Origin of the sequence: Daejeonella rubra, assembly GCF_900103545.1 — a bacterium.
Lineage (GTDB): Bacteria > Bacteroidota > Bacteroidia > Sphingobacteriales > Sphingobacteriaceae > Daejeonella > Daejeonella rubra.
Map to the genome: position 1 here is coordinate 1 of NZ_FNHH01000008.1, position 169,547 is coordinate 169,547.

At 39.5% G+C, this 169,547-nt stretch carries 159 protein-coding genes; 92 read left to right on the top strand and 67 right to left on the bottom strand.

Annotated elements, in window-relative coordinates:
• Positions 1–102 precede the first annotated feature (102 nt).
• Positions 103–513 (top strand): sensor histidine kinase, encoded by a 411-nt coding sequence (locus tag BLR27_RS07365; protein ID WP_090702916.1) that lies wholly within the window; start codon positions 103–105, stop codon positions 511–513.
• A 2-nt stretch (positions 514–515) separates the two neighbouring features.
• On the opposite strand, the gene BLR27_RS07370 is transcribed toward BLR27_RS07365, so the two are convergent.
• From BLR27_RS07370 to BLR27_RS07380, 3 genes are all read right to left on the bottom strand, one after another.
• Positions 516–1,745 carry an MFS transporter gene (locus tag BLR27_RS07370; RefSeq protein WP_090702920.1) on the bottom strand — a complete coding sequence of 410 codons (1,230 nt, stop codon included), beginning with the start codon at positions 1,743–1,745 and terminating at the stop codon, positions 516–518.
• Between the two features lie 65 nt (positions 1,746–1,810).
• On the bottom strand, positions 1,811–2,338 hold the full coding sequence (locus BLR27_RS07375; protein WP_176767633.1) for a hypothetical protein: 528 nt from the start codon (positions 2,336–2,338) through the stop codon (positions 1,811–1,813).
• Between the two features lie 134 nt (positions 2,339–2,472).
• Positions 2,473–2,829, bottom strand: a complete 357-nt coding sequence (locus tag BLR27_RS07380; RefSeq protein ID WP_090702924.1) for a hypothetical protein — start codon at positions 2,827–2,829, stop codon at positions 2,473–2,475.
• Between the two features lie 148 nt (positions 2,830–2,977).
• Between BLR27_RS07380 and BLR27_RS07385 the strand changes: the two genes are divergently transcribed.
• The 5 genes from BLR27_RS07385 (at position 2,978) to BLR27_RS07405 (ending at position 8,067) form a co-directional block, all read left to right on the top strand.
• Positions 2,978–3,781: a tRNA pseudouridine synthase A gene (locus tag BLR27_RS07385; protein ID WP_090702928.1), complete on the top strand. Its 804-nt coding sequence runs from the start codon at positions 2,978–2,980 to the stop codon at positions 3,779–3,781.
• 245 nt (positions 3,782–4,026) lie between these two features.
• The gene (locus tag BLR27_RS07390) at positions 4,027–5,184 is read left to right on the top strand and encodes a threonine aldolase family protein (protein WP_090702931.1); all 1,158 of its coding nucleotides are present in this window, start codon (positions 4,027–4,029) and stop codon (positions 5,182–5,184) included.
• A 126-nt stretch (positions 5,185–5,310) separates the two neighbouring features.
• Positions 5,311–6,327 carry an alpha/beta hydrolase family protein gene (locus BLR27_RS07395; RefSeq protein ID WP_090702934.1) on the top strand — a complete coding sequence of 339 codons (1,017 nt, stop codon included), beginning with the start codon at positions 5,311–5,313 and terminating at the stop codon, positions 6,325–6,327.
• Between the two features lie 125 nt (positions 6,328–6,452).
• Complete coding sequence (locus BLR27_RS07400) at positions 6,453–7,295, top strand: DUF2911 domain-containing protein (RefSeq protein WP_245704467.1); 843 nt, start codon at positions 6,453–6,455, stop codon at positions 7,293–7,295.
• Positions 7,296–7,389: 94 nt separating this feature from the next.
• Entirely contained in the window at positions 7,390–8,067 is a 678-nt protein-coding gene (locus BLR27_RS07405; RefSeq protein WP_090702938.1) for an MCP four helix bundle domain-containing protein, read from the top strand.
• A 26-nt stretch (positions 8,068–8,093) separates the two neighbouring features.
• Here BLR27_RS07405 and BLR27_RS07410 read toward each other — a convergent pair whose 3' ends face one another.
• The 3 genes from BLR27_RS07410 to BLR27_RS07420 all read right to left on the bottom strand — a co-directional run bounded on the left by BLR27_RS07410 (position 8,094) and on the right by BLR27_RS07420 (position 9,433).
• A complete protein-coding gene (locus BLR27_RS07410) occupies positions 8,094–8,291 on the bottom strand; it encodes a hypothetical protein (protein ID WP_090702942.1) in 198 nt (65 codons plus the stop codon).
• Positions 8,292–8,327: 36 nt separating this feature from the next.
• Positions 8,328–8,786, bottom strand: a complete 459-nt coding sequence (locus BLR27_RS07415; protein WP_090702946.1) for a hypothetical protein — start codon at positions 8,784–8,786, stop codon at positions 8,328–8,330.
• A 182-nt stretch (positions 8,787–8,968) separates the two neighbouring features.
• On the bottom strand, positions 8,969–9,433 hold the full coding sequence (locus BLR27_RS07420) for a response regulator (RefSeq protein WP_090702950.1): 465 nt from the start codon (positions 9,431–9,433) through the stop codon (positions 8,969–8,971).
• A 148-nt stretch (positions 9,434–9,581) separates the two neighbouring features.
• Here BLR27_RS07420 and BLR27_RS07425 point away from each other — a divergent pair, with 148 nt between their 5' ends.
• The 5 genes from BLR27_RS07425 to BLR27_RS07445 all read left to right on the top strand — a co-directional run bounded on the left by BLR27_RS07425 (position 9,582) and on the right by BLR27_RS07445 (position 16,455).
• On the top strand, positions 9,582–10,391 hold the full coding sequence (locus BLR27_RS07425; RefSeq protein ID WP_090702955.1) for a hypothetical protein: 810 nt from the start codon (positions 9,582–9,584) through the stop codon (positions 10,389–10,391).
• A 68-nt stretch (positions 10,392–10,459) separates the two neighbouring features.
• Positions 10,460–12,772: an Rv1355c family protein gene (locus BLR27_RS07430; protein ID WP_090702963.1), complete on the top strand. Its 2,313-nt coding sequence runs from the start codon at positions 10,460–10,462 to the stop codon at positions 12,770–12,772.
• A gap of 40 nt (positions 12,773–12,812) precedes the next feature.
• On the top strand, positions 12,813–14,960 hold the full coding sequence (locus BLR27_RS07435; RefSeq protein ID WP_245704468.1) for a sensor histidine kinase: 2,148 nt from the start codon (positions 12,813–12,815) through the stop codon (positions 14,958–14,960).
• Positions 14,961–16,052, top strand: coding sequence for a hybrid sensor histidine kinase/response regulator (locus tag BLR27_RS07440; RefSeq protein WP_245704469.1), 1,092 nt, complete (start codon positions 14,961–14,963; stop codon positions 16,050–16,052). It abuts the gene before it with no gap.
• 1 nt (position 16,053) lies between these two features.
• Positions 16,054–16,455: a response regulator gene (locus tag BLR27_RS07445; protein ID WP_090702972.1), complete on the top strand. Its 402-nt coding sequence runs from the start codon at positions 16,054–16,056 to the stop codon at positions 16,453–16,455.
• A gap of 2 nt (positions 16,456–16,457) precedes the next feature.
• Here the strand turns inward: BLR27_RS07445 and BLR27_RS07450 are convergent, their stop codons facing one another.
• On the bottom strand, positions 16,458–18,107 hold the full coding sequence (locus tag BLR27_RS07450; RefSeq protein ID WP_090702975.1) for a dipeptidyl-peptidase 3 family protein: 1,650 nt from the start codon (positions 18,105–18,107) through the stop codon (positions 16,458–16,460).
• Between the two features lie 263 nt (positions 18,108–18,370).
• Here BLR27_RS07450 and BLR27_RS07455 point away from each other — a divergent pair, with 263 nt between their 5' ends.
• On the top strand, positions 18,371–20,701 hold the full coding sequence (locus BLR27_RS07455; protein WP_090702979.1) for a TonB-dependent receptor: 2,331 nt from the start codon (positions 18,371–18,373) through the stop codon (positions 20,699–20,701).
• A gap of 12 nt (positions 20,702–20,713) precedes the next feature.
• Positions 20,714–21,538, top strand: coding sequence for a DUF4249 domain-containing protein (locus BLR27_RS07460; RefSeq protein ID WP_245704470.1), 825 nt, complete (start codon positions 20,714–20,716; stop codon positions 21,536–21,538).
• Between the two features lie 26 nt (positions 21,539–21,564).
• Here BLR27_RS07460 and BLR27_RS07465 read toward each other — a convergent pair whose 3' ends face one another.
• Both BLR27_RS07465 and ric read right to left on the bottom strand, forming a co-directional pair.
• Entirely contained in the window at positions 21,565–21,900 is a 336-nt protein-coding gene (locus BLR27_RS07465) for a 2Fe-2S iron-sulfur cluster-binding protein (RefSeq protein WP_090702983.1), read from the bottom strand.
• A gap of 5 nt (positions 21,901–21,905) precedes the next feature.
• Positions 21,906–22,628, bottom strand: a complete 723-nt coding sequence (ric, locus tag BLR27_RS07470) for an iron-sulfur cluster repair di-iron protein (RefSeq protein WP_090702988.1) — start codon at positions 22,626–22,628, stop codon at positions 21,906–21,908.
• A gap of 102 nt (positions 22,629–22,730) precedes the next feature.
• On the opposite strand from ric, the gene BLR27_RS07475 reads away from it, so the two are divergent.
• The 3 genes from BLR27_RS07475 to BLR27_RS07485 are packed head-to-tail and all read left to right on the top strand — an operon-like array spanning position 22,731 to position 24,444.
• On the top strand, positions 22,731–23,126 hold the full coding sequence (locus BLR27_RS07475) for a group III truncated hemoglobin (RefSeq protein WP_090702992.1): 396 nt from the start codon (positions 22,731–22,733) through the stop codon (positions 23,124–23,126).
• 23 nt (positions 23,127–23,149) lie between these two features.
• Positions 23,150–23,590 (top strand): RrF2 family transcriptional regulator, encoded by a 441-nt coding sequence (locus tag BLR27_RS07480; protein WP_090702996.1) that lies wholly within the window; start codon positions 23,150–23,152, stop codon positions 23,588–23,590.
• Positions 23,591–23,637: 47 nt separating this feature from the next.
• Positions 23,638–24,444 (top strand): N-acetylmuramoyl-L-alanine amidase, encoded by an 807-nt coding sequence (locus BLR27_RS07485; RefSeq protein ID WP_090702999.1) that lies wholly within the window; start codon positions 23,638–23,640, stop codon positions 24,442–24,444.
• A gap of 3 nt (positions 24,445–24,447) precedes the next feature.
• Here BLR27_RS07485 and BLR27_RS07490 read toward each other — a convergent pair whose 3' ends face one another.
• Positions 24,448–26,118 carry a glutamine--tRNA ligase/YqeY domain fusion protein gene (locus BLR27_RS07490; protein WP_090703003.1) on the bottom strand — a complete coding sequence of 557 codons (1,671 nt, stop codon included), beginning with the start codon at positions 26,116–26,118 and terminating at the stop codon, positions 24,448–24,450.
• 142 nt (positions 26,119–26,260) lie between these two features.
• Between BLR27_RS07490 and BLR27_RS07495 the strand changes: the two genes are divergently transcribed.
• The 6 genes from BLR27_RS07495 to BLR27_RS07525 all read left to right on the top strand — a co-directional run bounded on the left by BLR27_RS07495 (position 26,261) and on the right by BLR27_RS07525 (position 30,778).
• A complete protein-coding gene (locus tag BLR27_RS07495; protein WP_090703007.1) occupies positions 26,261–26,680 on the top strand; it encodes a cobalamin B12-binding domain-containing protein in 420 nt (139 codons plus the stop codon).
• A 49-nt stretch (positions 26,681–26,729) separates the two neighbouring features.
• Complete coding sequence (locus BLR27_RS07500; protein WP_090703011.1) at positions 26,730–27,512, top strand: enoyl-CoA hydratase/isomerase family protein; 783 nt, start codon at positions 26,730–26,732, stop codon at positions 27,510–27,512.
• A 133-nt stretch (positions 27,513–27,645) separates the two neighbouring features.
• Entirely contained in the window at positions 27,646–29,049 is a 1,404-nt protein-coding gene (locus BLR27_RS07505) for a sigma-54-dependent transcriptional regulator (protein ID WP_090703015.1), read from the top strand.
• Between the two features lie 599 nt (positions 29,050–29,648).
• Positions 29,649–29,966, top strand: a complete 318-nt coding sequence (locus BLR27_RS07515; protein ID WP_090703023.1) for a YtxH domain-containing protein — start codon at positions 29,649–29,651, stop codon at positions 29,964–29,966.
• A gap of 12 nt (positions 29,967–29,978) precedes the next feature.
• Positions 29,979–30,329 (top strand): phage holin family protein, encoded by a 351-nt coding sequence (locus tag BLR27_RS07520; RefSeq protein ID WP_090703026.1) that lies wholly within the window; start codon positions 29,979–29,981, stop codon positions 30,327–30,329.
• A complete protein-coding gene (locus tag BLR27_RS07525) occupies positions 30,326–30,778 on the top strand; it encodes a hypothetical protein (protein WP_090703031.1) in 453 nt (150 codons plus the stop codon). Before BLR27_RS07520 ends, BLR27_RS07525 begins: the two co-directional genes overlap by 4 nt.
• 36 nt (positions 30,779–30,814) lie before the next feature.
• Here BLR27_RS07525 and BLR27_RS07530 read toward each other — a convergent pair whose 3' ends face one another.
• On the bottom strand, positions 30,815–31,744 hold the full coding sequence (locus tag BLR27_RS07530) for a GDP-L-fucose synthase family protein (protein ID WP_090703458.1): 930 nt from the start codon (positions 31,742–31,744) through the stop codon (positions 30,815–30,817).
• A gap of 56 nt (positions 31,745–31,800) precedes the next feature.
• Here BLR27_RS07530 and trmB point away from each other — a divergent pair, with 56 nt between their 5' ends.
• The 7 genes from trmB (at position 31,801) to BLR27_RS07565 (ending at position 39,456) form a co-directional block, all read left to right on the top strand.
• Positions 31,801–32,451, top strand: coding sequence for a tRNA (guanosine(46)-N7)-methyltransferase TrmB (gene trmB / locus BLR27_RS07535; RefSeq protein ID WP_090703035.1), 651 nt, complete (start codon positions 31,801–31,803; stop codon positions 32,449–32,451).
• Complete coding sequence (locus tag BLR27_RS07540; protein WP_090703038.1) at positions 32,452–32,787, top strand: MGMT family protein; 336 nt, start codon at positions 32,452–32,454, stop codon at positions 32,785–32,787. It begins immediately after the preceding gene.
• A gap of 48 nt (positions 32,788–32,835) precedes the next feature.
• Complete coding sequence (locus BLR27_RS07545) at positions 32,836–33,177, top strand: carboxymuconolactone decarboxylase family protein (RefSeq protein WP_090703042.1); 342 nt, start codon at positions 32,836–32,838, stop codon at positions 33,175–33,177.
• Between the two features lie 69 nt (positions 33,178–33,246).
• On the top strand, positions 33,247–33,816 hold the full coding sequence (locus tag BLR27_RS07550) for a DNA-3-methyladenine glycosylase I (RefSeq protein ID WP_090703046.1): 570 nt from the start codon (positions 33,247–33,249) through the stop codon (positions 33,814–33,816).
• A gap of 42 nt (positions 33,817–33,858) precedes the next feature.
• Positions 33,859–36,672, top strand: a complete 2,814-nt coding sequence (polA, locus tag BLR27_RS07555; RefSeq protein WP_090703049.1) for a DNA polymerase I — start codon at positions 33,859–33,861, stop codon at positions 36,670–36,672.
• A gap of 95 nt (positions 36,673–36,767) precedes the next feature.
• On the top strand, positions 36,768–38,189 hold the full coding sequence (locus tag BLR27_RS07560) for a glycogen synthase (protein ID WP_090703052.1): 1,422 nt from the start codon (positions 36,768–36,770) through the stop codon (positions 38,187–38,189).
• A gap of 1 nt (position 38,190) precedes the next feature.
• Entirely contained in the window at positions 38,191–39,456 is a 1,266-nt protein-coding gene (locus BLR27_RS07565) for a glucose-1-phosphate adenylyltransferase (RefSeq protein WP_090703056.1), read from the top strand.
• Between the two features lie 13 nt (positions 39,457–39,469).
• Here the strand turns inward: BLR27_RS07565 and BLR27_RS07570 are convergent, their stop codons facing one another.
• From BLR27_RS07570 to BLR27_RS07580, 3 genes are all read right to left on the bottom strand, one after another.
• On the bottom strand, positions 39,470–39,778 hold the full coding sequence (locus tag BLR27_RS07570; RefSeq protein ID WP_090703060.1) for a YbaB/EbfC family nucleoid-associated protein: 309 nt from the start codon (positions 39,776–39,778) through the stop codon (positions 39,470–39,472).
• A 25-nt stretch (positions 39,779–39,803) separates the two neighbouring features.
• Positions 39,804–40,193: a response regulator gene (locus tag BLR27_RS07575; protein ID WP_090703065.1), complete on the bottom strand. Its 390-nt coding sequence runs from the start codon at positions 40,191–40,193 to the stop codon at positions 39,804–39,806.
• A gap of 68 nt (positions 40,194–40,261) precedes the next feature.
• Positions 40,262–41,479: a serine hydrolase domain-containing protein gene (locus tag BLR27_RS07580; protein ID WP_090703068.1), complete on the bottom strand. Its 1,218-nt coding sequence runs from the start codon at positions 41,477–41,479 to the stop codon at positions 40,262–40,264.
• A 188-nt stretch (positions 41,480–41,667) separates the two neighbouring features.
• On the opposite strand from BLR27_RS07580, the gene fumC reads away from it, so the two are divergent.
• Genes fumC through hisS form a run of 5 tightly spaced genes read left to right on the top strand, consistent with a single transcriptional unit; the run spans position 41,668 to position 46,306 of the window.
• Positions 41,668–43,065, top strand: a complete 1,398-nt coding sequence (gene fumC, locus BLR27_RS07585; RefSeq protein WP_090703071.1) for a class II fumarate hydratase — start codon at positions 41,668–41,670, stop codon at positions 43,063–43,065.
• 49 nt (positions 43,066–43,114) lie between these two features.
• Positions 43,115–43,618, top strand: coding sequence for a fumarate hydratase (locus BLR27_RS07590; protein WP_090703074.1), 504 nt, complete (start codon positions 43,115–43,117; stop codon positions 43,616–43,618).
• A gap of 7 nt (positions 43,619–43,625) precedes the next feature.
• Complete coding sequence (locus tag BLR27_RS07595; protein ID WP_090703080.1) at positions 43,626–44,423, top strand: S1/P1 nuclease; 798 nt, start codon at positions 43,626–43,628, stop codon at positions 44,421–44,423.
• Positions 44,424–44,445: 22 nt separating this feature from the next.
• On the top strand, positions 44,446–44,889 hold the full coding sequence (locus BLR27_RS07600) for a low molecular weight protein-tyrosine-phosphatase (protein WP_090703084.1): 444 nt from the start codon (positions 44,446–44,448) through the stop codon (positions 44,887–44,889).
• 28 nt (positions 44,890–44,917) lie between these two features.
• The gene (gene hisS / locus BLR27_RS07605; RefSeq protein ID WP_090703087.1) at positions 44,918–46,306 is read left to right on the top strand and encodes a histidine--tRNA ligase; all 1,389 of its coding nucleotides are present in this window, start codon (positions 44,918–44,920) and stop codon (positions 46,304–46,306) included.
• Positions 46,307–46,359: 53 nt separating this feature from the next.
• Here the strand turns inward: hisS and BLR27_RS07610 are convergent, their stop codons facing one another.
• Complete coding sequence (locus BLR27_RS07610; protein ID WP_090703089.1) at positions 46,360–47,340, bottom strand: alpha/beta fold hydrolase; 981 nt, start codon at positions 47,338–47,340, stop codon at positions 46,360–46,362.
• A 142-nt stretch (positions 47,341–47,482) separates the two neighbouring features.
• On the opposite strand from BLR27_RS07610, the gene BLR27_RS07615 reads away from it, so the two are divergent.
• From BLR27_RS07615 to BLR27_RS07625, 3 genes are read left to right on the top strand one after another with little or no spacing between them, the layout of a single operon-like run.
• Complete coding sequence (locus BLR27_RS07615) at positions 47,483–47,929, top strand: QcrA and Rieske domain-containing protein (protein ID WP_090703092.1); 447 nt, start codon at positions 47,483–47,485, stop codon at positions 47,927–47,929.
• 19 nt (positions 47,930–47,948) lie between these two features.
• A complete protein-coding gene (locus BLR27_RS07620) occupies positions 47,949–48,824 on the top strand; it encodes a DUF5777 family beta-barrel protein (RefSeq protein WP_090703095.1) in 876 nt (291 codons plus the stop codon).
• Entirely contained in the window at positions 48,821–49,372 is a 552-nt protein-coding gene (locus BLR27_RS07625) for a YceI family protein (protein ID WP_090703098.1), read from the top strand. Before BLR27_RS07620 ends, BLR27_RS07625 begins: the two co-directional genes overlap by 4 nt.
• Positions 49,373–49,466: 94 nt before the next feature.
• Here BLR27_RS07625 and BLR27_RS07630 read toward each other — a convergent pair whose 3' ends face one another.
• From BLR27_RS07630 to BLR27_RS07640, 3 genes are all read right to left on the bottom strand, one after another.
• Positions 49,467–51,377 (bottom strand): CocE/NonD family hydrolase, encoded by a 1,911-nt coding sequence (locus tag BLR27_RS07630; RefSeq protein ID WP_221406307.1) that lies wholly within the window; start codon positions 51,375–51,377, stop codon positions 49,467–49,469.
• Between the two features lie 84 nt (positions 51,378–51,461).
• Positions 51,462–53,771, bottom strand: a complete 2,310-nt coding sequence (locus BLR27_RS07635) for a TonB-dependent receptor (RefSeq protein ID WP_090703101.1) — start codon at positions 53,769–53,771, stop codon at positions 51,462–51,464.
• A gap of 81 nt (positions 53,772–53,852) precedes the next feature.
• On the bottom strand, positions 53,853–54,197 hold the full coding sequence (locus BLR27_RS07640) for a hypothetical protein (protein WP_090703104.1): 345 nt from the start codon (positions 54,195–54,197) through the stop codon (positions 53,853–53,855).
• 319 nt (positions 54,198–54,516) lie between these two features.
• Here BLR27_RS07640 and BLR27_RS07645 point away from each other — a divergent pair, with 319 nt between their 5' ends.
• A complete protein-coding gene (locus tag BLR27_RS07645) occupies positions 54,517–55,854 on the top strand; it encodes a GntP family permease (RefSeq protein ID WP_090703108.1) in 1,338 nt (445 codons plus the stop codon).
• Between the two features lie 53 nt (positions 55,855–55,907).
• Here the strand turns inward: BLR27_RS07645 and BLR27_RS07650 are convergent, their stop codons facing one another.
• Entirely contained in the window at positions 55,908–56,933 is a 1,026-nt protein-coding gene (locus BLR27_RS07650; protein ID WP_090703111.1) for a Gfo/Idh/MocA family oxidoreductase, read from the bottom strand.
• An 82-nt stretch (positions 56,934–57,015) separates the two neighbouring features.
• Between BLR27_RS07650 and BLR27_RS07655 the strand changes: the two genes are divergently transcribed.
• From BLR27_RS07655 to BLR27_RS07665, 3 genes are read left to right on the top strand one after another with little or no spacing between them, the layout of a single operon-like run.
• A complete protein-coding gene (locus BLR27_RS07655; protein WP_090703114.1) occupies positions 57,016–57,354 on the top strand; it encodes a hypothetical protein in 339 nt (112 codons plus the stop codon).
• Between the two features lie 41 nt (positions 57,355–57,395).
• Positions 57,396–58,097, top strand: coding sequence for a peptidylprolyl isomerase (locus BLR27_RS07660; RefSeq protein ID WP_090703117.1), 702 nt, complete (start codon positions 57,396–57,398; stop codon positions 58,095–58,097).
• Between the two features lie 6 nt (positions 58,098–58,103).
• Complete coding sequence (locus BLR27_RS07665; RefSeq protein WP_090703121.1) at positions 58,104–58,871, top strand: exodeoxyribonuclease III; 768 nt, start codon at positions 58,104–58,106, stop codon at positions 58,869–58,871.
• Here BLR27_RS07665 and BLR27_RS07670 read toward each other — a convergent pair whose 3' ends face one another.
• The 7 genes from BLR27_RS07670 to BLR27_RS07700 all read right to left on the bottom strand — a co-directional run bounded on the left by BLR27_RS07670 (position 58,872) and on the right by BLR27_RS07700 (position 65,464).
• Positions 58,872–59,498: a 5-formyltetrahydrofolate cyclo-ligase gene (locus BLR27_RS07670; protein ID WP_245704471.1), complete on the bottom strand. Its 627-nt coding sequence runs from the start codon at positions 59,496–59,498 to the stop codon at positions 58,872–58,874. It lies immediately after the preceding gene.
• Between the two features lie 104 nt (positions 59,499–59,602).
• On the bottom strand, positions 59,603–60,163 hold the full coding sequence (gene efp, locus BLR27_RS07675) for an elongation factor P (RefSeq protein WP_090703124.1): 561 nt from the start codon (positions 60,161–60,163) through the stop codon (positions 59,603–59,605).
• Between the two features lie 103 nt (positions 60,164–60,266).
• The gene (locus BLR27_RS07680; RefSeq protein ID WP_090703127.1) at positions 60,267–60,884 is read right to left on the bottom strand and encodes an ABC transporter ATP-binding protein; all 618 of its coding nucleotides are present in this window, start codon (positions 60,882–60,884) and stop codon (positions 60,267–60,269) included.
• 25 nt (positions 60,885–60,909) lie between these two features.
• Positions 60,910–61,695 (bottom strand): acyl-ACP--UDP-N-acetylglucosamine O-acyltransferase, encoded by a 786-nt coding sequence (gene lpxA, locus BLR27_RS07685; RefSeq protein ID WP_090703131.1) that lies wholly within the window; start codon positions 61,693–61,695, stop codon positions 60,910–60,912.
• Positions 61,692–63,104: a bifunctional UDP-3-O-[3-hydroxymyristoyl] N-acetylglucosamine deacetylase/3-hydroxyacyl-ACP dehydratase gene (locus tag BLR27_RS07690; protein WP_090703134.1), complete on the bottom strand. Its 1,413-nt coding sequence runs from the start codon at positions 63,102–63,104 to the stop codon at positions 61,692–61,694. Before BLR27_RS07690 ends, lpxA begins: the two co-directional genes overlap by 4 nt.
• A gap of 28 nt (positions 63,105–63,132) precedes the next feature.
• Entirely contained in the window at positions 63,133–64,170 is a 1,038-nt protein-coding gene (gene lpxD, locus BLR27_RS07695; RefSeq protein WP_090703137.1) for a UDP-3-O-(3-hydroxymyristoyl)glucosamine N-acyltransferase, read from the bottom strand.
• Positions 64,171–64,228: 58 nt separating this feature from the next.
• Entirely contained in the window at positions 64,229–65,464 is a 1,236-nt protein-coding gene (locus tag BLR27_RS07700) for an HD domain-containing protein (RefSeq protein ID WP_090703140.1), read from the bottom strand.
• 94 nt (positions 65,465–65,558) lie between these two features.
• Here BLR27_RS07700 and porX point away from each other — a divergent pair, with 94 nt between their 5' ends.
• The 4 genes from porX (at position 65,559) to BLR27_RS07720 (ending at position 69,515) form a co-directional block, all read left to right on the top strand.
• Complete coding sequence (gene porX, locus BLR27_RS07705; protein WP_090703143.1) at positions 65,559–67,112, top strand: T9SS response regulator signal transducer PorX; 1,554 nt, start codon at positions 65,559–65,561, stop codon at positions 67,110–67,112.
• 21 nt (positions 67,113–67,133) lie between these two features.
• Entirely contained in the window at positions 67,134–67,550 is a 417-nt protein-coding gene (gene tsaE / locus BLR27_RS07710; protein ID WP_090703148.1) for a tRNA (adenosine(37)-N6)-threonylcarbamoyltransferase complex ATPase subunit type 1 TsaE, read from the top strand.
• Positions 67,551–67,626: 76 nt separating this feature from the next.
• Positions 67,627–68,838 (top strand): alanine dehydrogenase, encoded by a 1,212-nt coding sequence (locus BLR27_RS07715; RefSeq protein ID WP_090703470.1) that lies wholly within the window; start codon positions 67,627–67,629, stop codon positions 68,836–68,838.
• Complete coding sequence (locus BLR27_RS07720) at positions 68,838–69,515, top strand: M15 family metallopeptidase (RefSeq protein WP_090703152.1); 678 nt, start codon at positions 68,838–68,840, stop codon at positions 69,513–69,515. The genes BLR27_RS07715 and BLR27_RS07720 overlap by 1 nt, the downstream gene beginning before the upstream one ends.
• Positions 69,516–69,532: 17 nt before the next feature.
• Here the strand turns inward: BLR27_RS07720 and BLR27_RS07725 are convergent, their stop codons facing one another.
• The 4 genes from BLR27_RS07725 to BLR27_RS07740 form a co-directional block, all read right to left on the bottom strand.
• Complete coding sequence (locus tag BLR27_RS07725; RefSeq protein WP_090703155.1) at positions 69,533–70,555, bottom strand: aminotransferase class I/II-fold pyridoxal phosphate-dependent enzyme; 1,023 nt, start codon at positions 70,553–70,555, stop codon at positions 69,533–69,535.
• Between the two features lie 19 nt (positions 70,556–70,574).
• Positions 70,575–71,111: a SixA phosphatase family protein gene (locus tag BLR27_RS07730; protein ID WP_090703158.1), complete on the bottom strand. Its 537-nt coding sequence runs from the start codon at positions 71,109–71,111 to the stop codon at positions 70,575–70,577.
• 134 nt (positions 71,112–71,245) lie between these two features.
• Positions 71,246–71,653, bottom strand: coding sequence for a hypothetical protein (locus tag BLR27_RS07735; RefSeq protein ID WP_090703161.1), 408 nt, complete (start codon positions 71,651–71,653; stop codon positions 71,246–71,248).
• Between the two features lie 3 nt (positions 71,654–71,656).
• Positions 71,657–72,880: a D-alanyl-D-alanine carboxypeptidase/D-alanyl-D-alanine-endopeptidase gene (locus tag BLR27_RS07740; RefSeq protein ID WP_176767634.1), complete on the bottom strand. Its 1,224-nt coding sequence runs from the start codon at positions 72,878–72,880 to the stop codon at positions 71,657–71,659.
• Positions 72,881–73,394: 514 nt separating this feature from the next.
• Between BLR27_RS07740 and BLR27_RS07745 the strand changes: the two genes are divergently transcribed.
• The 5 genes from BLR27_RS07745 (at position 73,395) to ybeY (ending at position 81,152) form a co-directional block, all read left to right on the top strand.
• Positions 73,395–75,905 (top strand): zinc-dependent metalloprotease, encoded by a 2,511-nt coding sequence (locus BLR27_RS07745; protein WP_245704472.1) that lies wholly within the window; start codon positions 73,395–73,397, stop codon positions 75,903–75,905.
• A 77-nt stretch (positions 75,906–75,982) separates the two neighbouring features.
• Positions 75,983–76,843 (top strand): phosphodiester glycosidase family protein, encoded by an 861-nt coding sequence (locus tag BLR27_RS07750; protein WP_090703168.1) that lies wholly within the window; start codon positions 75,983–75,985, stop codon positions 76,841–76,843.
• A 111-nt stretch (positions 76,844–76,954) separates the two neighbouring features.
• Positions 76,955–80,293: a DUF4175 family protein gene (locus BLR27_RS07755; RefSeq protein ID WP_090703172.1), complete on the top strand. Its 3,339-nt coding sequence runs from the start codon at positions 76,955–76,957 to the stop codon at positions 80,291–80,293.
• A complete protein-coding gene (locus BLR27_RS07760; protein ID WP_090703175.1) occupies positions 80,290–80,721 on the top strand; it encodes an ATP-binding protein in 432 nt (143 codons plus the stop codon). Before BLR27_RS07755 ends, BLR27_RS07760 begins: the two co-directional genes overlap by 4 nt.
• Positions 80,721–81,152: an rRNA maturation RNase YbeY gene (gene ybeY, locus BLR27_RS07765; RefSeq protein ID WP_090703180.1), complete on the top strand. Its 432-nt coding sequence runs from the start codon at positions 80,721–80,723 to the stop codon at positions 81,150–81,152. Before BLR27_RS07760 ends, ybeY begins: the two co-directional genes overlap by 1 nt.
• A gap of 3 nt (positions 81,153–81,155) precedes the next feature.
• On the opposite strand, the gene BLR27_RS07770 is transcribed toward ybeY, so the two are convergent.
• A complete protein-coding gene (locus BLR27_RS07770) occupies positions 81,156–81,866 on the bottom strand; it encodes a pirin family protein (RefSeq protein ID WP_090703184.1) in 711 nt (236 codons plus the stop codon).
• A gap of 87 nt (positions 81,867–81,953) precedes the next feature.
• On the opposite strand from BLR27_RS07770, the gene BLR27_RS07775 reads away from it, so the two are divergent.
• The 5 genes from BLR27_RS07775 (at position 81,954) to BLR27_RS07795 (ending at position 88,401) form a co-directional block, all read left to right on the top strand.
• Complete coding sequence (locus BLR27_RS07775; protein ID WP_090703189.1) at positions 81,954–82,610, top strand: NAD-dependent epimerase/dehydratase family protein; 657 nt, start codon at positions 81,954–81,956, stop codon at positions 82,608–82,610.
• Entirely contained in the window at positions 82,607–84,475 is a 1,869-nt protein-coding gene (locus BLR27_RS07780; protein WP_090703194.1) for an ABC-F family ATP-binding cassette domain-containing protein, read from the top strand. Before BLR27_RS07775 ends, BLR27_RS07780 begins: the two co-directional genes overlap by 4 nt.
• A complete protein-coding gene (locus BLR27_RS07785) occupies positions 84,472–84,732 on the top strand; it encodes a CBU_0592 family membrane protein (RefSeq protein WP_221406308.1) in 261 nt (86 codons plus the stop codon). The genes BLR27_RS07780 and BLR27_RS07785 overlap by 4 nt, the downstream gene beginning before the upstream one ends.
• Positions 84,733–84,773: 41 nt before the next feature.
• Positions 84,774–86,636 (top strand): tRNA uridine-5-carboxymethylaminomethyl(34) synthesis enzyme MnmG, encoded by a 1,863-nt coding sequence (gene mnmG / locus BLR27_RS07790; RefSeq protein WP_090703198.1) that lies wholly within the window; start codon positions 84,774–84,776, stop codon positions 86,634–86,636.
• 133 nt (positions 86,637–86,769) lie between these two features.
• Complete coding sequence (locus tag BLR27_RS07795) at positions 86,770–88,401, top strand: Ig-like domain-containing domain (protein WP_245704473.1); 1,632 nt, start codon at positions 86,770–86,772, stop codon at positions 88,399–88,401.
• On the opposite strand, the gene BLR27_RS07800 is transcribed toward BLR27_RS07795, so the two are convergent.
• Entirely contained in the window at positions 88,382–88,903 is a 522-nt protein-coding gene (locus tag BLR27_RS07800; protein ID WP_090703203.1) for a gamma carbonic anhydrase family protein, read from the bottom strand. The two genes, BLR27_RS07795 and BLR27_RS07800, sit on opposite strands and share 20 nt — an antisense overlap.
• A gap of 10 nt (positions 88,904–88,913) precedes the next feature.
• Positions 88,914–90,503, bottom strand: a complete 1,590-nt coding sequence (nadB, locus tag BLR27_RS07805; protein ID WP_090703206.1) for an L-aspartate oxidase — start codon at positions 90,501–90,503, stop codon at positions 88,914–88,916.
• 409 nt (positions 90,504–90,912) lie between these two features.
• On the opposite strand from nadB, the gene nadA reads away from it, so the two are divergent.
• The 6 genes from nadA to BLR27_RS07835 all read left to right on the top strand — a co-directional run bounded on the left by nadA (position 90,913) and on the right by BLR27_RS07835 (position 96,947).
• Positions 90,913–91,905 carry a quinolinate synthase NadA gene (gene nadA / locus BLR27_RS07810; protein ID WP_090703209.1) on the top strand — a complete coding sequence of 331 codons (993 nt, stop codon included), beginning with the start codon at positions 90,913–90,915 and terminating at the stop codon, positions 91,903–91,905.
• Between the two features lie 3 nt (positions 91,906–91,908).
• Positions 91,909–93,144 carry a dicarboxylate/amino acid:cation symporter gene (locus BLR27_RS07815; protein ID WP_090703213.1) on the top strand — a complete coding sequence of 412 codons (1,236 nt, stop codon included), beginning with the start codon at positions 91,909–91,911 and terminating at the stop codon, positions 93,142–93,144.
• A gap of 7 nt (positions 93,145–93,151) precedes the next feature.
• Positions 93,152–93,871, top strand: coding sequence for a L,D-transpeptidase family protein (locus BLR27_RS07820; RefSeq protein ID WP_176767635.1), 720 nt, complete (start codon positions 93,152–93,154; stop codon positions 93,869–93,871).
• Between the two features lie 143 nt (positions 93,872–94,014).
• Positions 94,015–95,064, top strand: coding sequence for a thiamine-phosphate kinase (gene thiL, locus BLR27_RS07825; RefSeq protein ID WP_090703221.1), 1,050 nt, complete (start codon positions 94,015–94,017; stop codon positions 95,062–95,064).
• Between the two features lie 121 nt (positions 95,065–95,185).
• The gene (locus BLR27_RS07830; protein WP_221406309.1) at positions 95,186–96,586 is read left to right on the top strand and encodes an alpha-L-fucosidase; all 1,401 of its coding nucleotides are present in this window, start codon (positions 95,186–95,188) and stop codon (positions 96,584–96,586) included.
• Positions 96,587–96,611: 25 nt separating this feature from the next.
• Positions 96,612–96,947 (top strand): DUF6370 family protein, encoded by a 336-nt coding sequence (locus tag BLR27_RS07835; RefSeq protein WP_090703228.1) that lies wholly within the window; start codon positions 96,612–96,614, stop codon positions 96,945–96,947.
• 5 nt (positions 96,948–96,952) lie between these two features.
• Here the strand turns inward: BLR27_RS07835 and rmuC are convergent, their stop codons facing one another.
• Together rmuC and BLR27_RS07845 are read right to left on the bottom strand one after the other, a co-directional pair.
• On the bottom strand, positions 96,953–98,269 hold the full coding sequence (gene rmuC / locus BLR27_RS07840; protein ID WP_090703232.1) for a DNA recombination protein RmuC: 1,317 nt from the start codon (positions 98,267–98,269) through the stop codon (positions 96,953–96,955).
• A 39-nt stretch (positions 98,270–98,308) separates the two neighbouring features.
• Positions 98,309–99,445, bottom strand: coding sequence for an NAD(P)/FAD-dependent oxidoreductase (locus BLR27_RS07845; protein WP_090703237.1), 1,137 nt, complete (start codon positions 99,443–99,445; stop codon positions 98,309–98,311).
• Between the two features lie 77 nt (positions 99,446–99,522).
• On the opposite strand from BLR27_RS07845, the gene BLR27_RS07850 reads away from it, so the two are divergent.
• Positions 99,523–100,212, top strand: a complete 690-nt coding sequence (locus BLR27_RS07850) for a zinc metallopeptidase (protein WP_090703241.1) — start codon at positions 99,523–99,525, stop codon at positions 100,210–100,212.
• 69 nt (positions 100,213–100,281) lie between these two features.
• On the opposite strand, the gene apaG is transcribed toward BLR27_RS07850, so the two are convergent.
• Both apaG and dusB read right to left on the bottom strand, forming a co-directional pair.
• The gene (apaG, locus tag BLR27_RS07855) at positions 100,282–100,668 is read right to left on the bottom strand and encodes a Co2+/Mg2+ efflux protein ApaG (RefSeq protein ID WP_090703245.1); all 387 of its coding nucleotides are present in this window, start codon (positions 100,666–100,668) and stop codon (positions 100,282–100,284) included.
• A gap of 44 nt (positions 100,669–100,712) precedes the next feature.
• Positions 100,713–101,705, bottom strand: coding sequence for a tRNA dihydrouridine synthase DusB (gene dusB / locus BLR27_RS07860; protein ID WP_090703248.1), 993 nt, complete (start codon positions 101,703–101,705; stop codon positions 100,713–100,715).
• A 78-nt stretch (positions 101,706–101,783) separates the two neighbouring features.
• On the opposite strand from dusB, the gene BLR27_RS07865 reads away from it, so the two are divergent.
• The 4 genes from BLR27_RS07865 (at position 101,784) to BLR27_RS18725 (ending at position 104,847) form a co-directional block, all read left to right on the top strand.
• The gene (locus BLR27_RS07865; protein WP_090703251.1) at positions 101,784–102,725 is read left to right on the top strand and encodes a CPBP family intramembrane glutamic endopeptidase; all 942 of its coding nucleotides are present in this window, start codon (positions 101,784–101,786) and stop codon (positions 102,723–102,725) included.
• Entirely contained in the window at positions 102,706–102,909 is a 204-nt protein-coding gene (locus tag BLR27_RS07870) for a putative signal transducing protein (protein ID WP_090703254.1), read from the top strand. Before BLR27_RS07865 ends, BLR27_RS07870 begins: the two co-directional genes overlap by 20 nt.
• Positions 102,910–103,713, top strand: a complete 804-nt coding sequence (locus BLR27_RS07875) for a phosphatidate cytidylyltransferase (protein ID WP_090703258.1) — start codon at positions 102,910–102,912, stop codon at positions 103,711–103,713.
• A 63-nt stretch (positions 103,714–103,776) separates the two neighbouring features.
• Complete coding sequence (locus BLR27_RS18725; RefSeq protein ID WP_245704474.1) at positions 103,777–104,847, top strand: energy transducer TonB; 1,071 nt, start codon at positions 103,777–103,779, stop codon at positions 104,845–104,847.
• Here the strand turns inward: BLR27_RS18725 and mfd are convergent.
• The gene (gene mfd / locus BLR27_RS07885) at positions 104,844–108,200 is read right to left on the bottom strand and encodes a transcription-repair coupling factor (protein WP_176767636.1); all 3,357 of its coding nucleotides are present in this window, start codon (positions 108,198–108,200) and stop codon (positions 104,844–104,846) included. The genes BLR27_RS18725 and mfd overlap by 4 nt on opposite strands.
• Positions 108,201–108,343: 143 nt before the next feature.
• Between mfd and BLR27_RS07890 the strand changes: the two genes are divergently transcribed.
• From BLR27_RS07890 to BLR27_RS07915, 6 genes are all read left to right on the top strand, one after another.
• Positions 108,344–108,691, top strand: a complete 348-nt coding sequence (locus tag BLR27_RS07890) for a DUF2752 domain-containing protein (RefSeq protein WP_090703261.1) — start codon at positions 108,344–108,346, stop codon at positions 108,689–108,691.
• Positions 108,669–109,046, top strand: coding sequence for a TM2 domain-containing protein (locus tag BLR27_RS07895; protein WP_090703264.1), 378 nt, complete (start codon positions 108,669–108,671; stop codon positions 109,044–109,046). The genes BLR27_RS07890 and BLR27_RS07895 overlap by 23 nt, the downstream gene beginning before the upstream one ends.
• Before the next feature lie 3 nt (positions 109,047–109,049).
• Positions 109,050–109,277, top strand: a complete 228-nt coding sequence (locus tag BLR27_RS07900; RefSeq protein ID WP_090703267.1) for a DUF2905 domain-containing protein — start codon at positions 109,050–109,052, stop codon at positions 109,275–109,277.
• A gap of 13 nt (positions 109,278–109,290) precedes the next feature.
• Complete coding sequence (locus BLR27_RS07905; RefSeq protein ID WP_090703271.1) at positions 109,291–110,388, top strand: Nif3-like dinuclear metal center hexameric protein; 1,098 nt, start codon at positions 109,291–109,293, stop codon at positions 110,386–110,388.
• Positions 110,388–111,137, top strand: a complete 750-nt coding sequence (locus BLR27_RS07910) for a zinc ribbon domain-containing protein (protein ID WP_090703275.1) — start codon at positions 110,388–110,390, stop codon at positions 111,135–111,137. The genes BLR27_RS07905 and BLR27_RS07910 overlap by 1 nt, the downstream gene beginning before the upstream one ends.
• Before the next feature lie 74 nt (positions 111,138–111,211).
• Positions 111,212–112,693, top strand: coding sequence for a tetratricopeptide repeat protein (locus BLR27_RS07915; RefSeq protein WP_090703280.1), 1,482 nt, complete (start codon positions 111,212–111,214; stop codon positions 112,691–112,693).
• A gap of 46 nt (positions 112,694–112,739) precedes the next feature.
• Here the strand turns inward: BLR27_RS07915 and BLR27_RS07920 are convergent, their stop codons facing one another.
• On the bottom strand, positions 112,740–113,816 hold the full coding sequence (locus tag BLR27_RS07920; protein ID WP_090703284.1) for a 3-oxoacyl-ACP synthase III family protein: 1,077 nt from the start codon (positions 113,814–113,816) through the stop codon (positions 112,740–112,742).
• 279 nt (positions 113,817–114,095) lie between these two features.
• On the opposite strand from BLR27_RS07920, the gene BLR27_RS07925 reads away from it, so the two are divergent.
• Positions 114,096–114,458, top strand: a complete 363-nt coding sequence (locus BLR27_RS07925; RefSeq protein WP_090703287.1) for a carboxypeptidase-like regulatory domain-containing protein — start codon at positions 114,096–114,098, stop codon at positions 114,456–114,458.
• A gap of 91 nt (positions 114,459–114,549) precedes the next feature.
• Here BLR27_RS07925 and BLR27_RS07930 read toward each other — a convergent pair whose 3' ends face one another.
• The 3 genes from BLR27_RS07930 to rsfS all read right to left on the bottom strand — a co-directional run bounded on the left by BLR27_RS07930 (position 114,550) and on the right by rsfS (position 117,769).
• On the bottom strand, positions 114,550–115,185 hold the full coding sequence (locus BLR27_RS07930; protein ID WP_090703291.1) for a LutC/YkgG family protein: 636 nt from the start codon (positions 115,183–115,185) through the stop codon (positions 114,550–114,552).
• Between the two features lie 75 nt (positions 115,186–115,260).
• On the bottom strand, positions 115,261–117,345 hold the full coding sequence (gene ftsH / locus BLR27_RS07935; protein ID WP_090703294.1) for an ATP-dependent zinc metalloprotease FtsH: 2,085 nt from the start codon (positions 117,343–117,345) through the stop codon (positions 115,261–115,263).
• A 49-nt stretch (positions 117,346–117,394) separates the two neighbouring features.
• The gene (rsfS, locus tag BLR27_RS07940; protein WP_090703297.1) at positions 117,395–117,769 is read right to left on the bottom strand and encodes a ribosome silencing factor; all 375 of its coding nucleotides are present in this window, start codon (positions 117,767–117,769) and stop codon (positions 117,395–117,397) included.
• A gap of 43 nt (positions 117,770–117,812) precedes the next feature.
• On the opposite strand from rsfS, the gene BLR27_RS07945 reads away from it, so the two are divergent.
• The 5 genes from BLR27_RS07945 to lpcA all read left to right on the top strand — a co-directional run bounded on the left by BLR27_RS07945 (position 117,813) and on the right by lpcA (position 123,489).
• The gene (locus BLR27_RS07945) at positions 117,813–118,580 is read left to right on the top strand and encodes a biotin--[acetyl-CoA-carboxylase] ligase (RefSeq protein ID WP_090703300.1); all 768 of its coding nucleotides are present in this window, start codon (positions 117,813–117,815) and stop codon (positions 118,578–118,580) included.
• A gap of 7 nt (positions 118,581–118,587) precedes the next feature.
• Entirely contained in the window at positions 118,588–120,624 is a 2,037-nt protein-coding gene (locus tag BLR27_RS07950; protein ID WP_090703491.1) for a protein-disulfide reductase DsbD family protein, read from the top strand.
• A gap of 4 nt (positions 120,625–120,628) precedes the next feature.
• A complete protein-coding gene (pfkA, locus tag BLR27_RS07955) occupies positions 120,629–121,612 on the top strand; it encodes a 6-phosphofructokinase (RefSeq protein ID WP_090703488.1) in 984 nt (327 codons plus the stop codon).
• Positions 121,613–121,714: 102 nt separating this feature from the next.
• A complete protein-coding gene (locus BLR27_RS07960) occupies positions 121,715–122,914 on the top strand; it encodes a PQQ-dependent sugar dehydrogenase (RefSeq protein ID WP_176767637.1) in 1,200 nt (399 codons plus the stop codon).
• Entirely contained in the window at positions 122,914–123,489 is a 576-nt protein-coding gene (gene lpcA, locus BLR27_RS07965) for a D-sedoheptulose 7-phosphate isomerase (RefSeq protein ID WP_090703309.1), read from the top strand. The genes BLR27_RS07960 and lpcA overlap by 1 nt, the downstream gene beginning before the upstream one ends.
• A gap of 84 nt (positions 123,490–123,573) precedes the next feature.
• On the opposite strand, the gene BLR27_RS07970 is transcribed toward lpcA, so the two are convergent.
• Together BLR27_RS07970 and BLR27_RS07975 are read right to left on the bottom strand one after the other, a co-directional pair.
• Positions 123,574–123,921: a heavy metal-binding domain-containing protein gene (locus tag BLR27_RS07970; RefSeq protein WP_090703313.1), complete on the bottom strand. Its 348-nt coding sequence runs from the start codon at positions 123,919–123,921 to the stop codon at positions 123,574–123,576.
• A 115-nt stretch (positions 123,922–124,036) separates the two neighbouring features.
• Positions 124,037–124,570 carry a 5' nucleotidase, NT5C type gene (locus BLR27_RS07975; protein ID WP_245704475.1) on the bottom strand — a complete coding sequence of 178 codons (534 nt, stop codon included), beginning with the start codon at positions 124,568–124,570 and terminating at the stop codon, positions 124,037–124,039.
• Between the two features lie 104 nt (positions 124,571–124,674).
• Here BLR27_RS07975 and BLR27_RS07980 point away from each other — a divergent pair, with 104 nt between their 5' ends.
• The 6 genes from BLR27_RS07980 (at position 124,675) to BLR27_RS08005 (ending at position 133,937) form a co-directional block, all read left to right on the top strand.
• Entirely contained in the window at positions 124,675–125,307 is a 633-nt protein-coding gene (locus BLR27_RS07980) for a 30S ribosomal protein S16 (protein WP_090703317.1), read from the top strand.
• 111 nt (positions 125,308–125,418) lie between these two features.
• A complete protein-coding gene (gene rimM / locus BLR27_RS07985; protein WP_090703320.1) occupies positions 125,419–125,946 on the top strand; it encodes a ribosome maturation factor RimM in 528 nt (175 codons plus the stop codon).
• A gap of 453 nt (positions 125,947–126,399) precedes the next feature.
• On the top strand, positions 126,400–127,593 hold the full coding sequence (locus BLR27_RS07990; protein ID WP_090703324.1) for an anhydro-N-acetylmuramic acid kinase: 1,194 nt from the start codon (positions 126,400–126,402) through the stop codon (positions 127,591–127,593).
• A gap of 39 nt (positions 127,594–127,632) precedes the next feature.
• Entirely contained in the window at positions 127,633–130,641 is a 3,009-nt protein-coding gene (locus BLR27_RS07995; protein ID WP_090703328.1) for a SusC/RagA family TonB-linked outer membrane protein, read from the top strand.
• Between the two features lie 120 nt (positions 130,642–130,761).
• Positions 130,762–132,072 (top strand): RagB/SusD family nutrient uptake outer membrane protein, encoded by a 1,311-nt coding sequence (locus BLR27_RS08000; protein ID WP_090703331.1) that lies wholly within the window; start codon positions 130,762–130,764, stop codon positions 132,070–132,072.
• Positions 132,073–132,119: 47 nt separating this feature from the next.
• Positions 132,120–133,937 (top strand): serine hydrolase domain-containing protein, encoded by a 1,818-nt coding sequence (locus BLR27_RS08005; protein WP_090703335.1) that lies wholly within the window; start codon positions 132,120–132,122, stop codon positions 133,935–133,937.
• Between the two features lie 220 nt (positions 133,938–134,157).
• Here the strand turns inward: BLR27_RS08005 and BLR27_RS08010 are convergent, their stop codons facing one another.
• A complete protein-coding gene (locus tag BLR27_RS08010; RefSeq protein WP_090703338.1) occupies positions 134,158–136,581 on the bottom strand; it encodes a hypothetical protein in 2,424 nt (807 codons plus the stop codon).
• Positions 136,582–137,282: 701 nt separating this feature from the next.
• Positions 137,283–138,764, bottom strand: coding sequence for a Fic family protein (locus BLR27_RS08015; protein ID WP_090703342.1), 1,482 nt, complete (start codon positions 138,762–138,764; stop codon positions 137,283–137,285).
• A gap of 632 nt (positions 138,765–139,396) precedes the next feature.
• Here BLR27_RS08015 and BLR27_RS08020 point away from each other — a divergent pair.
• From BLR27_RS08020 to BLR27_RS08040, 5 genes are all read left to right on the top strand, one after another.
• Positions 139,397–141,802 carry a TonB-dependent receptor gene (locus tag BLR27_RS08020; protein WP_090703345.1) on the top strand — a complete coding sequence of 802 codons (2,406 nt, stop codon included), beginning with the start codon at positions 139,397–139,399 and terminating at the stop codon, positions 141,800–141,802.
• Positions 141,803–141,822: 20 nt separating this feature from the next.
• Positions 141,823–143,127, top strand: coding sequence for a PepSY-associated TM helix domain-containing protein (locus tag BLR27_RS08025; protein ID WP_090703347.1), 1,305 nt, complete (start codon positions 141,823–141,825; stop codon positions 143,125–143,127).
• A gap of 127 nt (positions 143,128–143,254) precedes the next feature.
• A complete protein-coding gene (gene trmD, locus BLR27_RS08030) occupies positions 143,255–143,929 on the top strand; it encodes a tRNA (guanosine(37)-N1)-methyltransferase TrmD (protein WP_090703351.1) in 675 nt (224 codons plus the stop codon).
• Between the two features lie 141 nt (positions 143,930–144,070).
• On the top strand, positions 144,071–144,418 hold the full coding sequence (gene rplS, locus BLR27_RS08035; protein ID WP_090703355.1) for a 50S ribosomal protein L19: 348 nt from the start codon (positions 144,071–144,073) through the stop codon (positions 144,416–144,418).
• A 144-nt stretch (positions 144,419–144,562) separates the two neighbouring features.
• Positions 144,563–145,714: a mechanosensitive ion channel family protein gene (locus BLR27_RS08040; protein WP_090703360.1), complete on the top strand. Its 1,152-nt coding sequence runs from the start codon at positions 144,563–144,565 to the stop codon at positions 145,712–145,714.
• A gap of 365 nt (positions 145,715–146,079) precedes the next feature.
• Here BLR27_RS08040 and BLR27_RS08050 read toward each other — a convergent pair whose 3' ends face one another.
• From BLR27_RS08050 to BLR27_RS08065, 4 genes are all read right to left on the bottom strand, one after another.
• The gene (locus BLR27_RS08050) at positions 146,080–146,277 is read right to left on the bottom strand and encodes a hypothetical protein (protein WP_090703368.1); all 198 of its coding nucleotides are present in this window, start codon (positions 146,275–146,277) and stop codon (positions 146,080–146,082) included.
• A 14-nt stretch (positions 146,278–146,291) separates the two neighbouring features.
• Entirely contained in the window at positions 146,292–146,954 is a 663-nt protein-coding gene (locus tag BLR27_RS08055) for a phosphatidylserine decarboxylase family protein (protein ID WP_090703372.1), read from the bottom strand.
• 75 nt (positions 146,955–147,029) lie between these two features.
• Complete coding sequence (hpt, locus tag BLR27_RS08060) at positions 147,030–147,563, bottom strand: hypoxanthine phosphoribosyltransferase (protein WP_090703376.1); 534 nt, start codon at positions 147,561–147,563, stop codon at positions 147,030–147,032.
• Between the two features lie 21 nt (positions 147,564–147,584).
• Entirely contained in the window at positions 147,585–149,723 is a 2,139-nt protein-coding gene (locus BLR27_RS08065) for a biosynthetic peptidoglycan transglycosylase (protein ID WP_090703380.1), read from the bottom strand.
• 178 nt (positions 149,724–149,901) lie between these two features.
• On the opposite strand from BLR27_RS08065, the gene BLR27_RS08070 reads away from it, so the two are divergent.
• The 3 genes from BLR27_RS08070 (at position 149,902) to BLR27_RS08080 (ending at position 152,013) form a co-directional block, all read left to right on the top strand.
• Positions 149,902–150,963 carry an Mrp/NBP35 family ATP-binding protein gene (locus BLR27_RS08070; RefSeq protein WP_090703385.1) on the top strand — a complete coding sequence of 354 codons (1,062 nt, stop codon included), beginning with the start codon at positions 149,902–149,904 and terminating at the stop codon, positions 150,961–150,963.
• Positions 150,964–151,003: 40 nt separating this feature from the next.
• A complete protein-coding gene (locus BLR27_RS08075; RefSeq protein WP_090703390.1) occupies positions 151,004–151,282 on the top strand; it encodes a NifU family protein in 279 nt (92 codons plus the stop codon).
• Positions 151,283–151,377: 95 nt separating this feature from the next.
• A complete protein-coding gene (locus BLR27_RS08080; protein WP_090703395.1) occupies positions 151,378–152,013 on the top strand; it encodes a peptidase associated/transthyretin-like domain-containing protein in 636 nt (211 codons plus the stop codon).
• A 360-nt stretch (positions 152,014–152,373) separates the two neighbouring features.
• Here BLR27_RS08080 and def read toward each other — a convergent pair whose 3' ends face one another.
• The 17 genes from def to BLR27_RS08165 all read right to left on the bottom strand — a co-directional run bounded on the left by def (position 152,374) and on the right by BLR27_RS08165 (position 169,204).
• Positions 152,374–152,946, bottom strand: coding sequence for a peptide deformylase (gene def, locus BLR27_RS08085; protein WP_090703398.1), 573 nt, complete (start codon positions 152,944–152,946; stop codon positions 152,374–152,376).
• Positions 152,947–153,003: 57 nt separating this feature from the next.
• Positions 153,004–153,321, bottom strand: a complete 318-nt coding sequence (gene rhaM / locus BLR27_RS08090) for an L-rhamnose mutarotase (RefSeq protein ID WP_090703403.1) — start codon at positions 153,319–153,321, stop codon at positions 153,004–153,006.
• A 62-nt stretch (positions 153,322–153,383) separates the two neighbouring features.
• Positions 153,384–154,721, bottom strand: coding sequence for an FGGY-family carbohydrate kinase (locus tag BLR27_RS08095; RefSeq protein ID WP_090703407.1), 1,338 nt, complete (start codon positions 154,719–154,721; stop codon positions 153,384–153,386).
• A gap of 13 nt (positions 154,722–154,734) precedes the next feature.
• A complete protein-coding gene (locus BLR27_RS08100; RefSeq protein WP_090703410.1) occupies positions 154,735–156,009 on the bottom strand; it encodes a TIM barrel protein in 1,275 nt (424 codons plus the stop codon).
• Between the two features lie 6 nt (positions 156,010–156,015).
• Positions 156,016–158,130 (bottom strand): bifunctional aldolase/short-chain dehydrogenase, encoded by a 2,115-nt coding sequence (locus BLR27_RS08105; protein WP_090703414.1) that lies wholly within the window; start codon positions 158,128–158,130, stop codon positions 156,016–156,018.
• A gap of 6 nt (positions 158,131–158,136) precedes the next feature.
• Positions 158,137–159,213: an L-rhamnose/proton symporter RhaT gene (gene rhaT, locus BLR27_RS08110; protein ID WP_090703418.1), complete on the bottom strand. Its 1,077-nt coding sequence runs from the start codon at positions 159,211–159,213 to the stop codon at positions 158,137–158,139.
• 130 nt (positions 159,214–159,343) lie between these two features.
• Positions 159,344–160,375, bottom strand: a complete 1,032-nt coding sequence (locus tag BLR27_RS08115; RefSeq protein ID WP_090703422.1) for a GntR family transcriptional regulator — start codon at positions 160,373–160,375, stop codon at positions 159,344–159,346.
• 302 nt (positions 160,376–160,677) lie between these two features.
• Entirely contained in the window at positions 160,678–161,907 is a 1,230-nt protein-coding gene (locus BLR27_RS08120) for a M16 family metallopeptidase (protein WP_090703425.1), read from the bottom strand.
• Positions 161,908–162,029: 122 nt separating this feature from the next.
• A complete protein-coding gene (msrA, locus tag BLR27_RS08125; protein ID WP_090703428.1) occupies positions 162,030–162,677 on the bottom strand; it encodes a peptide-methionine (S)-S-oxide reductase MsrA in 648 nt (215 codons plus the stop codon).
• A 122-nt stretch (positions 162,678–162,799) separates the two neighbouring features.
• Entirely contained in the window at positions 162,800–163,225 is a 426-nt protein-coding gene (locus BLR27_RS08130) for a hypothetical protein (protein WP_090703432.1), read from the bottom strand.
• Between the two features lie 399 nt (positions 163,226–163,624).
• The gene (locus tag BLR27_RS18650) at positions 163,625–163,765 is read right to left on the bottom strand and encodes an ORF6N domain-containing protein (RefSeq protein WP_221406310.1); all 141 of its coding nucleotides are present in this window, start codon (positions 163,763–163,765) and stop codon (positions 163,625–163,627) included.
• A 68-nt stretch (positions 163,766–163,833) separates the two neighbouring features.
• Complete coding sequence (locus BLR27_RS08140) at positions 163,834–165,372, bottom strand: YifB family Mg chelatase-like AAA ATPase (protein WP_090703435.1); 1,539 nt, start codon at positions 165,370–165,372, stop codon at positions 163,834–163,836.
• A gap of 167 nt (positions 165,373–165,539) precedes the next feature.
• A complete protein-coding gene (locus tag BLR27_RS08145) occupies positions 165,540–166,313 on the bottom strand; it encodes an oxygenase MpaB family protein (protein WP_090703438.1) in 774 nt (257 codons plus the stop codon).
• Complete coding sequence (locus BLR27_RS08150) at positions 166,310–166,705, bottom strand: ribosomal maturation YjgA family protein (RefSeq protein ID WP_176767638.1); 396 nt, start codon at positions 166,703–166,705, stop codon at positions 166,310–166,312. Before BLR27_RS08150 ends, BLR27_RS08145 begins: the two co-directional genes overlap by 4 nt.
• Entirely contained in the window at positions 166,705–168,117 is a 1,413-nt protein-coding gene (gene creD / locus BLR27_RS08155; RefSeq protein WP_176767639.1) for a cell envelope integrity protein CreD, read from the bottom strand. Before creD ends, BLR27_RS08150 begins: the two co-directional genes overlap by 1 nt.
• 164 nt (positions 168,118–168,281) lie before the next feature.
• The gene (locus BLR27_RS08160) at positions 168,282–168,587 is read right to left on the bottom strand and encodes a winged helix-turn-helix domain-containing protein (RefSeq protein WP_090703444.1); all 306 of its coding nucleotides are present in this window, start codon (positions 168,585–168,587) and stop codon (positions 168,282–168,284) included.
• Positions 168,584–169,204 (bottom strand): hypothetical protein, encoded by a 621-nt coding sequence (locus BLR27_RS08165; RefSeq protein WP_090703447.1) that lies wholly within the window; start codon positions 169,202–169,204, stop codon positions 168,584–168,586. The genes BLR27_RS08160 and BLR27_RS08165 overlap by 4 nt, the downstream gene beginning before the upstream one ends.
• Positions 169,205–169,547: the final 343 nt, after the last annotated feature.

The window sequence follows — 169,547 nt, forward strand, 5'->3', positions numbered from 1 at the left end:
ATTGCCCGTCTGCAAAAAGAAGCAGAAAAAATGGGTTGCACTTTACATATAAAAGTTGCTTGAAAATCAATAAGTTATAATCAATGTCATTATAAGATTAAAATGAATGAGTCTATCATTGTTTTGGCGGATAAAGATATGCTACAACTTGTGATTAGAAATCTGCTCAACAATGCGGTTAAATTTACCGCGGTGGGAGGAAAGATCAGTATCCGTTCTACAGTCGAAAATAACAATTGCATCATTACCGTCACCGATAATGGACGTGGAATTCCATATGATATGCAGGCCGATCTTTTTTCAATGAAGGTGAAATCAACCTATGGTACCAGGAATGAGAAGGGCGTAGGTCTGGGGCTGGCACTTTGTAAAGAATTTGCCGAGATCCAGAATGGTAAAATCTGGTTTGAAAGTGTTCCCGGAAAAGGTACAACTTTCTATATCAGCATGGTATTATCATCCATTATTCAGGTTGATTATCCAAAGAACTTCGTTAATTCAACACTTAATTAATCTTAATTTTTCCCAATATTCGGAAGAAAAGCTGTGATCAACCCGATCAACGGAAGATAAGCACAGATCTGATAGACGTACTCTATACTAGTCCGGTCAGCAAGTCCACCTAAAAGAGCGGATCCAACTCCGGCCATACCAAAAGCATAACCAAAGAACAGTCCGGAGATCGTTCCAACCTTTCCCGGAAAAAGCTCCTGCGCATATACCAGAATAGCAGAAAAAGCAGAAGCCAGAATCACACCGATCGGAATGGTCAAAATTACTGTCCAGAAAAGATTCATATGAGGTAAGAGGATAGAAAATGGTGCAACACCCAGAATTGAACCCCAAATTACATATTTACGTCCTATCCTATCACCTAATGGTCCCCCGATTATAGTACCTGCCGCAACGGCAAATAGAAAAATGAAAAGATATACCTGAGAATCCTGTACGGAAACACCAAACTTATGAATAGTATAAAAAGTATAATAGCTGGTCATACTGGCCAGGTAAATGTATTTGGAAAAGATCAATACCAGCAAAATGCTAACAGAGAAGATCACTTTTCTTTTAGGCAGGTTATGAACAGCATGATGTTCCGTACCCGGTCTGCTTGCCTTTATTCTGACCTTACGTTTGTACCATTTCCCTACATTAAACAGAATGAAGATTGCCAGAAGTGCAAGTGCAGAAAACCAGACAATATTAGATTGGCCGTAAGGTACAATGATGAGCGCTGCCAGTAAAGGGCCAATAGAGCTACCGAAATTTCCGCCGAGCTGAAAAACAGATTGAGCCATACCGCGCCTTCCGCCTGAAGCCATATGTGCAACACGTGATGCCTCCGGATGAAAAATAGATGAACCAATTCCCACTAAAGCCACAGAGAATATCAGGAACTCAAAACTGGGTGCAGCAGACAACATTACCAGGCCAACCAGAGTAAAGGCCATGCCAACCGCCAATGAGTAAGGCTGTGGTTTACGATCGGTATAAAAGCCAACAAAAGGCTGAAACAAGGACGCAGCAAGCTGAAATGTCAATGTGATCAGACCTATCTGAGCAAAGTTAAGGCTGAAAGAATCCTTAACAATTGGATATATCGCGGGAATGATCGATTGTAAGGTATCATTTAGCAGATGTGATAAACTGATTGCAATCAGAATCGGGTAAACGGTCTTTCCGGCCTTACTCGTACTGCTTCTTAGTTTTAAGCCTGTAGGTTGCTCAATGACCTGCTTATTCATTACTCATTTTCCTTGCTGTAAATATCCGTTCAATAAATTAAAAAAGCGAGGAAAATAACAATATTTCAGACCGGTCCCCTGGCATGACAGATCTCCCTCAATTGCCACACCGCCTTATTTTTGTCAGCAGCATCACCTATCCGGATGATATCACATAATGCCAGCAACTTGTAAAGAAGCCTATCCTTCCGCACAGCCTTGCTTACCGTGGGATATAAAGGCAGAATACTTTGTCCCCTTTCCTTTCCAAACTCATCAGCCCATACCAGTTTTTCTTCTGAAGAAAAACTCAGATATAGAGACGATTCTGAATGCGCGGTAAACAAACCCTGCATTACCGGACCAAGTTGTGCAGGGAAAACATAAGGGAGGCCATATTCCAGAAACTTTAGAAATGCCTCCTTATTGACAACTCTCGTTGCCGGATCTATTAGCCGGGCAATTGCCGAACGATTCAGAGATTCACTGATCTCAGATCCACTAATAAAAAGTTTCGAGGAAAGATCCTTAATACGAATCTCCTGATCCGCATCGATGATAAGTTTTAAAAGAATTACAATATCCTGTGGGCGCATGCCCTTATGCTCTTTCATGGAAGAAAGATACGCATTTTCACTTATTTCGCAATTCGCGAAAAGCTTTTTTACACTTTTATTCTTTGATTCTCCCTCGGCACTGCGGACTTGATCCGCATTAGTCACTGCGGGCTTGATCCGCACCGCAGCTACTACAACGGCGCTCCCACCTGCAGATCACATCTATGACCAGGCTGACCATGAGCTGGATTAACCTTCAAACCGGCTGGAGCAGGCTGTTGAGGAACAACCGCCTGTGGCGCAGCAGCAGGAACCTGAGCACCGGCAGCATTTGTTAACGGGGCACCCACAGCAAGATCACAACGATGGCCCGGAAGACCATGTGCCGGATTTAATTTAGGTGCTTCACCCGTAGCATCAGCAGGCATTGGTGGAATTCCCTGACTAGAAACAGCAGGTTGGGCAGCCTCATTTCTTTCGCTCATCATTACTCCGATGATACTGGCACCAGCCAATACTATTGCTCCAACTATTACGATAGTTCTCATAAATTACATTGCTTAAAACACACTTTAATATTAGAAAGCGGAATACAAAAATACATATTATTTGAATATTAAGACTCTGGTACCTTTGAGATATAGAAGCGGAATTGAAAATTCATTATTAGCTTAGCAAAATAATACAAAAAAGGCATTGAGATACTTCGTTCACATTGGCTATAAAGGAACAAACTATTTCGGCTGGCAAAGGCAGCCGGACAAGCTAAGTGTACAAGAAATTCTTGAAGATAACCTCAGCAAGATCTTTAAAATACCGATCACAATTTTCGGTTGCGGACGCACCGATGCCGGGGTACATGCCAGCCAGTATTTCTTCCACATGGATATCGAAAAACCATGGAACTTCGATCTATTCTTTCGCCTCAACCGGATTCTTCCGGACGATATAGCCCTGTTTGATATCATCCCTGTGGAGGGCCAACCCCATGCACGTTATGATGCAATTCAAAGGTCGTATGACTTTTTTATTCACACCTACAAAGACCCGTTTTTAAGTCAGAGCAGCTCGCTCTATCTGCGTAAAAGTTTTGATCTGCATGAAATGAAAAAAGCAGTCGATCTTCTCCCAAAGTACGAGGATTACCGGGCCTTTTGTAAATCGCCCGATAAAAATGAACATACCATTTGCCGGGTATCTTCTGCAGGTTTGTACACAAACATTGGTGGCGACAGGATCCGGTTTCAAATTTCTTCCAACCGCTTTCTGGGGCGTATGATACGGATTATCGTTCGTAAGCTTATCGAAATTGGCGATGGTACGCTGAGCGTGGATGAATTCGAAAGTCACCTGATCTCAAGAAACATTCCATCCAAAATATTGCCGGCACATCCCCAGGGATTATTCCTTTCAAAAGTTAGCTACCCCTTTCTGGACATTGAGCCAAAAGCAAAATTCCCTGCTACAGAGGATTCTGAATATTGGAATAAGGTGGTTTAAAATGGTTTAAAATTTATACTATTTCATTAAACCTCTGAGCCAATCCTGATTAGGAATTTTCAATCCCATTCCTCATATTTAATATACTCAATGGTTCATCCCAAAAGCAGCACTAAACGTTCTATCTTTTAATACTGAAACGATTAACAATATTGAACAAGTTTAGTGGAACTTATTGGATTTGATCAGCAGGGAACATGATCCGGATTTTTTACCTGATCTTTCATTAATTAAAATTTAAACCAATGCACAGAAGAGATTTTGTAAAACTAGGCAGTGTCATAGCTGCATCAGCCAGTCAACTAGACGTTTATGGCGGAGAAATTCCACAAAAAACGGCAACTATTGCCGGTAAAACTGTTGATTTTGTAAATGATGGTGTGCCTTTGAGTCCGAAAGAGTATGGCGAACTTTTAATGAAACTTGCTGACGAAGGAAAGATCAAAACCGATTTTTATTCAAACGGCGGGGTAGTTGAAGAACTGGAAAACAGGTTTGCTAAACTGATGGGTAAAGAATCTTCAGTTTTCATGCCTACTGGTACCCTGGCTAACCACATGGCATTGCGCCGCCTGGCTGGAAATAATCGCCGGGTAATTCTTCAGGAGCAAAGCCATATCTATCAGGATACGGGCGATGGTTGTCAAACCCTGAGTGCATTGAACCTTATTCCCCTCGGACTGAATACCACAGAAATGACCCTGGCTGAGATTGAAGAAGTTGTCAGTAAAACAGCAAAAGGAAGGGTTGCCTTAAAGGTTGGAGTTATCTGTATTGAGAGTCCGGTACGCAGGCAGCAGGACCAAATGTTTGCTTTTGAAAACATGAAAGCCATTACGAATTACGCCAAAGCAAATGATATTAAAACCCATCTGGATGGAGCAAGGCTTTTTGTACAATCGGCTCATACCGGAATTGATCCTGCCACATACGGAACAATGTTCGATACCTCATTCACATCCATCTGCAAATGCTTTAATGCAGCAAGCGGAGCTGTTCTGGCAGGTTCAAAAGAATTTACACACGATCTTTTCCATGAGCGCAGAATGTTCGGTGCAGGTATTCCCGCTGTCTGGCCATTTGCCGCAGTAGCCCTGCATTATGTTGATTCATGGATCGAGGAATATAAAAATGCCTGGCAAAAAGCGGAGTATCTATTCACTGAAATTCAGAAAGATGAAAGATGCAAAATTGTCAAATATAATAATGGTTCACACATCGTACACCTCGACCTGAAAAACATTGACAAGAAACGCTTTTCGGATGCACTGGCAAAAAGAAACATCCGCCTATCTGCTCCTGATGCAACCGGCTTTAACTTAAAAGTGAACATCTCTATGAACAGAATGACTGCTCAGGAAATTACAGGTAGTTTTAAGGAAGCGATGAAGGAGGTGGGGTAAGTTTGCCCCCCCGCTGGTGCACACACATCACGCGTTCCTTAACCAAATACGACTTCCAATTGCCGAAAGAACGGTAAACTCTGGGAAGCTTATATAATAACAGATTTGCAAACCAATAGATCTAACATGAAAAAACCTGTTTCATACATCCTGATCTTAATCCTCGGTCTTGCCACCGGTATCTTTATCAGCCAGAATGAAACGATATGGAATACCCTGAAAAAGCCATTCTCTAATACCTTCACCCGCTTTGATGATACCAGCCAAACCAATTGGGATCCTGATTTTAAGGTCGTAGATATTAAATCTACCCTTGATAATTCTTTACAAAAAGCCTATTTCTATAAATCAAATTCTACTTCGCCAAAGCCCCTGGTTGTGAGTCTGCATACCTGGAGCGGTAATTATGAGCAGAAGGATGAACTGGCGGCACTCAGCAAAACAAAAGATCTGAACTATATCCATCCCGATTTCAGGGGGGTAAACTGGACAAAAGACGCCTGTTGCAGTGATCTGGCTTTGGGTGATATCGATGATGCCATTGACTATGCCATTAAAAATTCCAATGTGGATCTTTCGCGGATCTATGTCATCGGAGTGAGCGGTGGCGGCTATGCTACTTTGGCAACTTTCATGAAATCAAGACATTTGATCAGGCGTTTTTCTGCCTGGGTTCCCATATCTGACCTGCCTGCCTGGTATGCACAAAGTAAGATCGTGGGAGCCAAATATGCTGAGAACATCATGGACTGTACCAGTTCAAAAGACAGTCTCAACATGGATATTGCAATAAAGAAATCGCCTATCTACTGGAACACCCCCGTAGAAAAGCTGAACACCTCAGAGCTTAATATTTATGCCGGCGTTTATGATGGAATTCAGGGCAGTGTACCGATTACTCATTCCATCAATTTTTATAATAAAGTATTAAAAGATAAGCTGGTAAGTGATAGTTCCATTTATGTAAGCGATTCCGAGAAACTAAATTTGCTGGAATACAGAAAAGCCCTGGGCGACTTCGGCATTATTGCCGGCAGAAAGGTGTTTTTGAAAAAACAATCCGGCAATTTAAGCCTGACCATTTTTGAGGGAAATCATGAAATGCTGACAGAATATGCTTTCAATGAACTGATTAAGGAATAATCAAAAATCATGAATTCCGGACAGATGAAGATGCCTGCCGGAATTATGTTTTTACATTTAATACACAAATAACTATCAATAATCCAATATATTCGGGGTTTGAAAATTTAAACTATTTAAATCACATGAAGAAAATATCCATACTATTTACGACAGCTCTCATTGGTCTGGTTTGCCTGAATGCCTCTGCGCAACTTAAAATGCCTCAGTCAAGCAGCTCCCAAACCCTTATTCAGGAGTTCGGACTTGGAAAAGTTACCGTCAAATATTCGCGACCAAATATCAAAGGAAGAAGTTTAGAAAAGGACCTGGCACCTTACGGAGAAGTATGGCGCACCGGTGCGAATGATGCAACCGTCATCACATTTACAGATGCGGTCACCCTGGATGGAAATCCGGTAGCAGCAGGCGAATATGCACTTTTCACTATTCCCGGTAAGGATGAATGGACCATTATTTTGAACAAAGAAACCAAACAATGGGGCTCCTACCAGTATAAGCAATCAGAAGATGTATTACGCTTTAAAGTAAAGACAGTTAAACTGAATGACAGATTGGAAACTTTCAGCATCAATTTTAGTGATGTAATGCCTTCAAGTGCAAATCTTGATCTTTTATGGTCGAATACCCGGGTAACAGTAAAAATGACAACAGATGTCGACACTAAAGTAATGGCCAGTATTAATGAAGCCATGAAATCTGAGAAACCACCGTTTTATCCGGCAGCTGTTTACTATTATGAGAATGGCAAAGACCTGAAAAAAGCATTGGAATGGATCAGTATTGCTGAAGCCGGAGATCAGAAAGCACCATGGTTCAAATACCAGAAAGCTCGTATTCAATTAAAATCAGGTGATAAGGCAGGAGCAGCACAAACTGCCAAAGCCGGAGTTGAAGCCGCCAAAGCCATGAATAATGCAGAATATATCCGTCTGAATGAAAAAATACTTGCTGAAGCAAGCCGCTAAAATTATTTTAAATTATTTTGAGATAAAGCCTTCGAAATGAAGGCTTTATCTTTATATATAGAAGCTGATTTTTAACCTGCTAAAACATTAAATTATGAAATGGGCCTTCGCAATACAACGTAAGATCCGTCTGGCCATTGCACTGGCGGTTATGATGTTACTAGTTATTTTATTTAGCCTGTTGGAAAGCTATAATGTGAGCAGGATCTCTAAATCATTCAATTCGATCTATGAAGACAGACTTATACCTGCTGTTGATCTGTATTCTATTTCAGGCCATATTCAAACCAAACGCAATAAGCTGGTCTCTTTCCTGTTCACGGATAATTTAAGTACAGAAGAGATCAGGATTGTACTCGCTTCAGAAAATAAACAGCTGGATACCCTGATAAGTAAATACGAAAACACGTATCTGGTTAAGGCCGAAACCAACCATCTTCAAAACCTGAAAAAAAATCTAAAAACATTTGAGCGCGATGAATTGCTCCTGATCAATGCGGCAACAGAAAGTAAGCAATTCGCAATTAATCTCTATCTGAATACTACCGTAAAATTATATGATGAGATCGATAGAGATCTGATCGAACTAACCCGGGTTCAATGTGAGATCGGAAAAGAATTACTGGCAGAATCTGTGAAAAGTCAGTCGAGCTCCAGCTTTATCTCCCAATTGCAGATCATTGTAGCGATCATTCTGGGCCTGATCATCATGATCCTGATCATTACCGATAAACAGGTGGTATTAAAACAGGAAAAATATAACCTGAATTGATCCGGGAATGGTTTGATGCTTGCAGTTTAATAAATTACAACATAACCTGCCTCTTCAATGGCAATGATGATATCAATTTTGGGAAGGTCGTCTTCACAGGTAATTGCAGCCTTTCCGCTTTCGGTTATGATATTGTAAATTCCCAGTTTTTTCAGTGACCTGCTTAGCTCCTGTTGCTTGTATAAGCGGGTCATTGTAGGGATTTCAAAATGTAATGTTTTCATGTATTTAAGATATACGTGTTTTAACCTGCCTGTGATTTATTTTACAAAATTCTGAACCAGAGCATGCTGATTAAAAGGAGCCTTATCATCCTGAACAACCGGAATACTGTCATCCTGAACATAATGACGGGCAGGAACCGGTACAAGGGCATATTTTGCATTGATATTTTCCAGACCTTCCGGAACTTCAGTTGTTTCTTCTTCCCAGACCTTAGCAGGAACCGGTACCGTTGACATTAATAATTCAATTGGGGCAGCTTCATCCGGATTACCCAATACAAATTCAGCTACAGGAACCAATGCAGTTTTTGCTTTGATGAATTTTAGGTTTTCAGGCACTTCTATATCATTCAACTCCCAATTTCGTGGAGACAAGGGAACTAAAGATCCGATAAAATTATTTCTGTAATCATTCGGTTTTCCTGAATATGCATAGGATTCAGTATTCATAAACAGAACTAATAATGCGATGAGGGTATGTACTATTGTTTTCATAATATTTTTCTTTTTTTCTTCAAATGTAGAGTGCAGGCATGAGGTCTTAAATACCTATTAGGCAGATAAGCCATTAAACTCGGTGAAAAAGGGAAAAATGTCGGTGAAAATAGATTTCAGGATTTTCTGGCAGAAGATCTTAATAAATAGGGAGTAGAATTGCGAAAAGGAGGATCGGATGATCAGGAAAGCAATTTCTGACGAAGAAGAAATTCAAGCTGGTCATTAGAAAGAGCCAGTTTATCATTCATTTCTTTGATCTCTTTATTTGCTTTATAAACCTCGAATGCCTTTTTGATTGTCTCATCAAGCTCCTGCTCATTCCATGGTTTACTAAGGTAATGGAAAATTTTACCCTTATTTACCGCATCGATCACAGCATTCATATCTGCATAACCGGTCAATAAGATCCTGACAGGGTCAGGATACTTTTCAATGACCTTCTCCAGAAACTCAATACCGGTCATATTAGGCATCCGCTGGTCCGTAATGATAATTTCTACGGGCTTGGTTTCCAGAATTTTCATTGCTGCATCAGCACTGGAGGCAATAATTACATTATATTTGAGCCTGAAAGTAGCCTTAAAAGAGACGAGGTTATTTTCCTCATCATCTACATAAAGTATATCTATCTTCTTTTCAGACATTATTGAACTAGTGGTTTTTGGTAAAATTAACAATATTTAGTCAATTTAATTATTTTACAAGTAAATTACCCTGCAAAAGTTTTTCAAAAAACAGCCCCTAAGTAACTATACTAATATTCAGGACTCTAATACTGCGTATTCATAAACAATGGAAATTCAATTTAACAATGGTAATCCGGTAGTCAGGTTAAGAGCATTCAGAGCGGTTGACGATCCCAACTCATGTGAATTGTTTATTGAAGGCCACAAACGAGTACTTACAAGCATTGGTGTAGAAAAGGTAACCTCATCAAATAATGAATGGATGTACAACCCTGCCGCATTTGTGATGATTGTTGAATCACTTGATAAACAACATATTTACGGTGGAGCGCGTATTCACGTAGCTGGTGGAACCGAACCCCTGCCCATCGAACAAGCAACAGGAATTCTTGATCCGGCGATCTATGATCTGGTATGGGATTTTGCACAAAAAGGTACAGGAGAAGGTTGCGGATTATGGAATTCACGTGAGATCGCCGGTTATGGTATCGGAAGTATATTTCTTACCCGTGTAGGCGTGGCCATGTCAACTCAAATCGGGCTTGATTCCTTATTCGGGCTTTGCGCTCCCTACACCGTCAAAATGGCTCAGAGCGTGGGCTATGAGATTGAATACGGGATAGGGAACAACGGCACTTTTTATTATCCAAAACTAGATCTGGTTGCTACAGTTCTGATTCTAAGGGACCTGAAAAATCTGAGTGCTGCTGATGATGAAAATAAATTAGCTATTCAATCTCTGAGAGATAATTTACAGGGTGTACGTATCGAAGAACTTCGAAATAAAAAAATTGAGATACATTATGACATTGAGATACCAAATATGGAACAATGGGACCTTAAAGCGACCATAGCGAATGCAAAAAAACTTTCGTCTACCGGAAAAATTGATGAACGTAACATCAATTTATTCTAAATTACAGCATATTAACAGGCCTGATTGGCAAAAAATACACAGCATTTCAAAACTTATAAACTACCCCTATGAGTAACAGGCTTTCTGAGCTGATCAAAGCATCCGGGCAAATGCAGCTTGTTTATAAACCAGTATTTCTGCGGATTAGCGATCCTTCTGAGAAATCAGCTCTTGAACAACTTATTGAAAATCATGTTATATTCTTTCATGATGAAATTTACGGACAGTTACAGGAACTGGTGAAAATGCGAAGCCCGGCAGTTCGCATCAAAAAAGATGAATACCCTGAACTTATAAAAAAACATTTGGCAGGCAGAGATATAAATGCCTATGGAGTTTGGGTCTATTATCCATGGAGCCGCCGACTGGTTCACATGCTGGATGAAGATGAGTTTATCCAGGTAAGAACCAATCGCAATCAATATAAGATCACTGCCAAAGAAAAGGAAACCCTTAGCACAAAACGAATTGGCATCATCGGCCTTTCTGTAGGGCAGTCAATTGCCCTCACTCTGGCAATGGAGAGAGGTTTTGGTGAACTTCGACTAACGGATTTCGATACCCTCGAGTTAAGTAACCTGAACCGGATACGCTCCGGCGTTCATAATCTGGGAGTCCCCAAAGTAGTTATTACTGCCAGAGAAATAGCAGAAATGGATCCTTTTCTGAAAGTAACCTGTTTTTTTAGCGGGCTAACTGAAGAAAATATGGATGATTTCTATTGCGGCAATGGAAAATTAGACTTGCTGGTTGATGAATGTGACAGTCTGGATGTGAAAATACTTTCGCGCTTTAAGGCAAGAGAGCTAGGAATTCCGGTAATTATGGATACCAGTGACCGGGGAATGCTGGATGTAGAACGTTTTGACCTTGAGCCAAACCGTCCGCTGCTCCATGGAACTATTGAAAATATTGATCCTCAAAATATTAAGGGATTAAGTACTGAAGATAAAATACCCGTAATGCTGCAAATGCTTGGAGTGGAGAATATCTCTCTCAGAGCAAAAGCATCGATGATAGAGGTAGAGCAAACAATCAATACATGGCCACAGCTGGCCAGTTCCGTCGCTTTGGGAGGTGCTGTAGGTGCAGATGTTTGCAGAAGGATCCTGCTTGATCAATATCATGAATCCGGTCGTTATTATATCGATCTGGAGGAACTGGTTGGGGATAAAAACACTGTGGAGGATTTACCGGTATCAAGGATTAACCCCTTCAATCCGCTATCTGCAGAAGATATGAAGCAAATAGCTTCAAAAGTAAAAATTGAGTCGGGCGCAGACGATATCTATCCCGATAGGGACAGCATAAACAGTATGGTTGCTGCCGCGGCTGCGGCTCCTTCAACAGGAAATGATCAGCCATGGAAATGGTTGAGTAAAAATGGAACCCTATATCTGTTTCATGATGAGTACCGTTCCCATTCTTTTGGTGATTTTCAAAAAACTGCATCATTCATCACTTTTGGAGCAGCTTACGAGAATCTTTATATACACGCGCTGAAACTAGGAATTGAACCATATTATCATTTCTTTCGGGATAGCACATCAGAAAAGCTGGTAGCTGCGATCCGCTTCAAAAGATTAGTAAAAAATCCTCTGACCGAGATTCTTTTGCCTTTGGATAAAGCTATCTACAGACGCCATACCAACCGCATCATGGCGCCTAAAACAATAATTTCTGAGGATATTTACTCAAGATTGGGAATGATCGCTGAATCTGTTCCGGGTGCTAAGTTCAAGTGCTTCACAGATGAGAAAGACCTCAGGGCAATTGCAATGATCATAGGAGCCTGCGATCGCATGCGTTTGCTGCATCCTGAAGGACATTATGATTTTGTACACAGGGAAATGCGCTGGACATCTGAAGATGCTGAGAAAACACTGGATGGAATTGATATAAAAACGCTTGCCCTTGGAAATTCACTAATGGCAGCAATGAGTGTCATAAAAAGCGAAAAGGTGATCAACTCTGTGAAAGAACTTGGAGGTGGCAATGCTTTAGGCATGCTGGCCATGCGCACAGTATCCACAGCTTCAGCATTATGCATGATCAGCCTGCCGGGTTATGAACTCAAAAACTTCTTTGAAGGTGGTCGCTCAATGGAAAGATTATGGCTTGAGGCAACGAACCTTAATCTGGCAATCCACCCCTTAATTTCTCCTCTCTACCTTTTTTCGCGTATTTTGCACGGAAAAGGGGAAGGGCTTGATGAAAAGAATGTCAAAGAGCTTCAGTTCCTGAGAGAGCAATTCAATAAAATTACCGGATCAGGAAATACAGATGCAGAAGTATTTCTGACTAAAATAGCCATTGCCGAAGAGCCGGTTCTGAAAGCTCACCGTTTGCCAGTTAAGGATATACTTGTATTCGAAGAATAGATTAGATTAATAATATGCTTTCAGATTTTAAATATTGGGAATGAAAATGTTTAAGTATATCCTGATCATTTTTTCGCTGATCTGCTCATTGTCGGCTTCTGCGCAGGGGCCAGTTATTTTTAAGGGTCAAAATCTGGTAATTGGAAATCAAGTATCCATTCTGGAAGATGAAACAAACAATTTGAGTCTGAAAGAAGTTGCAGACTCTGATGCTTTTGTACAATCGACAGTTCCTATTCCCAATCTGCAATTAAGCCACTCAGATTTCTGGATCAAATTCAGTATCAGGAATGAAAGTGATCAGGAAAAGCTAATTCTGGCACTGGAATACCCCATGCTCAGTATTTGTGAATTTTATTCAATTAGTGATGGAAAAGTAAATAGCTTAAGCTATAACGACAATTTTTCTAAGCGCAAATACAAAAATCAGAATTTTCTCTTTGATATTGACCTGGCAAAGGGCGCCACTGAAACCTATTATCTCCGGGTAAAGAGTTCTGAACAAATGGTATTACCATTGATCATTGGAACACCCAAGCTAATGGCCGAAAGATTGTCGGGGAATGACCTAGTATGGGGAATGTTTATAGGATTGATCCTGGTAATGGTGGTCTATAATTTATTCATCTATATCTCTGTAAAAGACGCCAGTTATCTCTACTATGTTGCATACAGTTTACTCATTGGGCTTACTCAGGTAACTTTGAGCGGATATACTTACCGTTTCATTTTATTTGATTATCCTGCCTTGAATCATATGGGCATTATCATTTTCCCAGGACTTGCGGGAATTATAGGTAATCTGTTCATGATGAACTTTCTGCAGACCAGGGAAAATACTCCAAAGCTTCATAAAGCCATCTATGTTTCAATATTGATCTATAGCACTGCTGTCGTGCTGCGTTTAATGGGCTTTGATCAGGCGAGTTACAGAACCATCGATATTGCAGCTATCACTACAGTGCTGATCACCTTTACAGTAACCATTTCCCTCTCATTAAAAGGTTACAGACCCGCAATACTATTCCTCCTGGCATTTTCCATGTTCTTTACAGGCCTGCTATTATTTGTTTTGCGAAACCTCGGAATAGTACCTTATAATGATCTGACGAATTATACTAAAGAAGGTGGCATAGCTCTTGACGTAGTACTCCTGGCATTTGCACTTGCAGATAAGATCAATACTTTCAAGAGAGAGAAAGAAAAATCACAGGAAGAGACCTTAGTAGCTTTACAGGAAAATGATAGGATAGTTCGTGAACAAAATGTATTTCTTGAAACTAAAGTTAATGAACGTACACTGGAACTAATTGATGCAAATAATGAAATTAGTCAGACCCTGGTCGAACTAAAAGAGGCTCAGGGACAGTTAGTTGAGGCAGAAAAGATGGCATCACTAGGGCAACTGACTGCAGGAATTGCACATGAGATCAATAACCCAATCAACTTTGTTACTTCCAATATCATGCCTCTTAACCGGGATGTAGATATATTAATAGACTTTATTCAGGAGATGGAAAAAATAGGCCTTTCTGACCTTCCTGCAGAAGAGAAGAAAAGACAAATAGAAGAACAAAAAGAAGAACTTGATTATGATTATCTGAAGATGGAGATATCACAATTGCTCAAGGGTATTCATGAAGGTGCTTCAAGAACTTCAGAGATCGTGAAAGGTTTAAGAGTATTCTCACGTTTGGATGAAGATGATCTGAAAAAGGCAGATATGAACGGCGGACTGGATTCAACACTGATCGTTATAAATAATTTATTAAGCAATAAAATATCCCTGGAAAAGGAATATGGAGACATTCCAATGATCGATTGTTATCCAGGGAAACTGAACCAGGTATTTTTAAATATCCTTTCGAATGCAATATTCGCGATCAACAAAAAATTTGGCGATAATTCGGGAGGTGTTCTTAAGATTAGTACGAGCAGCAATGAAAAAAGTGTGTTTGTTAAAATAGAAGATAATGGAATAGGTATGGATGAGATTACGAAGAAAAAGATCTTCGAGCCATTCTTTACCACGAAAGACGTGGGCGAAGGTACCGGCCTGGGAATGTCAATTGCATATAACACGATCAGAAGGCATCAGGGGGAAATACAGGTTATCAGCACACCGGGTCTCGGCACTGAATTTATACTGGAATTACCAATAATACTGAACATTACAGAAGATATTTAAGTGGAAAAACAAGAGAAAATAAAAATACTTTACGTTGATGATGAGATCAATAACCTGACTGGTTTCAAAGCCTCATTCAGGATGAGCTACAACATCATGATCGCCGTAAATGCAACTGATGCTTTGGAGCATCTGAACTCTCATCCGGATATCAGAGTGATTTTCTGTGATCAGCGTATGCCCGGAAAAACAGGCGTCCAGTTTTTTGAAGAGATCAGAAGCCGCTATCCTAAACCAATAAGGATCCTGCTTACGGGTTACACTGATATTGACTCGGTGATCGACTCCATAAACCTGGGTAATATCTTCAGATATGTTAAAAAACCATGGAATGACGGTGATATTCTGGCAGCCATCAATGAAGCCAATAAATTCTATGTTTCCAACTCACTGCTTGCTGTAAAAAATGAGGAGTTACAGAGAGCATATAATGAGCTCGATAAATTTTCATACAGTGTAACTCATGATATGAGAGGGCCTTTATTAAGTATATTGGGCGCGATTGAGGCTGCACAGGATGTAGACGATATCTCTGAGATAAGGAAAATGCTGAAGTTGATGAAGAACTCTGTACTCAACCTGGACGATTTCATTCAAAGTATTCATGATTATTATAATTTGAACAGGGGAGAACTTGAAATAAAGCAAATTGACTTTAAAGAATTAGTTGATGAGCAAACCAGAATATTTAATTTCACCTACCTGGTAAGTGATGTACGGTTTAAAACAACTATTAGTCAGAGAGAAGTGTTCCGTGGGGATGAATTATCAATAAAACTTATTCTGAACAATTTACTTTCAAATGCGTTTAAGTACCAGAGGAAAGAAAATAAAACTAAATTTGTAGACCTTAATATCCTCGTAGAGAATGGTTTAGCTGTAATTCGGGTTGAAGATAATGGTGTAGGCATTGCCGAAAATTACCTGGGAGATATCTTTAATATGTTCTTCAGGGCAAGTTCACAGGAAGTAGGTTCAGGATTTGGACTATATAATGTAAAAGCTGCGGTAACTAAACTAAATGGAAAAATAACTGTAGATTCAGTAGTAAATAAGGGTACCACGTTTAAAGTAACAATACAGAATAAGTAAGATGTCTGCTCCGTTTCCACATTTTATTATAGTTGATGATAGCCAGCTTGACTGTTTTATTGCAGAAAAGATCATACAAAATGCAGGATCCTATTCCAGTGTAAAATCTTATATGGAGGCTACAGAAGCCTATGAAGCAATAAAAAAATCTGTTCCGGGACCTGCAGATGCCATGACCATCATTGTTCTGGATATTCAGATGCCTGTAATGAACGGATTTCAATTCGTCGATGCTTTTGAACAGCTCCCCGCAGATATCCGGTCAAATTATGCCATATTTTTATTTAGCTCATCAATCAATGAGAATGATAAAAACAGACTGGGCAATTATCCATCTATTAGACGATTCTATGGTAAACCCATCTCAAAAGATACGGTAGCCCAGATGATAGAAACGCTCTAAACCTACTTTAATCCTAAAACACTCAGACCCTGCTCAAAGATCACATCTACCGGAATTCCCTTTTTACTCAAACGGCTAAGGTCAGAACTAAGATCAGTGTGAATTAAAGCCATTTCTTTCTGAACTTTTTCAACAGCGGCCTTATCGCCATTGCCCTGAAGAACAAGAATTTCCCTGGTCAGATCATTCATGGCAGATTCGAATTTTTCGTAATTAACCTTATATGTGCCTTCATCAGTACGTTCAAAAGCACCCTTACTATTAAAGAAATTGAAGCAGAGCATATTTGCTTTGCCATGTGCTTCACCTGCACCAAAACGAACAGAACGCAAAATACCTGCCATAAAAGTGGTATAATAGTCTTTGATATCACCCTCCAGCTCGCCCTTCTTAAGCAAACTACTCACCATATATAAACCCAGAATATCAGCCTTACCTTCTTCCAGCCATGAATATTGTTCCTGCAATGCTTCTCTTACATAACCTTTTCCTGTAATAGTTGATTTTATTCCCAAACCATGAGCTACCTCATGAAACATCACATTGGCAAAAAATGCATCAAATTTGATATGCTCCTGCTGACTTTTATCTATCAGTTCAGCAGAAATCGGTACCATGATCTTATCAAACTTTGCACGCATTGCATTTTTTAACTGTGAACGGCGGGTACCTTTCAATTGCTGGATCTTTTCATCATTAGGCAGATTCACCGCTATGGTCTTTCCACCTGAATTTCCATCTCCTGCATAATAAACTACATCGAATGCAGCAAGCTGAGAGGAAGTACCAGGCTTCTCCTTCTTATAGGCCTCTTCAACCGGCAAGCCCCTCTGAAGTTCTGGGAGCATACTCACATATTTTTCCAATCGCTTAGTCCATTCTTTATCCTTAACAAGTACATAACTTTCGAAAGCAGCGCGGGCATTGAAGAGTCCGTCTTCATAATTCTCGATCGGACCAATAATGATATCAAGACCGTTATTTGTCATGTCCATCCAGGCTAAATCACTCGGCATATAATTATCAGTGACCAAAGCTTCTGCTCTGAAGGTAAGATAGCGTCTTAACTGACCGGGGCCGGAAAGCTGTGCCGCTTCTCTCAATAAGTTAGCTGCCCTTACTAAATCATCCCTGAAGTAAATACTATAAGGTACAGAAAGTAATTTGCCTGAATCGGTACGACGAATCATGGAATATAATCCCTTTTTGTCTGCAACATTAGAGCTTTCAAGCTCTTCTTTTGTCATGTCAGCAGGATAAAAACCAGAACCTGCAGGTTTTGGGCCAATTCCCTTGACAAATGGCTTATTGTCATTCAAACGATCCCATGGACCATAATTTATCAGTATAAATTCCTTTGTTTTCTCATCCTGAACAGTGGCCAGTAAACTATCCCGCTGCGGGTAACTCTGCTTCCAGAAAAGTTCGTCCATGATCTCAGCTGCCTGGATAAGAAGGGGTAAAACCTTTCGCTCATTTTCTGTCAGCTTTTGAATATCTGTAGTAAGTCTGACTTTGGCATATATAGGAAGCCGTTCTGCCACATAGTTCTGCAAACTGTCGTTCGCAAGTACACTTTTATTTTCTGAATTATTTGAACAGGATGTTAAGCCTATCAAGGCACTCAAAACTACCAGATAATTGATTTTCATTTTGGAATAGGTTTTATCGAAGAATAAATATAGCTAAAATTATAGTTCTGTGAAGAGAACCAGGTTTCAGATCCGGGTTTTTAAACGCCAGATCCTTGACTAGTATGGTACTTTTCATGCAAAATATCTCATGCAAAATATCTTACTTTCAACTAACAATCGACTGAAAAATAGATGGATGAAAGTATTTAGCTTTGCAGAATTACCGTATATCATACTTATGCACAAAACACTATTTAAACTCTTCTTCTTATTTTAATAGAATGCTCTTTTTGAAAAATATCTTTCTGACCATTATGCTGCTATTGTTTTGTACAATAAGCAGTTTAGCTCAGGACAACTACACGGTAAATGGGGTTGTAAAAGACTCTCTTTCGGGGGAGACATTAATTGGAGTTACCCTCAAATTTATGGGTAAGGCACAAGTCGGAACCAGCACAAATGCCTATGGGTTCTTTTCATATAAACTCAGCTCAGGAGATTACGATCTAAGCGTAAGCTATGTAGGTTACAGAACAATAAACAGAAAGATCAGCATCAATTCGGATACAAAGCTTGAGCTGAATATGGTTCCTGACAATATCCTTGATGAGATCGTGATCAGCTCCGAAAGAAGGAATGACAATGTGGTGAATGCACAAATGGGTGTGGCCAAAATCAACCTGAGTGAAATCAGAAATGTACCCGTTCTATTTGGGGAACGCGATATACTTAAAACTCTGCAATTGCTTCCCGGAATAAAATCTGCCGGAGAAGGAAACAGCGGCTTTTATGTTCGGGGAGGATCAACTGACCAAAACCTGATTCTTCTGGACGAAGCACCCGTTTATAATGCATCGCATTTACTTGGATTCTTCTCAACCTTCAACTCAGATGCTATAAAAGATGTCAGCGTTTTTAAAGGAGGCATGCCAGCTCAGTACGGGGGCAGATTATCATCCGTTCTGGATATACGAATGAATGATGGGAATAAGAAGGAATATACCGCTGAGGGTGGAATCGGATTGATCTCTTCAAGGCTCAAGCTCGAAGGTCCGATAGTTAAAGACAAAGGTTCATTCATGATCAGTGGCCGGCGAACCTATGCAGATGCATTTTTAGCCTTTTCAAGTGATAGTTCCATCAAAAATAACACCCTTTATTTTTATGATCTTAACGCTAAAGCAAACTACCAGATAAATGATAAAAATACCATTTATCTTTCCGGATATTTTGGTCGTGATGAACTCGGACTAAATGAAACTTTTGGCTTCGACTGGGGAAATACAACTGCAACACTCCGTTGGAACCACTTATATAGTAATCGTTTATTCTCAAATACTTCCCTCATTTACAGTAATTACAATTATGTGATTCAGAATTTTCTGGAAGAGAATAATTTTAAAGTGAGTTCCTCAATCAGGGATATGAATTTGAAACAGGATTTTCAGCTTGCCTTAAATAATAGTCATAATATCCGCTTCGGGCTTGATCTGAACCATCATACTATTGCTCCCGGTAATATTACTGCCAGTGCAAGTTCCAGTGTAAATGAAGTAACTGTTGAAAAGCGCAAAGGCAGCGAAATAGCAGCTTATATTTCTGATGAATGGGAAGTTAATGACAAGATCAATATGGTTTATGGCCTTAGGGCCAGTTCATTCTTTCTATTTGGACCGGGTAATTTTTACAGGTATGATGCTGAAGGAAATACCACTTCAACCAAGGCCTATTCAAGCGGTGATCTGGTTAAAAGTTATTTTTATCTGGAACCCAGAATCTCGGCAAGTTATCAGTTGAATAGTTCGTCTTCTCTGAAAAGCTCTTATACACGGAATACCCAAAATCTGCATTTAATGTCTAATTCTACAGCCAGCTCTCCTACTGATCTGTACATTATGAGCAGTAATAATGTCAGACCGGAAATAGCAGATCAGGTAGCCCTTGGTTATTTCAGGAATTTAAATGAAGATAAATACGAGTTTTCTGCAGAGGTGTATTATAAAAAGATGCTGGGGCAGATCGAATACCGAAGCGGAACAGATCTTCGTGGAAACAGAAATGTGGAAGCTGACCTTCTCTTCGGTGATGGAAGAGCTTTTGGCATTGAGTTGTTCTTAAAGAAACGTTTTGGTAAGATCAATGGATGGATAGGGTATACGCTGTCAAAAACAGAGCGCAAATTTAATGATATAAACAGCGGCCAATGGTTTCTTGCAAAACAGGACCGGACACATGATGTTTCATTAGTGGGTATCTACAAAGCAAGTGAGCGGTGGACTTTTTCCTCAACATTTGTGTATAATACCGGAAATGCGGTGACCTTCCCCGGAGGCAAATACCAGTTAAATAACAAAACTGTATTTTATTATTCTGAGCGTAATTCAGACAGAATGCCTGATTATCACCGCCTCGATTTTTCGGCTACACTGGAAGGAAAACCAGGAAAGAAATTACAATCAAGCTGGTCTTTTGGAGTTTATAATTTATATAATCGCAAAAATGCATACTCCATCGATTTTAGAGACGATCCGGATGATAAAAGTAAAACCCAGGCTGTAAGAACAACTTTATTCGGAATAATCCCTTCAATTACCTGGAACTTTAAGTTTTAAAATGAAACCATTATGAATTTCCTAAAGACCTTTAAACCTGTACTTCAGGCTTCAAAACTTAATTATACCCTGATGTTTTTCATCAGTTTATTCTTATTATCATCCTGCGAAAAAGTAGTTGACCTTGATCTGAGCAATGCAGAACCAGTAATTGTTATAGAGGGCAACATCAGCGACCAAACCGAAAATCAATTTGTCAGAATTTCGAAAACCATTCCATTTACAGAGTCAAATTCTTTCAATGGTTATACAGGGGCAAAAGTAACTGTGACCACTCCAAGCGGCATTCTAATTAACTTTGCTGAAGTATCTAAAGGCCTGTATAGAAGTCAGCGGTTCAGGGGAACACCCGGTCAAACTTATAAGCTGGAAGTTCTGGCAGATGGAAAGTTGTACACAGCCAGTTCAACTATGCCTTACCCTGTGGGGCCTGATTCTGTTGGATTCAAAAAACTCAGCTTTTTTGGAAATTCCAATATCTATCCAACCGTTTATTACAAAGACCCTGCGGGTGTGCAGAATCAATACCGATATTTGTTAAAGATCAACAGTAAATCTCAGACCGACATTGTTTTTGAAGATCGGTTTAATGATGGAAATGCAGTTTCTGATGTGATCATTTATGATGGTGATGATATTAAGTCAGGGGATATCATTGATATTGAAATGCAAACGATCGACCGTAATGTATTTAAATACTACTTTGCGATCAGTCAGATAGGAGGAAACGGCGGACCACCGGTAGCTCCGGCAAATCCTGATTCCAATTTTAATAACGGAGCCCTCGGGATATTCAGCGCATATACAAAATCAACGATCTCCATTGTTTTGAAATAGTTCAGTTCCATGGTGAAAGTGAAACATCAATGATCACTCAAAATTTTCACAAAAAGATTTGACAGGCTGCTATCAACGGGCACCTGGCAAGCCAGCCTGACCTCAGGCCGGCATGATGCCAACCTATCAAGAGTTGTTGCTTCATTTCTTTTTAGAGAGGCAGCCTCTCCTGTTAATCCGCTGATCTCAACCAGGCATGTACCACATTTACCCATTCCTCCGCATTGTCCGAATTCTTCTGAATACAGCCTGTCTTGTATCAGACATTTGAGATCTCTGTACTCTCCCCTGAAGGTCTCAACTAAAAGCTCCCCTGAAGTATATACGATAGTTACAAATATCCTATTTCCAGTCAGATTCATCAATATTAAACCAGAGCCGATTCCAGGCTGACCGCCTTCGGAAAAAGGATATTATTTTCAAGATGAATATGTGTATGCAGATCTTCTTCATATTCTTTTAACATCGCAAATGCAACTTTGTATGTTGTACAAGCATCTGCAGGAGCAATGTATCCATTACTTAATTTTGAGATCTCTCTGAACCGGCCACCCTCCGTATCATGCTCCTTCATCATCATTGCAATTGGGTTCTGAACGGTCATGAATGGAGGCTGATCAATTTCTGATTGGCCATTTTCTGCCTTAACCATTGAGCGGATGTATGGAAAAAGGATGTTCTCTTCCTTTTTCATATGCAAGGTCAATTCCTCTGCCGAAGCTAAAAACTGCTTATAGATATTAAATAATTCAGGATGTCTTTCACCATGAACTTTGCAAAGCTTATTAAGATATAGATTCAGCTCAGGGATCTTTTCCGTTACATAACGATGATGGGTTTTCTCAATATAATCTGCTAACAGGTCGATTGGCCAGGAATTATAATCGATGGCGCTTTTTTCTTTACTTGCCATTACCGATAAAACCTCCTGTTCAACTTTCTCTTTGTCAAGATCCTGACTTGAACATGCCTCAGAAATGGTCCTGTTTCCCTTGCAGCAAAAGTCAATTCCAAATTTTTGAAAAACACTGGCCGCCTTAAAATTTGCAGCAACTAAAGACCCGATTGTACTATTAGCTATTGTTTCCATGATTTATTTTCTTTTATTTAGTATTCAAAGGTATAAAAATTTCATAAAGGATAATTTTATCCTTTATGAAAAAATCTTATATTTGTCATATATTATCAAAAAATGACCGGTAAAAAAGATATTGAAGGACTTGAGGACATCAAAGTAATGGTTGATGACTTTTATGACAAAATCAGAGAGGATGAGTTATTGGCTCCAATTTTTAATTTCAGGCTTTCAACACACTGGGTCCCGCATCTTGAAAAAATGTATACTTTCTGGAATGCAGCCCTCTTTGGAGTGAAAGGATACAATGGAAATCCCTTTATGAAACATGCAACGATGGAATTAGATCCTGAACATTTTGAACGGTGGATCAATATGTTCAATCAAACAATAGATACACATTTTCAAGGCCCGATAGCTGAAGAAGCAAAAATAAGAGCAGCAGTTATGGCAAGTATGTTCATGTTTAAACTGGATAAAATAAAACATAGCACAATCAAACCACTGATCTGATACGGATACACTTTAATCACATTATGATCTCAAAAGCATGTAAATACGGAATACGGGCAACAATTTTTGTAGCCTCAAAACAGGAAGAGGGTATAAAACTCAATATCAAAGATATTGCAAGAGAAGTTGATGCACCTGAAGCTTTTACAGCGAAGATTCTGCAGGTACTTAACAAAAACCGTATTATCACATCCCTAAAAGGACCTTATGGTGGGTTTTACATTGAAGATTATCAGCTGGAGCAGCCAGTCATAAATATTGTAAATGCCATAGATGGGATGTCTGTTTTCCAGGAATGCGGACTTGGATTAAAGCAATGCTCGGCTACTCACCCCTGCCCTATGCACGATCAGTATAAAATAGCAAGAGATGCGCTTCTGGATGCATTCCAAAATACCACAATAGGTCAACTCGCAGAGCAGGTAAATGAAGGAGGTTCTTATATTAAAAACCTCCATTATTAAATAAAGAGATTCATTTTTGTATTTTGGCTGAAGTTAAAACAACATCCATGCGCATAAAAATAAGTCTGATGCTCCTTGCCGGAATAAGTATGATCATAGCATCCTGTTCATCAAACCCTTACGGCCCGACGAACAAAGCATATAAAAAACAAACAAAAGAATTAAGCAGAACCATCCGCACTAATCCTGTAAATCCAACAGGTGAGGATTTTGTAGGGACAACAAATTTCGGGCTGCGAAAACCTAATTACGTGATCATCCATCATACCGCTCAAAACTCGACCGAGCAAACCCTAAAAACATTTACATTACCTCGTACTCAGGTTAGTGCTCATTATGTGATTGGGAGAGATGGAGCAATTTACCAGATGCTGAATGATTATTTAAGGGCATGGCATGGTGGATCGGCAAAATGGGGTAATCTGACTGATATTAACTCTGCATCAATTGGAATAGAACTCGACAATAACGGCTTCGAACCATTTGCTCAACCGCAAATCAGCAGCCTTTTAACCGTACTTGCAAACCTTAAAAAAACGCATACTATTCCGGCGGCTAATTTTATTGGCCATTCAGATATTGCACCAGGCAGAAAGGTGGATCCAAACATCACCTTTCCCTGGAAAACTCTTGCTGAAAATGGTTATGGGTTATGGCAGGATTCTATATTAACTGATTCTGTGCCAGAAACATTTAACCCCATTGAAGCGCTTCGAATTATAGGGTATGATATTAAAAATCCCCAAAATGCCCTGAAATCCTTTCAGCTCCATTTTGTACAAAAAGAGATCACGGGCATATTAACCGAAGAGGAGAAAAAGATCCTCTTCAATCTTTATAAGAAGTATTTATAGGTCTCAGGATTTCTTAACTTCTTTGGCCCAGGTATCTTTTAATGTTACTGTACGATTAAAAACCAGATGATCAGGACTTGAATCGATATCAAGGCTAAAATAACCTTTACGTATAAACTGATATCCAAAACCAGGTTCAGCATTCTCCAGATCAGGCTCTATAAATGCATTTTTAATCACAGACAAACTATCCGGATTGATATATTCTTTAAAATCACCCTCTTCGTTTGATGGATCTTCTACACGAAATAAACGATCATATAATCGTATTTCGGCTGTTTTGGCTCCTGCAACACTAACCCAGTGGATAGTTCCCTTAACATGGATACCGCTGGTATCACTTCCGCTCTTTGACTCAGGAATATAGGTGCAATAAATTTCTGAAACACGACCAGTATCATCCTTCACAAAAGAATCACATTGAATGATATAGGCATTTTTTAACCTGACCATGAGTCCCGGACCCAAACGGAAATATTTCTTCGTTGGCTCTTCCATGAAGTCATCTCTCTCAATCCATAATTCAGAACTAAATGGAATAGGACGTGATCCATCTCCGCCCTCAACTTCAGGATTGTTTTCACCATCCATTACTTCAATCTGATCTTTTGGATAGTTACTAATGATCAGTTTTACAGGATCCAAAACTGCCATTCTTCTCCAGGCAGACTTGTTTAGATCTTCGCGAATACAGAATTCAAGCAAACTAAGGTCGATCAGATTCTCTCTTCTGGCAACTCCAATTCGCTCGCTGAAATTACGTATGGAAAGTGGTGTATATCCGCGACGACGTAATCCGCTGATAGTTGGCATACGGGGATCATCCCAACCAGTAACATAATTTTCATTGACCAGCTGAAGCAGCTTGCGCTTGCTCATAACCGTGTAATTCATATTTAACCTGGCAAATTCATATTGCCTTGAAGGAAAAACATTTAACTGTTGTATAAACCATTCGTACAATGGACGATGGGGAATGAATTCAAGAGTACAAATAGAATGGGTAATTTGCTCAATAGCATCAGATTGACCATGGGCAAAATCATACATTGGATAGATACACCATTTATCACCGGTACGGTGATGATGGGCATGCTTTATACGATACATTAAAGGATCGCGAAGATGCATGTTAGGTGATGCCAGATCGATCTTTGCACGCAAAACCTTCGCACCGTCAGGATATTTACCGGCCTTCATATCTTCAAAAAGCTGCACATTTTCTTCAATACTCCTGCTTCGGTTGGGAGTAGGTTTACCCGGCTCTGTTGGAGTTCCCTTAGCTGAAGCAATTTCCTCAGCTGTACTATCATCCACGTAAGCCAGCCCCATCCGGATGAGGTTCAATGCAAAATCATAAAGCTGATCGAAGTAATTGGAAGAATATAGTTCCTTATCCCATTCAAAACCAAGCCATTTAATGTCTTCCCGGATACTGTCAACATACTCCACATCCTCAGTAGTAGGATTGGTATCATCAAATCTAAGATTGGTTTTACCATTATATTTTTTAGCAATACCAAAATTTAAGCAAATAGATTTAGCATGCCCGATATGCAAATAACCATTTGGCTCAGGAGGGAATCGCGTTAGAATACGGCCGCCATTTTTACCATTGCGGATATCTTCTTCAATGATTTCTTCTAAAAAATTTAATGATCTTTCTTCGCTCATACTCTGATTTAAGAGGGTACAAAAGTAGCAAAATTTACTGTTTAGCTTATAGCAATTTGGCAGATGCCCTTTTTAAAATTTACTGGAGTTTTAATTGCAGGATACAATGCAATTTTCTTCTTACTTTTACTTAATCTCAATTATGACAGGATACCTAAATCGACCGATACGTGTACTTGTTGCTAAAGTTGGCCTGGATGGGCATGACAGAGGCGCAAAGATCATCGCTACCTCTCTGAGGGATGCCGGGATGGAAGTTATTTATACGGGCCTGAGACAAACTCCGGAAATGGTGGTCAATGCTGCTCTTCAGGAAGATGTTGATGCCATTGGCATTTCAATTTTATCAGGCGCTCATATGACGGTATTCCCTAAGATCATACATTTAATGAAGGAAAAAGGCTTGAATGACGTACTCGTAACCGGAGGTGGAATTATCCCTGATGATGATATGAAGATCCTGAACGAAATGGGTGCAGGCAAACTTTTTCAGCCTGGAACAAATACTCAGGAGATCGTGTCTTATATCACTCAATGGGTCAAAGAAAACCGAATGTTCTGATAATTCCAGAATGGAATGAAACCCTTTAATTAATTTCAAATTAAACACTATGAACTTTACTAATCTTCTCGTAGAAACACGTGACCGGATTTTATATATCACTATTAACCGTGAAAGCAAATTAAATGCATTAAATAAGGTCACACTGGCAGAACTTCATCATGCTATCACAAATTCATTCCATGATAATACTATTGGAGGATTGATCATAACCGGAGCAGGGCAGAAAGCTTTCGTTGCAGGAGCAGATATTTCAGAATTTGCAGATTTCAATACCGATGAGGGCAGGGAACTTGCACGCGAAGGACAAAGCAAAGTTTTTGATGTGATTCAGAACAGTGAAAAACCTATAATTGCGGCAATCAATGGATTTGCACTCGGTGGTGGCCTTGAACTTGCGATGGCCTGTCATATAAGAGTTGCCGCTACAACTGCCAAAATGGGATTACCCGAAGTTAGCCTGGGCTTAATCCCCGGATATGGTGGTACCCAGCGTCTAAGCCAACTGGTCGGCAGAGGACGGGCCCTGGAAATGATCCTGACAGCAGATATGGTAAGCGCAGCGGAAGCGCATAGAACCGGACTGGTTAACCATGTTACTGAACCTGATATGATCATGGCAAAGTCAGAAGAAATACTTAAAAAGATCATTAGCCGCTCCCCTTATGCTGTAGGTTGTGCTATCAGGGCAGTAAACGCTGCATTTATTGAGGGGCAAAATGGCTATGAATCTGAGATCGCTGAATTCTCCAACTGCTTTGGTTCAGAGGACTTTAAAGAAGGAGTTGCAGCATTTTTAGAAAAAAGAAAAGCTGAATTTACAGGAAAATAATCTATTCAAACAGGGGGCACCTAAATCAGAGGAGCATTTAAAAGTGTGGAAAAAATTTCCCAATTCTCAAGATTGTTTGTACCTTGCCTGCATAACATTGCCATGATTAGGGCTCTTAATATAAATTCATCCTATGAATAAAATATTAATAATTGATGATGAGGTAAATATCGGCATACTTCTTTCCAAATTTTTAACAAGAAACGGTTTTGAAGTAACCACAAGTACCAACGGTAACAATGCTCTTGATATAATGACAAAGGAGCCTTTTAACCTTGTACTTTGCGATTTCCGACTGGAGGATACCGATGGCAGGGAGATGTTGCGTAAGATCAAAACTACCTATCCAGATACAGGTGTTATTATAATCACAGGATATTCTGATATAAAACTCGCTGTTGAATTAATAAAAATGGGAGCTTTTGATTATATCACAAAGCCTCTTTATCCCGATGAAATTCTAAATACCATCAACAAAGCGATTGAGGCTCAAAAAGCTATTAATCAACATGGAAATCAAACAAACGAAACAAAAAATAAACGTGACTCTAAAGATGGTTCCATACCTGAAGAATTTGTAGTTGGAAAAGGAACTGCTTCGCAGGAGCTGTTAAAACAGATCAAGCTGGTAGCCCCAACAAATTATAGCGTTATCCTGAACGGTGAAAGTGGAACAGGTAAAGAATCTGTTGCGAAAAGCATTCACTTTAACAGTCCGCGAAAAGACAAGCCCTTTATTGCAATGGACTGCGGATCTTTAACAAAGGATCTTGCAGGAAGTGAATTTTTTGGGCATGAAAAAGGTTCATTTACAGGTGCTTTATACACTAAGATCGGACATTTTGAAATGGCTAATGGCGGAACCTTGTTTTTGGATGAGGTTGGCAATTTATCCTATGAGATACAGGCAGCACTATTAAGAACAGTACAGGAACGAAAAGTAAAAAGAATCGGAAGTACAAAAGAAATAGATCTTGATGTTCGAATTCTTGTTGCAACAAATGAAAACCTGACCGATGCCATACAAAAAGGGCGGTTCAGGGAGGATCTTTTCCACCGTTTCAATGAATTCAATATTACTGTTCCGCCTCTGCGCGAACGGGGTAAAGATATTATGATCTTTGCTGAGCATTTTCTTAAGGAAGCTAATACAGAACTAAATAGAAATGTAACTGATTTCTCAAATGAAGTGATCGATTGTTTAATGACATATAACTGGCCAGGGAATGTCCGTGAGCTTAAAAATGTGATCAGGCGTGCTACACTCCTGAGTGAAGGAAACGAGATACTATTAAAAGCTCTGCCACTTGAAATTTCAACCTTTGCGAAAGCTTCTGCCATTGAAAATGCATTTGGCGCTAATGTTGCTGTAAATGCAAACAGGCACGATCTTAAAAATGCAGCAATGGAGGCAGAATATGAAACCATTCTGAATGTTTTGAAAGAAGTTAACTTCAATAAAACAAAAGCAGCCAAGATTTTAAATATTGACAGGAAGACGCTCTACAATAAAATGAAAGCGATCAACCTGGAGTAATTAAATTGCTAAAAATCTGATTCAAAGCCCGCTTAATAAAATATGCGGGTTTTTTGTTGCAATGCTCATTGATCTACAACCACTAACACCGGATCATGTATGTTTCCAATCATTAACAATGAATTGACACCCGCCAGTTGTACATGATATTTAATTCTTTGCATATTAATCTGATTATGTGAGTCATAAAATAATTTTCAAAAAGATTAAAACCTAATCAATCCTATATTGTTTATTAACAGGAGTTCAAAAATGATTGGTTTGAGGAAGGCCAATCAGTTAGAAGAGGATACAATGGAATATCCTAAATCAATTCTGCTATGGATTCCTTTCATTCGGGAATGCCATCAGGAAGTTCAAACGGCATTTAATCTTCTATCAGATGCTGACATTTGGCTTGATAATTGGTAGATATGAGTTAGAAACCTGAAGATCAGGAATTGACCTTTAACATATTTCATCTTAACAATAAGTAAATATGGATTATGTAAATTTGTAATGCATTGTTTAGGATAAAAGGAACTTGTTTAGACCAGTAAATAAAATATTAAATTGAATAGAATTATTTTTAAGATTAAATTAACCAAAATTTTTAAGTCATGAGTGATAACACAAAAGTTTTAGCAGCAATGCTGGCAGGATTAGCAGCAGGAGTTGCAATAGGTATATTATTTGCTCCTGAAAAGGGATCTGAAACACGTGATAAATTAACTGATTCTTTAAAGAATTTGGGCGACAGTATTAAAGATCGTGCGGCAGATGAAATCGGCAATTTAAGCGAATTCAAAGATAAAGTTGTTGATGGAATTAAATCTAAATTGAGATCAGCAGAGGAGGAATATTCTAAAACACGTAACGCTGTAAGTTCTGTTGTGGATCATGCAGAAGATACCCTTAATAAGGCAGCAAAATCATAAATTTGAATTCTTATGGAAGAAGAAGAATTTGAACAACAAAAACTTATTGAGAAAGTAACGGAGTACGTAAAAGTTCGTAAGGAACTTACCTTACTCAAAACCGTTGATAAGGGATCGCAACTATTTGCCAATTTACTAACAGATGGCCTTGTGCTTATTCTGGCCGTTCTGGCATTTTTGTTTGGCAGTTTTGCTCTGGGTTTTTACCTATCTGAGGTTTTAGAAAATTCATATGGAGGTTTCCTGATAGTTGCCGGAATTTATTTACTGGCTGCTTTAATTCTGAATTCCATAAAAGACAAATACCTCGAGAAAAAGATCATTAATATCATAATCGAAAAATTTTTTAGAGATAGAAAATGAGAACAAAGATCCAGAATATCGACGATTTACGGGAAGAGGTTATTCGTTTAGGAGTTAAACGCTCTGAAATGGAGACCGATCTTAAAATCGAAGTTGAGAAAATTACATCCAGAATAAGGTTGCCACTCATGCTTTTGCGTAAACTGAATGACTTTTTAGGTGGCAGCAGGGATAAATCAGGCAAAAAGGATGGCGAAGATTGGGTATCCGGTATTTTCCGAATCGGTTTACCTGTAATGATGAATAGATTTCTCTTTCCGAAGTCCGGGTTTATTGTTAAATCTGTCATAGAGCTTATATCTCAGAATGCTGCGAAAACAGTAAATAAGGATTTAATGAGTGGCCTGCTGGAAAAATTATCCGAATGGATAAAATCACCCAAAACCAGAAATAAAAAAGAACCTGAACTGGCTGATTATGGTATTCCGCCAGATAGTGAGACTTATTAAAAAAAAGGCCTTTTTGTAATTCAAAAAGGCCTTTTTTTATGCATAATTATTTTTAAAATCTTCATAAACAAGCCTGATACCCTGTTCAAGTTCAACCTGATACTTCCAACCTTTACTATTTAATTTTGAAACATCCATCAACTTCCGGGGAGTACCATCTGGTTGAGAGGTATCAAAAACCAATTCGCCTTCAAAGCCGACTACTTTTTGAATTAATAAAGCCAATTCTTTGATAGTTATATCATGACCGGTTCCAATATTAATAAAGCCGGCCTCATCATAATTTTGCATCAGAAAGAAACAGGCATTTGCCAGATCATCTGAAAATAAAAATTCACGTTTCGGACTTCCGGTACCCAAAATGATAACTTCTGAACTAAAATTAATTTTCGCTTCATGAAACTTTCTGATCAGAGCGGGCAATACGTGGGAGTTCTGAGGATGATAATTATCATTATAACCATACAGATTGGTAGGCATTACAGATATAAAATTGCATCCATACTGTTCCCGGTATGCTTCACACATTTTGATACCGGCAATTTTAGCAATGGCATAGGGCTCATTGGTTGGTTCAAGCAAGCCAGTTAACAAATATTCTTCTTTTAGTGGCTGTGGAGCAAGCTTTGGGTAAATGCAGCTTGAACCCAGGAACATCAGTTTCTTCACACCATTAACATATGCCTGGTGGATAACATTCATCTGAATAGCCAGATTTTCATATAGGAAATCAGCTTTATACATATTATTCGCAAGTATACCTCCTACTTTTGCTGCGGCTAAAAACACATATTCAGGCTTCTCAATTGCGAAAAAATCAGTCACCGCCTGTTGATTTCTTAGATCAAGTTCAGACGATGTTCTTAGAATCAGGTTGGAATAGCCTTCTTTTTGAAGTTTTCTGAGTATAGCAGACCCTACCATCCCTCGATGGCCTGCAATATATATTTTAGATGCTTTTTCCAATATTATAGAGTATGGAAGCAAAGATAAAACTATTTTTACAGGCTTTAACATAAGAAATGGGTAAGGATAAACTAAGACGCTTTGCAGAGATCACAGCTTTTGAAAATGTCATTGAGCTGGAGGATGGAAAAATATTAAAAGGTCGCTGGGCCCAGGAACATTTTAAGAACAAATACCCACTGATCCTTGAATTGGGATGCGGAAAGGGTGAATATACTGTAAATCTTGCCCGGCTTTTTCCGGAAGTGAATTTCATTGGAATCGATTATAAAGGAAACCGCATCTGGAGAGGAGCCAAAACGGCCATGGAAGAAAATATTCCAAATGTTGCCTTTCTCAGGATTCAGATCGAAAATCTGATCGATTATTTTTCGGAAAAAGAAATTTCAGAAATATGGATCACATTTCCTGACCCCCAGCCTCAGATCAGTCGTGAAAAAAAACGGCTAACTTCACCAAGGTTCCTGAATATGTACAAATTGGTACTAAAGGAAAAAGGTCCTGTTCATTTGAAAACCGACAGTGACCCCTTACATGCCTATACCTGTCAGAAAATTCAAGAACTGGGTTTGAAAACACATGCCCGGACAGAGGATCTGTACAATTCTTCATTAGTTAATGAGGTACTTTCGATCAAAACTTATTATGAGAAGAAGTATCTTGCTAAGGACAAAAACATCAATTACCTGAAGTTAAGCTTTGATTAAATGGAAAAACTTAGTTTTTATGATCAGGTTTATCAGGTCGTCAGGCTGATACCCAATGGAAGAGTCACTTCTTATGGTGCTATAGCTTCCTATCTGGGGACTAAGGGTTCATCAAGAATGGTTGGTTACGCCATGAATGCCGCACATACCGCATACCCTCCAGTTCCTGCACAAAGAGTTGTCAACAGAAATGGTTTGCTTACAGGAAAATTTCATTTTGGTACTGAAGATCTGATGCAGCAATTATTAGAAAATGAAGGAATTAAAGTTGAAAATGACAAAGTCACAGATTTTAAAAAGATATTCTGGGACCCCGCTATTGAATTGGAACTTTAACAGACAAACTGAATTTAACGCATAATAAAAATAAATTAGAAAAATGATATGGGAAAAATGATCGAAGAATTCAATGGTTATCGCACTAAAATGAATGACCGCATCATGGAAACTGCAAATACCAATATCAAACGCTTTATTGCACTCGATACAACAACATATGCAGATGGAGCACTGAATGTAAAAACCAAGGAAATGCTTGGACTTGTTGCATCTATGGTTTTACGCTGCGATGATTGTATTAAATATCATCTTGGAAAATGCCATGATGAAGGGGTCAGTAATGAAGAAATGAATGAAATCTTTATGATCGCAAACCTCGTTGGAGGGTCGATCGTAATTCCACACTACCGCAGAGCACTTGAATATTGGGACGAGCTGAATAGTTAATTCAGCTGATTCAAATTTGAACTATGACTGAAATTAATTAAATTTCTGTTGTATTAATCAATCTTAAAATTGGACTTAAATAAAAACATAATCAGGTGTGCCTGGTGCGGTACCGATCCATTATATGTCAGGTACCATGATGAAGAATGGGGGAAACCTGTTTATGATGATCAGACTTTGTTTGAATTTCTAATTCTTGAAAGTGCTCAGGCAGGATTAAGCTGGATAACCATTTTAAGAAAACGCGAAAACTACCGCAAGGCCTTCGCAAATTTCAATGCCGAAAAAGTAGCAGAATTCACTGAAGAAGATGTTAAACGATTATTGCAGAATGAGGGGATAATCAGAAACAGGCTGAAAGTTAATGCTGCAATCAGCAATGCCAGATTGTTTTTGGGAATCCAAAAGGAATTTGGGTCATTCTCAGATTATATCTGGGGATTTTTGCCGGATAAAAAACCGGTAATAAATACCTGGACTGATCATAAGAATGCACCGGCCAGGACTGAGCTTTCCGACCGCATCAGTTTAGATATGAAAAAACGCGGTTTTAAATTTTTTGGCACTACCATCTGTTATGCTCATATGCAAGCAACAGGGATGATAAATGACCATATTGAAGGCTGTATTGCCAGATAAAAATTCGGGGAGATTTACCCCCATCAAAAGATCAGAATTCGAATGAAAAAATTATTTCTCTTAGATGCATTTGCATTAATATACCGGGCTCACTTCGCTTTGAGCAAAAATCCCAGATTTACATCCGCTGGATTGAACACATCAGCAATCATGGGATTCACGAACACCCTTCTGGAAGTTCTTAAAAAAGAAAATCCAAGCCACATGGCAGTGGTATTTGATACCTCAGCTCCTACAGAGCGTCATACAGATTTTGCTGCCTATAAAGCACACCGGGAAGCAATGCCTGAAGATCTGTCGACTGCCATTCCATACATCGTCAGATTAATTGAGGGTTTTAATATCCCCGTTATATTTTCTGATGGATACGAGGCTGATGATTTGATAGGTACACTAGCTAAAAAGGCCGAAAAAGAAGGTTTTACGGTTTATTGCATGACTCCAGATAAGGATTTTGGTCAACTCGTATCAGAAAATATTTTCATTTACAAGCCCGCAAGAATGGGTAATGGAATGGAAATTCTGGGGGTAAAAGAGATCCTTGAAAAATGGGATATCGACCATGTTGAACAGGTTATCGATATTCTGGGATTATGGGGAGACGCAGTAGACAATATCCCGGGAATACCTGGAATTGGCGAAAAAACAGCAAAACTACTGATCAAACAATATGGTTCGATCGAAAATATCATTAAAAACAGCCATGAGCTTAAGGGTAAATTAAGAGAGAATGTTGAAAATTTTGCCGAGCAGGGCCTTATCTCCAAGAAACTGGCCACCATTCTGCTGGATGCACCTGTTGATCTGGATGTTGATGCCTTGCATGTTGACAAACCCAATCGCGAAATATTAGAAGCTCTGTTTGCTGAACTTGAGTTTCGTACCCTAGGCCGTAGGGTGTTTGGAGATGACTTCAATGTGGCTGAAATTAAGTCTGGCTCAACAAGCGGACAGATGGACCTTTTTGGAACCAACAACATTCAAAATGCTCCTTCCTCAATAGAAGGAGCTGAGTCAAATTATACCGATGTTCCGCTTTCCTTCAAAAATATAAATAATACGGCTCATCACTATGAACTGGCCGAAACCTTTGACAAAAGAGCGTCCCTGATCGCGTTGTTAACCACCCAAAACTCATTTTGTTTTGATACTGAAACAACTGGGCTGGATGCTAACGATTGTGAACTGGTAGGCATGTCCTTCAGTATAAAACCGGGTGAAGGATGGTATATTCCATTATCCTCTGATCAAAATGAATGTCAGAATACCCTAAATGAATTCAGGTCTGTTCTTGAGAACAAACAAATTGCCAAGATCGGGCAAAACCTGAAATACGATATTCTTGTACTTAACTGGTATGGAATCCGTGTTCAGGGGGAGCTGTTTGACACGATGCTTGCACATTACCTGATCGATCCGGACTCCCGTCATAACATGGACCTGCTTGCCGAGAATTACCTTCAATATACCCCGGTTAGTATCACCAGCCTGATAGGCCAGAAAGGTAAAAATCAGGGCAGCATGAGAGATATTGATGTTGAACTGGTTAAAGAATATGCTGCCGAGGATGCTGATATCACACTGCAGCTAAAAAATACCTTTGAGCCCATTCTAAAAACTGTGAATGCCTGGAAATTGGCAGTGGAAATTGAAAATCCGCTGATATATGTACTTGCTGACATTGAGCGCGAAGGAGTAAAAATAGATCAGAATGCACTCGTAGAGTTTTCAAAAACTCTGGAAACAGATCTGAAGCTCCTTGAAAAAACTATTTATGAAAAGGCTGGTGTAAAATTCAATATCGCATCTCCAAAACAATTGGGTGAAGTGCTTTTTGACAAACTCATGCTGGATCCGCAAGCGAAGAAAACAAAGACAGGACAGTACCAGACCGGTGAAGATGTACTGACAAGACTCGCAAACAAAAGCGATATTGTTGCCGATATTCTTGATTTCAGACAGCTTCAAAAGCTTAAATCAACCTATGTGGATGCCTTGCCTCAAATGATCAATAAGAAAACTGGCCGCATCCATACTTCCTACAACCAGGCTGTAGCAGCCACCGGAAGATTAAGCTCAAATAACCCCAACCTGCAAAATATTCCTGTGCGTACCGAACGGGGAAAGGAAGTAAGAAAGGCATTTATTCCAAGAGATAAGGACCATGTTCTGCTTTCTGCTGATTATTCCCAGATCGAGCTGAGGATAATTGCAGAGATCAGTAAGGATGAAAACATGATGGAAGCCTTTGTTCAGGGCCATGATATTCACACCGCAACGGCAGCTAAGGTTTATGGAATAAGTTTGGAAGAGGTAAGCTCAACTCAAAGAAGAAATGCAAAAGCCGTAAACTTTGGGATCATTTACGGGCAATCAGCATTTGGACTTTCCCAAAATTTGGGTATCCCAAGGAAAGAGGCAGGAGAAATAATTGAAAACTACTTCAATACTTATCCCGGAATTAAGAAGTACATGAATGATACCATGAATTTTGCGAGAGAAAATGGATATGTCGAAACAATCATGGGCCGACGACGTTACCTGAGAGACATAAATTCAGCTAACCAAACGGTACGTGGCTTTGCTGAGCGAAATGCGATAAATGCCCCGATTCAGGGCTCAGCAGCAGACATGATCAAGATCGCCATGATCAGGATCCATCAGGATATAATCGATCAGAATCTGAATTCAAAAATGACCATGCAGGTACATGATGAATTGGTGTTCGATGTGCCAAGGTCAGAAACAGTGATAATGAAAAAGATCATTGAAGACCGTATGAAAAATGCAATTGAAATGAAAGTGCCAATTCTGGTGGAAGTTGGAGAAGGCAGTAACTGGCTTGAAGCACATTGATGTTTTTCCTTTTCGATTAAAAGGAATTAGCGTTTATAATTCATTTTTATGCTTAACATTTATTAAATTCATTTTTCAATTAATTAAGATTATTTATGAATGTAATGCACCTCAGCGCAGAATGCTACCCGGTAGCCAAAGTCGGAGGACTTGGTGACGTTGTTGGTGCCCTCCCTAAATACCTTTGCGAAGCGGGCCTGAATGCTTCTGTTGTTTTGCCTTATTATGACCGCAAATTTGTCAGAGAAAATACCTTTGACCTTGAATTTAAATCAAGCATAAAAATTGGTACCAAAATTTTTGACTATAGTATTCTGAAAGAAAGCAGCCGAAAGCTGGGATTTGATCTGTATCTCATTCATATCCCGGGTTTGCTTGATCGTCAGGAAATTTATTGTTATCCTGATGAAATAGAACAGTTCATCAGCTTTCAACTCTGCTTTTTAGACTGGATAGTTAAAGCTGAAATTAAACCTGATATAATTCATTGTCATGATCACCATACAGGGCTTATCCCATTTTTAGTTTCACATTCCAGCTCATTCAAATCTCTGGCATCCATACCAACTGTATGTACGATCCATAACGGGCAGTATCAGGGTTGGTTTGGATGGGACAAGGTTGGCTATTTACCAGGAATTGACCTAAGTAAAGCCGGACTACTAGATTGGGCAAATTGCATTAACTCGCTGGCCGCATCAGTAAAATGCTGCTGGAAGTTCACAACAGTATCACCGAGTTACCTGGAGGAGCTTTCCTATAATTCAAATGGCCTGGAAAAACTTTTCCAGATGGAAAAAAATAAAGGTATTGGAATAATAAACGGTATTGATACACAGGTTTGGGATCCGGAGAATGATCCCATGATAGTTAAAAACTATTCTGCTCTAACAGCAGATACCGGTAAAAAAGAAAATAAAAAGTTGCTCTGTAAGGAGTTTGGTTTAACAACAAACAAGCCGCTGGTAGTCTTTATTGGCCGGCTTGTTGGAGAAAAAGGAGCTGATCTTTTACCCGAAGTCATTTCTTCATGCCTGGAACGCTATAAAGGAAAATTAAACTTTCTGATACTCGGATCAGGCGATCCTGCTACCGAAAAAAATTTAAAAGAACTTTCTTCAAAACATAAAAAACATTATGGAGTCTATATTGGTTATGATGAAGAACTTTCACATCGTATCTATGCTGGTGCAGACTTTCTGATGATGCCTTCGAGAGTTGAACCATGCGGATTAAATCAACTATATGCTATCCGTTATGGCACTATTCCTGTAGTACATAAAACAGGTGGATTAAAAGATACTGTGATCGATCTTAAAAACAAGAATGGTTACGGTTTAACATTTGATGATCTTACAATTGATGGGCTGACCAATGCTATCGGCAGAGCACTGGATGTTTACGCAGATTCAGGCAGGATGACAGAGATAAGAAAAAAAATGATGTCCCTTGATTTTTCCTGGGATAGATCTGCAAAGGAATATATAGATTTATATAAAAGCTTAATAACCAATTAACATGAATTCTAAAGTTATATCAGTAGTGCTGGGTGGCGGACAAGGTTCGCGTCTGTATCCTTTAACCGATACTCGTTCCAAACCGGCAGTGCCAATAGCCGGAAAGTACCGTTTAGTTGATATACCTATTTCAAATTGTTTGAATTCTGGAATTGAGAGAATTTTTGTTCTAACCCAGTTCAATTCAGCTTCCCTGAACAAACACATAAAAAATACTTATCATTTCAGTTTTTTCAGTGATGCCTTTGTAGATATTCTTGCTGCTGAACAAACTCCAGGGAATAGTACCTGGTTTCAGGGTACTGCAGATGCGGTAAGACAGAGCCTTAATCATTTGGTCCAGCATGAATGCGACTATGTTCTAATCCTGTCAGGTGATCAATTATACCAGATGGATTTTGAAGGAATGGTAAGAAATCATGAAGAAAACGGTGCAGATATAAGCATTGCTACCATACCTGTAACAGCCCGGGATGCAAGTGACTTTGGAATTTTAAAGGCCGATGAAAATAACCTGATCACCTCATTTATAGAAAAACCTAAAAAAGATATACTTCCGGAGTGGAAATCAGATGTTGGAGATAAGGTCAGGTCAAGTGGTAAAGAATATCTTGCTTCAATGGGTATTTACTTGTTCAATAAGAAACTACTCTTTGAACTGCTGGAAAATAATACAAGGACCGATTTTGGTAAAGAAATTATTCCTCAATCTTTGGTTGACCATAAAGTACTAAGTTATCAGTTTGAAGGATATTGGACAGATATCGGTAATATCCATTCCTTTTTTGAAGCAAATATTGGCTTGACAGATGATATTCCTGAATTTAACTTGTTTGACAAACGTCCGATCTATTCAAGAGCCAGAATGCTGCCTCCTTCAAAAATATCAGGAACAACCTTAGAGAAGACAATTATCGCAGATGGATGCATAATTAATGCGAGCCGGATTGAGCGTGCCGTGATTGGTATAAGAACCAGAATAGGCACAGGAACTACCATTGTAAACAGTTATGTGATGGGTGGTGATCGTTACCAAACCCTGAATGAACTAAGTGAGGCAGCTGAGTCTAAAATACCGGTCATGGGAATCGGGGAGCGATGCTATATCAAAAATGCCATTATTGATAAAAACTGTTTTATTGGCAATGATGTTCGTATTAACGGAGGTCCGCATCTTACTGACGGTGATTTTAAAACCCATACGATCAAGGATGGAATTGTTGTTGTTAAAAAATTGGCGGTCATACCTAACGGTACGGTGATCTGACAGAAATTAATTGCTATTTGTTTCCAAATAAGCCACCCAGGCCTCCCATCATATCCCGGGTAGCAGCCTGCATTTCTGTCTGGCTTACATTTTCTGCATGCTCAAGTACCTTGTTGATTGCTGTTACCAGCAACTCTTCAAGCTCTTCTTGATCAGCAGATCCCAGTAATTCCGGATCAATTGAAATACCAGTGATTCGCTTATTGGCAGTCGAAGTAATACTGATCTTTCCTCCTTCCACTTCTGCCGAAACAGAAACATTATCTAAGCGTTTTTTGATTTCTTCGGCCATTTGCTGAGCCTGTAAAAGTTTGTCGAACATAAAGAAATTGAATTTAACCTATTTGTCAGAGGGTACTCCGGATAATATCAGGAGTAAGGGGCTTAGAAATAAAACCCTTTACAGAGGCAAACAGCTTTGAACGGGCGATATCCTTTTCATCAACAGATGAAGTAACTATGAACACACGTACAGCCTTTTTCAGATCCTGTCTGAAAATTTCAAAAGACTCTAAAAAATCCCATCCATCTACCACCGGCATATTCAGGTCAAGCAAAATAACATCGGGAAGCTTAGCATGATCCTCTGAATTAGCTTTTAGAAATTCAAGTGCCTTATCTGCCTCAGTATAACTTACAAAATCGTCATAGATCTGATTTTTGGAAATCATAATTTGAGCTATGCGTTGATGTATAGGATCATCATCAATTATAAATACAGTACTCGTATTACCCATATTGTAAAAATAATTTAAGCAATTTAATCCTTTTTTATCAAAATAAATGTCCTGAAGTAAATACTTTATTAATCTTCATCATCCGAAACTGAACTCTGCCCGCTGCCGGAATATGCACTTCTTCTGACAACCGGCATTCCTGCTGCATTAAAAAGTTCATCAAGTTTTAACAGGCTTCCGTTAGTAAGATTACTTAATAATATAACTGTTACATCTTTATCTAATTGTCTTAGGTAAATATGTCGAAAACCATGCCACCATCCCGTATGATATACAACTTTATGCTTCCCATCAACAAAAGTTCGCCATCCATAACCATAATTAAAATGACCTCTCTGCATTTCATTATGAGGAGCATAAATTGAATCCATGGTTGATGCATCTAACAACCTGCCTTTACGCATAGCCCTGTCGAACAGATAAAGGTCATGTATGGTGCTATAGATTCCTTTATCACCTACAGGGCCATCCAGGAAATTCTGAGCCACAGACCGACGCCAGGTCCTGTCATGACCAACAACATCTACCGGGATCTTAGTGTATTCCGCTTTAGAATACACCGCTGTTTTCTTCATTCCCAGAGGCTTAAAAATATTATCTGCCATAAACTGGGAGAATTTCTGTCCGCTAACCTTTTCAATGATAGCCCCCAAAACCATATAATTTGAATTATTGTAATGGAATTTTCTGTTTGGTTTCATATAAGGTGCAGGTTTGTGCTCTGCTATCAGCTTCATCACATCCTGATTGGTAATTCCCGGTCGCTCATCTTTCTTCTGCGCCTTCCATAGGTCATCAACGAAATAAACATAATTCATCATACCGGATCGGTGTGTCAGCAAAAGCTTGACCGTAATGCCATCATAAGGAAAATCAGGGAAAAACTCTTTGACGTCCTGGTCCAATCTGAGCTTACCATCTTCAACAAGCATCATTACCGCTGTTGAAGTGAATGTTTTTGTGACAGAAGCCAGCTCAAACACTGAATTTATTTTCAGACTGTCGCGATGTAAGTGATCTGCCCAGCCAATTGCCTTCTCATAAATGATCTTTCCTTTTTTTGCAACAAGAACATTTCCGTTAAATCCCGATCTTCTGTGAAGATTCATCATAAATTCATCAATTCTTTTATCTGCCTTTTTCGGGTCATAGATTAAAGCAATGCTGTCTAATTGTTCATCGGAAAGCGTTCTCACCTTTCTTTTTTCAACAGGATCGGAACTGCAGCCCTGGATGAGAACTATAAAAAATAAAACTATCAGAATGTTACGGAAATAATGGGTCATTGAAATGTACGATATAGAGTTAAATGCCGAAAATTAGAAAATATTATAAACAGCCCAATAAAAGAGTTATAAACACCTCTGTTTATGTCAACTAAATTTTCTGACAAAACATTGTAAAATCTAAATTTTTGACAGTAACACTAAGTAAAAAAATCTAAATTTGCAGCAAAACAAATAATTCCATTCCAATGACTTACAGAGTAGAACACGATACTATGGGCGAAGTAAAGGTGCCTGCAGATAAATACTGGGGTGCACAAACTGAACGTTCAAGAAATAATTTCAAAATAGGGCCTGAAGCATCTATGCCTAAGGAAATAATTGAAGCTTTTGCCTACCTTAAAAAAGCTGCAGCATTTACAAATACCGACAGTGGGATCTTATCTGCTGAGAAACGCGATCTTATTGCACAGGTTTGTGATGAAATTCTTGAAGGCAAACTTGCCTCTGAGTTTCCCCTGGTAATCTGGCAAACAGGCTCTGGTACACAATCGAACATGAACGTTAATGAAGTCATCGCTAATCGCTCTCATGTTCTGCAAGGTAATAAGCTTGGTGAAGGCACTACCTTTGTTCACCCGAATGATGATGTGAACAAATCACAGTCCTCTAATGATACCTATCCAACGGCCATGCACATTGCGGCTTATAAAATGGTTTCAGAAGTAACAATTCCGGGTGTTGAGAAACTTCGTGATGCCCTTCAGCTGAAAGTCGAAAAATTTAAAGACGTCGTTAAGATCGGCCGTACTCATTTAATGGATGCTACCCCTTTAACATTAGGGCAGGAATTTTCAGGATATGTTTCACAGCTGAACCACGGACTTAAAGCACTTAGAAATACATTAGACCATTTATCTGAACTGGCACTGGGTGGAACAGCTGTTGGTACAGGTATCAATACTCCAAAAGGCTATGATGTAAAAGTTGCAGATTATATCGCAAAATTTACGGGACTGCCATTTGTAACTGCAGAAAATAAATTTGAAGCTCTGGCAGCGCACGATGCGATCGTGGAGACTCATGGTGCACTGAAACAAATTGCGGTTTCGCTTATGAAAATTGCGAATGATATCCGTCTTCTTGCTTCAGGCCCGCGTTCCGGAATTGGGGAGATCCATATTCCCGATAATGAACCAGGATCTTCAATTATGCCCGGAAAAGTTAACCCAACGCAAAACGAAGCAGTAACAATGGTTGCCGCTCAGGTTATGGGGAATGATGTTACAATAAGCATTGCAGGGTCAAACGGACATTATGAATTGAACGTTTTCAAACCGGTAATGGCCGCTAATTTTCTGCAGTCTGCACGATTAATTGGTGATGCATGTGTTTCATTTACAGACAATTGCGCCTCAGGCATAGAACCAAATTATGAAGGTATCAAAAAACATCTTGAAAACTCTCTGATGCTGGTAACTGCGTTGAATCCACACATTGGTTATGAGAACGCAGCAAAAATTGCCAAAAAAGCACTGAAAGAAAATAAATCACTCAGAGAAGCTGCTCTGGATCTTGGTTTACTGACCAATGAGCAATTTGACCAATGGGTGCGTCCTGAAGATATGATCGGCGGACTAAAATAATTCATTGTACCTCTCCGGACTAATTTCCGGAGAGGTTTATAATCTCAAAATGGCAAAACACGCTTATTTATTTATTTTAGTCTTAAGCGTTCTTGCTTTTTCATCATGTAAATTCAACCCAAACCTTCAGGGAAAAGGAACAGAACGACTTCAGGGGGTATGGGAAGAAGATAGTGTTGATTATCAGGATCAAAAGCTGCAATATTCAAAACACCGGTTTCGCTTTACCTGCGACTCTGTGTATGTCACCATTCAAACATTTGCAAAAGTAAATATGTATCCTGATTCATGCTTTAACAATGGAACATGGACAGAGTATGCGAAGGGAACCTATCTGACTAAACAGGATACTCTTATTTTAACAGCCACTTTTACAAAGTCAAATTTTAAGCAGAAGATCTCAGGATGCTATCGGATCGGTCAGTATCTTCCGGCATTTGTGATCAGAAAAAATACAGCCGATAGCCTATATTTGGAAAGTATACAACAACATCTCCAACTCAAGCTTACCTTAAAAGAAAGAACGGTTTGCGTTCAGAAACCTCTAAATTAAATTGATTATGAAATTTTGGTCTTTAAAAAAACTATTCCTTGCCGGAATGCTTCTCTATATCCCATTTCAGAGTATGGCCTGGGGAATGCTTGGTCACAGGGTGGTTGGACAGGTTGCGGAAAGCTATTTGAGCAAAAAGGCCAGCCGGGAAGTAAAAAGTATTCTTGGCAATGAATCCATGGCAATGGCCAGCAATTGGGCTGACTTTATCAAATCGGAACCTTCTTATAATTACCTTGGCAACTGGCATTATATTAACCTGCCTGCCGGATTAAACTTCGAACAACTGGAATATGCCTTAAAAAGGGATACAGTAACCGATGCCTATACCCGGATACTTTTTCTGAGTTCAGAACTAAAAAATAAATCCCTCGATCAGGATAAAAAGGTCATGTACCTGAAAGTACTGATTCACCTGGTTGGCGATATCCATCAGCCAATGCATACTGGCCGTTTTGAAGATCTTGGAGGAAATAAAATTCAATTAACCTGGTTTGGTCAGAACACAAATTTACATCGCGTTTGGGATAGTGACCTGATCGAATCACAGGACCTGAGTTATACCGAATACTCCCGTTCGATAAATTTCATTGATAAATACAAGCTCCATTCTATGCAGCTGGAAGGCCCGGAACAATGGGTAACTGATTCCTATAAGATCAGCGAAAATCTGTATTCAAAGGTAAAATCTGGTGATAAACTTAGCTATAGATACATATACGACAACCTGGAAACCGCCAATCAGCAATTACTTAAAGGTGGAATACATCTTGCCGGCTTATTAAACAATATTTTCGCAAACTAATTAACCCTAACCGCTAATTTCCATGAAGATCTTAATGGTTTGTTTAGGTAATATCTGCCGATCCCCGCTCGCTCATGGTGTTCTGGAACACATGGTCAGGGAGAAAAATTTAAACTGGGAGATCGATTCAGCAGGAACAGGTAACTGGCATATCGGTGAACTACCCGACAGGCGCTCAATTGCCATTGCAAAAAAATATGGAGTAGATATTACTAATCAATCTTGCAGACAGTTTGATGTTAGTGACTTTGAAAATTATGATCATATCCTGGTGATGGATCAAAACAACCTGTCAGATGTCATCTCTCTGGCTAATAGTGATGAAGATTTTGGGAAAGTTCGCTTATTTCTTAAAAATGGGATCGTACCTGATCCATACCATGATGATAATCAGTTTGAGCCGGTTTATCTGATGATCGAAGAACGATGCAGAGAGATCATAGAGGAATTCGGTTCTAATCGTTAACCTTCCAGCCTTTTTGTACATTTGCCCCATGGCAGTTATCAAACCATCTATTCCGAAAGGTACCCGTGATTTTTCCGCATCCGAAATGGTGAAGCGTAATCATATTTTCAATACCATAAGTTCGGTCTTTAAAAAATATGGCTATCAGGAGATTCAGACTCCTACAATGGAAAATCTCACTACTCTGACCGGAAAATATGGTGATGAAGGTGATAAACTGATTTTTAAGGTTTTAAATTCCGGTGATTATTTGTCAAACATATCAACCGAAAAACTGGATAGCCGCAACTCACAACTCCTTATTACTGAAATAAGTGAAAAGGCTCTCCGCTATGACCTGACCGTTCCCTTTGCACGCTATGTGGTGATGCACAGGAATGAGATCTCATTTCCATTCAAACGATTCCAGATCCAGCCGGTATGGCGTGCCGACCGTCCGCAAAAAGGAAGATACCGTGAATTTTATCAATGCGATGCAGATGTGGTTGGATCTGAAAGTTTAATAAATGAAGCTGAATTTGTTCTGATATATCATGAAGCATTAAGTAAACTCGGACTGAAAGACTTTACCATCAAGATCAATAACCGCAAGATATTATCCGGCATAGCCGAGATCATAGGTAAACCAGAACTGATCGTAGATATGACAGTCGCAATTGATAAACTGGATAAGATCGGACTTGATGGTGTTACTAAAGAGCTGATCGATCGGGGATTCAGTGCTGACGATATTGAGAAACTAAAGCCGATCATCCTGCTGACAGGTTCAAATGAAGAAAAACTGGGTAGCTTACGTTCAGTACTTTCTGCTTCGGAAACAGGATTGAAAGGTATTACTGAGATAGAAACTATTTTCGACTATTTACAGCTCCTAACGAGTCAGAACCAAGAAACCATAAGCCAAAATTTAGAATTAGACATCACACTCGCCCGTGGATTAAACTATTATACCGGAGCGATCTTTGAAGTCAAAACCAATGAGGTAGCAATGGGCAGCATTGGCGGAGGTGGTCGTTACGATGACCTTACCGGAATGTTTGGCCTGAGCGATTTAACAGGTGTGGGTATATCGTTTGGTGCCGACCGTATTTATGATGTACTGGAGGAGCTTAAACTCTTTCCTGAGAGCGCATCTGAAAGCACCAGGGTACTGATCAGTAATTTCGATGAGCAGGCAGAAAAATTTGCACTTCCTTTACTTCAGATGTTAAGAAATAAGGGAATTAGTGCAGAGATCTACCCATCATCAGCAAAGCTTAAAAAGCAAATGACCTATGCTGATGATAAAAATATTCCATACGTAATTCTTATCGGAAGCGATGAAATGGAAACCGGACTCTTAACTCTTAAAAACATGAAAAGCGGAGAGCAGCAAAAATTATCTTCTGAACAGATTATTGCCGCATTATCAGTTTAAGAAAAGGGGATTTACGTTCCGGTTCTGCCAGCCGGGAATATTAAACAGTCAAGCTATTTAATATTCTCTACCAAAGCCTTCAAAAACTCTTCAGGGATCTCAAGATGAGGAATATGTCCGGAATTTTCAAACTCAACCAGCCGGGAGCCAGGTATCCTTGCTGCCGTTTGCTTCCCCAGCTGATCATATCGTCCAAATTTTTTCTGGTCATCAGGGCTTAACCTCGCTTTTCCTACAATCGTTTTATCCTGAGTACCAATAAGCAGAAGAACCGGAACTTTAAGCAAGGGCAATTCATAAATAACAGGCTGCTCATAAACCATCTGCGATGTAAGCGCTGCAACTTTCGCATATCTTGGGAACTCCGAACTTCCGCTTACTCCCGATGCAATTCGAACCAGATCATCATATTCTGGCTTCCATTTTACAAAATAAGAACTCTGATAATATTTTTTGACGCTTTCAGGTGTGGTTTTTAACTCCGTCTGGTACATTGCCTCAATGCTGGCAAAGGGTACAAATGTCCGGTAATCCTCCAGTCCAATGGGATTCTCGAGGATCAGTTGAGCGGTCCTTTCCGGATATAATAGGGCAAACCGGCTGGCAAGCATCCCACCCATTGAATGCCCCATTACAACAGCATGCTGAATTTTCAGGGTGTCCATTAATTGTCTGTTCATTGCAGCAAGTCTGTGAAAGCTATAATTTATAAAGGGCTTCGATGATTTTCCAAAACCTATCTGATCAGGAACAAGTACCCGGTAACCCTTTTCACTAAAAACCCTGATAATATTAGTCCAGTAATAACCACCAAAATTTTTGCCATGAAAAAGCATAAGGGTTTTCCCATTAAAATTTGCAGGCTTTATATCCATATAGGCCATTCGAACATCCTGCCCTTCAATGCTTAAGGAAAGAAAATTTATTGGATAAGGGTATTCTACATTTTCAAGTGTGATAGACAATGCCTCCTTTGACTGAGCAAATGCACCTGTAGAAATAGCAAACAGAAGGAAAAAACATATTCTTTTCATAAAACTTTATTTAGAGGTAAATAAAACAAATGCCGTATATAATATTTAGAACTGACAAACCATTCATGTTTTACACACGTATAGTTAGAAAACCGATTCTTATCGAAATTAAGACAATTAAAAACTTAAAAACAAAATTATCATGGAACGCAAAGATTTTCTAGCTGCATTAGGATTAAGTGCAGGCTCATTAGTAATCACATCATGCCTTGGAGCATGCGGCAAAGGTGACTCGGCCACTCCAACAACCGGTACTCCAACAACACCTACTAATGGTACTAAAGTTGATTTTACATTGAATGTGAGCACAAATTCTGATATCAGTACAAAGGGCTGGACAATCATGAATAGTATAATAATTGCAAAGAACGGATCAAACTATATCGCACTCTCAAGTGTTTGTACCCACCAGGGAAATCCATTAACCTATAATTCTGGTAATAATACCTTCCCCTGCTCCCTGACTGATGCGGCTCATGGATCAGTATTCGATTCAAATGGAACAAAAACACAAGGTCCAGCAACCTCCAATGTAAAAAAATATAGTACTGCATTAACCGGAACTTCACTGAGAGTGTTTGAAGCTTGATTTTAAGAAAAACGAACAAATGAAAAAGCTATACCTGATCCTGTTCATCATACTTCCATTTACTTCCCTGGCGCAGGACGACCTGATGAAAATGGTGTCCGACAGCAATGAGGTAATCGTAAGGTCAGCCACATTCAAGGCAACCCGCATCATCAACGGACATTCAGTTGAAACTGTCGGTAAAAATAATTTAGACTTTATTATTTCTCACCGTTTTGATCGGGTAAACAGAGGGTTTGATGAGTTTTTTGGCCTGGATGCAGCAACTAACCGCCTTGGCCTGGAATATGGACTCAATGATCGTTTGATGGTCGGAATCGGAAGAAGTTCATTCCAGAAAATGTATGATTTCTTTGGGAAATATAAATTATTACGTCAATCCTCAGGTGCAGGAAATATTCCAATATCTCTGACATTGTTTTCAGGTTATTCATTACGCACCCAAAATGCAACACCCAGTCTTTCAGGTTTTGACCGCAGCAGTTATACCAGCCAACTACTGATAGCAAGAAAGTTCAGTGAGGGATTTTCCTTGCAGTTATCACCAACCCTCATCCATAGGAATCGCCCGGATATTTTTACTGATTCCAAAACCGTAATTGCTACAGGCATAGGGGGAAGAATGAAACTAACCAAAAGGACTTCCATTAATGGAGAGTATCATTACGTATTACCCAATCAGATCGATGACAACTATACCAATAATCTTTCATTCAGCTTTGATCTGGAAACAGGGGGACATGTTTTTCAACTGCTCTTCACCAATTCATTTGGAATGACCGAAAGACAGTTCATTACTGAAACAGATGGCAGCTGGGGAAGCGGAGACATCCATTTCGGATTTAATATTTCAAGAACTTTCTCATTTGAGAAAAAAAAGAAAGCTAATCAATGAAACGATTTCTTATAATACCTGTGTTTATATTGATTAGTCTTTGTGCATCTGCACAGAACCAGCTTTATAGCGTTAAGAATAGTGAGTTCAGTTTTTTTTCCAAAGCTCCCCTGGAGGATATTGAGGCCAGGAATACAAAGGCCAGTTCAATTATAAACACAGCAAACCGTGAACTGGTTGTGCGTATTCCGATTACTCAATTTCAATTCAGCAATAAACTAATGCAGCAGCATTTTAATGAAAACTACATGGAAAGCGAGAAGTTTCCAAATGCTACCTTTAAGGGTAAAATAAATGAGATGATCGACTTTAGTAAATCAGGAGTTTATGAAGTTAGTGCAAGCGGAACATTGAACATTCATGGAGTAGATAAGGAAAGAATCATCAAAGGGAAATTAATTGTAGGTGAGAATGCCCTAAATCTGGATGCCAGATTTGATGTAATGCTCATTGATCATAAGATTGATATTCCTAAACTTGTTTTCAAGAAAATAGCTGAAAAAATAGCTGTCAGTGCCAGCATCAATTATATACCCTATAAAAAATAGATGAGCTTGTCTGTTCATAATAATGGGATATTGACAGACATAAAAAAACCAGACAGGTCTTGTCTGGTTTTTTTATGATTTAGATTGAAGCTAATTATTTATCATCTAAAGGACGAACCGTAGGAAGTATAATGCTGCTCAGGCGCACACCACCATGATGTATAGTTTGTTGAGCAACACGAACCCTGTCGCTACTACCAAAAGGATCTCCGGTATTTGGATTTCGATCAAACTGAGGGAAATTACTTGATGTGATATCAATACGAATACGATGACCAGGCTTAAATACATTAGCAGTACCCGTTAACTCGATATCATATTCATAAACCTGATTCGGTGTCAGCAATTTGATCTTATCTAATCCTTCACGGAATCTTGCTCTTAAAATACCCTCTGAAATTGGCATAGCTGATCCATCCGGCGAAACATCCACCATTTTGATCATCCAATCAGTATCAGGACCATCAGTGGCGGCGAATAATTTCATTTTTACCGGTCCGGCAATAGTAACAGGAGTTTTCAGGAATTCTGAAGTGTAAACCAATACATCTTCCCTGCGTTCAAGAGGCCTTTGATCATAGGGACCTGCCTGGGTTGGAGTACCGCAGCAGTTATTTCCGCCTAAAGTCATAACCGGCATTTTCGGATCATAGGTATATTTATCAGTTGCTGCTGCTTTCGGAGCTTCAAAACTTAGCTTTCCATCGCCACGCGAAGAGTTGGCATTTCCGTTGCTGCTCAGGTAAAGGTTTTTATACACGGTTCCCGGGATAGGATAATCCTTTTCACTGCGCCATTTATTGATACCCATGTAAAACAATTGAACCGGATCTTCAAGGTCTAAACCATTCTTGATCCCTTTCAGGTGGAAATCATAAAATTGAAGTTCTCTTTCAAACATTTTCATGTTCGCAGTTGCACCAAAATCTACTGTTCCAAATGACTGAGATGGACCATGGCCCCATGGACCGATGATCATACGCGCACCAGCGCGTGCTGCCGGTGTTGCAGCTTTATTCTTCATACCGATGTAACCATTGATCGTACCCATCAAAAAGATATCAAACCAACCACCGTAAGTATGTGCAGGTACATTCATTTTAGAGAAATTCTCCTCATCACTGATGGATTTCCAGTAATCGTCGTAGCTCTCATGATTGATCCAGTCGCGGTAATGTTTAACCGCATAACCAGCACTTTTTAGGTCGCCATCCTTTAATGGAAGATGCCAAAGAATATTTTCATATTTCAACTCTTCAGGAGTATACGCTTCAGTATGCCAGTATTGAGGAAGCATGATGCGGTTAGGCATACGAACAACGCCCCAGCCATAATTAAAGCTTAAGCGGAATGCCCCGCCCATAGTTAACCAGTTAGCATAAATATTTGTAGAAGCTACTCCAGGGAACGCAGCAACCAGATGCGGAGGTGTAGCACTCATGGCAGCCCATTGATTATGCCCTAAATAACTGCCACCCTGAGTTGCGATCTTTCCATTTGAAAAAGGTTGTGCAGCAGCCCACTCGATCACATCGTAACCATCCTTAGATTCGTCGCGGAAAGGATCCCATTGGCCTTCACTTTCATACCGGCCCCTGATATCTGCAAAAACAACGGCGTACCCCTGCTGAGCAAACCTGATCTTGTCCTGATGTCCACCATCACGCTGTACACCATAACAGGTACGTATCACAATTGTTGGATATTTCCCAGGCTTTGCAGGCAAATAAACATCTGCGTATAGCTTAACACCATCGCGCATGGTAATGGTCCTGTAACGCTCGATTCTGATCTCGTTATTTTCCGGTCTTCTGAGAAGCTCGGGTATACCGCTTTTAATACCCCATTTACTGTCGGGCAACAGTTCTGAATTATCGGACATCTGCTCTGCGGTCACAAAGCTCAGAAACTGACTCCCAAAGTCTGTTGCCTTGTTCGTTTGGCTCTGAACAGAAATCCCGCAGGCGAGAAATAAGATCAGCAGCAAAAAGTTAAATTTTTTCATCTTTAAATAGTTAAAAGCCTATTTAAAGATGTGAAATAATTTTAACGATTCCAATAATCTGCTATAGGGAACCAAGTCCTGATTCTATTTAAAAACGAAAGGCAAATAAAGACCTACAGAGATATTACGTCCCTGATTGTAATATCCCGCATTCAGATTACCCTCATCTAAACGACCAGGCTTAAACCTGCTCAGATGGTCATAATAAGCCTTATCAAACAAGTTGTTTGCTGAAATATTAACCCTTAATGGCTGATTTTTTAGCATGAAAGTCGTTCCCATAGCCAGATTGACCAGTGTATAAGCTCCGGTTGGCGTTTCAAAGTTATCCACTCTGGTTTGCTTGAAAACATTGTCCAGTGCAACTGAAAAGTAGGTACTCTTCAAACTTCCTTTAAATTCGGGCTCCAGCCTGAGCTCATTCCTTAATACAGCGGCAGGAATAAAAGGAAGTGCCTTATCGGTCGCCCGGTTTATCCCGCGGGTATAAGAAAAACTATTTTCAAAGTGGATCAGCTCGGCAGGGTGAAGGGTAAAGCCAGCTTCAATTCCTGATAAGTTTGCATTATCCTGTACAAAACGATATACAGGTAATGTTTCAGTATCCACAAGTATAGTTTCGTTATTGACCTGACGATTATAGATATAATTATCAATATGATTATTAAAGGCGCCCAGACTGGCACTGATCACATTATTGTTGAATTCAAAAGCAAAATCACCATAATAACTATTCTCAGGTTTCAGGTTATTATTTCCAATCTCATACCTGAATGTTCCTTCATGAACTCCATCTGAACTTAACTCAGCAATATTCGGTGAGCGAAATGCTGATCCAAGGTTAGCCTTAAAATTAAAATGATCATTAAACTCTTTCGTAAACCCAAGGGCTCCGCTAACATTGGAGAAGTTATTGGTGAAATTATTGAATTTGGGATTACCATCTTCAGACATTTGCTCGCCTGTTATGCTGCGATAATCAAAACGGGCACCCAGGTTAAATGTGGTACTCTCCCATGATTTTTTAGCATAAGCAAAAACACCCAGTTCATTGGAATTATAATCAGGAATAAGAAGTTCTTCAGCTCTGTTCCTGTTATTCTGTAAGCTTCCCGAAAGTCCAATTACAGGTTCCCAGCCGTTATTCTCATTGAAATAGTATTTGAAATCAGAACTATAAGTTTTAAGATCAAAAAAGAGTGAGGGGTTTATCCTGTCTTCTTCCAATTCTCTCCTCTGGTTATTCTGATAAGCCAGGATGGTACGCAACCTTCCGCTGCCCAGCAAAACATGACTGTTTATAGCAACTTTATAATGACGTATATCCTGAAAAGGAAGAAATAAGGTGCGATCTTTTAATTGCTTATCAGTTAATACTGCTCCGTTTTCATCCTCGAATTTACCATCAGCATTTCTTGAGAAATCAGGAAGTCCAATATTATTCTTAAAGCTTGAAAGATTTAAATGCGCATATCCCCATTTCTTATTCAACCCAAGCTGTCCGCTGAAATTTGTTTCATTAAATCCAGTGTTGGCAATTCTCCCTCCGGGAGCCTTATAGCTATAGGCGCTTTTTACTGACCCTCTTGCACGCCAGATAAATCCATTACTATTTCCCTGAAGCATTGCAGAACTTCCGCTAAGACCATTGTTAGACTGGTAGCTTGTTAAAACTTCCCCTCTTACTTGTCCTTCCGGAGATGGTAATGGCTCAAGCACATTGATAACACCTCCCAGGGCGTCTGAACCATATAATAAACTAGCTGCACCACGTAAAACTTCAACGCGCTCCGCACTGTACTGGTCGACTTCCATACCATGTTCATCGCCCCATTGCTGCCCTTCCTGTTTAGCTCCGTCAACCAGAGTAACTACCCGGTTATAGCTCAACCCGCGGATCACAGGTTTAGAAATACCTCCTCCGGTAGTGACCTGAGAAACACCGGGAATTTTAGCTATCGCATCGATCAGGTTGCCTGAGGGTCGATTGATCAGTTGATCTTTGGTGACCGATGAAACAGCTGTACTATTCTTGCGGTTATCAGAACTGAAAGCTGTACCGGTAATCACAACCTCTTTGGCTTCAATAATACTTGGGAATAACTCGAATTCAAGGGGCGAATTCAAAGACAGATCAATGGTTTGAATGAGTGTTCTATAACCAATATACCTTACCTCGATAAGGAACTTTCCCTTTTCAGGAATGTTTTTAAATATAAACTGGCCTGAATTATTGGTTACAACAGAAATTTTTAGATCGGGTATGGTAACAAGGGCTCCGGGTAGTGACTCTTTGGTTTGACCATCAATAACTTTACCTTCAAGAGAAACAAGTTTAGCGGATGCGCTGAAAAATGATAATAGCAAAAACAGATATAGAATAATAGATTTCATTTCTATGATTTAAGAATAATTAAATAAATTGGATGGTAGTGCCATGCGAAAGCACAGCATCATCAAAAAAGAAAGAATAAATTATTCTGAAGGGGGACCTCTTAAACCAGAGAGAAGTAATTCAACAACATATCCTGTGACTTCATTATTAAGAAACACAGACATAACGGGCGACAGCCTTATTTTTTCAAGAAATGAAGTTTTAGTAAACGTTTTATCAAAATGAACCGCACAAACCCAGCAATAATCTGCCTTATTCTGAACATTTAGTTCATGAGAACTACTTGAATTTATGTTTTCAGAACCAGAAGAGGAAGGAATTGGCGCGTGATTATGAAATACGTCCAAAGGTAGAAAAACAGCCGAAAAGCCCATCAGCAGGAACACTGATAGATAAAAGCTAAATGATTTTCTAATTCTTTTCATACTATATTCAATACAAAATTAGACAAAAGCTTAATCAATACCTAATACATAGAGTAAAGGGCTGTAACAATTTAGTGTCCGGAAGCTTGCTAGTTGGTTAATAAGGATGTTAACCGAGGTGTACAAATTTTAACTAAAAATCAATGCAATTGAATTAAAAAAATATATGGATCTATTTAATACCATTCCTGTTTCCGCCAGATCCGGGTAGATAATAAATCAAACACAAATATACCGGAATAGGTAAAATACCGGAAATCTCCCCCCGAAGCCAGAGAAAAAAGAATGCAGCTTTTGGATTTAAATCTTAAATTCAGGAATGATATCATTTTTATTACTCATAGCAAGTGTCATATTTCTGATTTTGCTAACAGCAAAATGGCATTTACATCCATTTCTGGCCCTATTGTTTGTCGCGCTCTTTTTTGGAGTCCTCTCAGGAATGGATCTGGATACCATTATAAAATCTATCAATGATGGGTTTGGCAATACAATTGGCAAAATCGGAATAGTCATAGCGCTGGGTGTGATCATTGGTGCTTTTCTGGAGTATTCCGGAGGTGCCTATAAACTCGCAGAGATCGTCATAAATCTGATCGGCAAAAAAAGGGTTCATGAAGCCATGGGTATTATAGGATTCATTGTTTCCATTCCTGTATTTGCCGACAGCGGATTTATAATTCTAAATCCATTAAATAAAAGTTTAACTAAGAAAGCCGGGCTTTCAATTGTGGGGACTGCAGTTGCTCTTATACTAGGTTTAATGATATCCCACGTGTTAATTCCTCCAACTCCCGGACCAATCGCTACAGCTGGTATCATTGGTGCTGATGTCGGATTAGTTATGCTTGTTGGACTCATCATTGGTATGTTCTCATTGGTTGTTGCTATACTGTTTTCCAAATATTATGCTGCCAGAACCTACATTGATCCAAACCCTGAATTATCTGAGGAGATCATTCAGGAAAAAATAAAAAATGCACCCAGCGCTATTAAGTCATTTCTACCAATTGTATTGCCAATAATATTGATAATCGGTAAATCCGTAGTCGATTTTATTATTGTTGGTGGACAGGAATTAGCCTGGTGGTATAAAATGATCGGATTTATGGGATCTCCGGTAATCGCACTGTTTATTGGGATGTTGTTTGTGTTTTTAATTCCCAAAAAACTGGATAAAGAAATTCTTTCTACAACAGGATGGGTGGGTAAAGCCATCAATGATGCATCAACGATCATCATTATCTCTGGCGCAGGTGGAATTTTTGGAGCAATCCTTCAAAATAGTGGAATTGCCTCAACCATGGCCAATGGTTTATCTCAGGCAAACCTTGGAATCTGGCTTCCTTTTATACTTTGTGCTGCGATAAAAACAGCACAAGGATCATCTACCGTAGCAATGATAACAACCGCATCGATCATTGCCCCAATGTTGCCAGGAATGGGCTTTGTATCTGAGATTGACAAAGCATTAATTGTTGCTGCGATCGGAGCCGGAGCCATGGTGGTATCGCATGCCAATGATAGTGGATTTTGGATCACAACTCAATTTTCAGGAATTGATGTGAAAACAGGATACCGAACCTATACTTTAGGCACATTGGTGGTCGGGATATCTACTGCAGTGTTTGTTTATATAGCTACATTCATAGTTTAGTGCTAGTCGAATTACTCTGAAATAGCACGTATTCAATGTGTAATGAATAAAACCTAAAACTCTGCCTTAGTCTCCAGTATCTCGATCTGAGCCAGCACTTCAAACTCCTTAACCGGAAAGTCTTTCCCGTTTCTGATGGTTTGAACTACGGCTTCAAAAAGATCCATATATCTACCCTTAATTGATGGAACAAGTTCTACTGTTTTCACTCCCTCATCACTCATAAGGGTTAGTCTTCCTTCCTTTCCGGCTTCTTCTTCCCCAAAACCAGCATCTCCGGGCTTCATACCAGCAATTAACTGATCTTCCTGTTTATCGCAGAACGCCTTTACAAATGAGCCCTTTGTTCCATTTATTATAATTCCAGGTAGTGGGTCTGCAACCAGCAAACTGGTAGTAATAAATACATTCACCTGATTTGGATATCTAAGATGGATATGCCCATAATCATCAACCTGTGAATTCTTGCGGTAAACTCCGGTAATCTTGCGAAATCCGGATGGTTTACCCAAAATACAAATGGTCTGGTCTAATAAATGTGCTGCAAGATCATATACTATACCAGCTGCAGGTAGCGGTGTTTCTTTGAAAACCTTCGGACCAATCTCGGCACGATAACGGTCATAGCGCAGATGGATCTCAATGATATCCCCTAATTTTCCGCTATTGATCGTATCTCTGGTTACTGCAAAATCGCTTGAAAACCTCCGGTTCTGATACACCATTACTTTACGGCCAAGCTTCCTTCCAAGATCAAAGATCTCCTGGGCTTCTTTGATAGTTGGAGCAAATGGTTTCTCAACCAGAATATCCTTTCCTGCCATCAGGGCCTTCCTGGAATAATCAACATGGGTATTACTTGGTGTATTAACAATTACAAGTTCAATTTCCGGATCATCAAGAATTTCCTGAAGAGTATCATAACTTTTTACATCCGGATAATCAGCATTTACCTTTTTGGTATTGTGTTCCAGGACACCTTTAAAATCAAATCCTGAATGTGCATGCACAAAAGGCCCATGGAATAACTTACCCGACATTCCATACGCCAATAAAGCGGTAACGATTGGTTTTTGCATGAACAAATATAATATTTGAAATGTAAGTTCAGTTTTGAAATTTACATTCCTTCAAATCCCTAATTTTTACAGACTTTTGCATATGACACCATCAGAAATAAACAAAAAGTGGACTGAATTACAGGAAAAGATCGCTAAAGATTTTGATTCGGAGCTTCCTGATATGAAAGTAATGCTATTCCTGATCGGTGTGCAGGAACTTGGAAAAGGGCCATCAAAGTTCAGCAAACGACAAAAAGAAGAACTAATGCATATTGCAAATTGCCGCTTATTTAGTGAACTTGGCTTTTATGAATTGGAAGGAGTTGACCAGGACGGCTGGCCGCATTGGAAACTGATAAAACAGATTCCTGCTTATACCCTCCTGGAACAGGAAATGATCATGCGCTCCCTGATGGTCACCTATTTTGAAAATATTTAAGAATGAAAACTCCATCTGTTAGTAAATTTTAATAATTAAAAATGAAAAGATATCTTACCCTGGTTCTGGTCCTGGTAATTTCCACCATATCGGCAAAGCCAAAACATGATTATGTACGGATCAAAACTAATAAAGGAGAATGTATCATCATGCTATACAACCAAACTCCTAAGCATCACGACAATTTTTTAAAGCTCACAAAAGAAGGATTCTATAATGGAACACTATTTCACAGAGTGATACAGGAATTTATGATCCAGGGTGGTGATCCAGATTCAAAAACTGCGAAGGCAGGACAGGAATTAGGTGAAGGCGACCTGGGATATCTGGTTGATGCCGAATTCAGAGATAGTCTGTTTCACAAGAAAGGGGTATTAGCAGCGGCCCGCGACAATAATCCTGCAAAGGCATCCAGTGCCAGCCAGTTCTATATTGTTCAGGGTAAAAAATGGACCGATGAAACTCTTGATGATATCAGAAAGAAAAGAATGAATAACAGGGTAATCCCTGAATCACAGCGCAAGGTTTATAAAGAAGTGGGCGGCACACCACACCTGGATCAAAACTATACTGTTTATGGAGAGGTGGTCAAAGGACTCGAAATGATCGATAATATTGTTGCTGTAAAGAAATCTCCTGCAGATCGCCCCTTAGAAGATATATCGATGGAAGTAAGCGTTCTCAAAAAAGGAGAAGCACGAAAACTGGAAAAGAAAATGGGTCTAAAAAATAATACGCTATAATATTCAATGAAAATAATAACCTATAATGTAAATGGAATAAGGTCAGCATTTAGCAAAAATTGGCTGGAATGGTTGAAGGCCGCCAACCCAGATGTGATCTGTTTACAAGAAATTAAAGCTACACCTGATCAAATTACAGACCTGCTTTTACTCGAACAATTGGGATATGAACATTACTGGAATCCGGCTGAAAAAAAAGGTTATAGCGGCACAGCCATTTTTACCAAAATTACACCAAAACACGTTGAATACATTTCGGGCATGGATGATTATGACCGGGAAGGGCGAATAATCAGAGCCGATTTTGAAGGTGTGTCGGTCATGAGTACTTATTTCCCATCAGGATCAAGTGGTGAAGACAGACAGGATTTCAAATACCGCTTCTTAGAAGATTTTCAGGACTATTCCGATAAATTAAAGCTCGAATATCCCAATCTGGTGATATCAGGAGATTATAATATTTGCCATAAACCGATAGATATCCATAACCCCAAATCCAATGCGAATTCTTCAGGATTCCTGCCCGAAGAACGTGAATGGATGGAAAATTTTATGAAGAGCGGATATATCGACTCCTTCCGGCATTTTAATATCGAGCCCCATAATTATACCTGGTGGAGTTTCAGAGCAAATGCAAGAAATAAGAATCTGGGATGGCGGATCGATTATAATATGGTTTCTGAAGGGCTGCGTGATAAGCTTAAAAGAGCTGCAATCTTACCTGAAGCCAGACATTCTGACCATTGCCCCGTATTGCTGGAACTGGATCTGTAATCAGAACTCCCAGATCCTATCCGGGCAAATGCAGGAATCAAGTTTAATGTCAAACTCATTCAGATCGCTGATCTCATCAACCGGATCAAAGAAAGAAATTCCCATTTTTTGTACGTCGGGTCGGCAATTGCTTAGAAAACGATCGTAAAAACCCTTGCCATAACCTGCACGGTTGCCTTTTTTATCAAAGGCAAGTAAGGGGATGAAAACAAGGTCGATCTGATCATTTGAAATGATTTTGCCATGAATCGGCTCGGGAATATCAAATTTATTCCTTCCCAGAATGGTATATTCATGATCGTACAGGACATTCTCCATTTCAAGATTTTCGAAATTTGTCCTGGGAATGACTATTTGCAATTGCGGCTCGGCATGTTTAAAGTAATTCAAAATAGAAAAGGTGTCAACCTCATTATGCTTTCTTATGGGCATAAAAACATGAACCATCCTAAACTGAGACCAATCGATCCGTTTAATCTGATCCATCAGGTCATCCGTCAGCATCCAGTACCGCGAACGGGATATGCTCAGACGTTTGTCTAAAAATTGTTTTCGCAGAGTAGCTTTATCCACAATACGAATGTAAAAAACAATCTGATAATCAGTGAATAAAAGCTTCAGGATCAAAAATTTTACGAAAATTTTGCTTGATGTTTAGACCTAAAAACCCATGTAAAAAATAAACGGCCTCTTCACCTCTGAAAAGACCGTCCTATCAACCTAAAACTAAACTATTTAACTCTTTCGATGTAGTCGCCTGTACGGGTATCTACTCTTACTCTGTCTCCCTGATTTACGAAAAGTGGAACACGGATCTCGATGCCTGTTTCAACTGTTGCACTCTTTAATGCATTAGTCGAGGTATCACCTTTAACAGCAGGCTCAGTATATGTAATTTCCAGCTCCACATTTGAAGGTGCCTGTGCCATAATAGGCTCTTCACTCTCAAAGGAAACGATCACATTCATTCCTTCTTTCAGAAATCTTGCAGCAGATCCAAAAAGACTTTTCTCCACACTGAACTGCTCGAATGTTGTATTATCCATGATCACGAAATAATCACCCTCTTCATAAAGATATTGGTAATCACTCGTTTCAACACGGCAGATCTCTACCTGTTCGTCAGTACCTAATCTTGCTTCAACAATTTTTCCGCTACGGATATTACGAAGTTTACCAATGTAAAAAGCACCTCCCTTACCGGGTGTACGGTGAATAATTTCTTCTACAGTCACTAATTCGCCGTTGTAGCGTAAAATATTTCCTGATTTAATTTCTGACGCTTTTGCCATTACAATATTGGATTATTTCGAGGTGCAAAGATACGGGCATTTTATTAAAATTCCAAAGGAAAACAGATGCCCGGGAGCAGTTCAGGCGCAGGATTTTTATACCTTATTTATAATCTGCAATGTTTAGACGGTTCCTGCAAAAACTATATTCCTGCTCCTGATTTGAACAGATTATGACCAGACGGTCGGATGATAGGTTTGAAGCCAATGAAAGGTACCATTCAAGGCCCTGCTGATCCAGATTAGAAGCTGGTTCATCCAGTAATAATAAGTCTGTATCCGAACAGAAGGCCAATGCAAGTTTAACCCGCTGTTTCATGCCCGAAGAAAAATATTTTATAGCCTTGAATTCTGAATTCTTCAAACCCAGGAGTTCAATGACACTCTTCCTGTCAAAATCCTTATGATATTTCTTAAAACGGAAATGAAAGTCGATGAGTTCTGTAAGTGTAAACTCCTCAATCAATTCAAGATACGGTGCAGCCATACTCAGGTTTATGAAAACCTTTTCCTGATCGATCACTTTATCACCCTTCAAGTAGCTGATCTTTCCTTCAGAACTGCTCAGGCTGCCTGATATAACTTGTAATAAGGTTGATTTACCTGCCCCATTGGCACCTAGAATAGCGTAAGAGTTACCGCTTCCAAATTCATAATTTATATCCCTGAAAATCCATTCGCGGTTAAATCGGCGTCCAATGTGCTCCAGGCTGATCTTCATATAGGCTATAAATATGGATCAGGTATTAGGAATTACCAAAACCTTTCATAACACCTCTGTTTGAATTACGGATAAAATCAAGGATTTCATCACGGATCTCAGTAGGTTCACGTTCGGTTTCAATAATATCAAGAGCCCTGCTAATATTTAGTTTTTTCAGGAAGATGGTCCGGTAAATATCCTGGATCTCATTGATCTGCTCAGAAGAAAATCCTCTGCGTCGTAATCCAACAGAATTTATTCCAACATAAGATAAAGGTTCACGACCGGCCTTGGTATAAGGTGGAACATCTTTACGAACCAATGAGCCTCCCGAAATTATCGAGTGGGCACCAATTGAAACGAACTGATGAACTGCAGAAGCCCCGCCAATAAAGGCAAAATCCTGAACCTCAATATGTCCGGCCAACTGCACCGAGTTGGCGATGATCACATTATTTCCAATGATACAATCATGGGCAACGTGAACATAAGCCATTAGCAGACAGTTAGAGCCAATAGTTGTTGTGTTTTTATCAAGTGCGGTTCCGCGGTTTAAGGTCACGCATTCGCGGATGATCGTATTATCACCTATAGTTACCGTTGAAGCCTCACCTTTATACTTCATGTCCTGAGGCGGAGCTGAAACAACTGCACCCGGAAAAATGCGACAATTTTTCCCGATACGGGCACCATCCATAATAGTTACATTCGATCCAATCCAGGTACCCTCGCCAATGACAACGTCTTTGTAAATGGTTACAAATGGTTCGATTACCACATTTTCGGCAATTTTTGCCTGAGGGTGTATATATGCTAAGGGTTGAATCATACGCTTGCTTCGCTTTCTTTAACTCTGATTATTTGTGCCATCATCTCTGCTTCAACCACAACTTTTTCGCCAACCATACCAACACCTTTCATCTGGCATATTCCTCTGCGGATAGGCTCCATCAGATCACAGCGGAAAATTATGGTGTCTCCAGGTAAAACTTGTGCCCGGAATCTTACTTTATCAATCTTTAAAAAATAGGTCAGATAATTACGTGGATCAGGTACAGTGCTCAGGACTAAAATTCCACCTGTTTGCGCCATAGCCTCAATCTGAATTACTCCCGGTAAAACAGGAGCACCCGGAAAATGACCTTTAAAGAATTCCTCATTCATTGTAACGTTTTTCACACCAACCACATGAGTTTTTGAAAGCTCAAGGATTTTATCAATGAACAAAAACGGTTGTCTGTGAGGCAGAATATTCATGATCTGTACTACATCGTATAATGGCGTAGCATTGGGGTTATAGATCTGTATATGCTTTTTACTTTTTTCTTTTTTTATCTGTGCCTTGATCTTCCTGGCAAAGGCAATATTAGCAGCATGACCAGGTCTGGCAGCCATAATATGACCCTTCAGGGGTACTCCAACAAGGGCAAGATCCCCGATCATATCCAGCAGTTTATGCCGGGCAGGCTCATTCTGATGACGGAGTTCAATATTATTTAAAATACCTTCTCTGGCCACATCAATATCATCGCGGTTAAAGAGCTTCGCAAGATTTTTTAATTCTTCCTTACTAACCTGCTTATCAACCACTACAATGGCATTATTCAGATCGCCACCTTTGATCAGGTTATGCTTCAAAAGCATCTCCAGTTCATGAAGAAAACAAAAAGTACGGCAGGATGCTATTTCTTTCTTGAACTCTGATAATGTTGTGATCGCTGCATGCTGACTACCCAAAACAGGTGAATTATAGTCGATCATGCAGGTAAAACGATAATCATCCAATGGCATAGCCACCATCTCAACCTTACGATCAGGCTCTGAGTAATGTATATTATGCGGTATGCTATAGTATTCACGATAGGCTTCCTGATCAACAAATCCTACTTTTTCAAGTGCTTCTACAAACATGATCGAGCTTCCATCCATAATTGGAATTTCGGGTCCATCAAGTTCAATGATCACATTATCAACCTCGGTGCCTACAAGGCTGGCTAATACATGCTCAACAGTATTTACGCTTGCCCCATTCTGACTGATCGTGGTACCACGAGAGGTATCCGTAACATTATCAACATCCGCATCAATGATAGGTGAACCCGGAAGATCGATACGCTTAAACTTATACCCATGATTTTCAGGTGCCGGTTTAAAGGTCATAGTGGCCGACTGACCCGTATGTAAACCAACTCCAGTTACAGAAAATTCAGATTTAATTGTTCTTTGTTTTACATTCATAGCATTGACTTGTACAGCCTGAAACTGATCACAATAAACGTTCTTTAATTATATTCTCAAGCTCTTCTATTCTCTTTTCAAGATCAGGTAAACGCCTGGTTACCACCTGTACCTTTAAAGAATCTCTGAACGATGTTAAGGGAACACCGTTCCAGCTCATATTCTCTTCTTTTATTGTATTATTGACACCCGATTTTGCTCCGATATTACTCCCGTTAGCAATACTAATATGCCCCACGATACCTACTTGTCCACCAATAATACAGTTTTCACCGATCTTGGTGCTTCCGGAAATTCCGGTTTGAGCCGCAATCACTGTATTTGCTCCAATTTCAACATTATGAGCGATCTGTATAAGATTATCCAGTTTAACACCTTTACGGATAATGGTAGAGCCCATAGTAGCCCTGTCAATAGTTGTATTCGATCCAATTTCTACGTCATCTTCAATAATGACATTACCAATCTGACTGACCTTCTTGTATGAGCCTTCTGTACCTTTAACAAATCCAAAACCATCGCCTCCGATAATAGCTCCGGAATGTATGATCACATTATCACCAATAGTACAATTGAAATATACATTAACTCCGGCATATAAAGTGACATTCTTACCCACAACCACGTTATCTGCAAGGTAGGTATTCGGATAGATCTTGCTACCATCGCCAACCTTTACATTGGGGCCGATATAAGCAAGGGCACCGATAAATACATCCTTACCAAGGATTGCAGTTGGGTGAATAAAACTTGGTGTCTCAACACCGCTTTTCTTCGATTTTATAAGTTCGTCATACTTTTCCAACAGGACTGAAAATGCACTGTAAGCGTTCTTAACCCTAATCAGGGTAGCCTTTACGGGATGCGAAGGAATAAAATCATCATTTACGATAATTACAGAAGCCCCTGAATTGTAAACAAATTGCTCATACTTGGAATTGGCAAGAAAAGATAATGAGCCCTCACTAGCCTCCTCTATCTTAGATAGCTGATTTACTGTCACCTCAGGATCACCTTCTATAGTTCCCTCAAGTAATATTCCAATCTGATGTGCAGTTAATTGCATCTCACAAATTTATGTGTTATTAGTTAACGAACAAATTTTGAAATTATTCGCTTGTCTGTTAATTGACATTTTTCAATTCCTTAATATAACAAAGTATGTATTTCTGTACAGTTCTAGCCAATGCCTCCAGATTTGAATTGTCTGATGCCTTGGCAATATCCTGAATAGACCCATCTTTCATCAATATTTTAATACTTCCATCACCCACACTATAAGCCTTATTTTTTATTGTATCTGTAAATACGAAATATGAGGTGTCATCATCTGAAATTTCATATTCATCCGTAACTTTATCTGCCAGGTCGTTTATCTTTTCGATTGACGGAGGATCATTCGTGATTTCTACCTGATACAAATTCCTGCTGATCAGGTGGGAACAAAGTGTTGAGAGAATAAGATCCTCATCATTCACCCAAACCTTTATTGATGTAAATATATCGTTATCATCAAGCTTTGTGAACCTTTCAATATTACGGGGGTCATTTTTAAACTCTTCCCTGCTTATGGAGTTCTTCAAAAAATAAGAAAAACAGGGACTAGCGAATAAGTTTCTTCCTTCACCAGACAATTCTTTTGCCCTTTCCAAAATTTTAACAAGCATTTGCTCGGCAGCAATAACGGTTTTATGAAGGTAGACCTGCCAATACATCAGCCTGCGGGCGATCAAAAATTTCTCAATGGAATAAATACCTTTTTCTTCAACAACTAACTGGTCATCGACTACATCCAGCATTTTTATTATTCGGTCGAAACTTATCACACCTTCAGAAACTCCTGTAAAAAAGCTATCCCTGTTCAAATAATCCATCCTGTCAAGGTCTAATTGCCCCGAAACCAACTGATAAAGAAATTTCTTATGATATCGTTTATTGAATATATCCAGAGCTAGTCCAAGCCTTCCGTCAAACTCGCGGTTCAGATTGTCCATTAAGAGCGTTGAAATATGTTCATGCGAAACTCCATCCACAATAGTATGCTCCAGGGCATGAGAAAAAGGACCATGACCGATATCATGAAGTAAAATTGCAATCGTAACAGCCTCTTCTTCTTGATATGAAATTGCCTGTCCCTTACTTTTTATGGTATCTAAGGCAAGGCTCATCAGATGCATGGCACCTAATGCATGATGAAAACGCGTGTGTAATGCTCCCGGATATACCAGATGAGTCATTCCGAGTTGTTTGATATAGCGCAGGCGCTGTACATAAGGATGCTGGATCAGATCATACACCAGATCGGATGGGATGGTGATGAAACCGTAAACAGGATCATTTATTATTTTCTTCTTATTCAAGATGTGAACCTTAAGGCACAAAAATTGTTATTTTTAATGACAATTGAACGTATAAATATTTCGATGGCCTAATATTTGCTAAATTTACTTTGAAATGCAGGAAACAAACATATTATGGGCCGACGATGAAATCGACCTGTTAAAACCACATATACTCTTTCTGAATGAAAAAGGATACAAGATCAAAACCGTTACCAACGGAAACGATGCTTTAGACTGTTTCAAAAAAGAAAACTTCGACCTGGTGTTTCTGGATGAAAACATGCCTGGATTAACAGGACTTGAAACTCTTGCCAGAATAAAAACCATTGATCCGGATATTCCAATCGTGCTCATAACAAAAAATGAGGAAGAATACATGATGGAAGATGCAATTGGTTTTAAGATCGACGACTATCTGATCAAACCGGTTAATCCGAAACAGATCCTTCTGACTATAAAGAAACTGATTGATAATAAACGTCTGATCAGCGAAAAGACATCTATGGCTTATCGTCAGGATTTCAGGACCCTGGGTATGACCATTAATGAAAACCTGAATTTTTCAGAATGGATTGATTTTTATAAAAAACTGGTTTATTGGGAGCTTTCACTCGAAAAGCTGGAAGATGAGGGTATGCACGAAATATTAACAGTGCAAAAATCAGAGGCCAATGTACAGTTTTCGAAATTCATTGAAAATAACTATTTGAAGTGGATTAAAGATCCTGAGTCGGGACCAATAACATCTAATCAACTATTTGTGAAAAAGGTTTTTCCGATAATGGAAGCACAGAAACCAACCTTTTTTATCCTGATAGACAATCTGAGGTATGATCAGTGGAAAATGATCAATTCATTATTAATGGATTATTACCGCATCGACGAAGAAGACACCTATTACAGCATTTTACCTACTGCAACCCAATACGCCAGAAATTCTATTTTTTCAGGATTAATGCCTTTGGAAATGGAGCGTCGTTTTCCGGATATGTGGCAAAATGATGAAGATGAGGGTGGGAAAAATCTATTTGAAGAAAAATTTCTTGCCGATCAGATACAAAGGGTCATGCGTAAGGACTGCAAACATTCATATAATAAGATCCTGACTTTTGAGCAGGGGAAAAATATTAATGAGAACATCAACAACTTAATGGGCAATGATCTGAATGTGATCGTCTATAACTTTGTGGATATGTTATCTCATGCACGAACTGATATGGCCATGATCAGAGAGCTGGCAAATGATGAAGCAGCGTACAGGTCATTGACACTTTCATGGTTTGAACATTCGCCACTTCTGGATATGTTAAAAAAACTATCTCAGAAAAACATTAAACTGATCATAACCACTGACCATGGAACGATACGGGTAAAACATCCAAGTAAAGTTATCGGCGACAGGAACACCAATTCTAATTTAAGGTATAAACAAGGGAAAAACCTCAATTTTAATTCAAAAGAGGTGTTCCACATCAAGAATCCGCATGATGCCATGCTTCCCAAACTGCACATGAGTTCCAGTTTTATTTTTGCTAAAGAGGATGGTTATTTTGTGTACCCGAATAACTACAACCACTTTGTCAATTATTTTAATGAAACCTTCCAGCATGGTGGTATTTCTATGGAAGAAATGATCGTTCCTTTCGTAACCTATAGCCCAAAATAATTCTTTGTTTATTTTTGAGCCATGGAAATTCTGATCGATCAAGAAAACGAGCTGCCAGCTGCAGCCTCTGCACTGCTCAAATTTGCCGGAAACGAAAAAATATTTTTGTTTGAGGGCGAGATGGGCGCGGGAAAAACTACCCTGATCAAATCACTATGCCTTCAATTGGGCATGATTGATAATGTGAGCAGTCCCACTTATTCAATCGTCAATGAATATGTTTTCCCGGAAGGGAAAATTTACCATTTTGACTTCTTTCGAATTAAAGATGAATCCGAAGCATTTGATATTGGCTTTGAAGAATACCTGATGTCAGGTGAATACTGTTTTATCGAATGGCCAGAAATGATCGCAGGTCTGTGGCCGGAACATTTCATAGAAATAAAAGTAGTTGAGGCTGAAACCGGAATCAGGAAAATTTCTGCCCATAAAATATAAAACAGATTTAATCTGAATTTAGAATCACCCAGTTTTTAAAAATTTCGTACCTTCCAATCCCTTATTGAAACACATGATGAGTGAATTGTCAGACATTGCAAAACAGGCCATGATACAGCCGCAAGAGGCGATGTCAGAGGTTAAAAACAAAAAGAACAGCCTTTATATAGGAATTCCCAAGGAAACCTCTTTTCAGGAAAATAGAATAGCACTTACCCCCTTATCTGTGGGCTTGCTCGTACAGAATGGCCATGAAGTAGTTATTGAGGCCGGTGCCGGACTCGCTGCAAACTTTAATGACAATCATTTCAGCGAACAGGGAGCTATGATAGTTTATGATAAGAAGGAGGTTTATAAAGCCGACCTCATCATTAAAATAGCTCCACCAACTGAGGATGAAGTATCCATGATGAAAATGGGTCAGGTATTGTTCTCTGCACTGCAAATGTCAACCATAAAAGTAGAGTTTCTTCAATCATTGATGAAAAAGAACATCACAGCCCTTTCATTTGAATATCTTCGTGATGAAGGCAATGTTTTGAGTGTGGTGAGGGCAATGAGTGAAATTGTTGGCGCCACTTCAGTGTTAATAGCTGCCGAATACCTGAGTAATGTTTTTGAAGGGAAGGGACTAATGCTGGGAGGTATAACAGGAGTTCCACCTACAGAAATAGTTATTTTGGGTGCTGGAACCGTAGGCGAATATGCAGCAAGAACAGCACTAGCTTTAGGTGCCGAGGTGAAAGTTTTTGACAGTTCGATATATAAACTCCGCAGACTTCAGAATAATATCGGTAGCCGCGTCTTTACCTCAGTTATTCAACCTGTGGTTCTTCAAAAAGCACTTTGGTGCTGCGATGTAGCTATTGGTGCAATCCGTGCAGAGCATGGCAGAAGTCCTTGTATCGTTTCAGAGGAAACAGTGAGTAAAATGAAATCTAATTCTGTTATTATTGATGTTAGCATTGATCAGGGCGGATGTTTTGAAACCTCTAGAATCACCAATCATAAAGTTCCGACGTTTAGAAAGCATGATGTGATCCATTATTGTGTTCCTAATATTGCCTCCCGCGTTTCTCGTACAGCAACATATGCCCTAACCAATATTTTTACCCCTATTCTGCTTGAAATTGGTGAAATGGGCGGAATTATGAACCTCATCTGGGAAAGACCTGGAATTCGGAACGCTATTTATCTTTATCAGGGTAAGCTGACCAATAAAGATCTTTCTGACCGTTTTAATATCCCCATGAAAGATCTGGATCTACTGATCGTATCCAACAGATAATGCGGAAACTCCTTTTATTATTCCTCCTTTTTGTCTCACTTGAGACACAGGCACAGAAAAGTAATCCTTTTGGGTTGCTGATCATTAATGATATGGCTGCTTACAAAGAATCTGTTCAGGCGGATATGAATAAGGAGCTCGTTGAAATAAAGAAACTTATTCCCAATATAAAATTGGATATCCGCTATGCCGGAAGAAATAACTTTGCGAAACAAGCAGTATACAAACAGGCCAGGGCATTCGCCAGGCTTCCGGTAGCTGAGGCACTCAGGAAAGTTCAGAATGACTTAAATAAACTGGGTTTTGGCCTGAAGATCTTTGACGGATACCGTCCTTACAGTGTAACGGTAAAATTCTTTGATATAGCTTCCGATAAAAGTTTTGTTGCCAACCCCAAAGACGGATCAAGACATAATCGCGGATGTGCCATTGATCTGACTTTGATCAACCTCCGTACTGGAAAAGAATTAGAAATGCCAACACCTTATGACAGCTTCGCTCCTGAAGCGGCCTCGGATTTCAATGACCTGCCTCCAGCGGTCATCCAAAACAGGGAATTGCTGCGTTCCACAATGGAGAAAAACGGCTTCAGAGTTCTGAAAAATGAATGGTGGCATTTTGATTTCAATGGCTGGAAAAGCTTCGAGATCATGGATATTCCCTTTGAAGATCTCTAAAGAATTTTATAAATTAATTAGCCTTTAGGGGCATTTGCTCCGTTGATCGCATTTGCAAGAATTTCAAGGTCTTCTCTTTGATGATTACTACTCAGCACAATTCTATTTAGTGACTTTCCTTTGGGATCGGGATATGGAAATGATGAAATATTAATACCATTTTTTAGTAGCACAGAGGCAGCTGCATCATCCTTCAACAAGAACACTGGAAAATCATTGATGAAAAATAGCCCGGAACCGGCATTCAGCAGATCCGTAAATAGTCTAAGGTTCATGCGTAGCTTTTTCAGTTCATTCTTATAGATCTCCTCTGAGTTAACAAAAGCATAAAGCATTCCTGGTGAGGGTGGTGAACTTCCTGCATAAACAGGGGAGCTTCTGAACTGCTCAATCATTGAAAAGTTCCCAAGAATAAGGCCCGCATCAACACCAAGTGCCTTTGCCATTGATGCAATCACTATTTTCTGAACATTTGGAAGTACTGGTATCCGGGAGTATGCCCCTTGACCCTGATCGCCTACTATTCCAATTCCATGGGAATCATCTACCAAAATGATGACTCTTTTATGCGGGTCAATCCGATGCAGCCAATTAAAATCATAGATCTCCGGTATCAAATTATTCAATGAATTACTGATGATCAGACTTGGTAGGTCGGAGCTATTGATTTGAACTATTACCTGCTCCACCCAGTCGCTGAATTTCATTTTGGGAGCTGCGGGAATTCCCAGCCATAAAGCAGGATGCGTTTCAGGAGCATAGATCAACTGGTGGCTTGCAAAATATTGCTGAACTACCAGCTGAGCTGCCAGGTATCCGCTGGATACAATGATGGCATCCTCTGCTTCAAACCTTTTTGCTGCCGTCTTCTCTGCGATCGAAAAAATATCTAAAGTAATATTGTTATTCCTTGAAGCGCCATGGTTCACTCCATAAAGTTCCATGCCTTTAATAACCAATTGTCTAAAACTTTCATTTCCTGGCATGCCTAAATAGGCGGTGCCTCCAAAAAAGAGTGTGCTTGTACTGCCTGTATCCATTCTAATTCCCGGGCCTTTATTATTTTAAAACAGAACTACGATGTTGCTTTCCATACTGCTCCACATTCAGTGCTGCCTTGCCCATATTGTCAATCTTTAATATAAAGAAAAAATCATAGTCTTCATCGGTCAATGCTGGTAGTGGTCGGGTAGCGCCAAAAGCTTCAACAAGTTCCAGGACCGTATTCGAATGCCCAACGATCAGTATCCTGCGGTTTTTATACTTTGTTTTTATAAGATCAGATATTGCCTTAAAATTGTGACCGTCATATTCCTGAATATTGATCCCATTATTTTTGGCTACTTCAGCTCCGGTTTGACCGGTCCTTTTATACTTAGTGGAAAATACAGCATCAAGCTTTTCATTCTTAAGTTTTTCAGCCAGATCTGCTGCTCTTAACTTCCCTTCAGCACTCAATTCGGGATCTTGATTTTTAGGATCGCTTATATCCTTTTCGGCATGCCTGACAATATAAATTGTTGTGCTGCCCGGAAGTGCAATACCACAACCGATTGAACATACTAACAGGACAAGTACGATAAGGATTTTTTTCATTTTTCTTAGTTAAGACCTTTGAGCTGATTTCAGAATTTTATTTCAGACAATTTTTAAATTTATTAAAAGAGTTCAATAAGAACCCTATATCAGGGGCTTTTATAAATTCAATTGCCGAGATCTATCCCAACTATTTAAATCTTTATCGTTTCAGGTCCTGAAATTTTACTGACATGACAGATGCATAAACCACCCCCAATAACAAATTCAGCCTGAATTTTAGTATTGTTTTTTGGATTGGTTGCCGAAACCAGGACAATATCGCCTTTCTCAGAAAGCTCTTTTAAATCTGCATCGCTGGCTACTACATAAAGTCCCTGTACAACCATATCAGTATTTGGGGTCATTGAACGGCCTGTGCGCTTGTTTACTGTGGAATAATCTTTTACTATCTGAGCATTTCCAGAATCATCAATGAACTTTACGGTTACCATTCGGAATTCCATGGTGCAGGCCCTATCTTCACATACGATAGGATCAGAACTTGAACAGGAAACAAGAAACAGGCATAGGATTAAAAATATATTTTGCAGTCTTTTCATCGCTTAATAGTTTTGATTAATAAAGGTTACAATTCTTTCCATTTCAGATCTTACATCAGCTGTAGACACTGTATAGTTATTATTCATAAAGGAGAAAATAAGCTTTTTTCCTTTTCGGGTGACCAGGTATCCACTTAGATTGTGATTATTTGAAAGGCTTCCTGTTTTGGCAAATACAAAAGGTCTGTCAGATTTATAAAGGTTTTTCAAAGTACCGGTCTTACCACCCTGTGGCAAGAGATCGAATAGCCTGTTCTCATCTCCAACTTCATCATAGATCTTTTCACAAAGCCTTACCATACTGCGTGGAGTAAACAAATTCTGTCTGGAAAGGCCAGATCCATCCACCCATTGCACTTTATCATGCAGATCAGACAAATAGTTCTTGATTACATAATCGATGACTACTGAAGTATTCATTTCCATCCCATTTGTTGCTGCAATATTTAATAAGATCTGCTCAGCAATAAAATTATCACTCGGCAATAGCATATGCCGAAAAAGTGTATCTGTTGGTATACTATACCATGTTTTAGTATTTACGGGCTTTTTAAGTGAAAGGCTGCCCGAAAAGGCTGGAATGTTTTGTTTTAATAATTTGCTGATCAATTCATCTGATACCTTAAAAGGAACCGTCTGGCTGAAGCCGGAAGGAACCGAAATATTGGATTTATGAAATTCATTACTTAGGATATTACGCTTTACTCGAAATCTCCCTGAATTAATTACCGAATCAGTAAGGAGTGTAAATACACCTCCGGAGTTGAATTCAGGATAACTGTGTAAAGCATTGTTCGAACTCCTGAAATAAATGGAGTTTCCATAAACCGGTAGCTCAGACATTTCCGGCTGATAATATTCATTGTAATCATCATATGTCCAGCCAGCACCATAAAAATCGCCCGTAAATAAGCCATTTGCCCAGTAGAGCTTTTTTGCGGAAGAATTCAACTTTTGTACTATCCCTTGTTGTTTAAAATCCCGATTTAGGAAACTTGGGTCTGCAGTGCCCCAGAATATCAATGAGTCGCCCCGTTCAATATAACTCAAACCGGCAACCGAATCTTTTAAAAGCTTTAGACCAGCGTAAAATGTAAATAATTTGGTGTTCGATGCTGGTGTAAAATGCTTCTCGCTATTCTGCCCCCCTATCATTTTTCTCTTATCCAGGTCATACAAAGCGAAGCCGGTAAAATGTTCATTTAGAACTGCTGATCTCCTGATCATTTTAAGAATTTTTCCCGGCCGGATCGTTTTGGCTGTCAAATTCTCTAAACTCAATAGAGTAATTAGTACCCAAATCAAAGTCTTTATTTTCATTAGATTCGATTCTCTTTAATGTTTCTCCATCAACTATAAACAAGATCTTATTATCAGAGCCAATAGAATTCTATAAAAATAGAAAAGAATTACCTAAAGCTATTGACCGCTGAGAACTTAGGTTCACATATACCTGATAAAGAAGCTCAATTATAAACTAATTAATATCAGTACCAGATTTCAAACTACTGGAATTCTGATAAAACCAAAGAAAATAAAACTATGAAGGAACACCTGATCTAATCAAAATTCCGAATGCTCAATTTTGATAACAGGTCCAAATACAGTGTATTTGGGCTATATATCAGCCTATTTCACAGTTCTGTAATTTTATTATGATATACTGATAAATAATATTCAAAAGTCGGTTCAAATTCTAAATTTGTAGATTAGAATAAACTAACCCATTATAAAATTAACTATGGCAACAAAATTACGCAACATGCGGGTTGCTGCATTAGCAGCGCTTGTAATTGCATTTGGCTTGAATGACATACAAGCCCAGGATCGCAGAAAAAGTGATGCTCCGGCTCAGGATCCAGCTAAACCAACTACTCCGGCAACGCCGGCAACACCACCTAAACCGGGCATTAAGCCATATAAGGAGGTTATTACAGATAAGGCAAAGACAGATAAGGGACTTTTCAAAGTTCATCGTCTGGATGGAAAATATTTCTATGAGATTCCTGATTCACTGTTTAATCGTGAGATGTTGGTGGTTACCCGCTATGCAAAAACACCAACAGTTGACGGAACCTACGGTGGTGAAGAGTTAAATGAACAGATCTGGAAATGGCAAAAACGCGATAAACAGGTATTCATCCGTATCCCTTCTTACCGCAACATCGCCGGAGAAAAAACAGATATGTTTGAGTCCGTAAAAAACTCGAATCTGGAAGCCGTATTATCAGCCTTTGATATCAAAGCGATCAATAAGGATTCCAGCTCGGTGGTAATTGATGTGACTGAACTATTTTCAAAGGATGTTCAATCTCTTGGATTACCCCAGTCTCTGCGAACCCAGTATAAAATTACTACGATGGATGAGGCTCGTACCTATATTGATACGATCAAATCTTTCCCGATAAATATTGAAGTACGTTCTTTAAAAACATACCGGGCGACAGATGCTCCGGGCGACAAATCAATTGGTTCAATGACCGTTGAAATTCATAACTCTATGTTACTTTTACCCAAAAATCCTTACAAAGCGCGTTTTTCGGATGACAGAGTAGGGTTTTTCGGTCAAAGTCAAACCGATTATGGTCTTGACGCTCAAAAAGCACAGGTTACCAGATATATCCATCGCTGGAAACTGGAGCCAAAAGATCCTGAAGCTTATAAGCGTGGTGAATTGGTTGAACCCAAAAAACAGATCGTTTACTATATCGATCCTGCAACACCTGCAAAATGGAGACCTTACCTGATTGCAGGAGTTAAGGATTGGAATGCAGCATTTGAGGCGGCCGGATTTAAAAATGCGATCACTGCTCTTGAGGCACCTGCAAATGATCCTGATTGGTCACCTGAAGATGCGCGTTATTCTGTTATTCGTTATTTTGCTTCTAACATTGCCAACGCATACGGACCACATATTTCTGATCCGCGTTCCGGCGAAATTATGGAATCTGATATTGGTTGGTACCACAATGTGATGAACCTTGTACGTAACTGGTTCTTCGTTCAAACTGCAGCGATAAACCCGGATGCCCGTACTCCGAAGTTTAAGGATGAAGTAATGGGTCAATTGATCCGTTTTGTTTCATCCCATGAAGTTGGACACACTTTAGGACTTCCACATAACTTTGGTTCAAGTGTTGCATACCCTGTTGATTCCTTACGTTCACCTTCATTCACAAAAAGAATGGGCGGTACTGCACCTTCGATCATGGACTATGCCCGTTTCAACTATATTGCTCAACCAGGTGATGAAGGAGTTGTTTTATATCCTGGCATTGGTGACTACGACAAATGGGCTATCAAATGGGGTTATTCCTGGTTTGATAATCAAACACCTGAAGAAGAAGCAAAAACACTAAACAAGTGGACCATTGAAAGAGCCGGAAACCCTGTTTATTTCTATGGTCAGCAAACCGGTAATCCAATTGATCCGCGTGCTCAATCTGAAGATCTTGGCGATGATGCGGTAAAAGCATCACAGTACGGAATTGCTAATTTAAAGCGTATCCTTCCGAATATCGAAAAATGGACCTACGAAGAGGGAAAACCATACGATAACCTGAAGGAACTTTATGGAGAAGTACTTGGACAATGGAATCGCTATATGGGACATGTACGTTCAAATATTGGTGGAATCTATGAAAACGATAAAACCTACGAGCAAAAAGGTCCGGTTTACACGCATGTTGCTCAAGACAAACAAAAAACAGCCCTTAAGTTTATTAACGACCAGGCTTTTGTCACACCAAACTGGATGCTTGATCAGCAGGTATTAAATAAGTTTGATAATGCCGGGATAGTTGATCGCCTTAGAAGAACACAAGTTGGTGTTTTAAATGGAATACTTGACTTTTCACGTTTAAGCAGGGTGATAGATAATTCTGTGAAGAATGGAGCCAATGCTTATGATATGGGAGAATTACTTTCAGATCTTAGGAATGGTATCTGGTCTGAATTAAAGACAGGTGCCAATGTGGATACCTACCGTCGTAATTTGCAGAGAGCTTATATTGAAAGAATGTCTTATTTGTTGAATGAGAACGAAACTCCGGTTCCGCCTCAGTTTGCAGCTTTTGCAGGTCCGCAAATTGATGTATCCCAGTCAGATATTCGCCCTATGGCAAGACAGGAGCTTAAATTATTATCAGTTCAGGTTAAGTCTGCATTACCAAGATATTCTAGTCCGGTGATCAAATCACACCTGGAAGATGTGCTTGTTCGTATTGAAGAAGCCCTGGATCCAAAGAAATAAAGATCATAATCTCAAAAGCCCCATGTCTAAACCGGCATGGGGCTTTTTTATTGGTAGCTATTCAATATATTAGCACCATGAAAGCAATTCTATTAAGTACTTTTTTTTCGGTCTTCATAACCTTCGGGGTTTTTGCCCAATCAGACTCACTTGCAGTGGTAAATGCTGAATGGAAAAAAGAAAAGATAAATCCCGGAGTTGTCCTTAAAACATTCTGGTTCCAAAACACACTATTTAACTCCAATCAGTTTGTAAGTGTCCTGGAAATTAAACAAAAGAAAAAGCTTGAATTTGATCTTGGGTATGATGCTAAAAAGCTGATCACCACCAGCGATTTCGGAAAACAAGCCAATGCAATAGCAGCACTTAATGGTACTTTCTTTGATATTGCAAAAGGAGGATCTGTAGATCATATTAAGTCTGACGGGATTGTAATTAACGAAAATCGGCTTGGAAAAAACGGAAACAGAGCTGGTCACCAGAGTTCGGCCCTTGTAATAAACAAGGGCAGGATAACTATTGCCAAATGGGATGGAACACCGGATTGGGAAAAAGCGCTTGAAGGGGAAGATATAATGGTGAGCGGCCCTCTTCTGATCATGGATCAAACAGATGAAAAACTGGATCCGGCCAATGCATTTAATAAAACCAGACATCCGCGAACAGCAGTTGCGATTACAAAAAATAAACGAGTTTTGCTTATCACAGTCGATGGCCGTAACGCTAACTCCGCTGGTATGAGCCTATTCGAACTTACCAAACTAATGCGCTGGCTCAATGCCGATGATGCAATTAATCTCGACGGTGGCGGATCTACCACATTATGGATCAATAACTATATGGAAACCGGAGTTGTGAATTACCCTACTGATAATAGAAAATGGGATCATGAAGGACAGAGAAAAGTTGCCAACGTAGTACTTCTAAAGAAAAAATAATACATTTTGTATGGATTTATGTCACAAATTGGTGTTGATATCCTATGATTACACTAATAATGAACATATTTCGTTAATTTCATGTTAATAAATTGACGTGTAAAATTAACAATGAAGGGTTCAGAAGAAAACTACGTCTATCTTATAAATAAAATTGACGGGTTTATCCGTAAATATTACCTCAATAAGGTTGTAAAGGGTTGTATATTTCTAGTTTCTTCACTTTTTGCCGCGTATATTCTTGTAACAACGGCTGAATATTTTGGTCATTTTGACCCCCTTGTTCGAAGCATTCTTTTCTATTCATTTATTGCCGGAAACCTTTTCGTTATAACAGGTTATATTCTAATTCCCTTATTGTCTTACTTCAGGCTTGGAAAAACCCTGTCTCATGAACAGGCTTCAGCCATTATCGGACAGCATTTTGCGCCCGTAAAAGATAAACTACTGAATACACTTCAACTTAAAAAGCTTTCCGATTCAAACCCTGAACAGCGCTCACTAATTGATGCTAGTATAAATCAGAAAATTGCAGATCTCCGGCCCGTTCCTTTTACCTCAGCAATACATATAAAAGAAAACCGTAAATATTTGAAATATGCAATGGCACCCATGGCCATTTTTGTTTTCCTATTCTTTGCTTCTCCATCAATTTTAAGCGAAAGTACTGAGCGATTAATCAATCACAATAAACGTTTTATTAAAAAAGCACCATTCAACTTCGAAATCCTGAACGATAAATTATCTGCTGTGCAGGGAAGCGATTATACCCTTATGGTTAAGCTTACTGGTAATGAGATCCCTTCTGAACTATACCTGGAAGACGGGATTAATACATTCAAGCTTAACCGGGAAAATATTATCCGATTTAATTATACGTTCAAGAATCTTCAGAGCAGTAAAAAAATAAGACTCAGGGGTGGTGAATTCAGCTCTAACGACTATTTGCTGGAAGTCAAGGCAAAACCAACTATCATTAATTTTGAGGTATTTATTGAGTATCCCACTTATCTGAATAAGAGCAATGAAGTGCTTAAAAACACTGGAGATATGACCATTCCTGAGGGATCAAAAATCAACTGGAAATTTAATGCCCAAAACAGTGAGCAGCTTGATATTAAAATGGACACCAAAAGTTATCTGCTTAGTCAGTCAGACGACAATGTATTCAGTTTTACATACAAGGCTACAAAAAATCTGATCTACAGCGTTAAACCCATCAATAAGGGTGTAGAATCATCCCAGGCAGTAAGTTATCAACTCCAGGTTATTCCTGATCTGACTCCGGTTATTGAAGTTAATGAAAGGCAGGATTCGGTGAATAGTAAACTGCTTTATTTTGTAGGACAGATCAATGATGATCATGGATTTTCAAAACTAACTTTCAATTACAGATTATTATCTCAGGATTCGGAAAATAAGGTTAAACCCTATATAAAAACTGTTGAATTCGACAAAAACGCACTTCAGAGCAATTTCATACATGCCTGGAATGCAACCGAAGCCGGAGCTGAGCCAGGCGAACAGGTGGAATATTATTTTGAAGTGTTTGATAATGACGGCGTCAATGGCCCTAAAGCTAGCAGATCGGCTATTAAAACATTAAAAATGCCATCTGAAAAGGAAATAGATGAACAACTTGAAAAAAACGCTGAACAGATCAAGGAAAAAATGGAACAGGCCATTAAAAAGTCGGGCCAGGTAGAAAAGGAAGCCAAAAAACTAAATCAGGATCTGCTTAATAAAAAGAATCTTTCATACGAAGAGAAGAAACAAATTGAAAACCTTCTCCAAAAACAAAGTGAACTCGAAGAACTGGTAAAGGAAATACAGAAAGAAAACAAACAAAATCAATTTGAGCAGAATGAACAAAATGAACAGATTCTTGAAAAACAAAAACAGATCGAAAACCTGTTCAATAATGTGCTTGATGAGAAAACCAGAGAAATTTTAAAAAACATTGAAAAACTACTCGATAAAAACAATAATAACCAAACCAGGGAAGAGCTATCCAAAATGCAGATGGATAATAAATCATTGCAAAAAGAGCTCGACCGGATCCTGGAACTCTACAAGCAGCTGGAGTTTGACCAGAAGCTAAGTGAAACTATTGAAAAACTAGGTGAATTGGCAAAAGAGCAGGAAGCACTTAGCGAAAAGTCGCTTGAAAAAAATACAGATATCCAAAAACTAAAGGATGAGCAAAACGTTTTAAAAGAAGAATTTAAAGACCTGGAATCTGAACTGAATAAGCTGGAGCAGAAAAACGAGGAGCTGGAGCAAAAAAACAATTTCGAGAACCCGGAAAAGGATCAGGACCAGATAGAGCAGCAACAAAAAGAAAGTTCAGAAAATCTGGAAAAGAAGGATCAGAAAAAGGCTGCTCAAAATCAAAAACAAGCTGCTGACAAAATGAAAGAGCTTTCCAAGAAATTAGAGAAAATGCAGGAGGAGGGCGAAGAGAAAGAAAATGAGGTAAATGCCAAAGAATTAAGGGAAGTACTTGAAAACCTTCTTAGCAGTTCATTCGACCAGGAAAAAACAATGCAGGAAGTGAGAAGCATTAACACGAGCGATCCCGGATATATATTACAAACACAAAAACAGAAAGATATTCAGATCAATCTGAAAATGATCGAAGACAGCCTTTATTCACTAAGTAAAAAGGTTCCTCAGATTCAGTCTGTTGTTAACAAAGAAATACAGACCATAAATTTAAACGTGACAAAAGCAATTGAAAGTCTTGGCGAGCGTCGAACTGCGGAGGCTAACCGCAATCAACAATTTGCTATGACATCGATCAATAATTTGGCTTTAATGTTAAATGAGGCACTTGAGCAATTACAACAGTCGCAGCAGAATAGTAAGCCCGGTGGAAAAGGCAAAAAGAAGCAGAGCCTTTCGCAACTCAGTAAAATGCAGGAGCAATTGAACAAAAACATGCAAAAAGCCCGGGACGAGATGCAGAAACAGGGACAACAGGCACCTGGTCAGCAGGGAAATCGCAGTGGCGCCATGAGTGAGCAACTTGCTAAAATGGCAAGAGAACAACAAATCATAAGACAAGCCATGCAGGAAATCAACAAATTAGTGAATAAAGATGGAAAGGCAGGCTTAGGTAATCTTGATAAATTAGTGAAAGAGATGGAACAAACAGAGACCGATCTCGTAAACAAAAGAATAAAACAGGAAACATTAACCAGACAGCAGGAAATTCTGAGTAAATTACTTGAAGCCGATAAAGCCGAGCGGGAACGTGAAGAGGATGAAAAAAGAGAAAGTAAGGAGGGAGTCAATCAAGCACCAATAAATTCAATAATATTGCAGGACTATCTCAAAATTAAGCAAAAAGAGACCGATTTGCTTAAGACAGTACCTCCCTCTTTAAATTCATTTTATAAAATAAAAGTGGGAGACTATTTTAAATTTTTAAATTCGGGCAATAAATGATTAATCAGACAGAATATTCAGATAATACTTCATTGTATACGCTGCAGTTACCCTCCAGGATTGACAGCATTACTCTGATGGAAAATTTTATCGATGAACTGAGCGTAAAGTACGGATTCAGCGATGAGATATATGCCAATGTACTTACTTGCCTGAGTGAGGCTGTAATCAATGGGATTGTCCATGGCAATCGTCAAAACCTCGATAAGAAAGTATATATTAACCTGGAGGTAATTGAAGATAAACGCTTAATATTCACTGTTTCTGACGAGGGTGAAGGGTTTGACTTCAATAATCTACCAGATCCAACAGCTCCTGAAAATCTTGAAAATCTAACTGGAAGAGGTGTTTTTATTATTAAGAAACTTGCCGATCAATGTATCTTTAACTCAAAAGGAAATGAGCTCGAGCTTCATTTTAAAATTTAATGAGTCAGTTACCAATACATTTTTTTTCTGAAGACATATCCTTTACTTTAAAACATAAGGGCCTGCTCAGGACCTGGATAAAAAATACAATTGTTGAGGAGGGGTTTAAACTCCGGGAACTGAACTTTATCTTTTGCAGCGATAATTACCTCCTGTCAATGAATCAGCAGTATCTGAAACACGATACCTTTACAGACATCATTACATTCGACAACAGTGAAAAAAAGGGAGAAATTGTGGGCGATATCTTTATCAGCTTAGAACGCATTCAGGAGAATGCACAGGGCTTTAAAGTAAAAACCGAGGATGAACTCCACCGGGTAATGATACATGGCACCCTGCATCTTCTGGGCTATGCTGATAAGGGAAAAGAAGCGAAAGCTCTCATGACAGATAAGGAAGACCTTTACCTGTCAAAGAGAGCGTTCTAAATATTATTGCATTGGAACTTCAATTATCAGAACCTTTGAGTTTTCCTTGAAATCAAATTCAATTTCTTCAGTATCATATACACCTGCCGCATCGCGCTTCTCCAATAAGGTATCATCAACTATTCCTTGTCCTTCAATAAAAAAGACATAGGCTCCGTTTCCGGGATGCTGGATCTTATAGCTGGCCTTTGAATCTGCATCAAAAGTACCCAAACTAAAAAATGCATCCTGATTGATCCACATAACATTTTCAACCTTAACTGGCGAAACGATTGTCAAAAATGAATTATTCGCTTTCTCAAGATCATATTGCATCTGATCATAACGGGGTTCAATATTACGTTCTTTTGGAAATACCCAGAGCTGAAGCAAATTAACCTCTTCGTCGGAAGAACCGTTAAATTCCGAATGCTGAATACCCTTACCTGCAGACATAACCTGAACTTCACCATACTTAATATTACCAATTGAGCCCAGGCTGTCTTTATGAGCCAAAGTACCCTTCAGAGGGATGGTAACGATCTCCATATTATCATGGCCATGAGTCCCGAAGCCCATACCAGGAGCTATAATATCATCATTCAATACCCTTAATAGGCCAAAATGAACTTTTGCCGGATCATGATATTGAGCAAAACTAAATGAATGTGCTGCCTTCAGCCAGCCGTGATCTTGAATTCCTCGATCTGCAGCGCGGTGGATAATCTTCTTCATATTGTTGATTTTTAATTACATGTTTAAACACACAATATTAATTCCAAACCTAATATGCGTACCTTTGCTCATTAATTATCAAAATAAATGCCATATAGAGTCATTTTAGTTGGGGCAAGCGGACTTATTGGCAGTAACTTATTGTCAGAGCTGATCCGGTCGGAGGCGATATCAGAGATTCTCCTGGTACTTAGAAGATCAACTGGTATTTCTAATCCTAAAGTTAAGGAATTGATCCTGAATTTCGACGAACTAAACACCTATTCATCTGAAATTCAAGGAGATATAATATATAGCTGTCTCGGAACAACCAAAAGTGAAACTCCGGATCCTGCATTATACAGAAAAATAGATTTGGAGTATCCATTGAACCTGGCAAAGTTCGGTCTGCAGAATGGGGTTTCACAATTTCATATTATTTCTTCTCTTGGTGCGGATGCTGAATCTTCAAACTCCTATCTCAAACTAAAAGGAGAACTGGAGCAAGAATTAAAAAAACTAAATATTCCATCATTGCATATTTATCAACCTTCATTTTTAATTGGTGAGCGTAAAGAGAATCGTCTGGCCGACAAAATCATGAAACCAATTTCAAGTCTGATAGATCCGCTCCTGATAGGGCCACTAAAGAAATACAGAAGCATCAAAGCAGCCGATGTGGCTAAAGTGATGCTTAATCAATCAATAAAAGACCTGAAAGGCACTTTTATATATCCTTCCATACAAATACAAGAATTAGCGTGAGCATATTATCAACCGAACAATTAGGGCATTCATTTAATGATAACTGGCTTTTTAAAGATCTGTACTTTGGTCTGAATAAAGGAGACCGGGTAGCGCTGGTTGGTATTAACGGAACGGGTAAATCTACCCTGCTTCGTATACTATCAGGTATACTGGCGCCAAGTCTGGGAAAAGTGGTAACCGAAAGAGACCTGAGAATAGGATACCTGGAACAGGATCCACAATTCCAGAATCAGGAAACAATAAGCGATTTTATTTACTCCATAGGAAATGAAAGGCAACAGCTAATCAGGCAATATGAAGAAGCTGTTGAACAGGAAGTTCATGATGAAAAGCTCCTGAACAGACTTATGGATGAGCTGAGTAATGCCAATGCCTGGGAATATGAATATGAAATAAAGACCATTCTGGGAAGAATGGGGATACAGCATCTGGAGCAGAAAATAGCAACCCTGTCCGGCGGACAAAGAAAGCGTCTGGCTCTGGCAAAATTACTTATTGACGATCCGGATGTTTACATTCTTGATGAGCCTACCAACCACCTGGATATTGAAACTATTGAATGGTTGGAAAGTTATATGACCGGCGGACAAAAGACCATCTTGCTTGTAACGCACGACAGATATTTTTTGGATAATGTTTCATCAAGGATCATAGAACTTGACCGTGGAAAGCTTCAAAACTTCAACGGTAATTACAGTTATTACCTTGAGAAAAAAGCAGAACAAAATGCTGCGGAAGATGCCTCCTTCAGCAAAAACACAAACCTCCTGAAGAGAGAACTTGAGTGGATGCGCAGACAACCCAAAGCAAGAACTACCAAATCAAAATCGAGAATTGATTCATTCTACGACCTGGAAGAAAAAACTAAAGGGCGTAACGTAAAATCTTCTTTAGAGTTAAGCGTTAATGTATCAAGACAAGGAAATAAGATCCTGGAACTGGAAAATATCAGCAAAGCATTTAACGGAAAACCTGTCATTAATAACTTTAGCTATACCTTTAAAAAAGGTGACAGAATTGGGGTGGCTGGTAAGAACGGAACAGGAAAATCTACACTTCTCAATATTGTAACTGGTGCAATTAAACCCGATAGTGGTAAAGTTCTTGTAGGAGAAACCACCGTATTCGGATATTACCGTCAGGGTGGTCTGGAATTTAAAGAAGATGAACGTGTGATCGATGTTGTAAAAAATATCGCTGAATACATTACTATGGCTGATGGGAAAAATATGACCGCCAGCCAGGTACTCACCCACTTTCTTTTTCCGCCGGCCAAACAGTACGGAATGGTAAACAAGCTTAGCGGTGGTGAAAAGAAAAGACTTCAGTTAATGCGGGTGCTCATGAAGAATCCTAATTATCTGATTCTGGATGAGCCGACCAATGATCTGGATATCGATACCTTAAATGTACTGGAGGATTTTTTACTTAATTTCCCGGGTATTTTAATGCTGGTCTCTCACGATAGATATTTAATAGACAGGCTAACTGACCAACTATTTATTTTTGAAGGGGATGGAAATGTACATATCTATTCAGGTAATTACACGGATTACAGACTCGAACAGGAAGAACCAAAAAAGCCCGCCAAATCAAGTTCGAAAGCAGAAATAAGCAATTCTGAACCAGAAGTACAGAAACGAAAATTAAGTTTTAAAGAAGAAAAGGAGCTTCAGGGACTGGAAACAGAAACAAAAGAGCTCGAAAAACAGGTTGAGATTTTAACTTCAGAACTAAACTCCGGCATAACAGATCATACCAAATTATCAGAAATAGCAATTAAGATCAAGGATCTAAAAGACAATATAGACACCAAGACGATGAGATGGCTCGAACTAACTGATTTAAAAGAAAGCATATGAGCCAGTCAGATATAATAGCATCCGTTGGAGTCACCCTATTACTGATCGCTTTTTTTCTAAACCTGAGAAAGATCATGAGTACTGACAGCAAATGGTACAGCGGACTTAATATTGTGGGTGCCGGACTTTGCGGTTATTCATCCTACCTGATAGCCTTCTACCCTTTCGTGATACTGGAAGGCGTTTGGGTTTTGGCGGCATTAAGTTCTTTTGTTAAGCGTGTTCCACGTGAAACAATTGTAAATAGTAATGATTAATTTTAAAATATATAATTGTTCCACGTGGAACATCCATAAAAATGTTTGACAGATACGATGTAATTGTAGTTGGTGCCGGACATGCTGGCTGCGAAGCAGCGGCGGCGGCGGCGAATCTGGGTTCAAAGGTTTTGCTAATCACCATGAATATGGAAACGATAGCACAAATGAGCTGCAACCCAGCCATGGGCGGCGTAGCCAAAGGACAAATTGTACGTGAGATAGATGCTCTTGGTGGTTACTCAGGAATCATAACAGACAAAACAACCTTGCAGTTCAGAATGCTGAACAGCTCAAAAGGGCCGGCCATGTGGAGTCCAAGAGCGCAAAGTGATAGAAAGAGGTTTGCAGAAGAATGGAGATTAGCCCTCGAACGTACACCTAATGTAGATTTCTGGCAGGATACAGCAACGTCATTGTTGATTGAAGACAACAAGGTTTGCGGAGTTAGAACATCGTTGGGTATAAAGATAAAATCAAGATCGGTTGTATTAACAAATGGTACATTCCTTAACGGCATAATACATATTGGGGAGAAAAAATTTGGAGGCGGCAGAACAGGAGAAAAATCAGCTACCGGAATAACTGAACAATTAGTAGAGCTTGGGTTTGAAGCTGGCAGGATGAAAACAGGCACTCCACCAAGAGTTGATGGTCGTTCACTCGACTACTCAAAAATGGAAGAACAATGGGGTGATGAAGACAGAGGAAGATTCTCCTATACAGATGTAGAACTTCCTAAAGAACAAAGATGCTGCTGGATCACCTATACAAATTCAGAAGTACACGAAACCCTGAAAGAAGGTTTTGAGAAATCACCAATGTTCACAGGGAGAATTAAAGGACTGGGGCCAAGGTATTGTCCCTCAATTGAGGATAAGATAAACCGCTTTGCCGAAAGAGACAGACACCAGATCTTTGTAGAACCAGAGGGGTGGAATACTGTCGAAATTTATGTCAACGGATTCTCAACTTCTCTTCCTGAAGATGTTCAATATAGAGCCTTAACAAAAATACCAGGTTTTGAAAATGCAAAAATGTTCAGACCGGGATACGCAATAGAATATGATTTCTTCCCTCCTACGCAATTGAGTTTAACGCTTGAGACCAAAAAAATTGAGAACTTATATTTCGCAGGCCAAATCAATGGAACTACAGGATATGAAGAAGCAGCATGTCAGGGATTCATGGCTGGCATTAACGCACACCAGAAAATAAATGAAAAAGAAGATTTAATTCTTAAGAGAGCAGAATCATATATTGGTGTACTAATCGATGACCTGGTTACTAAAGGAACAGAAGAGCCCTATAGAATGTTCACATCCAGAGCGGAGCACAGACTATTATTACGTCAGGATAACGCAGACATCAGGTTGAGCCCAATTGGACATAAACTGGGCCTGATAAATGATGCAAGACTTGAAAAAGTAAATCAGAAAATAAAAAATGCTGACACCATTGTAGCCTATTTGAAAAATACATCGATCGGACCGGATGCAGTCAATACCGTTCTTGAAATTCAAGGCACACCAGGAATATCACAAAACGTGAAAATGTTCCAATTGATAACCAGACCTCAGATCAGTTTTGCAGATCTTAGAAAAGCAGATACTATTTTTGATAAACTTCTGGGTAATTATGATCGTGAGACCGTTGAGCAAGCAGAAATAAAAGTTAAGTACGAAAGCTATTTTGAAAAAGAACTGGAAATAGTAGATAAAATGAAAAGGATGGAAGATCAGGTAATAAATCCGGAATTCGATTACCACGGACTTATATCACTTTCAAAAGAAGCACGGGAAAAGTTAATGAAGATTAAACCAAGAACTTTAGGGCAGGCTTCCAGAATTTCAGGGGTCTCACCATCAGATATATCCGTTTTAATGGTTCACATGAGTAGATAGTTTATAAAGTATTGATTTATAAATACTTAACAAATAAAAAAAGTGATTTGAAAATATTGTATACAAGACACTTTCAGCTATGTGGCAATATGATAATTCCAAAACAATATAAAATCTGCCAGAGGGCTTAAAAATGGCTAATATTAAAAGGACAATATTTTTAACAGTTCCGGGCTTAGTATTTTTTTACTCCCTGTTCCTGATATCATGTGCGAGCGTTCAATCTCCAACCGGCGGACCAAGAGACACGATCCAACCGGTCATAGTAAAAGAACTGCCGAAAAATTTAACAAGGAATTTTACAGCTTCAAAAATTGAAATAGAGTTTGATGAATTCGTAAAACTCAGTAATGAATTTACAGAGATCAGTGTATCTCCGGCGATGGACATTCCTCCCACTTACAAAGCAAGAAAAGAAATATTGCAAATTAGCTTTGAAGAAGAGTTGCAGAAAAACACTACATATACCATAAATTTTGGAAAAGCAATAGCGGACGTGAATGAGGGTAACATCCTTAAAAATTATAGCTATGTTTTCTCAACCGGTAATGAAATAGATTCGCTTTCAATTTCCGGAAAAGTAATTAGCTCACTAACCAAACAAAATCTAAAAGACGTTACTGTCTTTATTTTACCAATTAGCCAGGATTCATTATTTGGGAAAAAGAAAGCAAGCTTCTTCACCACCACCGATACTTCAGGAAGCTTTAAATTATCAAATCTAAGAGCAGATAAATATAGAATTTATGCCCTTAATGAACAGGGTGGAGATCGAATCTATAATGGAAATTCAGAAGAGATCGGATTTTTGAATGAGCCAATTAATCTGAATAAAGACACAAGCAATATAGAGTTACAGGTATTTAAGGAAGTTCCAAAAATATTTTCAGTTTTGGATAGAAAGATCGAGTCAGATGGACGGGTCACTTTAACATTCAATAAACCAATACAGGATCCCTCCGTAAACATTTTAGAACCATCTGCTCTCAATACAAGCAAAACTGTTGAATTTTCAAACATAAGAGATTCTGCAATAATCTGGCTGCCAGAACTAACATTTGATTCCCTCAAAGTGGCTGTGAATTCGAAAGAGAAAAGTTTAGATACGGTTATCTTACGAAGAAACAAAAGAGATACTTATACCCCATTGCTAAACATTACAGATAACATTATCGGTACCAAGATCAGACCAGGTTCTGAACTTGCAATAAAGTTTTCATCACCCATAAAATCTTATGATGACAAACTCATAAGCATACTGGAAGACTCAATTGCTATCAGGGGTTTTGAAATAGTGAAAAACGAAAGAAATCCCAGAACCTATAACATAAAATATCCCTGGAAATTAAAAAAACAATATATACTGAGACTGGAAAATAATGCCTTTACAGATATATTGGAAAATAAAACAAAGGCTTATGCCAGAAAGTTTGAGCTTGACAGTGAGGATAACTATGGCAGTATTTCCATAAAAATAACTGTTCCTGATACGAGCAAAAACTATATTATCCAGTGGCTAGGTGACAATGATAAGGCCTTAAGACAAGACCGTATAAGTAAGAACTCTCTACTAAATTACACAAGATATCCCACAGCAAAGTATAGAATAAGAGTTATCTATGACGCGAATAATAATGGTGAATGGGATACTGGAAATGTTATATTAAAAAAACAACCTGAAGACACCTGGACATTTGATAAAACTATATCCCTGCGACCGAACTGGGATCTGGAAGAGAATGTTATTATTCCGAATCCGGAATAAACCAATTAGAATACATCTTATAGTTTTCAGGCAATTTCTTTAATAAAGCGATCTGTTCTTCCGTCAGTGGTTTAATTTTCCTGGCTGGTATACCTGCGTATAGAAATCCGGATTCACAAACAGTATTTTCGAGAACAATAGCTCCCGCAGCAATTATACAAAACTCTTCAACAATGGCATGATCCATTACAATTGCCCCCATTCCAATTAGCACATGATCTTGTAAAGTACAACCATGAACAAGAGCATTATGACCAATTGAAACATTACTACCAATAATTGTGGCGGCCTTTAAATAAGTACAATGAATAACAGCACCATCCTGAATATTGGTATTATCACCAATGGTAATATAATTTACATCACCCCTGATCACAGCATTGAACCAAACAGAACAATGATCACCCATGGTAACATCACCAACTATAGTAGAATTTTCTGCAAGAAAACAATTCTTACCCATCGCAGGGTAAACACCTTTTACCGGTAATAATAATGGCATAATTTAATTTTTAAAAAACAGTATCATGTGGCTTCTGTGCATGTGGTTTATAATCAGTGGTATAATGTAACCCACGGCTTTCCTTACGCATCATGGCAGATTTAATAACTAAAAAAGCGTTCTGTATCACATTCCTTAGTTCGCATAACTTAACAGATAAGGTAGTCTTTTTATAAAAGCTTTCGGTTTCATCATGCAACAATCCAAGACGGCGCATTGCCCGTTCCAATCTAAAATCAGATCTAACAATACCAACATAATCACTCATAACCTTCTGTGTTTCACGAAGGTTATGGGTGACTAAAATATCTTCATTCGATAATTTGGTATCTGTTTCATCCCATTCTGGAATGTTATCAGGAATGACATTATCCTTAAACACTTTGATAGCATGTTGAAATATTCTATGAGCAAATACAGGTGCTTCAAGAAGAGAATTTGATGCTAATCTATTTGCACCATGCAGACCAGTAGAAGTACATTCTCCACAGGCATAAAGGCGGTGAATAGATGATTTGCCGAATTCATCTACCAATATACCACCACACATATAATGAGCAGCAGGGGTTACCGGAATCAAATCATGTGTCATATCTATACCTATACTTAAACACTTGGCATAAATATTTGGGAAATGAGATAATATATCTGCTTTCGCACGATGTCTTATATCCAGGTATACAAAGTCATCACCTGACTTTTTCATCTCAGCATCAATGGCACGGGCTACAATATCGCGGGGAGCAAGAGAACCTCTCTCATCATAATTCTGCATGAATTCCTCACCATTCTTAGTCTTAAGTACACCACCAAAACCACGCACAGCCTCAGAAATTAGAAAGGATGGATATTCTCCTGGATTATATAATGCAGTAGGATGAAACTGAATAAATTCCATATTTCTAACCTTTGCCTTAGCACGATAGGCCATTGCAATACCATCACCAGTCGCAATCACCGGATTAGTTGTTGTAGCATAAATATGTCCGGCACCACCAGAGGCCATCAAGGTAACTTTAGACAAGAACTTTTCGACTTTATTTGTAGCGGTATTTAAAGCATAAATACCATAACATTCTATATCACCAGATTTTTTATCAACGAATTCACCAATATGATGCTGTGTAATAAGTTCAACAGCAAAATAATGGGTAAGAATTTCAATATTAGGATTGCTATGAATTTGTGCTAATAAGGCTCTTTCTATTTCAAAACCAGTAATATCCTTATAATGCAGAACTCGGCTTTCAGAATGTCCCCCCTCCTTAGCAAGATCAAATATTCCCTTTTTTGTTTTGTCAAAGTGCGTACCATACTGAATAATTTCATCAATACGGGCCGGACCTTCCTTTACAACAATTTCGACAATGTGTTTATCACATAAACCATCACCGGCTATTAGGGTATCTTCTATATGTTTATCAAACGAATCTTCCACTTTATCCACAACAACAGCTACCCCACCCTGGGCGTATTTTGTATTGGATTCATCTTCATTTGCTTTTGTAACTATCAGAACCTTACCATATTGAGCCGCTTTCAGTGCAAAACTTAAACCGGCAATACCTGATCCAATCACTAAAAAATCAACATTCCTCATGGCATAAAAAACTAAAAGCTATCAGTATTATAAATCATGTTAACAACCTCCTCAAAGATGTTAATTTAGTGGTAATAGTCGTTGAATAAAATACAAACAGACTCATAAATAGTTCTATTAAGCCGAATTTACCTTATTTTTGATTTAGTTTTAATCAAATAACAAAGAGTATTCCACTTTTTACAATTTGAAAAAACTGAACATATAAAATATTAAAAAAAAATTAGGATAATTAAACTACTTAATTATCAATAATATAGCGTTAAGGAATTGTTTAGAATATGTGGATAATTAATTAAAAACAATTAAGTGTGCAATATTGCACACTTTTTATAAACATTACCAACACACTAATAAACAATAAGAATCTTATTTAAAATATAAATTGTCTTTATTGAATAGTTGATAAATGAATACCTTCGAAGAACTTAATAGCAAAGGATTTATAGACGAACCAATTGACCCATCACTGGATCTGTTTGCTGAAATTAAACGATTAAAAAAAGAGAAAAATGCGGTTATACTAGCACATTATTACCAGGATCCTGATATTCAGGATATTGCTGATTATATTGGAGATAGTCTTGGATTATCACAAGAAGCGGCAAAGACTGATGCAGATGTAATTGTTTTTGCGGGAGTACATTTCATGGCAGAAACAGCAAAAATACTATCTCCACAAAAGAAAGTATTGTTACCTGATTTGAAAGCAGGTTGTTCTTTATCAGATAGTTGTCCGCCGCGATTATTTGCAAAATTTAAAGAAAAGTATCCTGATCACATGGTAATAACTTACGTAAATTGTACTGCGGAATTGAAGGCCATGAGTGATATTGTGTGTACTTCTGCCAATGCAGTTAAGATTGTTGAAAGTTTACCAAAAGATCAAAAAATAATATTTGGACCTGATAAAAATCTTGGTGCATATGTAGCTAAAAAGACCGGTAGGGATCTGGTTCTTTGGAATGGGGCATGTATGGTTCATGAAATATTTTCACAGCAAAAAATATTAAAGATAAAGAACAGACATCCTGAAGCTATGTTTATTGCTCATCCTGAATGTGAAGAATCTGTTCTCAAGATGGCTGATTTTATAGGTTCTACAACAGGATTATTAAAGTATACGATCAATAACCCGGCTACTGAATTTATTGTTGCAACTGAAAGCGGAATAATTCATCAGATGGAAAAGGCTAGTCCGGATAAAACATTTATTCCGGCGCCACCAAATAATTCATGTGCCTGTAATGATTGTCCGCATATGAAGAGAAATACCCTGGAAAAATTATATTTATGTATTAAAAATGATCTTCCTGAAGTAACTGTTCCGATGGATATTATATTAAAAGCACAAAAACCTATTGAACGAATGCTTGAAATATCTGCAAAACTTGGTTTATAATTTATGAATGAACAGTCATCCGGATTTTTAAAGAACTATGGCAGTATACTAAAACTGCTGATTGGAATTATTGCCGGAACTGTTCTAGGTTTAGTATTAGGTAAAAAAGTAGAAGTACTTAAACCTCTTGGAGATATATTCTTGAATCTGCTTTTTACAGCAGTTATTCCCCTTATTTTCTTTGCAATCTCCTCTTCTGTTGCCAATATGGAAAGAGATAAGAAAATGGGCAAGGTTATGTTTATAACTCTGCTGGTTTTCATTGGAACTGTTTTTATTTCTGCGGTTTTAACAGTTTTTGCTGTTTGGTTATTCCCTTTGCCTCAAAATATTGAAACCACTGCTAAAGTAGTGGAGGAAATGAAAACTCAGAGCTGGGGTGAACAGGCGACCAGTTTGCTTACGGTTAATGAATTCTATGAACTACTTTCCCGTAAAAGCATGCTTGCTTTTATTATTTTTTCACTGCTTATAGGATTTGCTACTTCCAGATCAGGTGAAACTGGAGAGCCATTTAAAAAATTCCTTATCGCCGGAGATGAGGTAATGAAGCAATTACTTATTCTGATAATGAAAATTGCTCCGATTGGTCTGGGAGCCTATTTTGCATATCAGATCGGTGTATTTGGTCCTCAGCTATTCGGAACATACGGTCATTCAATGGCCATTTATTATGGATTAAGTCTGTTCTATTTTATCGTTTTCTATAGTCTTTTTGCTTTTTTCGCGGCCGGTATTCCGGGAGTTAAGATCTATTGGAAAAACAATATTATCCCTTCTTTTACAGCATTGAGCACTTGCAGCAGCATTGCTACAATTCCAGCAAATCTTACGGCTGCAAGAGCAATGAAAGTTCCGGATCATATAGCAAATCTGGCAATACCCTTAGGTGCGCCGCTTCATAAAGATGGATCCAGCATTTCTGCAATTATTAAAATTGCAGCTGTTTTTGCCATTATGGGAAAGGATTTTATGGATCCCGAAACTATAATTCTTGCTTTGGGATTAACTGTCATTCTTAGTACAGTGGAAGGCGGAATTCCGAATGGAGGATATATTGCAGAGATCATGATCATGACGGTTTATAATTTTCCGGTTGAAATGCTTCCAGTTGTCATGATCATTGGTACATTGGTTGACCCAATGGCAACTTTATTAAATGCTACCGGTGATACCGTGTCTGCTATGCTAGTTACCAGATTTTCAGAAGGAAAAAACTGGTTAAAAAATGCTATTTAGATTTTCTATGAATCCAATATCTTTCATTTCATCCCTGCTATTCATTTTTTCATTTAGTCAGCCGGAAGATCTGCATACAAAGTTTAAATCCTCACAACTTATTGTTGTTACTTCAGATTCCTGGAATAAAATTGAAGGAAAAATGAATGTCTATGAATACAATTCAGGTGTTTGGAAATCAGTTCTAAAGGATATTCCAATAGTTATAGGTAGAAGTGGAATGGCCTGGGGAAAGGGATTACATTCATCTGAACTCAATAAAGGCAGGTTAAAAAAGGAAGGCGATGGTAATTCACCTGCCGGTATATTTTATTTAAGCGGACTATTCGGATACGATGATATCAGTTCTAAAATGAATTCCATGAAAGTTGACAAGCAGACTTTTTGCGTGGATGATTCCAAATCGGCTTATTATAACCAGATCGTGAAAACAGATACAGTCAAAAAGGACTGGACTTCAGCTGAAACCATGCGTATGAAAAGCGATGTTTATAAGTATGGAATCTTTGTCGACTATAATGTCAAGCCAGCAATTCCAGAAATGGGATCCTGTATTTTTATGCATATTTGGAGTGGAAGTACCAGTCCCACAGCCGGATGCACTGCAATGAAAGAAACTGACATGCTGAAGCTTATTGATTTTCTTGACAAAAAGAAAAACCCTCTTTTGGTTCAGGTACCCCGTGCAGAATATGATAAAATGAAGCGTATTTATAAATTACCCTAGCCTGTCCGCATCTCTTGCTTTAAAACCATCATGAGCATGCCTCTCGCAAATCGTAATGAATATGCTCATTATAGCTTCATCGCCACTAAAAAACGAATTATATACTGATGAAAATTAGCACCTTTGTATTTTAAGATCTTATCATGTTTGAAAACAAAGGACGCACAGAAATTGAGCAATTAGGGGAGTTTGGATTAATTGATCATCTGACAAAAAATTTCGGGATCAGTAATAAAAGCACGGTAAAAGCCATTGGTGATGATGCCGCTGTTTTGAACTTTGAAGGAAAAAAAACGCTGATTTCAACCGATCTTTTGCTCGAGGGAATCCACTTCGATCTTGCCTATACTCCACTAAAACACTTAGGCTACAAGGCTGTTCAGGTCAATTTGAGCGACATATATGCGATGAATGGTACTGCAACCCAAATCACGGTATCTATTGGCTTATCAAGCAAATTTCCACTGGAAGCTATCGAGGAATTATACGAGGGGATAAGCATCGCTTGCGAAAAGTACGGTATTGATGTGGTGGGAGGTGATACAAGCTCTTCCAAACAGGGCTTGATCATTAGTGTGACCAGTATTGGATATGCAGACGAAAAGGACATTTGTTATCGTAATGGTGCAAATGAAGGCGATCTGTTATGTGTTTCCGGAGATCTTGGCGGAGCATACATAGGCCTTCAATTGCTTGAGCGGGAAAAAAATATATTTCTTGAAAATCCGAATATTCAACCCGATCTGGAAGGCAAGGATTATATCGTTGAGCGTCAGCTTAAACCAGAATCCAGAAAGGATATCGTTGAGTCGCTTAAGTTGATGAAGATCAAGCCAACATCAATGATCGATATTTCTGATGGCCTTGCTTCTGAGATACTTCACATCTGTAAGCAGTCAAATAAAGGCTGTAACTTATATGAAGAGAAGATTCCAATCGACCCGATGACCTATGATACAGCCCGGGAGTTTGGGATAGATCCGACGGTTTGTGCTTTAAATGGCGGAGAAGATTATGAATTGCTGTTTACAATTAAGCAGTCAGATTTTGAGAAGATCAAAAACAATCCTGATATATCCATTATTGGACATATGACTGAAGCATCGGCAGGATGTAACCTGATCTCAAAATCTGAGAAAGTTCATCCTATAAAAGCACAGGGATGGAACTCTCTGAAAGGTATTCAGGAATAGGTTCATTGCATCGCCTTTTTGAATATAAAAAGGCATATATTTTTGATTCCATATTTTACATCTCATGAATAAAAGAGTGTTTAAATTACTTTTAGTCTTATTGACTTGTTCAATAAATTTGATGGCCCAGACCATTAACATCAATGCTCCCGCACCGGTTTTTCCAATACCAAGCAAAGAACAAATGGTCTGGCATGAAATGGAGACAAATGCATTTGTGCACTTCACCACCAATACTTTTACCGGTTTGGAATGGGGGTATGGTGACGAGAAGGAATCCATATTTAATCCTACCGCACTGGATGCCGGACAATGGGCCAAAACCCTGAAGGAAACTGGTTTTAAAACCCTGATCTTAACTACCAAACACCATGATGGTTTTTGTCTCTGGCCAAGTAAATACACCAAGCATTCGATAAAGAACAGTCCCTATAAAAATGGGAAAGGTGATCTGGTAAAGGAAACAGCCGAGGCTTCAAAAAAATATGGACTCAAATTCGGAGTTTATCTTTCACCATGGGATAGAAATCACTCCGAATATGGCCGACCAGCTTATCTTGAATACTACAGAAATCAGTTAAAAGAATTGTTCACCAATTACGGGCCTGTTTTTGAAATGTGGTTCGATGGAGCAAATGGTGGAGACGGATATTATGGCGGAGCCCGTGAGGCTAGAAAGATAAATGCTAAGTCTTATTACGACTGGCCAAAGACCCTGGATATTGTCAATAAAATTCAACCGGGAGTTATATTCTTCAGCGATGCCGGTCCGGGTGTTAGGTGGGTTGGAAATGAACGCGGAATAGCCGGTGAAACTAATTGGAATACCATTTCAACTGATACATTACATGCAGGCAAGGCTGGAATATCAGACCTGTTAAATACTGGTTCAATTGATGGAGATAAGTGGATTCCTGCTGAAGTGGATGTTTCAATCCGGCCGGGATGGTTTTATCATGCCCATGAAGATGATAAAGTGAAGACCGCGCAGCAATTGTTTGATATCTATCTTAGTTCTGTTGGCAGGGGATCTACGCTGCTTCTGAACATTCCCCCTGATCAGCGCGGACTTTTCCATGAAAAGGATGTAGAATCATTAAAAGGCTATAAAAAACTGCTTGATACTGAGTTTGCGAACAACCTGGCCAAACAAGCAAGGGTAAAAACAGATTCTTTCAGAGCGAATTCCGCAAAATATGCAGGATCAAACCTGACAGATGCCAATAAAGAAACATACTGGGCTACAAATGATGGTCAGTTAAGTGGCAGCTTTGAAGTTGATCTGGGTAAAGTTTCCACAGTGAAGTATATTCTATTGCAGGAATATATCAAACTTGGTCAGCGCGTGAAAAGTTTTACTGTGGATGTGTGGAAGGATGGAAAATGGACAAAAACGGCGGATGCAACTACCATTGGTTATAAACGAATAGTAAAGATCGAACCCGTTCAGACATCAAAGATCCGGGTTAATATATTGGATTCGAAAGCCTGTCCGGTGATCTCAAACGTAGAAGTATTCTAATATTGATTTAAAAACCAATCCAGCTATGAAAAACATTTTCATCTTTTTACTGATCAGTATATCTGCCAGTATCGTAAATGCACAAACACCTAAATTGAATTCAAAATCAGGTAAGGTTCAGATAGTTGAAGCTTCATGTGGACAATGTCAGTTTAAAATGGAAGGAAAGTCATGTGATCTTGCGGTCAGAATTAATGGCAAATCCTATTTTGTGGATGGCACAAAAATAGATGATCATGGTGATGCTCATGCTAAGAATGGATTTTGCGAGAAGATCCGGAAAGCGGAGGTACAGGGCAATATTGTGAATAAGCGATTTGTGGCTACTTCCTTTAAATTATTGCCGGAATCAGAAAAATAGACTGACTAAAGATCATCTTCATTAATGAATTTCTGATCCAGTTGTTTTCCTGTTTTAGCACCCAGTTTCTTTATCTTTTCTGCAGTTATGCTAAGGTTACCTCTGCCGCTGGATAGTTTGTTTAAAGCTTTGTCATAGGCATCCTGGCTTTGCCTGATGTTTTTACCGATACCTTCCATATCGCCAACAAAACCAATAAACTTATCATACATTTCTCCACTAAGCCTGGCAATTTCCATCACATTTCGGTTCTGACGCTCCTGTTTCCACATACTCGCAATGGTGCGTAATGTTGCCAGCAGCGTTGACGGGCTTACGATCACTACATGTTTATCCCAGGCAAAACTGAACAGTTCTGCATCCTTTTGAACAGCTATTCCAAAGGATGATTCTATTGGAATAAATAGCATTACAAAGTCAGGAGAATTGATCTTATAAAGCTCGCTATAGTTTTTTGATGATAACTCATTGATGTGATTCCGTATTGAGGCGATATGCTGTTTGGTAAATAAGTCGCGATCATCTTCGGTTTCGCTGTTCACCAATCTTTCATATGCGATCAAAGAAACCTTGGCATCAATGATCAGGTGCTTATCATCCGGAAGATCAATGACCACATCCGGCTGAAAACGGCCACCCTCTGAAGATTGATGTGAAGCCTGGATTCTGTATTCCTGATCTTTTATCAGCCCGGAACGTTCCAAAACCCTTTCCAGGATCATTTCACCCCAGTTTCCTTGCTTTTTATTATCACCCTTTAATGCCTTGGTCAGGTTTTGAGTTTCAAGATTCATCAGATTAGACTGCTCGATCAGTTGATTGATATGACCTTTTAATACATTTCTCTCATCCGACTCGGCTTTGTATACCTTCTCAACCTTCTCTTCAAATGCCTTAATATTTTCTTTGAATGGATTTAAAATAATATCCAGATTGTTTCGGTTTTCCTCGGTGAATTTTTTTGTTTTTTCCTCCAGGATCCGGGATGCTATCAGCTCAAAATCTTTATTGAATTTTTCCTGATTATTTCTGATCTCTGCCTTTTGTTCCTCAATCTTTTCCTGCTGTGATTTTAAGTAGGAGTGTGAGCTTTCCAGAGATCTCATCGTTTCAGAATGCTTTTCGCGCTCGGATTCCAGCTCTTTTTTCAGGTAATCTGATTCTGCTTTCAGGTTTTCGGCACGTTCTTCAGCTTTTGCCTTGCTGATATTTAATTGATCAAGGAGCTCTTGGCTAATGCCGCCAGATGCTGGCTTTGTTCTGAAGAATATAAAGAGCAAAATGATAACAAATGCTGAGATGAGAAGAATATAGATTTCCATTAATTAGATTTTATCAAAAATACATTTTTGAATACTGGTTTAAATTTCAATAAGTTCAGCTACCTGTTCGCCAAGAAGGCTTCCCATAGCAACACCCATTCCATTGCAGCGAACTGCGCAATAGAGTCCAGGACGGATCTTTTTAACAATAGGCTTTAATTCCTTTCCAAAGCCCATTACCCCACTCCAGCGATGTTCGATCTTAACTTTTTGTTCGGGAAGTATGGTTTCAAAAAGCAGTTTTTCAAGGTAGGTCTGGATAATATCTGTAATTCCGGGCTCAAGTGTCTGCTCGGCCTCAAAATCAAGATCCCTGCCTCCACCAAGGAGTATGCGATCGTCAATATTTCTGAAATAGGTATAACCCCGGTTATAATGAAAACTGCCTTTAATTTTCAAACCAGGTATTGGTTCAGTGATCAAAACCTGTCCCCTACCGGGGATAACATCCAGGTCTGGTATAAGCTCTTTACTCAAGGCGTTGGTTGCCAGAATGATCGACCTTGTCTGGAATTTGCCCTGATTAGTGATTAGTAACTGATCATTTGAATTGGATTCAATTTTTTGCACCTGGCAATTATTGAAAACGGTAATACCCATACCCTGGACTTTTGATAATAATGCCTTCATCATTTTTCCGGTGTCTATCTGGCCTTCGTATTTATTTCGGATGAGATTTGTGATGCCGTTCATGCCGAAATCTGCAATTTTATCATTGTTAACTGCATAAATGTCAGTCTTTCCTATTATTGAGCCAATGAGCTTATTGAAGTATGGAATCTGTTCATTGCAGGTGTTTGCAAAGTCTGCTTCAGTAGTTTTGAATACTTCATAGCCCCCATATTGTTCAAATGAAATAGCCTTATCACCCAGGTTTTCTCTGAGTTTTTTCAATCCCTTCCAGCGCAGCTCTATCAGCTCCGCGATTTCATCTTCACTTCCTATTTTTAATTCTTCAATTAGCTCAGAAATGCTTCCAAAACAGGCAAAACCGGCATTTTTTGTGCTTGCTCCTCCTGGCAGGAAACCCGCTTCCAATACTCCGATTTTTAATCGTGGGCTTTGCGATTTCAGGCTTAAGGCGGCACTTAGTCCGACAATCCCGCTACCGACAATCAAAACATCGAAACCATTTAAAAAGGATTCCTGTTCCCAATAGGAAAAACTATTTTTCATACGTTCTTAAAGGTAATTTATTTGTGATTATTTTTATTCGGAATAATTTTTGAATAGTTTCCTAAAAAATAAAGACGATGGGATTAATTTTAATGATAGTCATTGCTGTAGTAAGTTTTGCAGTTCAGTGGCGTTTTAAAAGCAAATTTAAACAGTACACGGAAATGCCCCTTGCTTCTGGTTACAGCGGTAAGGATATAGCCGAAAAAATGTTAAAGGATAATGGTATTTATGATGTGCAGATTATTTCTGCTGAAGGTCAGTTATCCGACCACTATAACCCGGCAGACCGTACAGTGAATTTGAGTCCGGAGGTTTACCATGGGAGAAGTGTTGCGGCAGCAGCAGTTGCAGCACACGAATGCGGACATGCGGTTCAGCATGCAAAAGCGTATAGCTGGTTAAAATTTAGGTCGGCAGTTGTGCCCGCTGTGAATGTAGCATCCAAGATCACCCAATGGGCATTGATGATCGGTGTAATGCTTTTAATATTTTCAGGTGACATTACAGTGCTTGCAATTGGTGTTGTGGCATTAGCTGTAGTTACACTGTTTGCGTTTATTACCCTGCCTGTTGAGTTCGATGCAAGTAACCGGGCATTAGTGTGGCTTCAGGGAAATCGTGGCATTATGCAGGCTGATATTGAGAATGACCAGGCTAAAGATGCATTATGGTGGGCTGCAATGACCTATGTGGTTGCTGCTTTAGGTTCACTTGCAACACTGGTATATTATGCCAGTATGTTGATGGGCAGAAGAGACGAGTAATTTAGCTTTAAATAGAAAGCCCCGTGCTGATTATTATCAGTACGGGGCTTTTTTGCAGGTAAGAATTTCTTAATTAAGTTTATATGGTGTGATCAAATAAAACTCAGGGATATTGACCTGAAAGCTTTGACCATCTGCAATTCGTTTCATTTCATAGGAACCTTTCATGCTTCCAATATCTGTTTTCAAATTACAGCCTGAAACATATTCATGATTGTTTCCGGGTTCAATTACAGGTTGCTGACCCACAACCCCTTCACCTTCAACTTCTCTTTTTGTTCCATTGGAATCGAAGATAGTCCAGTGGCGGTTCATCAGTTGAACACTGTATTCCCCCATGTTTTCTATATTCACCCGATAAGCGAACATGAAATGCTCGTTCGCCGGATTGGAATATTCCGGTTGGTAAATGGTGTCGACCGAAACCTTAACTCCTTCAGTAATCCTGGTTACCATAATGCATTGATTTTGTGAAGTACAATATAAAAATAAACCTTTTATCAGGCCATTTCAGTTTGAAAACGTTCATTAATTTCCTGAAGAACTGAATGAATATCATCAATTTTTTCAAGAGAAACCAGCTTCATCCGATATTCTTTAAAATCAGGAACACCTTTAAAATAGTTGGCGTAATGTCTCCTCATTTCAAAAACGCCGGTTTTATTACCTTTCCAGGCAATAGACTTATCAAGATGTGTCTTGCATACTTCCACCCTTTCACTGATCGTTGGTTCAGGTAAGTATTCACCAGTCTTAAAAAAGTGCTTGATCTCCCGGAATATCCATGGATATCCGATAGCTGCTCTGCCGATCATGATACCATCAATTTCATATTCCATGCGCCATTCGGCTGCTTTTTCAATGGAGTTAACATCTCCATTTCCGAAAATTGGAATCTTTATCCTGGGATTTCTCTTGATCTCGCGGATCAGCGTCCAGTCTGCCTCACCTTTATACATCTGTGCGCGGGTACGACCATGAATGGTCAGCGCCTGAATTCCGATATCCTGCAGGCGTTCGGCTACTTCGTAAACATTTTTGGTGTTATCATCCCAGCCAAGACGTGTTTTAACGGTTACCGGAAGATGAGTAGCTTCAACAACAGCTTTTGTCATTAAAACCATTTTATCTATATCCTGTAATAAACTGGCACCAGCACCACGGCAGGCAACATTTTTAACAGGGCATCCGTAGTTGATGTCGATCAGGTCAGGTTTTGCAAGGGTAGCAATACGAGTTGCCTCTCGCATACTTTCAATCTCACTTCCGAATATTTGTATGCCAATAGGTCTTTCATATTCAAAAATATCAAGCTTTGCACGGCTTTTCGCTGCATCCCTTATCAGTCCCTCAGAGGAGATAAACTCAGTATACATCATATCCACTCCATTTTGTTTACACACAAAACGGAATGGTGGATCGCTCACATCCTCCATTGGAGCTAGTAAAAGCGGGAACTCCCCTAAATCTATATTTCCTATCTTAACAGACATTAGCTATCTTTCGAACTTGTATTTTTACACGAACTTATAAAGTCATGTAAAATGCAAAATTACAAATAAATTATTAGCATGTTTAAATCAAGGTCAGCAGAACGTCATCCTTTCAGCTCATTGCTCCTACTGCTCCTGCTGGTATTTGCTTGCGCCATTGTTTTTTCAATCATCGCATTTGTGATTGGTGTTTTAATATATGGTTTTCAACCACTGATCAGAATGTCAGAGGGTGATTCATCAAATGTTGAAATGCTCAGGTTGTTTCAGATCGTTTCTTCTTTCGGGATGTTTGTAGTAGCGGCTCTAATCTTTGCCAGACTTCAGAGTAATGATTGGCTGAATTATCTAAATCTCAAAAAGTTCAATCTGATTTTGGCGATTCTTACGATACTCATCATGCTCAGTTTTGGTCCATTGCTGGAATTCAGTAATGAGCTGAACAAGAACATGGTACTTCCGGAATTCTTAAAGGAAATTGAGGCCTGGATGAAGCTTAAAGAGGCTCAGATGGCAGAAATGACCAAGCAGTTGCTTGTCATGAACTCAGTTCCGGTATTATTAGTTAACATGTTAATGCTTGCGATCATACCTGCAGTGGGTGAAGAGCTGATCTTCAGAGGTTGTTTGCAGAGGATATTTGGTCGCTGGACCGGCAATTACCACGTTGCTATCTGGATAACAGCAATAATATTCAGTACTATACATTTCCAGTTCTATGGTTTTATGCCTCGCATGTTACTGGGTGCTTTGTTCGGATATCTTTTAGTCTGGAGCGGTAGTTTATGGCTTCCAATTCTTGCACACTTTATGAATAATGGAGTTGCGGTAGTTACTGCCTATGTTTTTCAGCAGCAGGGCAAGTCTTTAGATCTGATGTATGAACCTGATCCTGCAAGTCAGCCTATTTTTATTGCAAGCATTGCTGCTTTTTCAGTATTGCTCTGGTATTTTTATACCTATACTTTAAAATTAAAAGAAATAAATACAGATATATCGGATGGAAGCAGGTTGGGTTAAGGTATATACATCGGCTGATTTTTTCAAATCAGAATTGGTAAGGCAGGTATTAATTGATCATGAAATCGATGCTATACTTATCAATAAACAGGGTTTTCCTTACCGGATTGGCGAGGCTGAGGTGTATATCCATGAGAGTAATGCTCAAAAAGCAATGGGAATAATCGCAGAAAACGAATTATAAATGAAAACAAGGGCTATAACAGGTTTTATTTTCGCTGCTGTTGTATTGGCTTTGGTTTTGATCAATGCTTATACATTCACTGCACTTTTTATAATTATAGCAACATTATGTACTATAGAGTTCTATAAACTAGTAAAGACCGGAGATGTAAAGCCTCAGCTAATCAGCGGTCTGTTGTTGGTATTGAGTATTATTATTCCCTTGATTATTCATTTTCTGGAAGATAAGCCAATAAGTAATCTGCTGTTTTGTGTTCCATTTGTTATTCTGGTAATAATCACTGAGCTATACCGTAATCATAAAAATCCATTTCATAATATTGCATACACGATCTTTGGGGTAGTTTTTGCAGCTATTCCTTTCTGTTTTTTCTATGCCCTGGCCTTTGGTGACGGTCAATATTCCTTCCATTATCCACTTGGATTTATTCTTATGCTTTGGTCAAGTGATACCGGAGCGTACCTTTTTGGGATCACTTTGGGAAAGCATCGTCTTTTTGAAAGGCATTCTCCCAAAAAGAGCTGGGAAGGTTTTGCCGGAGGGCTTATATGCAGTATGCTTGCAGCATTTATTCTGAGTATTTATTTTGCGGAACTCCCACTAATTCATTGGTTGGTTATCGGGGCTATCATTGCCTCTGCAGGCACCCTGGGTGATCTATCCGAATCAATGCTTAAGCGCAGTCTGTCAACAAAAGACTCAGGATCGTTCCTTCCGGGGCATGGTGGTTTTCTCGACCGTTTTGATGGCCTTTTACTTGCTGCACCTCTTGTATTTGTATATTTACATTTGATTGGTATGTAATTTTGATCATAATCGTAAAATTGGAACGATTTTTATTTAAACTCCAGTAGAATCCGAAAATTCATGGAGCAGAAATTTAACAGACATAACGATCCCGGAGCGGATAACCAACCCAAAGCAGATCGCTCATTATTGTATATGGGTATTGGCCTTGGCCTTGTTATTATGATCATGGGTTATCTCACCTTTTATGTAGATGATGCGGCCAGTGTTTTTTCGGGAAAAGAAGAAATAAAAACAGTTTCTGTTGAAGATAGCTCAGATGTTCTGAATGAGAATTCCGCAATGGGTGATGAAGAAGTAAGAAGCTCCCTGATCAAGTTTATAGAGGTTTTTTACACTGATCAGAAAAAGGGTTATTTTGATCCGCCAAGCTATTTTCCATCTATAACCCGTACTTATTACAACTACCACAATCTAACATATCAGAGAATTAAGAACATTCATTGGAAGCGCATGGCTGATATGAAGAACCTGGATTTGAACTGGATCGTTTCCACTCTTGATTATGACCGGAGCGGAAATGAACTGATCGCAAGCTACTGGACAAAAGTAAGTTATTTTCAACCTTCCCGCAATCTGGAAGTGTCAGCAGATATCAAGTATGAAATGACCATTAACGAGGAAGGTAAGATCAGTTCACTAAGGGAGCTGGAAATAAAGAACCTTGTTCAATCACCCCGTTTTTCTCAGATAGATACCTCTTTGTTTGTTGAAAATGAACTTAGCCCAGCCGTAAATTCATCCGAGAAGGACATTCTTTCTCCTGCTGTATCTGAATCTGAGAATGAAGGATCAAGGTATGAAGGGAAGTTATACGATCTTGGAAATGTTGAGTTAGCTCCAGAATATCAGGGCGGACAAAAAGCATTGGGAAGATTTCTGGGCTCCAGACTCAGATATCCTGCCCGTGCCAGAGAGAACAATATTCAGGGGAAGGTTTACATTGGCTTTATTGTTGAAAAAAATGGTAGCCTGACTGATTTTAAAGTGATCCGCGGAATTGGAGGTGGCTGTGATGAGGAAGCAATACGTGTACTAAAATTAAGCCCTCTCTGGAAACCGGGATATGCTAATGGGAAGCCTGTGAGAACCTCTTATACTTTACCTATAACCTTTCAGTTAGGCAACTAAATTTTTTCGGGTATCAGTGCTATTTCCTGAAGCATTTCAATGGCAATATCCAGCGTTTGTACATGCTCAATGGCTAAGCGAAGTGTGTTTTTAACTTCTTTCAGGTTGCTGATTCGGGGATGTGCCTGCAAAAACGAAAGTACCCGGCCAAACTGTTCGGTTTCAAAATAAGCCGATTGCTTATTGGTTAGAAAGTATCCTCTTAATACGCCTTTTTTAAATGAGATCTTCTCAAAGCCAATCATTTTACCAAGATGCTGCAGTCGCCAGGTATTGATCAGCTCGATCACCTGCTGAGGAACAGGTCCGAATCGATCGGCCATTTTCTGCCTGAAAGCATCCAGTGCCAGTTCGTCTTCTATGTTTGAAAGCTCAGTGTATAAATTGTATCGTTCTGCTATATTGGTCACATATTCATCTGGTATCATTACCTCCAGATCAGTATCTACATGGGTAAATGATATGAATGGCCTTGGTTTTTCATCACTGAACAGATTTTTGAATTCATCATCTTTCAACTCCTGAATGGCTTCATCCAGGATCTTATGGTACATCTCAAAACCAATTTCAGCAATGAATCCGCTTTGTTCTGCTCCTAGCAGATTTCCGCTTCCGCGGATATCCAGATCGCGCATTGCCACATTAAATCCGCTGCCAAGATCTGAAAACTCTTCAATAGCACTCAGTCGTTTGCGGGCTTCATTGGTGAGGGTTGATAGCGGCGGACTTAAAAGATAGCAAAAGGCTTTTTTATTGGAACGTCCTACACGGCCGCGCATCTGATGCAGATCACTCAAGCCAAACATATGTGCATGGTTGATCAGAATGGTATTTGCATTAGCGATGTCAAGTCCGGCTTCAATGATGGTTGTGGCAACCAGCACATCGTATTCACCGCCAACAAATTTAAGCATCACGTCTTCCAGGGCATCACCTTCCAGCTGCCCATGGGCAATTCCGATCCTTGCCTTTGGCACCAGAGTATTGATAAGTCCGCCAAGCTGCATCAGGTCCTGAACCCTGTTATGTATGAAAAAGATCTGTCCGCCACGATCGATCTCGAACTCTACTGCTTCTTTTATCAGCTTTTCATTGAAAACATGAAGTTCAGTAACAACTGGTTGCCTGTTAGGCGGAGGAGTGCTGATAATGCTCAGATCCCGGGCTCCCATCAATGAAAAATGAAGAGTACGCGGAATTGGAGTTGCCGTTAATGTTAAGGTATCCACATTTGCTCTGAACTGCTTTAGTTTTTCCTTAACCCCTACACCAAATTTCTGTTCTTCATCAATGATCAGTAAACCCAGATCTTTGAATTTTACATCTTTACTTACAATTCTGTGTGTACCTATAATAATATCGACCTTACCTTGTGCAAGTTTTTCGAGGGTTTCCCTGATCTGCTTCGCTGATTTAAACCGGTTGATATAATCGATGTTACAAGGAAAATCTTTTAAACGCGAAGTGAAGGTTTTAAAATGCTGTAATGCCAGAATGGTAGTGGGAACCAGAATAGCAACCTGCTTGCTGTCAGTCACGGCTTTAAATGCCGCACGTATAGCGATCTCAGTTTTTCCGAACCCAACATCACCACAAACCAGCCTGTCCATAGGATGAGCTGATTCCATATCCTTTTTGACATCGGCGGTAGCTTTAACCTGGTCGGGAGTATCTTCATAGATGAAAGATGCTTCAAGTTCGGTCTGCAGGTAGGTATCGGGTAAAAATGCGGTGCCGGTCTGTGACTTTCGGATCGCATAAAGCTTGATCAGATCGCGGGCAATATCTTTAACTTTTTTTTTAGTGGTTTTCTTCAGCTTCTCCCAGGTATCTGTTCCAAGCTTGTTCATTCTTGGAACCGTTCCTTCTTTTCCCGAATATTTAGAGATGCGGTTCAGAGAATTTATATTTACATAAAGCAGATCATTATCAGCATAAACCAGACGGATCATTTCCTGTGATCTGCCATTCACGTCAACCTTTTCAAGGCCCGCATATTTACCTATTCCATGGTCTATATGTGTGATGAAATCTCCGGGTTTCAGATCACGAAGTTCCTTCAGGGTGATAGCCTGACTTCTGATATAACCTTTCTTTAATTTGTATTTATAATATCGGTCGAAGATCTGATGGTCAGTATAGCAGGCTAGCTTTTGGCCATGATCAATAAAACCTTCCCTTAGCGACAGGTGGATCGGTTTGAATTGAATTCCAGCTTTTAAATCTTCAAAAATGCTGTATAAACGTTCTATCTGTTTGGTTGAATCAGTAAAGATCAGGTTTTCTACACCTGCCTTTTCATTCTCTTTGAAGTTATGAATGAGCAGATTAAAATCCTTATTGAAAGATGGCTGCGGTTTTGTATCGAACTGAATGGTTTCGTCTGCCTCGTAAAAAAACTGTTTTCCAAATTCAAGCAGATCGAAATCTTTAAGCTGGTCAGCCAGCATTTTTTCATCTGTGAAATTGAATTTCGGATCGATCCACTGAGGATTTTGCTTCTTATCTTCTGCAGCTAATGCATTCCAGAACTCAACAGCTTTTTTAAAGCCTGTTTTTACAATGTCAAGAGTGAATTCCACATCCTTAAACCAGATGATGCTATCCTGATCAATGTATTCAAGCAGGGATATATTGTGATCTGTCAGGAATTTCGACTGAACATTAGGAACAACAGTGATGCTTTTAACCTGTTCAACAGAAAGCTGATCCTCAATTTCAAAGGTGCGTATGCTTTCAATATAATCAGCAAAGAATTCTATTCTGTAAGGAAGATCATGTGAGAAGGAAAAGATATCTACTATGCCTCCACGAACGGAAAACTGTCCCGGTTCATAAACAAAATCTACCCGATCAAAATCATATTCTATCAAAAATTCATTGATGAATTCAATGCTCAGTTTGTTCCCTACAGAAATTTCAAGCGTGTTTTTTTCGAGTGCCTGCCGATCGATGACCTTTTCTGCTAAGGCCTCCGGATAGGTAACTATTATTTTTCCGAATTCACTGGCATGATTCAGTTCGTTTAAAACTTCAGCACGCTGCAAAACATTGCTACTGTCGACCTGAGTAAATTCAAATGATTTTCTGAATGATGAAGGGAAAAACAAAACCTCTTTTTCAAGAAGGCTTTCAAGGTCGCTTAAAAAATACGCTGCTTCTTCACGTTCCGGCAGAACAAAGATCATGTGCCTGTGAAGTAAAAAGTACGTAGCTATCGCAATGACCGAATCACTTGACCCGATGAGACCTTTTAAATGAACCCGTGTTTTTCTACCTTTATTAAGGGTTTCTGCCAGGATGGCAATGCGGGGGTCCGATTTATACTGAATTAAAATATCCCGAATATTCACGCCCTGATTTTCGGCTCAAATATACTATTTAAGCGCTAAATATTTGTCGCGGAGGTTTATCGTAAAGGAATGGTGTCTGATTTCTTAATGTTAAATCGTATTTTCGGTAAAAGCACAAGAGGATAGTAACATATCCGGAATGCATGGCTCTTATATTTCAAAAGAATCAGATGCTGAAAAAATTGCCTGTGGAATTAATTGTTTGGTTGGGAGCTTTATTGTTCCTTACATTCACTGAGACCTCTGGTTCTTCCCATTCTTCTTTATGCCCTCTCGATAATTTGGGCTTCAGCTGGTGTCCCGGATGCGGATTAGGCCGGTCAATAAGATATATGCTTCATGGTGATCCTGTACTTTCATTTGGTCAGCATTGGTTTGGGATTCCGGCATTAATGATCCTGATTTACAGGATCATGCAGTTATTAAATAATTTCCTTTTAAATTTAGATATAACAAAACAGTTCCAACATGGAAAGAGACCCACTAGTTAATTTAAAGGGCATGGGCCCTGATGAATATTCCTATTTAAGGCAGATTTTAACTGGAATGGATGAGCGGCAGTCACAGAACTTCGTTGCATTTTATTCAACCCGCCGTAAAGATCCTCAGGAGATCCTTCTTTTCACGCTGCTTGGATTTTTGGGTATTGCCGGAATACAACGTTTTATCATAGGTAATATGGGTATGGGCATTCTGTATATTCTGACAGCCGGTTTATGTTTTATCGGGACAATTGTAGATATCATTAACCATAAAGCTCTTACCTTTGAGTATAACCGTAAGGCTGCAAATGAAAGTGCCCAGCTTGTTAAAATGATGTTTTATCCACCGGAGAATCCTATTTAATTAATGAATAGCGGGACGGGAAAGATTTTTATACTGGCTGGATTACTGATATTTTTTATTGGTATACTGATCTATTTTTTCCACGATAAATTAAACTGGGTAGGAAACCTACCTGGCGATCTCAGGATAGAGCGGCCGGGTTTCAGGCTTTATATACCTTTTACCACAATGATCCTGTTCAGCATTCTTATTAGTCTGATCATCCGGATTTGGAGCTGGTTAAACTTATAGGGTATCTTTGTATATGAAATTAAGAGAACTAACTTCTTTTCTTGAAGAGATCGCACCACTGTCTTATCAGGAAGACTATGATAATTCAGGGTTGATTGTTGGAAATCAAAACATGGAAGTATCTGGTGCCCTGATCTCTTTGGATTGCACAGAGGCGGTTGTTGATGAAGCTATTCAGCTGGGTTTCAATCTGATCATTTCTCACCATCCCATTGTTTTCAAGGGCCTTAAAAAGTTTAATGGAAACAGTTATGTGGAGCGCGTAGTGATGAAAGCGATCAGGCATGATATTGCCATTTATGCGATCCACACTAACCTGGATCATGTTATGCATGGTGTGAACAGGAAAATATGTGATAAACTGGATATCCGGAATGGTAGCATATTGAAAGTTAAAGAGGGTATTCTGAAAAAACTGGTTACGTTTTGCCCTATTGCAGATGCAGATAATGTGCGCAGAGCAATTTTTGAGGCGGGTGCCGGAATGATCGGAAATTATTCAGAATGCAGTTTTAATGTGGAGGGCACTGGTACTTTTAAGGCTGGTGCTGGTTCAGATCCTTATGTTGGTGAAATCGGTAAGCAGCACCATGAACAGGAAGTCAGGATTGAGGTTATCTATCCGTTAAATATGGAGCGCAGAATCCTTGCTTCGCTGGTTGAGGTGCACCCATATGAAGAAGTTGCCTATGATATATATCCTCTAAGTAATGGTTTTCAAGAGGTTGGATCAGGAATGATCGGCAATCTGGAATCGGATTGGGATGAACTGGAGTTTTTAAAATTTGTTAAAGAAAGATTAGGCGCGAAGGTCATTCGTCATACAGGATTAAGATCAAAGAAGATCAGGAGAGTGGCGGTTTGCGGTGGCTCAGGGAGCTTTCTTTTGCAAAATGCAATATATGCCGGGGCTGATATTTTTATTACTGCGGATTTTAAATATCACGAGTTTTTTGATTCGGAGGGAAAACTAATTATTGCTGATGTTGGACATTTTGAGAGTGAGCAGTTTACGCAGGAATTATTGTTGGAATTAATTACAGAAAAATTTCGTAACTTTGCCCTCCGTTTAACATCACAGAACACAAACCCCATAAATTATTTGATTTAATGGAACAATCAGTAGAAGATAAATTAAAAGCATTATTCGAACTTCAAACACTTCACACGCAGATCGACAAGATCCGTCAGACAAGAGGTGAACTTCCAATGGAGGTTGCAGACCTTGAAGATGAAGTTGCAGGTTTAGAGACCCGGATACAGAAAATAAAAGCAGAGCTTGATGAACTTGAGGATTCGATCGTAACCCGCAAGAACATGATTAAAGAGGCTCTTGCTGCTACAAAGAAGTATGAGACTCAGCTTGCTGATGTAAAGAATAACCGTGAATATGATGCGATCTCTAAAGAGATCGAAATTCAGGGTTTAGAGATTCAGGTTTCTGAGAAAAAGATCAAAGAATTTTCATTCGAGATCCAAAACAAAACTGAGATCTACGAAAAGGCTCTGGCTGTTATTACTGAACGTAAAAAAGACCTTGAGCTAAAGAAAGCTGAATTAGATACGATCACTGCTGAAACTGAAAAAGATGAAGTAAGTATCCTGGCAAAAGCCGAAGAAGCTGAAAAACACATTGAAGAACGTCTTTTGATCGCATATCACCGTTTGCGCAGAAATGCAAAAAATGGTCTTGCAGTAGTTACCATTAAACGTGACTCATGTTCAGGATGTTTTAATCAGATCCCGCCACAAAGACAATTGGATATCCGTCAGCGTAAACGCATTATTGTTTGCGAGCATTGTGGTAGAATCATTGTTGATGAAGGTTTTGCTGAAGAAGAAGTAGCAGCAGCCGTTTAAGCATCATTATAATATTTTAAGCGATCAGGATTCCTGATCGCTTTTTTTTTGCCCTAATAGTTTAATTTTGTCCTATGATAATATCCAGAGCATTTATCATTCTTGTTTTCCTATGTTTCAGTCAGGTGGCGCAGGCCAATTTTGATTTCAACGCAAATTGTATCAACGCATATCAAAATATCCTTTCATTGAAGCTAAATACGGCGCGAATTCTGATCAGTGCTGAAAAAAGAAAGAATCCCTCCAACTCAATCCCTTATCTGCTTGATAACTATGTGGATTATTTCAGTCTGATGACCACTGAAAATAAGACTGATTTTGAACGATTTAAGGATAGAAAGAGTGAGCGTATCAGCCGAATAGAAAAGGACGACAAAGGCTCACCCTATTATCTTTTTGCATTGGCAGAAATAAACCTTCAGTTTGCGTTAAGCCGAAGTCGCGCAAAGGAATATTTCACAGCATCAATAGAAGTCAACAGAGCTTATAGCCAATTACAAGAAAATGCAAAAAAATTCCCCGAATTTCTTCCAAATCAAAAAAATCTTGGAATGATCAATGCTGTTTTGGGCTCAATTCCCGATGGTATGAGAAAGGCTTTGTCTGCATTCGGAATTCGTGGAGATACCAAAACAGGGATCAGGATGATGGAAAGCCTTATTGAAAAACTGCCAGGTTCATCCTATGCTCATTTTTACGATGAGACTGTTTTTTACTATTCTATTATTCAAACGGATATTGTACCTGATCCTGCAAACTATAGTAAGATCATGAAGAATACGGAGGATATGGATCGCGAAAGCTTATTGAGGACCTATATCAGGGCATATGCAGGAGTTAAGATGGGTAATACAAGAAATTCATTGGTGGAACTGAATAAAAAGCCATCCGGACCGGTTTATCCGTCATATCCTTATCTTGACTATTTGAGTGGGATAGCAAAAATGCAGAACCTTGATCCGACCGCGGCGCTTAGTTTTAATACTTATCTAAAAGGCTATAAGGGAGTAAATCTGATCAAGGATACTTATTTGCAGCTGGCATGGCTGGAATTGATCAGGGGTAATGCGAAAGCGTATCAATATTATGTTGAAGAAGTAAAGCAAAAAGGCTATGAATTTAGTGGAAGAGATAAACAGGCAATGAGGGAAGTAAACTACGGCATTCCAGATATTGGTTTGCTTAAAGCCAGATTGTTGTCTGATGGCGGGAATTATGAAAGGGCTATGTCTCAGTTATCAGGTAAAACAACTAATGATTTCAAAAATCTAATGTATAAGATCGAGTTTAATTACCGGATGGGACGTATATATGATCTGACTTCTAAAAATGAGTTGGCATTGAAATATTATCAGAAAGCAATTGATCTTGGTAAAAATGAACCTTATTACTTTGCCTCCAATTCGGCTCTCAGAAGTGGAATGATATATGAAATGAATAAGAATAAAATTCGCGCAAAGCAGTTCTATAATGTTGCAATAAACATGAAGGATCATGATTATGAAAACAGTATTGAGAATAGGGCGAAAGAAGGATTAAAGCGTGTGGGGGATTAAGCTAAAGGCTTTAAGAGCCTAAAGTTTAAAGCGAAAAAAACTTTGCTTAAAAACGATAAACCATTGAGTTTATGTTCATCCCCGAACCTACCGATGTAAATACAACAGTATCTCCTTTGTTGATCTGATGCCCATCTAGTTTGTTTTTTAAGATCATATCCAATAATGTCGGGACGGTTGCTACCGAGCTATTGCCGAAATTTGCAATGGTCATTGGCATCACATCCATAGGTGCATCCGTAATTCCATTCATTTTGAACAGCCTTTTAAGAATAGCCTCGTCCATTTTTCCGTTTGCCTGATGAACCAATACTTTTTTGACATCCCGCACATCTGTACCCGATTTGTCAAGAGTTTGCTGAATAACCAGAGGGACATTCTTTAAGGCATATTCATAAATTTTCCGACCATCCATTTTGATGAATTGGTCATCTGTTATAAGATCAGGGTTGCTTGAGCCACCTGAATACAGATAATAGGCCTCAGCTGAGGTATGAGTTTGTGTTTTATGTGCTAATATCCCTTCATTGTCTGTAATTTTTCCTTCCAGGATGGTTGCACCTGAACCGTCGGCATAGATCATACTGTCTCTGTCATGAGGGTCAGTAACCCTGGATAAGGTTTCTGTACCAATAATTAATACGCGCTTAGCATCACCAGATCGGATATAATAATCAGCTTGTATCATTCCCTGCAGCCATCCGGGACAACCGAAGGGAAGATCGTAGGCCACACAATCAGGGTTTTTTATTCCCAGTTTATGCTTGATCCTTGATCCAAGGGTTGGCAATACATCCACCCGGGTACTTCCAGGTGCTATGTCACCAAAGTTGTGTGCAACAATGATATAATCTAATGTTTCCGGATCAATTCCTGAACTTTCAATGGCATTTAAGGCGGCAAAATAGCCCAGATCAGAAGCCATATGCTCTTTATTTGCATAACGGCGCTCCTCGATTTCTGTGATGTCCTGAAATTTCTGGATCACCTCAGAATTCTCACGTAAAATGGGTTCTCCATTTTTTTCGTAAAAACGATGTTCTAAAAAGTCATTGTTTGAAATGATATTAACAGGTACAAAACTACCCGTCCCAACGATTATAGACTTGATTCTAGTGCTCATTAAAAGAAATTATACTGAATACTATATTGGTTTATTGTATTAAAGGTACATATTCTTTTTAAATTAAAATATTGCATCTCTAAATAATTCAGGACTGTTCTTTATAATTAAATTAAAATTGATCTCATAAAAGGGATTATTTTTTTAATTATAACAAAAATACTTAATTTTTTAAGTATCAAAATTACAAGACCTAATTCATAATTATGTATGTTTGATATCCTATATCCTATCTTTGAAGAACATCTTGAAATTTTTAATTCGGCAAAATTATTATAAATGAAAGATTTAAATCGTGATTCTGATACATTAGTCCTTCAGGAAGAGTTAGTGTATTCCAGTACTATTGTTGATAATGTTCAGGCTTTCGCTGCGTCAGAAAAACAAATAATTGGTAATTTAAACCTATCTGTTGTCCATTCTGAAAGCGGACGTCCTGTAAGCAATGCATTGATTAGTATTGATAGTGTTGGAAAAACAGCAGTATGTGGTCCTTGTGGAAAGGTTAGTTTAAATGGACTCCCCCCTGGAAAATTTCTTTTGGATATAATTTCCCCGGGTTTCATTGCACAGAGTATATCAATAAGTATACACGTTAATGGCTCCTATGACCTTAAGGTTAAAATGATCAGTAACATCTGATCCGAAAAACCTGAAAATCCGGTTTTGCTTATAAATTCAGTCGATTCGAAATAGTTGGGAGATATCAGAATTGAGATTTATTGTTTATTTATCAATCCTCCAGCAAAAAGACATAAAGCTCTTTAGGTCCGTGAGCACCTAATACAAGTGTTTTTTCTATATCTGCAGTGCGGCTCGGGCCGGTTATATTTGATACCATACTTGGCAGGCTTTCAGGATATTTATCCTTCAAAAGTTTAAATCCATCTTTCAGATCGAGGACTAATTGTGAAGTATAGGCAATTACGATGTGTATATGGGGGAATATACTTAATCTTCTTCCAGCCTCTGTTCCATTGGAGATCAGTACACTACCATTGCGGGCAATCAGTGATTCGCATAAGGTGATACCTACATCCGCACTTAAAAAATCAGTGTCAGTGCTGTAAAATGGAAATTCATAGGTGCTTAACATCGACTGTAACCTTGGCTCCCATGCATAGATCTTGCGCCAGCTTTTTTCTTCAGCAAGATGTAGCAGATTTTCGATGAGCTGAATTTCATCTTCGCAGAAAACAAAATTTCCTGAAACAGCACTTAATTGTCCGGCAAAAAGAACATCCAGATGGCCGGAATATTCTTCGTAAAGAGAGGTGTCTTCTAAATTAGGATAGGGGTTATCGCGTTTTTCAAGCAGAGCCTTTCGGATCTTCTTCAACATCTTTTCTCTAGAAGTTGTTTCTTTCATGAACACCGGTATTTTAAATCAGGAAATCTGAACATATTTATATATTCAGATTTCCTGATCATAGAATGATTTATTTTAATCCTGTGTTGATCTGTTTTCAGGAAGATCGATGTTATGATCTACCATGCCTTCATGCTCTATTGGCTCCTTTTCAACTTTAGGTTCAATTCCGTTAACAAATTCATCATACGTTGTACGATTGTCAAACGGACGTTTTCCTAATATTTCCTCAAGATCTGATTGGAAAAGGATCTCTTTTTCAAGCAGTTTTTCAGCCAGTTTTTCCAGTCCGTCACGTTTATCAGTAAGTAACTGCTTGGTACGCTGATAGGCTTTATCAATCTGATTACGAACTTCAATGTCAATCATTTCGGATGTTTTTTCCGAATACGGCTTATTGAACTGGTATTCACCTTGTGTATCATTGAAGGAAACATTACCTACCTTATCGTTCATACCATAGATAGTAACCATGGCATAGGATAATTTTGTAATACGCTCCAGGTCATTCTGGGCACCAGTCGATATTTTATTGAACACAAGGTCTTCGGCTACACGGCCACCCAATGTCATGCACATACCGTCAATCAATTGTTCTGTGGTGTATAAGAACTGTTCTTTTGGCAGATACTGCGCATATCCAAGTGCTGCAACACCACGTGGAACGATCGAAACCTTCACCAATGGATCAGCATGCTCAAGGAACCATCCCGCAATTGCGTGACCCGCCTCATGATAAGCTACAATTCTTTTTTCTTCCGGAGATATGATCTTATTCTTTTTCTCTAATCCGCCGATCACACGATCCACTGCATCCTGGAAATCCTGCATATCTACAGCTTCCTTATTACGACGGGCGGCGATCAGGGCTGCCTCATTACAAACATTCGCAATTTCAGCACCTGCAAAACCAGGGGTTTGTGCGGATAATTTCTTCGCATCTACACCTTCAGCAAGCTTTAAAGGTTTTAAGTGAACTTTAAATATCTGCTCACGGCCAACCAGATCCGGCTTATCAATGGATATCTGACGGTCAAATCGTCCCGGACGAAGTAAAGCTGTATCCAATACATCCGGTCTGTTTGTCGCTGCCAGAATAATAATTCCGGAGTCTGTTCCAAAACCATCCATCTCAACCAGTAACTGGTTCAGTGTATTTTCTCTTTCATCATTTCCACCAACAATATTGTTTTTTCCGCGGGCCCGTCCAATGGCATCTATCTCATCAATAAATATGATACACGGAGCTTTTTCTTTCGCTTGTTTGAAGAGATCCCGAACACGTGATGCACCAACACCAACAAACATTTCAACAAAGTCTGAACCTGAAAGCGAGAAGAATGGAACCTGAGCTTCACCTGCTACTGCTTTTGCCATCAGGGTTTTACCGGTACCCGGTGCACCGATCAGAAGGGCACCTTTAGGGATCTTACCTCCCAGATTGGTATATTTTTTAGGATTTTTTAGAAAATCTACGATCTCCATCACCTCCTGTTTTGCCTCTTCAAGTCCGGCAACATCATTGAATGTGATAGTTACCTGAGATTCTTTATCGAATAGTGTAGCCTTGGATTTTCCGATATTGAATATCTGACCACCACCGCCACCACCGGCGCCACCGCCCATACGTTTCATAATAAATACCCAGAAACCAACAAGCAGAAGCACAGGTAAAATAAATGACATGAACCAACCTGCCCATGGACTTTCTCTTGATTCTGTTACTATTGGTGTACGCTGGTCAGCCGGAAGATCTTTCTGAGCTTCGATGAATTTAGTTTCAAAACTTTCGTAGGTTGCTGCAGTAAAAGTATACTGAGGACCTGTGGGTGAAGCATTGAAACTACTCTTTGATTTAACGTCTTCGTATTTTTTTTGATCTAAACGATCTTTCTTGATGTAAACATCTATGTTATAAAGATCGCCATTCTTATATGCCACAAGCTTTTCAACGTCGCCGGTCTTCAGCATTTCAGATTCGAACTTCTGATAGCTGATCGTTTTTGCATTATTTCCGCTGAACATGTACTGAACAACGAATAAGCCCAATATGATGACGGCGTATAGCCACATAATATTAAACTTAGGCGGTTTAGGTACGATCTTCTTTCCTGGAATTTTTTTTATAGGTTTTTTCGTATCAGAGTTACTTTCTTTCATTTTATCGCAATATGTATTTAGATGTTAACGAACATTAACCTAAAAAGGTTTATGCACTTTTATATGATTGCATTTCTGCATCTCCCCAAAGATCTTCAATTCCGTAATACTCCCGCTTGTCAGTTTTGAAAATATGAACTACAACATCGACATAATCAAGAATGATCCAATCGGCTTGCTGATATCCTTCTTTTCTCCAGGGTTCAAGTTTAAGGGCTTTAAAAACTTCCTCTTCAACACTTTGGGCAATAGCCTTTATTTGGGTGGATGACTCAGCATGGCAAACTACAAAGTAATCGGCAACCGAGCTGTGAATATTTCTTAAGTCAAGACGTACAATTTCGTTTCCTTTTTTCTCCTGTATCCCATGAACAACAAATTCAGAGATGGAGGTTGATTCTTGAGCATTTTTATTTTTTACCATTAAAAAAATTTAGTTTTGATAAATTATATAAAGCAAATCTTCATTGCAAAATAATACTTTTTCAGGACTATTTGTTGGTCACAATCTAATTACGTTAAATGAGGTAGACTCAACAAATACCTTTCTTAAGGATGCTGTGTCAAAATCTACGCCATTATTGGATGGTACTGTTATATTGGCAGAGAAGCAATTTGCCGGAAGAGGCCAGGCTGAAAATTCATGGCAAAGTGAGCCTGGCAAGAATCTTACATTTAGCATCCTGTTAAACCCATTTTTTCTTCCGGTTGATAGGCAGTTTGAACTCAATAAAGCAATCAGCATAGCTTTAAATGATGTTTTGAAAAAATACTTCCCTCATAGTGCTTTCATAAAATGGCCCAATGATCTTTATATCAGTAATAAAAAAGTTGGTGGAATGCTGATTGAAAATATTGTTCAGGGTAATAAGATAAGGCATGCCATAATTGGGATAGGCCTGAATGTGAATCAGGTGGATTTTCCGGCAAATCTTAAAAATATTACTTCACTGAAACAAGAATTACATCAGGATTACCACTTAATTGGATTATTAGGCGAAATTTGCAGTTCTGTTGAAGCCAGATATCTCCAGCTAAAGGCGGGATCATTTATAAAGATCAATGAAGAATATCAGCATCAGCTATATCTTAGAGACGAATGGGCTCCTTTCAAATTTGATGGAAAGATTCAAAGCGGAAAGATTATAGGTATTACTGAAATTGGACAGCTCATTCTGGAAACAGAAGATGAGACAAGAATTTTTAATAATAAGGAAATTGAGTTTTTAAATTAATATGAACATGAAGAAACTTTTGGGAATAGTATTACTGTTTTTTTACTTTGCTGCTCAGGCTCAGTTTCCTGATCCTAATGCCAAAATATTCGACCCTGTAAAATGGTCTTATTCATCTGAAAAAATTAATGATAAAGAATTTGATCTGATCATTACAGCGAAAATTGATAAAGGATGGCATCTTTATTCTCAGTTTATTGAAGAAGGCGGACCAATTCCAACCTCCTTTAAATTCAGCCCATCCTCTGCCTACAAGCTTATTGGTAAAGTTTCTGAAAGCCCAAAGCCTGTAACTGCTTTTGATAAGAATTTCAACATGGAAATAGCCTGGCATAAAGATCAGGTAGTTTTTAAACAGCGTATCAGCCTAAATAAACCTGTAACAACTGTTTCAGGAGTACTTGAATTTATGGTTTGTGACGATCAGCGTTGCCTGCCTCCTGCTGAAGTTGAATTTCAGATTCCCCTTAATGCAGGTCCCGGTGTTGGGATAGCTTCAGAGAGTGTTGCTCCTGACAGTTCTTCTTTGGCGCCGCTGGTGGAAGATACAGCCTCCAGCAAGGATATTAGTCCGGCTGTTCCAGCTTTAGTTTCAGAAAAAACAGCTGCTGAAAGTTCTTTATGGGCTATTTTCATTGCCGGTTTTATTGGTGGTCTTGCGGCATTTTTTATGCCATGTATTTACCCGATGATCCCAATGACGGTATCTTTTTTCACCAAACAATCCGGTTCAAGGGCAAAGGGAATTAGAAGTGCCATCATATATGGGCTCTCAATTATAATTATTTATGTTGCCCTGGGATTATTAATTACCCTGATCTTCGGTGCTTCTGCCTTGAATGAAGCTGCCAGCAGTGCTACATTTAATCTTTTATTCTTTGTTGCTCTTATCATTTTTGGAATTTCCTTTCTCGGAGCATTTGAGATTACCCTTCCTTCTTCTCTGGTCAATAAAATGGATGAAAAGTCGAATCAAAGCGGCTTTATGGGCTTGTTTTTTATGGCCTTTACGCTAGCCCTTGTTTCTTTTTCTTGTACAGGTCCGATCATCGGCACACTCCTAGTAGATGCTGTTTCAAAAGGCTCCTACCTTGGCCCTGCGATCGGAATGCTTGGATTTTCCTCTGCATTGGCAATTCCTTTTACCCTGTTTGCAATATTCCCATCCTGGTTAAAAGAGATGCCTAAATCAGGTGGCTGGTTAAACACCGTGAAGGTATCCCTCGGTTTTCTGGAGATTGCGCTTGCTTTTAAGTTTTTATCGAATGTTGACCTTGCTTATCATTGGGGTATTTTCAACAGAGATGTATTTCTGATAATCTGGATCGTTGTTTTTGGAATGTGGGCACTTTATTTGCTTGGTAAGATTCGTTTATCTCATGATTCTGAAATAAACTTTCTTTCATTGCCGAGGTTATTCTTCGCCATGTTTATTCTGGGATTCACCATTTATATGGTTCCTGGTTTATGGGGGGCACCATTGAAAGGAATTAGTGCATGGCTTCCTCCGCAGTCGACTCAGGATTTCGATCTTTATTCGAATACCGGGACTACTACAGCGAAGGCAGAAACATCCGGAAAGAAATATGCCGGATTATTCCATGCACCACATGGTCTGGATGCATTTTATGATTATGAGCAGGGCCTTGCCTATGCCAAAACCGTAAATAAGCCCATATTAATCGACTTTACTGGCTGGAGTTGTACTAATTGCCGTAAAATGGAGGCTAGTGTATGGCCGGATAAAGAAGTTTTGCGTCGTCTTCGCGAAGATTATGTTTTGATATCTTTGTATGTTGATGATAAAACAGAGCTAAGTCAGGAAGAGAAGTACGAATCAGCTTTCAGTGGAAAAAAAGTTAATTCTATAGGACAAAAGTGGAGTGATTTTCAGGCCTCTAAATTCGGGACCAACTCACAGCCATATTATGTGATTGCCGATCATGACGGAAATGTGTTAGTTCCGCCACAGGCTTTTAACCTTGATGTAAATAATTACACAAAATTTTTAGAGAGCGGCAAGATCGCTTTTGGAAAAAAATAATAAAATGAACAAAGCAAACATTAAAAATATTGGAGTTTTTACATCCGGAGGTGATTCGCCAGGGATGAATGCAGCAATTCGTGCGGTTGTCAGAACCGGATTGTATTATGATCTGAACGTTACAGGTATTTTGCGTGGATATGATGGAATGATCAGTGGTGAATTTAAACCGATGGAAAGAAAATCAGTTGCCAACATCATTCAGCGTGGTGGAACAGTATTGAAAACAGCCAGAAGTGATGAGTTCCGTACAAAAGAAGGCAGGGTTAAGGCTTACGAGCAGATAAAGAAAAACGGAATAGATGCCATTGTTGCTATTGGTGGTGATGGTACGTTTACAGGAGCCAATATTTTTCATGAAGAGTTTAATATTCCTGTTATAGGACTTCCCGGAACCATTGATAATGATCTGATGGGTACCGACTTTACTATTGGCTATGATACTGCTATTAATACCGTTATCGATGCGGTAGATAAGATACGCGATACCGCTGAGTCGCATGACCGTCTTTTTATTGTTGAGGTTATGGGAAGAGATTCTGGTTTGATTGCCTTAAGAAGCGGGATCGGTTCCGGTGCTGAGGCAATTTTAATCCCGGAAACAAAGACGGATGTGAGTGCATTGATCCATCGATTGGGAATAAGCAGGAAGGATAAATCTTCCAAGATCATCATTGTTGCTGAAGGTGATGATGCCGGCGGTGCTTTTGAAATAGCGAAAGTTGTAAAAGATAAGTTTCCGGGTATTGATACCAGAGTTTCTATTTTAGGTCATATTCAAAGAGGTGGGCCCCCATCTTGTATGGACAGGGTGTTGGCGAGCAGGTTAGGTGTAGCAGCCGTTGAATCCCTGATGGAAGGAAGAACCTGTGAAATGATTGGAATCGTGAATCAAAAGATACATTTCACTCCATTTAGCAGCGCTATCAAACATAACAAGGATGTGAATTCAGAGCTTTTAAAGATCGTTGATATTTTATCTCTATAATTGAGAAATTGCTAATTTCTGCATTTTTGAGCACCGGGTTTTAATACTTGAACATCAGGATTAAATTTAATTAATTCTTAATTTAACTTTAATATGAAGTCTATGAAGAAGTTCAATTTCCTGATTTACATGGTTTTTGTATTAGGAATGGGATGTTCAGCACCATCGCCTAAAAAGGCAGATGGGCCAGCTCTTTCACTTAAGATCCAGAAAATTGCTGATGGGCTTCATTCCCCGGTTACTGCAGCATTTACTCCGGATGGAACAATGCTCATAGGTGAACAAACCGGACAGATCAGGGTTCTGAAAGACAAGGATCTCCTCCAGGTACCATTTCTTGATTTGCAGAATAAGCTTGTCAAATTGAGCGGTGCTTATGATGAACGAGGTCTATTGGGTATTGCTCTTCACCCTGAATACGCCAGCAATAAAAAATTCTATGTTTATTATAGTGCTCCCGCCTCTGAAGCCGGAAGTGATCATCAGTCGGTAGTTTCTGAATTTAGTACATCTTCAGACCCCTTTAAAGCAGATGCCGCATCAGAAAGAGTCTTATTGACCATTCATCAGCCAGAAAGCAATCATAATGGCGGGGATCTTAAATTCGGTCCGGATGGTTATTTATACATCGGACTGGGTGATGGTGGTGGTGCAGGTGATAAACATGGAGAATCTGGTAACGGACAGAATATGAACACTTTGCTGGGAAAGATTCTAAGGATCGATGTAAATTCAGACAGTTCGTATAAGATTCCTCAGGATAATCCTTTTGTTGGAAAACAGGCAAAACCAGAGATCTGGGCTTATGGTTTGCGTAATCCCTGGAGATTCTCCTTCGACAGAAAAACAGGGCAGCTTTTTGCAGCTGATGTTGGTCAAAATAAGTTTGAAGAGGTTAATATCATCGAAAAGGGCGGGAATTATGGCTGGAAGATCATGGAAGCCACTCATTGTTTTGATCCGGAAGCAGATTGTAAAACGGAGGGACTTAAATTGCCAATCAATGAATATGAGCATGAACTGGGTATCAGCATAACCGGGGGATATATTTATAATGGAGCGGCAATAAAGGAACTTTCAGGAAAATATATTTTTGGAGACTGGACTGGTCCGCTGTTCTTTCTGGAGCAGAAAGGTCAAACATGGACCCGCGGGAATATTGAACTTACAGGCAAACCAACGGGCGACTTAAAGATCCTGGGATTTGCTGAGGATAATGAGGCCGAGCTGTATGTCCTAACCAACCAGGATGTGGGCCCAAAAGGAACAAAAGGAGCTGTTTATAAATTTGTGAATCCCTGATGGATAGAATTAAACAACATTTTATTGAAGCCAGAGAAGTACTGGATAAATTCATTTCTGATCCCGACAATTTCAGCACTATTGAATCAGCAGGAAAGATCTTAGTGGATGCTATTAAGTCGGGAGGCCAGGTTATTTCATGTGGCAATGGTGGTTCCATGAGTGATGCCATGCATTTCGCGGAAGAACTATCGGGCAGGTACAGAAACGACAGGCCTGCATATCCTGCCATCGCAATTTCTGATCCTTCACATCTTAGTTGTGTGGCAAATGATTATGGGTATGCTTTTGTTTTTTCAAGAATGGTTGAGGCTATCGGACGAAAAGGCGATGTGCTTTTTGCAATCAGCACTAGCGGTAACTCTGAAAATGTTTTGAAAGCTATTGAGGCCGCAAGAAATAAGGGAATGAAAGTGATCGGTTTAACCGGTAAAGATGGTGGCCGTATGGCCGGGCTTTGTGATGTAGAGATTCGCGCGCCCAAATCAGAGTATGCCGACAGGGCACAGGAGATTCACATTAAGGTGATCCACTCGCTGATTGATTATATTGAGTCCGGATCAAGTCCGGACTGACACGTAATATCATCATACCGCTATTACCGTCACACCGGGCTTGATCCGTAATAACAGAATTTGCTTTATTTTACAATGAATGTCTCACCGGACTTGATCCGGTGCGGTGCGATCTTCAATAATTACCGCCGTACCCGATGCACTAACCATCAGCATGCTGCCATTACTTCCAAGGGTTTCATAATCAAGGTCAACGCCAATAACCGCATTTGCTCCTAAACGAGCTGCCTGCTCTTGCATTTCACGCAGAGCAATATCTTTTGCTTCACGCAATCCCTCTTCGTAAGATCCGGATCTTCCGCCAACGATATCTCTGATCCCTGCAAAGAAATCTTTGACAATGTTTGCACCAATAATGGCTTCACCGGTCACAATTCCGATGTACTTAACTATTTTTTTTCCTTCAAGTTCGTTTGTAGTAACTGCTATCATCGCTTTTTTATTTTTAGATGTTAAAATACATGAAATGTTAGCTTTAATTTAAAATATATTGCATTTAGTCACACCGGACTTGATCCGGTGAGGTGCTGTGCAATGAAGTGCTTCATTATAATAATTTCTCCCCCACCTCTTTCCAATTATTTACCCGTTCGTATCCGGTCAATAACATGTTATGAGGAGATGAGAAGAGCAGCTTTCTTCCGTCAAAATCTACAAAATTTTTGATGCGGTCATCAATCAGAATGTCAACATTTACGATCTTGTGTCCGCAAAAGATAATATTTTGCCATCCGATGAACGGAAAATGTTCAGCCAGCCATTCATACTTATCCTGTAGTGAATTCGGGAATTCCATCGCAGCAGAAACAATGAAAATATCATACTTTTCCTGAAGCTGTTTTAGTACTTCCACGCTGTCGGGCAGTACTGCCAGATCTCTGAAAAAGCCTTTTTCATTGATGTAATCCCATAATTTCATTTTAATATTTTCTGGAACATGGTGGTACATCTCGTTTCCGGGAAGTATTTGAAGATCAAGGGGAATACCGTAATCACGGTTGTAGAGACTTATAAATTTAGATAGCGGATCGGCAATAACTTCGTCCATATCCACTGCAATTCGGGGTTTTCTTTCAGACATGTCTCAAAAATAGGGAATTCCATTTTTTAAATGTTATTTTTTTATATCTTTGCAACCCCGCAGAATAGACTCCGGGAATATGTTGAATACATAAAACTTGAAAAATGGCAACTAAAATCAGATTGCAAAGATTCGGTAAAAAGGGAAAACCTTTTTATCACGTAGTGGTAGCAGACGCTCGTGCTCCAAGAGATGGTAAATTCATCGAAAGATTAGGTTCTTACAATCCAAACACAAATCCGGCTACAATTGAAATCAATTTCGAAAAAGCATTGGATTGGGTTAACAAAGGAGCTCAGCCTACAGATACTTGTCGTGCAATACTTTCATACAAAGGTATTTTATACAAGAAACATCTTGAAGGTGGTGTTAAAAAAGGCGCTTTAACTGAAGAACAAGCTGAAGCAAAGTTTGCTCAGTGGTTAGAAGGAAAAGCTGGTAAGATTGAAGGTAAAAAAGACAGTCTGACTAAATCTAAAGAAGAAATTAAGAAAGCTACTTTAATAGCTGAAGCTAAGAAGAAGGAAGAAATGGCGGCTGCAATTATTGCCAAAAATACTCCTCCTGCAGAAGAAGTTGAAGAATCACCAGTAGCTGAAGTTGAAGCAGCTCCGGTAGTTGAAGAAGCAGCACCAGTAGTTGAAGAAGCAGCACCAGTTGCAGAAGTAGCTGCCGCTGAAGAAGCACCTGCTGCTGAAGCATCTGAAGAGGCTCCATCTGACGAAAAGGCAGTATAGTTTCTGTTAAATCATTAAAATAAATAACGTCATTGCAGATGTTTACCGATGTGTTTTCTTTATTGAAAACCCAAAAAGGTGCATCAGCAATGACGTTCCTGTTTTACCGCTATGAAGATTGAGGATTGTTTTTATATAGGCTATATCACTAAAACCAAGGGTTTAAAGGGTGAGGTACAGGTTTATTTTGAATATGAGGATCCTGCTGATCTTCCGCTTGATTCAGTTTTTGCCGAGATCAATGGCAAGCTGGTACCCTTCTTCATTTCTACCTATAAATTACAAAATAACCAGACAGGCAATTTTTATTTCGATGATATTGATACCATTGAAAAGGCTCAAGCTCTCATCCGGAAAAAGCTTTACTTACCAAATAATTTAAAGCCTGTCAGGGAGGATGATGAATTCCTGATCACCGATCTTAAAGGTTTTATCGTTCATGATGAAACCGCGGGTGAACTGGGTGAGATCATCGAAATTCATGAGTATCCACAGCAATTTGTGGCTGTTGTTTCCTATAAATTTAAAGAGATCATGTTTCCCCTGAATGATGATCTTATTGTTGAGATCGATGAGGAAAATGGGATCCTTAAAGTAGACCTTCCCGAGGGGCTGATCGATCTGTATCTGGGGGAGTAACTGAAAAGGAATACACTGTGCGGTTGCGAGAGCGATCATCGAAATTCATGAATATCCGTAGCAGTTCATTGGAGTAGTTCCCTATCAATATCAAGAGATCATGATTCCCCTGAATGATGGTCTGATCCCTGAGATTGATGAAGAAAAAGGTATTTTGAAGGTGGATCCCCCGTAAAGGCTGGCTGAATCTATGCTAAAGCGTCTTCTGCCAGATTTCTATCTCTTTTCTTAAAAAGCCAATACTACCATTCATGCTTGTTCCTGCGATTTTCCATAGATGAAAACCCAAATATAGCTCCGGAACAACATTGCAGGTTTTTGCAGGATTTAATTTAAAAACCGCAAATAAAATTATTTTTATTATTAGATTTATGAGGCTCTTTATCCTGTTGATCAGGAGAGAAATATGTGCTGCTGTTTTTGGGGTAAATAGTTAATAGTCAGTTTAATTGCATGAATAACAATATTGAAGCCATTTATAAGATTGGCGGTAAGCCGGTAAGGAATATCATAGGATTAATGTCGGGGACCTCTTTTGACGGTTTGGATATCGCTTTGTGTGAATTCCAGGGCAGCGGATTGGCAACCAGTGTTAAGGTTAGGAAATTTACTACGAAGGAATACAAATCTGATTTTAAGGAGGAACTCAAAGCTGTTTTCGCAAAAAAAATTGCAAACCTTGAACAGGTAACATTATTAAACGATTTTATTGGCAGCTATTATGCTGAACTGGTTCTGGAGTGTTTGAAGGAATGGGGTATAGCTGCAACAGAGATCGACCTTATCGCTAGCCATGGACAAACTATTTATCATGCTCCAAAGCACCAGCATGGGATCGCCAAATTTTCAAATGCTACCCTTCAGATCGGGGATGGCGATCATCTTGCTGTGAAAACCGGGATAATAACTATAAGTGATTTCAGGCAGAAGCATGTTGCAGTAGGAGGTGAAGGAGCTCCATTAGCAGTGTATGGTGATTACCTGATCTTTTCCAGCCAGGATGAAAACAGGATCATGTTAAATATCGGGGGTATTGCGAATTTTACTTTTCTGCCATCCGGACATTCAACGGGTTTTTTCTCATCCGATGTTGGTCCTGGGAATACCCTGATGGACCAGTTTATCCAGTTAAAATATCCAGGTAAATATTATGATAAAAATGCAGAAATAGCTTCAGCAGGTAAGGCAAATGAGCAGTTGTTGGAAGCCCTGCTTGATCATCCCTTTTATAAAGCTGGCTTCCCTAAAACTACAGGGCCGGAGCTTTTCAGTTTAAGCTACCTGAACAATGCCCTTTTGAAATGCGGCATTGAAAACGCTTCGAATGAAGATGTCATGGCAACTCTGGCGGCTTTCTCGGCAAGAGGGATCATTATGGCAATTTCTGAGTGTGTAACAGGCAAGGGAGCATTTGAAATTTATTTAAGCGGAGGAGGGATGTACAACCCGCTTCTTGTAAAGTATGTTGAGGATCATTTTGGCCTCAAACTAAAACTGACCTCAGATTTGGGTATTGACCCTGATTCTAAAGAGGCTGTGCTATTTGCTGTCCTGGCAAATGAAGCTGTGGCCGGAGGGAAGACCTCATATGGCGATCATCCCGGTGTGCCTTCCATATCGATGGGCAAGATCAGTTTTCCTGAATAATTAACGAGTGAATAATTAACCAATATATAAATAACCAATATGAAAAAAGTGTTACAAACTTTTATGAATCGCCGGTATATTTTTGCTGTGCTGGCTATGATGTGTTATGGCCAGCTGGCCATGGCTCAAAATCCGAGGTATACCATTAAAGGTGTCATCACCGATGCCCGGAATAAGGAACCTCTTCCAGGGGCTGTAGTAAAATTAACGGGAACTACCCAGGGAACATCTACCGACATTAACGGAGCGTACACCCTTGTTTTAAATGTCAACGAAGGTACTTATCCAATTCTGATCAGTTATACTGGTTATAAGCCTGTTACCAGAACTATTCTTTTAAACCAGAGCAGCTTAACCCTAAATGTTGAGCTTTCTGAAGATGCGCTTAACCTGGATGAGGTAGTTGTTACAGGTACTTCGGTTGCAACGAGCAAAAAGCAGTTAGGGAATGCTATTTCTACTGTTTCTGCAAAGGAGCTTGAAGGCGGTGCGGCAACCTCGATCGATCAGGCTTTAGCCGGAAAAGTTTCGGGTGCACAGATCTCTCAGAACTCAGGTAATCCTGCAGGCGGTATCAGTGTGCGTCTTCGCGGAAACAGTACAATATCCGGATCCAGTGATCCTCTTTATATTGTGGATGGTGTTATTGTGAATAATAGTTCAGCCGAACTGCTTGATCTGGGAGGCTACTCTCAAAACAGATTAGTGGATATTAACCCTGCGGATATTGATAGAATAGAAATTATTAAAGGCGCTGCGGGTGCCGCAATATACGGATCGCGTGCAAGTAACGGGGTAGTCCAGATCTTCACCAAAAAAGGTAAATCAGGGAAACCTGTGGTCAGCTTTTCAACTCAGTTCAGAACAAATTCACTGCGGAAGAAAGTTGAAACAAATGAATACCCTTTTCGGTTTGCAAACACTACAGCTACCGATCTAACACAAATTCCTGTGCAGAGATATGATCTTCAGAATGAGATATTTACCACTGCTTATGGTACAGAAAATAATATTTCGGTCTCGGGAGGATCAGATAAAACTCAGTATTATTTAAGCGGAGGATATTTAGGAAACCAGGGTATCATCAAGAATACCGATTTCAAGAGAGCAACGACCCGTTTAAGACTTGACCAGCGATTCAATGATGTGATCAAGGTAAGTATGGGTGCCAGCTATACCTTCAGCGGAAGTAATGAGATTCCTAACGGTGGTATTAATTCGGCTTATGGTGCGATGACCGGTTTTATATTCGGAAATAACTTTATTAATCCTTATCCAGATCCAAGCAGTGGAGTATATCCTTCACTTGCCCCTACAGGTCTTCGCCGCACTAATCCGCTGGAAGCCGTTAACCGTTTCGATTTCAGCCAGCAAACCAGTCGTTTTATCAGCGATTTACAGGTAAATATTGAGCCGCTTAAGAATTTATCGATCAATTATACATTAGGGTTTGACAACTCAACCCAAATGGGATCAGGTTATATTCCTATTGGTAATACCAGTCCTGAGCATAATGCAGGTTTTGCCAGAAAAGGAGACAGAATAAACACCCTTTTAAATAATGACCTGAATGTAGCTTACCGTTCCAAACTGGGATCCTGGTTAGAATCAACAACTTCAGCAGGAGCAACTGCTCAGTCGGAGCGCATTAATTCTGCCATAATCACTGGTACCCAGTTAAGTCCTGTAAGTCAGGCTGCATCAAGTGGCGCTTCTATTGTGACCAGTGATTACAAATCGACCATTAATATTTTAGGATTTTACATACAGCAGACCTTTGGAATAAAAAACAAATTATATCTGACCGGAGCTGTCCGAAATGATGTTTCATCATCATTTGGAGAGGCGAACAGATGGCAGTTATACCCTAAGTTCAGCGGTGCTTATATCCTGTCTGAAGAAGAATTTTGGAAGAACTCTTCCATATCTTCAGCAATTCCAAGTTTAAAACTGAGGGCATCTTACGGACAATCAGGTAACCTGACCGCTATCGGTGCTTATGACCGCTTTAGTAATTATAATTCGGTGTCTCTGGCAGGTCTTCCCGGAGTGTCGGCGCCTTCACAATACGGTAACCCGGACATTAAGCCGGAACGTCAGACAGAAAAGGAGTTCGGTATGGATGTCAGTTTCCTGAAAAACCGGTTAGGGCTTGAAGTTTCCTATTATGACAAAGCTGTTCAAGACTTGCTTCTGCCGGTAACTTTGCGTCCTTCAAGCGGATATATTACCCAGTTTCAGAATATAGGAAATATGGTGAATAAGGGATTTGAGCTGATGCTTAAAGGAGTACCTGTTCAGACTGTAAATTTTAAATGGAATTCAACCATTATATTCTCCAAAAATAAGAATGAAGTGACCGATATCCCTGGCGGAGTGGTTACATTCCCTGGCGGATTTGGACAGGTTGCCGCGGTGAATGGTTATCCATTGGGTGCATTTTATGCAACCTCTTTTGCGCGTACTTCTTCCGGCGAACTTCTGCTTACACCTGCCGGCTTCCCTCAAAGAGAATTGACTGGCCGCAATACAGCTGGGCAGCCTTCAGGTTCAGTAAAAACCAGTGTTATCGGAGATCCAAATCCAAAATGGACAGGATCATTTACGAATGAGTTTTCTATCGGAAAAAACCTGAGCCTGAGAATGCAATGGGATGCTTCTTATGGTAATGATGTATTTAACTTCACAAGACGGGTTGGTGACAGAGATCTTTACGGAGGTCTGAAAGGATATGAGGCTGAACTAAGAGGCGAAGTTCCAAAGGGAACTTCAGCCGTATTATTCGGCATCATGGAGAACTGGATTGAAGACGGTTCATATCTAAAATTCAGGGAATTATCTGCTTCTTATGACCTGAGAGCTAAATTTCTGAATAATAATCCTTTGAGAATAACGGTTTCAGGAAGGAACCTGATGTCAATAGACAAGTATAAGGGCTGGGATCCTGAGACAAATGCTGCGGGTCAGAGTACTGCGGTTCGCGGCTTCGACTTTGTGGAAGTTCCGATACCGAGAACCATCGCCCTTGGTTTAAATTACACATTTTAAGAATTCATATTAACGTCATGAAACCTGCTCCGTTTAGCACTTAAATCCTGTTAAAGGAAGGCTAACTTAAAATATAGTTTATGCAGGCTTCATTACCACTAAAACACAAACAATAGAGAAATGAAAACAAATATTTTATATAGATCTCTTCTCTCCATCCTGATCTTAACCGCTTCATCGTGTGAGTTAGATCAAAGTAATCCGAACTCTGCTACAGATCAGCAGGTTTTAAATACCAGGGAGGGAGTAATTGCCTTAAGCATAGGATTACGTCAATTCTATTCTACTACCGGCTTAAGCCAGGTGATGCTTACACCTACAGTTACCGCACGTGAGGTAAAAGGAATAGCAACATTTACCAACACCCTGGAACTTGAAGCGGGCGGTACGGCACTGCCAACTGCCAATGGTAATATCTTAAGTTACTGGTCGACCATGCAGCGTGAAATGGGTATGTGCGAAAACATAATCGCGAATGCGCCCAAGGTGGCTAATATTGAACCAGCGCTTTTAAGCGGTATCATGGCTCAGGCTTATTTGTTCAAAGCCATTTCTTTAGCAAGTTTGGCTGCTGCTTTTGAGCAGGCCAATCTTAACAGCAGTACTACAGAGCCGGTACAGTTTGTTCCAAGAGCTGCCGTGATGGCAGAGGCTATCAGGCTGCTTGACCTTGGAATTGCAACTATCACCACAAACCCTGCATCTGCAGCATTTACCAATCTGGTAAGCGGTCCTGACTTTGACCTGAAAAATACGCTTTACGCGTACCAGGCCCGCATCAGTTTAATGGCAGGTGATAACCAGAAGGCATTGACAAATGCCAACCTGGTTGATCTGAGCAAAACATCGAAATACAGCTATACCACTCTCAGCCCTAACCCGCTTTATACAATTTATAATGTGACCCGCTCCTACCGTCCGAGAGATAATTTTGGATTACCGGCAGCTTTATATGAAGCAGGTGATAAGCGTTATAGTTTCTACTTTACAACACCAAGGGATATAATCAATACAGATCCTGTGGTGATCCTTACAGGTTTCGCGGCTTCTCAAACAACTTCGATTCCCTTGTATCTTACTGATGAGATCAAACTGATCAAGGCGGAAGCGACATTAAGGTTGAATGGTTCACTTACAACAGCATTGCAGTTGATTAATGAAGTGAGGACACAAACCAGTGGAGATCTTTATGGTGTAAACGCTGGCCTTCCGGCTTATACCGGTGCAGTTACGAAAGATGACCTGCTGCTTGAAGTTTACAAACAGCGCTGTACTGAATTGTATTTAAGCGGTTTGAAATGGGAGGATACCAGACGCTTTGGCCGCCCGGTGCCGCCTGCTAATAATACAGAACGTAATCGTATATTTTATCCCTACCCTGATCAGGAAAGGCTCAATAACAAGAATACGCCTGCCGATCCGGCAATATAATTTTCAAAAGAAGGGGGAGCATTTGTTCCCCTTTTTAGTTTAAAACCATGAGAAAAATAGTAAGCCTTCTTTTCATATTTATTCAGACCGCTGCTTTTTCGCAGGTTGATAGGGAGCTGATCAGCCTTTCCGGGATAAGGGAAGCTGAACAGCATGCTGTTGTTCTGAGGAACGGATCAGGAACAATTCCATTGAAGAATCTTAAAGGACTTAAAATAGCAAGCCTGCATTTTGGTTCTGCGCATACCGCGGTTTTCGACAGTATTGCAAATAAATACTGGGCAGTTGAAAGTATTCATGCGGATACCATTCGCAACATCGAAGAGTTTAACAAATTGCACGACCAGCTTAAGCTTCATAATCTTATTGTCTTTGACCTTTCTGCAGAAACCCGTTTTAGTAAGGAACTCCTGGCATTTATTTCTGATGTGGAAAGTAAGACGAAAAGTATCATCATATTAAGCGGAAGTGGCAAGAATCTGGAACTCCTGGCTAAGTTCAAATCAGCCATCATCTGGAACAAGCATGAAAGTGCCTCAGCGGCTTCATTTTCTGCCCAGCTGATGTTTGGAGGAGCCTCTGCAGCAAATAAGCTGAATGCGGATTATGGTTATCATTTTAAGAAAGGCTATGGCTATACAATACAAAAGATACGGCTGGGGTATTCATTACCTGACGCTGTTTCATTAAACGGCAGTTTGGCAGGAGGAATAGATTCGATCGTGAATGCCGGTATTGCGGCACATTCAGCCCCTGCAGTTGTGATTCTGGTAGCTAAGGACGGGAAGGTGATCTTCAGCAAAGCATATGGATCACATACTTACAAGGGAACTGCTTCAACCAAGGCAGATGATATTTTTGATATGGCTTCAGTTACCAAGGTGAGTGCCACAACACCTGCTATTATGCGTCTTTATGATAAAAAGCTGATAAGTTTGGAGGATACCATCAGCAGATATGTTGCTTTAACAAGGAATATTCCGGATAAGCGTGATATTAAAATTAAAGAAGCCTTGCTGCATGAAGCCGGATACACCCCTTATATCAAGTTCTTTGAATTGTTAAAGCCCGGGGAAATGAGCAATGATTCATCATCCACTCATCCCACCAAGGTAGCTGATAATTATTTTCTGAGAGCCAATTATTTTAATGAAGTGATGTGGCCGGTTACATTAGCATCAACAGGGGGAACCCGGGGTAAATTTGTTTACAGCGACGTGAGCATGTATATGCTGAAGGAAGTTGTCGAGCAGGTTTCTCATAGCAGGCTGAACGATTATGTATCAAATGAGTTCTACACTCCCCTTGGTATGCTTTCAACAGGCTACCAGCCGCGGAACCGCTTCGAAAAATCGAGAATTGTGCCTACCACAGAAAATGATAACTGGTTCAGGGATATGCTTGTACAAGGATATGTAAATGACCCGGGTGCGGCTATGTCAGGAGGTGTTCAGGGACATGCCGGATTATTTTCAAACGCCAATGACCTGGCTATCTACTTTCAGATGCTGCTGAATAATGGAATGTATGGGGGACAGAAATACTTTGAAGCCGGCACTGTCAAACTGTTTACTTCCCATCAGTCAAAGGTCAGTGAACGGGGATATGGTTTTGCGCGGGTAACACAGAAGGAGCTGAATGCAAATAAAGGCTATCCTTCCGAAAAAGCATTCGGACACAGCGGTTATACAGGAACCTATGTATGGGTCGATCCTGTTTATAATCTGGTGTATATCTGTCTGACAAATCGGGTATATCCGGATGACGGAAAGACTTTCGGGGTTTCGAAGGTGAATATCAGGGCGCAGGTTCTGGACAGGGTGTATCAGGAGATTCTTAGAAGTGACAGGGATGTACAGAAGTAAATAGTGTATGAGTCTGATCAACAGATTTTTATAGTAAGGACCTTGTGATTACACCAGCCAATGCGAAGGGATTTTAATTAGCAGAAATTGTGTAAATCTATTGCTCATGATATCTCCCGGAAACAGATAATTAAATTTATAAATAGCGCACCTTTTTTCCTGACCAATAAATATCCGACCTTCTGATACCATGATTAGCCGATTATTTGTTTGAGAACTGTTATTTTACAGTAAAACTCTGTTCACCGAAAATCATATTTTCTATCCCTACTCCTTGAATTATAATTCTGAATTTGCCGGTGATATCACCAGTGATAAAACTGAACTCTGTTTCTCCTTTCTCATTATTCATTAAGCCCGGTTGCCAGAAAAGAGTTGATATGAACTGAGCTTCAATTAAACCCGCCGAATCTGTATTTACTCCGTAGAATTCCCTGGATGTGAATACAGGATTTATTTTAAAAATAGTTTTAGTTTCGTTTGATTCATCTAAAATACATCCTGAATACACAAATCCATTACCAAATCTTTCTCCCTTTATAGGTGCCCTGCCGCCAACATGGTTAGAACAATTCAGAATACCAAAGCTACACACATAATCTCCACAAGCATTTGGACCTGCCCCTTTCATACCATACAAAGAATAGTCATTTTTATTGCCAGTAACCACTACTTCCTGCAAAGCGATCATTCTTTCCATTCCTTTTAGTTGCTGATCGGAGCTATTTTGAATAGCTGGAGCTACATTAGTATTTTGTATAACAAATTGATCTGAAAGCCTTTGATTAATATTTTTAAACGGATTGTCAGTCTCAATTGCAAAGCCGGTCTTGTTTTTCTCATTTACGGATGCCAAAACCTTCCGGCCTTCTGTAGTCACTAGTTGGTTTTCATTTATGATAAAAGATCCATCAGTATCTGTTGTTAACAATTCAAAGAGAGAATCCCTGAACAGGCTGATCTGGACTGGCTTTTTTAAATCCTTATTATTATAAGTCACTCTACCGGTCATTTTCGGGGTTTGTATAACCAGGGTATCTTTAGCCCCTGTTTGAATCAGATTTTGCCAGGTGAATCTTCTCCAGCCTTTAACTAACATAATATCTTCTAGGTAATCTTTGTTGTCTAATCCCCTTCCTGCCGGATCCTTTGGCAAGCCTCCCAAATCATGGTTTAAATAGACATAACTCTCAATATCCTGCTGCTTGCTGCTTTCGATCCGGTTATCCTGCACAACAGCTGCAGACATAATACCCTGAACCGGTTTTCCGTTCTGGTCTGTTAGTTTCAGTTTGACATTAACTTTCTCTTTCCTCTTATAGACTGCTTTATCAGTTTGTATATCTCCTATTATTTTCTGGTCATGATGTGCAAAAAATAGACGTTCAGCTGAAGGCCTTCCGTTCTCGTCCAGAATGGTTATGGTTGCAATCCCTTTGGGTAATTCAGGCAGAGCCATGATTACTTTTGTTCCTATAGCTTTGGCCTGTACCTCTGCAATACCAAAAACTTTGCGGTAATTATGTATCAATACTTTTATGTTTTTGGGCGATTTGCTAAACAGACTGAACTTTAGTGTATCATTTACAATCGCATTGTTCAATTGCAATATTATTCCATCCTCCAGGGCTCTGGGTAAAGTAAAAACTGTGTCTTTTTCAAGGTAATTGTTAGCAGAAACTTTCAAAGTATAAATGCCTTCATGATCAGGTCTTAGCTTGAATGAACCAATACCATAGCTGTTAGTGCTGATGGTATCAAGCGGGATATCGTTTCTGTAAAGAATACCCTTCAATGCAATAGGTACATTCTGCCTGTTTTTAGCTTCCCATGCAATGGTACCCGTAAGTCCATTTACCAGATTTCCACCTTCGGGGAAGAATTGTACATCCATTCCACTTACGGTATGCTCCGGAAGTTTTATGCTCAGGTACCCTACTTCTTCATTATAGGTAATGGTGGTAAGTAGAATGGGATTAGTCTGGTTTACTTGTGAAGCAGGAATAGTCATAATATAAGTGCTTTCATTTTGCTTCAACACAACAGTTTGTTTCTCTCCCTTACCTACGCTATAAGTAATACCGGGTTTTATTTTTGATTTAGGATCAGGTTCTTTCGGAGTGAGGGTAAGCTTTGAACGGACAGCACCACCTGTCACAACGCTATCCAGTAAACTTAAAGTAGCGTTAAAACTATTCAGGACAATACTTTTTATGGTCAGGGGCTGAGTAAAAACAGTCAGGGGCTGCCCGTTCTTGTCTAATACGTTTGTTGAGGCAATGAACATGTAATTGCCGGGAGGAATGGAATCAGGCAGCCCCATACTCCCAAAGCTGAGGCCATCCTTCATGAGATATTTATCCTGCAAGATAATCTCTCTGTTATCTTCCCTGACCATGGCAAGGGATAGGATGGTATGTCTATGCAAATAGGTTTTACCGCTCTCAATCAGATAGGCGCTAAACCAAACTGTCTCATTATTAGTATAAATGGTTTTATCAGTATGTACAAAGAGTGGGTTGGAAGGATTTGACCTGGAATGAAGCTCAAACTTATGGACGACTAAAGAATCCGTCATTGAGGTTTGTGCATAGACAGTTCCAAATAATATAAAACCAAGAAAGCATGCTAAAGCAGTTCGCATCGAAGTTAAATTACTACTGTGTGCTTAAAGATAATTTATTAACGAGACATTTAAATAATGGAAGAAGGATGATAGTAAGGCTGCTGCTCACTTAAGAATGTAAAATGGACTTTAATATTGCCTGTAAATGGTATTGTTAGACAAATCAAAAGTTTGGTTCATATCAAAAACACGTTGAATAAGTTATGCGGTGCCTTATTTTACATAAACAGAGTGCATAATCCCTTACTGACCAATATGATTGAAAAGCAGCTTTGTAAAAACTTTTAATTCAGTTCTCATCTTTCCTCAATTGTGTTTTTTCTTGCCGTTGAACATTCAACCGGACCATAACTGGAATTTTTTAACCAAGTCTGTCCCGTATGTACGGGATTTTATTGAGTTATCCGAATACTATAAGTTCCTGATTTAAAATGAAATATAATAATTAATCTGCAATTTTTTGCGTCTTAGCGTCTTCGCGAGAAACATCTTTTATGTAAAATCAACACTTTAGACCTAAATTATATAATCGGCAATAATAGTATTATAAAAATGATCTCGCGAAGACGCAGAGTCGCAGCGCTTAACTTTATCGGACAGTGGGAAACACTAAGGACTGATGGGTAGTTGATAGGAATACTATGGCCAGAAGGCCAGAGATTCTGACTGTCATTCCTGGCTCTATACGTTCTTTTTTTCCTGTGGCTGATCGGTCTTTTTCATAGCCGCTCAATGATTTTTAAAATGTTTTCTTCTGGTTCCGAGAATGCATTGCAGTCCCGAAGGTGATTTTCCATCTCGTCCCGGTCATCTCCGAAGATTTGCCCGCTGAACAGGTGCGCTTTGGCCATTACCCGGATGTAGGTATCTGTGTCGCCCTGTCGGGTCAGGCGACGAAGTGACCCAAGGTAGTCTTCCCTGAAAACTGCGGGAATTATGATTTTAGATTCCCCGGCAGCCACCAGTTCTGCATTCATCATTATCCGCGCCAGCCTTCCGTTTCCGTCCAGGAACGGATGGACTTCACTGATCATGAACTTTATGAACACAGCGCGGGCGATGGGGTGTTCCAGCGCCCTGTAAAATTCAAAGCCTTTAATGAGAGTGCCACGTACCAAATTGTAGTCAACGAAGATGGTACTTCCCGCGAAGTTGTTACGATCCTTAAAAAGGCCTGGGTTTTTATCGGGGCGGGCCGACATCAGTATCCGGTGACGATACTGAAGAATTTCTAGCAGTTGTGCGCTGTCTCGTGGCGTCACGTGCATTTCCTGCCGGCTTGAAACAATCTGATAGGTACCCAGCACGTCGTGAGAATCCGCGTTACGAGCAGGAAGCGGCTGTTGAGTTGCGATGATTTGTTTAGCTTCCTCAATCTCAAATACAGTACCTTCAATGTAATTGGAAAAGTAGCTCTCGAAAAAGGCGAAATTTTTAAAGGAGATGTCGGAGGCATTTTGATCCAGTCTTCGGATAAGCGGTCGTTCGCGTAGATCGATAAATAAGGATTCAAAGATTTTGGTTCGTTCGATATCAAAAGGAGCGCCCAGCGCACGTGCCTTTGCTGCCGGGGAAGCCAGCCCTTTGTGTGTTCTCGTAGCTAATAATGCGCTGATCAATCTATTTAGTTTGCTGAACTCGGCATCCATACCCAGCGCTCCGGAAATTTCCCGGGCCCGGTCGCGAAGGCGGTTAATTTCCTGTTCCCCATTGATTTGAATAATCTTTTCTAGCTTTTCTTCTATCTGTTTAATGGAAAGTGTTTTAGAATCAGCGCCCGGTCTGCGGGATACCTGCATATTCTCCAGATATGCGCGAGCCTGCTGAGAAATGTATAGGTCGAACATCTTCGAATCGCCCTCAATTGGGCCGGGTCCTGCCATAAAACTGAGAGTGACACCGGGCAGTTCAATTTTCTTGGTATACGTATAGGTTAAAAACAACATTCCGGATTCTGTTGGCCGGTATTCAAATGCTGATCGGTGACTGAGTACTGCACCATTGTATTGTTTACCAAGGATATTGAATAGGTTCCGTTTAATTATTTCTTCTGCGCTGTCAGTCAGTTTTCCTGTATAAATCCGTGGAGCAATTTTTTTCAGTTTGCCCTCCCGGATGTGCTTTGCGATCTGTTGGGATATGGCAGGATCAGACGATCCAAATACAATGTCCTGAAGATGGAGGGGAATATTTTTTTCCATTATAACCGTTAATCAGTAGCTGATTATTAAATATTTTCTATTTAAATTCAAATTTAATTAAATATTTTCTATTAAGGTATTATATTTTAAATATTTTCGGTTATGTAAGCCTTTTTGTGAAAGCATTTTTTTCCAGTATGATGACTGAATATGATATATATATTAAATATTTTCTATTATGAGCACATAATCATTAAAATTTTACTATTATAAATAAAAATCATTTTGCAAAGATCAAGGTTATTTTTACTGGTATTGGACCCGTTACTTTCGAACATCAATCAGGTATACCTGCAAAATTTACATTCGCCTTAAAAGGTTTAAACAGTGAACTTGTCGATATCTCCAATGTAAAAGGCCTGGATTGGGGTGCTTTCCTTTGTCAGAATTGTCTTGCAGATTTAATTGTCCTTAAACTCAAATTCGGGATACTTTGCATAACATCGAAGAGCGGCATGATTGCCGGTGTTATTTCATAAACAAGCCTGTCCCGTATTGGCAGAATCCGCCCTGCTTATATTAAAATCTAACCTTTATATTATTAATTAGAATTATTCTAAATAATGCTTTGAAATTCATTTTCTGTTTTTATATTTGTCTCAATCTAGAACGAGTCTAAATAAAAATAAAAAATGAAATCTATAAAAATACCTTGCTTAGTCCTCCTGTTGATCCTTTTAAATTTATTTAATCTGGAGACGAGCCTTGCACAAAGCAATCAATCAATTTTAAAAGGAAAAATCGTTACCGCTGATGGTAAGGCTGCCGGATATGTTAATGTTGGAATTAGAGACCTGAATAAGGGAACTGTTAGCGATGAAAACGGAACGTATATTCTTCGGAATGTTCCTGTCGGCCAAATTGTAATAAAAGTGTCTTTTATTGGTCTTCAAACTCAGGAGAAGGCCATCAAAATATTGGATGGACAAATAACTGAGTTAAACTTTGAATTGACAGAGAGTTCTCAGAGACTTTCTGAAGTGATCATTACGGCGGCAAGAAATAATCAGCAGGTTCCGGCAATTGGTAAGGCAGGAATTAATCCGATGGATCTGCCCCAGAGTACTGGAATAGTGAGTAGTCAGGTGATTAGCGATCAGCAGGCATCCAGGCTAAGTGATGTGATGAAGAATGTGAGCGGTGTGGCGATGGGTTCAAGCAGAGGTTCTACTTCAGAGAATTTTTTCGCTCGTGGTTATAGTCTTGGAAGCAATAATTACTTCAAAAATGGTTCAAGGTATAATTCGGGGTCTATACCTGAGGTAAGTACTTTAGAGCAGGTAGAAGTTTTGAAAGGTAGTGCGGCCATGCTTTATGGTAATGTTAGCGGTGGTGCAATAGTAAATCTGGTAACCAAGCGCCCGAAGTTTGAATATGGAGGTGAGGTTTCTTTGCGCGGAGGAAGTTTTAATTCATACAAGCCTATTGGCGATATTTACGGTCCCATTTCAAAGAATTTGGCTTTCCGTATGATCGGAACTTTTGAAAACAATGAGAGTTACAGGAATAACGTGAAGTCTGATAAATACTATATCAATCCCTCACTATTATACAAAGCAGGTAAGAAAACGGATATTTTAGTCCAGGGCGATTATTTGAAGTATGAGCTTACACCCGATTTCGGGATCGGTTCACTCGCGGGAAAAATACCAACTACCATCTCCAGATCAAGTTATTTTAATACTCCATGGGCATACAACAAAGCTGAGCAAACCAATGCTTCTGCCACTATTGACCATAAGTTCAATGATTCCTGGAAACTTAATGTAATAGGGTCATACCAGCTTTTTGAAAGAGATTATTATTCAACTGAACGCATCCAGGCTGATGCTGTTGGAGACTGGAGCCGTTCATTGACAAGATCAAATACTGCAGAAGATTATTATTCTGCACAGGCTAATCTGACCGGAAAAATAAAGACTGGCAAGATCAGCCATCAGGTTTTAATTGGAACAGATGCTGATAGCTACATGAATACCAGTCACACCTTTAATTTAACAGCTGCTTATGATAAGATCAACCTGCTTGATCCCAACAAATACAATGCCCGTGTAGATATGCCTTTTGCAAAAGACTCCCTGAGGACTGAGGCTCCAACCTATCGTTTGGGATATTATGCTCAGGATCTGGTAAGCTTATCAGATAAATTTAAAGTACTTGCCGGATTAAGATGGTCGTATCAGAAAGCTCTGGTTACAGATATATATAATCTGGTCAATGGAACGACAAAGAAAGGTACAGCTTCTGCAAAGGCAGATCAGGCTTTTTCTCCTAAACTGGGGCTTGTTTACCAGCCAATAACAAGCATGGCCGTTTTTGCCAGCTACTCCAATAACTTTACCGTGAATTCGGGTATTGATGTTTTTGATCAGGCACTGCGACCTTCGCTGGTTGACCAGTTTGAACTGGGACTGAAAAACGACTTCCTGAACGGTAAGTTAACGGCAAACTTCGCACTTTATAAGATCATCAATAATAATCTTGCTCAACAGGCTCAGTACCTTTTGGACGGAGTAACGGTGAATACAAACACAAATATCAAAGAATTAACAGGTCAGACTACAAGTGATGGATTTGAACTCGATCTGACCGGTTCTGTTGTTCCCGGATTGTATTTCATGACTGGTTATAGTTTTAATTACATGAGATATACCAAGACCTCGGGATTGAAGGGAAGTTATATTGAAGGAGAACATCTGGTTAGTAATCCCGCACATACGGCTCATGGAAGTCTGTTTTACACCTTCAATTCCACAAAACTTAAGGGAGTTAAATTAGGCGCTTCAACCTATTATATTGGCGAAAGGAATGCAGGATGGAACAATACAGTGGGCCAAACTCAGTCGGAAACCAGATTGATACCGATGTCGGGATTTACAACTTTTGACCTTTCAGCCGGATATACCCTGAAAAGAATCTCTCTTCTGGCCAAACTATCCAATATTACCAATGAGCTGAACTATTATGTGCACGAGAACTATAGTGTAAACCCTATCCCTCCGCGTCAGTTTTTAACCACCCTGTCTTATAAATTTTAATAAAGCCATTTAATAGAAACATGAAAAAATTTTTAACCTGGTCCGGATTCCGTAAGTTTTTGAATGATGTCCACTTATGGGTAGGTCTTTCAAGCGGACTTCTTGTGTTGCTTATCTGCCTGAGTGGTACCATTTATGTTTTTAATACGGAGATCAGAGAATTTTCCCGGCCAGAAATGTATCATGTAAGTCCTTCAACCAATGCTAAAAGGCTGGCTGCAGAAAAATTGATCGCCATGGTAAGTCAGGAAACGGGAGGAAAAGTGGTTAGCATCAAAATACCATCTGATCCTGAAAGATCCTATGTCCTGACCGTCAGGAAACCGGAAGAAAGTAGGCCGGGTGAAAATAAGGAAGCTAAGAGTAAGGGCAGAGCGGGAGAGACATCAAAGGAAAATTCCGGTAAAAGATCCGGAGAAAAGGCTGAAAAAGGGGGATCTGAAAAACCTGGTCCCCCAGCCAGGGGCATCCAATACATGGTAGATCCTTATACGGGACAGATCCTTGGGAACAGCAACGAAAAGACTGCGATTACGGAATTTATGCAGCTGATGTTCAGTCTGCACCGCTGGCTTTTGCTCGACAGGATCGAAGAGCCTCTTTTTGGGGAGCTTCCAAACCGTACTCTTGGTAGTTATATTAGCGGAACCGCAACGATATTGTTTACTTTGGGAGTCATCACAGGTATGGTCATTTGGTTTCCCAGAAAGATCAGGAGCTGGAAAAATGGTTTAAAAATAAAATGGGACGGGAACTGGAAGAGAGTTAACCATGATCTCCATAATAGTCTTGGTTTTTACAGCTGCATCCTGCTATTTTTAATGGGAATTACTGGTCCGCAATGGTCGTTTTCCTGGTACAGGGAAGGTTTAAGGAAAACCCTGGGAACCTACCAGCCGGAAGGTGCGCCAAAACCAGAAACTCCACATTCAATCATTCAGGGAACGGGAAGTGCTAAAACATTATTCATCGGCGATTTTATCAGCGCTGCAAATAAAACATTGAATTACCATGGCGACCTGACCATAGCTCTGGCGGCTGATTCTGCGGAAGCAATCGTTGTAAACAAGGTAAAAACCGGATTTTTTGCTCCTGTAGCCAGCGATAAAATATATTTAGACCAGTATACCGCATCAGTATTGCAGTCTGATATTTTCAGTGCAAAGCCACTGAATGAGCGCATTTCAGCTTCCATTAAAGCTCTGCATGTTGGAGATGTTTATGGCAGTTTTTCAAAGATCCTATATTTTCTTGCCTGCCTGATCGCTACCAGTCTGCCAGTTACCGGTACTTTGATCTGGCTCAATAAAATGAAGAAGGGTTGATTTATTGAAATAATATCCCAGCCGGTTTCATTTCATGAATGATCCGGCCAGGACTATTAACAGGGTCTTTGCTTTAATCCCCTAGTCTCATATCTCATATCTCATATCTCCTTCCTATCTTTGCAGCATGCGTTTCGATATCATAACCGTATTGCCCGACTTGCTGGAGAGTCCTTTTGCACATTCCATCTTGCAGCGTGCTCAGAAAAAGGGACTTGCAGAGATCGTAGTTCATAATCTGAGGGATTATTCAAGCAATAAGCAGAAATCTGTTGATGATTATCAGTATGGTGGAGGCAGCGGAATGGTGATGGGTATTGAGCCTTTCGCTAATTGTATCGAAAAATTACTTGTGGAGCGTAAATACGATGAGGTGATCTTTATGACACCCGATGGAAAAACACTTAATCAGAGTATGGCCAACGAGCTATCAGGAAAAGAAAATATCATGATCCTTGCCGGGCATTATAAAGGTATCGATCAGCGTATTCGCGATATTTTTGTAACCAGAGAGATCTCCATTGGGGATTATGTTCTTTCCGGAGGTGAATTACCGGCAGCGGTTCTGGTTGATAGTATTGTCAGATTATTACCGGGAGTATTGAACGATGAAACCTCAGCATTATCAGATTCCTTTCAGGGGGAGCTGCTTGACGCTCCGGTATATACCCGTCCGGCCGACTGGCGGGGCCATAGGGTGCCCGATATTCTTTTAAGCGGACATGAGGCAGCGATCAACGACTGGAGGCATGAGCAGGCTCTGGAGCGTACAAAGCAGCGACGCCCGGATCTTTTGGAATAGGACGTATGTACCTGGCCTGCTTATACCTGAAAGAAATTAAATAAGGGAAAATATTCAAAATCCTTTTTTAAGTAAAATATTTTTCCTAATATTGCAGTCCGATTTTTACGGGCTAAAAATCGACTTTAAGAGCTTAAAATCATGGATTTAGTAAAATTTGTTGAAGAGCAGGCGGTAGTTAAAAAGCAAGTTCCTGCATTCAAAGCCGGTGATACGGTTAGTGTTCACTATAAAATTCGCGAAGGAAATAAAGAACGTATCCAGATTTATCAGGGTGTTGTTATCCAGCGTAATAGTGTAGGTGTAAATGAGACTTTTACAGTACGTAAAATGTCAAATGGAGTTGGTGTAGAGCGTATCTTTCCAGTAAATTCTCCGAACATCGATAAGATCGAAGTAAATAGTCATGGAAAAGTTCGCAGAGCGAAATTATTCTATCTGCGCGAGTTAACTGGTAAGGCAGCTCGTATCAAAACAAGAAGAGTGTAATTAAATAATAAGATTTAGCCTCCCGGATGATATTCGGGAGGTTTTTTCGTTTATAAGGTTTTGTAAAACAAACTCTCATTGGTTAATCCTGAATAATTTGGTTATTTTAAAGACCATCTGTAAGACAATACACATTCTTTAATTATGAACTCTGAATTTTTTGAACAGCAATTTTTTGGAAACAGCATTAGAAACTATCTCCTTTTTGCCTCTATACTTCTTTTTGGATTATTACTCAAGCGATTGTTTTCAAGGGCATTAAGTAAGCTGATGTTCAGAATGTTCATGCGGATCCAGCCCGGTACAGATCCAAAAGTTTTTGTCGATCTTCTGATTCGCCCGGTAGAAGTTCTGATTCTCTTTTCCGTGATCTACCTGTCCATTAATCAGCTTGACTATCCACTTCAGGAAGTGATATTCAGAAGAACTACCCTGATCAATAAGGTACCGTCTGTTTATGAGATAACGCTCCTGCAAGTGATTGACAATTTATTTTTATTGCTTTTCATTATTGCTGCCTTCTGGATCGTGCTGAGGATCATCGATTTTATCGCCTATGTTTTTGAGTATAAGGCGGCATTAACGGAATCAAAAACAGATGATCAGATGGTACCTTTTATCAAGGAACTTTCTAAGATCATTACCATCGTTCTGGCCGTTTTTGTCATCCTGGGTGCCGTTTTTAATTTAAATGTTGCTACGATCATCGCCGGACTTGGTATTGGCGGAATTGCTGTGGCCCTGGCGGCTCAGGATACGCTCCAAAATCTGTTGGGCTCATTCACCATTTTTGCTGACAAGCCATTTGTTGTTGGCGATCTTGTTCGTATTGATAAATTTGAAGGGACCATTGAAAAGGTAGGTTTCAGAAGTACCCTGCTCCGGACTCTTGACAAAACCCTGGTAATCATTCCCAATAAAAAAATGGTCGACAGCCCCCTCGAAAATCTCAGTCTCAGAAATCTGAGAAGAATGAAATTTAACATCGCTCTGAAGTATGATACTTCGGCTGAAGTAATGAAGAAAATCTCTGTTGAGGTTGAGAAATTTGTGAATGATCATCCGGCAACAAGCAATGACACATTGGTTAGCTTTGACTCATTCGGCGATTCCTCGCTGAACATACAAGTGCTCTATTTTATCGAGATCGTTGATTACAATGAGTATATGCGAATCAGGGAGGATATTAATTACCGCATTATGGAGATCGTTTCCGAAAACGGAGCAGGTTTTGCATTTCCATCACAAACGGTTTACCATGAGTATGTTGGGGATAAGCCCGAGAAGCCTGTATAATTTGTATCAGAAATGTTTTTTTAAACAAAAAGGTCTCTATTGCTAAGACGCAAAGGATTACAGATTTTTTATGATTTGGAAAGGACCACCCCCTTTTATTCCCCCGCCAGCGGTGGATACTGGTTGGCTAAGGAAATTTGATGGAATCTCACAATCCAATATTAAATGCAATTTTTTTATCCGTCATGCTGTCCACCGCTGGCGGGGGTTAGGGGGTGGTTCTTGGAATTTTAACCAATCTCAACCTTACTTATTGACTAAAACGGGAGGATTACAGGTTATTCAATTACTCCCCCATATAAAAACGAAACCAAAGCGCACAAAAAATCCGGTCTGTTATCAGACCGGATTTTTTATTAATCAAATTAATTCTTTTTCTTAGGTGCTTTTGGCGCTGTTTCGCTTGTCTTAGACTTATCTGAACAACCGCTCATTTTACAGTCCTTACCCATTTTACATTCCATTTTTTCTGCTGGTTTTGGTGCAGATTTAGGCTCCTGAGCAGTTACAGTTAATGTTGCTGCAAAGAATGCTATTGCTAAAAATCCTGATATTTTCTTCATTTTATGTTTATTGATTAGTTTTTTAAATGTGCTAAAACAGTGATACCACCTTTTACAGTGTCGCCCAGTCCTACTTTGATTTCTGTACCTAAAGGTAAAAAAATATCTACTCTTGAACCAAATTTGATGAATCCGAATTCCTCTCCCTGCACAGCTTCCTGACCTTCTTTGGAATAGCAAACAATTCTTCTGGCCAATGCTCCTGCTATCTGGCGAAACAGAACTAAAATTCCTGCTTTATTCTCAATAACAATTGTGGTTCTTTCATTCTCGGTTGATGATTTCGGATGCCAGGCCACCAGAAATTTTCCAGGGTGGTATCTGTAATATTTAACAATACCGGAAATAGGATTTCTGTTAATATGTACATTGATCGGCGACATGAATACGGAAACTTGAATGCGCTTGTCTTTAAGATATTCAGTCTCTTCAGTCTCCTCGATCACAACAACCTTACCATCTGCAGGACAGATCACATGCTGGTCATTCTTTACAACCTTAATTGCCGGACTCCTGAAAAATTGGAGTATGATAACAAACAGAGCAAATGATAAAATGTAAATGATCCAGATAAACCAGGTAGTATCGGGAAGAAGGTAGTGTACAACTGCATTAAGTACGAAAATAAAGAGAATGCAGAGTGCGATCGAAGTATAGCCTTCCTTGTGAATGGTCATTTTATAATGGTTAGTTCCGCGCAAAAATACAATTTTTCGGATTAAACAATCTATTGCCTGATTAATATTTCCGCTTTAAACAGCCCTGTAAATATCTCTCAGATTTCTTCCTAATCCGTTATAATCCAGTCCATAACCAACTACAAACTCATCCGGAATTTCAAAACCAACGTAAGTGATCTCATCGATCTGGATTTTTAATGATTTAGGTTTTAGTAAAAGCGTACAAACATTAACAGAAGCAGGATTTTCCTTATTGATCATCTCCAGCAGGTATTCGAGCGTTTTACCGCTGTCAACAATATCTTCCACAATGATCACATCCCGATCCTTTAAAGACATTTGCAGTCCGATCTCTTTTTTGATCTTCCCTTTGCTTTTTTCTCCTTCATAGGATGAAACTTTAACAAAGCTAACCTCGGAAGAAATATGGATCTCTTTGATCAGATCAGCAAGAAAAATGAAACTGCCATTCAATACTCCAATGAATACAGGAATGCGGTTCTCGAAATCAACATTCAGCTGAATAGCTATCAAACGGATCCTTTTTTTGATCTGCTCATATTCCAGTAATAATTCAAATTGTTTATCGTCAATCTCTATTTTCATGGCTTAATTTTGGGAATATATTTATTCATTACCTTTTTTGTTTTTTGATTCCCGTTCAAGTTTTCTCTGCTCCCTTTTATCCTTTCGGGTACTGGGTGCCTTTGTTAGGATACTGTCTCCTGAAATACTCTTGGGCTTAAGAGCTTCTTTAACCTGCAGACTATCAGCTCTTTTTTTACCGAATAGCTGCTGCAGAATGCCATCCTGTTCTTCCGCCTCGCTGTCGATCAGCAAGCTGTCGGCAACCAGAGAGTCAACTGGTAATCCGGACCGTAAACTTTCTCTTAAACGAACAGAATAGAAACCATAATAATTACTGTCGGGAGGTGTCAATCCGCGTTTGGCCATAATTCCGCCAATAAAATTAAAATAGGATGAAAGTCCCGATCTTAAGCTTCCATCACCTTCAAACCTGTAAAGACCCGATTTAGGCCTTGGAACAATACTGGCAAGGAAAATACTTTCTCCGATATTGAGTTCTGCCGGATGCTTACTAAAATAATACCTGGACGCTTCACCTATACCATACACATTTCTGCCCCACTCGATCAGGTTAAGATAGGTTTCAAACATTCGCTGTTTACTTGACAAATGACCATTCTCCATGATCCACACGATCAGGATCTCTTCGATCTTCCGGGCCAGTGTTTTTTGTCTGTTCAGATATACATTCTTTACCAGTTGCATGGAAATGGTGCTGCCACCTCTTTTGAATGCTTTTTCTTTGAAATTGGTGGAAATAGATTTGCGGATAGATTCTTCAACAAATCCATTATGGCTATAGAACGAAGGATCTTCTGCGGTCAGCAGCGCATTTTTTAAATAGGGAGAGATCTGGTCAATAGGTGTAAAATTCGGATTTTCAGGTCCAATAATTATGTCCCGCATGGGTTTACCATATTCATATGGGGTATATACAAAACTTCCATTGATCTTCTGAAGGTTCGTCTTACCCCATTTCTTCACTTTGAATCCTGCATTTTTAAGCCTTGAATTAAAAATTACATCGTCCGGCTTTTCAGAGTCGAGATAAAAGTCAAGGTTGTATTGCAGTTTTCCGGCAACCTGTATGCCTTCCAGTGATTCGAATAGTCCTTGCGGGAATGAATTGATCAATTGCTGAGCATCCAGCTCATCTGTATGGATCTTCAACTCGTAAATTTTGGAGGGAGAAAGGGTATATTTTATAAAAGGATGAACGTCAATGTCCTTTATGTGGATGGTTGAAGTGCTGTCGATTGAAATAAAATTCTTGCCGATCACCATATCTGCATCCAGTGAGGCATCCTGTACGATCACATCATTCGATGAAATCCGGGAATGATTTACCAGCAAGTTTTTAACTTTCCATGAGCCATTGATCTCAAGCTCATCCCCGCTTTGCTTTACCCCCCTCATTTCGGTTGTTGCGGTATCAAAGTTCAGTTTTAGTCCGAATTTTTTTTCTAGAATGGGCAATTCAACCTTTTTATTATCTGCAAAAAGCATCAGGTTGAGTTGTTTATCACCGGGGTCAACACTGCCTTCAATATGCCAGGTTGATTCATTTCCGTTTACCTTGATCGTTGAACTGACATCCCCTCCATCAATCGTTGCGGTTGTGGTATGAATATCTACCAGGCTTGAATCATCAGTGAACTTTATTCTAAAATCCCTGATATCCATATCATCAGGAATTTTATAAAGCATTTCATTGATCAGATTATTGGCAAATTTTGCCAGATCTAATTCCGGCTTAGCTTCTGATGTATCTGCCTGCTTTTTGCGGAAAAGAAAATCATAATTGCTTGTAGAATCTTTTTTTACAAGGTTAATGATTCCCTTATCCAGATTTATTTCAGCAATTTTTATATCTCCAAATATCAGGGGAAATAATTTGACACCGATTTTAAAGTTTTCAATTTTTGCCAGACTATCTCTATCCCGTGGGACGGCAGAAATATTTTTAAACTGTACGCTGCTCAATCCGACAAATTTGGCGCTCTCAATTTTCAGCTCCAGATCATACTCTTTATCCGCTTTATTGATCACTTTTTTGATCGCCGCGGTGAGTAAAGCTTCACGTTTTGCATAGGCTATTCCACCTGCAATGAGAATAATGGTAAGGAGGCTTACTATTGAAATTTTGGCAATTTTATAATATTTTTCAGGTATCTGCATGTGGTAAAATCTCCATTAACTGAAAGATAACGCTTTTAGATAAAGAAAGGTTTCAGGCTGATCAATAATTACTGGTCAGTTCACTGTAAAAACCTTCATCCTCTAACAATAAGCTTGCTACTTTTAGTAGATTTGGGATAAACATAATCAAAAAATATTATCTCCTTAATATTCAAAAATGATCACACAGGAACAGATATATAATGCACTTCGTAATGTGGAAGATCCCGATCTTAAGAAGGATCTGGTTACATTGAACATGATCGAAGATCTTAGGATCGATGGTAACAAGGTTAGTTTTTCGGTGGTATTGACCACACCTGCATGTCCGATGAAAGCGATGCTCGAAAATGCCTGCCGAAATGCCATACTTCATTTCGTGAGCAAGGAGGCAGAACTGGCTATCAATATGACCTCAAGAGTAACCAGCAGACCAGAAAGGGCCCTGGCTGGCATCAAGAATATTATTGTGGTTGCATCCGGCAAAGGGGGCGTAGGTAAATCAACTGTAGCAGTGAATCTGGCACTTGGCCTTTCGAAAAAAGGTGCGAGTGTAGGATTGATCGATGCAGATATTTACGGACCATCCATCCCGATGATGTTTGGAGTTGAAGGTTCACGTCCTAAGTCCACTCAGAATGCTGAAGGAAAAATACGGATAGAACCCATTGAAAAATACGGGATCAAATTACTGTCGATCGGCTTTTTTACTGACCCTAATCAGCCGGTGCCATGGCGCGGCCCGATGGTTTCAACTGCAGTAAAGCAGTTATTCAATGATGCCGACTGGGGCGAACTTGATTATCTGGTTGTTGATCTTCCGCCGGGAACGGGTGATATTCACATCACGGTTGCCCAGGGATTTCCAATCACGGGTGCAGTGATCGTTACTACCCCACAAAATGTTGCTCTTGCTGATGCCCGTAAAGGTGTAGGAATGTTTTTAATGGATTCGATCAATATTCCTTTGCTTGGAGTTGTTGAGAATATGTCTTATTTCAGTCCTGCGGAACTGCCTGATAATAAGTATTATATATTCGGTAAAAATGGTGGTCAGGCACTCGCCAAACAATTTGACACCCCGTTCTTAGGAGAGATCCCATTGGTAAAAAGTATCAGTGACGCTGGTGATGTTGGCAAACCTGTAATTCTGGAGGAGGATAATGTGATGGGTTCGGCCTTTATGGAAATTGCTGAACGAGTGGCACAGCAGGTGGCAATTCTGAATGCAGTTAAATAGCATTTTTTAAAAAATTTGTATCTTTATAAAAAGAAGAATCATGGATTTGTTGCAAAGAGTTGAAAATGCATTGGACACTATCCGCCCATATTTGGAGGCAGATGGTGGAAATGTATCCATTGAGGAAATAACGTCTGACAATGTTGTACGTCTTCGATTGTTAGGCTCATGTGGCTCATGCCCGATGAGTATCATGACATTAAAGGCAGGTATTGAGCAGGCTATCAAGCGTGCTGTTCCGGAAATTGAGTCTATTGAAGCAGTTAATCTGACTGATATTGATGATCCGGAAGCTGTTTTGCCTGAGCGATTGAAGTAAATTTATCAACTGTACTTAAATTATTATACTGTCCGTAATATATCTATTTAACACTATTTAACATCACTGCGGTACGATTTTACTAACTTTGAAGCATGCGAAACTGGTTATTCCTTATTTTTCTGTTTTGTTCTCTTTCCGGGTTCTCCCAGGTCAGGGATAAAAAGCTCGTGCAGTTTTCCGGAATAATTATGAACCGCGACAGTAATACTGTGGTGCCTTATGTGACCATCACCAACGTGACCGGCAGGGATCAGTTCTTTTCAGCTAATTATAAAGGTTATTTTTCATTTGTTGCCAATGAGGGTGATACATTGGTTTTCACCGCGGTTGGTTATAAGCGTGAAGGCATCGTGATCCCGGTAAATCTGTCTGATAATAAGTATACTGTCCTGATGAAGATGCAGCAGGAAGTCATCAATCTTCCGGGTGTGCGGGTGTATCCATGGGCAAGCACAGATGAATTCAAAAAAGAATTCATGACCCTTAAATTCGCGGATGATGATCTTGAAATAGCCAAGAAGAACGTTTCCCGTGAAAGTTTATCTGCCATGATGGCCACCCTTCCAAGGGATGGAGGTGAAATGCAGAGTTTTAATTTCCAAAATAACCATAACCGCCTGGTTAACAGAAATATCAATCAGCGTCTGGCAAATCCTTTGCTGAATCCTTTCGCATGGGGAGCGCTTATACAGCAAATTATGCAGGGGGATAAGAGTAGGGAGCAGTAGGGAGGGGAGAGCTGAAAGCCAAAAGGGTAAAGTTGAAAGCCATAAGCAGTAGATGAGCTGATTTGTACGTTTTATTACTTCTCAAAAGTAAAAATTCTCAATAATATCGTCATTGAGAGGAGGTACGACGAAGCAATCTCAAGATTGGTGTTCAATTGATTTTAGAGATTGCCGCGCTGCGCCTGCCTACCGCAGGCAGGCACGCAATGACAAAATCAGGGTAGCAATGACAAACTGAGAAGTGCATTGAAAGAACAGATCATTATAACAAAGAGGAATTTTCAATTAAAATTCAAACCTGTATGAAAAACAAATAGTCTAAAACTCTTTACTAATTACTAGATTCTAACCAACCAACACCTACCTTCTCCCCTTTTTAATCGCAGGAAATTTCATTTTATAGTCCACTTTTACAATTCCCTTAGAAATCGAGGTCAGTTTATTGTTAAGCATAGCTTTGCGCAGGGGACTTAATTTATCGACGAATAGTTTGCCATCGATATGATCGTATTCATGCTGAATGATTCGTGCTGCGAGTCCGCTGAAAGTTTCTTCATGTTCCTCCCAGTTTTCATCAAAATAAGCGATAGTCACATTTTGCTTTCTGTCGATATCTTCACGAATATCAGGTATGCTCAGACATCCCTCATTGAATGACCATTTTTCACCGTTCTCTTCCAGTATCTCCGCATTTATAAATACCTTTTTAAAATCCTTTAATGCAGGTTCATCTTCAGCAAAAGAAGTGGCATCGATCACGAATAAGCGAATTGATAATCCGATCTGCGGAGCCGCAAGACCTACTCCATGTGCACCGTACATCGTTTCAAACATATTAGCGATCAGAACATTCAAATCAGGATATTCTGCCGTAATATCTGCACCTTTTTTACGAAGAACAGAATCTCCGTAGGCTATGATGGGTAATTTCATAATGCAAAAATAGAATCTTTAGGCGAGCTTACAAAGCGGAGGATTTCTGAACAGGAATTAATCCAAATGAAACACCATTTCAAGAGGTTTTGAGACCGGAGAATTATCCTCATTCGTATCCATAATATCGGCCATATAAGCCCACCATCTCTTAACGATCTCATTTTTACTCAGGTTCTGCGAAGTGCCAGTTCCGGAGATTTTCTGCACGGCAAACAAGATATCAGTCTCTTCATCCAGAAATATGGAATAGTCGTGTATGTTATTTTCACTTAAGAGAGCACTTAATTCAGGCCAGATCAGGTCATGCCGGCGTTTGTACTCTTCTTTGAAACCTGGTTTCAGTTTCATTTTAAATGCAGCGATCTTCTCCATCTTTTTCTATTCTTTGCTTTTATACTTGTTTAACCAGCATCATAAAATCTTTCTCCACCAATTTATTTTCCGGAGTAAAACTTCAGCTCTATTAAATCGTTCGGTGTCGGGATATCTCCAAATGATCGATGAACAACTAAAGCTGTGCCCATTGCGGTGGCCTGTGCCATGGATGCGGCGAAAACCTCCATTTCAGGAAACATAAAGGATAAGAGATTCATGTAAATGGAGTTTTTGCTAAACCCTCCATCCACAAAGATCCTGTTCACATTAGAACCACTAATAATCAGCTGCGTTGATCTTTTTTGCTTTCTTACCAGACTCAAAATCAAGTGATGATAGGCTGCTGCATCAGATTCAAAATCTGAAAGATCTTGCTTTGAAAAATCCTGTTCATTCTCTCCCTCATTTTCTAATTTTAGGAGACTTTTATCAAAGGACATTTCTTCAAATCTCGACTTCGGCTGGTGATAATATTCAGCGATCCTGTTGACTTCCTGCTCATGCTCATGGCCGGCAAATAAGCGCGAAGCCTTGACCGGTGTGCCCTTATATTGTAAATAACAAAGGCAATCTGATTCGAGTTCTTCCTTTGTCAGCGGACTAGCATTAAAGGGGTTTAAACTAATGCACCAGGTACCAGTTGAGATCAGAACAAATGGCTCTGTGAAACTGATCAGGTACGGAATTATCGCTGCTGAACTATCGTGAAGGCCTATTCCTGCATCAAATACATGGCCCTCAAAACTCGTTTCTATTCGTTCATCTGAAGCGGCTATTGGAGCCAGCTTATCCATAAGACCTTCATCTCTTAGCCATTGGTGATACTCGTTTTTGCTGAAATCCCAAAAATTGGTATGGCATCCGATACTGGTGATATCTGTAACTAATTTTCCGGAAATGAGATAACTCAAATATTGCGGAAGGTGAAGAACGGTCTTTATCTTTTGGAGTAATTCCGGTCGTTCATATTTTATCCGGTAAAGCTGCATCCCTGAGTTCAGGCTTCCCAAAACCGGAGAAGCAGTTTTGTAAGCAAATTCCTCTTTGCCTCCATATTTTGAATAGAACTGCTCTAAAAGTTCATCCGGATAAGGCTTCAGGTAATTATAAAGGGGTGTTAATGGCTGTCCGTTTTCATCAAGATAAACCAGACTTGCTCCATAAGATGAGAAATTAACAGCCTTTATATCAAAACAGGGATCTCTGAAAACTGATCTCATGGTGTTTAATACAAAGAGCTTCAAACTATCCAGATCTTCACATGGAAAGCCGTCTTCATCTACAGCTTCGGCAAGGTTTCTGGATTGCTCAAAAACTACCTGATAATGTTCATTGAACAAAAGGAGTTTTTTATTGGTTTTCCCAATGTCAAATACTGCAATAACCGGGATCTTCATATCTTTTTTATGATTATAGACCGGTAGCTACCGTTTCAAATCCCCGCTCTTTGATCAATTCCTGCCTTACCTCAAGCTTGCGGAATAAGCCTATCGGATCTAGGGCTCCTCCTGCTCTTAAACGTGCTTCGGCAACCAATGGCCTCACATCTGTACGGAAACTATCCTGCAGAATCTCCTGTGCTCTGGCAACGTCGTTTTTTAACTGTGCTTCCTTCAGTGCAGCTCTGTCTACGATCAATGCCTGGGTATAGGCAATCATAATGGCCTCCACAGATTGTAGAAGATCTTCGAGCGGGTCCTTAACATTATGCGATGCATCGATCATCCATCCCAGATCATTGGCGTGGTTCATTTTGCGATCATTCATTCCCTCGATCAGTTCATTGAAGATCAGAAATAACTGGTAAGGCTTGATGCTGCCGGCAGTTAAATCATCATCACCATATTTGGAATCGTTGAAATGAAAGCCGCCCAGCTTACCCTCCATCAATAATAAAGAAACAATCTGTTCAATATTGGCATTGGGTAAATGATGGCCCAAATCTACCAGGGTAAAGGCTTTCGGACCTAATTTACTGGCATATAAAAGCGATTGACCCCAGTCGCCAACGGTAGTGGAGTAGAAATTAGGTTCATAGGCTTTATACTCAATGAACATTTTCCAGTCTTCCGGTAAGGATGCATAGATCTCTCTTAAGCTGGCCAGTGTATTCTGAAAAGCAGTTCTGAAATTTAACTGACCCGGGAAGCAGGATCCATCTGCAAGCCAAACTGTCAGGGACTTAGATCCCAGCTCGATGCCATGTTTGATCACCTCAATGTTATGGTCAATAGCCTGTTTCCTGACAGCTGGATCAACATGTTGCAGCGAGCCGTATTTATAGCTTTCTTCCTGTCCTTTCTGATCCTGAAATGTATTGGAATTCATCGCATCAAAGCGCAATCCATGTTCCTTTGCCAGATCTCTGATCGCCTGATAATCTTTCGGTATATCCCAAGGGATATGCAGAGAAATCGCATTGCCTGATTGATTTAGTTTATGGATCAATCCTACATCTTCGATCTTTTCTTCCAGGTTTCTGGGTTCACCTCCACCCGGAAAACGGCCGAAACGCGTGCCTCCATTTCCTAAAGCCCAGCTGGGAATGGCAATCTGGAAGTCGATCAGTTTCGATATAATTGATTCAAAATCAATTATTTGTGTCTTTAAAAACTCAAATTTTGATCTGTGAAGATCGATTGATCTCTGGTTATGTTCAGCAATTAAATTGTCTTTAAGCTTCATATGCTATTATCTTACAAAAGCCATGGCAACACCGCCATCCACATTCAAAACATTTCCTGTTGATTTGCTCAGTAAGCCTCCCACAAAAGCATAGCAGGCATTGGCAATGTCTTCCGGTAAAATGGTTTCATTCAAGAGGGTGCGTTTGGCATAGAATGCAGGTAGCTCAGCCACCGTGATTCCGTATGCCTTTGCTCTGCCTTCTGCCCATGCACCTTCCCAGATCTTACTATCGGCGATCACCGCATCCGGGTTAACCACATTCACACGGATCTTATCGGGACCTAGTTCGGCGGCATTCAGGCGACTAAGATGTAATTGTGCCGCCTTAGCAGAGCCATATCCCGCATTATTGGGACCTGAAACCAGAGCGTTTTTACTCACAATATTCAAAATATCGCCGCCTCTTTTCTGTTTTCTTAAAATGCTGACCGCTTCCTGTGTAATTTTAAACTGTCCCTTAACCAGCACATCATAAAGCAGGTCCCAGTCTTTGTCGGTATGTTCTTCAATTGGTTTTGAAATAGATAATCCAGCACAATTGACCACAATATCTATTCCGCCGAAGTTCAAAGCTGCTTGTGCGAAGGCATTTTTTATGTCGGCACCTTCAGTAACATTCAGTTGTACGGTAGCATAGCTGTCGCGACCAAATTCTTTCAGGAACTGAGCTCCTGCAGCTGCCAGACGATCCTGATCCAGGTCATTCAAAACAACCACAGCACCCTCTTCAGCAAACTTTCTGGATATTGCTTTTCCGATACCGCCTGCACTGCCTGTTACCAGGGCGATCTTGCCGCTTAATGATTTAGGTTTCGGCATTCGCTGAAGTTTTGCTTCTTCCAGCAGCCAGTATTCGATATTGAATGCTTCCTGCCTTGGGAGTGAAGTATATTCAGAAATAGCTTCTGCACCGCGCATCACATTGATAGCATTGGTATAAAATTCTGCCGCTACACGGGCTGTTTGTTTATCTTTTGAGAAGGAAAATAATCCAACGCCGGGGTAAAGAATAATCACTGGATTTGAATCCCGAATAGCCGGTGAATTTGGATGCTTGCAGGTAGTATAGTATTCCGCGTACATTTTTCTGTAGGCTTCAAAAAGTGGCTCGATCTGAGATCTGAGTTCTTCTACATTATTCAGATCGGCATCCGGTTTAAGGTTTAAGATCAGCGGACTAATTTTCGTTCTTAAAAAGTGATCGGGGCAGCTGGTTCCCATTGGAGCGAGACGATCAAGGTCATTTGAATTTATAAACTCCAAAACCCGTGTATCATCTGTAAAATGCCCGATCATGGAGCGTTCCGATGAACAAAGTCCGCGCAGAACAGGAGCTATTTTGGCTGCCTGCTCTTTTCTCTGCTGCTCTTCAAGTCCCTCAATTTTCTTCCCTCCAAATACGCTTCCATTCTTCCTCACACTCTCTTCAATGTATTCGGCACATTTTTCAACTACTTCCAGCGTATTGACATACGATTCATATGCAGTATCGCCCCAGGTGAATAATCCATGAGAACCTAACATAATTCCTCTGATTCCGGGATTATTATCCAGGCAGGCCTTAAGCTCTAATCCCAGTTCAAAACCCGGTTTTCTCCAGTCAACCCAGCCAATGGTATTATCAAAAAGCTCTGCCGTGATACGTTTACCATCTTTGGCTGCTGCAATAGCAATTGCCGCATCCGGATGAAGGTGGTCAATATGTTTGAAAGGAAGAAATCCATGCAGAGGAGTATCAATTGATGGTGCTTTTGAGTTCAGATCATAGATACAGTGATTGAAAAGTTCAACCATTTCATCCTCATGCTCCAGTCCGCGGTAGATGTTTTTTAAATTGATCAGACGATCATTATATAATGCTGCCAGTCCGCTGCGCTTGAGGGTTCCGATATCGCCGCCGGATCCTTTGATCCACATGATCTCGGTTTCGATTCCTGTCAGCGGATCCTTAGCCATAGCCTTGCAGGAAGTATTACCACCACCATAATTGGTCAGACGAAGATCAGCACCCAGCAGGTTAGATCTGTAAATCAGCAAGCCTACTTCATCATTAGCGAGCTTCGTGGCTTCAGCTACGTCCCAGAGGTAGCTTACGTGTTTATAATTTGTCTTTGACATAATTGATTAGATTGAATTTCCGTAGCCTACCAGAAGCACGGAAATAATGATGGTACTAATTCCTAAAATAAAAGTTGTGAAGGTCTTTTTGCTTACTGCCGACCATTCCTTGAGTAAAAGTCCCCACATATTGGCGATCAGAATAATAAAGGCCATGTGTAATATCCATGAGCTTGCTCCATTCCCTAATTTACTTTCTCCCATACCGTAGAAAAAGAATTGGAGGAACCAGGTAGTACCTGCTATTGCTGAGAAAATGTAGTTTTTAAGAAGGGGAGTTTTCGGGTTCACATAATCTCCGAACGACTTATTACGAGCGTTCAGGATGGTACACCAGATCAGGTTTGTTGTCAGGCCTCCCCAAAGTAAAACCACATAAGTTACATTGTTCTGGAAGAGAAATTCGGTAGTTTCTGCAGGATTTGCAGCTTTCCACAAAGCATTTGCCGCATCTGCCATTGGCTTTCCTGCTTCAATTCCAAAATTGAAACAGGCACTTAAAACTCCTGATATGATAGCTACAATGAGTCCTTTGACCATATTAAACTCCTGAATAGTTTCCTTTTTAGTTTCTTCTGTCAGTTCACGTTCTTTCAGCATTCCCGCTCTGCCACATAGGAAAATTCCGAAAAGACATACCAGCACACCAAGGAGCACGATACGGCCACCTTCGCTGTTAAGCATGTCTGTAAAACTGATCTTTCCTGTTTGTGGATACAGATCGTAAAATACTGGTGGTAAAAGTGAACCTAAAGCTGAGCAGAATCCCAAAACCACTGAATTACCAAGCGACATGCCAAGGTAGCGGACTCCAAGTCCGTAGGTTAAACCCCCAATCCCCCAAAGCAATCCCATGATGAAAGTAACTTTTAAAATTGAGTTATCAGTATTGCTGATGATCTCAGCGAACGCCGGAATAGTGAGATATGCAGCAAGAGGTGGAACGATCAGCCAGGAGAATAAGCCACCGATTATCCAGTAGCTTTCCCAGGACCAGCCTTTAACCTTTTTAAAAGGAATATAAAAGCTCCCGGAAGCTGCTCCGCCAATAAAATGAAAGATAACACCTAAAATTACTTGCATGGACGAGATTTAGTAGATTCTGAATATGTTTAAAAATATAGAAGAATAATTATTTAGCTGTCATGCACTGTCATGTCGGTTAAATAGTAATAAAAAGATAGGATAATTTATTTTATTTGGCTGAATGAATCTACAGGGAGGGCCTTAGAGTAAGGTGGAAGGGGACTTCAATATGTTCGCGGGAATTATTTAGGATGAGCTTTGCTGCCAGTTGACCCATCTGGAAGAAATCAGTTGAAATAGTGGTTATTCCACTTAAAATAACCTTTTTAAGAGGGGTTTCATTGTAAGAAATAACACCTACCTGTTGCCCGACCTTTAAGTCTAATGAGATGATTCGTTCGATCAGCGTAACCAGGTCGGCTTCCATCAGGTTGATGAATGCTTCACCTTCATTTATGGGTTCTGTTGTGATATTCCTGACCAGACGAGGTGTGAAGGCATATTGCTGGCAAAAATGATAGAAGCCCTTAATGATCTCATCCGGAAAATAGCTTTTATCCGGAAAGATAATTTTGAGGGTATGGTACTTACTTAACTGATCTTTAGCCTGTTCCAGGGCATTATAAATATCTTTTTCAAAATTTTCATACACGGCAGCATATTCTCCATCCACACCCGGGACCCGTTTATCCATCAGTAAAAGTTTTTCTTTTGGGATGGCATTGATAAGGTGACAGGATTCTTCTCCTCCTTCAATAAAATGCGGAATGATCACATAATGCGAATAATCCTCTCTTTTGTTATCCAGTAATTTTTTGAACAGGGCGAAGTCATTGTTGTAGATATAGAAATCGATGGCTACATCATTGCCGAGTGCAGAAACAAAGGCATCATATACTATTTTCTTATGAGCACTGAGCTTATTGAATAACAGAAAAATGCGGAGCCTTTGTCTGAAATCTGTATTTGCGATATAATAACCTTTCCCTGGTACCGAGTTTACGATGCCCAGATTTTTAAGGTGTTTATATCCTTTTTCTGCAGTGTCACGTGATATTTCGAGCACACAGCTTAGCTCATTAATGGAGGGCAGAAGGTCATCTTTTTTTATTTTCCCTGCAATGATGGCATCTTTTATGGAATTGGTTAGCTGGAGATATTTTGGAGTGGCTGAATATTCATCAATAAGGATGTGGTTAAAAATTCTGGCCGGTTTCATTGGGAGTTTGAATGGAAAAATAGCTGCTTTTAATAATAAAACGAAGGACAAAGTAATGATTTAAAACAATTAGTAACTGTTATAATTTAATTTGGTTTTTTTAGTATTAAAATGAAACTATTCATCTGATATTTTGCCCGCTCATGGCCGCGGGGGCTTTACCTTTTCCTGCATCAAAAAGACAATGCCGAGGAGGAACGACGAGACCATGAGTACCCTAAAAATAAGATGATATTTTATTGATGGTTTTATTTTACCCCCTAAAACCATAATTAAAACCAATTCAATTACTGATTTTGTCTCTAATCCTTCGGATTAAATATCAGTGAGCTTAATTGTTTCGGATCAAACATTTCATTCGCAATTTCAAGTAGCTGAGGGGCAGTTACATTATTGATCTTTGCAAACACCTCCTCCAGAGAATCGACGCGGTTAAAGTCCAGAAGACTTTTACTCATAGAAATGATAAGTCCCATTCTGTTCTCCTCGCCCAATGCGATCTGCCCGATGAATTTATGTTTTGCCTGCTGTAATTGCACAGGACCCAGTTTTTGATCCCTGAGTTTCTTCAGTTCCTTTTCAAGCAGTTTGAGTGCCTTTTCAGTTTTTTCAGTATCCGTACCAAAGTAGATGGAAAAGATACCTGTATCACTCATCGGGGTATAGTTTGACTCGATGGTATAGGCAATGCCATATTTCTCGCGGATTTCCAGGTTCAGGCGTGAGCTCATGCCGGTTCCGCCCAATAAATTGTTCAGAAGTAAAAAGGCAGTCCTGTGTTTATTGTGAAATGAGTACGATCGGTTGCCGATCACACAGTGTGCCTGGTTGATAGGTTTAAAAAAAGCACTGTGTTTGGGCGTGTAGGAGCCTATTTTTTCGCGGACTCTCTCTGGTAAATTGGCAGGTATTTTACCGTACAGTTTCTCACTGATGCGGATGACCGTTTTAAAATCATAATCTCCAAAGATCCCAATGATGATCTCATCCGTGCGATAATTGGACTTCATAAAGAGCTGAATATCTTTTTTCTTAAAGCTCTTTACTGATTCGGGGGTTCCCAGAATATTTCTGCCCAGTGTATGACCTTCAAAAAGCAGATCCTCAAAATCATCGTTTATGGCTTCATCGGGCTGATCCTGGTAAGAGGAGATCTCATCCAGAATGACCTCTTTTTCCTTCTTCATTTCTTCCTCAGGAAAGACTGAATGGAATATGATATCTTCAAAAAGATCAAGAGATCTTTCCAGATGTGGTTTTAAGAAGGAAGCATGAACGCAGGTATATTCTTTGGTAGTGTATGCATTCAGATCAGCGCCAACCAGTTCCAGCCTGTTTAATATCTGATTCGTATTTCTCTTTTCGGTTTGTTTGAACAGGAGGTGCTCAATAAAATGGGCCAGACCATCTTTTGCCTGATCTTCATCGCGGGAGCCGGCATTTATTATGATGCAGGCATGCGAAATATTTGAAGGGCTTGGCTTATGCAAAACACGTATTCCATTCTGCAACTGGTGAACCTGATAATCCATTTAGCAAATGTAGATAATTGAATGAGCAAATAAGAAGCGGATGTCTGAAGTCTGATGTCGGATGTCTGATTTCTGAAGTTGGATATCATACCTCAGTCCTCCTACCTCGGTCCTCGGTCCTCCTACCTCAGCTTTCCCTTATACGTCTTCTTAAACAATTCAAACCGTGGAATAGAAACTGCCCTTACATAGCCCTGATTGGGATTGTGTTCGATATAGTCCTGGTGGTATTCTTCTGCCCTGTAGAATTCAGTGAGTGGTTTTAATTCGGTAACGATCGACTTTCTGAATTTTCCTGATTTGGTAATATCTTTCACAGACTGTTGTGCGGCTGCTTTCTCTGCAGGTCCGGTATAAAATAATATGGAACGGTAAGATGAACCTCTGTCGGGACCCTGCTGATTGGGAGTAGTAGGATCATGTGATGCGAAAAAGATCTTGCATAATTCCGCATATGAAATCAGTTTAGGATCATAGTAAACCAGTACCGTTTCTGCATGGCCGGTCGTTTCGGTATTCACCAGATCATAGGTCGGGTTTGGTACAGTACCTCCGGCATATCCGGAAATAGCCGAGTCAACACCGACTACTGCTTCAAAAATATGCTCTGAACACCAGAAACATCCTTCAGCGAAAGCAGCGATGGCCTTTCCTTTTGGAGCTGTGAGTTTCACTTTTCTGACATCCGTTTTTTTCTGAGATATGGCATCACAGGAAAATAAAACCAATATGAGCGACAGTGCAGGTATAATGTTTAGATAGCGTTTCATTTTTCTCCTTTTGGTAAAGATACGTAACAAGGTTCTTTATAGATTGGACTGGGGGTAAAATCAGACATGCTGGTGACAACAGTAACAAGTCGGGATAGCAACAATTCAAACATGATAAAATATCAATTATCAATCATCTTACTGAAGTCCATGAACATAACCAAAGGTGGCAACAATCGCTCCTTCCTCTTTGAATCTGTGTTATCATCAGACCTATAATTCCACATTTCATGATTTATGAGCCTTGGTGATCCCATCAGAATAATAAATGGTAGAATCATCGTACAATTCTTATAATCACTTATCCGCAATTGCTTCTCATCCATCAAATTGAGAGCCCTGTTTATTGATCCTGCTAAAATACTATCTGTAGAAGTGCTTATTTCCCATTTTGTAATTAAGCCGTTTGTATTTGAAATCAATTTAATTGAATGAAACTGAGGAATTTTATCTTTGTAACTGTAATAATTCTTAAAATAAAAATATTTATAAAATGCCTTGTAAAAATCACTTGAGCTAATATCCTGTGAATAAGCTTCAAACTTCATTAAACAAAATATCGCGGCGAGAATAATTGAAATTTTCATAAAAAAATTTAAGAGTTGGTAGTTTTATTTACATATGAAACCTGCATGAGCTTACCGCTCACAAACCGGAATGAATAAGCTCATGCAAGCTTCATAACCATTAAAAAACAAATTATATTCTGATGAAAACTACAATATTTAATTTATGATTTTTGTTTAAATCCAATTGGAATGCATGGAATTTCTTCCTTTTTTAAAAACTTATCCAGGTAAGCAAATAGTAACTTAATTTTTTGATCCTGTTTATAAAAGTTGTTTTCGACTTGTTCAATAAGGTTGGCAATATCCTTATGTAAAAGTAGGATTTCCCTCATCTTCACAAATATTTCTATTATTCGAATACTCATTTGTATAGCTCTGTCATTTTTTAAGACATTCGACAACATTAATACCCCCATGTTCGGTAAACGCATAGGGTAAGGTTCCACCCAATGATTGTCTGGAAGGTATCGCATTTTGCGATACCATATCCTCAACCTCTTTTTCAGATAATTGAAACATGAAATTTTCCGGAAATAGGTTTTTATTACGTTTTACCAGTCTGGTGCGAGTCTACGGCTCGTACCCAACTAACCCGCCCATCCATCCCTATCCAGGCTCCTGTAATGTATCGCTTCAGCAAGATGTTCCAGCAGGATCTCTTCAGCTCCGGCAAGGTCAGCTATGGTTCTGGAGACTTTCAGGATCCTGTCATAAGCTCTGGCAGATAAGCCCAGTTTTTCCATGGCCTGTTTTAACAGGGTTTGTCCAGCATCGCTGATGCGGCAAATATTCCGTACCATATTTGGGCTCATCTGGGCATTGCAGAACACTTCTTCTTTATCTTCAAAGCGCCTGATCTGGATATTTCTTGCTTCAGTAACCCGTTCGCGGATCTCTTTGCTTTTTTCACTCAGTCGTTCGGAGGAGAGCTCATTGAAGTTTACAGGGGTTACTTCCACATGTAGGTCGATGCGGTCTAAAAGCGGACCGGAAATTTTACTCAGATATTTTTGTACCACTCCCGGAGCACAAATGCATTCTTTTTCGGGGTGATTGAAATATCCGCATGGGCAGGGGTTCATGGATGCCACCAGCATAAAACTGGCCGGGTAGTTTACTGTTGATTTTGCTCTTGAGATGGTCACCCTGCGTTCTTCCAAAGGCTGGCGCATGACTTCGAGTACGGTCCGTTTAAATTCGGGCAGCTCATCCAGAAAGAGCACCCCGTTATGTGCGAGTGATATTTCCCCGGGTTGAGGATTGGTGCCTCCTCCAACAAGCGCCACGTCACTAATGGTATGATGCGGAGATCGGAATGGCCTGATGGTCATCAATGAATCGGATGCAGAGAGTTTTCCTGCCACTGAATGGATCTTGGTGGTGTCGAGCGCTTCATAGAGGTCGAGAGGTGGTAATATGGTTGGCAAACGTTTGGCGAGCATGGTCTTGCCGGCTCCCGGCGGACCGATCAGGATCACATTATGGCCACCGGCAGCTGCGATCTCCAGCGCCCGTTTGATGTTTTCCTGTCCCCTGACATCCGAGAAATCGCTTTCATAATTGTTGATATTATAGCTGAACTCTTCTTTGGTATTGACTATGGTTCTTTGAAGTTCCAGGCTATTGTCAAAAAAACCGATCACTTCTGCAAGGCTGTTCACACCATAAACCTCAAAATCATCCACAATTGCTGCTTCCCGTGCATTCTCTTTTGGGAGGATCAGGCCCTTGAATCCGTCTCTTTTTCCCTGAATGGCAATGGGAAGAACCCCTTTTACAGGCTGTATGCCTCCATCCAGAGAGAGCTCACCCAGAATGAGATATTCTCCGAGTTTGGTACTGAAAAATTGCCCTGAAGCATACAAAATGCCAATCGCAATTGGCAGATCATAGGCAGAACCCTCCTTTCGTATATCGGCCGGAGCCAGATTTACGATGATCCTTTTCCTCGGCATGCGATAGATGGAACTATTCAATGCGCTTTCTATACGCAGCATACTTTCTTTTACCGCATTATCGGGAAGACCAACAACGAAATATTTGAGTCCGCCGCAAACGTTCACCTCTATGGTTATGGTAATTGCTTCGATACCATAAACGGCACTTCCAAAGGTCTTTGCTAGCATGGTTTCATAATTTAGAAACCATTTGAAAGAATGGAGAGAAGTATTTAGTTAATGGTAGTATCTTTTGAGGGAACGGTCAGATTTATTTTCTGATCATATCTTAATGATTGAGCATACACGTATATATCATTCAAAATTTTGAACGTAATTATTTCAATAACAGAATCTTACAAAGATTTGCCCGAATAATTATCCAATGCCATAATCTCATTTTTATATGCGGCGGGCATGATCATATTTTTTAATAAAGATCTTAATCGTATGGCCTGACTGAGCTTGTACAAATTCAGGAGGGTAGCTGAAAGCGGGTTCTTTCCGAGATTTAACAATTCATTTACTTTTTCAGGAACAAGCAGTATTTGTGCCTGTTTTAAGATGAGGAATCTGAACCATCCCAAATGTTTTTTATATTGTTTGTACAGGTCTTTGGTAAAATCGCCATTCAGCATGTTTTCATGAAGGGATAAATGACGCATGATCAGCCATTGCTGATAGTTTTGCGGCAGATCTTTCACTCCCATGCGTGATCCCATCCTATAAAATACCTGAAATACCTCTTCTTTTTCAGACCCGCTCAATTTCCTCTCCAGTAACTCATAAGAACGTATTGAATAATCGATCAGCATGAACAAAACATCCCGGTAGGCCCAATCCGGGATGCTTTGGCCACGTGAATGTTCCACTCCCTGATGGATAGCGGATATTTTGTCAATTGCCTGAATAGCCCTGTCATATTCGGAGAAAACGATCTGACGGGCATAGGAAACAGTGGAGAATAAGCGTTTAAGCGGATCGGAAGGAAGACGCCCGGTGAAATAAAGCCAGTCTACCGCTTTATTCAAAGCAAACTCCGCAGATGCGCCGGCAAAGATCAGGAGGATGGTATCTCCATTCCCCCAGATCTCGCGGACTATTGAATCTTTGCTCACAAAATATTTCATGCTTTTTTATCCTTTAAAATCAATATTCCCGTATTCCTGCTCTCAAACCAAAGTATAGCAAGGGCTCCTGTTGTATATGCTAGTATATCCATCCATGTGAATGATGTACCGATTAGGGTACGTGCAATTTCAGAGTCTCTCAAACCTATCCATTCCACGAAATTCAGGTATTGCAATGCTTCTATCAGATAAGAGAACAGAAGTACTGCAATGACTGTTAATAGCACATTCCCATCAATAAAACTCTTCAGGAAGCAATACATCAAAAAAACGACCAGAAAGTCTCCAAAATATGGCCTGATAAAATTATCATGTACATACATAGCGATCAATACTTCGATCAGGAAGAATACCACTGTTAACACAAAATAACCCTGATGAAATCGGAACATTATAATACTTCGGTGTTTAAGGGTATATCATTATTCTTCTCAAGGCTGATCTTCTGTGATAGGTACATCAATGACGCAATGATCACGAATAAACCAATACTTCCAACCAATAGCGCCATATCCTGCAGTTGAAGAATTACAAAGATAAAGCTATAGAACATAGTTAATATGCCTGTAAAGAGGAGAGCTGCCTTTCTGTTTTTTAGCAGCGACCAGATGAAGGTGCTGATCAGACCAGCTGTTGCCACAGAGGCGATGATATAAGCTAAGTTGAAGCCTAGCTGTTCACTAAGTGATAACAATAAAATATAATAAATGGTCATGGCGGCTCCGATTAACACATATTGGAGAAAGTGAACACTCTTCTTATTCAGCAATTCGGTAAAGAACAAGGATAAAAAGGACAGTAAAATAACCAGTATGGAATATTTTGCGGTACGGGTAGTCTTTTGATACTGATCTACTGGTAAAAGGAAATCTACACCAAAAACCGCGCGGGAATCTGAGTTATTAATTCCTTTTACTATGGTATCTGTAGTGTTTAAAACTGTGTTTTCTTCAATCCATTGTTGCGGATAAGGCCTGTTGTAATAGGGCATTTTCCATGTAGCTGAAAAACCAGTGCCTGAAACGGAGCGTTCATCAGGTAAATAACGTCCGGTAAAACTTGGATTATTCCATTCCCCTTCAATTTTTACCGTGGTGTTCTTGCCAAGATGAAGGAAGCTAAGCTTCTCGCTTCCCCGCAGGTCGAGATCAAAACTAAAATTAAGAGCAGTGCTTTTCTCCATACTCAGGTCGGGAAGGATGACCAGGTTATTGCTAAATAATTTAAGTGAAGTAAAGTCGGGTTCTACCTCATAGTTCTGGTTTCCCAAGCGGATGACCGGATTATTTTTAAGTCCTTTTAAGTCGCTCAAGCCAATATCCACCTTTGCCTGCTCCCATTGGACCATAGCCGGGTTAATACCCGATTTTTTTAATTCAAGCGGACTGAATTTTCCACTGACTTTAATGCTGCTATTGTAAACCACTGCATCAAAGATCCCCCTGTGAAGCACCTCCGGATTGGCTTTAGATGAGATATTTAAGTTTTCCGGAAGGATATAAATATTGGTTATAATTTCCCGGCTACTGCTTTTTTGGGTATCGGAATCTTTTGCCAAGACCGTAGTTTTATAAGGCAGTACTAAAACCGGTCCCTGTACTAACTGGCTGCCTGACCACTTGTTGGAAATTTCCCGGATGACTTCCTGCTGCCTGTTCTGTCGCTCAGCTATCAGATCCTGCACCAGGAATGAGGGGATCAATAAAATAAGTGTAAGAAAGCCAATCAGGCCTAGTTTGAACAATACTGATCCTCCGAACCAGTTTTTTAATCCATTGTTTTCTGTTGTCAGTTCAATTTTCATATGTGTATAATTTAGTTTTTAATGGCTATGAAGCTTGCATGAGCTTATATTCACTTCGTTGTGTGAGCGGTAAGCCTGCCTGCGGTAGGCAGGCTCATGCAGGTTTTATTCTTTCGTTAATTTAAAAGTACTTTGAAATTCAAAGTGATTGAATAAAAAAAATATTATTGTTTTTTCTGTTGTTTAATTAAATTTTCAAGTGCTTCAAGATGTTTTATAAAAGCGGAACGGCCCTTTTCAGAAACAGCATACTGGGTGTTTGGCTTCCTGCCAATGAAGGTCTTGTTTACGAGGATATATTCCTCTTTTTCAAGAGCCTTCAGATGGGATGCAAGATTCCCGTCAGTTACTTCCAATAATTCTTTGAGGGAATTAAAGTCATAATTCTCATTGGCAACCAGAACGCTCATGATCTGCAGGCGGATCCGGTTTTCAAAGGCCTTATTAAATTGTTCCAGAGATTTCTTCACCGGTTGTATTTAAAATGCATAAAAGTACCATAAATAATATGCAGAACTCCAAAACCCAAAGCCCATAATATTAGTCCGTATTCAGGGATCAGGGCAGCCAGTAAACCCAGAGTAATCTGGCAAAAGCCCAGCCATTTCACATCTGAGAATGTGTACTGGCTTGCTGAAATTAAGGATAGTCCGTAGAAAATCAGGCAGGCAGAAGCAATCAGGTTATACTCTGCTTTCAGGAGTAAAATAATAATAAAGAGCCCCCCGGTAAAAAGTGGAATGGCCATGCTGCTGATCAAACGTTTGCTTACCGGGTTCCAGTAGTTTTCGCCTTTTTTCTTTGCCTGACGGATAGAAAGCAAGAGACAGGTTAATACGGAGAGCAGTAAAATTGCTGACGCGATCAACAACAGTTGATGGTAGACCAAAGAATTGTCTGAGTACGAATCACTGATTGTTAAGCTGCCATATTTTTTGGTTACGATGCTGTATCCGATAGATGCACCGATCAGGGCATAAATGCCAGCCATTACCCCCGATAAACCGCTGAGGGATAAGAACCTGGATGAGCGTTCCATCAGGGATCTGATTGAAGCCAGCTCAGAATGAATATCTTTTTCTTCCATTTAAAAGTACTTTGATTTTCAAAGTAAATAATATTTTTTGGTAATTGCAATAATAAAGTGAATTTGGGTGCTATTTTTTCCCTGAGGTTGGTGTTGTCCTCAATAAACTGGTATGGTGAAAATACCAACCGGAGGGAATAGTAACAAGATAGGCTTTTGTTTCTTTTGGCCTTCAAAAGAAAGAGACTCCAATTATAATGATAATTTGCCCGCTCATAGCCGCGGGGGCCTATTGTCTTTTGTCTTGAGTGGCTGTTGCACAACTTATTTATTTTAAATATTACTTTGTTAAGTAACTGATTATTAGTATTTTGTATTATGCAAGGCAAGAAAAAATATCAGG

Bases quoted from the DNA above. Each gene is read 5' to 3' on its own strand.
- BLR27_RS07365 (WP_090702916.1), top strand. From the start codon at position 103: ATGAATGAGTCTATCATTGTTTTGGCGGATAAAGATATGCTACAACTT.
- BLR27_RS07370 (WP_090702920.1), bottom strand. From the start codon at position 1,745: ATGAATAAGCAGGTCATTGAGCAACCTACAGGCTTAAAACTAAGAAGC.
- BLR27_RS07375 (WP_176767633.1), bottom strand. From the start codon at position 2,338: ATGAAAGAGCATAAGGGCATGCGCCCACAGGATATTGTAATTCTTTTA.
- BLR27_RS07380 (WP_090702924.1), bottom strand. From the start codon at position 2,829: ATGAGAACTATCGTAATAGTTGGAGCAATAGTATTGGCTGGTGCCAGT.
- BLR27_RS07390 (WP_090702931.1), top strand. From the start codon at position 4,027: ATGCACAGAAGAGATTTTGTAAAACTAGGCAGTGTCATAGCTGCATCA.
- BLR27_RS07395 (WP_090702934.1), top strand. From the start codon at position 5,311: ATGAAAAAACCTGTTTCATACATCCTGATCTTAATCCTCGGTCTTGCC.
- BLR27_RS07400 (WP_245704467.1), top strand. From the start codon at position 6,453: ATGAAGAAAATATCCATACTATTTACGACAGCTCTCATTGGTCTGGTT.
- BLR27_RS07405 (WP_090702938.1), top strand. From the start codon at position 7,390: ATGAAATGGGCCTTCGCAATACAACGTAAGATCCGTCTGGCCATTGCA.
- BLR27_RS07410 (WP_090702942.1), bottom strand. From the start codon at position 8,291: ATGAAAACATTACATTTTGAAATCCCTACAATGACCCGCTTATACAAG.
- BLR27_RS07415 (WP_090702946.1), bottom strand. From the start codon at position 8,786: ATGAAAACAATAGTACATACCCTCATCGCATTATTAGTTCTGTTTATG.
- BLR27_RS07420 (WP_090702950.1), bottom strand. From the start codon at position 9,433: ATGTCTGAAAAGAAGATAGATATACTTTATGTAGATGATGAGGAAAAT.
- BLR27_RS07425 (WP_090702955.1), top strand. From the start codon at position 9,582: ATGGAAATTCAATTTAACAATGGTAATCCGGTAGTCAGGTTAAGAGCA.
- BLR27_RS07430 (WP_090702963.1), top strand. From the start codon at position 10,460: ATGAGTAACAGGCTTTCTGAGCTGATCAAAGCATCCGGGCAAATGCAG.
- BLR27_RS07435 (WP_245704468.1), top strand. From the start codon at position 12,813: ATGAAAATGTTTAAGTATATCCTGATCATTTTTTCGCTGATCTGCTCA.
- BLR27_RS07445 (WP_090702972.1), top strand. From the start codon at position 16,054: ATGTCTGCTCCGTTTCCACATTTTATTATAGTTGATGATAGCCAGCTT.
- BLR27_RS07450 (WP_090702975.1), bottom strand. From the start codon at position 18,107: ATGAAAATCAATTATCTGGTAGTTTTGAGTGCCTTGATAGGCTTAACA.
- BLR27_RS07455 (WP_090702979.1), top strand. From the start codon at position 18,371: ATGCTCTTTTTGAAAAATATCTTTCTGACCATTATGCTGCTATTGTTT.
- BLR27_RS07460 (WP_245704470.1), top strand. From the start codon at position 20,714: ATGAATTTCCTAAAGACCTTTAAACCTGTACTTCAGGCTTCAAAACTT.
- BLR27_RS07465 (WP_090702983.1), bottom strand. From the start codon at position 21,900: ATGAATCTGACTGGAAATAGGATATTTGTAACTATCGTATATACTTCA.
- ric (WP_090702988.1), bottom strand. From the start codon at position 22,628: ATGGAAACAATAGCTAATAGTACAATCGGGTCTTTAGTTGCTGCAAAT.
- BLR27_RS07475 (WP_090702992.1), top strand. From the start codon at position 22,731: ATGACCGGTAAAAAAGATATTGAAGGACTTGAGGACATCAAAGTAATG.
- BLR27_RS07480 (WP_090702996.1), top strand. From the start codon at position 23,150: ATGATCTCAAAAGCATGTAAATACGGAATACGGGCAACAATTTTTGTA.
- BLR27_RS07485 (WP_090702999.1), top strand. From the start codon at position 23,638: ATGCGCATAAAAATAAGTCTGATGCTCCTTGCCGGAATAAGTATGATC.
- BLR27_RS07490 (WP_090703003.1), bottom strand. From the start codon at position 26,118: ATGAGCGAAGAAAGATCATTAAATTTTTTAGAAGAAATCATTGAAGAA.
- BLR27_RS07495 (WP_090703007.1), top strand. From the start codon at position 26,261: ATGACAGGATACCTAAATCGACCGATACGTGTACTTGTTGCTAAAGTT.
- BLR27_RS07500 (WP_090703011.1), top strand. From the start codon at position 26,730: ATGAACTTTACTAATCTTCTCGTAGAAACACGTGACCGGATTTTATAT.
- BLR27_RS07505 (WP_090703015.1), top strand. From the start codon at position 27,646: ATGAATAAAATATTAATAATTGATGATGAGGTAAATATCGGCATACTT.
- BLR27_RS07515 (WP_090703023.1), top strand. From the start codon at position 29,649: ATGAGTGATAACACAAAAGTTTTAGCAGCAATGCTGGCAGGATTAGCA.
- BLR27_RS07520 (WP_090703026.1), top strand. From the start codon at position 29,979: ATGGAAGAAGAAGAATTTGAACAACAAAAACTTATTGAGAAAGTAACG.
- BLR27_RS07525 (WP_090703031.1), top strand. From the start codon at position 30,326: ATGAGAACAAAGATCCAGAATATCGACGATTTACGGGAAGAGGTTATT.
- trmB (WP_090703035.1), top strand. From the start codon at position 31,801: ATGGGTAAGGATAAACTAAGACGCTTTGCAGAGATCACAGCTTTTGAA.
- BLR27_RS07540 (WP_090703038.1), top strand. From the start codon at position 32,452: ATGGAAAAACTTAGTTTTTATGATCAGGTTTATCAGGTCGTCAGGCTG.
- BLR27_RS07545 (WP_090703042.1), top strand. From the start codon at position 32,836: ATGGGAAAAATGATCGAAGAATTCAATGGTTATCGCACTAAAATGAAT.
- polA (WP_090703049.1), top strand. From the start codon at position 33,859: ATGAAAAAATTATTTCTCTTAGATGCATTTGCATTAATATACCGGGCT.
- BLR27_RS07560 (WP_090703052.1), top strand. From the start codon at position 36,768: ATGAATGTAATGCACCTCAGCGCAGAATGCTACCCGGTAGCCAAAGTC.
- BLR27_RS07565 (WP_090703056.1), top strand. From the start codon at position 38,191: ATGAATTCTAAAGTTATATCAGTAGTGCTGGGTGGCGGACAAGGTTCG.
- BLR27_RS07570 (WP_090703060.1), bottom strand. From the start codon at position 39,778: ATGTTCGACAAACTTTTACAGGCTCAGCAAATGGCCGAAGAAATCAAA.
- BLR27_RS07575 (WP_090703065.1), bottom strand. From the start codon at position 40,193: ATGGGTAATACGAGTACTGTATTTATAATTGATGATGATCCTATACAT.
- BLR27_RS07580 (WP_090703068.1), bottom strand. From the start codon at position 41,479: ATGACCCATTATTTCCGTAACATTCTGATAGTTTTATTTTTTATAGTT.
- fumC (WP_090703071.1), top strand. From the start codon at position 41,668: ATGACTTACAGAGTAGAACACGATACTATGGGCGAAGTAAAGGTGCCT.
- BLR27_RS07590 (WP_090703074.1), top strand. From the start codon at position 43,115: ATGGCAAAACACGCTTATTTATTTATTTTAGTCTTAAGCGTTCTTGCT.
- BLR27_RS07595 (WP_090703080.1), top strand. From the start codon at position 43,626: ATGAAATTTTGGTCTTTAAAAAAACTATTCCTTGCCGGAATGCTTCTC.
- BLR27_RS07600 (WP_090703084.1), top strand. From the start codon at position 44,446: ATGAAGATCTTAATGGTTTGTTTAGGTAATATCTGCCGATCCCCGCTC.
- hisS (WP_090703087.1), top strand. From the start codon at position 44,918: ATGGCAGTTATCAAACCATCTATTCCGAAAGGTACCCGTGATTTTTCC.
- BLR27_RS07610 (WP_090703089.1), bottom strand. From the start codon at position 47,340: ATGAAAAGAATATGTTTTTTCCTTCTGTTTGCTATTTCTACAGGTGCA.
- BLR27_RS07615 (WP_090703092.1), top strand. From the start codon at position 47,483: ATGGAACGCAAAGATTTTCTAGCTGCATTAGGATTAAGTGCAGGCTCA.
- BLR27_RS07620 (WP_090703095.1), top strand. From the start codon at position 47,949: ATGAAAAAGCTATACCTGATCCTGTTCATCATACTTCCATTTACTTCC.
- BLR27_RS07625 (WP_090703098.1), top strand. From the start codon at position 48,821: ATGAAACGATTTCTTATAATACCTGTGTTTATATTGATTAGTCTTTGT.
- BLR27_RS07630 (WP_221406307.1), bottom strand. From the start codon at position 51,377: ATGAAAAAATTTAACTTTTTGCTGCTGATCTTATTTCTCGCCTGCGGG.
- BLR27_RS07635 (WP_090703101.1), bottom strand. From the start codon at position 53,771: ATGAAATCTATTATTCTATATCTGTTTTTGCTATTATCATTTTTCAGC.
- BLR27_RS07640 (WP_090703104.1), bottom strand. From the start codon at position 54,197: ATGAAAAGAATTAGAAAATCATTTAGCTTTTATCTATCAGTGTTCCTG.
- BLR27_RS07645 (WP_090703108.1), top strand. From the start codon at position 54,517: ATGATATCATTTTTATTACTCATAGCAAGTGTCATATTTCTGATTTTG.
- BLR27_RS07650 (WP_090703111.1), bottom strand. From the start codon at position 56,933: ATGCAAAAACCAATCGTTACCGCTTTATTGGCGTATGGAATGTCGGGT.
- BLR27_RS07655 (WP_090703114.1), top strand. From the start codon at position 57,016: ATGACACCATCAGAAATAAACAAAAAGTGGACTGAATTACAGGAAAAG.
- BLR27_RS07660 (WP_090703117.1), top strand. From the start codon at position 57,396: ATGAAAAGATATCTTACCCTGGTTCTGGTCCTGGTAATTTCCACCATA.
- BLR27_RS07665 (WP_090703121.1), top strand. From the start codon at position 58,104: ATGAAAATAATAACCTATAATGTAAATGGAATAAGGTCAGCATTTAGC.
- efp (WP_090703124.1), bottom strand. From the start codon at position 60,163: ATGGCAAAAGCGTCAGAAATTAAATCAGGAAATATTTTACGCTACAAC.
- BLR27_RS07680 (WP_090703127.1), bottom strand. From the start codon at position 60,884: ATGAAGATCAGCCTGGAGCACATTGGACGCCGATTTAACCGCGAATGG.
- lpxA (WP_090703131.1), bottom strand. From the start codon at position 61,695: ATGATTCAACCCTTAGCATATATACACCCTCAGGCAAAAATTGCCGAA.
- BLR27_RS07690 (WP_090703134.1), bottom strand. From the start codon at position 63,104: ATGAATGTAAAACAAAGAACAATTAAATCTGAATTTTCTGTAACTGGA.
- lpxD (WP_090703137.1), bottom strand. From the start codon at position 64,170: ATGCAATTAACTGCACATCAGATTGGAATATTACTTGAGGGAACTATA.
- porX (WP_090703143.1), top strand. From the start codon at position 65,559: ATGCAGGAAACAAACATATTATGGGCCGACGATGAAATCGACCTGTTA.
- tsaE (WP_090703148.1), top strand. From the start codon at position 67,134: ATGGAAATTCTGATCGATCAAGAAAACGAGCTGCCAGCTGCAGCCTCT.
- BLR27_RS07715 (WP_090703470.1), top strand. From the start codon at position 67,627: ATGAGTGAATTGTCAGACATTGCAAAACAGGCCATGATACAGCCGCAA.
- BLR27_RS07720 (WP_090703152.1), top strand. From the start codon at position 68,838: ATGCGGAAACTCCTTTTATTATTCCTCCTTTTTGTCTCACTTGAGACA.
- BLR27_RS07725 (WP_090703155.1), bottom strand. From the start codon at position 70,555: ATGGATACAGGCAGTACAAGCACACTCTTTTTTGGAGGCACCGCCTAT.
- BLR27_RS07730 (WP_090703158.1), bottom strand. From the start codon at position 71,111: ATGAAAAAAATCCTTATCGTACTTGTCCTGTTAGTATGTTCAATCGGT.
- BLR27_RS07735 (WP_090703161.1), bottom strand. From the start codon at position 71,653: ATGAAAAGACTGCAAAATATATTTTTAATCCTATGCCTGTTTCTTGTT.
- BLR27_RS07740 (WP_176767634.1), bottom strand. From the start codon at position 72,880: ATGATCAGGAGATCAGCAGTTCTAAATGAACATTTTACCGGCTTCGCT.
- BLR27_RS07745 (WP_245704472.1), top strand. From the start codon at position 73,395: ATGGCAACAAAATTACGCAACATGCGGGTTGCTGCATTAGCAGCGCTT.
- BLR27_RS07750 (WP_090703168.1), top strand. From the start codon at position 75,983: ATGAAAGCAATTCTATTAAGTACTTTTTTTTCGGTCTTCATAACCTTC.
- BLR27_RS07755 (WP_090703172.1), top strand. From the start codon at position 76,955: ATGAAGGGTTCAGAAGAAAACTACGTCTATCTTATAAATAAAATTGAC.
- BLR27_RS07760 (WP_090703175.1), top strand. From the start codon at position 80,290: ATGATTAATCAGACAGAATATTCAGATAATACTTCATTGTATACGCTG.
- ybeY (WP_090703180.1), top strand. From the start codon at position 80,721: ATGAGTCAGTTACCAATACATTTTTTTTCTGAAGACATATCCTTTACT.
- BLR27_RS07770 (WP_090703184.1), bottom strand. From the start codon at position 81,866: ATGAAGAAGATTATCCACCGCGCTGCAGATCGAGGAATTCAAGATCAC.
- BLR27_RS07775 (WP_090703189.1), top strand. From the start codon at position 81,954: ATGCCATATAGAGTCATTTTAGTTGGGGCAAGCGGACTTATTGGCAGT.
- BLR27_RS07785 (WP_221406308.1), top strand. From the start codon at position 84,472: ATGAGCCAGTCAGATATAATAGCATCCGTTGGAGTCACCCTATTACTG.
- mnmG (WP_090703198.1), top strand. From the start codon at position 84,774: ATGTTTGACAGATACGATGTAATTGTAGTTGGTGCCGGACATGCTGGC.
- BLR27_RS07795 (WP_245704473.1), top strand. From the start codon at position 86,770: ATGGCTAATATTAAAAGGACAATATTTTTAACAGTTCCGGGCTTAGTA.
- BLR27_RS07800 (WP_090703203.1), bottom strand. From the start codon at position 88,903: ATGCCATTATTATTACCGGTAAAAGGTGTTTACCCTGCGATGGGTAAG.
- nadB (WP_090703206.1), bottom strand. From the start codon at position 90,503: ATGAGGAATGTTGATTTTTTAGTGATTGGATCAGGTATTGCCGGTTTA.
- nadA (WP_090703209.1), top strand. From the start codon at position 90,913: ATGAATACCTTCGAAGAACTTAATAGCAAAGGATTTATAGACGAACCA.
- BLR27_RS07815 (WP_090703213.1), top strand. From the start codon at position 91,909: ATGAATGAACAGTCATCCGGATTTTTAAAGAACTATGGCAGTATACTA.
- BLR27_RS07820 (WP_176767635.1), top strand. From the start codon at position 93,152: ATGAATCCAATATCTTTCATTTCATCCCTGCTATTCATTTTTTCATTT.
- thiL (WP_090703221.1), top strand. From the start codon at position 94,015: ATGTTTGAAAACAAAGGACGCACAGAAATTGAGCAATTAGGGGAGTTT.
- BLR27_RS07830 (WP_221406309.1), top strand. From the start codon at position 95,186: ATGGCCCAGACCATTAACATCAATGCTCCCGCACCGGTTTTTCCAATA.
- BLR27_RS07835 (WP_090703228.1), top strand. From the start codon at position 96,612: ATGAAAAACATTTTCATCTTTTTACTGATCAGTATATCTGCCAGTATC.
- rmuC (WP_090703232.1), bottom strand. From the start codon at position 98,269: ATGGAAATCTATATTCTTCTCATCTCAGCATTTGTTATCATTTTGCTC.
- BLR27_RS07845 (WP_090703237.1), bottom strand. From the start codon at position 99,445: ATGAAAAATAGTTTTTCCTATTGGGAACAGGAATCCTTTTTAAATGGT.
- BLR27_RS07850 (WP_090703241.1), top strand. From the start codon at position 99,523: ATGGGATTAATTTTAATGATAGTCATTGCTGTAGTAAGTTTTGCAGTT.
- apaG (WP_090703245.1), bottom strand. From the start codon at position 100,668: ATGGTAACCAGGATTACTGAAGGAGTTAAGGTTTCGGTCGACACCATT.
- dusB (WP_090703248.1), bottom strand. From the start codon at position 101,705: ATGTCTGTTAAGATAGGAAATATAGATTTAGGGGAGTTCCCGCTTTTA.
- BLR27_RS07865 (WP_090703251.1), top strand. From the start codon at position 101,784: ATGTTTAAATCAAGGTCAGCAGAACGTCATCCTTTCAGCTCATTGCTC.
- BLR27_RS07870 (WP_090703254.1), top strand. From the start codon at position 102,706: ATGGAAGCAGGTTGGGTTAAGGTATATACATCGGCTGATTTTTTCAAA.
- BLR27_RS07875 (WP_090703258.1), top strand. From the start codon at position 102,910: ATGAAAACAAGGGCTATAACAGGTTTTATTTTCGCTGCTGTTGTATTG.
- BLR27_RS18725 (WP_245704474.1), top strand. From the start codon at position 103,777: ATGGAGCAGAAATTTAACAGACATAACGATCCCGGAGCGGATAACCAA.
- BLR27_RS07890 (WP_090703261.1), top strand. From the start codon at position 108,344: ATGGCTCTTATATTTCAAAAGAATCAGATGCTGAAAAAATTGCCTGTG.
- BLR27_RS07895 (WP_090703264.1), top strand. From the start codon at position 108,669: ATGGAAAGAGACCCACTAGTTAATTTAAAGGGCATGGGCCCTGATGAA.
- BLR27_RS07900 (WP_090703267.1), top strand. From the start codon at position 109,050: ATGAATAGCGGGACGGGAAAGATTTTTATACTGGCTGGATTACTGATA.
- BLR27_RS07905 (WP_090703271.1), top strand. From the start codon at position 109,291: ATGAAATTAAGAGAACTAACTTCTTTTCTTGAAGAGATCGCACCACTG.
- BLR27_RS07910 (WP_090703275.1), top strand. From the start codon at position 110,388: ATGGAACAATCAGTAGAAGATAAATTAAAAGCATTATTCGAACTTCAA.
- BLR27_RS07915 (WP_090703280.1), top strand. From the start codon at position 111,212: ATGATAATATCCAGAGCATTTATCATTCTTGTTTTCCTATGTTTCAGT.
- BLR27_RS07920 (WP_090703284.1), bottom strand. From the start codon at position 113,816: ATGAGCACTAGAATCAAGTCTATAATCGTTGGGACGGGTAGTTTTGTA.
- BLR27_RS07925 (WP_090703287.1), top strand. From the start codon at position 114,096: ATGAAAGATTTAAATCGTGATTCTGATACATTAGTCCTTCAGGAAGAG.
- BLR27_RS07930 (WP_090703291.1), bottom strand. From the start codon at position 115,185: ATGAAAGAAACAACTTCTAGAGAAAAGATGTTGAAGAAGATCCGAAAG.
- ftsH (WP_090703294.1), bottom strand. From the start codon at position 117,345: ATGAAAGAAAGTAACTCTGATACGAAAAAACCTATAAAAAAAATTCCA.
- rsfS (WP_090703297.1), bottom strand. From the start codon at position 117,769: ATGGTAAAAAATAAAAATGCTCAAGAATCAACCTCCATCTCTGAATTT.
- BLR27_RS07950 (WP_090703491.1), top strand. From the start codon at position 118,588: ATGAAGAAACTTTTGGGAATAGTATTACTGTTTTTTTACTTTGCTGCT.
- pfkA (WP_090703488.1), top strand. From the start codon at position 120,629: ATGAACAAAGCAAACATTAAAAATATTGGAGTTTTTACATCCGGAGGT.
- BLR27_RS07960 (WP_176767637.1), top strand. From the start codon at position 121,715: ATGAAGAAGTTCAATTTCCTGATTTACATGGTTTTTGTATTAGGAATG.
- lpcA (WP_090703309.1), top strand. From the start codon at position 122,914: ATGGATAGAATTAAACAACATTTTATTGAAGCCAGAGAAGTACTGGAT.
- BLR27_RS07970 (WP_090703313.1), bottom strand. From the start codon at position 123,921: ATGATAGCAGTTACTACAAACGAACTTGAAGGAAAAAAAATAGTTAAG.
- BLR27_RS07975 (WP_245704475.1), bottom strand. From the start codon at position 124,570: ATGTCTGAAAGAAAACCCCGAATTGCAGTGGATATGGACGAAGTTATT.
- BLR27_RS07980 (WP_090703317.1), top strand. From the start codon at position 124,675: ATGGCAACTAAAATCAGATTGCAAAGATTCGGTAAAAAGGGAAAACCT.
- rimM (WP_090703320.1), top strand. From the start codon at position 125,419: ATGAAGATTGAGGATTGTTTTTATATAGGCTATATCACTAAAACCAAG.
- BLR27_RS07990 (WP_090703324.1), top strand. From the start codon at position 126,400: ATGAATAACAATATTGAAGCCATTTATAAGATTGGCGGTAAGCCGGTA.
- BLR27_RS07995 (WP_090703328.1), top strand. From the start codon at position 127,633: ATGAAAAAAGTGTTACAAACTTTTATGAATCGCCGGTATATTTTTGCT.
- BLR27_RS08000 (WP_090703331.1), top strand. From the start codon at position 130,762: ATGAAAACAAATATTTTATATAGATCTCTTCTCTCCATCCTGATCTTA.
- BLR27_RS08005 (WP_090703335.1), top strand. From the start codon at position 132,120: ATGAGAAAAATAGTAAGCCTTCTTTTCATATTTATTCAGACCGCTGCT.
- BLR27_RS08010 (WP_090703338.1), bottom strand. From the start codon at position 136,581: ATGCGAACTGCTTTAGCATGCTTTCTTGGTTTTATATTATTTGGAACT.
- BLR27_RS08015 (WP_090703342.1), bottom strand. From the start codon at position 138,764: ATGGAAAAAAATATTCCCCTCCATCTTCAGGACATTGTATTTGGATCG.
- BLR27_RS08020 (WP_090703345.1), top strand. From the start codon at position 139,397: ATGAAATCTATAAAAATACCTTGCTTAGTCCTCCTGTTGATCCTTTTA.
- BLR27_RS08025 (WP_090703347.1), top strand. From the start codon at position 141,823: ATGAAAAAATTTTTAACCTGGTCCGGATTCCGTAAGTTTTTGAATGAT.
- trmD (WP_090703351.1), top strand. From the start codon at position 143,255: ATGCGTTTCGATATCATAACCGTATTGCCCGACTTGCTGGAGAGTCCT.
- rplS (WP_090703355.1), top strand. From the start codon at position 144,071: ATGGATTTAGTAAAATTTGTTGAAGAGCAGGCGGTAGTTAAAAAGCAA.
- BLR27_RS08040 (WP_090703360.1), top strand. From the start codon at position 144,563: ATGAACTCTGAATTTTTTGAACAGCAATTTTTTGGAAACAGCATTAGA.
- BLR27_RS08050 (WP_090703368.1), bottom strand. From the start codon at position 146,277: ATGAAGAAAATATCAGGATTTTTAGCAATAGCATTCTTTGCAGCAACA.
- BLR27_RS08055 (WP_090703372.1), bottom strand. From the start codon at position 146,954: ATGACCATTCACAAGGAAGGCTATACTTCGATCGCACTCTGCATTCTC.
- hpt (WP_090703376.1), bottom strand. From the start codon at position 147,563: ATGAAAATAGAGATTGACGATAAACAATTTGAATTATTACTGGAATAT.
- BLR27_RS08065 (WP_090703380.1), bottom strand. From the start codon at position 149,723: ATGCAGATACCTGAAAAATATTATAAAATTGCCAAAATTTCAATAGTA.
- BLR27_RS08070 (WP_090703385.1), top strand. From the start codon at position 149,902: ATGATCACACAGGAACAGATATATAATGCACTTCGTAATGTGGAAGAT.
- BLR27_RS08075 (WP_090703390.1), top strand. From the start codon at position 151,004: ATGGATTTGTTGCAAAGAGTTGAAAATGCATTGGACACTATCCGCCCA.
- BLR27_RS08080 (WP_090703395.1), top strand. From the start codon at position 151,378: ATGCGAAACTGGTTATTCCTTATTTTTCTGTTTTGTTCTCTTTCCGGG.
- def (WP_090703398.1), bottom strand. From the start codon at position 152,946: ATGAAATTACCCATCATAGCCTACGGAGATTCTGTTCTTCGTAAAAAA.
- rhaM (WP_090703403.1), bottom strand. From the start codon at position 153,321: ATGGAGAAGATCGCTGCATTTAAAATGAAACTGAAACCAGGTTTCAAA.
- BLR27_RS08095 (WP_090703407.1), bottom strand. From the start codon at position 154,721: ATGAAGATCCCGGTTATTGCAGTATTTGACATTGGGAAAACCAATAAA.
- BLR27_RS08100 (WP_090703410.1), bottom strand. From the start codon at position 156,009: ATGAAGCTTAAAGACAATTTAATTGCTGAACATAACCAGAGATCAATC.
- BLR27_RS08105 (WP_090703414.1), bottom strand. From the start codon at position 158,130: ATGTCAAAGACAAATTATAAACACGTAAGCTACCTCTGGGACGTAGCT.
- rhaT (WP_090703418.1), bottom strand. From the start codon at position 159,213: ATGCAAGTAATTTTAGGTGTTATCTTTCATTTTATTGGCGGAGCAGCT.
- BLR27_RS08115 (WP_090703422.1), bottom strand. From the start codon at position 160,375: ATGAAACCGGCCAGAATTTTTAACCACATCCTTATTGATGAATATTCA.
- BLR27_RS08120 (WP_090703425.1), bottom strand. From the start codon at position 161,907: ATGGATTATCAGGTTCACCAGTTGCAGAATGGAATACGTGTTTTGCAT.
- msrA (WP_090703428.1), bottom strand. From the start codon at position 162,677: ATGAAACGCTATCTAAACATTATACCTGCACTGTCGCTCATATTGGTT.
- BLR27_RS08130 (WP_090703432.1), bottom strand. From the start codon at position 163,225: ATGAAGTTTGAAGCTTATTCACAGGATATTAGCTCAAGTGATTTTTAC.
- BLR27_RS18650 (WP_221406310.1), bottom strand. From the start codon at position 163,765: ATGTTTCAATTATCTGAAAAAGAGGTTGAGGATATGGTATCGCAAAAT.
- BLR27_RS08140 (WP_090703435.1), bottom strand. From the start codon at position 165,372: ATGCTAGCAAAGACCTTTGGAAGTGCCGTTTATGGTATCGAAGCAATT.
- BLR27_RS08145 (WP_090703438.1), bottom strand. From the start codon at position 166,313: ATGAAATATTTTGTGAGCAAAGATTCAATAGTCCGCGAGATCTGGGGG.
- BLR27_RS08150 (WP_176767638.1), bottom strand. From the start codon at position 166,705: ATGTTCCGATTTCATCAGGGTTATTTTGTGTTAACAGTGGTATTCTTC.
- creD (WP_176767639.1), bottom strand. From the start codon at position 168,117: ATGAAAATTGAACTGACAACAGAAAACAATGGATTAAAAAACTGGTTC.
- BLR27_RS08165 (WP_090703447.1), bottom strand. From the start codon at position 169,204: ATGGAAGAAAAAGATATTCATTCTGAGCTGGCTTCAATCAGATCCCTG.